Raw genomic sequence first — 230,686 nt, 5'->3', positions numbered from 1 at the left:
ACAAAAAATGACAAAGATCGCTGTATTTGGAAGCGCTTTTAATCCACCAAGTCTAGGTCACTTGAGTGTGATTCAGTCATTAAGTCATTTTGACCAAGTATTATTGGTGCCAAGTATTGCTCACGCTTGGGGCAAGCAGATGCTGGATTATGCAGTGAGAGTAGAATTGCTCAATGCATTTATTCAAGACGCTAATTTGCGTAATGTGGTTTGTTGTACCATTGAAGAAGAGCTGTTCAACCAAGATCAACAAGCGGTGACAACCTTTGCTGTTCTTTCTGAATTACATCAAAAATACCCGACAGCGGATCTGACTTTCGTGATGGGGCCTGACAATTTGTTTAACTTTGGCAAGTTCTATAACGCGCAGCAGATCGCGCAAAAGTGGACAATTATGGCGTGTCCAGAAAAGGTCGCTATTCGTAGTACAGACATTCGTAATGCTTTGCAAAATCATCAATCAATTCAAGACATGACTACGCCAACCGTTGCAAAAATACTTACAAAAATAGTTATTATTGATGTTGTCAGTAAGCCCGCTTGAGAGCAAAATGAATTTATAAATAAAACGATAAATATTCAGAGGAATTTATGGCCAAGATAGGCCTATTGCTTGCTTTGCGTGGTTTCCTACGCTTGTTAGTGCATGCGAAGGGATGACGATGAAACATCCGTTGACCACCACCTCTATCCCTACGGTATTACTGAGGATTGTGGGCCTCAATCTTATTCTATGCCACTAAGCGAAAGTGACCGTTTTGATGCTGATAGTTTGGGTTCTGAAACAGACGATAGTGATGCTAACTATTGGTCGGAATGGACGTTAAAAACAGAAAGTAATCCATTTATTAGCCAACAGTTTGCCGATAAATACTTTGGTATTGGTGTGTGGGCTCCAGATGAATTTTCTGATCTTGATGACGACCAATCAATGCAAGATTGGATGATGGATCATGGGTTACAGTTCAGCGTGGGTTTTGGCGAAAAACGAATTGGTGAGCCTCGCTTACGGTTCGACTACTTGTGGCATGATAACGAGCAAGACCAAATGTTTATGCAACTAGAGTTGCCATTTTAGTGTGGCGTTTTTTGCTCTGCCAAATGATTAGCTATTAGTGTGGCGGGGCGCTCAGGTCTTGAGAAGTAGTAACCCTGTATATGGGTGCAACCCATCGAAGTGAGTTTCTCCAGCTCGTTTTTGTTTTCAACCCCTTCGGCTACCAGCCCCACCTTAAGTTGTTTCGCCAACTGAATAATCAAATTGACGACGCGTTCAGCCGTTTCATTAAACAGAATGTTTCGAACGAACGTGGCGTCGATTTTGATCATATCAATCGGATAGCTATGGATGTAGTTGAGACTTGAATAACCCGTGCCGAAGTCATCCAGCGCAATGGTGTAGCCCAAGCTTCTTAACTTATCGAGAATATACCGTACTTCATTGGTGCGAGATAACAGTACCGTCTCCGTTAACTCAATCGTAAACTCGTCGGGCGCAAAATCATAATGACGGATTGATTTATCAAGATGACGCATGTATCTCGAGGAATCAGCGAGTTCATGAGCAGAGCAGTTAAGTGACAGATGCACTTTGTAACCGAGTCCTTTCTCTAATTCACACTTTGCTTGGCACGCGAGCTCGACGATTCGTTCACCAAGTTCAACGATCAATCCTGATTGCTCTGCTGCCTCGATAAACTCTATGGGTGAAATCGCACCCAGTGTTTTGCTATTCCAACGAGCGAGAGTTTCAAAGTAGTCCCAACGTTGATTCCCGACAGCGACGATTGGTTGCAACTGCACATAGATTTCGCTTTCATCATGATTTGAAGGGTCAAGCTCATTTCTAAGCGCATCAATCACCATTGTGCGTCGGTAATACTGATTGCTTAAATGGGTATCGTAACTTTGTATTGCGTTGTTTCTCGATTGTTTGCAATCTTTTAGCGCCAGAGAAGTGTTGAGCATCAATTGATCGGCTGAGAGGTGGGTTTCAGAGCGACTTGCTAGCCCTATGCTTGCTCCAAGTTTTATTTTGTGGGAAGTGTCGCGGTAGCCCTCCCTCAAGCGAACGATGATATTTTGGCAAATCGAGAACGGGTCGTCTGAGAAAGTGATAAAGGCAAACTCATCCCCGGAAATTCTAAAAGCATGTTCTTTTTCGGGAATATTATCCTCCATTGCCATCGCCACAAATTTGATGACTTGGTCACCAATATAGTTTCCGTATAAATTATTGATAGATTTAAAATTATCAATATCTATGTAAACCAGGTGGAAGGGCTCATCAGTGGTTTCAGCGTAGTGCTCCAGCATTTCGGATAAGCGACGTCGATTTAAAAGCCCAGTTAACGCATCATGAGTGATTTCGTGGCTCAATTGATTGACGAGGCTATCTGAACGTGCTGATAGCCATTTTGCTCTTAAACTATGCACGATTAGATTAGCAAAGAAGATATGGGCGTTAATCAGTTCGTCTTGTTGGGTTTGTTCTAGCTGCGAAATAGGGTAACAAAAGGTTGATACGAGAATCCCCAGATTTTCTCCATTGTGCGCACGCAGCGGAATACCAAGGTAAGCTTGGATATTGTTATCGACTAAAAACGCGTCTTGTGGGAATTCTTCCGCAACATTGTCACTGTAAAGGCAATAGTCTGACGAAGACTTACTAACTTCATGACAGGGCGATCCGATCATGGTGTAACAAAACGGAGTAAGAATTCTATTTTGGCATGCATAAGAGAGCGTTTGAGCGAAGAAGTTGAGTTTGTCGAGTTCTACTACGCATGAACAGTGACTACCAAATTGTTTGTGTAAGTTGAGTGTTACCTGATGAAGTAGCTCGTGGCCGTCAAGCGCGATGATACGTTCGACTGTGTCTACATCAACCGATATTGATGAGTTAGATTTTTGGGCCACCTGACATCTCCTTTCTGGTTGTGATCTTCGTCACTTAGTCTTGCATGTCTCAAGATTAAATATGGTACAAGTGGCATATTTTTCCAAACTAGATCGGATTTTATATAAACATGATTGCTTATGTGATTTTTCATATATTGGACTAAATCAAATCAAATATCAGGGAATATCGGCGGCACATTGATGTGACTTAGCATCATTATGGTTGGAACCATCTTGGGTCAATGCAAAATAAAAAACTATAGGTAACACTATGGAACACAAACAGTTTGAAACTTTGGTAAAAGAAGCTTGCCAACAAGAAGGTCTACCTCAAGCACTCGCTATTTTAAAAGCAAGCGAAGATCAAGAAGTTGCCGAGGCGGCGCAATCTCTTGCTGGTCAATTTGCATTGGCAGAAGTAGAGGGTGAAAAGCGCATTTACCATGTGACTGTACAAGAGAACGACCAAGGCGAAGAGCAAGAGTTTGTTGAGCATGTAATGAATGAAGGCGATGACGTGATTCGTTTTGTTGCTTGGTTCTTTGACGCCATGTTTGAAGTTAAGCGCAAAGACACTTATCAAGCTGCTGGCAAAACATATCAGCAACCAAAGCGTAGCTAATTTCGCGTTTGCTGCGTCCAATACACTGGGTAAAAGTACTTCTAGGGCCTTCCATCGTGAAGGTCTTTTTATTGGTAAAACTACCCTTTCTGCGTTTTACATGATCGCTTCTATCGAGCCATAAGTTGATCTTAGTTAGTTAAAAATACGCAATTTGTATTATATTCTTCGAGTTGTCCGCTTTCGTTCTATATTCCATTATCTCCAGTGACATTGCAGGTGAACTATGTTGTTACGTCGTTGCTGTTTGGCTTTAATGATATTGCTAATTTCGGCTCTTTCCGGTTGTTCTTTATTGGAAGTCAAAATCGACTCTCAAACGATTCCGCTAACTCAGCAAGAACTTAATATGCGAATCATGACGCGTGAATATTCGCAGCAGTTTTTTGCCCAAGTGGAACAAGCCGCTGACGTATTACAAGCCCGTTATGATGCTGGTGACCAACTTAATCAATCTCATATTCTGTTATGGAAAATCAATGCAGAAGAAGGAATGCAGGCGGCGACTTATCAAGTGTCACCGATTGCGTCCTTGATTGACTCTTGGGTATTTGTCGCGCAGATGAATGAATTCTTCCATTCAGGCCAAGGCAAAGCGTTATTCATCGATTCTGATGGCATAAAAGGAGCACCCGGTAATGATGAAGCTAAACAGGTTTCTGCTCACTTAGCGCGAGAGATCGATGCATTGGCCAAAGGTTTGCTCAAGCCCTCTGCTTATCAATCAACGAAGGATTTCGTAGAACAATTTGTGGCGACGTACCCATTTTCTGATTTGAGTATGATTCGCACTCCTGCTTATCGTGCGTGGTTAGAAGCAAATCAAATTGCACAAGAAGAAGCCGTTACGACACTCGGTACCATGCCTGAAGCAATCGGGGATGTCTCTGATCGATTAAGCCTGATGTCGAAACAGACGCCTAAGATTATGACTTGGAAGGCGCAACTGCTAGCGTTGAATAGTTCTGCGAGTATTGAGCAAGTAAATCAAGCCTTAGATAGCTTGAAAGTGACTGCAGATGCGATGAATGACTTCATTATCAATAACCCTGAATATATGAACCACCTAGCACAAGAAATGGCAATTCACCTGCAACCATTGGTCGATGATATCGATATCAAAACTCAAGCGCGTTTAGCGCAACTGAGTGAGGAGCGACAAGCGCTTGAGAAAATGGTCGCCCGAGAGCGGCAAGAGGTCGCGTTGATCATTTCTCACGAACGTGAAGCGTTGGCACAAAACATCGATCAGATTTCACAGCAGGTGGTAACGGTCGCGATGGATAAGTTGATGCAATTGATAAAGAGCACCATTTTGTATTTTGTGTTGTTTATTGTTGTGATTTTCTTTGCGCCACTTGGGCTTGGCTACATGTTAGGACGCCGATCTCAAGTGCGTAAACAGAAGGCGTGAGTTTGAGGTTTGAAGACATAAAAAGGTCAGCTAGACCTTTTTATGTCTTATATGTCGCGAGGGCTACCCAATCAGCCTTGATTCGCTTCTAAATTGACCACATTGTTGGGTACTTGCTTGAGATTATTGGCTTCAATCCAAGCTTCCAAGTTATCGGCACCACCAATGTATTGCCCATCAAGCCAAATTTGTGGCACGGTTACCGGTGTTTTCAAACCAATGATGGCTTTCACTTCTGGAATCATGCGATACAACGCGGCGCTTTCTTTAACCACATCATGGTATTGGTATTCGATGCCCGCATCATCAAGGATCTTTTTCGCTTTCACACAATATGGACAGGTTGCCTTACCATAGACAATATTGCCTTTAAGCGTGTCACGCTCACTCCATTTTTGTATCACCGACTGGATTAATACGCCGCGGTTTAGTGCTTCACCTTGGCTAACCACTTTGCCTTCTACAACCAGAATCGGAGCGTGCCACGACCCAAGTTTTAGAGGCTCCCACCAATGGGATAACCAATCTTTCACTTCAAGCTCAATGGGAATACCAGCAAGCTCGTTATCAAACGTGTCTTGGAGAATATCTTTGGTTAGAGTGCATTCGCCACAAGGAATATTGACCTTAAATGGTCCCCAGCTACCAGCCCAGCGATACAGTGTAATTTTGATTGGTGTTGTCATAGTGATCTCCCTTGAGCACATAGCAAGTCTATGCTTGCGATAGCCGAACTGCGTAATCAGAATAGGGTATGAAGTTAGGTGAGTAACCTAAACTTAAGTGTAACCCGTTTTGCTTATTTTAGTAGAACGGCTATCTGACAAATTTCTTTCAAAAAATATCGGTTTAAGCTGACTTGCGCTTACTACTTTTACGAGCTTCCCATTGAGTAATAAAGGCGACAGAGGCAATGATGATCGCCGCGCCTAGCCATAAACGACCAGGTGGAACCCAACCAAATACCACCCATCCAGCAAGTACGTTTAAAGGCAGTTTTGCATGGTCAAATGGCTGTACAAAAGAAGCGTCAGCAACAGAATAGGCTTTTACAATGGCCCACTGCGCCAATGCAGTCGCAATCCCCGCACAAATTAGAACCAACCAAAGCGTACCACCAGTCGGTGTTTGCCAATCTGGTAGAGCGAGTAGTATGTTAAATGGCGTAATTAAGATCAGTAGATAAACCACCATTGTCGATGGTGAGTCATCAGAAGACAGTTTTTTCACCATTAATGAATAGCAGGCCCAAAAGAAGGCAGCGCCAACTGGAAGCAAAGCTGCCCAGCTAAAGTCGTCAGCCCAAGGCTCTAAGATGATCATGGCACCGATAAAACCGGTTAATGTTGCTGCCCAACGCGCTTTGCCTACGTTTTCTTTGAGTAGTAGCCCTGATCCGATAGTGGCAAAAAGTGGCGAGGTCATTAGCAGCGCAATACCTTGCCAGATAGGCACTGGGTACGCGAGTGCCCAAAGCCATAACTGAATACCAATCACAGACAAAAATACACGGAATATATGCAAGCCGAGTTTCTGCGTTCGTAATGATTGGCGAATGCCGAGTGTTTTGAGGTAAGGCAGAATAACCACCAGTGCAATCGCGTATTGCACCAGCGCGACCGTGGTCGAAGAGAGACCATAATTGATACTTGCAACTTGCGCTAGGCTGTTAACGATAGCAAACGACAAGCCAGCGGTTAGCATCCAACTGGCGCCCTTAATTGGGTGATGATTATGACTCATAGAAACTGATACTTAAAAAAGGTGACGGGATCATACGACTAAATTGCTCGAGATACCTTAGTTTTTTGAACGATTTATCAGTACAACGGAAAATACCACCAGAGCTATGCTGATTGCATGTCAAAGCGTGAACATTTTGACCAAAATAAGTACTGCAATAATTGCGGTGATAGTGAACCCTGTAAATACTGACAAATCTACAACTCATTTAATTGACAACTTACGCTCAACTTGACTGATAGCGTTTTGATACATTAGCCATGCACAGGCACCTGCGGCAACATTACCTGCGAGCGAACCCCAAAAGATACCCTCAATGCCACCTAACATGGAGCCAACCCATAGACACGGCAAGAAGAAAGCGAATAAACGCAGCGCAGAGATGGTTAATGCCGTATAGGACTTACCGAGTGCGTTATTGATAGAAACCATCAGCATACAGATTCCTAGTGGTCCAAGGCTGACTGGAACGATCATTAAATGCCAATTAAGGATATGTTCAACTTGCTCTTCGCTGGTCATGAGAGTAGCCAAAAATTGGCTACTCAAGTAGGTAATCACGGCAATCAGTAATTGGGAAGCTAAGACATATTTCACTGCAATAGTGACTAATTGACGGATTTCATTAATTTTTTGTGCGCCAAGTAAACGACCAACCATTGGTGGCATCGACATAGTCAGTGCTAATACCGAGACAATAGCGAAGAACTCATAACGAGAGCCTAATGCCCATGCGGCGACAGCGGCCGTGCCATAGCCTGCTAAAAGCTTAGTTGCCAGCATTGAAGATAGCGGAGGCAGCAATTGGCTTATCATCGCAGGCCCCATAATGTTGCCGATTGAGCGAAGGCTCGCCATTAGATCTAAATCATGCCAGTCAAAGCAAACCCATTGTTTAGCGGCGACTTTAGGTGCGACAACTAAAATGCCAAGGCCAAAGGCGACCACGGTCGCAATCGCTGCGCCGTTAATCCCAAGATCAAAGGTGAAAATAAACAGAGGGTCCAGTGCTAGGTTAATTAGGCTGGTGACCATCATCATTGTGCCAGGTAGCATCGTATTGCCATTGGCGCGGCAGACGCTATAAAAGAAATAGAGTAAAGCTCCCGTCCAAGAACTAATTAACCAGTAGATCCAGTAACTATCGATAATTGGTAGTACGCTTTCTGGTGCGCTTAGCATCAGAAGAATCGGTTCTCTTAGCAGGTAGATGATTACGCCAAATAGAGCCACCGCGAATGAACCCATGACGATGACCAGCCCACCTAACTGCTGGGCATAGCGGGTTTGGTTGGCACCAACCGCTTTAGCGATTACCGCTGTGGTAGCAATACCCAAGCCAACTTGAATCCCGATGATCACCATTTGAATCGGCAGGGTAAAGCCTTGTGCAGCCAGCGGTAAAACACCAAGCTGCCCGATAAAAGCACTATCGACTAATTGAAAGCTCATCAATGACAGTACGCCAAATAGCATTGGCCATGTCATCTTGAACAACTGCTTTGTGAGTGATTGGGAGTGGCTGGTGGTCATAATAATTAGTCAGGCCGTGTTCTGTTATGAATATAAAACAATGCCGAGGTTATCCTCGGCATTCGTTGCTGTTTAATATACTCAATCAGTTAAATAGATCGAGTAGTTTGCAGTGAAAACACTTTAAACAATATCTTTATAATATCCTCAAATCAGGCGTATAGATGTATGCTCTGAAGATACTTTGCGACTTGTTTATTTTGGTGTCGGATCGTCGGCATAACCTTTTGGTGGCGGCGTCCAACCACGTTCATCGTTATTGTGTTTATCTGCTCTATCGGTCGCCAGCGCGAGCTTGATTTGCTCTTCTAGGTGCATGAAAAGCTGACGGTAGTTATTGTCAAAGCGTTCACCTGAGGAGTCATCCAACCAAGCTTGGTAAAGCATGTCCGACTTTTTATCTTCCACGCGCTTGTAACTCGCTTTTTGCTGTTCTACATGGAATGGGTGTTGACCGATGGCTCGTAGTGCATGTGCGCCCAGTTCGATTGCAGAGTGATAGGTTTCAGACTCGATGATATCGGCACCTGCCTGTCTTAGCAGATAGCTGTCTCCTCGATCGTATGCACGGGCGAGGATTTTCACGTGTGGATAGGTATGTTTAACGTATTTTACCAGCTCTAACGTCGCGTCTGGATTATCAATCGCAATAACAATCATCGCCGCATCTTCAATACCTGCTGTGTGCAGTAAGTCAGTGCGAGTAGCATCGCCATAGTAGGCTTTCGTGTTTATTTGGCGCACCATATCAATCTGTGCAGCTTGGTGGTCGAGCACGACGGTTTTAATACCATTGGCAACCAGCAGACGATTAACGATTTGACCAAAGCGGCCAATACCCGCAATGATGACGGTACCTTGCTCATCGATGTTATCTGCTTCCCCTTGATTCGATGCGTGCTCAAACCGAGGCAGAATAACCTTATCAAATAGGATAAACAGCCCAGGGGTGAGGAACATGGATAGTGCAACAACAAGTGAGAGAGTTTGTGCGATATCGAGCGGAATAACATGGTTTTGCGTGGTAAAGCTTAATAGTACGAAACCAAACTCACCAGCTTGCGCCAAGCTAAGCGTAAACAACCAGCGGTTACTGTTACGAATTCTAAAGCAGAACGCGAGTACATATAGGATCAAGGCTTTGAGCAGCATTACTCCAAGGGTTAAGCCGATGATTAGGAAGAAATCATCAAACAAAATACCAAAGTTAATTCCAGCCCCAACGGTGATGAAGAAGAGACCTAGTAGTAGACCTTTAAATGGGTCGATATTGGACTCAAGTTCATGACGGAATTCACTGTTGGCCAGCACCACGCCCGCGAGGAATGTGCCTAAAGCAGGTGATAACCCAACTAAACTCATTAGTGCAGCGATCCCAACAACCAGCATTAACGCTGTCGCGGTGAAAATTTCACGCAAGCCTGAGCTTGCAACGAAACGAAACAGTGGACGACTTAAATAGTGCCCACCAACGACCAAGCCGACTATCGAGACAACAATAACCAGCGCGTAAGCCCAACCCGGCAGGCCTGCGACTAAGCTCAGTTCCTCATGATGCTCGGCTGCGGTTGCAGCAGCGCTCTGTGCTTGTTCAACTAATTCCGGCAGCGCCAATAGCGGAATAAACGCCAGCATAGGGATGACGGCAATATCTTGAAAGAGAAGTACAGAGAAAGCATTTTGCCCACCCTCGGTGCGAGTGAGCCCCTTTTCATTAAAGGTTTGCAGTACGATAGCGGTAGAAGAGAGCGCGAAGATCAAACCAATCGCCAGTGCGATTGTCCACGGTTGCTGAAACAGCATCGCGATACCCATCACTGCGGCAGCCGTGCCTGCTACTTGCAAGCCGCCCAATCCCAATAGGCGATTACGCATATTCCATAGCATTTTGGGTTCAAGCTCTAAACCCACGAGAAACAGCATCATCACCACACCAAATTCAGCAAAGTGCTGAATAGTCGTGGTTTCTTCACCAACCAAGCCAACGATTGGACCAATGACGACACCCGCAATTAAATACCCCAAGACGGAACCTAAGCCAAGGCGCTTGGCGATAGGTACAGCGATAACCGCGGCAACGAGGTAGATAAAGGCTTGAAGAAAATATCCGGTCATGCTTCATCTCCTAAAATGAGTCGGTTGAGGTAAGGATTGAGTTTTTCCACCTCATACGCCAATTTGTAATCCACCTTGTCGTTGACCAGTGCTGTAAGTAGCTTTTCCCAACGCTTGACGTGTTGTTCTATACGTCCTTCCTCTTTGGCGGTACGCGCGCCAAACAGTGCCAGTGGAGCCATGTACTTCATGCCAGTTAGCGCCACCATTTGTTCGATCGGGTAGAGTATTTCTCGAATGGTAAAATGGTTATAACCTTCCAATTGGTAGGCATCCGCTTTCCCTCCGGCTGACAGAGCACATAAAAAGCGCTTCCCTTTGAGTGCAGTGCCTTGGCTGCCATAAGCAAAGCCATATTCTAAGACCAGATCTTGCCATTCTTTGAGCATGGCAGGAGTTGAATACCAGTAGAGTGGAAATTGGAAAATAATCACATCGTGTTCGACCAATCGTTGCTGCTCTCGGTCAATGTTGATGTTGTAACTTGGATATTCGTAGTAAAGGTCAACCGTAGTGACACCTTCGATGTTTTTGGCTGCATTAAATAGTGGCTGGTTCACTTCTGAGCGGTGCTGAGAAGGATGCGCGTATAAAACCAGGACTTTGTTTTTAGGCATTGTTGGTTTCCTAGCAGATTATTGAATTTATTGTTTTATTCTTTATACCATATTGTTACTGCGAGTGGCGTGAATAAGTAATTGAGTAAGGTCATTTAAATGAGCCACTACAATGGAGGCGTGATGTTCAAATGGTTTCTCAGTGCCATGATTGACCAAACAAGAGGGCATTTTGGCGTTGAGTGCCGCTTGCAAATCGTAGAGATAGTCGCCGACATACAACACTTCTTCCGGCTGAAGTTGCCATTCTTTTACTAGGCTATTGAGTGCATCAGGAGAGGGTTTTGGCGCAAAATGTTCGCGACTGATGATGCGTTCAATATTGAGGTTATTGTGTGCGACTTTTGTTTCTGCAGCTTGGAAGCAATTGCGTGTGATGATGGCTGTATAAAGGGCTTTGCTTTCGATGTAGTGCAAGATGGATTCACAGCCGGGCATGGGTTCAGAGTTCTGCGCATCTTGCAGTTCGTGGTCGAGAATTTGCTGCTCAGCAGTGGCGCGTTTTTTAGGGCAGGCAATTTGGTCAGTGAAAGTCAGTAGATCGCTACTTTCTGGACAACCTATCTTGTTACGTAGCCACATAAAGTCCATGTCTGAAGTGACTAGGGTGTTGTCGAGGTCAAAAACAATCGCTTTTAGCCGCGATGGTTCAAAAGGTATAACTAAGGATTTTCCCATTAAAGTTCGCTCCTTATGTTCCATTGGAAGTTATTTGTCGCGAATACTGTGCTTTGATATACCCAAATCTCTGAAATTGACTTGGGTATAGGCTTAGAGTTTGATAGAGAATTTGTTAAGCAAATTCTTTTTCAAGATACGCAACGATATCTGATGATTCATACATCCATTTCACACCTTGCTCGTCTTCAATACGCAGGCAAGGCACTTTAATTTTGCCACCACCTGTTTCAAGCTCAGCACGATGCTCCGCATTGTTTTTCGCGTCTCTTAACTCGATTTTGACCGCTTGGCGTTTCATTGCGCGGCGAACTTTGACGCAAAATGGACAAGCATCAAATTGATACAGTGCCAATTGTGATGCTTTGGCGTCGAGTCGTGCCTGTTCCTCTGCTGAACGCTTTATGCCACGTGGAGAAAAAACAAAGTCTAACAACAAAATAATACGACCTAATATCCAACGAATGACCTTCATGAGTTCCCTTGTAGTGCAATGATTGATTTGATGATCATAAACAATAACAAATTTAGTACATCGCAGAAACAAGAATGAGATTAACTTGAGCGTTCAATCTTATGTTCTTTGGTCACTTGTATTCCTAAACGCTTAGCTAAACGAACCAAATTTGCACGATCAAGATTGAGCTCTCGTGCAGCGCCTGCCCAGTTATAGTTGGCCCTCTGTAGGGTTTCAATAATCATCTGTGCTTGAAACTGTTCTGTTGCTTGGCGCAAATCTTTTATTTTCACGACAGCTGGAGCGACAGTGTCTGATACAGCAGGGGTTGTAGGCATGACATCGTTTTGTTCAAGTGCTAAATCTAAAGCGGATACCGATACTGTAGCGGCTTGTTGTGGTTTCGCTTTTGCTTTTAATGCGGCTCGATTGATCACGTGTTCAAGTTCACGCACGTTGCCGGGCCAATCATAACGAGGCAGTTGAATTAATGCGTCGCGGGTAAATTTGAGTTGGGTAATCGCCAACTTTTTACGGGCTTGTTCAAGAAAGTATCCCGCAAGCAGTACGACATCTTCATCGCGCTCACGCAGTGGCGGCACATTGAGCGGGTAAACAGTGAGGCGATGATAAAGATCGGCGCGAAATCGACCTTGCTCAACTTCGTGTTTGAGATCTCGATTGGTTGCCGCTAACACGCGTACATCAATGCTTTGCACGTTATCTTGTCCAACGGGTTGAATCTCTTGGTTTTGTAGTGCACGTAACAGTTTACTTTGTGCGGTCAGACTGAGTTCGCCAATCTCATCTAGAAACAGGGTTCCACCGTCGGCTAGGGCAAATTTACCGAGGCGTGATTTATCAGCACCTGTAAATGCGCCTTTAACATGGCCAAAGAGTTCACTTTCAATCAATGACTCTGCAATCGCTGCGCAGTTAACATAAATTAGCGGTTGCTGACGGCGCCGGGATTGATGATGTAGGCTGCGTGCGACTAACTCTTTACCTACGCCTGTTTCACCATGAATTAAAATGGTGAAATCAGAAGGAGCCACAACGGCGATATCTTGCTTAAGTGCTTGCATGGCCCTACTACCGATGATCTTTCCGTCGCGCTCCCAAACTTCTTGATTGAGTTCTTCAAAGCGTTGTTGTGTTTGTTTTGCTTGTTGCTCCAGTTTGGATACGGTTAACGCTACTTTAAGGTGTGAAGCGACGATAGCCGATAGCGCCTCTAAACTGCGGTCAGGTATTGAGTCAAAAACGTTGGGTGTCAGGCTATCGAAGGTCAAAATCCCCAGCAATTGATCGGCATAGATAAGGGGTAATCCCATACAAGCGTGCATTGGAAGTTCGCCATCGTAATCAAGCAATAATCCGTCGAAAGGATCGGGAAGTGGACTATCTGCATCAAAGCGAACTACGCCACTTGCCTGACAAATCTGCTCGAAGCGTGGGTGGTCGCTGACTTTAAAGCGGCGTCCTAACGTGTCACGCGTCATACCTTGAATGGCCAGAGGCAGAAGAGTGTCTTGTTGCGCGCCAAGTAGTGCAATGCAGTCACATTGGATCACCTTACGAATAGCATCGAGTAGTTTATTAAAGCGATCTTGATCGTTGTGCCCACTCGCTAACCCCGCGGTCATGTCCAACAATGTAGAAATGGTGATGTCTTGCATGTGCTAACCTATGAGTCTCTTTATTATTATAGAGTCATAATGACACCTTATAAAAGTGTCAATTTGACATGATTTCTAATAGTAAAGCGATGAAAAGCCAAGTGAAACCTTAATTTATAAAACTGGCATTGTTTATGCTAATTGCAATGAAGAAGTAAAAACTCCAACGATATGGAGTACAGGAGAAAGAAAATTATGCTCAACGAACAACACATTGCAGTTATTAAAAGCACGATCCCTCTGCTAGAAAGTGCTGGTCCTGCATTGACTCAATATTTTTATCAGCGCATGTTCAGCCATAACCCTGAACTTAAAGACATTTTCAACATGACTCACCAACGCACTGGACGTCAGGGTGTGGCATTATTTGAAGCGGTCGCTGCCTATGCGAAAAATATCGAGAACCTTGCAGCACTGAGTCAAGCAGTTGAGAGAATTGCGCACAAACATACCAGCTTTAATATTCAACCAGAACATTATCAAATTGTTGGCCATCACTTGATTGAAACCTTACGTGAGCTAGCTCCTGAGGCATTTACTCCGGAAGTGGAAGAAGCGTGGACAGCGGCATATCTGTTTTTAGCGCAGATCTTTATTGATCGCGAAGAAACGTTATATCAATTGAACGCGAGTATGAATGGTGGTTGGCGTGGTACGCGTGACTTTGTTGTCGCGAATAAGATTCAAGAATCACAATTTGTGACGAGCTTTGAGCTAGTACCAGCAGACGGCAAACCAGTCGTTGGTTACAAGCCTGGACAGTACCTTGGTATTGAGGTTAAACCAACGAACAGTGAGAACGTTGAAATTCGTCAATATTCACTGTCTCAAGCGCCTAATGGCAATCACTACCGTATTTCCGTGAAGCGAGAATTGCTACAAAAAGGCGATGAAAGTTTCCAAGGCAAGGTGTCAAACTATCTGCACGACCAATCTCAAGTGGGTGATGTGATTAAGGTCTATCCACCGGCGGGTGATTTCTTCTATCAAGCCACAGATAATCCTGTTGTATTGATCGCGGCGGGCGTTGGTGCAACCCCAATTCAAGCGATGGCGCAAACTCTGGCCGCGCAAGATAAAGCGAATGTGAACTACTTATATGCCTGTGAGACAGAGACACAACATACTTTTGCCTCTGAGACTCAGAACATGGTGGATACTCATGGGTGGAAACACCAAGTTTGGTATCGCGATCAGCAGGGGATAATGGATCTGAAAGCCATCGCAGAACTGCCAATGGTTGATGGTGAATTCTACCTATGTGGCCCGCTAGGATTTATGGAACATGTCGTGAGCCAGTTGGATGAGTTAGGTGTCGCACGTGAGCGTGTTCATTATGAAGTCTTTGGCCCACACGCAAGCCTTTAATTCGGATAAAAACATGCTGCCCTTGGGCAGCATGTTTTGTAAGTTAACGAAGGTGAAGCGAGACGTTACCAGAAAATCAGAGCAACCGCGCCCAACACACCAATACAGACTAGGTTCAGAATTAGACCCACGCGCATCATTTCACTTTGCTTGATTTTGCCAGTACCAAAAACAATTGCGTTGGGTGGTGTGGCAACTGGCATCATAAAGGCACAAGACGCCGCAAGTGCGATTAGGACAGATAGCATAATTGGTGACATACCAAAGGCTTCTGCAACACTCGCAAACAAAGGAATAAAGAGTGCTGCAAGCGCAGTGTTACTCACGAATTCAGTTAAGAACACCACAAATGCTGCTAGTAGCAAAATCACCAAAATCAACCCTAAACCAGCGACGACTTCACTTAATGCATTGGCCAAAAATGTGCTCGCTCCTGTGACTTTAAGGATGTTACTTAAACAGATACCGCCACCGAACAGTAACAATACGCCCCAATCAGTGTTCTTCTCTATGTCTTTCCAATGTACGACACGGCAAAAGCTCACTGCGATGATCGCACACAGAGCGATAACAGTATCAAAACTCTTAATCCCGCCAACAATCGCGTTGATAGGTGTACTGAATATCCAGCACGTTACGGTGGTTAGGAAGATACCCAAAGTGACGACTTTACCTTTGTCCCAATTAACGGGCGCGGTGTTGAGTTCAAAATCCCCATTAAGATCGGGTTTGAGCAGGAAATAAAGGACAGCGATGGCAATCGGAAGGAGTAATGCAGCCATTGGTAAGCCAAAGCTCATCCATTCGGTGAACGTTAACCCGACCTCGGCAGCGGCAATCGCATTTGGTGGGCTACCGACTATAGTGCCCATACCCCCGATACTGGCACTATAGGCGATGCCCAATAATACGAAGACATGTGTCCCGTGGCCGCTTTTTTCATTCACTTTACTTAAAATACCGAGCGCTAACGGTAGCATCATGGCAGTAGTCGCGGTATTACTGATCCACATGGACAAGATGGCAGTAACACCAAAGAGCATAAATACTGCAACACTCAACTTTCCTTTGGCGATCACCAATACTTTGTCAGCAATCACTTGGTCTAAGCCTTGACGATGCATTGCGGCGGCGAGCGCAAATCCGCCTAAAAATAGAAAGATAATTGAGTTGGCAAAACTATTGAGCGCAGTCTGGGTGTTAAACACACCAAAGATAATCGCCAGAATAGGGATTAAAATTGCGGTTACCGTGGTGTGGAGTGCCTCGGTTAACCAAAGTATGGCGATAAAGACTAAGATGCAGAGCCCAAGCACTACCTTAGGATCGAAAGGTAAAGTGAGATACATCACGGCAAATAGAATGATGTCTGCAATGATAATCAAACTATTTTTGTTTATTAGCCATTCCCGAGTGTTAGTCGGTAACGGCATACTGTCGTTCTTATTCATTGTTTTGTTTCCTTTCTTGGCTGGAAATGGTCACTCTTTTATTTGTTTTTCGCACTAAGCGGCGGTGAGTGACTCAATCAGATTTCATAACGTTGAGCATGTTTTGTTGTGTGTTGATTTGTTATGAATCTGTGTCTATTTAACAATAAATTAAATGCGTTAGTTTTATGTTTTCTATATAGAAATCAGTATGGGTATAAAGAAAGTATAAAGATTCAGTTTACTTCAACGTCACAAGCGCTGAGATAGCTTGGCAGTGTGGTGAATGAGCTAAACGGAAATAGAAAAAAGAAAAGCCAGTAACTACGACCATTACTGGCTGCTTGTGATGGAATTCGGCTAAGGAATACCCATTGTTAAGCAAAGCTAAATTTCATTTTTCAATGAATAGAAGGGTGCAAAAACCAGTGAGTTTGAGAGTCGCTAATCCCCGCAAAGCTATCGAACTCACCAGTTGAGTACAGCATATCCGCTTTACTTTAAATATGTTGTAAGGATTCAACCTAAGAGTATAAAGATGCTATAAATTTGTATGAGCTCTACACCTCGCAAGCATCGACTAGCCGATATCCAATACCAGTTTCGGTGATGATATGCATTGGCTGAGCGGGATCGAGTTCGATTTTTCTTCTCAATTGAGCAACATGAATACGAACATAATGAGCGTGTTCGGTGTAATTGTTGCCCCAGACTTCTTGCAGAATCTGTTTATGAGTAATGACTTTTCCGGCATTTCTGCACAAGAATTTGAGGATGTTATATTCAGTTTTGGTCAACTTGATTGGAGTTTCGTTTCGAGTGATTTTTTTAAGCCCAAGATCAATGGTCACATCTGAGATTTGAAAGCGCATCGGCATACTGATTTGATCTCGAGCGGCTAATCGTAGAGCGACACGAATACGCGCGAGTAATTCGTCACTACCAAATGGTTTGGTTAAGTAATCATTTGCGCCAGCATCTAAGGTCGCGACTTTGTCGGACTCTTTGTTCCTTGCTGAAATAACAATGATGGGCGTGTTGCTCCAAGCCCTAATTTCTTCTATCAAGGCCACGCCATCGAGATCAGGTAAACCTAGATCAAGGAGGATCAGGTGAGGAGACCAGTTTGCTACCAAGAGCAGTCCTTGCTTTGCAGTTTCGACCGTTTTTACTTGGTATTCATGACCACTCATCAAGACCTGTAGGAAGCGGCTGATTGGTTTTTCGTCTTCAATGATAAGTATTTTGGTTTCACAGTTCATGATATTTGGCACTTCTCTATATCCAGCAAGTTACATGGGATTCGCACGGTAAACTCAACCCCATAGCTATCGATGTTACGCACAGAAATGGTTCCTCCATGGGCTGAAACAATGACTCGGCAAATGGCTAATCCGAGTCCGGTTCCATTCACGTGATGGTTGTCCAAGCGAAAAAAACGATCGAAAATTTTATCGAGTGCGTTTTCAGGAATGGTTTGGCATGGGTTACTCACTTTGATAAAAAATGCTTTATCATCATAACCATAGTGCAAGTTTATCTCACTGTTTTCACTGCTATATTTGGCCGCGTTTTCCACTAGATTAGTGATCACCTGTTCTATCAACAATGCATCTATATCCACCAACATAGGTTCGCCTTCCAGCAATAAATGGTGGTCACCCAGTTGAGTTTTGAGTCTTTTCAAAGCACTGCCAATCAACTCCTCTGGCTCAGTCCAATCTCGATTTAACTGCAGAGAACCCGAAGTATAGCGAGTAATATCGAGCAACTTACTCAAACTGGTATTCAGCCTCTCACCTTGGTGAGCAATGGATTGGAGCAACTCGTGTCTGACTTCGGCGCTGAGATGCAAATGTGGATCGCTTAACGTAGTGGCGGCTCCGATGATCGTTCCAAGCGGAGTTTTGAGATCGTGAGAAACAGAGGACAGCAGCGTTGTTCGCATCACTTCTGCCTGATTGTTCGCCTCTGCTGTCGTCAGTGCTGACATTGCATTAGCGCGCGCCAGTGACATAGCGACGAGAGAGGTAAACCAAGTGTCAATGCGATCTGCTTGATCTTTTCGCACCACCAACTCCGCGAGCAGTTTGGTGTCATCGGCAAATGGAACATAGTCGAGATGAGCAGGCTTTGACTCCGACAATAGAGTAAAGGTCTGGGAATCGGCGTCTTGAGCCAAACACTGCCAGTGGGGTGATACGGCGTAAATGGCGGATTCGATTTGATAGTTTTTACGTAAAAATGCGACGGCTTCAGTAGCAATTTGTTTTGATGTCGCCAACGCTGATATTGTTTGCGCCAGTTCGTTTCTAATTGCTAACTGTTGTTGCAGTTTCTGGTTAGCATAAAGCTCGCGTTTTTGCGCTTGAGTGAGATGAACTGCGAGGAAGCTACTTGCGGTTAAGACGCAATAGGTAATGAGATATTGTAAGTTGCTAAAATTAAATGAGTTGAAGTCCGGAAGAACGAAGTAGTGAAAAATAACGATGTTGATGATGCATATTGAATACGCAAACATCGGGGATAGCACGGAACCTGAAACAATATTGATCAACAGAAATAGCATCGCGATATCTGTTTCAATCAGCTCTTTTTTAGTGATGACGCCAAAGACGGCGAGAATGCCGCTTAATACTAGGAAAAACAGCAAAAACAGTAGATAGTGGCGATCTTTTATTTTCATGCTTTAACACGTTTACAACAAGCGTGATCTTTCTATACTTGATAGAAAACGTAACTGCAAGAAATATAAGCTAAATTTGCGTTAGGTAAGCAGGGTAAAATCTACCGAATTTATAGCCAAACAGCCGTCGCTTGGACCGTTTGGCTATATCTCAGCAGTCGCAAAAAATTTAGGTTAGCTTTGTAACCTAGTCATCTAGCTGAAAAACTGTTTGAGTTTAGTCAGTAGACTGTGTGAGGGTCGCTGAGGCGATACTTGTTTTCCTAAATAAAAGCTCGCCATAAATTCACTGCATTGTTGCTGTATGTCACCACCGAGAGCATTGCACAATGCTGTCGCTGATTGCAGTGCATGGTCATTAGCCAAACTGAAGTCCATGACTAAATAACCTTGTAGATATAACCACAAATGCGTCACTAGCACTAATTGCTCGCCATCTTGATAATGAAAGTTGGCTGCATGATCTTTACCGAGCTCTTGCTTCAGTGTGTGATGCATTGCCTGAACTGAGCTTGTATGGGCTGATACACGAGTGATTGTTTCAATATGTGCTTTGGTTAAAAGCCCAAGTAACAGTGAATGCATTGGGCTATCAGGTTTCGCATTCTGTACACGAGCAAACAACGCCTTATGGGTATCTTCAAACAACTGCCATTGAGGTGAATCGAAATTCACTGAGGCGAGTTGATCTGCGCTGATATCGTTGATTGCTTGCTGTAACTCAATCATGGCTTTGTAGTGTTTCCCAGTGGATTTCGTGCGAACCTTCACTGCTGTCAACAAATAACGTATTACCTGCGATCATGACCGATAAATCCATGCCGCGTTGGACATTTGCGCCTAAAGCTTCAATGCCTTGGTCATCAAATTTGTGAATGTTGGCATTTAAAAGGGCAAGTTTAGACTTCGATTGGTTCCACCATACGTCAGATTTGCTGTTAAATGCATAGATTTGCACTTTTTTAGCTAAGCGGGTGGCTTTTTTAACGCGATCAACGGTCGGTTCACCAACTTCAATCCAGTGTTCGATAGTACCATCGAGTGCTTTATGCCATAGGTCTGGCTCTTCAATGGTTGATAGACCTTTGGTGAAAACTAACTCGGGTTCAGCATTGAGACAAAGCGCCATGACTCGCGCCATCATTCGCGTCGTCGTTTCTGAAGGGTGCAATGCAATGGTACAAGAAAGTGAGTCGTAATAATCACGATTAGTATCAGAAAGCGCAATGCGGAATTTATAGATGGTTGGTTTGAGCGCCATATTTATAGTTATCCAAAATGAAAATAGCCAGCTAAATTAGCTGGCTATTAAAATCTATTTTGGCAACAAATTAAAGAACTTTGATGTTCTCAGCTTGTGGACCTTTTTGACCTTGAGTAATGCTGAATTCAACAGCTTGGCCTTCAGTAAGAGTGCGGAAGCCGTCACCAGTAATTGCACTGAAGTGTGCGAATACGTCTGGGCCGTTCTCTTGTTTAATGAAGCCGAAACCTTTAGTTTCGTTAAACCATTTTACTGTACCAGTCACTGTATCTGACATCTGTATATCCTATTGTTTCACTGTTAAGCCTAAAGCGGCACGGATAGCGTGGAAAAGGAGATTGCTATTGCGCACGACGTCACGGAGAAATACAGAAGTTCCAACGGAACGGCGTTCTAGACAAGAACCGTTTCTAGCTAATAAACAGTCTAAGGTTTAACCAATCTAAGTCAATAAAATTCAAGTGAATTTGGATTAATTATTTGAACTCCATATCGCATTAGTTATTTTTAATCAAAAATTTATATGCGCTAACTTATATTTGACGCAAATTTATGTATATAGCGAATACTGTTCTTAATAATCAAATGTCATGTGCAATGTTGCCCAATTACATTGAGGGGCTTATTACCAAAATAGTCAATTTAGCGGCTATAAAATCAGTTGTCGGTTGCCAAAAAAGGGCTGTGATATATACAAACGTCGGCGTCATTCGCGTGAGGCTGACGTGTTACATAAGTCAAGCAGAGTGGTATGACCAGGATCTAAACAGAAGGTTTAGGGTGATAAGGTCACAACTTAGAAAATAATATAGAAAAGACACATGTTAACGTAGTGTTACAAATTGCGGTTGTGCTTAAGTGATTACGCTAACGTACTAAAATAAAGCATAATTAATATCATTAAATGTTGCTTTTATGTTACTCAATTTGAAGGGTGGAATTTGAGGTGAAAAACTCGTGCTTCAAGGGTTGAAATTCCCAAATTTGATGCGAAAATGTACGTAAAATGAGTTTTCATTAATGAAAGGATGCTTTTAACCACTTACTAAGGCTAATCGCTATGAAACTAGTTCTAATTCTAATGGCATCGGTATCGGCTGGGGCAGCATCTGCTGACCATTTTCATTCATTTATGCTTGGTTTAGCTGTGGCCGCAATGGCTGTAGGCAGCTGTTATTGGTTTGCGTTCCGTACTACTCGTTTTCCGCAGTTGGCTCTGTTGCTTTTGATCCTCGGGCTGTTTTCTAAGCTGACGATTACGATCGCTGGCGTAGCACTCGGTTTATCGCATGACCTCATTACTTCGCCACTGGTTTTTGCACTGTCGTATCTATTTTTCTCATTAGTTGTCACTTACTTGTGGTTTAGTTACCGAGATTCGATAACCAAAGTGCCTAACGTGGCCTAATAAATTGTTTAGATGAAAAGCCAGCATAGTTGCTGGCTTTTTTGTGCGCGGGATTCCGTTGCTAAAGCCAGTTCACATTTATTTACCACAAATGTTGTATAACAGTAACTAAGCGTAACAGAAGGGCTGAAACCGCCTACGCTTTCAATATACTGGGACGAGATTTTTAATTGGTAAGAAGCAATGCAAACAAAACACTTATTATCTGCCGCTTTGTTGTTGAACGCCTTTTATGCGCCGACTTTGCTAGCAGCGCCTTCCATTACGCCTGATCCTCCTGCTCTAGGCGCGAAAGGTTACGTTTTGATGGATTACAACACAGGGCAAGTGCTGGTGGAGAAGAATGCTCACCAACCACTTAACCCAGCGAGTTTGACCAAACTGATGACCGCGTACGTCGCGGGCCAAGAGATGAATTCGGGCAATATTACGCTTGAAGATAAAGTAACCATAAGTCAAAACGCGTGGGCTAAGAACTTCCCTGATTCATCCAAGATGTTTATTGAAGTTGGCACGACAGTAAAATTGTCTGATCTATACCGAGGTTTGATTGTTCAATCAGGTAATGACGCAAGCGTCGCGATTGCAGAACACGTCGCGGGAAGCGAGGCTGCCTTTGTTAGCTTGATGAACAACTGGGCTGCACAGTTAGGGTTAAATAACACCGCATTTACCAACCCACACGGTCTAGACAGCGATGGGTTGTTCTCAACACCTTATGATATTGCATTATTGAGCCAAGCGATTATTCGCGATCTCCCTGCGATTTATCCGCTGTACAGTGAAACGTCCTTTGCTTACAACGGTATTACTCAATACAACCGTAATGGTCTATTGCGTGACCGAAGCATGAATGTTGACGGTATGAAAACGGGCTATACCAGTGGAGCGGGTTACAGCTTAGCAACCTCTGCGACTAGCGGTGAAATGCGCTTGATTTCTGTTGTGATGGGGGCGAGTAGCACTAAAAGCCGTGAATCTGAGAGCAAACAGTTGTTGAGTTATGGTTTCCGTTTCTTTGATACCGTACTTGCGAGTAAAGCCGGCAAACCTATCAATGAACCACAAGTTTGGATGGGTAGCGTTGATACGGTAAAAGTAGGTACAGAGAAAGATATATACATTACGCTGCCAAAGTCTGATGCTAACAAAGTCGATGCAGAGCTAGTGTTTGATCAAGAGCTAAAAGCACCTCTTACTGAAGGGCAAGTATTAGGCCAAGTGATATACAGTGTAAATGGAAATGAAGTGGCTAAATCCGATTTAGTTGCACTTGAATCTGTAGAAGAGGGAAGCATTTTCAAACGTATTATCGACTGGTTTAAGATGCTGATTTCTAGTTGGTTGTAATTAAGACGTATATCCATACTGTAAAACAGGCGGGCCGAGAGGTTCGCCTGTTTGCTTTTAACTCCTCGTACACTGCTTTAACTTCTCCTCGAGTTCACGGTGTTTAGAGAAACATTAGAGAAATTTCACGCGAGGCGCGAGCAGTCACACGCACTGACAAGATTTATCTCAACTCTTAACTTCCCCTTACCAAATACTGACATTGCGTTGGGCGAATTCGCCACAATGCCCAACAAATTGTATTAGGGCTGGTAGCAACAGGAATTTAGTATGGAATTTACCGCAAAAGATAGTGAAGCTTTGTATCAAGTATGGATGTCGCAAAAATCAAAAATGCGTTTAACGCAGATGGAGTTTGCAAAAAAATTAGGCATCAGCCAGCTTGAATTTTCTCGCATTTTGCGCGGCGAGCATCCTCTATCAATGGCATTTGTATCGCGCTTTTGTCATCTATTGAACTTAGAGACAGCAAGAGTTGTCCCTTCTTTGCGTTCACAATCAGAGGTAAAAGAGGTTTACTTAGAGAGCCGTATGACTGTCGATGGTGAAATCAAGCGTGCTTATATTGAGGGTAACCAGGTTGTTGTGGAATATCTCCATCGCGTGACGCACTGAGGTGTTGCCGACTGATGGTATTAGCCCTGTTGCATATTAAGTTGTGATTTTATAGTATTTCATTCCTTAAATGATTTCACGTTAAGGAGTGATTTATGGTGCATGTAAGAACCTGGTTGTTGATTGGATTTACCATCCTAATGTTAGGATGCGGCCAAGGGCCAGTAGTTAAAGCGACGAAATTTACTTCTTATGAAGATTTCACTCAGGGTCCGGAGGGTGGTGTTGATCTGGTATGGGCAAAATTCGGCTTACGTGATCCTCAACGCTTGCAACAAAAACTCGCTCAATATGATTCGATCATTATTGATCAGGTGTTTGTTGTGACAGATGAAAATAGTATCGATGATCAGGACGTAAAAGAGTTAACCCGGTATTTGGTTGACCGTATTAAACACACAATTTCTCCTTACAAACGAGTGGTAGACACCCAGAGTGATACCACACTCCGCTTGAGTATTGCGTTAAGCAATGTTGAAACGCCAAACCCAATTTTAGCAGTAACGAGTAGTGTCCTACCTTTTGGGCTAGCAATCTCAACCATATCAAAAGTAACAACTGGTGAGCATACGAACGTAGGCAGTGCGAGTGTTGAACTACTCGTCAGTGATTCTAAAAATGGACAGCCTCTCTTCGCTGCAATTGATCGCCAGTCAGGTAATAAAGACTTCTCAACTATGATTGATTCGCTCGACGATGCAAAAGATGCGATCAATTTTTGGATCGAACGTTTGGCTGTGACGCTAGATCGTTGGCAGCATCCTAACTCGTAGTTATTTGCGGTGAATCTGTGTCGAGCGCTAATAGAATTTAGCGCTTTTCTTCTGCGAACAATCACTATTTAAACTTGCGTGCAATCAGGTTACTCTTCCCATAAACCATCCAATAAATCATCGCGATGCTACAAAAAGAAAATCTACTTAAACTTGCACGTATGCAAATGCCATTTGGTAAATATGCGGGGCGTTATTTAATTGATCTACCAGAGGAATACCTGCTTTGGTTCGATAAGAAGGGCTGGCCGGAAGGTGAACTTGGAGATTTGCTCAAGCTTTGTTTAGCGCTCAAAATTGAGGGATTAGATTCGGTCGTGAAGCCGTTGAAGTATCGAAATTAGAGGCGCTCTGCTTGGTTATCCTGAGCGAAGCGTTTTGTATTGTTACAAAGAGATGTGATGAAACTGTTCCGATCTCATCACATTTTTACTGAATAATTTTGCTGGAAATCACAAATAAATGTGATTGAAGCACGTAATTTTCCACTCTTATACTGCAATTGTCATCGCGTAACGTTAACGCGTTGAAAATTAGACAAACTCGATGAAATTTTGTTCTGAACTGGTTTGCGAACGATTATAAAAAAGTTTGCATGTTACGGAACGAAGAATGTCGAGATAACAATAATAAATACAGGCAGTAAAGAGTAACCACATGATTGATTTATGGCCATTGATTGGCATTGTAATAATTACAGTAGGGCTTGCGTTAAAGCAAAATACCTTGCTCGTAATTTTGGCTGCTGGAGTAGCAACGGGATTGGTTGCTGATATTGCAGTGATGGATATTTTATCGACCTTAGGGCAATCGTTCACCCAAAACCGCTATATGTCACTTTTCATTCTCGTTTTACCTATGATCGGTATTTTGGAGCGATTTGGTCTGCGTCAACGCGCTGATGAGCTGATAGGTTCAATGAAAAAGGCTTCGGTAAGCAAGATTCTAATGACCTATTTGCTACTACGTAAGCTGACTAATGGATTAGGATTAAATATCGGTGGCCACCCACAAATGATCCGTCCGCTTATTGCGCCAATGTCAGAAGCGGCGGCAGAAAAATCAAACCCAGAACTCAGTGATGAAAAGCGCCAAACCATTCGAGCGCTGTCAGCAGCCTGTGAGAACTTCGGCAACTTCTTTAGCCAACTTCTATTTATTGGTACGGGCGGTCTGTTGCTTATCAAAGGTGTGATGAACGACAGCCAATTGGATGTGCAATTAGAGACAATGGCATTGTGGGCGTTGCCAACAGCGATCATGTCTTTTATGGTGTTTGGTATTTACAGTAAGTTTATTGGCGCAAAAATCCAGAGTAAGGCCTCTACTGAGCACGTTGCGGCAGAAGAAGGGGGCAAATAGTCATGTTAGAGTACGTATATCAAGCCACGGGTTTCTTACTGTTGGCATTTTCACTGCAAACTTTTCTCGACAAGAATAACAGTAAACGAATCGGCACAGGTTTGTTCTGGCTGATCTATGGTGTGACCTTCCTATTTGGTGCTCTGATCCCGAACTGGATCACGGGTATCTTAGTATTGATGCTAACGGCTTTGGCTGCTGGTGGTTTTATGGGAACGGGGAACTACGGCACAACAACCGATGAGGAGCGTAAGGCGACGGCATCGGTGCTCAAAAACAAGCTGTTTATTCCAGCCATCGTTGTGCCAGTCGGTACGGTGCTAATTAGTCAGTTTACTTCATTGGGCGCTTTGGTCGGTTTAGGTATCAGTTCGATTGCGTCGATTATCGTTGCTCTCGCGATCACTAAGAGTCGTGCTTCAAATGCGCTCCAAGAAGGACGTCGTTTGATTGATTCAATTGGTTGGGCAGCGATTTTATCTCAATTCTTAGCGGCGCTTGGCTATCTGTTTAGTCAGGCTGGCGTAGGTGATACGGTTGCTGAAATCGTAAAACTGATGATCCCTGACAACATGCTATTCGTGAAGGTGATTGCTTACTGTGCGGGTATGACACTGTTTACCATCGTTATGGGTAATGCTTTTGCAGCGTTTGCGGTAATTACCACTGGTATCGGTATTCCACTCCTTATCGTGGAAAATGGTGGTAATGCGGCGATCATTGGCGTACTTGGTATGTTGTCTGGTTACTGCGGTACACTGCTGACACCAATGGCGGCAAACTTTAACGTGGTACCTGCGGCACTATTAGAGTTAAAGAATAAACACCATGTTATTTTGATGCAGGTTATTCCTGGCCTAAGTATCTTGATTTTTAATATCGGTGTTATGTACACCTTTGCGTTTTGAGAATAACTATGAAGAAAGTACTGATTACTGGTTTTGAGCCTTTTGGTGGCGCGACGATTAACCCTGCATTAGAAGCGGTAAAACGCTTGGCTAACGCGGAGTTAAACGGTGGTGAAATCGTGACATGTGAAGTGCCAGTCACGCGTTATGAATCATTGGATGCGATCATCGCGGCAATCGAAACGCATAAACCGGATTTTGTTATTACGGTCGGTCAAGCGGCTGGTCGTGCGGGTATAACTCCTGAGCGTGTAGCGATTAACGTTGATGATTTCCGCATTCCGGATAACGGTGGCAATCAACCCATTGATGAACCTGTTTATGTAGATGGTCCAGACGCGTACTTTAGTACATTGCCGATCAAAGCGATTACTAAGACACTGCAAGAGCAGGGTATTCCTTGTCAGGTTTCAAACTCGGCGGGTACGTTTGTGTGTAACCATGTGTTTTATGGTATTCAACATTACTTGCGTGATAAGCAAGTAGGGCATGGTTTTGTGCACATTCCTCTGCTTCCGGAGCAAGATACCTCAGGTAATCAAGCGACCATGTCTTTGGATGTGATTGTTGAAGGGTTGCGCTTGGTTGCACAAGCGACGCTAGACAACCAACAAGATATGGTGATTGGCGCTGGTCAAATCTGCTAATGTGAATTGGACTCTTGAGTTAAAACGCCGAGCTATAGCTCGGCGTTTTTATATCTCATCCGCTTTTCTGTTTATCATGTTAAAAACTCTCAAGGTAACGTTTTAAAGCAATATATTGTGCGTTGGAAATACCCAGTAAGCGTGAACCTTCAATCAATTTCGCAACATGCTTTCTACTCGGTTCGAGAACAATTAGAGCACGATAGGTTCGATGTTCAACCCATCGGTCAATGCTGATAAGTCCGATCGCGAAGACGCCAATCGTACAGCAAACGGCAGTAATTAGTTTTATCCACCATGGATCACCAATAAGAGGAAATTGGTACGGTGCTGTTAATAGGAAACAAAACGTGCACAAAGAAATAAAATTCAGCATCAAACCTTGTGGCTGAACTTTCTCGTTGACGACAAGTACCTCGATAAGTTTTGGGCAGACTAAATCCATATGAGCTTCTCATTTTCGCTTGGACATTCTGAAAGGATTAATGCGAACTTTTTAGTTCAATTTGTGTGTACTGGGCAATAACCTCAGAGACGTCTTTTTTGTTTCCTTGTTGAATTCTTTGGTAGTGCTGCAAGGTTTTGTTCTTGTATTCTTCAATCAGTGCCACTTGCTCTGCGGATTGTGCGCACCAAATCTGATCGCCAACTAAGCTTACCGAGCGTTGATTAGTGACGGTGGAAGATACCTTAATGACTTCATAAAACGTTGGTTATCTTTGACTAAGACTTCGTCTTTCAACGTAAAGTGAAGCTGATTTAATTGATGTCTTAGAGTAAACAGATGATGTACAGGGCAAAGAATAAAATCAATGTCGAGCTCTGGATTTTGGGCATGAATTGCAGCGATAAACTGGGTGATTAAGTCGCCGCCAACGCCTGCAATAATGACAAGATGTTTGCCTGCGTGGTGCTCGAGCGGTAGTTTTGCGACATCCATACAATGAACTTGCCATTGACTTACGTCTTGGCTGTAAAAACGCTGCAGCTTTTGTTCAACGCTACTAATAAGTTCAGGTACGATATCAACAAAATGTATCTTGGAAGCCGCTTTACGCTCAAGTAGCGTGAGGCCTAATAGACCATGATCACAACAGCAGTCCCAAATATGATCGTAGTGTTCGGTGACCAATTGGTCGATGCATTGAAGTCGTTTACTCAGTTTCAAAATTAATACGCCAGCGGATAAAAAGCTGGCGTATTTTACACATTTTCTCAACCTTGAGTAGCGCTTCGGTTAGCGGTTATTTACCGCCACGAGTTGGACGTGATTTAGACTGAAACTGCTTGATGCTTCTCTTGTTAGCTGTGCGTCGGTTTGCCTGCTTATCGCGAGGTGCGCGCTTGCTTGTGCTGCTCGCAGGTGTATCGGTTACTGGAAATTCTGCAAGCTCCGTGGTTGGTAATTCACGTTGCGTAAGTTGGCGAATCGCATTGAGTGCTTGCGTTTCACCGTGGCAAACCAAGGAAATCGCTAAACCTTTATGACCTGCACGCGCGGTGCGTCCAACGCGATGAACATAAACCTCTGCATGGTCTGGGAGTTCAAAGTTAATCACTGCCGGTAGTTGCTCAACATGTACGCCACGCGCAAGAAGATCAGTGGCAATCAACATTTTGATTGAACCGTGTTTAAAATCATTCAGTACTTGCTCTCGCTCAGCTTGGCTCTTGTTACCATGTAGTGCTGCTGCGGCGATACCCGCCTTGGTTAGCTTTTTAGTTAACGCATCGGCATTATCTTTTGCGCCAATAAAGACCAATACTTGCTGCCATTGCTGCTTTTCAAACAAATGAATGAGTGCTTTGGTTTTACTGCCTTTGTTTACCAAGTAGAGCTGCTCTGAAATATCTTGATTGGTGCTGTTTTCCTGATGTGCCGAAACCTGTTTTGCGACTGGCATTAATTGCTGCGCTTTTTGCTTTAATGCGTCGCTAAAAGTGGCTGAAAACATCGCGATTTGGCTACTTGGATTAATTTTCTCAGCAATGGATACCACATCATTCCAAAGCCCATGTCTAGCATTCGATCGGCTTCATCCAGAACTAGGCTTGAGATTTGTTTTAAGTTGAACTCGCCGCTATTCACTAAATCCAGCAGTCGACCGGTCGTTGCAACCAATATATTGGGTCTTTTCGCTAATGCTTCGATTTGCTCAGATTTGTCAACGCCCCCACACAAACAGACGACTGACAGGCTAAGAGATTCGGCAATGGCAGCAAGGGCCTGTTGAACCTGTATAGCGAGCTCTCGAGTTGGCACTAGAACCAGTCCTTGCGAATCGTTTGAAGGTTTCAACGCGTTATTGAGCATAGGTAAACCATAAGCGAACGTTTTACCGCTACCCGTATTGGCTTGTGCCAATAGATTCTCGTTGGCCATCAATTGCTTTATTGCTAGAGATTGAATTTTTGTTGGCTGTTTGATTTGGGCAGGGAGCGCTTGGATCAGAAGAGGGTTAAGGGAAAGAGAAGCAAATGACATGCGCTATACCTATATAAACTGATAAAAACCGTCTCGCGGTGGAAGCGAACTTTATCATATTCTCGTGATTTTGGCGTTAGACAAAGTTGGCGATGGTCATTGTTGTATGTTCAAAATGTACGCTAACCCAGTTACTTAATGTGATATTTAGCTCAATATGGTGCAATTTAAACGTTTGCATGCGTTATAAATGCGAAGTTGGTCTCGTTTGAATTTATAAGAACTCTGTATTATCCGCACCGCGTTCGGTAGAGCGATAATCCATCAATGGATGCTCGAACCCAACGCTAATATCAACACTAATATTGAACACTCAACGAAATCTCACGCTGGGTGAGTTTTCGCTATGCGCGGTTTAACAATATTGGTTCTGCATTACATTTTCATCACGTGTTGAGTGATGGGCTCTTGTTTATGAAAGAGCGTTTTAGCGGTTACGACATGGTTAATACAAATTTTACGGTGATGGCTAAACCGGTTAGCGATAGATGCAACCTCAAGTGTGAGTACTGCTTCTATTTAGGTACTAAAGATGCGCTGAGCGACAAGCCAATGGATACCATGAGTGATGAAATACTCGAAGCGTTCATTTGTAAATACATCCAAGAATCACCAACGCCTCAAGTGAATTTTGTGTGGCAGGGTGGTGAGCCGACCCTTGCTGGGCTCGACTTTTTTGTGCGCGTGGTTGAGTTACAAAAGCAGCATGCGGCAGGTAAAGTGATCACTAACGCGCTCCAAACCAATGGGATTGCGCTAAATAAATCTTGGGTTGAGTTCCTTAAAGCCAACCATTTTCTGGTTGGTATCTCGCTTGATGGTACACAAGCTGCGCACGATCAATATCGCATCAGTACCTCGGGTAAAGGTACTTACCAGGCCGTAAAAGATGCCATTAAATTGCTTAATGATTATCAAGTTGAGTACAACGTACTTTGTACCGTCAATAGCGCCAACTTCAATAAGGGTAAGTCGGTCTACAACAATCTAAAGAGCATTGGCGTTCGTTATATCCAGTTTATCCCAATTGTGACATACAAAAAGAACACACCAGTTGGATTTACCGTGCCTGAGAAAGGGTTTGGTAAGTTCTTGCTGGATGTCTTCAAAGAGTGGGTTGAGCAAGATATTGGCTTTATGTTCGTCATGAACTTTGAAAGCTCACTGTCATATTATGCGAACGGGTACGCTTTAATATGCTTTAACCAAAAGCAGTGTGGTGCGCCGCTCGTGATTGAATCGAATGGCGATCTTTATTCGTGTGACCATTTTGTCGAAGACCGATTCAAAGTTGGCAACATTATGCAGCACTCGTTCGCCGAATCTATCCAGTCTAACCAACACAAACAGTTTTTAACGTTACGCAATGTGAGTCGTTGTGGTAAGTGTGAGTATCTAAACCTATGTAATGGTGGTTGCCCTAACCACACCAAACCCAATGGTGAAAATCATCTGTGCCAATCCTACAAGCTGTTCTTTAAGCAAACCGAAGGCGCGATGCGATACATAGTGAACAACATTCTTTAATTAGCAGCGAGCTTAAAACATTAGCAGGAATTCTTTGTGCGGCGATCTATCTCCTAGATTGTCGTGCAATGAGCAGTGGATGAAAATCCATGGATTTTCAATAAAAGGAAAAATAATGAAAAAGACATTACTAGCAAGCGCTATCACCATGATGGTGGCAACAACAGCTTGTGCAAGCAATGCGACAACGGAAACAAAATCGTCAGACAAACCAAACGTGGTGTTATTTTATGTCGATGATTTAGGCTATGGCGACTTGGCATCTTACGGTCATCAAATCGTAAAAACGCCGAATATTGACGCACTAGCTGCTGAAGGTATTAAGTTCACTCAATACTACGCGCCAGCTCCTCTTTGTTCCCCATCGCGCGCGGGTATGCTAACAGGACGTACTCCTTACCGTACGGGTATTCGTTCATGGATCCCAGATAGCCAAAACGTTCACATTGGTTGGGGCGAACGCACGTTGGCTCACATGCTAAAAGATGAAGGTTACAACACGGCATTAATGGGTAAAGTGCACCTAAACGGTGGCGCACACATGGATGATCACCCACAAGCTGACGACCTAGGCTTTGATTATTCATTTGCAATGTACGCAGGCTGGCAGAAGAACGCCAAAGTAGAAAAGCCTCGTGAAGATGGCAGTCTTCGTCACGGTAAAATTTACCCAGACAACTTTATTCGCAATGGTAAACCTGTGGGTGAAACCAATGACTTCGCTGGTGGCGTTGTCGCGGATGAATCGATTCAATGGCTGAATAGTATTGATAAAGAGCAGCCATTCTTCTTGTATGTACCATTCCCAGAAGTTCATACGCCAATCGCTTCGCCAAAAGAATATTTGGATATGTACAGCGATTACATTACGGATTTCGCGAAGAAAAACCCAGATCTATACCACTGGGACTGGAAAGGTCAGCCATACCGTGGTCAAGGCGAATACTATGCCAACATCACGTTCATGGATGCTCAACTAGGTCGCATCGTTGACGAACTGAAAAAAATCGGTGAGTACGAAAATACAATCTTCCTATTCTCTTCAGATAATGGCCCGGTAACGCGTGAAGCTCGTAAACCATGGGAACTGAACATGGCAGGTGAAACGGGTGGTCTACGTGGACGTAAAGATAACCTGTTTGAAGGTGGCATTCGCGTACCTCTTATCATGGCAGGAGCGGGCATTAAGGAAGGTTCAAGTTCTCATGAGCCAGTATACGGCCTAGATATCGTACCTACGTTGTCTGAGATGATTGGTTTTGAGCTGCCAACGGACCGTGCAATTGATGGTACATCGTTCACGAATACCTTTAAAGGTGGTGAAGTAGAGCGTACTAAACCAATGATCTGGACGATTGATATGCCTTATCAAGATGATCCAATCAACGAATACGCGATTCGTGTTGATGATTTTAAGTTGATTATCGACCGTGATGGCAAAGGTAAATACCTGTTCAATATCGAACAAGATCCGTATGAGGTATTTAACTTGATTGGTAAACCTGAGATGAAAGCGAAGATTGAAGAGCTGACTAAGGCTTACCAAGAATACCGTAAAGAGATCGAGAAAGACGATATTTTGCTGAATCATCACAGCAAGCCAAAAGCGTAATTATCAGATTAAAGTGCAATAACTAATATCCCCTAGCTTTCGCTGGGGGTATTTTTTACTTAGCGCTTTGGTTTCGTTACAGATACGGAATAGAGCATATCAAGCTCTTCTTGAGTGATGATTGCCTTAACATCATTATTCCGTGGCTGTTGTTTTAAATATTTCTCCAATTGCGCTTTTTCGTTTGGGGATAACATATCCACCTGTTCATATAAGATTCTAAGTGCTTCATTGTTCATACTCACCCCACTTCAAGTTGGGCACTGTCTGAGTATATTTGTCCCTTAATTTCTGGCCGTTATGGAGAACGCGGCTGGTGGTTCAATCGCAAACCCATGTTTAATTCCAGTAATTAACCAATTATGCCAGTTCGGTGGAAGTTTCAATACACTAAGCTCAGCGATGACGCGTGATGCAGATTCATCGTTGATCACTTGTGATGGATGCTTGTTGTACAAATACCACAGCTTTGCTTCTACCGAGTGCGGGTACTGCTCACGATAGTCTCCAGTTGGTCGTTCATTTTCTATCGACGCAGGCATAAAGGCAGATTGATTGTAGGTACCTTCATTTTGAACCGGCATAGTCGCATTGACCTTATTTTTGACTCGTGAATCGATCACCTTTTTGATACTGGCGTAAATTTGATGCTCACCGAATAGAGCCAAGCTTGGCAAATATTCGGATAACAGCACTACAGGACAATCGTATAACTCATCATAAAAGTGCGATAAAGATTGCAATAGCTTTTGATGAGCCAACATTTCGTTGTTTTCATAAATTAGAACGTAGCAATGAGCGAGTAGCAACATTGCTTGTAGTTGTTGTAGTCGTTTTGGTGTTAGTTTCCGACTGGCGAAACGGACAAACTTGTTTGCATGATGCATAAGTTCAGTTTTGGCCGCTGTACTTTCAGTCATCGTGTAAATAGATTGCAAGGAATGGAAATGGGTGATGACGGTTTTCAACCAATTTACGTCGGCAAGAGACATGTGCTGAGCGTAGCTAATACCGACTTTAAGTAACTGTGTACGTTTATTTGCCAGCATGTTCAATTCACTCGCCTTGGCAGCGCGTTCACCAATGCTGGGTGTTAATTCGAACGCTTTCGTCGCCCAAAATGCCGCCTTTTCGATGTCACCACTCTCAGTGTATATGTCGACAAGTGTGTCTATGACTCGAATTGATAGAGGATTGTCGGCGAGAAAATCATGCAACTCATCTATTGCCTGTTTGGTTGCGTTACTTTTATGCAGCAAGCATGCAATAGCGCACATTTTTAATGCATGACAGGGGGTAGAGGAGATGGTGATATAGGCGTCAATGAAATCCCACTGTTTGTGCGCCATCAAGTATTCGAGTAAATAAGCTTCTAGGCTGATGCTGAATCCTGAACGGTTAATCAACTCAAACATGGTTGCCGCTGATAACGCTTTTCCTGATTGTAAAGCTTCGGTGATTTGAGTGAGTTTTTGTGTCTCACGATGCATTAGGTGCAGCTTTTCAGCCAAAGAAGAGTTACTCAGTGGTTTAGTGATAAAGTGTCGAACTTTACCCGATAGTGCGGTCAGCACGGTTTCTTGTCGAGCGTCACCAGAGATCATCAAGACTCCAGTGGTATTGCTAATGAGACGATTACGATGCAGCAGCATGGCAAGCTCATAGCCGGTTAGGTTTTGCTCTAGATGATAATCCAGTATCAACACATCAAAAGTATGGGTTTCTATCGCCTGAATCGCATTTTGATACCGCTCCACTGTGACGATATTGTCATGATGTACGCCAAGCGACACAAGCTGTTGCTTGATCAAGTAGAGAGCGGTGCTAGAGTCATCAACAATCAGCACGCGAAGAGAAGCCATATATTTTGTGTTGATGTTTCGCAAATCAGACTCCTTTGATAAAGCGCATCCATTCTAGTTATGTGGGTGTTTATTTTTGATCTTAGACCACTCGTTGCATAATAACCAACTGACAAAAGACATAAGTCATAACTATGGGTTATTCGCCTTTTATTTTGTAAAAAAAAACAGGGCTCGAGATGAGCCCTGTTAGCGTTGAAAGTGTTAGATTGCGACGTTCATCGTCAGCTGTAAATCGAGCTTTAATGCGGATAACTTTTGCTTCAATTGACGACGTGCTTTTTCTACTTGTGCCATATCTAATGTTTGGCTATCACAGTGAATGTCGACGTTCACCCAAAGTTCTTGGCCTACTTTAGCCACACCATTTAACTCAATTGGCTGGTTAATATGTTTACCCATCTCCGCGACTTCTCGATCAACACGATCATGAATGGCTTGGTCGGGTTTTAGCATAAGCAGTTCACGTGTTGCTTGAATGAACATGCTTGCAGGAACTTTGATAAAGTAGAATGACATCAAAATCATCATCATCGGGTCAGCATAAACGCTGAATTCAGCATATGGTGTCAGCGTTAAAATATGGGCAGCAGCAAAGCCTAGAGTGACAGCTACGCTCAATAGAGTATCCATTTGCCATTGCTTGCTTTCAGCTTCAATTAAGCCAGAAGAAAACAGTTTTGATTTGTTAGCGATGTACCACCAACCATAACCACAACCGATAACGTTAACTAAACCGAACAAGGCTGCATAAGAGATGTTGACTTCACGACCACCACTAAACATCGCACTCACTGCAGACCATAGTGAAAACAATACGATACTCAGAATAACCCCACCTTTGATGATGATCACTAATGGTTGAATAACACCTTTACCAAATTGGAACTGGCCTTGAGATGGGCGGCTGATGTAGCGTGAAGCTGCGAGTGACAATAAAGTTAACAGTAGGCTTACTAGAGAGTAAACGCCATCAAATACAATCACTAACGAGCCCATCAAGGCACCAACGATCAGTCCACCTAACGCAAACCCTGATGCTAAAAGGGCTGAGAAAGTTAGAATTCGCTTTTCGTTTAAGCTAGTACGGGCACACATGATTGAAAATCTCCTTAGAATTGCCCCTATTCTTGTGGGTTCTAAGGATTTTTACAAACAAGATTTGTCTAAATAGATTGTTTGATAAATCGTCAATGATAAATAATGTTTTAATAACAATAAGATAGAATGATTTCTTGCTGTCAATAAAATTGGCACTGACTGATTGGCCACAGAATGCAATTAGAAATCAAATAAGTACTCGTTTAACTGCTCCGCAAGCCAAGCCATCGCCGGATGTTCTTTCATTCCAGATGGTGTAAACATACAAAAATCTTCTTGTGTCAGCCCATAAGTGTGTTTGATCACGGCAAGCTCTTGCTTTCGAAGGTGGTGGCGAATTAGGGGCTCGGGCAATACGCCCCATGCATTTTCGGTCAAGATTGAGTGCAGCATGTAGTCAAAGCTAGAAAATCCGATATGACGAATAGAAAGTGGCTTAAGCTCGGGGTTATCTTTCTCGTTTAGATACACCATCGCAGCCTGCATGGCATTTCTCAAATCACTATCGGTAACACGGCGCATTTTACTTAGTGGGTTGTCAGAGCCGCAGACGGACATCATGCGAATCTTACCCAAAGGTTGATACGTCACATGAGGGTCATTGATACGCTCATAATCAACCCCAAATGCAAAATCGACCTGTCCGGTTACAACCAGGTTCGCGAGGTCGCCGGAAGAGGCGAGAATAATATTGAATGAGGTTGCTGGAAAATCGTTGTTTAATTGATGGAAAAGATCCTGCCAAAGTTCATCGGGTAGGGCATCATCTCGTGCAATCCAAACTTCGGCGTTAAATTCCCCGAGACTTGTGCAAGTTTGACAATTCTGGCTTCAGTCACGAGTAGATTTTGGCAATCTCGATAAATCGCTTTGCCCGCTTCTGAAAGGAATAACTGATTACCGGAGCGTACAAACACTTCTACCGCAAGTTCTTTTTCTAATGCTTTGATTGCCATACTTAATTTAGTACGATTGCAATCAAGTTGACGCGCAGCTTCAGAAACCGAACCGGTGTCTGCCACGCTGCAAAATGCTTCGATTTGTGACAAGTTCATACAGTTTTTCGCATTTATTGACCCAGACCTATGGTAATGTAATTTATCTTAAATGTCTGTTTTCACTTAGCTATGGGTAGAATATAATACCCGCGTATCAGATTTTGCTTTAGAGCAGTTTTAGGGAGAGCACAATGGCTATCAATTGGGATGAACATGCTGACACATGGGAGACTGATGAAGCGACATCGATCTATGCAGAGGAAGCATATTCTTCGCTAATAAAAACAATCAATCTTAAAGGCAAGCATGTGCTCGATTTTGGTTGTGGTACCGGTCTACTGGGCAAAAATGTCACCATTGGTAAAAGATATCGTTGCTTTGGATTGTTCTGAAGCGATGATCGAGCAACTGGATAACAAAGCGTTGCCAAATGTAGAGGCTGTCGTTGATTATTTGACTCGTGGCTTGGTCGCGATTCATCCCGCTTTTCGCAACCAATTCGATGTCGTTGTCGCTTCTTCAGTGTGCGGCTTTTTGCCAAATTATGCGGATATTTCCGATATCATCTATTCGCTACTGGAAAAAGGTGGTTATTTTATTCACTGGGATTGGCTAGCGGTTTCAGAAAACGAAGAAATGGCCATGGAGCCATCACACGTTGAGCGCGTGCTAACAGGCGTTGGCTTTAATCAGGTTGAAACCTCGGTGCCATTTGAAATTACGACTGAACAAGGTGTGTTCAAAGTAATGATGGTTGTCGCTATCAAGTAAGTGTTGCTTTAAATTTATCTAAGAGGGTGCGTTATTACGCGCCCTTTTTTGTGCCTGTCATTTGTCAAAGTTTACGCAATCAAGATCTCATCAGATGCGGAGAAGCATTGCTCTCCGTGTACTTTCCATAATTGTCAGAGATGAATGTAAACTATATGTTACATAGGTGTCATTTGTTTTCGTACCACTGAATTGGGCTGTTGTGTAAATAATCAATACGCTTATTAAAGTGAAGGACTAAAACGAATACCTATTCGTAATAGAGAAAAACATTAGGACAAGGAGGCGAGCATGACGAAATATGTTTCAAATCCCGTGGATGAAAACGGCTATGTAGATTGGAGTGACAACGAGCATCAGATTTGGCGAGATCTCGTGATGCGGCAGTTAGAGTTGGTGAAAGCCCGTGCATGTAAAGAGTACTTAGCGGGGCTCGAAATGTTAGATTTACCCCTCGACCGAGTGCCACAATTACCTGATATCAACCGTGTGTTATCTCGTGAAACGGGATGGAAAGTCGTCCCAGTACCAGCCCTGATCAGCTTCGATCGGTTTTTTGAGTTGTTGGCAAACAAGTGTTTTCCGGTTGCGACCTTTCTGCGTTCGCGTGACGAGTTTGACTACCTACAAGAGCCCGACTTTTTCCACGAAATTTTTGGTCACTGTGCGATGTTAACTAATCCTCAGTTTGCCCATTTTACTCATACTTACGGCAAGTTAGGCTACGAGTCGGATCCTAAACGGCGATCTTATCTTGCGCGTTTATATTGGTTACGGTTGAATTTGGTTTAGTCAAAGAAGCGCAGCAACTCAAAATTTACGGTGGCGGTATTCTCTCCTCCCCAGGAGAAACGATATATGCCTTAGATGACATTGATGCAAGGCGTAACCATTTCGATATCAAACAGGTGTTGCGTACCCCTTATCGCATTGACATTATGCAGCCAATTTACTTTGTATTGAGTGATATCGAGCAGTTGTATCAGTTGAGTCAGCTGGATCTCATTGCTTGTGTCGACCATGCTATGGAAGCGGGTTTATTACCACCACTATTTGAAGTTAAGGATAATCAATATGCTAAATGAATTACGATGCGAGGCGTGTACGCCAGAGGCGCTGCCTCTGAGTTATGATCAGCGAGAGGAGTTACTGGAATCACTTAATGACTGGCAAATCATTGAGCGTGAGGGAATCGCTCAGTTGGAAAAGCAGTTTAAGTTTAACAATTTTTTATCTGCGTGGTCTTTTGCCAACAAAGTGGCAGAGTTAGCGGAGGAAGAGTTCCATCATCCGGCGATTTTATTGGAATGGGGCAAGGTCACCGTGACTTGGTGGAGTCACTCGATTAAAGGGGTTACATAAAAACGATTTCATTTGTGCCGCAAAGTGTGACGTAATCGAACCGTAGACAATTAATGGGCGTTGCTTCCAACTTTTGGCGAAGCGCTAAAGAATTCCGATGTTTGCCGATAAACTAAGATAAGACTCATAAGCAACATCTCTTGGGCGCAAAGATGAAAAAAATAATGATGGTTGGTTTGTTACTGCTTGGAATCGCTTTAGCGGCAGGCGGTTACTATGTGTTTTATTTTAAGCCAGCGCAAGAGGTATCTGCCCATAATACAACGAATGCAGAGGCTCCGGTGAAGACAAATGTGCCGGTATCCCCACCCATTCCAAAACCAATTCCTGATGTCACGGATTATTATGTTAGCCCTGCAAAGCTCGGTGTTCGCGAGCATCCTGAAAAAGACGCGTTTATTGAATCAGTACTTTATCGAGGAGACAAGGTTTACGTATTGGAGAAGCGCGACGGTTGGGGAAGAATTTCACCTTATTACGTATATCACGAAGGTGAGGAGGAAGTCGCGGAGTGGGTGCCTATGGATGCGTTACTCGAAGTTCCGCCAACGATCACCAAACAACAGCGCATTGAAACGATCAGTAGCTATATCGAAGGATCTGACGACTTTAAACAGTATTTTGATGTGTTTATTGCAACGACCGACGATTTAATTCGTGAAGGTATCTGCATGCCACCTGACTTCGAAGAGCTAAAAGGCTGGATCAAGTCGGTGAAATACGATCAGGATGTCTATTTTGTTTATTGTGGCGGCCTGAAACAAGCGAATAAAATCTACTTGAACGTGCAGACGGGTAAAATATTTTACCGATAACTATAATTCTGTCTTAAGTTAATGAATTAATTCGGGTTTACATTGTAAATCCGTTTTTGTTTTTGAGTTCGAATACCGTTATAATGCCCACCGCATTGATAGCCACTCGGCTTGTGTTATACCTAACTGGTTCGTATCAGAGAGCATTTTGTCGCTTGGGTATATTCATCTTAAATATGGGTAGTTGTGATCATGAAGTATGATTGGGTTCTGTTTGACGCAGATGAAACCTTGTTTCGATTTGATGCCTTTAAAGGTATGCAGTTAATGTTCGAACGAATGGGAGTTGAATACACCCGTGAAGACTTTGAACAATACCAAAAAGTGAACAAACCGCTGTGGGTTGACTACCAAAACGGCACTATTAGTGCCGATGATATTAAACATATTCGCTTTAAGAGCTATGCTGAGCAGTTCAACACGACAACACTAGACATGAACTCTGCTTTCCTTGATGCAATGGCTGATATTTGTAGCATGGTACCTTACGCGCGTGAATTACTTGAAGCGTTAAAAGGCAAAGCGAAATTGGGCATCATCACTAACGGCTTTATTGAGTTGCAAGATGTGCGCTTAGCTAAAATGGGGTTAAGTGATATGTTTGATCATGTCATCATTTCAGAAGAAGTTGGTATTGCAAAACCTGATGCTGGTATTTTTGCTCACGCGATGGATAAAATGGGTCAACCATGCAAAAGTCGTGTGCTAATGGTCGGTGATAACCTGCATTCAGATGTGTTGGGTGGGGTTAACTTTGGTATTGATACTTGTTGGCTCAATGAGGCTTCTCACCCAGTAAGTGATAACATTGAGCCTAGTTACAACGTAACGTGCCTTTCTCAGTTACAATCTATTCTGCTATCGTAGTGGAGTTAGAATTAAATCGTCTAATTTGAAGAGCGCCAAATGGCGCTCTTTTTCCATTCGTCGTTTCTCGACAAATATTATTGTGGATAGTGTGCTTAAACGTGAAATGCAATCAATTTGATAACGATCACGAGTTGAGTGTTTTTTGCACAATTAAACTGGCTGAAATTTAGGTTTGTTGGGTATGGTTAGATATATGCCTAGTTATTGTTGCACAAGCTTAAATGCAATGTAACTAGGAATGCCTAAGTCTCTCGTTAGCTGGACAATATCCTGCCGTTATTCGAGCTTTGATCCCGCTATTTTGTAGCCCAATGCGCTAGACGAACATGGGTGGAGGATAAGATGCACAATCATTACTTTCAGACCGCGAAACCGCTCAATCAACAGCTACAGAACTTGTTAGAGAGAATGCATGTTCATGCGCCCAATATCACGCGAATTTCGTACGCCCGCTACAATCGTGATACGGATATGTTGGTGACCTACGCTGACAGTAAATTCGATCTATGGGGTGAACTGCATCATGAAAAGCGGCTGAGTAAACTAAATGGTCTGAAGAATTCAGCAACGATGGGTATTCCACGCATTGTTGATGATTTAGAAGAAAAAATACGATGTGAGCGCGTCGCGTTTTTACTGCAAAAAGGCTATCGTTCGTCCGCTGCCGTCCCATGTTTTAAAAATCATCAATTTTGTGGTTTTGTGTTTCTTAATGCAAACAAAGCCAAAGCGTTTAATGGTCAGACAATGCTGGCCCTTGCCCCGTATATTGAAATGCTGCAATTTGCCGTTGAGTCCCATAGTCAGGTTGTACATACCATCGTCGATTTTGCGGAACGTTTAAAAACAGTGAGCAATTTATTTAACCGTGATTCTTATTACCATGGCCGAAGAATGCGCGCTTATACAAAAGTTATTGCTGAGTTTGTGGCTGAACAACATCATTTGGATGACGAACAAGTTGAAGCTATCGAGATGTTTGCGCAAATTCATGACATAGGGAAATCCCAGTTACCGGAACAGCAGGTATACAGCACCAATGTATTTGATTCAGACGAATTGATGTCTGCGCGCTCTCATGTTGATAATGGCATTAAAATGATGGAAGAGATTATTTCTTCTGTCGGCAATCCAAATCATCCAAGCATCACTGTTCTCAATCAAATCATGCGTTTCCAATACGAGTTTTTGGATGGCAGCGGTTATCCTTACAGATTTAAACATGATGAGGTACCTTTGGCGGCGAGAATCATTACCGTGGCCAATATTTTTGATGCTATGACAACGCACAAATCGTACCGCCAGGCCTGCTCGGTCACTTCTGCGCTTTTAGAGTTGGAAAAAATGGTGCAAAAAGGAAAGATTGATGCAATGTGTGTCAATGCTTTGCGCTACAAACAAGACTATCTAAAGCAGGTGATCAATAAATTCCCTGAGCCAGAGCCGTGGGGCCTTGATTCGCACTAGAGAGTGAAATTAATCGGCTGCGTTCTCTCATCCATACTGGTACTATTTACTCGGATATATAAAGAGTAATTAACTATGGAAAGAGTAGCGATTTTTGTGGATGTGCAGAACATCTACTATACCGCGAAACAGAGCTATCAAGCCCATTTTGACTACAACAAATTTTGGACCAAAGTCAGCCAAGAGTTTGAGATCATTCAGGCTAATGCCTACGCTATTGCTTCCCCAGATCCGAAACAACGCCAGTTCCATCATATTTTGCGTGGTATTGGTTTTAAGGTTTGTCTAAAACCACTTATTCAACGCAGTGATGGTAGCGCAAAAGGTGATTGGGATGTAGGCATTGCATTAGACGTGTATGAGGCTGCTGCCAATGTCGATCGTGTGATTTTACTTTCTGGTGATGGTGATTTTGAAATGTTGGTAGAAAGAGTGCAGCAACGTTTCAATACAAAGGTAGATGTTTACTCAGTACCTGACCTTACCGCTCAAAACCTAATTGATGTTTGTGACCGTTATATTCCTATCGATCATTCGCTGTTACTGAATAAATAGTTGCGCTAACGCGAAGCGCGTGAGTTATTTGGGTTGCCGTCACTTCCGTATCTCAGCCAATGTACATTGTTGAGATACGGAGGCGAGATGGTTACGCGTCTTGCTGGTTTTCAGCGTCTACAGATACAGCTTCTTGCACTTCGTTAGGCGCTTCGTGCTGCTCTTCTGCTTCCATTTTGGCACGCTCAGCTTTAGAAATGTAGCGCGGCTTATTGCTGTTGTGCAATTTGGCGTTCGCCCTCTTCTGTTTCGCTTTTAATATTTGGTTGATACGCTTTTTACGGTTCATGCGAGCACCCTGAAATTTGTTGGGCGCGAATCATAGCAGGATTTATTGGTAAATGCATGAATTGTGATAGCCCAAATAGCACAGGTTAAATTTTAAGAAGATTTTGTTCTGGTCTTATAACAATCTACTCTAATAAATTTATCAATAACAAATAGATTATTTGCTTCGCGAATCAAATTAACCATTAAAAATCATTCTGTTTTGGCATAAAAGCAGAATTTAGACCAAGTTTTCAGCACTTTGGCATAGGACATGGCAAATGAATGTCATACAAATTTTTTGACGTACACGTGCAATTAATTCTATCACCGAGAGGTCTTCTGTAACGTACTATTTAAATATCAGACGGCAGTGAGGAGTCTGATTTTCGGTAAGCAAAGGAGATAATTATGATTAAATTAGCCAGCATCGCAAGCGTGTTACTTTTCAGCTCAGTCGCCGTGGCGGGATTGAGTGGTCCTTACGCAACCATTATGAAAAACAGCACCATGACGGGTAATGCATATGACTCAAAGCCGGCAGCACTTGAATCCGGACGCAGTATGATCATGAGCGTCAATGAAATGGATTCTATTGAGTTGAGTAAAAACGTTTATTGGAATACTAACGACCAAGTCGACATCAACTCTTTTGAGCTTCTCAACTCACAAGTACAGATTGAAGAAATTGTAACCAGCGAAGGCGCGATTGCTTACCAACCAGTGATCAGCGTGAGCTATGAATATCGTGCGCGTGAGCGCGATTAATTCTGTTTTCGCTAGCAACGAACAGAATACAGCAACGACATCGCACTCATTCTTGATGTGCCTGTAAACTGAAAAAGAAAGCCCCAGTCATTGGACTGGGGCTTGTTTATTTTGATTGCGAGGTTATGCAGCAGACTCGCTCGTCACTAACTCTTGTTCAGCTCGTTCTGCGCTTGCCAGCATCTTACGAATAATGACTGATGATACTAATGCAATTACAACCATTACAACAGCAAGGATAGTCAGCATCTGGAAGTAGTTACCATAAACAGTCTGAACCACTGCTTGTGTAATGACTTGGCCTTTCTCAAGCGCGATTGAGGTTGAGAAAACCGCACCGATGATGCCACTTAATGCCATTGCAATGTAGAACAATGATACTGAGAAGTTCTCAATATGTTTTGGTGCAACTGACAGGATAAACGCAACCACCAAACTACCAACGATCACTTCAGCAAAAGCTTGGAAGAAGTGGATCACAAAGAAGGTTTCTGGTCGGATGATAACGTCTGCGCCAACATTAATTACCGCCATGGTTAGAATACCAAATGCAATTGCGGTAAAGATAAACGCGATACCAATCTTCGTTGCCGTTGATAAAGTGATATTACGTTTCTCTAATTGAGAGAAAGTGTAAGAAATCACTGGGCCAGCAACAATACACCAAAGTGGGTTCATTGCCATTGATGCTTCAGGTGCGATTGGGATAAAGCCAAATAAATCGCCACGCATTGTGTTGATGGTTACCATGGTCATTGAGGTCATCATTTGGCCATAATAAACAAAGAAACAAGTGGTTAGCACGGTCATAATGAGAATTGTCCCCATCTTCAGTGCCGCTGCTTTTCCTGACTTAAACATCAATGAGATGAAGTATAGGATCGCTGCACCACCGATAGCGTAAACAATGTTTTGACCCACATCCATGTTTGAGAACATGAAGAATACTAAGCCAACCATACCCGCAGATAGCGTGATGAATGCTACCCAGTTGGTGAACCCTACAGGCTTTTGGTCAATGTCTGCAGCAACGCCAACAAGTGGTTTTCTGAACATGATCAATGTGATTAGTGCAAGCACTGCCATTACCGCAGATAGGGTAAAACTACCGTGGAAGCCGATCACAAGCACAAACATTGGGAATAGGTATTGACCTAATAGTGCACCAACGTTGTTTACTGAATAGTTTACAGGGTAGCCGTTTTCAAAGTCTTCTTGAGTTTTAAAAGTTCGCTTGTAAAGGCTAGGGTACGATGGTGACATCAGACCACGACCGTAACTCGCTAATGCAATACCCACTAAGCTCATAGGAACATTGGTTGCAGATGAACCAAGGATCAAAAGAAGGTAGCCGACCGTAAAGGTTGCGTAAGAAATGGTAAGTGAGCGGTAAGCGCCCAAAAATTTGTCGGCAATAAAGCCACCCGCGATAGCAAATAGCGGACCGATTGAAGAGAATGCACCGACAACCATCATAGTGTCTGCTTCGCTGTAACCTAGGTCCTCTAGGAAGAAGCGAGTCAGGATTACCATGACACCGTAAAAAGACAAGCCAAACATCATTTGGCAGAACATCATCGACTTGTTGAGCCTATTCCACATAACTTTCTCTCGTGATTTAGTTCGTTTTAACGGAAAGGCGGATGATTATGTCAGAAAAAATTCCTGATGCACGAAATTTCCCCACATTTTAGTAGGATTTTATTCTGAATTAACTGGCAAACGTTTGCTTGGTGGTGTTTTACTCTAGCATGTTATGCATTGTGAGTAGTATTGCTTGGTTTGTGTATAACTCTATGGTGGTAGGTTATCGCGAACTTTAGTAATAAATGGCATTGCATAACAATGCCAACAAAAAACGCGATATTCGATCGTTATTCACAAGGCGGGGCGAGATGAATGAGCGCTAAGCCGCCTAACGAGGTTTCACGATAGTTACGATGCATATCTTTACCCGTCAGATACATGGTTTCTATTACTTTATCTAAGGATATGAGTGTTTTGCTGGTGCGCTTAAGAGCCATGCGAGAAGCATTGATCGCTTTCATTGCACCCATCGCATTACGCTCAATACAAGGCACTTGGACTAGGCCGCCAATTGGGTCACAGGTCATGCCCAGAGAGTGCTCCATAGCAATTTCTGCCGCAATACAGATTTGCTCATTGCTACCGCCTCGAAGCGAGGTGAGCCCTGCTGCAGCCATCGAAGATGAGACGCCAATTTCCCCTTGGCAACCGACTTCTGCACCGGAAATGGAGGCGTTCATTTTATAGAGAATCCCAATGGCTCCGGCGACAGATAAGAAATCGATGAGCTGTTTGGTATCTAGCGGGTGGATAAATTGATCGTAATACATCAAAACCGCAGGGATAACGCCTGCAGCGCCATTGGTTGGTGAGGTAACCACTTGACCGCCTGCGGCATTTTCTTCACTTATCGCAAAAGCGAATAGATTAATCCAATCCATGATCACCATAGGATCAGATTCGAGCTCTTGATTTGACTCTAATTTTTTCTTCAGATTGGGGGCACGACGCGTCACGTTCAGTCCGCCCTCTAAAATACCTTCGGTATCAAACCCACGCTGCATGCAAAGCTGCATCACTTTCCAGATTTGATTCGCTTTTTGTTCTATCTCGTTATCTGAATGAAAACACGCTTCATTTCTAAGTACGAAAGCGCTGAGGCTTAATCCTAGTTTTTCTGCCTCGTCGAGCATTTGCTCCGCGTTGGCAAAATCACAAGGTACCTCAATATGAGTCTCGGACATGCCGTGCAACATTTGTTGCTCGGTTGCGATAAAACCGCCACCAATTGAGTAGTACGTTTGCTTTAAAATGGGCGCTGACTCTGAATCAAAGGCAATGATGGTCATGCCATTTTCGTGAAGTGGTAAATTGTTAAGGTGAAAGAGTAAGTCGGTGTGATAATCAAAATGTATAGTGTGACTTTCAGATAATGGTAGGCGTTTTTGGTCGATTGTCTGCTGTAGTGCATGCTTAGCACTGCCGACTTTTATCGTATCGGGGCGATTACCAAGCAAGCCTAAAATCGTTGCACGATCGGTATGATGTCCTTTGCCTGTTAATGAAAGAGAACCATAAAGGTTAACTTCAATTCTGGTCACGTGTTGCGTAAGGCCGGAATCACTAATTCGCTGGGAGAAATCATAACCTGCGAGCATTGGACCGTTGGTGTGTGAGCTAGACGGCCCAACACCAATTTTGAATATATCGAAGATAGACAGCATGGCATTATCCCAACAATGATGATTCACAATTAAACTATAAACCTAAATAACCTCAAGAAGCGAATTTCGCAGGGAGCGCGAGGGTATCATTACAAAAGGAACGATAGGGCAGTGGAAAATGGAATAAAAGTGGGCACCTCTCAGCTAATATCACGGAAGTGATATTAGTGTTGGGTAAGCGTTTGGTGGATAGCCAGCTAACGGAGGAAAGTCTTTCTAGGGTGAAGACTCTTGTCCAGGAGCTGAAAACTCGCACGTCGAGCTCATATGTGCTGATCTTTTGTGGTGGCCGACTCGAAGGGCAGTTGATCTCAGAAGCGGAAGCGATGTTTCAAGCGTTTGTCACTCATTGGCCTGAATGGGCGAATTACTTACCTCAGACGCAGGTATTGATCGAATCGCGTTCGACGACGACGGTTGAAAATATTGCCAACGCATCCTCAGAATTAATTAAAAGCGGTTTGTGTCAGTCTAGACAGCACGTCAACGTGCGCATGTGTTCCAATGATTACCATATCCAGCGTATTTTTGATATTGAACGACTCATGCCGGAACAAGGGTTACTCAATCGATTGACAGAGCGTGCACGACAAGCTGGGTTGTTTTTGACTGTACCATTAGATGTTTCGCAACACATTACGGTGCCATATCCGTATCAAACACAAGATGGTGAGGCATTTTTGCTGATTGAAAAGCTGACGTATTATCGCATTTACTTGGAAGGTTTGGAGAGCGGTGTGTTTAACCACCAGTTAAAACAAGTGCGTACTGAGCCGATGAGGATAACGCTCGATGCATTGCAACAATTGAAGGCACATCCGCTACTACGACAAGAGTTACCGGTATTAGAACGTTTCGAGCAGATTATTCAACAAACCGATGCGAGCGCCAATTATGCCGATGGCGCTCTGCTCAATGAATATAATCAGCGCTTATTAGACTTAAACCGCCGTTTTGATCCTGAAGGAAAAAAAGTGAGTGCCTAGCAGATATTATTGGTCATCTTTCTCTTGATGATGACGTTCTAGATAATATTCCCATTGCTCCACTTTTTTGCCGTCAGGCAGTACGCAGTAGGTGACGCGTTGGGAATTTTCCGTGATGGTTTCGAGTTTGCCGTCTTGTTGCACGCAGTACACAGCCGCAGGATTGGATGCCATGCTATATTCGGTTTTCTTATATGGTGAGTCATCCATACTGCATGCGGTTAAGCCGCCCAGTGAAACTAGCCCGACTAGCGTAAGAGGTAATCTTGTCATCCTATTTCTCCTTCTATCCTTTACGGCTAAAGAATAGACGAGATTTCATATAATTGCGTAGCAGTTAGATCGGCATTACGCGGTTTCGACCTAATTGTTTCGCTTCATACAACAGATGGTCAGTACGTTCGATGAGTTGCTCGGCGCTTTCATTTTCAATGCGCTCGCTTACGCCAAATGAGGCCGTAATGTTACCCACTTGTTTACCGCTTCTGCGATCTTTAATCGAGAGTTTTTCAACCGCACGACGCAGACTTTCTGCAAACTGCCGGGCAACGCGCATCGCGCGATTTGGGACAATTAGCGCAAACTCCTCACCACCAAAGCGATACGCGATAATACCATCACGACAGCTACTTTGAAGACGACGAGATAATCCACGAATGACCGAATCACCAAACAAATGACCGTAGTTATCATTGTATGTTTTAAAGTGATCGATATCGGCAAGAATCAAACAGAAACTTTGCCCACTTTGGCAAAGAGTTCGAATGTCATTATCAAACGAGCGACGGTTATAAAGTCCAGATAAACTATCGAATAGGGCTTCACGCTGAACCTCAGCTAGTTGGTTTTTAAGCTTGGTGATTTCGCTGCTGGCAGTGGTGAGTTGGCTCGAAAGGAAACTGGTTGAATGACGAATATCTCGTGATTCAGCAACGAGTTGACGTATCACACCCATGACATCGTCGATAGACATGTTTTCATTTTCAACTCGTTCAAGGTTTTTAAAGCTTTTATCAATCATGTCTGAAAACTGCGAAGTATCACTGAGGGTATCACTCATCGAACTGGCGATTTCACCAACAAGAATTTCAATATTGGCACGCAAGTCACTGAGCTTTGTCTCGACTTGTGATGCGACATGGCGCTGATAAAGTTGATCACCAGCAGCTGGTGGGCAAATACCATAACTTTCAATGACGCTTTCAAGCTCATGATTAAGACGAGGAATGCTGTTGTCTACGTAGGTATACCACAAAGCGTAGTTTGCTGGGGTTGCCGCAACATGATTCTTCATCATTAGTGGAACCGCTTTTTTTAAGTTCGCGGTCGACTTTTTAAACACATCTTCAGTCATTTCGTTTGCCAAATTGATATAAGGTCACTGGGGTAATACGGTACCGTTTTCCATGTTAAGTAATGTAACGCTCGACGCGTATTGCTCTCACTCTGTTTAACAGTAAACAAACTACCAACCTTGGTACAGTGTGCATTACAAAGCCGAGCAAGAATTGCGATTTAACTCATTAGTTGCTGATACAATGAGTAATAAGCTAATCAGCAATGTTCTCCCGTTCTTTTGCTATTTGATCGGCTCCTCGCAGCATAGCTTTAATCAAATCACCCGCATTAAATTTTTCTAGTGCTTCATGTGCACCAACTTGATTGGCTCGTTCAAGGCAAATCTCACTGGATAAGGAGGTATGCAAAATAATATACGTGTGGCGAAGTTGCGGACTATTTTGAGTTTCAAAAGCAAGTTCGTAGCCATCGAGTCCAGGCATTTCAATGTCGCTGACCAATAAATCAATGGGTTGGCCGTTATCGGCTGCTTGCCGCATGCACGCAAGTGCTTCTGCCCCATGGGTGCAAATTTTATAGGGGATATTGATGCTATCTAATGCTGTTGCGAGTTGTTTACGCGCAATGCTCGAGTCATCAACCAGTAAAATATTGAGTGCTTTGAGTCGTTCACGTTGTACATCCGTCAAGATGGGGATGCGTGCCGATTCTGAAAGGGGATAGATTTTAGAGAGCAATAATTCTACATCTAACATCTGCACGATGTTATTTTCAAAATTGGTAATCCCGGTAACAAAGACGTTGTGGCCCGCGGTTGACGGTGCGGGTTCGATGGCACGCCAGTCACACTCCATGATCTTCTTGATACTGCGTACCATAAATGCAACGACTGTGCGCAAGCAATCCGTCACAATCAGAAAGCAAGAGTTGTATTCTTCAGGGGCAATAGGGCGAAACCCTATTGCAGCGGGCATATCGATGACTGGGACGTTAAGGTCGCGAATTGTTACCGTGCCAATTACGTGGTGATGTGAGTACGGGATTTGCGTCGTAGGTAAGAAGGGAACGATTTCTCTTACTTTTAAAGTGCCAATTGCAAACAACTGTTGATTGGTTGTTAGGGTAAACATCAACATGCCTTGCGATTGGTTCGCTTTACTCACAATAGCCATTACCTATCCAAAATTTGATACGAAATACAGTCATGGTAGTGCAAATGATTGATTTTTCGTTGAATTAGATCCGACTTTGATAATTGAATCACTTATCAGTCTAACAATGATGAAAAGGTATGATGAAGATCTCAAAATCTTAGTTACAATCGCTATTACAGTAAATTAGGTAATTGCAAACATTATGGCAAATACAGCAGCAGCTCTGCATATTTTGGTAAAGCACAAAGAACAAGCAGAAGACATCATTCAGCAATTGAAGAAGGGTGCGAAGTTTCAAACGTTAGCGAAGAAATACTCAACGTGTCCTTCAGGCAAGCGTGGTGGCGATCTGGGTGAATTCCGTCGCGGTCAAATGGTGCCACAGTTTGATAAAGTGTGTTTTAGCGGTGAAGTATTAACTCCGCATTTAGTGAAAACTAAATTTGGTTGGCACGTTGTGAAGGTATTGTACCGTACGTAGGCTGGCGACTAGCCCAAGTGTCATAAACAAAAAGGTCAAGCATTGCTTGACCTTTTTGTTTATGGGTAGCTCGAGAGCAGACTAAGTGTGTTCGAGAAAATGAAAAATAACCCCATAAATCAAAGTGTCACCATAATTCCTTATGGTGACACCTCATTGGAGATTTAATCGAAGCCTGTCGTTATTTCACTTTAGGTTCTTCAACTAATATAGCTAAAATAAGAGCAATAACCCCGAATGCAATTAGCGTAGAGAAACCGACTGAGGTACCAAATGCGTCAGACAGTGAACCAACTAACTGACCACCTAATGCACCACCAATACCTGCACCGACATATGTTAATCCGATGACTGTACCTTCTTTATCCGTGCCACGAGTGATGATGGTTTGTGCCGTTGTCCAGAGTAAAGACAGACCAACTCCGAAAGCCATAAATATGTAGATCATTTGTTCTGCAAACATAATACCTAGTACTAGTGAGACTAATGCTAGTGTTGAGAAGCACACTAAGGTTTTCGTTTCGCCAAGGTATTGTGTAATGAAGCCGCCGGCGAAGCGGAATGCGGTAAACATGAAACCGAACATCCCAAGCATGCCTGCTGCTTTTGCTGTTTTTTCGGCAGCAGTTAAGCCATCAAAGTCTAGGCCAGAAATGAACATTGGGAAGAAGTTAAAGAATGCAGCCTCCATTGCCACATAGAAAATGAAGAAAGCAAACAGGATAGCGACTTGTTTGTTTTTCAGTACCAACATAGCATCAGCAAATGTTAGCTTTTCAGCATCTGCAGAGTGCTTGATTGATAACCCTGTCATCACAAGCATCATGCAACCGACGATCGCTGCAATGCCGTAGTAGAAGTAACGCCATGATACATCGTTAGTAAATAGTGCATTTAGTGCAAGAGGTGCAACGATAAGGCCAACGCCGAAGAACGCGTTACCAACGTTAAATAACATACTTGCTTGTTGGCTGAACATTTTAGGTATTACGGTACAGATCGCGGTCATCATTGAGCCAATACCTAGACCCACAACCATGTAAAAGCCGAGGAAAAAGGCGGCAGTACTGGCTAGACCTGTCGCAACGAGACCTCCGGCCATTAATGCCGAGCCGACTAACATCATGTATTTGACGCCTTTTTTATCAGCTAGATAGCCAGTAAATAGGGCAGCTAAGGTGAATCCCCATTGGAAGAATGACATCACTGTGCCCAGTAAGGTCAATGAGATATCAATGTCATGTTGTACTTGTTCAAGCACAAGTCCCTTGGTCGTTTGAATCGAGCCCAATAGGAACATTGTCATAAACAATAGGAAGAAGACTTTGGCTCTTTCTGAGGATGTTACTGGTGCAGTAGCGATTGTTTGTGTAGTCATGATTTAAACCTCAACGTTTGTGTTGAATTGACTGACGGCGTCAAATAAGTCATCACCCGCCCAGCCATAGCAGTAATAAAGTAGGGCATTACATTGACTGCTATTCGCAGCTTTAATGGCTTCAAGCAACTCGTTAGGAGGTAAGTTCCACATTTGAATTCCGCTAAAAATATGCGTACCAGGTTGTGATAATTGGCGAACGTGATCGTTCATATCTTTCACGAAGGCGATCGGATAACCTGATTGTTTGAAGTTTTGGTAGCTCAATTGATATGGCATATCGAACCAACTCAGGAAAGCTTGGAACATGCGCTCTTGGTCCGATTCAGTTTTTGCGTAATACTCAATTAAGCCTTGAACATCGGCCCCCCCACCTAATTTATGGTAAGGAAAATGTTTCAATGCTTTTGAATGCTTAGTTAGCTCAGTATAGTTTTGTCCCATCAACCATGAATATTTAGGTGACCACAAATCAAGCCATAAATTGATATTTGGGTTCACTTGTGTAATCTCAGCCGTTAGTTTTTCAACAAAACTGGATACAGATTGTTGTTTAAAGTCAGTCCAACATTTGATGATTTCACTGCTTTTGAATTGGTTTACAAATTCTTGATAGTTACCTGCGTCCAGTAGGGCGGTCACTTCTGTTAGTCGAGTGATCAGTGCCTCTACATTGATGCCTTGTTGTTTCATTTTTAAACAACATTTTTCACAAAAACAACTAAATAGTTGATTCGGGTTGATTTCTTCACCAGCCCAGTCTGGATAACGAATTCGATCGATTAAGAATGTGTTGTAACCGTACTTGGCGTTTATTTGCGTAAATATGGTTTTCCAAAACTCGACTACATCACTACCATTTGGACATATCCAATGCTTTTGGACTTTACCCTTGAAATCTACGACATGGTTGTTGTCCAGATCGCCTGTAAAATCACCATTAAGTACATTTACCCACGGTATGATCGTAAATTCATTTGGATCGATCTCGGCTTTTAATGTGCCAAATACATCTTCGCCATTGAGTACAGAAGAGTCTTTTTTCTGTTGAAGATTACAACCTGTAAAGTCGATATCGACATGTAAGGTTGCATTTCCCATCACAACTTCGTGAACCGGATTATGTGGCAGAATACCGACAGGAACAGGATTACGTTCAAAGATTGTATTTACTTCCGCAAATACATACTTGATGTCGTCCATTTTTCTCAGGCGTGACTTAATAGCATCAACGCCTTCATCGGAAATGTCGTGTGGGTGGATATGAATTCCGTTACTACTCGTGATCATGACAGACCTCATTTCAACTGAATGTTTTTGAGAAAATTGATGGTTGGATGCGCACAAGACATAGCCATAACCGCCATACCAAAAATAGGCGCATTTGATCCCATTTCTGAAAGTTCTAACTGCACAGATGTGTTAGTAAGTGTGTGACGATTGATGATGGCTTGTGTGCGTTCGAGGAAATGTTGGCTATTGGTACATACGCCACCATAAAGAATGATTTTTTCAGGGTTTGCAATAGTAATTGAGTTGATTACGCCGATAGCTAATGAATCTGAGAGTTCTTCGATGAGAGCCTGAGCTAAATGATCACTTTCAATACGGGCAAAAATCTCTGAACAGGATAATGCGTTACCCGTGATTGAGGCGTAGCGTTGTTCAATGCCTGAGCCTGAACAATATGTTTCAAGAGCCCCCTTATTATGCCAGTTGTTATTGAGTTGTTCGCGAGAGAGGATCATGTAGCCGATTTCACCGGCAGCGTTACGATTACCTCGCATCAATTTGCCATCGATGACTAAAGCAGAACCTAGTCCTGTACCAATGCCAATTAGCATTGCACTGCTGACGTTTTTGCACGAACCTGCGCAAATTTCACCAATTAATGCTGCTCGTACATCATTTTCAATAACAACCGGAATTCCTGTGGCAGTGTGCACTTCGTCAACTAAATTAAATCCTTCCCATTCAGGTAAATTAGGTGAACCCTCTAAGATAAACCCTGTTTCATGATTCACGATCCCGGCGGTCGCTATACCGATAGCAGCAATTTTGGTTCTATCTACCTTTAAGTCTGCAATGAAACTCAATATCGTTTGATTAAAGTGAGCCATAAAATCATGACGAGTTTTGGTCTTGAAAGTAGAGATAACCTTCTCATCGATTAGCTCTAAACCAGCATTAAATAAGGCCAACTTAATTTTTGTACCACCCAGATCGATGGACAATGTATAAGCACAATCATGATTAAATTTGAGTGGCGTTCCTTTTCGACCCATTCGGGTTTCTTCGTTGATCAACGAGCTTTCAACGACAAAACCTTCTTGTATTAGCTCTGCAACGATCTCAGAAATGGTTGCTTTGGTAATGTGAGTAATAGCCGCGATTTCTGCGCGAGTGGATAAATTGTGCTCTTTAATCACATTAAGCACAGTGACTTTATTTTGTACTCTCAGGGCTGTAGAGCCTTTCCCAGCAAGGTTATTTAGCATAAGTTTACCTTAAAAACTAAAGTTGCATTTTTTTGAACGCTATTCGCTGCTTTAGTGTGCAAATTGCTTTGTTTTTGTCTGATTTTTACGGAATATAGTTTTTAAGGTGAACTAATAACGTGCAGGACATCACATGTAGATGAAGTAAATGACGCAATTGACTCAAAAATGAGTCATTGGTCGAACTATTTTAGTTGGTAAACGGCAGTTAGTTAATCTTATGAACTATTGGTGGTAGATGCTAATGGACTGAGTTCGTAGTTAGTATGGTTTCTAAACTAGTAAATATAGAGAGGGGAATCACATGGCACTTTCGCTATGTAATGTTTGATATCGCGTGTCTTTAGTGCGAGGAAAGACAGTTTGTGAATCTTGGGATAAATCTATTTCTAAATGAGTACAAGAAGCTGGACGTTAAAGTGGATCTTAGCTTGTATCGTTGTGGGTTAAGCTGAAGCCAAATCGTATATAAAATAAAGGCCAGACTCGGTCTGACCTTTGTATATGGATAAACTAACTTATTGAGATGAGTATAAACAAGCTTCGCCTTCTGGGCGTGTTTTAAAGCGGCGATGAAGCCACATATATTGGCTAGGCGCAGCCATAATCGAGTGTTCGATGGCTTTGTTTATATATGCAGCTGCGTGTGTATCACACTCTTTTGGGTATTCATCAAGGGATGGATGAATCGTTAAAGTGTAGTGATCGTTGCTATCGCGAACCATCGTAAAGGGTACGACGGCACAATCGGAAGCGTTAACCAGTAGGCTCGTTCCTGTTGTCGTGCAGGCGTTTTCTACCGCAAACAGAGGTGCGAAGGTAGAGCGACGACGTCCATAATCATGATCAGGCGCATACCAAACGCGTTCACCAGTACTCAAGGCATGAATCATTTTCTTTACGTCTTTACGATCGATGAGCGTTCGGTTTGAACGTGAGCGACCTTTATATTGAAAATAATCAAAACATGGGTTGTTGTTTGGACGATACACTCCCATGCCTGACTTATGAATACCAAACGCGCGGGCACCTAGTTCAAGGTTCATAGAATGCACGGCAAGCATCATTGCGCCTTTACCTTGCTTTTCTAACTCGTCTAGTTGTTCCATACCAACGATGGTTACGTGTTTATTTACTCGGCGGTCAGACCAAAACCAAGCCATGGCGGTTTCAAATAATGCGATACCAGTATTGTCGATGTTATCAGCGATCAAACGATCTTTTTCTTGCGAATCCATTAGGGAAACACAAATCTAAATTGCGGCGGATGGTATTAGTTCGTTTTTCATTCGCCCCAAAACCAAACGGCCAATCCGCTTACCAAGGGCAAGCTGAAGTTTAAATGGCAGTAAGCTAAGTGCATACATCAGTGCGATGAGTAGCAAGGTTCCCCAATAGTTTGGAAGGAGAAATTGCCATTTAAAAACCGGAGTGGTTCGTGTCATTTGTTAAATTAATATGTCAAAGGTGCTGCAGTCTATATGGAAGTGGGGAGAACAACAAACGAATAATTCGTTGCAGCGCAAATAATGCGTGTTATTAATTGTTATTGCGGTACACATATGCATTAAGCGATTGTTTTGCAATGGTGTATCTGTGCAGAGCGAGCAAGAGCAGCGTACCAGAATTTGACGGAGAAGCTGCTCTGGTAGAAGAGAGTATGTGTTAGTATGCTCCAGCGGAATAATGTAGCTCGTAGCTATGGCTGTATATTTCGATGATGTTACCAAACGGGTCTTCCATATAAATCATGCGATATGGCTTTTCCCCAGGGTAATAATAACGAGGGGCTTTCATTCGTTTCTTCCCTCCCGCAGCGACAATTTTCTCCGCCAATCCCTCTACATCTGGATCTTGTACGCAAAAGTGGAAGACGCCCGTTTTCCAGTATTCAAAATTGTCTTCTGGATTTTGCTGGTTCTTAAACTCAAATATTTCAACGCCGATGCGGTCTCCGGTCGAAAGATGCGCGATTTTAAATCGCTCCCAGCCAGCACCGAATACATCAGTGCACATTTCTCCAATGGCTGAGTCGTCTTCGGTAATTTCAGTCGGTGCCATAATCAGATACCAGCCCATGACTTCAGTGTAGAATTTCACCGCAGCGTCTAAATCTGGAACGGATAGGCCAATATGGCTGAAAGAACGAGGATAAGTATGGTTAGTATTGGGAGGGGTGATCATATTGCATTTCTCCATTAATGCGACGTAACGAGAGGGCTGTAGACCCTCGATTTGTATACGCCGCTAAAATGGCAATGATCAGCGGTTTTCCTCGAGTAGTAAGTTTCGTTTAAGTTCGAGTGCCATGATTTCTTTACGCAGTTCCTCATATGCCAAGGGATCTTCTAATTTTTCGAGGGCTTCTTTTTTTGCGCTGATTTGTTTCATAATTTCTACAACAGGTGGTAAACAGTTGGCGTCTTTTAGAATTTTCATACCAAGGCGATGTTCTGCAGGTGTTCTAAAGTATTCTTCAAGCACTATATGTGTGATTTATACATGGCCTAGAGAGACGTGTTGAGCAATACGTTATGAGTTAGTTATAGTTAACCGTGTAATGAACTTGAATAAAATCATTAGCAAATGCGGTTGCTTTGGCTTGTTCAAGTTTGATATCTCGAGCAGTTTTACCAAAGAGTGGTACGCCTTCTCCTAGAAGGATTGGGGCTTTGGTAATGAGCATTTCATTAATCAGTTGCAGGTTAATAAAGGCTTGAATGGTTTTGCCTCCATCAATGTAAGCATGCTTGTGCCCTTGGCTTTCGAGCGTTGCCATGAGTGAGTGCAAATCACCGGAATAAAGCTCGACTTTATCTTTCATATTGTCTGGTGCATGTTTTAAAGTGTTGCTCAAAACGATGATGCGCATATCTCCATAAGGCCATTGTTCAGGAGTTAGGTTCATGTTGGAGATTACCTCCATACATTTTCTGCCCATGATCAAGCAATCTTGAGAGGCGATAAAGCTAGACCATCCCATATCAGCGTGTTCACCCATATCCACGTCAGTCTTTCCTGCGGTATGAAGCCAATCGACACTGCCGTCGGTTTTTGCGATAAAGCCATCTACGCTGGTGGCGATATATACGGTACATTTCATCGTTTTATCTCTTCGTTGTACGCCAGACATCGCATGTGTTTGGCTTATCATTTGAGTATAAGTTATAATAATTCTACACTGTAGAAATTATTAATAAGTCTAGCGAGGCCATGAAATGACTGTCAAGCAGAAAAAGCGAGGCCGCCCCCGCACACATGAGGGGCAACTCAGCGCGAAAAATATCATGGAGATGGCTAAAGCCATGATGAGAGAAGAAGGAAAAGTACCCAGTATCCGTAAGCTAGCGTCAAATTTAGATGTCGATGCGATGGCGATTTATTATTACTTTGAAAACAAAAGCTGCTTGTTGGAAGCGATGACGACTTCGCTAATCGAAGAGGTTTATCAACCTAATGGCGAACAAGATTGGAAACTGGAGCTTAGGCTACTTTGTACGAGTTACTTAACTTTGCTCTCTAACTATTCTGGTTTGTTAGAAACGTTATTGAATATGAGCGCGGAAAGCCCAGCAAACGTGTTTATGCAGCGTTTTAGTCTCATCATTGAACCCCTCAAGCTTAATAAAATCGCTGAACAAAATGCCCTTGATTTATTGGTGGATTATTTGCACGGATTTGCGTTAGCAATGAGGTGCAATAACGGTGAGAGCCCGCTGGAGTTTGATATGTTGGATGGGCCGCTGGCGCTTTATTGTTTGGGGTTAGAGCATGTGCGCGTTAGAGATAAACAAACTCAAATCAGTGATGTTACGATGAATGCGCATCTTTGAAATGACTGCCGAAGCTTAGTTTAAATTTAATGAATTATCGCTGGTTTTTCTGCGTTTTTTAACCTTTATGTCACGCAAAATTTGAGTGTCTAAAAGGCTAAAAAAACTCTGTTGTAGAAGCAGCAAATTTGAGATTGCGAGATTGAAAAAAGTAGTCTTCTGAGCTAATTGTTGTGTGATCTGTTTAGTATTCGGAAGCGACACATGACCTACAGTCAAGAGCACCTAGTTGACGGCGATATTCAGCCAGTCAAAAGCACATATAATTATAAACGCAACGCAGCAAAGGCGATTTTTACCTTAAAAGGCACTCTTGAAAATATCCAAGCAGATAAGAGTCTCGAAGAGAGCGACATTTTGTTTTTAAACGCTTGGATGAGTAATGCAGAGGGGATGAAAAATCATGACCTGTTTGCTGATATTTATGGACAAATACTGATTGTGCTTCAAGCTGGACGCTTGTCCCAGTATGAGAAGGCGATGCTAGAAGTTAAGTTACAACAGCTGACAGAAGATACGGGGTTTGCTGATAGTCAATTTGAAACCAATGTGAATCATATTCTTGGCTTTTTAAGCGGTATTTCTGCTGACGATAAGCTTTGCGATGAAGAATTGGCTCAACTGGCAACGTTACTTAACCAAAATCCGGCAATGACAGCCGTTTGGCCTGTCTCTGCGCTGCTCTATCGATTACGCAATATCGCGGACAACAGCGAATGGGACATTAATGAGCAGGATGATTTTCTGAAGCTGATTAAGTCTATCTCAGGGCAGTCACTTGATGATAATCGATTATTGCATGGCGTCTCAGCCGACTTCTCTACGAGCCAAGAGACCGATATTAGCGTTGAAGGCAAGTCAATCTGTTTTGCTGGTCAGTTCTTAAGTGGCTCAAGTGCCGCACAACAGGAAAAAGCATTGCGTTTAGGGGCGGAGATCCAGTCTCGAGTCACGAAATGCTTGGATATTCTCGTGCTTGGCTCAGTAGCCAATAAAGATTGGCGTAGCAGTAATTACGGCCGCAAAATTGAGTCAGCCCTTAAAGTTCGCGCGAAAGGCGGCAATGTTCAAATAATCAATGAAGAGCAATGGAATATTATTTGCTCATAATGCAAAAAAGCTAAGCAATCATCGCTTAGCTTTTTTAATTCTGCTTTGGCACTCGTTATTGCGCGGCGTAAAACGCTGCAATATCGCGTAAGTCTTGATCGTTGAGGCGACTAAGTTGTGCCGCCATCATCTGGCCCATTGATGTTGTACGCTTACCTTCTTGATAATCACGCATTGATTGGTACAGATATTGGGCGTGTTGGCCTTTTAAGTTTGGATAAGCAGGATTACTTGCTTGTCCTGTTGCGCCATGGCAAAAGCCACAGCTTGGAGTTTTCGCTTTACCTAATTCCGCATTCCCAAATGATTCGGCATGGCTAGCCATTGGACTAAGTAGAAAAAGAGTAAGAACCAATAATTTACGCATAAGGTTTGTATCGAATAGATGTGAATTGCTTGCAATATTAAAGCTTCCCCTAAGGGGAAGCTCAATAGAGAGTATGTTCAACTGACTGATATGTAGCCAAATTAAAGCTATTATGCTTTAACGTATTGGCGAATGGCGGACAGAAGTGTTTCAATATCCTGCGCACTAACATCTTTGTGAGTCACAAAACGCATTGGGTTGGCAGCTGATGCCGTAATGCCTTGCTCAGCGAGTGTCGCCACTAATGCTTGAACATCAATGGTTTCATCGATTTTGGCAAACACGATGTTGGTTTGAACAAATTCCACATTGACCGAAAAGCCAGGAATGATATTCAAGCCTTCAGCAAGACGTTTGGCATTAATATGGTCTTGTTTAAGCTGTGCAATTTGCTCCGTTAAAGCAAGCTTACCTGCCGCGGCTAAAATACCCGCTTGGCGCATGCCGCCACCCACCATTTTTCGTAAGCGACGAGCTTTGGCAATGTACTCTTTGCTACCAAGAAGTAGCGAGCCAACTGGCGCACCTAAACCTTTAGATAGGCACACGGTCATTGAATCAAAGTATTGAGCAATTTCTTTGACATCAATATCAAGTGCAACAGCAGCATTATACACACGAGCACCATCTAGATGCATGGCAAGACCATGTTGGTTTACAAACTCACGAGCTTCAGCAAGGTAGCTCATCGGAAGTACTTTACCGTTAATGGTGTTCTCAAGGCTTAGAAGTCGAGTGCGAGCAAAGTGGTTGTCATCAGGTTTAACCGCAGCCGCAAGTTTATCGAGTGGTAAAGTACCATCGGGATTATTTTCAATTGGTTGTGGTTGAATAGAACCAAGAACAGCAGCGCCGCCGGCTTCGTATTTATAGTTGTGCGCTTGTTGGCCGCACAAATACTCATCACCACGACCGCAATGCGACATCAAACCGAGTAGGTTGGCTTGAGTGCCTGAAGAGGTGAACAACGCAGCTTCAAAACCATGTCTCTCTGCTGCCCATTGCTCGAGTTCGTTGATGGTTGGGTCATCACCATAAACATCATCACCAACAAGAGCTTCAGCCATCGCTTTACGCATGGCAGGGGTCGGTTTTGTGACCGTATCAGAACGAAAATCCATTGTTATTCCTAATTAAATTGCTTTGGGGTTAGAGGTAGCCACAGAGTTTTGCTTTGCTGAGGCAGGCGATGCTTTTCGCATCGGTAATGCTACCATCAATGATCATTTTCTCAATGTCGTGGAGTGGTAAGTGCAAAACCTCAATCACTTCGTCATCGTCGCATTGGTAGCGAGCGGTTTTATTTAATTGTTTAGCCACAAACAGGTATTGGATCTCGTCACAGAACCCAGCAAGTGGGGTGACCTGACCGAGAGGATAGATTTCTTCGGCACTAAACCCTGTTTCTTCTTCAAGTTCGCGTGCAGCGCATTGTGCAATGGGTTCATCTTGCTCAAGCGTACCAGCAGGCAATTCCAACAACCACTTCTTGAGTGATGGGCGGTATTGTTTGATTACGACAATGTTGCCATTTTGGTCGATGGGCAAAATGACTGCGGCACCGGGATGAGCAATTGTGGTGTGAGTGATGTTTTGTCCATTAGGAAGCTCAACGCGTTCTTCAATTAGAGAAATGCGTTTCCATGTGTGGATCACGGTTTTATCTGTCACTGGAATCTAAGCGCCATCAGTAAGTTAAAAATATTGTGTATAACAGGAATATACATTACCTCCATATGGTTTGGATTGAAAGTCAGTCAATATAAGCGCTCACGAGCGATTGTGAATTGATCGTGATGGATGTCGTAAACTGAAAACAAAGATTTCATATCGTTACAACAAAACAGTATCTGCTATAAAGATTTGCTCTCCGAAATAAATTCACATATAACATATGTGTAACAAATGATTAACTTTGTCTAGGCCGAATTGTTTTCACAAGGAGCAATCTTTTGCCGGTACTTTCTCACATGAGCTACGCAAACAAAGCGCTGTTATCAGAACGAATCAATAAATTAGCTAAGGCCCTATCTGATGGTGTCTATGAACGTGAAGACACCATTAAAATGTGTCTGCTTGCAGCACTTGCTGGTGAAAGTGTTTTCTTGCTCGGTCCTCCTGGTATAGCTAAGAGTCTGATCGCAAAGCGACTTATTCAAGCTTTTGACCATTCGTCTTATTTTGAATATCTAATGACTCGCTTCTCAACTCCGGAAGAAGTCTTTGGTCCGCTGAGTATTCAAGAGCTCAAAGACAATGGACGTTATGTAAGGTTGACTGAAGGCTACTTACCTACGGCTCAAGTTGTCTTTCTGGATGAAATTTGGAAAGCAGGCCCCGCCATTCTTAATACGCTACTAACAGTAGTAAACGAGAAAACGTTTAAAAACGGCAACGAAATAGAAAAAGTGCCAATGCGTCTTTTGGTTTCCGCATCGAATGAGTTACCTGATGAAGATAGCGGTCTTGAAGCTCTTTACGATCGCATGTTGGTGCGTATCTTTGTCAATCGCATTCAAGATAAACAGAATTTTAAGTCGATGCTGACAGTCGGAACGCCGCAAGAGGCGGTCATTCCTCCGGAGCTTGTGATTACCGATCAAGAATACCATCAATGGCAACAAGAGCTTGATCAGCTTGCTCTGACCGATGAAGTATTTGAAAAACTCTATCAATTGAAATCACTACTTGAACAAAAAGCGTTAAATTCAGGCGTGCAGTTTGCCGAATCTGATATGTATGTCTCTGACCGTCGTTGGAAGAAGTCCGTCAAATTGCTTAAAGCCAGTGCGTACTTTAATGGACGAGACAGCATTAACCCACTCGACTTAATGTTGCTTCAAGATTGCTTGTGGAACAGCGCCGAATCGCGAGAGCTCGTGTGGCAAGTGATGAAAGAGTTTGCTTTAAATTATGCCTTTGACCAACAGGCTGTCGCCTTGCAAATGAGCCATTGCCAAGAAGAGCTAACAGAGGTTCAAGAGGAGCTGGAAAATCAGTTCGCAATGCAACTTTCGAGTGAAACCACGACAGGTCTAATTAAGAAAAGTGTCCATCATTATGACCTCAGTTCAGCAAAGAGCTATCAAGTTGGTAATGCCCGAGATTTGGTTAAACTCGTGCTATTGCAAAGCAACATGTCGGTATCTGAGGGAGAAAAAGGGGACAGCCGTTGGATTTATGTACCCAAATCCGACCTAGAGCGAGTCGTGAAAGATGCGGGTGGGGAAGTTTACGGTTACGTTAATCAAAATAGCAAAATGTGTCGCCTACGCTTTGAAATTGATGCTGCAAATAACCTTGTCATTAAAGATATTGCCAATCGAGCGGTATTGGTGAGCTTGGTTACGCATCAAGGTTTGGATTCAGAGATCCATAACACATGGCTAAACAAGGCAGAAACCGCGCTGCGCAAACTCGAAGAAGCGGAACATAATCTACGCCTCGCTAAATCCCACTTCCATGGTGCACTGCCGCATAGCTTTATTAACCCAGAATTACCTCGCGTTATGGAGTCTGGTTTACAAACGCTGCAAAAACAGTTGGAAACCAACAAAGCAGAGAGTGAACGCCTTGTGTTCCGCTTCAAAAACCTTGATCAGTTCTTTGCTTAGGAGGTAATGATGTTAGGTGCTGATAGCCTCAATTTAGCTTTGATGATTGCAGATTCAGGTATTGTAGATAGCGCCGTGAATGATTTGATGGCTCGTAGCCAAGTGATGGCGATGGCTGAAAATCGTGGCATGAAATCATCGGTGAAAAATCACCTTTTAAAATGGCGGGGAAATGTAAAAAAGCGCATTACTCGAGTGTGTGAAACCGAACGTTTTCAGCAGGAACTGGCATTATATCAAGAAGTGATACATTGGGATGAAGCGACCTTTTTTGTGCGTATTCCAGATGTGGTCAAGAAACTGGAATGGCATAGCGCTTTTTATATTGAAGCGAGAAAGTTGCTAGAGCAAAACAAAGGCTTAAGTAATCCCATGTTTGCACATTATTTTTGCGACCAATGGTATCAGAGCCTTTCCGATGCGATTAAACAAGCTCAAGTAAGTGAGCTCAAAGCGAACAAAGAGAAAGTGCTTCAAGACCTTTATCAGCGTATGGAAACCATGAAAAACATGGAGCAAGTGACGCAGGAAGGGGACGAAAACAGTGTTGGTCGCTTATGGGATATGGCGGCCGCCAAACTGACAAAAACCGATTTGTCTGTTATGAAGCGCCATGCTGAGTTTTTGAAAAAGAATAAAACCTTACAGGAAATCGCTGAACAACTAGGGCGAATGGCAAACGAAGTGAACGACCCAGAGCTCAATCAAACGCCAAATGAAGAGTTACGTGTTGTGGATGAGCTTTCAGATGAAGCTACAGATGACATTATCGGCATCAAGCAGGGTGACGATCTCAATAAGTTGTTGCCTAACGAGACGATGTTTTTGGCTTACCCCGAGTTGGAAGTGGTGTTCTACAAACACTTTGCTGATAAGCGTTTGTTGAATTATCGAACACAGGGCAAATCACGCAGTTTACGTAAAGTTCGAGCTCATACTCCAGATAATGCAAAAGCGGAAATCGAGAAAGGTCCATTTGTTGTTTGTATTGATGCTTCTGGTTCGATGAATGGTTTCCCTGAGCAATGTGCGAAAGCCATGGCGTACGCATTAATGCAGATTGCGTTAGCAGAAAACCGAGATTGCTATGTGATGTTATTTTCGACTCAGGTCATTACATATCAGTTAACCAGACAAGATGGTCTTCGCGAGGCGAGTGATTTTCTAAGCTACAGTTTTCATGGGGGAACAGACCTTCAACCTGTATTGACAAAAACCATAGAGTTAATGCTTGGTGACCGATACAGAAATGCCGATATGGTGGTGATCTCAGACTTTATCGCCCCTGCGCCAATGGAAGAGCTTCAACAGCAAGTCGCCGCGTTAAAGCAGCGTCATAATCGTTTTCATGCGATATCGCTGTCAAAATATGGTAATCCCGATTTGATTGGGATGCTTGATCATTTTTGGGCTTACCACCCAAACATCGTTGGGCGGTTAATGCGTAAATGGTAACTCTTAGTTGATCTGTCGTTGCTTGTTGATTGAAATTATAATTTGCGGTAGCAACGACATTAAGATCATTCCCGCCATGAGTGAATATTGCCATAAACTATAGCTCTCACCCACGAGCAAAACGCCGAGCAAGATGCCTGCGATGGGGTTAGCAATCCCACCAAAAGTAAAATCGACCACGCTCATGCGTTGTAATAGCCAGACGTACATACCATAACCCAGTGCGGTGTTAAGCACGGCAATCCAGAGTAGTCCGCTAATATTACGTAGGTTCAGTTGGTTGATTGCCGTGATGTATTGTTGTGGTTCAAACGCGGCATGAACCATCGCAATGATGGCTAACAAAGCACCGCCAATAATCAACTGCCAAGTTAATACCTGCCACCAATGCATAGACACGCCTAAACGCTTGGTTGCATCACTGCCGAGAATAATGCAAAAAATGGCAGAAAATAGTGCGAGCAATCCGATTGGATTCAGTTCGATCTGGCTTGGGTTAAACAGTAGGCATGCCAGTGCAATCAGAATTAAACCGCAAATTAATTGTGTCATTTGGGGTTTATGACGGTAGACCACGATTTGGAATAACATAGCAAAAACAGGGACCGACATCATACCAATTCCTGAAATCGCAGAGGGAAGGGTTAATGCTACAACGAAGATTAAAGCAAAAAAGGCACTGATGTTAACACTGCCAAGCAGCAGTAACTGGCGCCACTGTTTGCCTTGTGGCCATGTTGGTTTTAATAGCAACAAGAGTAACCCAGCAGGTAAGGCACGCAATGCTCCCAGCATCAGTGGAGGCCAATCTGGAACGGAAAACTGTGTGACTGCGTAAGTCGTGCCCCAAAAGAAGGCAGGTATCATTGCTAAAAGAATGGCCATAAAAAACATCAAACCAGAACAGAAACCGCAAATTTACTCCCTTCGTTCTATGAATGCAAAAAAGCAGTTGAAGAGGATTTTTCGAAAGAACAATCTCCACGAGCGCAAATGCCACCGGTTGTTGGGCAGAGAAATTTTAACCAATTAGATCAATAGATCATCCATCTGCGTTAATTATCAGCAAACGAATCGAAATTTTAGAAATTTGTTTGACTCCCACCCCAGAATCCGTAAAGTGTGCAGCGAACGCAGCGGTGGGTAACTTAAGCGTTTCAATAAGGCGCCTTGGCAGAGTGGCTATGCAGCGGATTGCAAATCCGTGGACCTCGGTTCGACTCCGGGAGGCGCCTCCATACTCTTCTTTGTAGAGTATAAGATTTTAGCAGAATGAGTGACCAAACTGATTCTGTAGATGGTGTTTTACTTACTTCAGTAAAGGCATCACAAATTTAGATTTGTGTGCCCTGGTGGTGAAATTGGTAGACACAAGGGATTTAAAATCCCTCGACGTTCGCGTCGTGCCGGTTCAAGTCCGGCCCGGGGCACCATCTAACCAAATAAAGATGTGGATTGATAATCCTCTGTTCGCTGGCCGGCCGAAATGTCGGAGCATCAAGTTCAGCCAGAGACACCATCTAACTCCAATTCCTTTCAGGATATAAAAAGGCGCCTTGGCAGAGTGGCTATGCAGCGGATTGCAAATCCGTGGACCTCGGTTCGACTCCGGGAGGCGCCTCCATTCATTTCTCTAAAATAATCCCTCACTGACTCAATCAAAAAGAATTGTCGTTAATTTGATATATTGTTCTGTCTAAATTTTCATCAAACAAATTTAAACGTTTGCTCGAATTGTTTACCTTTCGCCTGTTTGCAGGGTATCATTGCGCCCCTTTTTTTAAGAGCGTTGTGTTTTTGTTTAAGACGATCCGTATTGTTTGTGTTTTTATACTTCTGTTTGTAGTTTGTATCTTCTCTTTCGAATATCTAAAGACACCTAAAATTCAGCCAGCAACACACAGCAGTGGTTTGGGTAAGAGTCAGCAGCTACCAAAGTACATGTGGCATGAATTGTTAGAGCAGTCGCATGTCGAACCCGAAAGAACACTGTGTGAAATGCAAAAGATTCTATCCTCTAGCGCACAACCATCAGCTAGAGATTGGGTCTATCAATATCTGATCCTCAACAATATCGCTAATCATAGCGACGATCCTTGGATTGACACCTCTTTAAGCAAAATTCCGCCTAAAATCTATCAGTTGGATTGGATTCCGACACTGCTTTCTGCAGAGAATGCGCTTCACACTTGGTACTCTGGTGATAAAAGAGTGGCCCTAATGGCAATGGAAGCTGCGGTCGCTGAAATCGAAAAACAAGAGTTTTGGTTCCTGTTACCCCGCTTGCTCAATTGGGCTGGCAATATGGCTCTGTCTGAAAATGACATCCTTCATGCCCAAAAATATCTACTGAAAGCTGAATATTTGTCAAAGCTACGCAGTGACGAATTTTCTCTGAGTCTAAGCAATTACAATCTATACAAGATGTATTACAAACTCGGACAATGGGAAGAGGCGCTTAACCATATTCAAGCGGCTAGACGTTTAAAGGAAGAACTTCCATCAATTAACAACGATATCCTGCAAATTTATTGGTATAACGAAGCGGTTACCTATAATCACTTACATCAATATGACAAAGCTAAATTGGCGTACTTAAAAGCAAGCGAGTATTTTCAAAACGGAAAAAAATCCGATCGATATTATGTGCTTGATCTGAGAACTCAAATTGCTATTTCTTTGATGGAGGATGATTATGAGCGCACTAATGCTTTGGTACAAAAGTGCATATCCACAGCAACGTTGTTTGATTTGCCCTACAGTTTAGGGCGTTGCTATCACAAACAAGCCAAGCTGGAGTTGACCAACAAACGTTATCAACAGGCATTGAGTGCGGTTGATGCCAGTTTGAAAAGCTATGAAAAATTTGACAGCGCAAGCGCCATCCTAAGCGCGATGAAGCTCAAAGCACGTATTTATGAATCTCAGGGAAATTTTGAGTCAGCATACGATCTCGCAAAGCAGATCTACGCGACGGAGAAAGAGCAATTGTTGCTCAAGGTTCGAGATTTAACTCATGCCCAGGAAACGTTTGATCTAGCGAGACAAGTTGATGAGCTCAGCCTTGAAGTCATCCTGAACAGCAATAAACTCGATCGAACCAATCAATATCTTGATTACGCCAAATGGTTGGGTTTTTTATCTATCGTTATGATTTTCATGATGTACGCGCGTACTTACATGATTAAACGCGAAAATGCTCGATTAGTCGTGCGCTCGAGTGTTGATCAGCTAACAGGTTTACACAATCGTCACTACTACTATCAGCAACTAGTAAAAGGCGAAGCGATTTCACTTGATCAACACTATCACTTGGCACTGCTTGATATTGACCATTTCAAAGGGATTAATGATAGTTACGGCCACCTTGTCGGTGATGAAGTACTGAAACAGCTTGCTGAACGCATCCAGCCTTGGTTATTACCCCAAGAATTATTTGTGCGTTGGGGTGGGGAAGAGTTTTTGTTGTTAATTAAAGCTGATTCTCAATCAATCGAGCGTTTAGAAAGAGTGCTAAAAACGTTAGCTATCATGCCCTTTAATACCTCTGCTGGTGGACTTATTGTTACCAGCTCAATAGGTGTGAGTGGTAAAGTCACTCCTGCGCAATTACTTGCAGATGAAAGCCATTTTTTAGAAGCAGATGAACGGTTATACAGCGCGAAGTTGCAAGGCCGAAATCGAATCGTCACCGACTAATATCAAAACGCCCCAACATGTGAAGGGGCGTTTTCGATGGAGGGATCAATTACAGTAAGGTGATCTTATGAGCTTCACACTCGGCGATCATTGCGTCCGGCCAAATGGAAGATTGCACTTCACCAATATGCGCTTTTTGTAAGAAGAACATGCAGATGCGTGATTGACCGATACCGCCACCAATCGTGTATGGTAAAGACTTATCTAAAACCATGCTATGGAAAGGTAAAGATGCGCGGTCTTCACAACCTGCAATAGCAAGTTGCTCTTTTAGGCTATCTTCACTGACACGAATACCCATCGAAGAGAGCTCTAGCGCGCTATCCAATACTGGGTTCCAGAACAGTAGGTCACCGTTTAGGTTCCAATCATCATAGTCTGGAGCACGGCCATCATGGCGTTCACCATGAGAAAGGGTATGGCCGATGTTTTGAATAAATACCGCCCCAAATTCTTTACAAATCGCGTTTTCACGCTCTTTAGCGGTGAGCGTAGGGTATTTATCTAACAGCTCTTGTGAAGTAATAAAAGTAACTTTCGCTGGCAGGCGTTTTTTCAGAACCGGGTACTCTTGGTAGATGAAGTTTTCCGTTTTTAAAAACGCGTTGTAGATTTTTTCTACCGTAGTTTTTAAATACGCGTCAGTGCGCATTGATTTATCGAGAACTTTTTCCCAGTCCCATTGGTCGACATAAATAGAGTGAATGTTATCTAACTCTTCATCGCGACGAATCGCGTTCATATCGGTATATAGGCCTTCATCTTCAAGAAAACCGTAGCGGCCAAGCGCCATACGTTTCCATTTTGCTAATGAGTGAACAACTTCTACATTCGCGCCATTATCATCAAGCAAATCGAAGCTAACTGGGCGTTCTGTTCCGTTTAGGTTGTCGTTAAGTCCCGTTTCAGGTTTAACAAACAGCGGTGCGGACACACGAGTGAGGTAAAGCTCATATGCCAATGCAGTTTCGAAATAATCTTTGAGTTTTTTGATTGCGACTTCAGTATCACGAAGGTCAAGAAGTGGTTCGTAACTTTGAGGAATTTGCAGTTTCATGAACATCCCTTGTTCTTAAAGTGTCTATTTTTTAATACCTTACGACAGTGCTGTGTTAGCGTCTAGATATTTATGTATCAATGTTTAGAAAATTTGCTTTGCCGCGAGCAGCATAGGGTAATTTGCTGATCGTTAGCCAACAAGAGAGCATGAATGTTGGCTAACGTGCGCCCGAGCGTTCTATTGAACCACTTCTTTTATTTGGAATTGTTCCATCAAACGCTGCAATGCTTCAATGTTGTCAACCAACTGGCGAGTACGTTCAATGGAAGTGTTTGAGGTAAGGGAAGTTTCCTCAGCCAATTCTTTGATGTTCACGATATTACGGTTGATCTCTTGTGTGACTGACGCCTGTTCTTCAACGGCAGCGGCGATTTGGTGGCTACTGTCATTGACACTATCAAGCTGATTAGAAATATGACGTAGCATTCCACCCGTTTCATCTGCGCGCGCTTTACAACGCTCCGAGAGCTCGAGTCCTTTTTCCATCGCGTTTACCGCGCTGCCTGAGGTGTCTTGAAGCTGGCGAATCATCGCGTGAATTTCATTCGCAGAATCGCCAGTTTTTGACGCTAAATTCCGTACTTCATCCGCCACCACTGCAAAACCTCGACCCGCTTCACCAGCGCGCGCGGCTTCGATCGCTGCATTGAGCGCTAACAGGTTAGTTTGTTCTGAAATGGCTGTGATTACATCCAAAATGCCATCAATTTTTTGCGTATCTTGTGCCAGTTGGTTAATTACGCTTTGAGCATGGTTAAGCTCTGTCACTAACATATCCACTTCTTGGATCGTCGATTCAATCGATGCTAAGCCATTAGATGAATGCTCGTTGGCTTCTTCCGCCATGGTTGAGGCTGCAGAAGCTGCGTTAGCGACTTCGGTAATAGAGTGGGTGAGTTCTTCAACTGCAGTTGCGACTTGCTCGGTTTCGGCGCATTGCTGCGCTAGGCTTTGACCAATGGTTTGAATAGTACCAAATTCATCTTCCGCACTGATTAAAATATGGCCCGACGTTTCTGTCGCTCGTCCGGTAATTGCGCGCAGTTCAGCTTTTCGCATGATAAGCGCTAATTCCACTTGAGAATAACTGTCAAATTTATCGGCATAGACAGTTTCCATGAGTGGGTTGTCATAGGCTTCTTTCGCAATTGTTTTGAGGTTGCTAAAGCGTTTGTATTGATAGCAACTCACTCCAAACAAAAGTCCACAAAGACCAAGGGCGACAAATGAAATCCATTGCGGTGTCATGATGGATTGGATCAGTAAAGCGGTAAAGAGTAGGCCAACCAACAAGAGTGCGCTCAAATGAAAGTCAAAGCGTTTGGTATTCACTTTTTTACCTTCACGCAGTTTTTCATACGCTGCTGCCGCGCGATTAATCTGACCGTTACTCGGCTTGGAGCGCACTGATTGGTATTCAACAATATTGCCTTCACTGTCTTTGATTGGTGTGACAAAAGCAGAGACCCAATAGTGTTTATCATCGGTACATTGGTTTTTGACCAAACCCATCCAACTTTGTCCAGATTGCAGATAGCTCCACATTTGGGCAAAGGCTGCTTTAGGCATGTCTTTGTGACGGACAATATTGTGTGGTTTGCCCAGTAGTTCTTGCTCACTGTATCCTGCAATGTCGCAAAATTCTCGGTTGGCATAGGTAACGTAGCTTGAAGGATCAGTCGTAGAGATGAGATTACTTGCTGGGCTGAAATCTTTGTTTAGATGAGCATCTTTTTGGTTATTGTTGGCGCTGTTTTTAGTCATATTACATCCATATATTGTTATCAAATAGGTGATAACTGGTATCCAACCCATTTGTCGCGAAGCGCGCGACTTAATTTTGCAACGTTAGTCTTGCATCAGACATCATAGAAAGTTGAAATTTATATAACATGACTTAAATCAAAATGCTGATTTAATGGGCAATTCTTTTGATAAAAAGTTATTTTATCAATCAGATGTGACCAATGTGGCAATTCATTTATCATGCTCACAAGAAGGTTCGATTTTGTTGGTGTAATAATTCAGCGTTTGAGCCTAAAAACCAAACGTAATGAGCGTAAAATAGCCATACGATTGATATTTAAGAAAATAGTGTTGACGGAAAAGAATAATCCGGTAAAGTACGCCTCGTTCTCACGGCAAAGCTCGTTAGAACAGATGGTGTTTCCATCGCTTGATTGCGTTGCCCTGGTGGTGAAATTGGTAGACACAAGGGATTTAAAATCCCTCGACGTTCGCGTCGTGCCGGTTCAAGTCCGGCCCGGGGCACCATCTAACTGAAATTCCTTTCAGAATACAAAAAGGCGCCTTGGCAGAGTGGCTATGCAGCGGATTGCAAATCCGTGGACCTCGGTTCGACTCCGGGAGGCGCCTCCATTCGATTGCTTCAAAATTCCTTATAAAACATAAATTTATCATTTCTATCTCGTATAGCTAAAATCTCTCTAGTTAACGTTTTTATTTACGTTGGGTTGACACTTTCATCGTTTATGACGATTACAGTGCCCGTCGACTAAAATTAACAACAATGTACGCCAAAGGTGGAGTTTTTGTGTCGAGCGTGAGTTATCAGCATTCGCAGTTAGCAGCTTGTGAAGAGTGCGGCTTAGTAAGCCAACTTCCAGCAATGACAGAAGGGCAAGTCGCCAAATGTCCTCGCTGCGCACATACGCTATCCAGTTTAGCGAAACAACCTTGTCAAACACTGATGGCGTTTGCTGTCGCCAGTTTACTCATGCTTGCAATGAGTCTGCTTTTTCCGTTTATGTCTTTTAGTGTAAAAGGCATCACCCACGAAATTTTTCTGATCAATACCGTTGCTATGCTCGATGCCTTTGAACAAAGTGCTTTGGCATTGCTGCTTCTTCTGAGCGTATTAGTTCTCCCTGCCGTTTATGTCTCATTGATGGGGTGGATGCATTGGCGTATTTGGCGTAGCCAACGTTATGCCAAACGCCTTTCGACTAAGTGGATGCGAGTTTGTAAAATACTGGCGAAAATCGAGCCTTGGATCATGGCTGATGTATTCCTTATTGGGGTGCTGGTGAGTTTGGTTAAAATCGCAGCCATGGCCGATATTGGTTTAGGCTATTCGTTTTGGGCGTTTTGCGTTTACACCGTGTTGATTGTAAAAACGCTTTCATTAGTTGACCCTGTTTGGGTTTGGCAGCAAATCAAACCAAGCATGCCGGTTGAAACGGTCAATGCAGGTGATGATCACCTCTCTGGTACTTACACGGTGTGCCACCATTGCCATCAGATTAATCCGCACGTTGAAAATGCTCATAGTAAATGTATCCGCTGCGTAAGCACCTTACATGCCTACAACCCCAAGTTGAGTTTGCAACGTTCTTGGGCTTATTTATTGGCAGCAATCATTTTTTATTTTCCAGCCAACCTGTATCCCATCATGTATACCGTTAGCCTAGGCAGTGAAACTCCATCGACTATTTTGGGGGGCGTTGTGTTACTTTGGCAGTTAGGTTCATATCCTATTGCCGCTGTTATTTTTATTGCGAGTGTTTTTATCCCCATGGCAAAAATGCTCGCATTGGCTTGGATTTACTGGAACGCTAGAAAACCTGAGCCTCTTATGTTTGGTCAGGCAATAAAACGTCAAAAATTGTATCGAGTGACTGAGTTTATTGGTCGTTGGTCGATGATTGATATCTTTGTGGTTGCGATTTTGGTCGCACTGATCCAGTTACACAATCTTATGGCGATCACTCCAGGTCCGGCATCCTTATCGTTTGCTGCTGTAGTGATCCTCACTATGTTGTCTGCAATTTCATTTGATTCTCGCGTCATTTGGAGTGGTAGTCGTCCTTTGAAGGAGTTGCACTTAAATGAGTGAACAAAACGATATTCAAGCGAATATTAGTCAGCACTCGAATCTGTCCGCGATTTGGTTGATCCCGCTAGTTGCGCTCGGAATTGGCATTTGGATGCTGTATCAATATGTCAATAGCACCGGTCCTGAGGTGACACTGATCATGTCGGATGCATCTGGTATCGAGGTCGGAAAAACGCAAATTAAATCGCTCAACGTGAAGGTGGGCGTGGTCACAGACGTGACTTTGAGTAAAGACTACGACCACATCATCGTCAAAGCGCAGATGACTAAAGATGCCGCACGCATGTTACGCAAAGATAGCTTGTTTTGGATCGTTGAGCCTCGCGTGGGTAAAGAAGGCGTATCGGGCTTAGAGACTTTGCTTTCAGGCGCTTATATTCAGCTTCAACCAGGTAAAGCGACGGAGAGTCGAACTCGTTTTGATGTGTTAGATACTCCGCCAGTCGCTCCACCTAATGCTGAGGGTTTGCGTGTCGTATTGAATCACGACCTCGCGGGTCAGCTTTCTGTTGGCGATCCGGTAATCTATCAGGGCTTTACTGCGGGTCGTGTTGAAAAAGTGACGATCGATACGGCCAACCGTATTGCTCAGTATCAACTGTTCATCTTCAAACCGTTTGATAGCTTGGTGCGAACGTCGAGCCAGTTTTGGCTAAGTTCAGGCGTTGACCTTCAGCTTAACGCCGAAGGGTTCAAAGTAAGAATTGATTCAATTGAATCTATGCTCAGCGGCGGTGTCAGTTTTGGTGAGGTGGAAAATGATAATCCGGGTCAATTAGTGACGAAAGATTACCGTGAATTCGCACTGCACAATTCGAAAGTAGACGCGGAAGAGGGGATTTATCGCCAGTCCGTAAAATATGTCGTGTTATTCAAAGATTCGTTACGAGGGTTAAAAGTAGGGCTCCAGTTGAATTTCGTGGTTTGAAAATTGGTAGTGTCACCCGTGTACCTTGGCGCCGAGCTAAGCTAGAGGATGGTTTTGACATTCCTAAACTCGGAGTGCAAATCAAACTAGAACCGCGTCGAATCTTCACCTTCGATCAAGGTGAAACGTATACCAATAAACAGTTGATGGCATTAATTCAACGCGAATTTGAAAACGGTCTGCGTGCGAAGCTTAATACTGGTAGCCTGCTAACAGGTGCACTATACGTCGAGCTTGATTACACCGAAGAGAAAGAAAAATACGTGGCCGAGACGATAGATGGCAATCCGGTTTTCCCTTCAATGCAAAGCGAAATAGCGGAAGTTCAAACCAAGATGATGGAAATCCTGAATAATGTGGCGAATCTGCCGTTGAATGACAGTGTTTCTTCATTGAATGGTTCTCTAGCGCAACTAGAAAAAACGTTGAGTTCGGCAGAGCAAACCATGAACAGTATTCGCACTATGGTTGAGCAAGACGATACGCAATCTTTACCAACGGAACTCAAACAAAGTTTACAGCAGCTTCAAACAACACTTGATAGCTTCAGCTCGCAATCTAGTGTGTATCAAAACCTTGATCAGTCGTTGCTAGAGCTTGAGAAAACCATGAAAGCGCTACAGCCTGTGTTGAAGCAAATTGAGGATAAACCAAACGCGCTGATCTTTGGTGATGAGGTAAGTGATGATCCGCAACCAGTAAAAGGAACGAGTAAATGAGATACATTTTAATGGTGTGTTGTTTGGCTTTGGTCGCATGCTCATCGCAACCAACATCAAACAATCAGCAATACCTGTTACCGGATTCGGAACAAGCGATCGTCGCTTCGTCTAAAGCACCGCTTTTGGTTATTGACGTTGAATTGGCGCAATACTTAGATGTGGATGGCATTGTTTACCGCGTTTCTGATTCAGAAGTTATCGAAGCAAAACAAAATCAATGGGCGATGGATTTGCGTCGTCAATTGCAAAATCAAATCGTTGCCCAATTGAAAGCTAAACAAACTCAATATTGGCCCGTGCAGCTAAATAATGCGTTGAAGACGCAAGACAGCGATAGTTTGGTGGTAAATATTGAGCGATTTAATGGTAGCTATACTGGTGATGCTCAAGTGAGCGGAGAATGGATGTTGATCTCTCCAGAGGGAAAAATTCACCAAGTTCAAACGTTCAATTATGCTGTTCCTTTAGATAATGAAGGGTATGCTGCGTTAGTAAAAGCAATGAGCGAAGGTTTACAAATGGTGACAGATGAAATATCTGCATCTTTTTAAGCTCGTTTGATCTCAACGTTGTTAAGCGCGAGATGGCTAAATAGAACAAGGATCGGTTTTATTTAGCATCTCGCGCTTTCGCATTGGCATGCTGTCAATCTCTTGTTTTACTTCTCGCCAATTCGTTGACTTGCCCCAACGAAGCTTCTCTCCGCCATCTTTACCAATCAAAATGGTTGTGTGTTGATCTGGATTGACACGATAGATATTAAACAAAGCCCCGAGGTCAAAGTGCTGCTTTATCCAATCCGGTTGGGAATAACCATCTTGTGTTACGACAATGGTGACAACGTCACGGTGGGTGAGCGAGCAATCATGTAAGAGCGCTTCCAGTTCAAACTGTTTCACGTGTTCGTCTTGTGAAGGCGCAAAATAAATGACGCTGCGATGTGGCCAAGCTTCTGCATAGGCAGGGTATCCCATAGCGAATGGAAAATAAAGCAGCGATAGCAAGCCAATTAATAAGCGCTTCATACATACCTACTTATATCGCCAGTGCGATAAAAACAACGAAACCAGTCAGATAACCTTGCTCGAACAGACGAGCTTGTTTCTTTCTTACGCTAATTATAGTGGCAAAGCTCATTTCTTACTCTGTGAAGGCGAGCGCCTTGTTGGTGAAAGCGAGAGGGAGAATTGGGGGATTGATGACGAAAGTGCTATGATAGTGGCTGTTTTGATTGGGAGTTTGATACTCATATGAGTGACTCCCAAAGGGCGAGTTTACTTAGTTCGTATCCTTTCTGACGATGTTTGATTTAGAACCACAAGATCTTTAAATCATTGCCTCTTCTATAAACTAAGTTATTCCCGCTGAACCAAGAATCCGAGGTTATTTGAGTATATATGCCAACACCTAGCTCGAAAATTTTGTCCGGTGAGTTGCTGAAAGAGTATCAAACCGTCGCCTATATGATGGAAATTTACTGCAAGCAACACCACCAGTCTCAGGGAAGATTGTGCCCAGAATGCCAATCTTTGCTGGATTACGCCGAAATACGATTAGACCGTTGCCCATATGGCCAAAACAAACCTACCTGTAATAAATGCCCAATACATTGCTACAAGCCTGAGCCAAAGGCGGAAATGAAGACCGTAATGCGATTTTCTGGGCCAAGAATGTTGTTGCCTCATCCGTGGCTGGCGATTCGTCATTTGCTCCATGAACGCAGGAATGTACCAACTGGTAAACCAGCGGCTAATCAATCCAATCGGCATGTTCGCAAAAAAAATAAGGGAGCTTAAGCTCCCTTATCTCAAATCATTGCGGTTTATTCACCAGCCATCGCTTGGCGTTTGGTTTTGATACTTGCGAGTAGCATGTAGATGCAAGTTGCAAGTAGTGATGCAAACAAGTAACCCAACAAGCCTTGCTCAAGCCCCATGAAGCTGTCTGCCAATACTGGGCCCACAACAGAGCCAACGCTGTAGCTAAACAGCATAACTTGAGTGATAGAGACAATATACGCCGGATCCATCTTGTCACAGCCTAGATTGATCGCTACTGGGTAAAGGGCAAACACGGCCATACCCAACACGAACAGGCTTGCCGCCAGTGCGTAAATTGACTCATTGATGGTAACAAAACCAATCGCAGCAACGCCCAGTAAGCAGAATAGCGCCATTAATAGAGTACGACCTAGGAATTTAGACATCCAAGGCACAAGCGGTTGTACAGCCATACCACCAAGGATAACCAGTGCCATCAAGCTACCAATGTTGTCATTTGCAATACCACGGTTGAACAGTTCTACTGGCATTAGGCCATAGATCGCACCGAGAGTTAAACCAGATACAACACAACCAATAATGGCAGCATGGTTAAGCTTACTGATCTGTTTTAGTGATAGTGCGCTGCTTTGGCCTTCTTCAGGTTGGTCAGTACGACCAAACATCAGTACCAATACTGCTAGGATAAGCAATACCAAAATAGCAACAAATGGCAGACTGCCAGTAATACCAAGGAAACCGATACCAAGTTGGCCAAGTGAGCTACCACCGTATAGTGAGCCCATGTAAAGGCCAAGACGTTTTGCGCGATCGCTCTCATCACCATGCAGTAACCATGATTCTACGATGACGAACACACCAGCGACAGCTACGCCAGCAACAAAGCGAGACGCGAGCCAAGCCCATGAGTTAATGATGGTTGGCAGAACTAAAATCGTGGCGATAAAAGCGATCAAACACCAGATGAAGGATTTACGGTGACCGAATTTATTTACGATTGGTTCAAATACCATGGCACCCGCAAGCAGACCGGCATAAAACACACTGGCTAACCAACTCGCTAAAGAACCTTCCAACCCATAATGTGGAAGCATAAGCGGGATGATGCTCATTAAGTAGCCAGAAGCGACCGCATAAAGAGCAAGCGCAATCACAGGGACTGAAATGCGAGCTTTTGGCGCAGTTGCGAGAGTGTTTTCCAATGTCGTAGCCTCGAGAAAATAGAGAAAAATGGGGTGTCTATGGGCGCGACTATGGGGATTTTTGAACAAGGGTAAAATGAAATTATATTACCGTCACGACAAAAGTTTGTTATCGTAAAAATGCTGCTATAATTCTATGCAAAAAGCAGCGAAATTCATACGTTTTTATCAGTAAGAGTGCGAAAATTGAATGAGCGTAATATTGACTTATTTCTCTTTAAAACAGTGAATTAGAAAGGGTATATTCAGGGAAAGGTATCCTTTAAGTTATTTGTGCCTTATCGCTTGTAAAGGCGATATAAACGTTAACAAAGCCGAGATAAATTTTATTAAGGTTTCGCATCAAGATTTATCATGTGATGCTCGATTTCAACATACAACAATTTCTGAAAGTCACCGTGTTGGCGAGGCGATACGTGCTCGTTAAATCGTACGTGTTAAAGGGTATGAATCCCTTGCTTGCCAAATAGTACAAAACGTACTTACTCAAGCGTAATGTCTGCAATGCAGTTACATTTTTATTTGCGCAATCCCACTAATCAAAAACAACGATTTAGCCTAACTTGAGGCGGGCTAGCTATAGTTATACTATCAAAAACAAACAACAAATATTAAAGGCTTTTCAATGAGCAACTTTTACGCAGAGATTAGCGGTTGGGGTAAGTGTCTACCGCCAGCAAAATTATCCAATAACGATTTAAGTACATTTCTAGATACTTCAGATGAGTGGATTCGAACCCGCACTGGTATTGAGCACCGCCGTATCAGTCATGTAGAAACATCTGATATGGCGACGGTCGCTGCTCAGCATGCAATGGCATGTGCCGGTGTGACAGCGAAAGATATCGACGTGATAATTGTCGCGACTTGTTCTCCAGACTCCTTAATTCCAAACATTGCCTCCAAAGTTTCGCAAAATATTGGATCTCGCGCGGCGGCTGCGTTCGATTTAAATGCAGCATGTACAGGATTTATTTATGGCCTTGAAACTGCAACGCGCCTGATTCAAGCCGGAAACTACCAACACGCATTGGTTATTGGTGCTGAGCGCCTTTCTTTTTTCATTGATTGGACCCAGCGTGATACCGCAGTGCTGTTTGGTGATGGCGCTGGAGCGGTTGTGCTGAGTAAAACGGATAAAGCCGTCGGCTTGCAACATGCGCAGTTAGGTTGTGATTCGCGTGGAAGAGATATTTTGTCCGTGCCTAAATTTGGCACATCAATGGATCGTTTTGCTGCCGATAATGGTTATTGGGAATTTGAATTTGTTGGCAAAGAAATCTTTAAACGTGCGGTGAAAGGCATGGGTGCTGCGGCTAATAATGTACTGAAACGCAGCCAGCTATCAACTGACCAAATTGATGTCATGATTCCACATCAGGCGAATATTCGCATTATTCAGACCCTATGTGATCTCGCCGGAATTGAACAAGATAAAGCGTTTGTTAACATTCAGAATTACGGTAATACGTCTGCTGCCACTGTGCCTATCGCACTATGTGAAGCCTTAGAGCAAGGGCGAGTCAAACCCGGTGACAACATGCTGCTGGCTGCATTTGGAGCAGGCTTAACTTGGGGGGCGGGGCATGTTCGTTGGGGTGAACGAGTTACGCCTATCGAAACCAGTGACGCAGCACTGACTGAATGCAAGCAAAGCGCATTGGCGTTGTTGGAAAATGCGATTGCCAATTGTAAAAACAAACCCGCTTAGATAGTTACCTATCGTATTGAGTGATAATATTGCGCCTTAGAAGACATAAATTAAGTCAGTAAAGCTAGGGCGCAAATGAAGTTTCTTCACACCTCCGATTGGCACTTAGGCCGACAATTTCACAATGTATCATTGTTATCTGATCAACAAGCGGTACTTGAACAAATCATCAGCTATGTAATAGCAAATCCAGTCGATGCCCTAGTGGTGGCCGGTGATATTTACGATCGCAGCGTCCCCCCAACTGCTGCCATTGAACTCCTCGATCAGTTTATTGCAAGAGTATGTGGCGAGCTTAAATTACCCGTGATTATGATCCCAGGTAACCACGATGGTGCGCAGCGCCTAGGTTTTGCCGCTAAGCAAATGAAGTCATCAGGTTTGCATATTATTGCCAACTTTGACGATATGCAGACTCCGGTGGTGATTGAGAGCGATATTGGGCCTGTCGCATTTTACGGCATGCCATATAACGACCCAGAGCTTGTGCGTCATTACACTCAGCAGCCAGCAAAAGATCACGATCAAGCTCATCAACTGTTGGTGGATCTTATTTGTCAGCAGTTTCAGCCGCAGCAGAAAAATGTGCTGCTTAGCCACTGTTTTGTTGATGGTGCAATAGAGTCTGAATCAGAACGTCCATTATCGATTGGTGGTTCAGATCGCGTCAGTCATGAACATTTTATGAAGTTTGACTATGTCGCTTTAGGTCATTTGCATCAGCCGCAGAAAAAAGGAGAAGAGTACATTCGCTACTCCGGCTCGTTAATGAAATACAGCTTTTCTGAACAGCATCAAGCCAAAGGCATGACATTGGTTGAGTTGGGTGAAAATGGATTTTTATCCGCCACACATATTCCACTGACTGCGCCACATCAAATGCGCATTATCGAAGGTGAGTTGCTCGACCTGATTGAGCAAGGTAAAACCGATCCTAATAGCCACGACTATATTTTGGCCCGCCTAACCGACAAGCACGCGATTCTCGACCCGATGGAAAAGCTACGTAAGGTTTATCCGAATGTGTTGCACTTAGAAAAGCCGGGTATGTTGATTGGTGTTGATCAACAAATGGGTAAAGCGCGTTTGGCTCGTGGCGAGTTGGATATGTTTAAGGACTTTTTCCTTGAAGCTAAGCAGGAGCCACTCACTGCGGATCAGGAATCCGCGATTAGTGACATCATCACTCAATTGACCCGTCAGCAAGAGGCTTAATCAATGACGCCATTAAAACTCACAATTCAAGCGTTTGGTCCTTTTGCTAATCAGCAGGTCATTGATTTTACCGAGCTTGGCCAATCCCCCCTGTTTTTAATTAATGGCCCGACGGGCTCTGGTAAAAGTTCGATTCTCGATGCGATCTGTTTTGCCCTATACGGCGAAACTACAGGCAGTGAGCGCACGGGTGAGCAAATGCGCTGCGATCACGCACCTGCTGATCTGCCGACTGAGGTGGTATTTGAATTTAGCCTTGGCAGCAAACATTACCGAATAGAGCGTTCACCAACGCAAATGTTACCGAAAAAGCGCGGTGATGGTTTAACCAAAAAAGAACATAGCGCCGTGTTGTTTGCGATGGAAGAAGGACAAGAGCAGCTGCTAGCAAACAAGCCACAGCCTGTGGCAAAAGCAATCAGTGAGCTGATTGGTTTAGATGTCAAACAGTTTCGTCAGGTGATGGTGCTACCACAAGGTAAGTTCAGAGAACTGCTGATCGCCAATTCGAAAGAGCGTGAACAGATTTTTGGCCAGTTGTTTCAGACACATATTTATGTCGCGATTGAACGAGCACTGTTTGATAAAGCGGCGCATATTCGCCGAGCTAAAGATGAGTTTGATAATCAAATTAAAGGGGCGTTGGATGTTGCCGGCGTTGAAAGTGAAGAACAGCTGAACGCGGCGATTGATCAATTAACGCCTGAACTTTCGGCGAGCCAAGTGCAGTTGCAAAACGCACAACAAGCGTTGGAAGTCGCGCAAACGCAGCATAAATCCGCCACTGAATTGGTGGCTAAATTTGCTCGTCACGACCAGCTAGTTGCCGAGCGCACGGTTCATGTTGCTCAGCAGGCTGAGATGGATGCGTTGGTTACCAAGAAAAAGCGTGCGCAATTGGCCGATGGTATTCGTAATGCGCATACTCAATGGAACACGGCGAAGCAAAAGCATCAGCAATTGCAAACCGTTGTCGCGGATAACCTGACCCAGGTTGAGCAAGTAAGTGCACAGTTCCAGCAAAATGAGCAAGCTTATTTAGAGGCCAATCAGTCAGCTCAGATTATTCCTGAACTCAATAAAAAGCTGTTTGAACTGAATGAAATTGCCAAGCGCTTAATTCAGCGCGATCAGATGCAAGCGGAGTTGGTTAACGCGAGACAACATCAGCAGCAAATCGCGTATACCCATCAGCATGCCATACAGGAACTGACTGCGCTTGAAGAAGGCTATCGCACACAGCAAACACAACTGCAGCAAATTAAGGAAGCGTTAGCAGGGTTACCTGCTAAGCAAGCACAGCTTAAACAAATTCAGAGCCTGATCCATTATCAGCAAGAACTAGTGAAAACCGAGCAAGCCGCTGAGCAGTTTCGAGCAATTTTCCAAACCAGACAAAGTGAGTATCAACAAGCGCAGAGCGTTTACGAACAAGCTAAGCAGCTTGCTGATCAACAAGAATACCTATGGCATAGCTCGCAGGCAGCGCAGCTTGCGAAAACTCTGCGAATCGGGGAGCCATGCCCGGTTTGTGGCAGTAAAGATCACCCACAGCCTGCCAGCTTTACCCAACAAGAGGTCACCAAAGAGCAAGTAGAGCAAGCTCGAGGACATCAGGCTCAAACACTAAAACGGCAAGAAACGGCGTATCAAGCGCTGCAGCAAGCACAAGCAGAAGTCGCGAAAGTTGAACATGCTGTCGCAGGTTGGCGAAATCACATTGGTGACAATATTCAACCAGCAGAGGTACTTAGCCAGCAAGCTTTACAATTAGAGCAAGAGATAGCTCAGCTTAACCCTAGTGTGGCAGAGCAGGCTAGCCAACAGCTGGCTCAAACTGAACAGGCATTGGCGCAAGCGAAGCTAAATGCTCAAGAGTTAGAGCGTCAGTTAACCGAAGCTCAACAGCAAAGCGCGAAGCTTGAAGGTAGTTTAGCGAGTGTAGCGCAAGGGTTGAGTTCCAATGAGCAAACAAGTGCAAACGTAATTAACGAAATTTCAGAGACAGATAAGCAAGTTAATACACTTCAGCAAGCTGAGCAAAGTGCTAAACAGCAACTTGATAATTCGCGTACTCTATTGGTTACCACGCAAACTCAGCAACAAGAATACCAAAAGCAGCTTAGCGATGCGTTAAATCAATTGGAAGCTACGCAGAACGCATGGGATAAGGCTTTAGGTGGTAGTATCTTTGAAGACGAACAAGCCTTTTTACAAGCGAGCTTGCCACTTGTTGAACGAGACAAAATTGAGCAGACAGTATCGGCGTACACAGAGCGTACTTCCACCCTTAATGGCGCTATCGATACGTTAGCATCAGATCTTGCCGAGCAACAAAAGCCGCAAGTTGACGCGCTAGCGGAAGCTTTAGCTGCAGCTCAGTCTGGTTACCAAATGGCAGCGCAGAGCCAAAGTGCATTGCAATCCCAGTTGGATAACTTTAATAAAGTGAAAGCACGTTTGGCTGAGTTGTATAAGCAAAATGAAGCGTTAGAAGCTCAATATCAAGTTGTTGGTACGTTGAGCGACATTGCCAACGGTCGTACTGGTGCGAAGGTGAGTCTGCATCGTTTTGTTCTTGGTGTGTTGCTTGATGATGTTCTTATTCAGGCGTCACAACGTTTACGTGTCATGAGCAAAGGTCGCTATGAATTACGACGTAAAGAAGAGCGAGCGAAAGGCAATGCAGGCTCAGGTCTTGATCTGATGGTTGAAGATAGTTATTCGAGTAAGCTGCGCGATGTGGCGACGCTATCTGGTGGCGAATCGTTTATGGCAGCGTTGGCGCTGGCTCTGGGTCTATCGGATGTGGTGCAATCTTATAGTGGTGGTATTCGCCTTGATACTTTGTTTATCGATGAAGGCTTCGGCAGTCTTGACCCTGAGTCGTTAGACTTGGCTATTCAGACATTAATTGATTTGCAACAAGGTGGACGTACCATTGGTTTGATATCACACGTCAGCGAACTAAAAGAACAGATGTCACTGCGTATTGACGTAAAAAGTGATCGCGCAGGGAGTCATATCCAATTGCGAGGTATCGCATTATAATTAGTCCGTTTTTTTCGCCAGAGGTCACGATTTCTGGCGAGTATATTGCAACTATTTTTACTTGATGGCTCAGCAAAGTGTTGCGCCTTGCTGTGATGAGACGTTAGATGGAATCGGTTCGTAAGGTATATCAGTATGCAGAGCCCAATCTCACTGTGATTGGTTGGATGGGCTTTTTGGGTTTCCCTGCATACTATTATGTTTGGGAATATTTGTTCCCACAGCCATACGAATCGTTACCACTTCGAATATTTTGTTCGTTGCTGTTTGCCGTCCTAGCCTTTAGACATCGCATTCCCGTGTATTTACAGCGGTATTTGCCGATGTATTTCGCCATATGCATTCCAATTTGTCTGCCTTTCTTCTTCTCATACATGATGTTTAAGAATGATTGGTCAGAAATATGGGTAATGTCATTTATGGCATCAATCATTATCCATGTGCTGGTGGTGTTTCGGACGGGTTTACTGTTGTGGCAAACCAGTATTGCGTTCATCGCCTCTACATTTTTGGTGTATGGGGGCAGTTGGTCTGCTATCCAGCAAGGAATAGCTTGGCCCTATATGGCCATTTTTGCTTTTACCTATGTGTTTGGTAACCTCTTCTATCTGCGTAGTCAAAGTGAACACGAGTCTCGTGTTTCTCTGGCGAAATCTTTTGGTGCGGGTATTGCGCATGAGATGCGTAATCCACTGAGTGCACTGAAAGCGTCTCTTGATGTGTTGGAAGTGTTGCTGCCTCCTCAACCATCAGACTCGTCAAACCATAAAAAACTGGAAATAGATGCGGACTCATTGGCGTTAGCCCATGATGTGATTGTGCAAGCCAATGAAGCGATTCGTAGCGGAACCGAAACGATCGACTTACTGTTAACGTCGATTGATCAAAATCGAATTACCAATGCCACTTATCGCAAACACTCGATGCGCGCCGTTACTGAGCAAGCCATTGCGAGTTTTCCTTATCCACATCCCACCGATAGGGATGCAGTCCATGTCAATTTGCAGCAGGACTTCTACTTTTTGGGAAGCGACACCTTAGTAAAATACACCTTGTATAACTTACTAAAAAACGCCTTCTATCATGCTCGATGTGATCAGTTCTCAATCACCATAGAATTGCAGCGTTACAATGGCTTCAACCAATTGGTGTTAACCGATAATGGCGTCGGGATGAGTGCTCAAGTGAGTAAGCAAATATTTGATGATTTCTACACTCAAGGTAAGGCGAGTGGCTATGGTATTGGCTTACCGTTTTGTTTAAGAGTGATGCGTGCGATGGGTGGGAATATTCGTTGTCGTTCCGAGCTCAATCAATTTACTGAGTTTGCGTTAGCATTCCCGATTTACAATTCCGTTGTGGTCCAGCGAATTAAGCAAGATATGCTCAAGAACAAGAGTACGCTTTATATCGGCTCATCGACGCTTTTAACCAGTGTTCTGGCGGATAGTGCTTTTTATCTCGGCTTTAAGGCGAAAAACATTACGGTAGTAAAAGCGCTCGAAAAAGAAGAGTTTGAGTTTGAATATGACGTGATTTTTGTCGATCTGGACAAAGAGTTGTTGGATCAGCGAGTGCTAGCTGAGTTAGAGGCGAAGTTGAGCTTTACGCAAGCACGAATTGTGTATCTCTATGATAAACAATCCATTTACAGCTACAGTTTAGATTCAAACTTTGAATTTTATCCAATCGAGAAATCACGCTTTAGAATTCAATGTTCCGTTATTATCGATGAGTTATGCTTTGATTCGCCCCAAATGACGAGACAATTCGAATTGAAGCGCAATCATTATCAAGGTAAAACACTGCTGATCGCTGACGATAATCACTCTATTCGTGCATACACGGCGGTACTGATGAAAAAGCACGGATTTTCGGTCATTGAAGCTCACAATGGGCAAGACGCTTTAGATATTCTGCAACACACCAACGTGGATCTGATTGTGATGGATATTGAAATGCCTGTTATGGATGGTTTAACGGCCGCCAAACAGATTCGAAACCTTTACTCAGCAACGGACTCACTGCCTATTATCGGCTATACAGGCGATTCATCGGATGAAATGGCGTATAAAATCTATGAGTCGGGGATTAATGACTACCTCGTCAAACCAGCAGATACTGAGGCTTTAATACTGAAAGTGGGTCAATGGCTTTAAGTGATTTAAAGCCATAAAAAAGTGGGGGTGGATTGCTGAGGAAGATAACTATTCACTTGTATTTTTCCAGCGAATGCTCGTTGCGGCGAGTTTCTCAACGTCGTCCTTAAAGTCTAGTCATCACCCTTCGCTTTGATTACTGACGCGGTTAAACGCTTGTGGCCAGTACATTTTGACATAGCCAAATGAAACCCAAATAACCAAGATGGTCGCGATTGAGAGCTCAAACAAACCGAAATCATGCAGCCAATGCCAACGCGGATGATATTGCTCAAAGAACGACGTAAGTCGATGCATCGCAATAGCGCTGATCACCGAAGGAAAGGTGACGGCAGCAATCGATGGCTGAAACTTGAGTCGCATTAGGCGGAAGTAGCACAAATAGATCATCAACGTCATTGTGATGGCAATACCAGCTAACGCGCCAGTCAAAATAGGATCTGGCTGTTTAAAGTTCACCAAATAGGTGGCGAGCGTTAAGTTGATTGGCGCGGCCATGATCGCCAGTGTCGGGCGAGCGCGTCTTGGTAACATGCCTTCAAATACCAAGCGGTATAGCACTAGCGGCAACATAAAGAAGTAGATAGTGATACAGGTGTTGACTAGTGTTTCTGAGAATACGTTGTGACCAAATTGCGTGCCTGCCAACGAGCTACTAATCAAACCAACTGGGTATAAAAACCAGCTTGGCACGATATGTGACATCTTAAAATTAGTCAGTTGGAAATAGAAAAACAGCACCATCATAGTGATGTGCAGCCACACGGCCGCAAACCAAATTGGATAAGCGATGATCGGGGAGATCACCGCTAAATAATCACACAAGATAAGCAGCGCCATACTCATTGGCGCCATTAAACTACCGCTTAATGGATGACGTAAATCGGCGATAAAAACGCTGGGCTGGGTGAAATATTTTAGTAGTACGGGAATGAGCATCAGGGCGCCGATACCAGCCATATACGGGCGGATAACTTCACCAATTTCAGGGACGTATAGAGCCCATGCTTGGCCAAGACCAATAATACCGAGTGCCAATGCCGCTTGCGAAGGCGGGACGCCTTGAAATTGCGTCAGCTTTTTCCAGTTCAAGCCGAACTCCTAACTACCAATTAATAATGAGCCTTTCCCTAGGCCCGAACAGCGGCGCGAATAATATCAATGTTTATGTGGTTATTACAATTACCAATTAGTCTCTCGGCAGATCTTCTTGTTGTAGTTTTTCTTTTTTAATCGTGCGATGCAGTAGTTGGCTATATATTGGCTGGCCGCCCAGCATTTGCGCAAAAATAACCGCACCTAAACTGGTAATGATGAGCGGTAATATCAAGTAATAGTTATTGGTCATTTCAATCACCAACAAGATACCAGTGATCGGAGCGCGAACGGTTGCGGCGAATAATGCGCCCATCCCTGCAATCGCGAACATGCCGGGAGTGATGTCCATTTCTGGAAAAAGTGACTGAGCAATCAAACCAAAAGCGTAACCAAACAATGTACCGAGCGCGAGCATGGGTGCAAAAATACCGCCAGGCGCACCAGAGGCAAAACAGAGTAGGGTAGTAAAGATGCGTCCTAGAAACAGTAGTAGCAAGAAAGCCGCACCATAGTCCCCTTCGGTTATGTTTGGAATTAGCCAAATACCACCGCCGGTAAGTTCTGGCAAGTAAAGCAGCATTAAGCCAAAACAGCCACCAATCACCGACCCAACGATTAAGTAACGTTTACGATCGTTTTTGTGTAGGCGAATAAACAAATCTTGAGCAAGGGTGATAAGGCGGTTGAACACGACGCCAAACATGCCAAATAATGCACCAAGCAGCAAAAACAACCAAAGTGCGCTTAACTCAGGAGGCTGGTATTGCGGCATTGTGATCACCGCGCTTTGACCACTGATTGAGCGGAAAACAATGTTCGCTGCGACGGCAGAAATGATGACGGCTTTGATCGAGATTAGTGAGTAGCGAAATTGAGGTCGCATTTCCTCGACTACAAACATAATACCGGCTAGGGGAGCGTTAAACGCAGCAGCAAGACCACCCGCGGCACCAGAAGCGAGCAGAGTGTGTTTAGTATCACTATTCTTTACGCGAAATATATCGGTGATCATTCGGCCAATGGCACCGCCCATTTGCACAGTTGGGCCTTCTCGGCCAAGTACCATGCCTGAACCCAAAGCACCCATACCACCAAAAAATTTAACTGGGATCACGCGCCACCAACGAACAGGTCGAATACCGTCCATTGCGCCTTCAATTTCAGGAATACCTGAGCCTGCGGCTTCTGGGGCAAAGCGATGTACAAGGTAATAGCCGATAAACGCTAAACTGGCACTGATAACGATGGAAGCAAGCCAAAGAGGGACCACATTACCAATTTCAGATTTTAACCATTGAGTGCGTGTATCAGAGACGAATGCGACCGCATGTTCGAAATAAGTACCCACAAAACCGGCCAAGACACCAACCAGCAACGCCAGCAGCAGCACAGAAATAGGGGTCTTATCTTTAGAGAGAAATTGGTTAATCGCGTCTTTGGGTAGTTTGGATATCAAAGAACGCGTAATTTTTTCTCTCTTTGTCATTCGCTGCTCCACCAGTGAGAATATGGCTGTTTAGCCAGTAATTTAGGGAAGGCATAAAATTATACCCTCTATAGATATAACTATAGCGATAAGAATGAAATATTGAATTGCAATATTGGTTAAATTCTCTAGCAGTTATTAATGTGATGTAAATTTTTGTAGCGAGTTTAATTCACTGCTTGTGATAAAAAATAACTTGCACTTTGTCTGAATTGGGCCATATTTAGAGTGTAAGGCAAATCTAAATTAACTCGCACGGAGGACAGGGCCTTACCTACAATTTGGATGGATTCAACAAAAGTCATTTCGAAATCCTCGTTATATATCGGAATGCATCTATAGACATTCTGATTCGCAAACTCACGATTGAGTCACGAGGGAAGAAGGCGCGCTTAAAAGTGCGCCTTTTGTCTTATGTCGTATATAGCGCATGTCTGCCACCACGACTCAATTTATTGTCACATAGTTCAAAGCATGCTGCTCGCTGACAAAATTGACGATATACTCCTGACATAAATCGTTAGGAGAGCAGCAATGACCGCAAGAGTACCAACCAACATCATTACCGGATTTTTAGGTGTAGGTAAAACCACCACAATTCTAAACCTGCTGAAAGACAAACCAGAGAACGAAAATTGGGCTGTGCTTGTAAATGAGTTTGGTGAGATTGGTATTGATGGCGCGCTAATGACAGATCAAGGTGCGTGGATTAAGGAGATCCCCGGTGGTTGTATGTGTTGTACCGCAGGTGTACCAATGTCGGTTGGGATTACTGCATTATTGCGTCAAAAGCCCGATCGATTAATTATCGAACCTACTGGGCTCGGTCATCCAAAACAGGTGATTGCGACGCTCACTTCGGAGCAATATCAAGATTATGTAGATTTAAAAGCGACGATCGCTTTAGTTGATCCTCGTAATCTGAGCGATGATAAATACTTATCTAATCAAAATTTCAGCGATCAATTAGACAGCGCGGACGTGGTCATCGGCAACAAGATCGACTTATGCGAATCTTCAGATATCGACGTGTTTAATAGTTGGGTGACTGATCAGCAGCCAGCAAAAGTATTTAGCAAACTAGTCAAGAACGGTGAACTACCACTTGAAGTGTTAGATATTGAACGTGTACTAGGTAGTGCATCAAGCAATATCGAACATCACCACCACCATCATGCAAGCCAGGAGCCGCAATTTGAATTGCCACCGGGCGAGGCATTTATCCGCCGTGAAAATAAAGGCCAAGGTTATTTTAGCTGTGGATGGCTAGTCGGTGCAGAATACGAGTTCAATTTTGACCAGCTCTTTTCAATGCTATCAGCATTACGTGCAGAGCGAGTCAAAGCCGTTGTTAATACAGACCAAGGTTGTTACGCGTTTAACGTTGCAAACGGCGTGGTTTCAGTCAATCAAATGAGCTTAACCGGTTTTGAATCAAGACTTGAGGTTATTGATTCGCAATTAATGCCATGGGATGAGCTGGAAAGCATTTTACTGACACTTGCTGGAATTAGTCAGTAATCATAACCGCTATATAGCGAGCAACAAAAAGGGGACTATGGTCCCCTTTAATATATCGATTCGATTAGCGCTTGTTGCGTAGGTAACGCTTGCGGCGCTCTTCTTTACGTTTCGCTTTTTCTTCTGCTTTACGTGTCGCTTCAATTTCTACTTGTACTAATTCTTCAGTGATCATCTCAGGGCGCTCTAGCGTGATTTGACCAAGTGTGCCAGCACGTAGTTCATGCAGCAAAATCTCTGAAACTTTGTGTAGATCGACACGGCCGCCAGAGCGCAGTGCTCCACGGGTGCGGCCAATCTCTTCCATAATTTCGATATCAGACTCAGGAAGTTCTTCAATTTGGTAACGTTCTTTTAGCTTCTCTGGGTACGCTTGTGCTAGGTATTCAACGGTGTAGAAAGCAACTTCATCGTATTCCATCGCTGTGTCTTTAACGGCACCCGTTGCTGCTAAACGGAAACCACTGTGAGGGTTTTCTACTTTAGGCCATAGAATCCCAGGAGTATCAGATAGAACAATGCCATTTTGCAGGTTAATACGTTGCTGGCGGCGAGTTACCGCAGGTTGGTTACCCGTTACCGCAATAGTGCGGCCTGCAAGTGTATTGATGATGGTCGATTTACCAACGTTTGGAATCCCCATGATCATAGTGCGAATGTTCTTACCAATCTCTTCACGATGGGGTGCCAGTTTACGGCATAGCTCAAGAATCTTATGCACTTCTTGTGGTTGTGAAGTGGTGATTGCCATCGCTTTTACATTTTTCTCTTTCTCTAGATGATCAATCCATAGCTGAGTCATTTCAGGATCGGCTAGATCGCGTTTGTTTAGCACTTTCACTACCGGCTTATCGCCACGTAGCTCAGAGATCATTGGGTTTTCACTACTAAATGGAATACGCGCATCAAGCACTTCAATAATCACGTCAATTTGAGGAATTGCTTCAGCAATCTCCTTTTGCGCTTTGTGCATGTGGCCCGGAAACCATTGGATAGAGTTATTAACCATTTGAAAACCTTAGTTATAATTTGTCGTTCATTATTGTGGTATTTCAAATGGGGTCGATAATTCTAGAAAAATGTTAAGCGTTTCGCTTTAACTGTATCAGGCCCCGTCACCACAATACGTAATATTAAGTGAATAATAACATTTTGCATCTGGCGCGGAATCATAAAGATAGGTCACATTTTTGTGGCATACGTCCTTAGTAAATCAATGTCATTAAAGCATGTAACAATCTGGGGTGTTTGCAATAAGCAGGCGAACTTTGTGCGTTAGAGAGGCGGGTTCCCGTTTCTAGTTACTCTAACTTTGATTCTGAATTTAAATCGTTGAAGTATTCATGAAATATAAATGAGGACTTCGTTATATACATCCACATTGTTTAAAAGTAAGCAAATGCATAAAGTAAGAATTGAAAGCCGTGTATATTTCCAATACGTAACATAAGGCGTATTAGGGATGGTGTCGGTATGAATAGAAAATATATAACAGTTTCTTTAATGGTTTCCTTTGGTATGTTTTTGTCAGGATGTAAGACTGAAACTTCTGAAGATTGTTTTGGTGCCAATATTTTGATAACCAAAAGCTACATATGAATATAAAGTGGTAGAAGGTAAGAATGTAGGTAAGGTTGATCACAGTACATATCATGTGTTCCATGAAGGGAACGAAACGCGAATGGATAGGATTTCCGAAGGTGCTGACGACGACGGTTCTTCTACTTACTTTGAGTTTCACCTAACTCAAAGCTTTTGAAAAAGTAGCACTTAAAAGCTCATTTGTTGGAAGAAATTTTGGTAATGAAGTGATTTTAGATGCAACGCTGATAGCAGGAGAGCCGAAAACATATGTTAGCGTGAGTGAAATCATTTATGGCGGGCAAACAATACTTGACGAGACGAAGTCTAAAATTATTGAGTATTTGGGTACAGAGGATATAACGACACCTGCAGGTACTTTACGACTTGTAAACGAAGATTACAGAAACGTCGGTTCAAATGAGTGGCTCAGATGGCGGTAAATTGAATGTTGTAGAAATAGTTGAATGGCGTACTAAGGGCTCGGGTTCATTAGTTCAATCAACGGCAGCATTGCCTGAAAAGGTTACAAACAAACCAAAACTCTTACGGCTATCTCATCTATTTAGCTGTAATTTTGTGTTTAGGATGGCAATGATTTAACAGAAAATGTTGTTGCTTAATTTGTTGGCCCTTAGTTTGTTCCGATGTGAATTGAGTTTTGTGGTTTGTTAAGTCGTCGTGCTTGTTCTGCACTTTGAACTTTTTCGCTGAAGACGATTAGAATGCAGCTCAGGGCATACAAAAGTGTATTTAAAGAACGCTGGCCAGTCATTTGTGCTAACTCTTCGATAGAAAAGCCAGTCTCAAACAGATGACTGGCTCTTTCTCAAAATAAATAGGGCAGTGTGGGTCAGAGAATCCGAGTTCGTTTCTTAGTTAGTGAAACCCAGTCGTGACTGAACATTAATTATATTGAAATATTTATTAAGTGGAATGTTTCTGGGTCCTTAGAATATAGTTATGTTAACTTTGGAAATTATTGGATTGAGTTATTAACCATTTGAAAAATTAGTTATAATTTGTCGTTCTTTATCGTGGCATTTCAAATGGGGTCGATAATTCTAGAAAAATGTTAAGCGTTGAGCTTTAACTGTATCATGCCCCGTCACTACAATACGTAATATTAGAGAATAATAACATTTTGCATCTAGCGCGGGAATCATAAAGATAGGTCACATTTTGTGAGAGTAATCCATTAACCCTCTCTAAATATTTTGATTGAAACACTTGCCATCTTGTTGATGTGGCTTCTTGCGCTTGATGAGCCATACAGCACTTGAATGCCGGAATTAAGGAGAACTAGCCAAGAAATTGCTCGCGTTGATTCTCTTGCCACAAATCATAGTTTTTCATCACCTTTGAAAATAGCGGACTCTGTAGATAACGATTTAGCCAAGCGCGCAACTTAGGGTAGGGTGCATAACGAAAGTATTGCTTATCGATACGCGCATACTTACGTATAAATGGCAGTAGGGCGATATCGACGAGGCTCTCTGTGTTCGAGAATAGAAATGCATGCTGAGTTAAGCATTCTTCAAGTTTGAGAAGTTCGATTTGGCATGTGTTACGTCGTTTATGCGTATCATCTTCGTGGTATCTTTTGGCACATCCAAATGCATTGAGTGCAGGGATAAAGATGCGTTCAAATTCCTGTATGAATGAGATCATTGCGGGTAATGCATTGCCATCTTCGGCTTGCAATAAATTATCTGGATCGCTCTGAATGAGAGCCCAAATCATAATTTTAATGCTTTGGTCGATCACCGATGAGTTTTGCTGAATGATTAGTACAGGTACAGTGCCTTTTGGTGAAGCAGCCAACAGCTCAGAGGGTTTGTTACTAAGCTTGATTGAACGTATTGCGACGCGCTGCTTCGCTTTTAACAAAGCAAGCCTTGCTCGAATTGCATAAGGGCAGTTGTGAAGAGAATAGAGTATTGGCGATAAATCAGATCCCATATGATATACCTGTAATGCCGGTTCATAGAGTAACGATACCAGAAGGATAGTGAATGTTATTACTCAAACTCGTCAAACTCAGTCTTGCTTAACTTGTTCAAATAATCAATTGATAAACAGCTGCAGTTTCTGTGAGGGCTTTTGATGGGCGCAACGGTAATTGTTGCTCCACTACTGCCGCTATATCCAAATGTAAGTCCAGAAATCATTACGCTGGCAATAGGTTCAGGCGCAATTGGTTGTACCATTGTAACCGATTCGCTGTTTTGGTTGGTTAAGCAATACTGCGGCGCCACGATGTCTGAAATCTTTAAGTACTACACGACGGCGACTTTTATCGCGTCATTTGTTGCCCTGCCGGCACATTCCTTCTGTCGTACATGATTTAAACAAAGGTCGAGAATAATGACTACACATAACGTAACCGCACTTGTTGAAGAGTTTCCATTAGTAAAGCAGCTGATTGGTTTAGAAGAGGTGGTGTGGTTTAACCCAAATATCACGTCACTAGAAGAAGGTCTACCTTATGTTGGCTTAGGCGCTGATAACATCCAAGACGCCAGTAAGAGGCTACAACGCTTTGCTCCTTATTTGGTAAAAGCATTCCCAGAAACAGTACCATCGCAAGGGATTATTGAATCTCAAGTGGTTGATATTAAGAAGATGAAGGTGCAGCTGGAAGCGCAATACAACACTAAGATCGCGGGTCGTTTGATGCTAAAAAAAGACAGCCACCTGCCTATTTCTGGTTCAATCAAAGCACGTGGAGGTATTTATGAAGTACTGACACACGCAGAAAAATTGGCAATGGAAGCTGGATTGCTGAGCAAAGAAGAGGATTACAGCAAACTGTTTAGCGAAGAGTTTCGTGACTTCTTCAAACAATACAGCATTGCCGTTGGCTCAACCGGTAACCTTGGTATGTCGATTGGTATCATGAGCGCTAAGCTTGGTTTCTCAGTATCAGTGCATATGTCAGCCGATGCGCGTGAGTGGAAGAAGAATAAGCTACGTTCGCATGGCGTAAACGTGGTGGAATACGAGCAAGACTACGGCGTGGCAGTGGAGCAGGGTCGTAAAGAGGCGGAGAAAGATCCAAACTGCTTCTTTATTGATGACGAAAACTCGCAGACTCTTTTCTTAGGCTATTCAGTCGCGGGTGAGCGTTTGAAGCAGCAGTTTACAGAGCAAGGTATCCAAGTCGATGCTGAGCACCCACTGTTTGTTTACTTGCCATGTGGCGTTGGTGGTGGTCCTGGCGGCGTGGCATTTGGTTTGAAAATGGCATTTGGTGACCATGTACACTGTATCTTTGCAGAACCAACACATTCACCATGCATGCTACTCGGTGTTCATACTGGTCTGCATGATGAGATTGCAGTACAAGATTTGGGTATTGATAACATCACCGCGGCGGATGGTTTAGCGGTGGGTCGCGCGTCAGGCTTTGTTGGTCGAGCGATGGAGCGTTTGTTAGATGGTTATTACACCATGACCGATGAGCGTATGTACCACCACTTGGGTGAGCTTAGCGAAGTGGAAGGTATTCGTCTTGAACCATCGGCGCTGGCAGGTATGTTGGGGCGGTACATGTTTCGAACAACGTTGAGTATCAAACGCGTTTAGATTTGACTGAAGAGAAGCTTGCTAGCGCGACTCACCTAGTATGGGCAACGGGTGGTGGTATGGTGCCAGAAGCAGAAATGGCCGCTTACTTAGCGAAATCAGGTCGCTAAATCTATAAACTAAGGGATACCACGTGGTATCCCTTTATGTCTGAATAAAAGCTTAGACGATACAATCTAAAGGGCTGCGTGTGCCGGCTCGACGTTGGCCAACAACATGCGTGTAGATTTGTGTCGTTTTTAAATCAGAGTGGCCGAGTAATTCTTGAACAGTGCGTATATCCGTACCGTTTTCTAACAATCTGGTCGCGAATGAATGCCTAAAAGTATGGGCTGTTACTCTTTTTGCAATGCCAGAAGCATGAACAGCCTTGCGGAGCTGTTTGGCGAAAGCAGAAGCGTGTAAGTGATGTCGGCATACATAGCCATCATAAGGGTTAACGCTCCGAACATTAGACGGAAACAAGTATTGCCAACCGTAATGCTTAAGAGCAGTGCGATACTTTTTGTAAAGAGCTGGTGGCACGGAAGTCATTCCGCCACCGTCAGATAAGTCTTGTGAATGTACGCGCCTTACCGTTTCAATTTGTTTATTTATAGGCTCAATCAATGTCGTTGGTAATAAGGTGTAGCGGTCTTTGTTTCCTTTGCCCTTGAAAACTAATATTGACCTAGATTCAAAATCGATATCTTTAATTCTTAGTGATAACGCTTCTTGAATACGTAGGCCACAGCCATACAAAATCGTTGCGATGAGCCAGTATTTACCCTCCATTTGCTTTAACACTAATTTGATTTCTTGATCGGAGAGAACCGTTGGTATTCGCTTTGGTGTGTTGGTGTTTTTATATTGAAGATCTTGAATATCGCGCTTAATAATATGCCGATACATAAATATAATTGCGCACAAAGCCAAGTTTTGTGTTGCAGCACTGACGTGGCAATTCACAGCGAGGTGGTTTAGAAAACGCTCAATTTCGCGATTCCCCATCACCTCAGGATGCTTCAAATCATTGAACCGAATGAAATAGCGAATCCAATACATATACGTTTTTTCGGTTCGCATGCTGTACTGTCTCGTGCGAATCTCGGTACGAACTTGTTCCATAAAAGCTGACTTTGGCATTTTTACTCTCATTGATGATGCTGTTTTTATATACAGTTATAACTGAGACCTGCAAAAATTGCCAAATGTAAACGACATTAACGAGACTAGCGTTCTCTTTTTCCCCCGAACCTTTGTTCGTAAGATGATGATAAAACGTGAGTTAGAGCACTTGTTAGGATGCTTATGAAGTCTTGCCAAATTCGAATTCTCGTTTTACTTCTAGACAATGTGAGATGGGTGGCAGTGTTAAATGGTGCAACTTGTTGATTAGAATAGCATGTTCTTAGTAAAGTAATGAAAAATAGCGCTATGGCTGCGGGATCTTAGTGAGAGTTCAGCCTAATACACTGTTATATGGCCATGAAGCATAGGAGTTAAAATGATACCTGAGTACGGAAGCGAAAAATTCAAATGTCCTCACTGCCAAATAGTTGCAGTTCAAAATTGGTTTGAGTTGGTAGCGCAAGCGAAATCGCAATTAATATATTGCATCATATATATTTGGATTACCGCAAGCATGTCAAAGACTACCAGCAGAATGCAGTTCAAGTCTTTTGGATCATATTGAACATGATTTCAAAAGTAGCTTCTCATCCTTTGTTCCGAGTGGCTTTGCTATTGCTTCATGCTCTGCTTGTGATGGGTTTAGCCTATGGGTTGAACAACAAATGAAATATCCAAAACAACATCACTACCATCCCCAAATGAGGACTTGGCTCACGACATCAAGGATCTTTACTTAGAAGCTGCATCAATTATTGTTGATTCGCCTAAAGGCTCAACAGCTCTACTTAGGCTTGCACTTCAGAAGCTTCTTAAGCAAGTAGGGAAGAGTGGCAAAATATCAATAACGATATTAAAGAGCTGGTGTCAGAAGGTTTAAGCCCCAAAATTCAACAAGCTCTAGATTCATTGAGGGTCGTTGGAAACAATGCTGTTCATCCTGGTCAAATCAACATCGATGACAACGCAGAGGTCGCTTATAAACTTTTAGCATATTGAACTTCATAGCCGAAGAGTTGATAACCAAACCAAAGAGTTAGAAAGCTTGTACTCCGATTTAATACCCGAAGACACCCAAGAGCACATAAAGCAACGGGATGGTGTTTAGCCATATAACAAACGCATCAACACGGACGGTCAAAGGTTGGTTCCGCTCGTGCCTCGCGTATTTTAACCAACCTTATCCCGCCAATTATGCGGGCGTTAGTTTAATTGCATATGCATCTGAACATTGCGACAATATAGCTTTATAGTATTCTGTTTTGTAGTTATGAAGTTAGATAGTATCAAGGTGAAAAACTTCCGAACCTTAGAAGAGGAAGTAACTGTAAGTTTTGATGGCGGCGTTACGATTGTTGGCCCAAACAGTAGTGGTAAAACTAATATTCTCAAAGCAGTTCAGATGTTCTTTACTGGTTTTGACAATAAATATCATTATTGTTTAAGTAGGGACCTACCGAAAAGCTTGAGAGTAATCAGACATCGCTTATAGGGTCTTTAAATTAGAGCCCGAAGATACTTCAATTAAAATCTATACCATGAATTGAACTCATGTATAGCTGAGCCTCGAGAGCTCAACGATACAATTACCGTTTATTTAACATTTTCGAAATCAGGCAACCTTCCTATCGCCTTTTCATGGTAGTCGCCAAAAGAAAGTCACAAAACGATTACAATCGAATCCAAAGAGACCTTGTTCTTTAATTTTGCACTCTTTCGAATGCCACTACGTTCCGTCAGCAAAAGTACAGATAGTCTATATAACGAATTGCTACTTCCATTTGTTAAGAAGCACGTGTCGAGTAGGTTGCAGGAAAAATTTCTGAAATCGAAGAAAGCTTGGGTGAAGTGTCGACTTTATTGACGCACAGCTCAAAGTGCGAACCTTGAAGGCATTACATCAAGTTTTAAATTACCGAATAATTCCATTGAGCATTTACTTAGCTCTTTTGAATACCATCTTGCCGACCCTGTTGAAACAGAAATTCAGCGTAAAGGTATGGGTATTCAATCAGCGGCAATTCTATCTTCATTTGCATGGATTACCGGACAGGAAAAACACTAAATAAGACGTCTATATGGTTAATTGAAGAACCTGAATCATATTTGCACCCTGAGCTGGCTAATTCATGTACACATATTTTGAAGTCTTTAAATGAAGTAGCCCATTTAGTGACGACGACACATAGCCTTACATTCGTACCACAAGAGCCACGAAAAATAATCGGTACAGAGATTATAGATGGTTATACAAAGTGCAAAACGTTTGCTACCTATACAGATGCAACGTCAACCATCCGTAATTCCTTAGGTGTCAAATTAAGTGATTTCTTTAATCTAGGGTTACTTAACATTTTCGTTGAAGGTAAAACAGATCGAGAGCTGTTTAAATGGGTTTTAGATACGGTGAAACCTCAAGCAGGCAAGAGCTTTCAGTGGGAAAATGTTAGAGCTGCAGAGTTTTTAGATTTTGGTGGTACGGGAGCAATTGAGGGCTTTATGAAAGCTACCTACCAGCATGTCTACAGTGAAAGACCGATTGTAGTGGTTCTTGATGGTGATGAAGCTGGAGATAAAACTCGCAAAGCACTACAAAACTTCTTTAATAGTAAGAAAATACCATTTGAACCAAACAAACAATTTACCATGTTGCCTCAAGGGCTTGCCGTAGAGTGTTTATTCCCTCAAAATGGATTACTGATGCCCATAAAGAAAATCCAAAATGGTTTAAGAACTTCTGTACAGACATGAATGGTTCACTATTACCATTTGGTTATAGTAGTAATGAAAATAAGGCTAAATTACGGGAACACTTGAAGAAACGCGCTGAGGGTGAAAACAATTACCGTTGGGCCAGTACGTTTAATAAACTTTTGGTCTAATTGATGAAGCCCTTGAGCAACAAAAAGAAAATTAAACTAACAAAGCATTTAAGAGGGATTCGCAACGCGTGGCATTTTACTATGCGTTGCGTTTAGTGTTTAAGGTGGTATGCGGTAGCTTTGTGTTGCGTTGCTCACCCTTAACAGGGCTACATGGATTCCCCGGTTGTCAAACATCCGCTAAACTTCAAGTGATGGGTTTTGGACTGCCGCTCTACATTCGGTCTACTACCGATGATTCGCATGCATCGTGACCCTGATGACTTTGCGCGACTGCGGTGCCTTATTCGTTAGATGACATTCAATATGTCCGCCGCATTAACAGGCTCTCCGCTCGTGGTCTTAACCTATCTCCATCCATTGCGTCTGCTATGACCCGGTAGGTAAAACGCTTACGCTGCTTGAGTTAACGAAAGCTTAAGCAGCGCAATTCTCATACTCCGTCTGGTTGTGTATCAGTGACCAAATTATTCGTGCGTTTTCGCTGCCAACGCGACCACCGCACGATTCATCCTCTTCGCTCTAAAACGCGTCGGCACCACTGGTTAAACCGGTCTTGTTTATCACCTAAGTTAGCGATGACTGTTCGAGCACCATGGACAAGCAGTGTCCGCAGATATTTATCGCCATGTTTTGTGATGCGTCCTAATTTCGGTTTTCCGCCAGTTGAGTACTGTTTAGGAACCAAACCCTAACCAAGCAGAGAAATCTAGGCTTTTATCAAATTGAGCGCCATTGCCGATGGAGGCGAGGAGAGCTGTTGCGGTTTGAGGACCGATGCCGCGTACTTTCATTATTCTTTGGACGTTTGTGCTGACTTTAGCGAACGCGTCGAAAGTGATTTCTGTGTTATCGATATTCTGGTTGAGAGACTTAAGGTGCTCGAATGCATCAGCTAACGTTGCACGTGCTAAGTTAGGAAGCTCGTTCTCAGGGTTTTCAAGCATGTCAGGTACTAGCCTCATCAACGAAGCGCGACCAACGGGGATGATGAGGCCGAATTCAGAAAGTAGTGCACGAATACGATTCATCAATGCGGTCCGTTCGCACCCAATGCTCTCATTCGATGAACCGATAAGATAGCTTGTTGCTCGGGGATTTGATAGGAACAAAGCGAGTAGTGGGCCTTTGCACGGCTTCGCATATAGCGACTGCATCATTGAGGTCATTTTTCCTTTGGTTCGATATGGTGTGACATATTTCACCGCCATGATACGAGCATCGTGACCGAGTTTTCGTAGTGTTCTCGCCCAATAATGTGCACCACCACGCTTCGACACCTATTCGCATAGGTGGCATATTTGCTATTGTAGTCAGCAGTTTAGAGCGAGTGACTGATTTATGAAGTAAAACTTTGCCATGCTGGTCAACAGCATGAATGCTGAAGTGGTTTTTAGCTAAATCAATCCCGCAAAATAAGAATAGTCAGACATGGTGCCTCCAGTGCAAATGTGTACCACTTAATTGTGGCAGTTCCTCGGGGGAATCCATGTCATTCGTTAGGTTTTTAAGGAGAAATTATGCAGAACCAGTTACAACTATAGGTATTGGTGCAATCGCCGCCTACCTAGGTAAAGATGGGCTTTCTGCTATTAGGTCCTACGGCTGATTATCTTGGTGGTGAACTTAAAGTTTCACTGAGAAACGAATTGAAAATGTAGGCAGGATTTTCAAAAGTGCAGAAGATAAGTTAGGGTCTGAAATTTCTGAAAATGGTTCAGTTCCCCAAGGTCCTCAAAACAATAATTAATGAGGGCCTACTCATCCGAAAATTTGGCGATTGAATATTTTGGTGGCGTACTCGCTTCATCAAGAACTGATATCGGACGAGATGATCGTGGTGCTAGAATTGCTCGCCAGTTGGATAACCTGTCATCGTATCAACTGAGAACTCATTACATTGTCTACTCAGCTATGGCTAAGGCTTGTGATATTGCTGATGAAGCACTTGATACCAGTGCTGGTCGTCGAAAGTGCCAGATCTGGATGCCACTTCAAGAATATGCTGAAGCAATGGAGTTCACTCAACAAGAATGGGATAACCCTCAGCTTCTAAGCCATATTTTTCAAGGTTTGAGTGCAGATGGCCTTATTACAGATTCCTGGGGTTTTGGCCACCCAGCTCATGTGAAGCAATACTTCAACAATAGGCAGTTAAAGCTACAAGACGATATAATTGGTTTTAGTGTGAGCCTACTATTGCAGGAACTGAATTATTCCTTTGGGGTTTTGGGAAAGGAAAATGTCGTTTAAATGATATCTTCGATAAATCTTTTCATGAGTGTTTTGGCGGATGTTAAGCCCGTGAATAATGCGGTTCAGTGTGGATAATAAACCTAACAAACGCTTTAAGGCGGATTCGCAACGCGTGGCATTCTTGTCGTGCGTTCATTGTTGTGATTACGGTGGTGTGCGGCAACATCGCATTGCGTTGCTCACCACTTAAGCGGGCGTTATGCTGCAAATTAAAGTATTCAATAATAAGGATAAATAATGAAAGTTGGTTTGAAATTAAACGAACAATTTACTATTTCTAAACACAATATTGTTCAGGTAACTACATTTGAAAATGAGTTCCATTTGGCTCTTACGAATAATGACCATTTGGTTATTTCTAAAGACGATAAAGACAACTCTTATTACTATGCACGTGAGTTCAACGGCTGCGTGATAGAAGTTTCAGTTAACGAATATCATCGTATTCAGAGAGAGTTAACTGAGTATTTTGGGGTTGAGATCCAGGATGTTTCTAGCAATGAAACTCAGGAGCAAGATCAACCCGAACCTACAGCATAACAATCGGTTCAAGAGTGATTCGCAACGCGTGGCATTTTTACTATGCGTTGGTTTTCGTGTTTAAGGTGGTGTGCGGCGGCTTTGGTATTGCGTTGCTCACCACTTAAGCGGGCGTTATTCCGATACGGAAAATATGGAGTAAATTTTGATTAAAGCATTAAAATAATAGAAAACTTATACGTCAATATGGATACGGTAGTAGAGTTTCTCGTAGATGAAAAATCAATGAGGCTAACTACAAATGCTCACCCTGAGCTTGCGTTTTATCAGATTGCTCAGGAAGGCTCGGACGCATACGGCGAGATATTCGTACCAGTAAATGAATTGCATCGAATTAAAAGAGAGTTGGGTAGCTTTATGGGCGTAGAGCTTCATGCTGAGAAAGGCAATGAAGAATCAGCTTCAGAGTCCACTGAAGCCGAAGTAGTTGAATAGCGGCAGAGTAATCGTACAGTCGCGAGATTCGGCATAACAAAGCGTTTAAGATTGATTCGCAACGCTTGGCACTTTTGCTATGCGTTGCGTTGAGTGTTTAAGGTGGTATGCGGTAGCTACGGTATTGCGTGCCTCACACCTTTGTTGGGCGTTAGGCTACTCGGTTGCATATTACGAATATTTTGTGAAATTAAGATGTGAAAAAGATGATTACTCAACAAATACATGTTCAATGGGATGGTCCATTTTCGCTCGAAGAGATTAAGCAAATGCACCAACAAAGCGATTATGGGTTATATCAGGTTTACGGAACGCACGTTGTATATGGTTCCAATATCTTGCTTTATATCGGTAAGGCGTCTTACAAACAAAGCATTTGGCATTCGGGAATGTTTGAAAGTTTATGTTGGTCGATTTGCCGGGAATGAACAAATTTCAAATGATGAATGGAGTAGGCAAATCTCAATTGCTGAAAAGCTGCTAATTTATACACATTCACCAGCATTGAATTCCTCAAATATTAACAATGTTGGTGGTGATGTCCCTATTGATAGTCATGTTTACAATTGGGGAAATCGTAGAAATTTGTTACCTGAAGTTTCGGCATTGCGTTATCTGTATGATGACAATGAACACTTTCCAACATACCAAGTTTTCGGTGGGAAATTAGCCTAAAAACGCTTCAGTGCAAATGGCAAGGTTTAGGGTTGGGCGGTCACGTTGTTCACCACTTTATGCGGTTACACGGATTCCCCGGTTTTCAAACATCCGCTATTGGTATATATCTGTGATTGAGGCGGCGGTGAACCAATTGTTTCGTTTGCATTGGTTTGCTATCGTGTGTTTACCCAATATTCGGGTTCTGTAAGTACATAAATATGGATGTTTTATTTGTTCTACTGCATGTTGCGCTGATCTGGATGTTGGCGGCGGTTACACCTGGCGCTAACGTTCTCTTAACCATCAATACCGCTTTGCATTATGATCGCAAGTTAGCCATGTATTCAGCGTTTGGTGTGAGTACGGCAACTCTTTTTTGGGCATTCTTTGGCGGTTCCGGTCTCGTTATACTGTTTACCTATTTTCCTCAATTGCTAACGGGTATGAAGGTAATAGGCGGTTGTTACTTGCTGTATTTAGGAATACGACAGATTTATTTAACTCGCAAATATAACCGGTTAAATGCATTGGGCGACGCTCATCCCTTGCCCGTCATAACGCGTAAAAAAGTATTTATACTCGCATTTATTACCAGTATCTTAAATCCTAAAACAGGTTTCTTTGTGGTGAGTTTATTTAGCGTTTCCATGCCAAAGCAGATGGACTTAGAAATGATCGCAGCCATCATGATCACCATGGCTTGTATTACGCTCTGTTGGCATGTGTTCCTCTCAGTTGCATTTTCACATCATGCAGCGAAGCGTGTATACGCAAGGTTATCGGGCGCGATAGATTATATAACCGGTGGTTTGTTTACCGTTTTTGGCGTTAAGGTTATGGTTTCTTAGCATAACCAAGTATCTGAGAATATACTCAAGTAACCTCAAGGTGCGAGGTTCAGCGAGAATGACTTGGATTGCAGACAAGGCAATGATTTGAAGATCTAGTTGTTCTAAATCAAAAATCGTTAACGATGTATGCGAGCCAAGTCAACTCGCCCTTTGGGAGCAAGTTACTGCCTCGATTTTTGCGTCAAACTACTCGAAAATAGATGGCTATTTCACTTCGTAGTTTTCCTTAAACTCAAAGCAGTAACAATGCTCTGAATTCTGCATCTTGAAATCACTTGAGTATACATGAATATATAAGCAAGGCAGTTAGAGTAATAAGTATGACTTACGATGAGTTTAATCAGTTTTGTCGAACACTTCCTTCAACAACGTACGTGATGCAATGGGGCGATTCTCACGTGTGGAAAATTGGCGGTAAGGTATTTGCGATAGGAGGCTGGGGTAAAAACAAAAAGCCAGCTTTCACGTTTAAAACATCTGATATGAATTTCGATTTTCTTCGTGAACATGAAGGCTATATTCCGGCACCTTACTTTGCGAGTCGTGGTATGAAATGGATACAGCAGGTTAATACGGCGGGTGATTTAGATGAAGAACTAAAATACTACTTGTCTGAATCTTATCGCATGGTGTCGCAAAGCTTGCCAAAGCGTGTGCAGGCAGAGTTAGGAATCGCACCAAAGGCTCAATGAATTATACCCAAGCACCTTGAGGTTAATTGAGTATGACAGGCCAACTCAATGGGTTGGTCTGTCATGTTTTACATGGTTTTTCTGTATGGCTACAGTTAACTTAGTTTGAACTCGTCTAACTGCGTTTTTAGCGCGTCGGCTTCTGCTTGGTAGCCGTTGACCACATGATTTAACGCGTCCGCTTGGCTGCTGGTTTGATGGGCAATTTCGTTAAGAATATCTACATCTTGGTCGATTGCTTCACACGCTTTAGATTGTTCGGTGGTGGATTGAGCGATAGAGTTAATGTGACTATTGACCTGTTCGATGCTGGTTTCAAGCATCGCGACACTGTCTGTTACGTGTTTGACTGCCTCAAATGTCGCGTCGCTGGCCGCTTTACTTTTCGTCATGCTGTCGACAGAAAATTGTGTTTTCTCACTAATTTTAGCCAGTAGCTTTTCAATATTTTCCGTTGCTTGTTGGCTACGTTGTGCAAGGTCACGTACTTCCGATGAGACCACTGCAAAGCCACGACCATGTTCGCCAGCTCGAGCAGCTTCAATTGCAGCGTTTAATGCTAGTAGATTGGTCTGTTCAGAGACGCCATTTATTGTCTCAACAATCTGGCTGATGCTCTGGGTGTCAGCCGCTAACTCTGTCAGGCATTGTTCCGTAGCGGCTATTTGTGTTGTCAGGCTCTGTACTGAATCAAACGAGCGTTTGCTTTGGGTTTGACAATCTTCTACTCGAAGATTCATCGCTGACGTATCTTGCATAGCGCGCTCTGCGGATTCTGCAATGCCAATGCTTGATTGCGCGAGTTGAGTCATTGCTGTGGCGATATTGTCACATTTGGCTATCGTTGCTAGGCTGCTTTTTTCAAGTTCTTCGGAAGAACTGACGATACGAACGAGACGCTCAGTGTTATGGTCATTGGTCTTTGTTACTTCGAGAAGTAACTGTTTTAAGTTGCCAATCAGCTTGTTTAGATTGTGAGCGATAGACGCGATTTCGTCTCGGCCTTCGCTGTTAACTGTTAATCTTAAGTCTTTGTTTTCAGATATGGTGTTGAGATCATCTTTAATATGACCGACTCGATGGCGCAAGTTATAGACGATTGAAAATAGCAATACAATAATGATTAATGCACTAACTATCGTAGAGACAAATAGAATATTGCGATTGAGTAGGGCTTGTGTTGAAACTGCAGTAGAATAAGAAAGCATGTCAGCTTGAATCGCATTTCTTAATTGGTTAAGTAAGCCAATGCGCGCTGTTGCCATTGGGAACCACTCCGTGGCTTTAGGGCCTTCGATGCTCGTTAAGTCATCACTCTGTGATAGAAATTGAGCTTGTATCGATTCCACGCTTTGCCACGCACTCTGCTGCTGCAATTGAGTCAGTTGTTGAATAAAGTTTTGGGGCATAATGATTTCAGCCGCACGCTTTGCTTCGTCTCCAGACTGGATATAGCCTTTGATGCTGGCAAATGTTTCAGGGGTTGTGCTGCCGCGAGCAAACACTCCGTTGAGCGCGCCTCGAACTTGTCCTGCACGCTCTTTCATCACAATAACGGCCGTCAGCGATTGGCCTAAAGTACTCAGATCTGAATTCTCACTTCTACTGATTAGGATACCGACATTGTCGATGATTAATTGGTTAAGGTTAGAGTAATAGTTAAATGGCGGAATTTCGGGGGCTAATTTGTCTACGCCAGATCTTACACGATTGAGTTGCGTTAACTGAGAAAACACATCTTTCGCTAGACGTTGGGTTAGTTGGCTATCCAAAAGCTCTGAAGAGAAATTTTGTAAATCGTTAACAGCGTTATCGACTTTATTGCGTTGGTTTTGCAAGTTTTTGACGATTTGCGGGTCGCCTCTACTACCGAGAACACCAGCGGTCAGTCCTCTTTCTACGGCCAGATTATGTGCAAGGTCGTCATAATGGATAACCAGTTTGACGAGTTGTTCATCTTGTAATGCAGTTCGTGACTTGTGGTTTAACTCAACAATATCCTGTATGGCTAAAATAATGCTGATAATCAGTGGTATACCTACAACAAGAGACACGATGATATAGAGTGGAAAGCGACGTATTATGGTCTGCATTGTCTAATCTCCCTGACGCGATAGCAAACATATAATGTTATTGTATTGGGGGAATAATTTTGCGTATGTGTAAATGAGCGATATTGGCAATTTAATGCCATTAAAATTGCTATATTGTGATTTTCCTCAAGGTATGTGGATACGCCTTTCATCGACTTTGATATCTATATTTTTGCTGCAGCTTGTGAGTGAGGTCTCGATACAGTAATGCATTGAGTTTTATACATAGCAAGCAGGTAGAGATGAGTGGTAAGTTATGCCGCCTTTAGTGAGCCTATTGATCGCTATACTCAATTTTCTCACATTTATCTTGAAACACCATTTGCATCAAAGGAAAGTAGTGCAGTGAAAAAGCTTTAGATCATTCATTTTTTGTATCAGTTTACTTCCGTTATCGGTTTTTGCGCTCACACTCTCGCAACAAGACGTTCAGCAGATAAAACAAGATATTCATACACTGCAATCAGCGATTGAGACTCACGATGTAGAAAGTGTTCTCAACCTAACTCATGATTCGATTTTCCAAAAAATGGCAAGCAGAGAAACAATGCAAGCCGTACTCGTTGAAACATATGGCAAGTTTGAGCAATTGCAAGTAAAGGTTCATGATTACCAAATTGGTGAATTCGGTCAGGCATATCAAGCCGGCGATGAAATTGCGATATTCGTACCGACTCAGACACTCATGGAAATTCAGCAGCAAAAGATTCAAAGTACGTCATATTTGCTGGCGTTGAAGAATAGAGCAGGTGAGTGGCACTACATTGATGGTTCGGCTTTCAAGCAAGACCCACTACAAATGTGGTTTTTAGTGCCAGACCTTCCGACAGATGTCGTTGTGCCGCCAAGCGAACATAAAGTGATTACTGAATAACAGTTATTTGCCGTGAATAAAAAAGAGCGTCCATTGGACGCTCGTTTTCAATGGAATTCTGGCTAAACATATTCATCGATGTGGTGCATTTTTTTGACCACATTTTCGCCTTGGTAAGTTTTTACCACGACACCGTCTTCATTGCGGATTTGAATTTGATTATGTTGATTGAGTGACGCGTGAAGGTTATCACTCTGATTTTTTAAGCTTTGATCAATGAATGCAGTCGCAGCTTTCAAATTATGCTGTATGTATGGCTTGTATATGGCGTTGTCGATTCTCATAAATTCACCAGCGATCGGCTGCTTTAACCGTATTGTGCTGAATATATCATCAACTTTTTAGATAAGCTATTGATGTTTAGTTGATGAACTTAAATTTTGAACCAAAAAGAGCCCCGAGACATACGGGGCAAGAAGGTTGTTGTAGTTGTATCTTAATGTATTACTGACGTTTGTTGTGAACGCAAGGAGATGCTCATTAACTTGTTTAACCTTAGAAATGAAGTTGAATATTCGCCAGTATGAATATCATTTTTAACCAATTCTTATAGTGAAATGTGATCTCGATTCAACAAATTAGGTGGTGGATTATGATGTAAAACGTTTGCGTGATTTTTTTATTCGGCTGAACGTTTGCGTGAAAAAATGTGATGATTATCTCGAAACTATCGCTATACTTGCCGCCCGGTTATGGGTGTTATCCTACCAATTACAAGCCGTCACATGGACGAGTGAATGACCCCAAGGACAGGACCAGCTGTTAATTCAATGCTTGTAAAGGTAATCATAAGTGAACGTAATTTTTGGTTTGATCGGTGTATTAGTCCTAATCGGATGTGCAGTGCTGTTATCTGAGAGTCGTAAGGCGATCAATTGGAAAACAGTTTCAAGGGCGTTGCTCTTGCAAGTAGGCTTTGCAGCCTTAGTACTTTATTTCCCGTGGGGGCAAGCTGCTCTGGGCAGTTTAAGTAATGGTGTTGCGGGTCTTCTTTCTTTTGCTGATGAAGGCATCAAATTCCTTTTCGGCGATCTCGCCAATTCTGGTTTCATTTTCGCAGTTCGCGTCCTTCCTATTATCATCTTCTTCAGTGCTCTAATTTCTGCTCTCTACTATCTTGGCATTATGCAAAAGGTCATCGAGTTTATCGGTGGTGGTATTCAGCGTTTCCTTGGTACCAGTAAAGCTGAGTCATTAGTGGCAACAGGCAACATCTTCCTATCTCAAGGTGAATCTCCTCTTTTAGTCCGTCCTTTCCTTTCACGTATGACTCGCTCTGAATTGTTTGTGGTTATGTCAGCAGGTATGGCATCGGTAGCAGGCAGTGTTCTAGGTGGTTACGCGGGTCTTGGCGTTGATCTAAAATATCTAATCGCAGCAAGTTTTATGGCTGCGCCAGGTAGCTTAATGATGGCAAAAATCATTGTTCCTGAGACAGGTGTTCCAGTTGATCAAACTGAGATCGAGATGGATAAAGCGCAAGATAGTAACGTGATTGACGCGCTAGCAAGCGGTGCGATGAACGGCATGAAAGTTGCGGTTGCTGTCGGTACCATGTTGATTGCGTTTGTGTCAGTAATCGCAATGGTTAACACTGGTCTTGAGAACCTTGGCGAATTAGCGGGTTTCTCTGGCATTACGTTGCAAGGTATCTTTGGTTACCTATTTGCACCACTTGCTTGGATTATTGGTGTACCAACAAACGAAGTGCTGATGGCGGGTTCGTACATTGGTCAGAAGATTGTAATGAATGAATTCGTTGCCTTCATTGACTTTGTTCAGCACAAGCAACAGCTTTCTGAGCTAACACAAGTTATCGTGACTTTCGCGCTTTGTGGTTTTGCTAATATTGGCTCAATTGCGATTCAGCTTGGTTCAATCGGTGTTATCGCACCAGACCGTCGCTCTGAAGTTGCAAATCTTGGTTTAAAAGCAGTAGCAGCTGGTACGCTTGCGAACCTAATGAGTGCATGCTTGGCGGGGATCTTCTTCCTACTGTAAATCGCTTACGTTTTTTGAAACGTCGTCTTGTACGGCGTTTTTTTTCATCTCAAGAAAACACGCAGACAAAAATAAACTGAAACTGGGTAATTTACTTACCTAAATCAAAGTAATTCGCCATTATCGCCCTAGTATTAACTGTCTTGGCGCAACAGTGCGCAGTTTTTAGAGAAGTTATAGTTATGGATAATCTAGTTTCCCGCTTTTTGCGTTATGTCGCTTTCGATACACAATCAAATCCAAGTAATCAGCAATGCCCGAGTAGTGAAGGGCAAATGACATTTGCCCTGTATCTAAAAAAAGAGCTTGAGCAGCTAGGTTTGAGTGATGTGTCATTAGATGAACATGGTTACCTAATGGCCCGCTTGCCGAGTAACGTGGAAACTCATGTTCCACCAATTGGTTTTATTGCACATATGGATACGGCTCCAGATGCTTCTGGGGAAAACGTCACCCCGCGTGTGGTTGAAAACTATCAAGGTGGCGTGATTACGCTGGGAACGAGTGGTGAACAGCTTTCTCCTGATCAATATCCGGATTTGAATTTGTTACGCGGTCACGATTTGATTGTAACGGACGGAACGACACTCTTAGGCGCAGATAATAAAGCAGGTATTGCTGAAATCATTACTGCTATCGAAATGCTGATCGCTAACCCGTCGTTGCCGCATGGTGATATCTGTATTGGGTTTACCCCAGATGAAGAAATAGGGCGCGGTGCCGATTTATTTGATGTAGAGAAATTTGGCGCTAAATGGGCTTATACGATTGATGGTGGTCCGGTTGGCGAATTGGAGTACGAAAACTTTAACGCATCAAGTGCAGACGTCATAGTCTATGGCACAAACGTCCATCCAGGTACTGCTAAAGATAAAATGGTGAACTCGATGTCTATCGCAGCTCGCTTTCAAACTATGATGCCAGCAGAAGAGACGCCGGAGTGCACTGAGGGCTATGAAGGCTTCTATCACTTGAAATCAGCGTCTATGTCTGTGGCGAAAAGTGAGCTTGGTTACATTATTCGTGACTTTGATAGCGAAGGATTGGCGCAAAGAAAAGCGTTTATGCAAAGCATTACTGACCAGCTTAACGCGGAGTTAACCCGTGGTCGAGTTGAGCTCGTCATTACTGATAGCTATCAGAATATGCGTGAGATGGTTGAGCCTCATCCTCATGTGATCGAGTTAGCGAAACAGGCAATGATGGATTGTGATGTCGAGCCAATGATCAAGCCGATTCGTGGAGGCACAGACGGGGCGAGATTGTCGTTTATGGGGCTGCCGTGTCCGAACATTTTTACTGGTGGCTATAACTTCCACGGTATTCATGAGTTCATTACCGTACAAGGTATGCAACAAGCGGTGAATGTGATTGTAAAACTGGCAGAAAATACAGTAAAAGCGTATCGATAAGATCATGTTGCCTGAGTCACGATAAGCTCACTCAAACCGGGGTAGATGCTTGATGTTACTCGGGTCTATGCACTAGGATTGAGAGGTAGACTCAATCCTAGGAGCATTAAATGAGAATCCTTTTACTGGTTGTTTCCCATCTTGTTTTTGCGGTAGCAGGCTTTGCGCTTGGTATTTACACCCTGCCTATTTTGACTCAACCTGAGTCACCTCCAATGGAAGACATCAAAGCGATTTCTGAGCATGCTTTGTATAGCGCGACTTTTGATAAAGAGCGTATCGATAGTGATTTTCTTCACTGGGGAGAAGGGACAGTGTCTATCAGCGATAAACAAATCGTCTTCTCAGGTGAAATTGCTCCTGGACCTGACTATAAACTTTACCTTTCTCCGGTATTTGTCGAGACAGAGGCTAACTTTAGCCAATACAAGGACACGATGATTCAGATTGGGGATATTAATACTTTCGATCGGTTTAGTTTCAATTTGCCAGAAGCGGTTAATGTTGCAGAGTACAATACGGTGATAGTATGGTGTGAAAGTTTTGGTGAATTTATTACATCAGCGCAATATAGATAGCATTATCGCTAAGTCAGGTAAGGTTAAACCACACACAGGGTAACGCGTGGAGAAAGTACAAGCCGTAATCGATTTTCTTCTTAATCATAAAACCGTTTTTCTATCCTTATTATCGTTTTTATCTCTTTAATTCGCCGTGTCGTGTTGTCAAAGATTCGTGGAGATGTTGCTTTCCTGACCGAGAATCAACGCAAATGGATGTCACGAACCAAAAACGGCTCATTTTCCACGATAGTGATACTGTTGTTTATTCTATGGCAGTCTGAAATCAATGAGTTCGCTTTATCTTTAACCGCCATAGCCGTCGCTGTTGTGGTAGCCAGCAAAGAAATTATTTTATGTTTTACTGGTTCAATTCAGCGCGCGAGTTCTCGCTCTTTTCGTATTGGTGACTGGATAGAGGTGGGGAAGTTATGTGGTGAAGTGATCGAGCACAATATGATGGCAACCGTGATTCAAGAGATCGACCTATATCATGGTCAATACCATTTTACCGGAAAAACAGCGACCTTGCCCAATAGCATGTTCTTTACTTACCCAGTTAAGAATCTGAACTTTATGAAGCGCTATGTGTATCACGATTTTTCGATTGTAGTGAGAGACTTTGTTAACTTATATCCATTATTGCCAGAGCTTACTCATCAAATTGAAGAACATTGCCAAACATTTAGCGAAGTAGCGAGACGATACAACTCTATCATCGAGCGTCACGCTGGTGTTGATTTACCCGGCTCAGAGCCCCATATCCACATCAACAGCACACCGACAGGTGAGCAAAATGTTCACGTAATGATCTTTTGTCCTACCGAGCAAGCAAACCATATTGAACAACTGATACGAAATGACTTTATGGTATTGTATGCAAAGCAATTTAATGAAAATTCAGAACTTATTTCGGATATTTAAACGAAGATCTTTCACGAAAGCGTTTGCGTAAAACTATTAATCGTTTCAATAAATTATCTCAATGGAAGTTTGCTTCCATTGAGAGTACCGTGCGCCTGCTTGCTTATATATCACTCTACATGCTTATAGTGAAGATAGGCAGTCAGTTTGGCGCGTTGATAGACCAACCACCTCTCTCTCGGGGTACCACAAGGAATAATGGAGCGGCGTTTCTATTTGCATGGCTTGCATAACGCAAATAATGAGAAAAAGCCCAACATGAATTTTAAAACTCTCTATCGTTTTATTGAGAATACGTCAGAGAACAGTTACATCAATGGCTTATGTAATGTTTTTGATGCTTTTGCCGATCAGTTTGATTTCTGCATTTTGTATGCTGCTTGGAAATGGCTTAGCAGTGATTGGCTTGCAGGGCTTGGCAGAAAAAATCCTTCTAGCAAGTACCCTAATTTGGAAATTGTTCCCGATTTTACTGGTTGTCTATTACTCCCAGTTTTTGGCGACATTGCATAAAACATCGCGTACCAATGTTATTACGCCATCGCTTCTGATCTACGTAATTTTAGGTCATGAGTGGGGTATGCTGCATCCGGGGACTTTTATTCCTACTAACTATCCGCTTGCGATCATTATTCCTCTTTTAGTCAGTAAGACTACCCAATTGTTGGAGCGCAAGAGATTGTTTATGGAGAGTGAACTGCCAAATGTGGTGGATCAAACCATAAACTTAGTGGGTGCGTGTATCTTTATGGTTGCACTGTACGCCGGTGCTGGTTATTTACTAAAAAACTGGATTCTATCTTTTACCGAATTGGTGAAATTGATTCCGAGCTTAGATGAATACTCACTCAGTGATGGTCTTTTGTATGAACTGGGGCGCAACCTTTTTTGGAGCATGGGCGTTAACGGCCATATTATTTTGGCTCCGTTAAAGAGTGAGCTCTATGAGTTCTCGCTTAAAAGCTATGAGATGCACCAAGCGTTTGGCACTGAACTGCCAATCTTGACCAGTAACTTTTATGATATCTATGCTGGCATCGGTGGTTCGGGTAATACGCTTAGCCTGGTGTTATGTATGCTGTTGTTTACCCAAAACAAAGGTTATCGAACTCTGGCGATGGCAACGTTGGTATTGAGTGTTTTCAATATCAATGAACCGATTTTATTTGGTTTGCCAATTATCTTTAACCCAGTATTAATCATTCCATTTTGTTGGCTCCAATGGCGGGATTAGCCCTGTGGCGACATCATTGGGCTGGGTTGCGCCCGTTTCGACATTTATTAGCTGGATGACGCCTGCGTTTTTTAGTGGCTACATGGCGACAGGCAATGATTGTGCAGCACCGCTACTGCAATTGGTGATTGTGTTGGTTGGCATCGCCATTTATCTACCGTTTTTCAAACAGATGGATAAAGTAGCCGGTACAAATGCGATCTTTACTAAAGGGTTGTCAGATAATTTCTTTAATTACAAAGACCTTGGCAATAGCCCTTCGGTAATTGGTGTGTTACCTCAGATGAGTGCTAACTTGCTGGCTCAACGCCAGATAAGTACCTTGCAAAAAAGTGGTGAATTTGTACTGTTTTATCAACCTCAGTACGATATGAACCAGCAGCAAGTGAACTCGCTGGAAGTACTCATTCGTCATAGAAGTTATGATGGGAAAATCACGCCACCTTGGTTTTTGGCAAGTTTTGCAAAGCTGGGATTAACTTCAGAGCTGGATCTATGGGTGGTGAAACAGGCTCTGCATGAGGTGAGTCCTCTGGCGACTAACCCAGAGTTTAAAGTTTCCATCAACATTTCTCCGGATACGTTTTTGATCGATAACTTTGCTGGCATTGTGACAAGCATGATTGAAAAGAGTAGCTTGTCATTCAGTCAGGTGGAGTTTGAAATTACTGAAGATTTGTTGATTCAAGATGAAGTGAATACTTGGTCGGTACTCCAAGAGCTAAGAAGTAAAGGGATACGCATCGCACTTGATGACTTTGGTGCGGGTTATTCTTCTATCGGTTACTTAAGCCGTTATGAATTCGATAAAGTAAAAATTGACCGTTCGTTGGTGCTGAACTTAGAACAGAAAAACGGTAAAGAGATGTTTAGCCTAACCAGTCAACTGGTACGGGTCACCGGTGCGGAAATTGTGGTTGAAGGGGTAGAACGACAAGAAGAGATTGATTTTATGCGCGAGCAAAATATCAACTTAATTCAAGGTTTCTATTTCTATAAGCCAATGCCGTTTAGTGAAATCAGAGCATTGAATTTATTCGAAGTGAAATCCAATCAATACTAGAAGAAGAGGGCGTATCGCCCTCTTTTTTCATCAATACTAGCGTTGGTAATAACGTTCTTTTAGCTTCAACGCAACGTTAACCAGTGCAATAAGAACGGGTACTTCAATTAGCGGACCGATCACGCCTGCAAACGCTTGGTCTGAGTTCAAGCCAAATACAGCAATCGATACGGCAATCGCTAATTCAAAGTTGTTACCCGTCGCGGTAAAGGCAATGGATGCGTTTTTATCGTATTCAATACCCATGCGTTTACCAACAAAAAAGCTTACAAAGAACATCAATACGAAATAGATCGCTAGAGGGATGGCAACTCGGAATACATCCATTGGCAGTTCAAGAATCATTTCCCCTTTCAAACTAAACATCAAAACGATGGTTGCGAGTAGTGCAATCAATGTAATGGGTGAAATTGCAGGGATAAAATGTTGGTTATACCAAGCCTCACCTTTTGCTTTCACTAGCAACTTACGGCTTAGAAACCCGGCTAAGAAAGGAATACCTAGGTAAATGAATACGCTTTCCGCGATATCCAGCATGGAAATATCCACGGCAAAACCTTGGTAACCAAAGTAAGGAGGTAGCACGGTGATAAACAGCCACGCCATAAAACTATAAGTCACGATTTGGAATGCGCTGTTAATCGCAACCAATGCTGCGCCATATTCTTTGTTACCGCCACCGATATCATTCCAAACCAGTACCATCGCAATACAACGCGCTAACCCAATCAAAATGATGCCGACCATGTACCCTGGATGATCGCCAAGAAACGTGAGTGCTAGTACAAACATCAGGATAGGGCCAACAATCCAGTTCATAAACAGTGACAGTTTGATTGCTTTCTTGTCTTTCTTTACCTTTCCTAACAAGCTGTAATCCACTTTAGCTAATGGCGGATACATCATCAGAATAAGGCCAATGGCCAATGGAATATTGGTTGATCCCACAGACATTGCTTGGTTCCACTCGGCCACTTGAGGGAATAGTGCACCGATTCCGACACCAATAGCCATTGCAAGAAATATCCATAAAGTGAGGTAACGATCCAAAAAGCTCATTTTGGCTTTCGGCGTTGATAGAGCAACATCAGTCATAAAATTAATCCTCGATAATCGTCGATTGACGATAGTTAAAGGCAAAAAATGTCGAGCATTACGACAAAAATGGTGATGCTCGAACAGAAAACTTAGCCGGTAATTTTTTCAAATAAAGCGATGAATTCCTTGGTCACCGCGGGATCAATGCGGTAGCAAATCTTCGGCGGATTTGGTTCTGCGGTGATAAATCCGGCAGCTTTCAAAATACGCAGATGCTCAGACACTGTTGATTGTGCCAAACCTAACTGGGAAACGAGGTCGCCATTTAAACAACCGCCAACGCTTTCGAGAACCAATAAGGTTTTTAGGATGCGAACGCGAGCAGGGTGAGAAAGCGCTTTGGCTTGGGCGGCAAATCGAGCTTCTAACTCGAGTTGTGTATCGTCAGCGTTAAGTAGTGACGCGCAGTCAGTATTACAGTTCATCATTGCTAAATAATAGTACATCGTCGAATGGCGATATATTAAGCGTAACCAAGCAAATGATCAATAGTGTTAATTCGATAATTATGGAAATACTTGTTATATGCTATGTAGAAAGCAATCACAACGGATGAAATTGTCAATTTGTTTAGGTACGAACGAGTTGTAGATTAGGCTGGTATGTGAACTCGGTGTGTGGATATGGTCAGTCATACCATCAATCATGGTCTCTTCTAGCGTCACGGTCCCGTCAGATGCAATGGAGTTGTCCATCATGAGTAACGCTCGTGCACCAACAGGTAACGTACCGGCAATACACCCAAGCTTTTGTGGCATTTCCCATGTGTCGTCATGCATTGATAAGCCATGTTCCGTTGAATTACCCAGCATACTGGAAAAGCCAAGCTGTTTAATTCGATCAACAATAGAAGCACCGCGAATTGGAGAACCGATGGCGACGACGTGACTAATGGTTTGAGATGAGGGTTTTCTTGCTCTTAAATAGTTTTTTATGATCAAGCCACCCAGACTATGTCCAACTAGAACGTTTGGCATGGTACTAGATAAGGCCTCATCCATTTTTTGAAAGAGCGTTTGGTTGTCAATCGCTACCGTGTTATAGGTTAACACTTTGGTTTGATAACCCATCTTGCGTAGTTTATGGCTAAGCGGCTGCATCACGACGCCATGCATATACAGTCCGTGTAATATGATGATTTTCATTGCCTTTCCCATGGGTAGAAACTGACGATTGATAATCAAATCATAAAAACAAAACGCAAATCAGATCAATGGCTTTATTGCAACGCTTTAGCCATTTTGTGCTTTATCACTAGGACGAATATAAACAGTTGTAAGCGCTTGGTGACCTTTATGGATGTTCGGTGTAGAGATACAGTACAAACCATTTATCATAAAAATTATTCACCAATTTTGGCGTAACAGTCATTTTCTTAGTCATATTGTCAGTTTAACGCATGCTCGTTAGCCCAGTGATGGCTCATCAGGTTGTGGCTATCAAAATAGTGCTGCGCTTTTTGTAGCAGTTCAAGCTCTAGCATCCAATTGGCATCTCGTTGTGAGGTACAGAATAAGCTGATGTGGTGCAGCAAGTCGTTACTGGTGCGGGACAATAGTTTACGCGTTGCGTTGACGAGAGAACTCGATTCTATAGAGATAAATTGCACTAACGCATAAGCTTGGTTGAGGGTATCAAACGCTGAATGGTGTTGGCCAAGGTGATTAAGAATTTGTGAATGAGCAATTGCCGCATCACGATAGCCATTGACTAAACAAGCGAATTGGCATGGCTTAGTCTCTTGGTTTTGCAGTGCTTCCTGAATATATGTTGGCATATTATGCATGACTTGATCGTACAAACATTGTGCTTCAGGCCAGTGACCCTGCTTCAACATCTCTTCTGCTTTCACATAGTGATTCCAGCATTGTTGTAAATTCATTTTGTGTGGTTCCTGTCTCTTCACGGCCGTTTAGTTGAGAGAGCATTACGCTAATAATAATTGTTATCATTTAAATGCAATTGAGAATTAATTTCAATAAAAACGATGCTGAGTCAGATGAGAACGGCATCAAAATTATGAGAAATAAGACATGATTACAGTCTAAGTCACTAAAATGTAAATGGATTTGGTCTACAATGTGAATTATGACAAGCGCTGCATTAAGGAATTACTCATGGCGATTGAACAGCTAAAAGCGAGTCAACTATATCATTCAACGGAGCTAAACCAGCTTCCTAGTAAATCGACCAAGGATTTGCCACCAATCGATGAAATTGTTGGGCAAGAACGCGCGCAAAAGGCGGTCGAGTTTGCCATGTCGATTAAAGAAAAAGGCTATAACATTTATGCCATAGGGCAAAATGGGCTTGGTAAACGCACAATGATTTTGCGCTACTTACATCGTCATAAAAGTGATACGTCTGAGCTTTATGACTGGTGTTATGTTTCTGATTTTTCGAATAATCGCACGCCAAAGGTGTTGAAGCTTCCGTGTGGTGTCGGTAAGACGTTTAAACAAGATATCGAAAAAATGATCGCTAAGCTGGTGGTTGCAATGCCACTGGCTTTTGATAACGAGCTCTATATTAGCCGCGCAGAAAAATTGAAAGCGCAATTGGCGCAAAAACAAGCGATAGAGCTTGAGGCGATCAGTAAAGAAGCGAAAGAGCGCAAGATTAGCCTGACCGTAACGACGCAAGGTGATTATCAATTTGTTGCAATGGATGGTGAAGAACTCCACACGGAAGAAAGTTTCGATCAACTTTCAGTCAAAGAGCAGGAGCAATTTGGCACCGCAATCGATGAGTTAGAAGTCCGGTTGCGGAACATGGTACGTGAGCTAACGGAGTGGGAAGAGACATTTAGCGAGAAAATCAAAAAACTCAACGACGATGTCACGCTTGACGTTATTGCACATTTTATCAAACAGTTAAAAGAAGACTACTCACAGTACACCGAAATCAAAACCTACTTGTCGGAGCTAAAAAAAGACATCGTAGAGAATGCCGATATCTTCCTTGAGCAAGGCAACGAACAAGCAGAAATCGCGGCTGCCTCTCTCGATAAAAAACTGCCGCGCCGCTACAAGGTAAACATTTTAGTCAATCGCAAGGCTTGCGAGTTTCCCGTCGTAGTAGAAGAAAGCCCTAACTACCATAGCTTATTTGGTTCTATTGAAACGGCGACCTACAAAGGCACCGTATTTACCGATTTCTCTTTGATTCGTGCAGGTAGTTTGCATAAAGCCAACGGTGGCGTGTTGCTGATGGATGCGCAGAAGGTGTTAGAGCAGCCTTACGTGTGGGACGGATTAAAACGCGCTTTGCGCTCTCGTCAATTGAGTTTTACCTCGTTAGAAAAAGAACTCACGCTTACAGGGGCTGTCTCCCTTGATCCAGAGCCGATTCCACTGGATGTGAAAATCATTCTGTTTGGCGATTATCGCACCTATCAATTGTTACAACACTATGATCCGGAGTTCAGCGAGCTGTTTAGAGTGACCGCAGACTTCGAAGATGAAATGAAGCGCACTGAAGATTCAGAAATGCATTACGCGCGTTTTATTTCTAGTGTGGTGCACGACAACAATATGCTGCATTGTGATCGTAAAGCAATTGCACGCATTATTGAGCACAGCTCAAGGCTTGCTGGCGATCAAAATAAACTTTCGCTGCACTCAGCCAATATCGCGAATCTGTTGCGCGAGTCCAATTATGTCGCCAAACAAGCGAAGGCCAATATGATTCGTTCAAGCCATGTGGAAGAAGCGTTGGCAAATCAAGAGTCACGAGTCAGTCGCTTGAAAGATGCGGTGATGGAAGGGTTCATTAATGGAACCACATTAATTCACACAGAAGGCGTTGCGATTGGTCAGGTCAATGCGCTCTCGGTATTGAGCACTAGTGAATACATGTTCGGCGCACCAAACCGCATAACCGCAACAACTTGTTATGGCAGTGGCGATGTGATTGATATTGAGCGTAGCGTTGATCTTGGTGGCAGTATTCACTCTAAAGGCGTTATGATTTTAACCGCTTATCTTTCATCAGCGTTTGGAAACCGCGAAAGTGCCTTTGACGACAACAATCACTTTGAGCAGTCATATGGTGGAGTAGACGGCGATAGTGCCAGCATGGCTGAGTTTTGTGCGGTGGTGTCCGCATTTTCCAAACAGCCTAACCGTCAAGACATAGCGATAACGGGGTCAATGAACCAATTTGGTGAATCGCAACCGATTGGTGGGGTGAATGAAAAAATCGAAGGCTTTTTCGATGTGTGTGGAATAAAAGGGCGTAACTCTGAGCAAGGGGTGATCATTCCACGTTCCAATAAGCACAACTTAATGCTGCGTCCTGATGTGGTGAAAGCGGTTGAAAGAGGTGAATTCCACATCTGGGCAATTGATCATGTGACTGAGGCGATTGAAATTTTCACCGGTAAACCTGCGGGTACACCGAGTGATGAAGGCAGTTATCCAATTGATACCATTTATGGTATCGCCCAAGCCAAACTCAACGCCCTTCGTAAATAAGCCCACAAATAGGCTCTGTTCTCAGAGCCTATTTCTTTTACTTGGTAACTTTTAGGGAAGACTATGCTATCAATTGAGCCTTTACGAGAGGCACACTATCCACAGCTCGAGCAATTGGGTGTAACCGCTCAACAACTGGAGTTTGTTGGTAGTTTGGATGAGATTCTTGGGATGGTTTCTGATACGGTTCATCCCCATGTGGTTGTGCACAAAGACCAAGTCGTGGGTTTCTTTCTATTGGATATTTGCTATTGGTATGAGCATGCGTTTTGTCCGAAAAATGGCTTAGGTTTGCGTGCTTATTTTATTGCTCAACAGTTTCAGGGGCTTGGGTATGGGGCTCAAGCTCTCGACGAACTGGTTAACTATGCTCGCCATGCATATAAACGTAAGAGCGCTGTTTATCTCACCGTTAATTGCCGAAATGACCTAGCCAAAGCCTGCTATTTGAAATCAGGATTTGTTGATACTGGCGACCTGTATACGGGGGGAAGTGTAGGACCGCAGCATATTATGCGACGTTCTATCGAGTGAAGTACTACCTAGTGACCTTTGGTGGAGCTCTGCACGAGGATTGTGCTACTATTTCGCAACTGAGTATCACCAACCGAAAGTTTCTGCAGTACTTATGAGACATCTAAATACCACCATCCATCCGGAGATTGAACACCTAGATGGCAAAAGTATCTTTCAACGCCATGCTGCGCGAGCCATCGTTATTGATGGTGAAGATATTCTTTTGCTGTATACAGAGCGCTATCACGATTACACCATTCCTGGTGGCGGTCTCGATCCTGATGAAGATGTGATCGCGGGTATGGTACGAGAACTCGAAGAAGAGACTGGTGCGCGTAATATTCATAGCATCAAACCGTTTGGTATCTATGAAGAGTTTCGTCCGTGGTATAAGGATGATGCTGATGTGATGCATATGACGTCATATTGTTACACCTGTAAGGTCGACCGTGAATTAGGTGAAACCGCTTACGAAGATTATGAAGTTAAAAATGGCATGCGCCCGGTGTGGATGAATATCCATGATGCCATTACGCACAATGAAAAAACGATGGCAGAAAGCCCGAAGAAGGGAATGAGCATCGAGCGAGAAACCTTTTTACTACAGTTAGTCGTGAAAGAGATGTTGTGATATACACAAACAATCTCAAGTTACGTGTTTCAATCAGCCTGCCAAGATGCAGGCTTTTTTACATCTTTAAAATTGCTGAACATGCAGAGAATTTAGTTGCCTATCATGCCCGAAGAGGATTTTCAGTATATACTTACTCAAGTAGTTGAATTATAAAACTAGAATAAATGCTAAGGGAGTAGCTATGGGGACGTTTCAACGCCTTGTGCTGGGCAGCGTAATTTCGCTAGTCAGTTCATCCGCTTTATCCGCTGTTATTGAAAGCACCTCTTTGGTCGGGTTTGGTAATGCCAAGTACCCAGACAACTTCACGCACTTTGATTATGTTAATCCTGATGCGCCAAAATTTGGCAAAATTACCTATGGTGCAGTAGGTACATACGACAATTTTAACCGATATGCTTCTCGCGGTGTTGCCGCTCGTGGTTCGGGTGAACTTTATGACACGCTCATGTTTAGTCCAAGTGATGAAATTGATGCCTATTACCCTTTGATTGCTCAAAAAGTGCGTTATTCCGATGACTTCACTTGGATGGAAATTGAATTAAACCCCAAAGCGCGCTTTCATGATGGTAAGCCAATTACGGCTCATGACGTTGTGTTTACATTTGATAAGTTTATGACTGAGGGCGTGCCGCAGTACCGTGTTTATTATCAAGACATCAAATCCGTTACCGCAGTCAATGATCATCTCGTTCGAATTGAAATGGCGCAACCGAATCGCGAGAAGATGTTTAGTTTTGCCCAATCAACTCGAGTCTTGCCGAAACACTTTTGGCAAGAACGCAATTTTTCAGAGCCTCTCTCAGAACCGCCAGTTGGAAGCGGGCCTTATAAGATCACTGACTACAAAGTCGGGCAGAGCGTGACCTATTCATTGGTGGACGATTACTGGGCTAAAGATTTACCGGTCAACGTTGGTCGTTATAATTTTGAGCAAACTCAATACGATTATTATCGTGATGACACGGTAATGCTTGAGGCATTCAAAGCGGGGGAATTTGATTTCCGTTTAGAAACCTCTGCTAAGTTCTGGGCGAATTCTTATACCGGGCAAAATTTTGACAAAGGTTTCATTGTTAAACAAGAAATCCCCCATCATAAACCGGAGAGTACAGCGGCGTTTGTGTTTAACACTCAACGTGAGGTATTTAAAGATCCAAAAGTGCGCGAAGCGATTAACTACGCAATGGATTTTGAGTGGATGAACTCGAATATGTTCTACGACCAATATCAGCGCACACGCAGTTTCTTTCAAAACACCGATTATGAGGCATTAGGCTTGCCTTCAGCGCAAGAAGTGGAAATCCTAACGCCGTATAAAGACCAAATTCCTGCTCGAGTGTTTACCGAGGAATATCAACCGCCGGTTACTGACGGTTCTGGCCGTATTCGTAGTCAAATGCGCACCGCCTTCAAATTACTGAAAGAAGCAGGGTGGGAGTTGAGAAACAAAGTAATGACCAACGTTGAAACGGGTGAACCGTTAGCGTTTGAATTTTTGTTATACAGCCCGACGACCGAGCGAATTGCTATCCCTATGCAGAAAAACTTGAAACGCATGGGTATTGATATGAAGATTCGCTCAATTGATACCACTCAGTTTATTAAGCGTCTTCGTGACCGCGATTTTGATATGCTGTCGTGGCCATACTCGGCTAATCCATACCCAAGCCCAAATTTGTTGATTGCATGGAACTCTAAATACATTGACTCGTCTTACAATACAGCGGGGGTTATGTCTCCAGTCGTTGATGCGCTGACAGAGCAAATTTTACAAGCACAGCAAGACCCAGAACGCTTATTAGCTCTCGGTCGTGCGCTTGACCGTGTATTGCAGTGGAACTTTTATATTATTCCACAGTGGCACTCAGGGACCTATCGAGTGGCTATGTGGGATAAATTTGAGCGACCAAGTGAAATGCCAAAATATGACCTAGGTATTGATACTTGGTGGATTTCACAAGACAAGAGCCAACTGTTACCAGAAAAACGCCGTTAAAGAGGGATGAATGGCTGCGTATATTTTTCGACGTTTGTTGTTGGTGATCCCGACCCTATGGGCGATCATCACCATCAACTTCTTTATCATTCAGATTGCTCCGGGTGGACCAGTCGAGCAAGCTATCGCGCAGCTTGAAGGTCAAAACTCCGGTATTATGGAGCGCTTTGCTGGCGGTGGTAGTGAAGTAGATCTGGATATCGGTAGCGAAGCTTCGGTGACGGGATACAAAGGTTCACGAGGCTTAGATCCGGAAGTTGTAGAAGCAATCAAAAAGCAATTTGGTTTTGATAAGCCGCTACTTGAGCGCTACTTCGACATGCTGAAAAACTACGCCACCTTTAATTTCGGCGAAAGCCTATTTAAAGGCGGCAATGTGATTGATTTGATTGTCGAAAGGTTACCTGTCTCGATTTCGCTTGGCTTGTGGAGCACATTGATCATTTATCTGATCTCGATTCCGCTCGGGATTATGAAGGCGATTCACCACGGTACGCGCTTTGACATATGGTCGAGTGCGCTGGTCATTGTCGGCTATGCCATTCCTGGCTTTTTATTTGCGATTATTCTAATTATTTTGTTTGCCAGTGGGAACTACTTCAGTTGGTTCCCACTGCGTGGTTTGGTGTCGAGTAATTTTGACCAAATGACATGGTATCAACAGATCGCAGATTACTTTTGGCATTTAACCTTGCCTATTTTGGCGATGGTGATCGGTGGCTTTGCCACTTTAAGCATGCTGACAAAAAACTCATTTCTTGATGAAATCAATAAACAGTATGTCGTGACGGCACGAGCGAAAGGTCTAGACGAACGCAGCATTCTTTATCGTCATGTATTTCGTAATGCGATGTTGATCATTATTGCTGGTTTCCCAAGTGCCTTTATCAGTATTTTTTTCACCGGTTCAATGCTGATTGAGGTGATGTTCTCACTAGAAGGGATCGGTCTGCTAGGGTTTGAATCCACCATTCAACGGGATTACCCAGTGGTCTTTAGTTCGTTGTATATCATGACGCTACTTGGGCTTATCTTGAGTATTATTTCTGATTTGACCTATACATGGGTTGATCCTCGAATCGACTTTGAGGCTCGCTAATGACAAAAACGAAGAAAATGCGTAACCCTCTTAATCAAGCTCGGTGGGATAGATTTAAAGCTCACAAACGAGGCATCGTCTCGTTGTGGATTTTTACCATCTTGTTTGGCCTGAGTTTATTTGCGGAACTGATTGCTAACGATAAGCCACTGCTGGTGGAATACGATCAACAGTGGTATTTCCCAATTATCAACCAATATGCCGAAACTACCTTTGGCGGTGAGTTTGAAACGGAAGCGGACTATACAGACCCGTATGTGGTTGAGCTTATAGAAGAAAACGGTTTTATTATCTGGCCACCGATTCGTTTCAGTTACGATACCATCAACTACAACGTTGTAGGATCTGTCCCATCAGCGCCGGACAGTGTTAACTGGCTAGGGACTGATGACAAAGGCCGCGATGTGATGGCGCGAATCATCTATGGCTTTCGCATTTCGGTGTTATTTGGCTTTGTGCTCACCATTGTTTCCAGCGTGATTGGCGTGGTGGTCGGTGCGACTCAAGGCTATTACGGTGGTTGGCTTGATCTATTCGGACAACGGTTTATCGAGGTGTGGTCGGGAATGCCGACGCTGTTCTTGTTGATTATTCTTTCGAGTTTTGTTGAGCCGAACTTCTGGTGGCTACTGGGTATTATGGTGCTGTTTAGCTGGATGAGTTTAGTCGGGATTGTGCGGGCTGAATTCCTTCGTTGTCGTAATTTTGATTACGTACGAGCGGCGCAAGCGATGGGCGTCAATGATAGCCGAATCATGCTACGCCATATGTTGCCCAATGCGATGGTTGCGTCATTAACCATGATGCCTTTTATTCTTTCTGGTTCAGTCACTACTCTGACATCGCTCGACTTTCTTGGCTTTGGTTTACCAGCTGGTTCGCCTTCTCTGGGTGAATTGTTGGCGCAGGGCAAAGCCAATTTGCAAGCACCATGGCTTGGTATTTCCGCCTTTGTGGTGTTGTCATTAATGCTAACGTTGTTGGTGTTTATTGGTGAAGCGGTACGTGATGCATTTGATCCGCACCAACAAGGAAGATAATTATGACAGAGACCTTGTTAACTATTGATTCGCTCTCGGTGGGATTTGGTCGCCAAAAGAAAATTGAGCAAGTGACCTTTGATGTGTCGTTTGATATCAAACGCGGCGAAACACTCGCTTTGGTTGGGGAGAGTGGCTCAGGTAAATCCGTTACCGCCAATTCAATTTTAAAGCTGTTACCGAAAGGCTCTGCTCATTACCAAAATGGGCATATTCAGTTTGATGGTATCGATATACTAGCCTGCACCGAACGCCAACTGCGGGGCATTCGTGGCGCACGTATCGGGATGATTTTTCAAGAGCCGATGGTCTCGCTTAATCCGCTACACAAAATCGGTAAACAGCTGGTTGAGATTGTTGGTATTCATCGTGGTGTTCGCCAAAACAAAGCCGAAGCGTTGGCGATTGAATGGCTTGGCAAAGTGGGTATTCGTAATCCAGAAGCAAAAATCAACGCTTATCCTCATGAGCTTTCCGGCGGTGAACGTCAACGTGTGATGATTGCGATGGCGCTTATTAATGAGCCTGAACTGCTAATTGCTGACGAACCTACGACTGCGCTCGATGTCTCAGTGCAAGCGCAAATTCTCGACTTGCTCAAACAACTGCAACAAGAGATGGGCATGGCAATGCTGTTTATTACCCATGATTTGAGCATCGTACGCCGAATTGCCGACCGTGTGGCGGTAATGCGTAACGGTAAGTTGGTTGAAGTGGGGGAATGTCAGCAGGTATTCAATCAGCCTAATCACCCTTACACCAAGCAGCTAATTGACTCTGACCCCAAAGGTCTACCCGTTGAAGTTGAAGCTAATGCTCCGTCACTACTCAGTGTGGACCAATTGCGGGTGTGGTTTCCTATTACCAGTGGATTGTTTAAACGAGTTACATCGCATGTTAAAGCTGTAACCGACATGGCGTTTGAGTTAAAGCGCGGGCATTCAATTGGTTTGGTGGGAGAGAGCGGTTCCGGTAAATCAACAACAGGGATGGCGATTTTGCGTTTGGTATCATCGAATGGTTCAATCAATTATCAAGGCCAAGAGCTGCAAGGGCTCGATCGCAAAGGCATGTTACCTTATCGTAGTAAAATGCAGGTGGTGTTCCAAGATCCGTTTTCTGCCCTCAACCCTCGAATGTCGGTAGCTCAGGTGATTGGTGAAGGTTTGCACGTCCATACTGATTTATCTGAGCAGCAAATCGATGATGCGATCGTCAGTGTGATGCAAGAAGTCGATTTAGACCCAGAAACGCGTCATCGTTACCCGAATGAATTTTCAGGTGGTCAAAGGCAGCGTATCGCCATCGCGCGAGCGTTAGTGTTAAAGCCGGAATTCATTCTGCTAGATGAGCCGACGTCTTCGCTAGACCGAACGGTTCAAGCACAGATTCTAGAACTACTGAAAGACTTGCAGACTAAGCACCAGTTGACGTATTTGTTTATCAGTCACGACTTACATGTCGTGAAATCACTCTGTCATTACACCATTGTGATGCGCAATGGTGAGATAGTGGAGCAGGGTGAAACGCAGACATTATTTAGTCAACCTCAACAGAGCTATACCCAAGAGCTGGTGGCGCTTTCTTAGTTTTCATTAAGAGAATAGTGTTTTGGTATAGAAAGCGCTTGTGAGAATTAGGAAGAAAGGGCAGACTTCGGTTTTTATTTTTGAGGTTAGACAATGTCAGAGTACGACCAACAACAAGATTGGCAAGATGGCGAAGAGATCGAAATTGAAGCCATTGGGATTGAAGTATCGGTTCAACCAATAGAGTTGTACAAGGTATTTAAAATTGCCAACTTAGTCGGTGGCGGCGGCGAAGCAAAACACCTTATCGCAGAAGGCTATGTTGCGGTAAATGGTGAATTAGAAACGCGTAAACGCCGAAAGATGTATGATGGTGACTTTTTTGAGTTTGACCAAGAATACTACGTTGTTGTGTGTGATGCGCCAGTGACAGAGCCTGAACCGAAAAAAGAAACCAAACTTGAGAGCAAGCCCGCTGAGGCCAAATCAAAAAACAAGCAAAACAAATCGGCAAATCAGGGCAAAGCTGCAAACAGAAAAGATACGGACAAGAAGGCGTCTCAAGGCAAAAGTCGAAAGCGCCTAAGTCGGCGAAACAAACCAAGTCAAATAATACTGCTGATAAGAAGCCAAAGGCAAAAATGAATTGGGCCGTGGTGGCATCGATTTCTTCTAGCCAAAACAGACTTATTCCCAAAGCATCGCTCTTGCGATGCTTTTATTGCTGTGAGTTATCAACATCCATTCAAAAATTGAGGGGAATAATTTACAAACGTAAAAAACGTAAATTCATGAGGAGCTCAAGTAAATCTAAATGATAATGCATTGCATTAGTAATTATGGAGTTGGCTATGAAAGCTACTATTCTGGCCTTATTGACAGGCTTTGCTGCATTTACCACAAATGCAGAGATGATTGAGATCACGCATCAAAAAGGGACAACAAAACTAGAATCAAACCCTCAACGTGTTGTGGTTATTGGCCTTGGCGCATTAGATGCGGCAGTGGCACTTGGTGTTGAGCCTGTTGCGATTTCAACTGTAAGTATGTTTCCAGATTACTTAGCGCAATACCGTGATTACAAGTTCACTTCTGCTGGCAGTTTATCTGAGCCAAATTTTGAAACCATCTACATGCAAAAACCGGATTTGATCATTATCGGTTCGCGAGCAATCACGCAATACGATGAACTGAGCAAGATTGCCCCAACGATTGTCTTTGCAGCGGATGACAAGCAAGGTTATTGGACAAGCACTCAACAGCAATGGCGTAATCTTGGTCAAGTGTTTGAAAAGCAGGATTTTGTCGAGAGCAAAATTGCTGAACTAGATAAAGAATTTAAAGCGATAAATAGCTACAACCAAGCAAATAACGTCGATGCATTAACAGTGATGAGCTCAGGTGGCAACATTACTGCGTTCGGCTCAGACTCGCGTTTCTCAGCGATCTACCGTGACTTTGATTTAAGCAAACCGCGGATAACATCAAGCAAAGAAACACGGTGACTTAGTGTCTTACGAATTTATTCGTGAAAGAACCCGTCAACGTTGTTAATTATTGATAAAGACCGTTTAACGAACAAAGGCAAAAGCAACGTTCAGCGCGATTTCGAAAATGACTTAGTGAAAGCGACCAAAGCGTACCAAAATCAGCAGATTTCTTACTTAGACATTAGCGCATGGTACTTAGCAATCTCGGGCATGAATGCGACAGAACAAATGATCAACGATGTGAAAACATCGATTGGCATGTAAAAACGAATAAGAATTAAGCTCTGCCCAAGCAACTAAGTTGTTTGGGCTTTTTGACGTTAGAGGCAAGTTTTGAGTAAGTTATTTCCAATACTGATTTTGCTCAGTATCGGCTCGTTATTTGTTGGGGTGAGCGACCTTAACCCAATGGCTTTGTTGGCAGGCGATCCCAACAGTTGGCATTTAATGCTAACCAGCCGTATTCCACGCTTAGTGGCAGTCTTGCTCGCTGGTGCGGGTTTGAGTATTGCTGGTCTTATCATGCAGCAAATTAGCCAGAACCGATTCGCTGCGCCATCTACGTCGGGCACGATTGAGTGTGCGATGCTGGGGTATGTGTTAAGCCTTGTTATCTTTGGTGCCCAGCAAATTTGGCTAATTTTCCTTATCTCGATTTTGGGTACGTTGCTGTTTGCACAGTTCATCAATCGTATTCAATTTAAGAACGCTATTTTTGTTCCTCTTATCGGTATTATTTTTGGTAACGTCGTGGATTCATTGGCCACCTTTGTTGCCTACAAATACGACGCATTACAAAACCTTTCTGGTTGGACTGTCGCAAACTTTGCCAACATTTTGCAAGGTGATTTCGAGCTTTTGTATATTGCGGTTCCGATTGCGATTTTCAGCTACTTGTACGCAACCCGTATTTCAGCGGTTGGTTTAGGCAAAGATTTTGCAACTAACTTAGGCCTGAATTATCAACAGGTTATTGTAATTGGCGTTATGCTGGTGTCGATTATGGCTGCAACGGTCGTGATGATTGTTGGTCAGTTACCGTTTCTTGGTTTAATAGTGCCTAATTTGGTCAGCAAGTTTTACGGTGATAACTTACGCCGCAATATTCCACTAACGGCGGTGTTGGGCGCACTAATCGTGTTGTGCTGTGACTTAGCTGGACGCGTGATTATTTTCCCTTACGAGATTCCAATTTCAATGATCATCAGCATACTTGGTGGTGGTGTGTTTGTGTTCTTTATTCTGCGAGGTCAGAAAAATGCAGGATAAAACCAAGCTGCTCATTTTGGCTGTGGTGGCAATTGTGTTTGCCGGGCTATTTATTGGCGTTGGTCTTAACGCTGATAACTACCAATACTTTTTATCACGTCGCGTTCCTAAAGTGGTGGCGATGATATTAGCGGGTATTGCGATTGGTCAATCTGCATTAGCCTTTCAAACCATTACGAATAACCGCATTTTGACACCAAGTATTATGGGTTTTGATGCCTTATACATGTTCACTCAAACGTTGGTGGTGGTGTTATTTGGTGGCTTAAGTAGTTTTGTGCTCAACGACTACCTCAACTTCTCACTTTCCGTAAGTGTAATGCTGGCGTTTTCGGTGTTGCTGTTTAGCTTCTACTTCAAAAGTAACAAACAAAACTTGATGGTATTGTTGCTTCTCGGTGTGATTTTAGGGCAGCTGTTTGGCAGTATCTCATCGTTTATGACCATGTTGATGGATCCCAATGATTTTGCGGCACTTCAGCAAAACATGTTTGCTAGCTTTAATAACATCAAAGTTGAATTGGTATATTTGTGTGCGCCATTGTTGGCGTTGATCAGCGCGTTGCTATTCAGGCTAAATCGTGTGCTCGATGTGTTTTGGTTGGATAAAGATAACGCAACCAGTCTTGGTATCGATGTTAAGCGCGTCACTCTGCAAGTGCTGATTTTGTCGGCGTGTCTAATTGCCATTTCTACCGCTCTTATCGGTCCAATCATGTTCTTTGGTCTGTTGGTAACGAACTTAGCGCGTGAAATGCTGCGTAGCTATCAACACCGTGTACTGTTGCTAAGCGTATCATTATTGGCAGTCGCATCGTTATTAGCGGGGCAGTGGATTGTTGAAAACATATTTGGCTTCTCGACCACATTGAGTGTGGTTATCAACTTTATCGGTGGTATTTACTTCTTGTCGATGCTGCTACGAAACAAAATCGTTTAGGTTCATCATGATTAAATTAGAAAACTAACTAAACTTTTCGGTCAAACTCCAGTGGTAAAGCAAGCGAGTGCTGAGTTTGAAAAAGGCAAAGTTACCTCAATCATTGGGCCTAACGGGGCAGGAAAAAGCACGCTCTTATCGATGGCAAGCCGTTTAGTGAGTAAAGACGAAGGTCAGGTTTATATCGATTGTAAAGAAATCGCAGAGTGGGATACCAAAGATCTTGCGAAACGTTTGGCCGTTTTGCGCCAAGCAAACTCGATTACGATGCGCTTTACTGTGCGTGAAATGATTGCGTTTGGTCGCTTTCCTTACAGTCAAGGTAAGCTCACCCAAGAAGATCATCACATCATTAGTCAGGCGATTGATTATCTCGACCTAGCGGCGATTCAAGATAAATACCTTGATGAGCTAAGTGGTGGTCAGCGCCAATTGGCCTTTATTGCAATGGTCATTGCACAAGATACAGATTACGTATTTTTAGATGAACCGTTAAATAACCTTGATATCAAGCACTCTCTCCAAATCATGCGCAATGTAGGTCGTTTAGCGCGTGAGATCAATAAAGCTGTGGTTGTGGTCATTCACGACATCAACTTCGCAGCCTGTTATTCAGACAAAATTATTGCACTCAAAAAAGGGCAGGTAGTGGCCCAAGGTGATGTCGAGAGTGTCATTCAAGCTGATGTGTTAGAAAGCATTTATGAGACACCGTTTAACATCATTGAGGTTGATGGCAAGCGTATGTGCACGTACTACTAGAACGGATAGGTTATAAGTGACTTACTCTCACTGAGATGTTTTCTTGGTTACTAAAAAGCCTTTCCATCGGAAAGGCTTTTTTATGTCAGTTTCTGTGCTATTTGGTCAGATCTTCAATGATAGGACACTTACTATTTGCATCACCGGGGCATGCTTTGACCCATTGTTGTAATTGGCGCTCAATTTCTTGCAGTTGTTTAATCTTAAACTCTACTTCACGTAATTTCTCTTGTGCTTTGGCTTTCACTTCGCTGCTCTTACGTTCAGGATTTTGTGCTAACTGAACAAATTCCTTACATTCAACGAGTGAAAAACCGGCATTTTTGGCTCGAGAAACGAGGTTAAGTTCTTGTAAGTGCTGCGATGAATACTCGCGGTAACCAGATTCACTTCTATGGGGTGGCGTGATAATGCCTTTTTCTTCATATAAGCGAATCGACTTACTTGATAAGCCAGTGAGTGTGGCGACTTCACCAATGTTCATAAAAATTCTCCATCATTCACGACAAGTGTAAATAAAACTGGAGCTATTGCCTACAACTCATGTTTTTGTTGCGTTTAAGCAATAGAGTGGCGAGCTATGAATTTAGTTATATTTTATTTATTTTTACATAATGTATGAATCGGCGATTAAAAAATTTTTGTAAAAATGGTTTGTTTTTCAATGTGGCATATCAACTAGTGGCTTATTGAGCATTCATATTGAGTTAAAGCGTAGGCTAGAAATCTCTGAAATCACAGATGATAAAAGGGTTTGTAGAAGATATTTGAAAACCAGTAACGATACTCAAAAGCACGCTAAAAATTTGATGGCACTGACATTTCGTTTAATTTCTGAGCTCGAAATAAATTTTCACTTGTTTTGAATCAAGAAAATTCGTTTCTACTGCGATTAGTATTAAAACAAAGTTGAAAAATTCAAAAAATTTGAATAATTAAACTCAATACACAATGAGCGAAAGCTTCGATAATAAGTATGAAACAGGATACGTACCACATGTCTAATTCGTTTGTATTGGTGATTAACTCAGGCAGTTCTTCACTAAAATTTGCTGTAATCGATTCGCAAACAGGCGACGCGATTGTTAGCGGTTTAGGTGAGTGCTTTGGTTTACCAGAAGCTGTTATTAGCTGGAAATACAATGGCGAAAAAACAGAGGAAGCAATCACTGCTCCTGACAATCATCACCAACATGCGATCAATCGCATTGTAGATCTAATTGAAACGTTAGGCTTTACCTCTGATTTAGTTGCTGTTGGTCACCGTATTGTACATGGTGGTGAGAAGTTTACTTCAACCGTACGTATCGATGAAAATGTACTGACTGAAATTGAAAGCCTTTCTGACCTAGCTCCGCTCCACAACCCTGCTGGTGCAAAAGGTATCAAGGCTGCTATGGTTGCATTCCCTAGCTTGCCTCAGTTCGCTGTATTTGACACGGCTTTCCACCAATCAATGCCTCAAAAAGCATTTACTGGTGCAATCTGTAAAGACCTATACACAAACTACGGTATTCGTCGTTACGGTTTCCACGGCACGAGCCATTACTTTGTTAGTCGTGAAGCCGCTAAGATGGTTAACAAGCCAATCGAAGAAGCGAGCTTCATCTCTGTTCACCTAGGTAATGGTGCTTCTGTTTGTGCGATCGAAAACGGTCAATCTGTTGATACTTCAATGGGCTTTACGCCACTTTCGGGTCTTATGATGGGTACTCGTTGTGGTGACTTAGACCCAGGTATTATCGAATTTTTATTGAAGAAAGGCTGGAGCCAAGAGCAAGTTTTTGAAGCTCTAAACAAGAAGTCAGGTTTCTTGGGTGTATCTGGTCTTACTTCTGATGCTCGTGGTGTGCTTGAAGCAATGGAAAATGGTCACGAAGGTGCGAAGCTTGCATTTGAAGTTTTCACTTACCGCGTCGCTAAGTACATTGGCTCTTACTTAATTCCATTAAGTCATCTTGATGCAGTGATCTTCACTGGTGGTATTGGTGAGAACTCTCTTCCAATTCGTCGTGAAATTCTGAAGAACCTAAAACTGTTAGGTTTTGTGGAAGATGAAAAGGGCAACGAAAATGCTCGCTTCGGCAATGCAGGTGTAATCGCGACATCTGAACTTCTAGGTGCAGTTGCGGTGGTTATCCCAACTAACGAAGAGTTCGTTATCGCTCAGCAGTCAGTAGAACTGCTATAAAAATCTACTCTTTTTTTGGGAAAAAAAGTCTGAAGCCCTTTCCGTATGGAAAGGGTTTTTTGGTGCGATAAACATATTTCAGAACTTGCATTCTTTTTTCGCAACCAACGAAAGGGCGAGTTGCTGATGCAATCAAAATCTCACTCAATATCCATGTGACCTATATCACCTTAAGAATGAATCATATAGAATAGCGACCCAATTCCATCTGACCTTTTAAAACAGTATCTCGAAAGTAAATTAAGAGCTTGTTATTAAAAGAAATTTACTTCGAGGGCGCTGCTTTGATAAGTACAAACAACATCACCATGCAATTTGGTGCCGAACCACTGTTTGAGAACATTTCTGCTAAGTTTGGTAACGGTAACCGCTATGGCCTGATTGGGGCGAATGGTTGTGGTAAATCGACATTCATGAAAATCCTCAGCGGCGCGTTAATGCCAAGCTCTGGTAACGTGTCGATCACCCCTGGATTAAAGCTTGGCGTATTGAGCCAAGATCAGTTTGCGTTTGAGCAATACAGTGTTATTGATGCGGTGATCATGGGTGACCGTAGATTGTGGGAAGTGAAGCAGGAGCGTGACCGCATTTACTCATTGCCAGAAATGAGTGAAGAAGACGGCATGAAAGTCGCTGAGCTTGAAAGCGAATTTGCAGAAATGGATGGCTACACAGCAGAAAGTCGAGCTGGTGACATTTTGCTGCAAGCGGGCATCGAAGAAGAACTTCACTTTGGTTCAATGAAGCAAGTCGCACCAGGCTGGAAACTGCGTGTGTTATTGGCGCAGGCATTATTTGCGAACCCAGATATTTTGCTACTCGACGAACCTACCAACAACTTGGACATTCATACCATCAACTGGTTAGCAGAAGAGTTGAATCAACGTAAGTGTACGATGATCATTATTTCCCATGACCGTCACTTCTTAAATTCAGTATGTACTCATATGGCAGACATAGATTACGGTGAGTTGCGTATTTACCCGGGTAACTATGAGTATTTCCTTGAAGCGTCAGGTTTGCGTCGTGAGCAACTTTTGGCGTCTAACGCTAAGAAAACGGCTGAAATTAACGAGCTACAAGAGTTCGTTAACCGTTTTGGTGCCAATGCATCTAAAGCGAAACAAGCCAGCTCTCGCGCTAAGAGAATGGAAAAAATCCAGCTGGATGAAGTCAAAGCAAGTAGCAGAATCAGTCCATCGATTGATTTTGGTGAAGGTAAAAAGCTGCATCGCTTGGCGTTGGAACTACAAGATCTTGGTCATTCGTTTGGTGATGAACTGCTGTTTGAAAAGGGTAACTTGCTTTTAGAGGCGGGTACTCGCTTAGCCATTATTGGCGAAAACGGTGTCGGTAAAACCACATTATTACGCTGTTTAGTGAATGAGTTAGAACAAACTCAGGGTGTGGTTAAGTGGTCAGAAAATGCATCAATCGGCTATTGCCCACAGGATAGCAGTGCGGATTTTGATAATGACTTAACCATTTTTGAGTGGATTTCTCAATGGCGAACGGTTAAGCACAATGACTTGATGGTTCGTGGCATTCTAGGGCGTTTACTGTTTACTGCCGATGATGCCAACAAAAAGGCAAAAAATTGTTCAGGTGGTGAGAAGAACCGTCTGTTGTTTGGTAAGTTGATGATGCAAGACATCAATGTGCTGGTGATGGACGAGCCAACGAACCACATGGATATGGAAGCGATTGAAGCGCTGAACAGTGCATTGAAGGTGTATACTGGCACGTTGATTTTTGTCAGTCACGACCGCGAGTTCGTGTCTTCGCTTGCGACATCTATTATTGATGTTAAAGATAAACAGTTGGTGAGCTTCCAAGGCTCGTTTGACGAATATATGGCACATCAGCAAAAAGTGCTGAGTGCAGCTTAGTTTGGCATTAAAACCGAGTATTCAAAGCGAATAGCTTCAGACATTAATTGAAGGTTATTCGCAGTATTGAATTTATTCCCCTAAGGGGTATGTGGTAAGCGATAAGCACCACTCATTATTAAGGAGTCGTTCATGAGCCATGAATTTATGACTGAAGAAGAACGCATTGAACTACAAAAAAACAACCCGCTGCACGGTCTTAAGATTGAAGATATGCTGAAGCAGTTGGTTGATCATTATGGTTGGGAAATTCTTGATGCCGCGATGCGCATGAACTGTTTCAATACCAAACCAACGATTGCCAGCAGCGTTAAATACCTGAAGAAAACAGAATGGGCGCGTGAGCGTGTAGAGAACTTCTACCTTTACCGCTTCAAGCGTATGCCAAAAGCGTCTGAGTATGAATATGGCCTTCCACCACGTGCGCGTACGTTCCGTCATGGTCTAGAACCACGTGAGCCAATGGAACTAACAGTAGAGTCGATCTTAGCATCACAAGCGAAAGCAGCGTCTGCTCACAAAGCCCGTGCTTCTAAGCAGCGCTCTGATCGTGCACGTTTCCATCGTAGCCGATAGTTAGAGTCGCGCACTGTTGTTAGGTGCGGATGTAAAGCCTTATTTAGGTATCGATGTCTTGTATGGGATGCCTTAAATTGGGATCGAAAATTAGAAAAGCCCCAATAACTGGAACTCTGGTTATTGGGGCTTTTTTTGTACTTTCTAACTATTCGTTGTTTTTCACAATGCTAATTAGTCTTTATGTAACTTTACTTAATTTTTCAAACATGGTATTTGTTCATAATGTTAAATCTTGTTGTAAATTGTTATTTGTTTGGTATTGGATATTGATTGTTTCCAATAGTTATCTAATAAAGGATTGGTTGGTTCTTTATTCGTTGTTAACTGTTTGTTTTACGAAATAATACAAAATAGACTATAGTAGGGGATTGATGAAGTATCACAAAATAAGGTGCAAAAACAAGGTGAGATTTTAGTTATAGCGTGAATGTTAAATTTGTCTAAGATGGCGGCACTACAAAGGTTATCAATTTACACCAGATAAATGTTTTATCTAGGCGTGAATCATTAACAAAAATAACTATGTCGTGGACGAAAGTATGTTAAATCTCGCTATATCTACCTTCCCGATTATTCTTTTGATCTGGATGATGACCAAGAAGAAAGCTCTGCCTTCGCATATCGCTCTTCCTCTTACTGCTCTAATTATAGGATTGCTACAATTCTTCTATTTCGGTACTGATACGACTGATATCATTGCCAATCTAATCTCCGGCACACTCTCTGCTATTACTCCAATTTCGATTATTGCCGGTGCAATTCTCTTAAACCGTACTATCGCTATCACAGGTGCTGAAACGGTTATTCGCCATTGGCTTGAAAGTATTAGCCGTAACCAAGTTGCCCAACTTATGATCATTGGGTGGGCGTTCGCCTTTATGATCGAAGGCGCTTCAGGCTTTGGTACTCCAGCAGCAATTGCTGCGCCTATCTTAGTTGGTCTTGGCTTTCCTGCACTGCGTGTTGCGATGCTAGCGTTGGTGATGAACTCGGTACCCGTATCTTTTGGTGCAGTGGGCACGCCGACATGGTTTGGTTTTGCAAGTTTAGGCTTGGATGAGTCTGCCCTGCTTAATATCGGTCAATACTCAGCAATTCTTCACACCATTGCGGGCTTCGTAATCCCAGTGATTGCACTGAGCTTTGTTGTCGATTGGAAAACGATTCGTCGTAACTTTATCTTTGTTCAGTTGAGTGTTCTTTCTTGTACCGTTCCATACGTGCTGTTTGCTCAATGGAACTATGAATTCCCATCATTGGTTGGCGGTGCAATTGGTTTGGCGATTTCAATTCTGCTTGCTCGTTACAATGTTGGTATGGAAAAACGTAGTGACAGCGGTGAGAAACAAGCGGTACCAGTTACACGCGGCCAAGTGCTACAAGCAATGAGCCCAACACTACTACTGATTGCTATTCTAATCATCACTCGCATTCAACAACTCGGCATTAAAGCGCTGCTTAATGATGGTACGCCGCTGTTTAGTTTGCAGTTAGGTGGCTTAGGTGAATTTAGTTTGAGCCATGCACTAATTATCAAGTTCGCACACATTCTTGGTACGGATGCTTCTTGGGCGTACAAAACCTTGTATGTGCCAGCGCTGATTCCATTTTTGCTAGTGGTGTTCTTGTCAATCTTCATCTTTAGCATGTCGCGTTCACAAGTTACACAAGTATTTACCGAAACGGCTAGCCGCATAAAAATTCCATTTATTGCGCTTGTTGGTGCGCTAGTCATGGTTAAGTTCATGATGATGGGCGGTACTCATTCACCAATCATGACCACAGGCCACGCATTCTCTGAACTAATGGGCACGAAATGGCAGTTCTTTGCGTCCTACCTTGGTGCCTTGGGTGCCTTCTTCTCAGGCTCGGCAACCGTATCCAACCTTACATTTGGCGGCATTCAACAAGCGATTGCCCACAGCGTGGGCTTGCCTGAACACCTTATTTTGGCGCTGCAATCAGTAGGTGGTGCAATGGGTAATATGGTGTGTATCAACAACATCATCGCTGTATCGACAATCTTGGGTATTTCAAACCAAGAGGGCTACATCATTAAACGTACGGTCGTGCCAATGGTGTTGTATGGCGTGATTGTGGGCATCGCGAGCTTAGCCCTATAAAAATTTATAGCGCAGTGCTCGGTTGGTACTACGCTAAATATATAAATATAAAGATAAATATATTCCTTAATCGGAGCAATGTTATGAAGATTAACTTCTTTGTCACCTGTATTTGCGACACAGTAAAATCTGAAGTTGCAAAGAAAACAGTGTTGTTACTTGAAGAACTAGGTTGTGAAATCCTATTTCCTAAGCAGCAAGGTTGTTGTGGCCAACCATCACTAAACAGCGGCTATGTTGAAGAAAGCAAGCCGGGCATGAAAAACCTCATTCAGGCGTTTGAAGGGAATGATTACCCCATCGTTACGCCAGCAGGTTCATGTGCGGCAGCGATTAAGAAGTATCCTGAATATCTTGCAGACGAGCCGGAATGGGCAGAGCGTGCTCAAAAAGTAGCAGATCGTCTTTTTGAGCTGACTCAATTTATCGTCAATGAGCTTGGTGTAACCAATGTCGGCGCTCGCCTAAAAGGCCGCGCTGTTTACCACCCATCATGCAGCTTAATTCGTAAACTCGGCGTACGTGAAGAACCTTTAGCACTGCTTGCTGCGGTGGAAGGGTTGGAAATGGTGCCAATCAAAAACCAAGAAACGTGTTGTGGCTTCGGCGGTACTTTCTCAGTGAAAATGGCCGAAATTTCAGGCGAGATGGTGAAAGAGAAAGTTCAGCACATCAGTGAAGTTGAACCTGATTTTCTTATCGGTGCTGACAGTAGCTGCTTGATCAATATTGGTGGTCGAGTGTCGCGAGAAGGCAAACCTGTAAAAGTCATGCACATCGTTGATGTGTTGCTAAGCCGATAGGAGTAACACTGCTATGTCGATGAAAACCAGTAATGAGAACTTCAAACAACGTATTGATGTTCACATGAAAGACGAGTTTATGCTCAAATCGGTAGCGAATGCGCAAGAGCGTATGTTTGCTAACCGTCAAATCGCCGCTGATAGACTGGGTAACTGGGAACAATGGCGTGAAATGGGCATGGATATTCGTAATCACGTCCTTGAAAACCTAGATTACTACCTGCACCAGTTGAGCGAAAAAGTGCTTGATAACGGTGGTCACGTGTTCTTTGCTAAAACCGCGAAGGAAGCCACTGACTATATCGAAGGTATCCTCAAAGCGAAAAACGCTAAAAAAGTGGTGAAATCTAAGTCAATGGTGACTGAAGAAATTGGTGTTAACCAAATGATTCAGCGCAATGGCTGTGAAGTGATTGAAACCGACTTAGGCGAATACATTCTGCAAGTGGATGATTGCGATCCACCGTCGCATATCGTTGTGCCAGCACTGCATAAAAACCGTACCCAGATTAAAGACATCTTTAAAGATAAGCTGAACTATCAAGGTAGTGAAGACCCAGAAGAGATGACTCGTTTTGTTCGTCAACATATTCGTCACGATTTCCTAGAAGCGGATATCGGTATTACGGGTTGTAACTTTGCGGTTGCTGAATCAGGTACCGTGGCGCTGGTGACCAACGAAGGTAATGCGCGTATGGCAACGACGCTGCCTAAAACGCACATTGCGGTGATGGGTATGGAGCGCATGGTACCAACGTTTGAAGAGTTGGATATCGTGATCAGTTTGTTATGTCGCAGTGCGGTTGGCTTGCCATTAACCGGTTACGTGACTGCGCTGACTGGCCCGCGTGAAAACGATCAATGTGACGGCCCTGAAGAGTTCCATCTAGTGATTGTGGATAACGGCCGATCAGAGATTTTAGGTTCAGAGTTCCGCGATATTCTACGCTGCGTACGCTGCGCTGCGTGTGTAAACACTTGTCCAGCTTACCGCCACATTGGTGGTCAGGCGTATGGTTCAATCTACTCAGGCCCGATCGGTGCCGTATTGTCACCACTACTTGGTGGCTACGATGACTTTAAAGAACTGCCATACGCATGTAGCTTGTGTAAAGCGTGTCACGATGTGTGCCCAGTGAAGATCCCATTATCAGATTTGCTGCTTAAACATCGTGAAAAAATGGGCAAAGAGGGCATCACTCCTGTTAGTGAACGTGCGGTTGTAAAAGGCTTTACCATCGTTAACGCGACACCGTTAGTGTGGAATTTAGGTGTGAAAGCCGGTGCCGTGATCGGTGGCAAGCTAATTAAAAATGGCAAACTGCCATTTAGCCTCGGTGCCATTGGTAAATGGACTCAAGCGCGTGACCTTCCTCAACCAGACGGCGAGTCATTCCGTAGTTGGTTTGAATCAAGAAACAAAAAATAAGGAGTGATGATAATGTCGAATACAATTGATAGAGAAAAGCGTCTGCATAATCGTACTTCATTTCTTTCTAATATCGCGCGTCAACTTGGTCGAACTCAACCACTGACTCAAGTTGAACGACCAGCATTGCGTCATACTTGCCAAAATGAAGTGATGGCCACGTTTAGCCAAGATCAGCTAAAAGATGAGTTAGTTCGCTACACTGAAACATCACTGGGCGCAAAAGCAGTGGTCACAACCAAAGCGGATCTAGAGGTAACCCTAAAACAAGTTTGCCTAGATTACTGCAAAGATCAGCAAGGCAATGCGGCTGCAGGTGAAACGATTGTTTCTGCCACTGCGGCATTACTTGAAATGGTATCGCCACAAGCGCTAGAAACTGATGAGCACAAAGTGCATGTGTGGGATGCTGCTGCAGGCTTTGATGCCAACATCAAAATTGCTGAACGTGCCAAGGTTGGTATCGTGCTGGCAGAAGAAGCATTAGCGGAATCAGGCACTATGGTGCTATACAGCCAAGCCAATCAAGGCCGTGCAGTAAGTTTGCTACCTGAGGCATCTATCTTTGTTGTGGCTAAAAGCAATCTCAAACCGCGCCTAACGCAAGCTACTGCATTGCTGCATCAAAAAGCGAACCAAGGCGAGCGCATTCCATCATGTGTTAACTTTATCTCAGGCCCAAGCTCAACGGCTGATATTGAGTTAATCAGGTAGTAGGGGTTCACGGCCCTGTGTTTGCTACTTATGTCGTTATTGATGATATGTAACGTCATTGGTTGGTAAGCAACGATTTGAAAAATTGCTCTTTGGGAATTTCTAACAGGAAATAGAGCAGTAAGGCACACTCTAACGGGTGTGCCTTTTCATATTTATTTTGCAGATATACGGTAGCCCATCAAAGGGTGAGTTGGGTATATAATCAGTCCCAGTAGAAAATTAGAACAATAAGGTAGGGTATGCCACATATAGATGATCTCGTTTTATTTACTCAAGTTGTTGAGTACGGCTCTTTTAGCCAAGTCGCTCAAGTGAATCACACCACCAAATCCATGGTGAGCAAGCGTGTGAGTAAACTAGAGAGTGAGCTTGGTATTCAATTACTCTATCGAACTACGCGTAAGCTGACTTTGACGGAAGCGGGTGAGATGCTTTACTACCGCTCTAAAGACATCAATGCGACCGCTAAAGCGGCATTTGATGCCGTAATGGGTTACAACGAGAACCTCTCTGGGCATATTCGAATGTCAGTGCCGACCATCTCTGGTGAGTTACTGCTTGCAGAGGCAGTCTCCGAGTTTTGTCAGCAAAACCCCGGCTTGACCGTTGAAATGGCGATGGACAACAACTTTGTTGATTTAGTCGCTGATAACTATGATTTGGTTATTCGCACTGGTTACTTGGAAGACTCGAGTCTTATTGCTCGCTTTATTTTTAACTCTCATTGGGCGGTGTGTGCGTCACCTGAGTATCTCGCGAAGAATGGGGTACCACAGTTACCGAATGATTTGCGTAAACATAATTGCCTTGGCTATACCCATGAGAGCGGTGGCACCTTTGATTGGCAATTCAAAAATAACAGTGATGTCTATACCGTTAAAGTGAATGGTAATTTCTCATCCAATAATGCAGCAGCGTTGCGTAAATCAGCTCTGGCGGGAAACGGCTTAGCGTATCTACCGATGTGCCTAATTTATGATGATATTCAAGAGCATACGCTTGTGGAAGTGCTTGGTCACCATACCGCAAAGGTCGTTGGAGTTTACGCGGTTTATCCATATACCAAAAAGCCAGCCAAACGCATTCAAATGCTGATCGAGCATCTGCGCCAGCGCTATTTTGACATGAAAGAGCGTTTTTAGGATCGATAGACAGATTAGGGGAGGTAGCGCCTGCTTCTAATCTCGTTTTAACCATTCCCCCCGTTTAACTCCTTATCCATTTACTCGCTGTTTCATTTCAATTGTTTAACCAAGCGTTTCGCCGTTAATCCAACCGTATTTGTATTTTCTATCCTGTTGCATATTTCGCTTGAGTAGCAATACGAAATGTTATGTTATAACATTTCGTTGTCGTATTTATGGATATAAGCCGCAAGGTTATTCTGAACTGTGTGCGATGAGAACCATTCATGAGTAAGCAAACCAATAGCGTCCCTAGTTGAGGAGTACATGATGAGCGCGAGGAGTGAAGCCATACGGGCTGTACCAACCAATATAATTACCGGTTTTCTTGGTGTTGGTAAAACATCGGCTATTTTGAATCTACTCAAACACAAACCAAGTAATGAACGCTGGGCGGTACTAGTAAACGAATTTGGTGAAATTGGCGTTGATGGTAGCTTGCTTAAGGGGCAGTCGAGTACAGAAAGTGCATCGCAGGTATTTGTCCAAGAAGTGCCCGGGGGCTGTATGTGTTGCGCTGCGGGTCTTCCTATGCAGATTGCATTGGGTCAGCTTTTAGCACAAGCAAGACCCGACCGATTACTGATTGAACCGACGGGATTAGGTCATCCAAAAGAAGTACTACAAGTATTATCCAGTGAGTACTATCAAAAAGTTCTGTCGCTGCAGAAAAACATCACATTAGTGGATGCTCGAAAGCTATCCGATCCCCGTTATATAACGCACGAAACGTTCAATCAACAAATCGCGATTGCAGATACGGTAGTAGGCAATAAACAAGATTTGTATCTATCAGGGGACGAGGAAAATCTAAAAGCCTATGTGGCAAAGATAGGGCGTCCTAATGTTAAGACGATATTTGCTCAGTTTGGTCACATTGCTTTTTCAGAGTTTGAAGGTGAAACCTCTGTGAATGAGTATTTCCCTTTGCACCATCATCACAAAAGCAAGCCTTTAGCATCAGAGCTTCCTATCCCTGAGAGTGGTTTCATCATGGCTGAGAATCAGGGTGAAGGCTTTAAGAGTGTCGGTTGGCGTTTCGCTACAACTATGCATTTCGAGCGAGCAAAGCTGATTGAGTTGTTACTACAACTCGATGTAGAAAGAATGAAAGCGGTATTTATCACTCAAGATGGAATATTTGGCTACAACATGACCGAGGATGGTCTTACGGAAGCAGAGCTAGACGAGTGCGGTGAGAGCCGAATTGAGCTTATTGCAACCGATGTAGATAAAGAGTTTGAGTTGCAGTTGCTGGAATGTGTCGTGAGTCAAGATGATGATCGTAAAGGTTAATTACCGGCTTTCAAACATTCTCTTCAATCAGAGAGTCAATTTAATCAGATAGTTAAGTTATGAATCGTTTTAGAACTATTGCGGCAACGATTGCTCTGTTTGCATTTGTTTGTGCGTTTTTTATTCCCAGCTCAGATGAACCATGCGTTGCAAATGAACACGTTCCTGAATTAAAGGCAAACGTGACGACAAACGAACAATCCCAGGTCGAGAACACCGCTCGCGCGGAGCAAGAGATTAGCCAGTCTCCACAATCCAAGAACATTCAATATATTGTAAAGGTAGGGGATACTCTCAGTGCGATCTTTGCCCAGCTCAATATACCCTATGAGATACTCCATGAAGTACTTGCTGTCGACTCTGATCATTTGCAACTGGATACAATCCAGCCGGGCGAGGTACTGGAGTTTTCACTCGACCCGACCGGTCAACTGATGAGTTTGACTTATCACATTAGTCTGGTTGAGCGAGCGATCTATACCAGAAGTGAGCAAGGTTTTGTTTATGCGCTTAATGAACTGCCGAGTCATTGGCGTGAGACTTTGTTTTCCGGTGAAGTAAAAGGAAGTTTTTCTGTTTCGGCGTACAAGCTCGGTTTGACGTCAAACCAAATCGCGAATATTACTCGAGTGCTGCGCGATAAACTCGATTTTACTCGAGAGTTAAAGGCCGGAGACCATTTTGATATTCTCGTGGAGCAGCAATATCTAAATGACCATCCAACGGGGATTAGTGAGATAAAAGCCATCTCGTTCAAATTAGCAAAAGGGGAAATATCCGCCTTTTTAGCTGAGGATGGCCGCTTTTATGATCGCGAAGGAAATAGCCTAGAACGTGCATTCAATCGCTATCCTGTTGATCCACAATATCGACGTATTACGTCACCATTTAATCCTAAACGTAAACATCCGGTTACTGGACGTATTAGCCCGCACAATGGCACAGACTTCGCCACACCTGTCGGGGCTCCCGTCTATTCGACAGGAGATGGAAAGGTGATTGCGGTTCGGAACCATCCCTATGCGGGTAAATATCTCGTGATTGAGCACAATAGTGTGTACAAAACGCGATACTTACATCTCAGTAAGTTTTTGGTTAAAAAAGGCCAACAAGTAAAACGAGGGCAAAAAATCGCAATTTCAGGGGCGACAGGGCGCTTAACTGGGCCTCATCTTCATTTTGAAGTGTTAGTGCGCAATAGAGCCGTTGACGCGATGAAAGCAGACCTCCCGATTGCATCTTCATTGACACAGAGTTTTAAGCCTGCCTTTGTTGCGAGCATAAATAAATTCGATGCGCTGGTGGATAAAGAAAGAACACATTCGTGAGCTTCTAGCGTTATCTGGTAAGTCACCAATAACGCTAGTCATTCTTATCTCGGCTGTAGCCAAACGATATATCTGCCAAACTATCTAGTCGCTTGGCTCACCAAGTATGCGAGATAGATTTGCTTGAACGTTGAATCCAATTACAAAGGTTCAGTGGTGTGGAAATAAAACGCTCCAAGTAGGCTTAGAGCGCTTAATTTCGAGGAGCACCGTCTTAGTTCTGGCTCGTCTTAACGGCTTTTTTATTGCCGATACCGACATTCATCGCATTTAACAGATCGCCATTGTCTTGTTGATATGCCCAAGAGAACACGCCTGCGAGCTTATGTTTAAGCGCATATTGTGCTTTCTGATACACATCGTAAGGGTGGTCAAATGTCACAACGGCTGTATCAGTTTCTCGCCACGCATAATGGCAAGCACATTGGGGATCATACCGAATTTCGAATCCGTCTTTTCCTTCGCCTTTATTGTCGTTGGTCGTCAATTCCGGCTTCATCTATCGATGCGGGGTAAAGCTCTTTGGTTGCAGTGCCAAATGGACCACCTTGTTTATGTTCGGTGACGCCTTGCCAACCACGCGCGTATTTGGCAATTCCAACAACCAGTTTATCTGGAGCCACACCTAACGAGATAAACTTATTGACCGCCGCATCAACACTGTGTCCGTAACCTTGCTGCGTATTATGAGGGTGAGTTTTAAGGTTAGTGTGATGACCAATATTATTTTCTGTCCATGGTCCATAAAAATCATACGTCATCATAAAAATCAGGTCGGTTGAAGGTGCGACTTGGCTGTAGTCGATAAACTGAGTTAGGTAGTCGATGGTATTGACCGCTGCAGAGTTGATGTATTTACGCTCATTCTTTTCACCTAGTGCGTCTAGACCTACTTTTAGATCTTGCATCAGGTGAGCAAAACCGATGCCTTGCTCTTTGGTTAGAGGGTATTCCCAGTCGATATCTACGCCATCAAATACCGGGTACTTATTTAGATAATCGAGAGTGGATTGCACAAATGTTTCGCGATTATGTTTATTTTCGGTTACTTGCTCAAAAGTGGCGGAACGCCCACCGCCGCCAATCGATAATAAAATTTTTAAATGTGGATACTGTTTTTTTAGCTGTTCAAAGTAGGGAATAAAAGTCGTATCGGTGCTATTGCTGTTTACTGCGAGTTGATTGTCCTCTAGCGTAAGACAAATATCATCGAGGACATCTCGCTGCTTGTCTCCACATACTTCAACGAATGCGTAAATCAAGTGGCTAATATTGTTTGCGTTGATTTTAAGTACTTCTTTCGGATCTACCCAATTACCAATATACGTGGCCACCACTTTGCCGCTGGTTTGTTGATAATGCCCATGCTTCCCAGAGAAAAAGTCATGATCTTTCACAAGTTGTTCATTAAGATTGTTGGCAAAACTTGAGGGTGATGCAATTAAAGCGGCGGATATTAGGGTAGGTATTAGTTTGCTCATAGCAATCCTTCAGCGAAATAGTAATAAGGATATTAATAGAGTTTTAATGTATTTCTTCTGCGCTGATTGTGGCAAGTGAAAATTATTGTTGTTCAATAAGTTGCGAGATGATTCTTGTTTATTTTAGATTGGATTTAAATGATTTAGAAAGCCGATCAATTCATGATATTTAAAATAAATTTAAAGGAAGTTTCGAAAATAATGCTCTAACTGATGTCAGAGCATTATTATTCATTAGATAAGCGTCATTAATTTAGCTATAGATACAGTCGGCGCATTTCTTTTTTATCGACTTTACCTACGCTGGTTTTGGCAATGGCGTCTACGAACTTAACTTTAAGTAGCAGCGCTTCTCTCGCAAGGATTCCTTTGGTGATGAAGTCTTTGGCAAAACCCAGTAACTCTTTTTCCGTCACTTGAGCCCCGTCTTTTAATGTTATCAATGCTAGTGGTATTTCACCCCATTTGTTGTGCGGCATACCAATCACAGCCACCTCAGAAACCGCTTGATGCTGGTGAATAATATCTTCCAGTTCAAGTGAACTTACCCATTCGCCAGAGATTTTGATCATGTCTTTAACGCGGTCAGTGATCTTAATAAAGCCTTCAGTGTCGATAGTGGCGACATCACCTGTGTGTAGGTATCCGCCTCGCCACAATGCTTTTGAAGCCTTATTATCTTTGTAATAATTTGGCGTTAACCATGGTGCTCTTACTACAATTTCGCCACTCGATTCACCATCGTGATCGACATGCTGCATATCTTCGTCGACAATATGAACTTCCACCATGGCCACTTTTTTACCAGTTTTTGAGCGGTATTCTGCTTGCTGGTCGATATCTAGCTCTAGCTGTTCTGGTGTGAGCTGCACGATAGAAAGAATAGGGCCAGTTTCACTCATACCATAGCCAGCAAACACATCGATATCGCGTTCGAGCGCCGCTTTACATAATACTTTTGGTAATGCTGCTCCGCCAATCACGACTTTCCATTTAGATAAATCGATGGATTGTGATTTAGGCGAGCTAAGCAATAAGTGCAATATCGTCGGTACACAATGTGAGAAGGTGACTTTTTCCTGTTCAATAAGATTAAGCAACACATCAGGTACGTATTTACCTGGGTAAACTTGTTTAACACCCAACATGGTTGCCATGTATGGTAACCCCCACGCATGCACATGGAACATTGGGGTGATTGGCATGTAGATGTCACCTTGATGAAGGCGTCCCTGAACCGCATTGGTACCCAAAGAACTTAAAATTCCTAGTGTATGTAAAACTAGCTGACGATGCGTAAAGAAAACCCCTTTCGGCATGCCGGTTGTGCCAGTGGTGTAGAAAGTCGTCGCTATCGTGTTTTCATCAAAGTCAGGGAAATCAAAATCAGGCGCTTCTTGTGCTAAAAGCTGTTCATATTCACACTCTTCGTTGTCTCGCAATACTACATACTTGGTTACCGTATCGATGCGGCCTTTGATTTGGTCGAGAATGGGCAGAAACTCTTCGTTGATCAGGATAACGTCGTCTTCCGCGTGATCAATCGTATAGAGAATTTGCTCAGGTGATAGGCGCACATTGATCATATGTAGCTTGGCACCAATCATCGGTATGGCAAAGTAACACTCTAAATATCGATGTGAGTCATAATCCATTACGGCAACCGTGTCGCCCTTCTTAACGCCCATTTTGGTTAACGCATTAGCGAATTGTTTTACTCGGTTGTGAAAGGTTTCATAGCTATGACGGCGAGAAGTGCCGTATACAATCTCTTGTTGAGGATTAAAAGCAACAGGAGAGAAAAGTAAGTTCTTTATCAGCAATTGATAATTTGATGGTTCGTTCACGTATTGCATCATATCGGTTCTTCGAGTTATTTGTTGATTTTATGTGCTATTTTGGGTTTGTAACCAGACTTCTAGCTAGGTTGATTGATTCTTTAAAGCATAGCAATCATGTTGCTTTCCAAATGTTAAGCGAGTGCAATATTTACTAAGCACGTTTACTTCAAAGTAATTCTAAGGAAAGAAGAAGTTAAGCACATACACGGAATTTGGCTTATGTTAGCATCCGCGCGAAAGATATCAGTATTAAGGTAAACAATATGTCTTCTGATTTTTACGGTAGCAGCGCAAGTTACAAGCGTAACGAAAGTGATTATCGTGAGCGAGCGTTGAAACTATATCCTTGGGTTTGTGGTCGTTGTGCCCGTGAATTCGTCTACTCAAATTTGCGTGAGCTTACCGTTCACCATGTTGACCACGATCATACCAACAATCCTTCGGACGGCAGCAACTGGGAGTTATTGTGTTTGTACTGTCACGATCATGAGCATAGTAAATACCTTGAGCATGAACGTTATGGAAGCGAAGTGAAACCTGGTGAAGATGACCATCAAGGCGCAACTTACAATCCATTTGCTGATTTAGCTGCGATGATGAAAAAAGGCAAATAGACATAAACTCAACGTTTAATCCCGCATTAAGCCGTGCTATCAAGCGCGGTTTTTTTATGACTTGAATATGAGTGACTACAAGCAAAATCAAGGTCTAGAAGGGTAACGACTGAATATCATTCTAAAGTTGATACTCAAAATGCAACTCAATTTGAGATAGCTATCTGTAATCAAAACAAAAATATTACAAATGCAACCTATTTATATGCCATCTGATTTATGCAATAAGTGTGATCCCTGACTATGCTTACAAGTAGCTATTTAGCAACGAATAAATAAACGAAAGTTAGCTTAGGGATGAAGACTATGAATGAGCAAACTCTTTCTGCGCCAGTGATCATTAAAGAGGTGGTGGGAACTCCGGTTGTAGTGAAGTCAGGAGAACCGCCTATGGCGGCTATTAAAGGGGTATCACTTAATGCTAACGACTTATTATTTACGCCAGAAGGTAGTGGATTGATCTTAGCGGTCAACAACGAGTTTGTTGCCATTGACGATAACTGTATTGGTTGTATCACAATCGCCTCGAATGAAACGCCCACTGTTACTACCGCTCAAGTTGAAGGGACCCTTATTCTCGATGACCAACCTGGTGATGCACAAATTGATGTTGCAGCCATTCAAGACGCTATCGCAGACGGAGCCGATCCCACGGAGACGTTAGAGGCAGCAGCGGCAGGTGAAGGGCCAGAGGGTTCGGCTCTTGGTACATCAAGTACCGTCACGATGCTTCTAAACGAAACTATCGCTGCGACGTTGTTTGAAACGGCTGCGCAAAGGGACGAAAAAGAACAGTTTGATTATGAGGGCGCTCGCACAATCGCTTTCGCTGAGGGTGGTTTAACTCTATTGTCTCAAGTATCGGAAGGTTCACTGTTCGACGGGACTTATCCTCAAGTGACGGTTACACAAGCTACTGTTATTGCCGGTACGTTAGCATTAGAACCAAGCTCATTTGTGCCTAATCCGGAGCGTCTGTCTGCGGTATTGCAAGAGCTTAATTCGGAGGTAACTTCTTCTGGAGAACTGGTTGAATTTGCATATGATCCTGGACTCAACGCAATCGTAGGTACCCAAGGTGGGGAAGCCGTAGTCACAATTGATATTGATGCCACCCTACTGGGTAAAGACATCAATCTCACTCTAACGACAACTGTCGAGAAACCAATCGATCATAATGTGGATAGTGGAAGTGAGGGCCTTGTTCGCTACACTGATAACTTGCTTCAAGTTGATTTAACCATTGATGGTGAAGATACCAATGGTAATTCACTAGAAGAGCCTTTGAGCGTCACTGTTTCAATCATTGATGGTGTTGATCAAACCGCGACTGACATTGATGAAATCTATACAGAGACCCATACTCTCAGCCCGCAAAATCCATTTACTAAAGATGGGTTGGTGTTTGAATTGGGCTCGGATGAAATTGAGACTATTCGCTTTGATGCCGACGCGATTGATCAATTTGAGGGCCTGTTATCTGACAATCAATCCACGCAAGTGAGCCTGTCTGACGACGGTAAAACATTGACGTTGAGTATTGATGGAAAACCTGATGAAGTCGTGTTGCAGGTGACAATCAATGAAAATGGTGAGTTTTCGATTGTGCAAAATCTGCCGCTTGAACAAAACAATGCGCAAGATGAGCTTAAGTTTGCCATTCCTGTTACGTCGATTGACCATGATGGCGATGTCGTCACCAATGTGATTAATTACACCGTTGTGGATGGTTCAGCTCCAATAGTTAATGTATTGGGCTCGGTGACGCCAGTTGAAGAGAGTCAACTAGATAGCGGCAATCCGGTTTTATCACAAGGTTCTTTGTCTTATCAGGGCAGTGATGCAGTTCAGCATTTTGAAATCGACGTAAATGCATTCAATTCACAATATCAAAGTGTGTTAAAGAGTGATGGCCTCGCTGTCACGTTGGTTGATACCACCCAAAATTCAGATGGTTTTGATCGTAAATATGAAGGGCAAGATGAAAATGGCGTCACCATTTTCACTATTGAGTTGCAGCCCGACGGGTCATACAGTTTTGAACTGCTAAAACCTCTTGATCATGATGCTCCAGCTGATGCCAATAGTGCAGACAACAATCTGTTTAATCTTGATTTTCCTGTTTATGGCGTCGACAGTGACGACGATAAATCTGACTCAGATACAAATACCGATGGCGCTCAGGCAACCATACTCACCATCGGCGTGGTTGATGATATTTCCACCCTTCAAGACTCGTTGCTGTTTGATCAAATTGTTGAGCCGACCGTTGGTGTAGATGGCGTAACAACAGCGAAACAAAACGTGTTTACCGATGTTAGTCAAGATGGCGATCAAGTAACGCATTTTGAATACGCTGGCGAGAAATATGTACTGGAAGATTATCCGCAAAATAATGTGGGTGAACATGTGATTCCGCTTAGTGCCGTCACCCCAGATGATTCTGGGATTGGCACTATTTACATCAGTAAAGACGGTGACATCTCATTTAAACCGAATTCCGATATTCTGCATACCGATGCGACTTCAACGCTTGATGAACTAACGGCCAATTTAACGGTTTTCACTAAAGATGATGACAATGATGTCGATTCAGTTGATGTCACTTTGAAAATCAAAGATGGTGACAATATTAGTTTCACTGGTGGGTTGACGCTGGCGTTCACCGAAACACAACAACCACAGGTATTCACCAAAGATGGTGACGGAAACCCACTGGATATTGGCATGCAGGTGGGTAGTGACCATATTGCAAGCCTAAAATTTATCGTCGATAGCGATGCCAACTCTGTTCTAAATAACATTACGTTAGATGAAGCGCCAACCTTTGTGCACGTGATTGATGATGGACAATCTGTGGTGGTGTCGTTAAGCAGCGATTCAACCGATGCTTCGAGTTATGTGTTGCAGGCGACTTTTACTGAAAATGGCGATGGAGAGCGCAGTGGATCGTATACAGTGACGCAACATCAAGCGTTTGACCAAGTGGATGCGCCGCTACTGATTAAGTTCCCGTTTGAGGCTCAAGATACCGATCTCGATGTCACCACCGCGACAATCGATGTCACCGTAACTGATGGTAAAGATATCGTTGTTGTAACCCGGACTCGTATGTCTTTATCAAGGAGCTAAAAATCTTGATGGTGTGAGCAAAATTCGATTATTCGACATTCTTCAATTGAACTCAAGCAAGGGTCTGATGAGATAGATAGCGTTGAGTGGAAAGAAACGCCAACCATGCTCGCGGCGCTCGATGCGATAAAGACGCAGGAAAAGACACCGACTTCGAAGTTACATCTGATTTTATTCGAGTGTTTGTTACAGACGACGTCGGTAATCAAACCAATGTGATTACATTTGAGCTTGATGAAGACAAGAGTGGTTGTTATTACGTTACTCAATACTTGCCAATTGACAACGACCCAAGCGATGACAAAGATTTGATCGTGTTGTCCATTGTCGCGACAGACGCAGATGGCGATACGGTTCTAGCTGATGTTGATGTAATACTAAAGACGGCGTCGAAACGAAAATGACCGCCAGTACGCTCAATTACCAAGAAATAGCCGATGATTTCGGTGCACTAAAAATGGGCACCATCGACCTCAAAGAGGGTACTGATGGTGTGTCTGACATTAGTGTTTCGCTCGCCAATATCAACGATGTTCTCAATTGGACCAGCCAAGGTACAGAATTAGACATTGTGCAAGATGGTAACAACTACACGCTGATCTACGCTGAAGAACCTTTCAATAAAGTGTTGGAGTTTATCTTTGACGAATCTGATGGCAGTTATGAAGTCATTCAATATAAACCGATTGATCAAGATGTGAGTCAAATCAGTGAGTTGAATTTTATTGTGACCGCGAAATCCACTGATGATGCAGATGCGGTGACAACCATTGATGTCACGATTCGTGATGGCGTAGAGACGACGCTATCAAACAGCAGTGTTGCCTACACCGAAGTCAAAGCAGGCGTTGCACCTGAAGAAAATTATGGCTTTAAAGCAGACAGTGTCGACTTAAATGCCGGTGTCGATGGTGTTGAGCGAATCGAAGTGTTACTCGATGAGGCTGCCACAGTGGGCAGTTGGACTAGCCAAGGTAACGAACTGCAGGTTATTCAAGATGGCAACGATTTTAAACTGACTTACCTAAACGACCCTGACAGTGTGGTGCTCGAATTTGTCTTTGATGATGACTCGGGTGATTATTCCATCGAGCAACTGCTGCCGTTAGACCAAATTAATGGTGAGTCGAGTGTTATCAATCTAACCGTCAAAGCCTATTCTACGGATGATGAGGTCACCAGCGCTAAAATTGCGATTACGATTAGCGATGGGGCAGAAACGACGCTCGAAAATCGCACCGTAAACCTCACTGAAACCGATGATGCTGATGACAGCTTCGTCAAAGAGGAAGCAGCGGGCAATGTTAATTTAATGCCGGGTGTGGATGGTGTATCAGCGATTGCACTAACGTTAAGTGAAGCGCAGGTCACGAATATAGAAGCCAACTGGAGTAGCCAAGGTAATGCGCTTAGCGTGATTGAGGACACTGACAACAACACCTATAGCTTGGTTTATGCCAACGATGTAGATACCGAAGTTGTTAAAGTCACACTGGATGATGATGGCAATTATACCGTAGAGCAATTGCTGCCAATCGACCAAGATGGTGCAACCAATACGCTAACCTTTGAAGTCACCGCCTCATCGACCGACGATGTGGATGTGACCAAAACCTTAACCGTTAACATTCATGATGGTGTCGATACCACGTTAAATGATGATACGGTGAATTTGCGTGAAACACTCGATGACCAAGGTGCCTTTTCCACTAAATCGATAAGTGGCGATGTAGAGCTAAACCCAGGACCAGATGGGTCAGCATCAACCATCACACTTGCCAATACGGCGACTGTCGAAGCGTGGACCAGCAATGGTCAACCAACCACCATTGAAACCACCGACACCACGATTACCTTACTTGATGGCGATGGAGAGAAAGTTCTTGAACTGATTTACTACCCTCAAGATTCGGGAATGAAACAAGCGGGCACCTATGATGTAATTCAGTATGCGACCATCGACCAACTGGTTGATGACGTCAATACCTTGTTGGTCGATGTGACGGCAACGTCAACCGACGATGCGTCGTTGACTAAGCGGATCACGGTCAATATTGAAGATGGCACCACTCCGTCTATTGCAGCGATTGACCCAATTACGTTAACTGAAACCAGCGACATGAGCGCAGCGACGCCAGCAGCGCAAACCTATTCGGGCTTACTGGATATCAATAGCGGCACGGATGCACTAAAAACGGTATTTTTTGAACTGGATGATAGCAGTGCCGTTTCGCTCGCAGGCCTGCGTAGTGAGGGGCGTGAACTGGAAGTGAAGAGCGAAGATGGCTCTTACACGTTATTGCTTAAAGGTACTAGCACAGAAGTGCTCAATATATCGCTAGATAAAGACAGTGGTGATGTCACCGTGGAGCAATATTTGCCGCTTGATAACCCAGTTAACAATAACTTAGTGCTGACGCTTAAAGCGACGGCAAGTGATACTGATGGTGACAGTGGTAGCAACACGTTTGAGTTGACGTTAGTTGATGGACAAGACCCTCGCATTGAGCCGATTGCATCCATGCAAGTGTTTGAAGCAGGCATTGGTGAAGCAAGCGATGACTCTGAAGCGGATTCGACTTCCATTACTTTTGCGCCAAGTTCGGATAATGTTAAAACCATTGAGATTAAAGCAAGCGGAATTGTTGTTACCGATCAAAACGATGCGCCAGTGACCTTAACCTCTGATAATCAGGTGGTGCAGTACCAACAAACCGCAACTGGACTGATTGGTTTTATTGGTAGCGGCGTGACCAAAGAAGTGGTGTTTGAAGCGACGGTCAATTCTGATTATACCGACAGTGATTTTGGTAAAGTCGAATTTACGCTACTAAAAGAGGTCGACCACCCAAATGCGGGTAATGATGCGCTTAAATTGAAGTTGCCCGTCGTTGCGACCGATTTTGATAAGGATCCAAGCCAAAGTGGTGTAGAGCAGGCGTATCTGACTGTCTCATTAGTCGATGATGTCTCGACCCTCAAACAGAGTGTGCTGTTTGACGAGATTGTCGAGCCTGTGATTGGTACACAAGGTAGCATTACCGCAACGCAGAATATCTTTAGCGATGTGAGTAAAGATGGCGACCAAGTGACGCATATTACGTATGAAAACCGCACTTATCACTTGGATGATTTTAGCCAAAATGCCGATCAGCAATACGTGATCCCACTAGAGGCGGTGAGCCCAGATGATACGGGTATTGGTACGATTTATGTCACTAGAGACGGTGACATTGCGTTTAAACCAAACTCAGACATTCTGCATACTGACAATACCTCAACCAACGATGTGCTAACCGCCAATTTACAGGTATTTACCCAAGACGGAGATGGTGATACCGATTCAGTCGATGTGACATTGAAAATTAAAGACGGTGATAACATCGACTTTAATGGCGAGCGTGAAGTGGCTTGGACAGAAACGTCAGCCATTCAAACCATTACTCAAGATGGCAATGGGCAAACCCTTAATGTTGGGCTAACCAGCGGTAGTGATGAGCTGAAGAGTCTCAAATTCGTGGCAGATGATGATACCAGTTCAGTGCTAAACAACATCAAGGTGGATGGCGTAGCAACGTATGTTCACATCATCAATGGTGGTGACAGTGTGGTGATCTCTACCAACCCGAGTTCACCTCTCGCAGTTGCAGATTATGTATTGCAGGCCACGTTGGTCAGAGATGCGCAAGGTAAGGCCAATGGGGACTATAGCCTGACGCAATACAAGGCATTTGATCAAAGTGAACTGCCAACCGATTCTGCTGAAATTCTATTTCCACTGGTGGCGACAGATACTGACGATGATCCGACACCCACCACGATTAAAGTGACGGTGACCGATGGTCAAGATATTACGTTTGCCAACAGTGATTCTAAGGTTGAGTTGACCGAAACATTGACCTTAGATGGCAGCGTCAACAATGCGATCAGTCAGCATGATAGCGTGATGTTTGCTGCGGGTTCAGACGGTATAGACTCGATTGCATGGCAAGACAATGCAGCACTGCGGACGATGCTTGATAGCATCACCACCCAAGGTCAAGCCACAGAGTATTCGGTGTCGAATGATACCATTCGCATCTATGTTGACGATCAAGGCCAGCAGCAAGATGTGATCACCTTTGTGTTAGACAATGGCACAGCGGGTGGCTATACGGTCACGCAATACTTACCAATCGACAACAGCAATGATTCGACCACCAATATGGATGTGCTGAATTTAGCCATTGTCGCTATTGATAACGATGGTGATGAGACGGTTGCTGGCGTCAAAGTTACTTTACAAGATGGTGTCAACACCAGCCTTGCTAATGCGAGCGAGGAGTTGACGGAAACGGATAACGCCGATGATGAGTTTGTGGTGGCAACCGCAAACGGCAATGTAAGCTTAGTCGCCGGTGCTGACGGTATTTCTAATCTTGCGGTTAACTTAAGCACCAGTGATAAAAATGTCATTGAGGCGAATTGGACCAGTCAAGGTCAGGCACTTAAGGTGGAGTTTGACTCCGACGAAAATATCTACACCTTAGTCTATAAAGATGCCCCTAATACGGAAGTGTTCGAGTTTAAACTCAACGATGATGGCAGCTACAACATCAAACAATCTTTGCCAATCGATCAGGTTGGTGAAAAGAATACTTTGGTGTTTAACGTCATTGCTTCCTCTACCGATGACGCTGACCTAAGTGCAACTGTTACAGTTGATATTAAAGATGGCATTGATACCAGTATTGAAGACAGTAGCGAGCAATTAACTGAAACTTTGGATGCGGGCGGTGACTTTACTCCTTCAAGTGTGAGTGGTGATACCCAGCTAAATCCTGGGCCAGATGGCGCGCAAACCACGATTTCATTGTCAAATTACGACGAAGTCCATGGCACCGCTGAAACAACTTCAAGGCTGGAGCAGTAACGGCAACGATATTGTGGTTAGTCAAACGATACTACAGTGACGCTTACTGACTCGGTCACTGGTGACAAGGTACTTGAGCTAACTTACTACCCAACTGATGTAGGCATGGTCGGTGATGCGAACTACAAACAAGCCGGTACTTATGATGTGACTCAGTTTAAAGCCATCGATCAACCACTAACCAATATCAGCCAATTGAAAGTGCTAGTGACCAGTACATCGACTGACGACGATCCACAGACAGCGAATATTACGATTGATATTGTTGATGGCACGACACCAACCATTGATTCAAACAATGATGCGGAGTTAACTGAAACAGTCAATATGTCCAGCAATTCACCAGCCAGTGATACTTTCTTAAATATGTTGAGTATTGAAAGTGGCACCGATGCGATTGATACGGTGATATTTGATTTAACACCGACTAGTCTTTATCAGTTGGCAGACTTGACTAGCAGTGGTCAAGAGCTTGAAGTTAAGAGTGAGGATGCCTCCTATTCACTAGTGATCAAAGGCACCAATACTGAGGTGCTTAACATCGCGTTAAACAAAGAGACCGGTGCGATTACGGTTGAGCAATCTCAACCTCTTGATAACCCGCTAGGCAATGTGATTGAGCTAACGCTGAGTGCCACTGCTACCGATACTGATGGTGATAGCGATAGCACAACCTTCAAGCTTGATTTAATTGATGGGCAAGATCCAGCGATCACCACCATTGGTAAAATTGAGGTGGACGAGAAAGGGATTGGTATCAGCAAAGACAAAGCTGAAATTGATTCGACGGAAATAAAGCTGGCGCCAAGTTCGGACAATATCAAGCAGTTCAATATCGATACCGACGCCATTGCGGTGTTCGATAAAGACGGTGACCCGATTGCAAACCTGACCTCCGACGGTTTAGCGGTGCAGTTTAGTTACAACCAAAATACCGGCGTGTATTTGGGCTATGTCGTTGAGAATAATAAGAACAAAACCGTGTTTGAGCTAAAAGTAAACTCAGATTATACCGATAACGATTTTGGTAAGGTTGAGTTTAAGATGCTCAGAGGCTTAGATCATCCGGATGCGGGTTCTGACTTACTGACCATCAAACTTCCGGTGACAGCGACAGATTTTGATGGCGATACCAGTGCGGCGCAGATTCTTGAAATTGCGGTAACTGATAAAGTGTCAGACGCTAAAAACGTAACGATTAACTTAGTTGAAGGTCAGTCGTCACCGAATAATAGTACGGTTAATCTAGTCAACTTTAAGCAAGGTGACCGAATAGACGATATTGATATCGAAGTGCCGGCCGGCTTACAGAATAAATTTGCCTTTGGTGATCCTAATAGTCCGGTATTTAGCGTTGATTCTGATTCGCTTGACGATGGCGTTACCGTATTAACCAAAGATTCTGACGGTAATTGGCAGTCCATTGGTGATCTATCGCTTTTCACAAAAGGCAGTGCTGTCCGAGTGGATTTCGATTCAGCGAGTTCCATTGACCATGTTATGGGTAAAGTTCAGGCAGAATTTTGGTCACTACCACGGATAACGATGGTGACACCGATACTGCAAATTTGAAGATCAACATATCGGACAAAAATGCCACGTTAGAAATTGAGCAGGTTAGAGGTGATGAAGATGCGGCTGAAATTCCGGTTGATCTGACTTTGAAACTGCATGATGCGGATTTAGAGACCATTACTCAACTTGATTTAGAAGCGCCGCAAGGTGGTGATTTCTATTATTACGATCCACAGAATCTCAATGGCGCTCCAGTTTTGGTTACAGGGTCACTTGATGCGTCCAAGTTGGTAGTATCGCCTCAGACATTAGAGTTTGGCTCGACTACAGAGATGACCATCGACAATATCGTGTTCATTCCTGATGCTGAATTTGCCACCAACTCGAGTGGGTTCAAAGTCGATGCGGATGTGACAGTAGCACGTGCCGATCACACCACACAAGTACGCAGTGGCGAAGTTCATATCATTATTGATGGTGTTGCAGACAAACCAACCATAACAGGAGATTTTGAGGCGACAGCAACGGGGAGTGAAGATTCATTAATCAAACTCAATTTTGAATTTGAAACTCAAGACCAAACCGATGCCAGCGCAGAAACCATAACCTATCAAGTTAAACTTAGTGATGCCGATAGCGCAGCAGGTCATCGAATTACCGATAGCAATGGGACAGAGTTTAGTGCCGATGATGACGGTATTTATCATTTTACCGCGGCACAAATTGATGATGTTTATCTTGCCGCTAAGGGTGATTACAGTGGTTCGGTGACGGTGGAGGTAAAAGCAACCTCTCACGAACCGTTCAATAACAGTACCAACTCAACGGATAAGAGCATTGTGGTCGATGTAACGCCTGTGGTGGACCCAATCTCATTCCAAGTTGAACGAGTTAAAGTTAACGAAGATACGGAGTTCAAGCTTAAAGACCATGTATTGGTTAATGATCTTACTGATACGGATGGCTCAGAAGCGCGCTTTGTTTACCTTAAAGATTTACCAGATGGCAGCGTGATCACCAACATCAATAGTGATGGAGACACAGCGTTGATTCTTGGTGGTGTGGCATACTTGGTTGATGACTTCAACATTCCAAGTGCATTACCGTTAGATGTCACTGACCCAATTGGTGATGACCTTGACGCAAATGTTGATTTAGTCATTGATTACGCACTGATTGAATCTGGTGCTACCGGTATTTTCCCACCTAAAGACAGCAATGATAATTTCACTTTTGATGTAGAAGTGAAAGTGGTTGATTCTGCCAGTTTCTTAGTGAATTCGGATGTCGCTGTTAGTCAATCCATGGGCAATAAAACCATTGCTGTGGATGTAAAAGGCATTGCAGATGCGCCGGAAATGAAAGCGGATAGCAACTTAGTGTGGGAAGTGGTCAAGGATAATGATGACAATCTGCTTGGGATTAAAACCAGTACAGCATTGGCTGAAAATGGTGAAATTACCCTCGACTTTGGCGTAATGAGCGGTGAAACCCAATACGATATGTCGGGGCCAGATGGATCCGAAACCGTATCAGTAGTGATCTATGCCGCAGCCGATAACTTGGGTGAATACACCATTGTTGACTCGAATAATGACGAAGTCAGCCTCACTTACGTAGGTAGCAAAAATGGCTCAGCGCAATACGAGGCTGACATTGCCCAAGGTGATATCAAAGTTATACCAAAACCTAATAACACTGAAGACATCCACCTTATCGCTAAAATCATTGTTACCGAAGACGATGGTAATGAGTTGGTGACAGAGAAAGATATCTTTATCGAAGTAAATCCGGAAATTTCAGGTTTCATGAATAACTTTGTTGTCCATAGTGATGATGCGTCATCGACACCTCTTGAAGACCGAGATAATAATGTTAAATGGTATCCAGGTAAGCTCACAGACCGAGAAGGTGGTAACGACCATGAGTTTGTTAGCAAATTAGTTATCTCCGGTAATCAAGGTGAAAGTAATGCAGTTCTGACTGGTGTTGCGATGTCTATTCAGGACAGCACCGCGATTGGAGAGGTGCTAATTAACGGTATGGCCGCTCAAGCAACGAACGGTAAGTACGAGTTTAGTGCCAACGATTCGGTGATGATTACGGCAAAAACTGGCTACGAGCTAACCGCTGGGAATCTAAAAATATCAGCCTTAGTGTCACCTGAAGATTCAAGTGCAGATTTTGTTCTTGATAGCACTGTCTATGTCACTGAAATTGATGTCGATTCAATCGATACGAACACGGGCCAACGAGTCGTTGAAACGGTACCGTACAACGGCAAGCTCAATGTCGATGTTAAACCTGTGGTGGAGACTGATTCCATACTGGATATCACAGGCATTGCTAGTGGCGTAACGGAGCAAATCAGCGATGGTATCGCAACCTTTACCATCAATGGACAAGACCCGAATGCGACTTACTCGATCAATCTTGATAACAAAGATATCGATTCGTTGGAAGAGGTCTCTCAAGTGGTGGTCGACTTTGGCTTTGGTGACGAAATATCACCAGAGGAGCAAGCGATACTTGACCAAATTTATGTTCAAGGGGCGATTAACAATGGCGACGGTACATGGACAGTAACCAATGAAACGTCATTTTCGATTCAAGCGCCAGACGGTGTGTTGGTTAATGGTAGCCCGTATGAACTTGATGTGATTATTCGCACTCTCGCTGTCGATCATGGTATTGATAGTGAGAATGAAATCAGTGCGCCAGCGAGAAGAGACTCAACGCCACATTTGGATCTCAAGTTTGCCTTTGAAGATCCTAGCCCTGGTCAAGAGATTGGAACGGCGGCCTCTTCTGAAGATGGTGTGGTTTATCAGGTCGCCGCATTAGAGGATACCCCAATCGTTTTAGACGACGTGCTACGTAGTCAAATTATCATTACCAACGTTGGCAAGTTAAATGATGGCGCTGCACAAGATCAAATCACTATCGTGTTTGATATGAATGATATCGACGTGGTCGATCAAGTCAGTTCAGGTAGTGGTGAAGAAAACTTTGCGAACGGCAAATATGCGTTCACTATTGACCCAGATATGGTTAATGGCGATGGAACCTTAAAAGTAGGGGCGCTGGGCAATGCCACAATATCGCTTATTGATCACTTTGCCGGCGATTTCACCATTCCAATCTCAATCGTCATCACAGACCCTAATACGGGTGATGAAAATGTGATTAATCAAAGCATCGACTTCATCGTTGCTCCTGAAGTTGATGGTGTAGAGCGTGTTAATAATGGTCCAGTCGTTCAAACTGTTGAGGCTGACGATTTTACGGCGGGTGAAGAGGTGCCGACGCCGATAAGCGCGAATACCGCCTATGAGGACAGCCAAGTTGCGCTTAATCTCAATCAGTTTGATTTCATTGACCCTCACAGCAATCAATCGCATGGTGTTGAGTCTTTCGCAGCCTTAACGATTACACCTATTAGCGGTAGTGTCAGCACGGGTACAAATTACGCTTCTGGTGTAGAGGATAATGGCGATGGTTCTATCACCATTACGGCGGCGAATTTACCGGTTGGTATTTCTGTACAAGACGTATTGCAAGATGTGATGTTTGCGCCGGATAAAGATTTTTCCGGTAACGTAAATCTAGCTATTAGCGGCCAAATCGTTGATACCACGGATAATGCTGGAACAGACACTGAAGATTTCAACACCAGCATTACTGTTGATGTCGCTTCGATTGTGGACGGAGTAACCGCAAACTCGTTAGGTAACAAGCAAATAACCGGTGATGAAGACGGTGCGATAACGTTAGAACAGCTGGATTTTACCCTTGATGATAGCGATGGCTCGGAAGAATTTGTCTCTTTCAAACTAACCGATGTGCCAGAAGATTTTATCGTTGAGTCAACGTCTGCTGCCTTTGTCGTTGCCAATAACGGTAGTGGTGAGTGGAGTATTAAACTCACCGAAGATGTTGGCCAGAGCGTGGATCTGAGCGCCATTCAAGTTATCCCTGCTGCAAACTTTAGTGGTACAGCAAGCATGGGTTATGTGGTGTTTACTCAAGAGCAAGTCGATAAACAACCGAAAGCGCAACAAGGGACCATCGATTTGACAGTGAATCCGATGGCGGACGAAGTCGATACACGCATAGATAACCAAGCAACAGGTATTGAGGCGAGTGGTGCTGGTACGGGTGTGGTTGATATCACCATTGATGCTCGAATTGTCGATAAAACTGATTCAATTGCTGCGGGCAATAAGCACAGTGAAAACGACCCAGAAACCGTGTATATCAAGGTCGACAATATTCCGGATGGTGTGTCGGTTGTTCTACCGGGTTACACCGATACGGGTGATCTCAATACAGGTGATTACATCGCCTATCAAGAGATAGCTAATGGCAATTACACCGGAAGTTGGATTGTTGAAACCAATTTGCAACAGGTGACGGCGATTCAACTGGATCTCACCGGTACTGATTACAACAGCGATGCGTGGGCCAATGACAATCCACAAATCACTGTGAACGTGAGTGCCAACGATAATGGTGTAATTGGTAATACCGATACTCAAGTGATTGATTTAGATATCACTCCTGTCAATGACAAACCAGAGGTTAGTGCACAAACCAACTATAGCACCGATGAAGACGTGCCATTGTCGATCACCAGCATTCAAATTGCCGATACAGATGTCATTGATGACCCGAATACAGTGATGACCGTGACCATCAGCCATACATCCGGAACGCTGTCATTTAGTAGTGATTCATTGCAATACGCGAATGATAATACTGTGCTGATTTCAACCGATAACAACGGCAACATGGTATTGAATGGCACCATAGAGCACATTAATACGTTACTAAATGGTGATGCGGTTGCCAGTGACAAAGGGCTGCTGTTTAGTGCTGGTGAAAACAGCCATCAAGATGCACAAATTAAGGTTTGGGTAACGGATAACGGTAACAACGGCGATGTCAATGATGATGGAGTTGTAGACATTAACGACGCCCTAACCAGCGATGAAATCACTATCGATGTTACCGTCAATGCAGTAAACGATGCGCCAACGGTTGTGGGCTCTTTGTCTCGAGAGACTGATGAAGATACGGCAATCACACTGACGGATATTCAAATAGCCGATGTTGACGAAGTGGATAATCCATCAGCGAATATGACCGTCACTCTGTCTAGTACGTTGGGGGGTATCAGTTTTGTCGCAGATGACAATAGCGTAATGGTGAGTACGAATATCAATGGTGATACAGTGCTTAATGGTACGCTTGGCGATATCAATACTTGGTTAGCGCAGGGTGTTATCTATACACCAGATGCTAACGTCAGTGGTGATGCTGAGCTTAACGTTGTGGTGAACGACAATGGTAACTTTGGCTCAGGAGGGCCACAGCAAAACCAAGACTTTACCGTGGCGATCAAAGTCAACCCAATCAGTGACCAACCAAGCCTTGATGCTGAAAGAAATCGTTATGTGGTGGCGGTTAACGATGCGCAAGTGGCGGTGATTCCATTGCTAGGATTGATTCCTGCTCTGTCTGTCGCAACAGAATCTTTAGCGGTTCAATTCGATAACGTGCCAGCGGGCGCAGTCATTAAAGTGGGTGCAGTGGCCGCAGTCGATATCGGTAACGGAGTGTATCAAGCACAAGTTCCCCCGGGTGGTGATACGGATATAAGCGTTGAACTACAACCTGGTGTCAGCTTGAATTCGACCAATATTGAAGTTCGAGCGGTATCCACTGACCAAACCGCAGCGCCTGCGCTGTCAGGTCCAGTGACTCTAGTTCTTTCAACCGATGCGTCTAACACCGTGACAGGTAGCTCAGAAGACGAATACATCATCAACGTGAGTGACCAAGATGGCATTACATTACTTGGCGGTGATGGTGACGACATCATTATTGGCAGTGACGGTGATGATATTATTCGTGGTGGTGAGGGCGACGACCGAGTCGAAGCCGGTGATGGGGATGACTTTGTCCAAGGTGGTCTTGGTCGAGATGTTCTGATTGGCGGTAAAGGTGAGGATACGCTCCAAGGCGGTGTTGGTAATGATCATTTACTTGGTGGTGAAGGACAAGATGAACTTGTCGGCGGCGTCGGTGATGACGAACTGAAAGGCGGACTCGGTGATGACGTTCTGCATGGTGGCCTCGGCGCAGATATTCTAACCGGTGGTTCAGGTGCAGATACGCTATTGTGGGCGCTAGAAGATATTGATGAAAATAGCGCCGTTAGCGATAGAGTGACTGACTTTAACGCCAGTAAGGGAGTCGGCGTTGAACACGATACGATCGATTTGTCAGAACTGTTTGCTGAAGAAAACTCGATGGATGATATTCTTGGCCGCATTAGTGCCAATATTGAAGGCGATGAAATCAAGATTGATATTCTGGATGAAGACGGTGAAGAAACCGTCCAAACCATCGTATTGGAGAACCAAGCTGGTTATACCTTGGATGCAGGTAGCGGTAGTTTAGCGGAAGATCTCATCAACAATGACTTCATTAAGTTGCCAAACATTGACCAAATGTAATTCATTGGCGGATTGAGGTACCTCAAAGGGCTTGGCGACAAGCCCTTTGTTATTGAAACTCAAGCACACTCACATAAGCGAGTATGCAAAGGTTGTTTGGGTATTTTGCTAAAATATGTCCCATCCTCGTGCTACTTGCACTATAATCTCCGGTCAAGTTTTTGGTAATGCCTAAAATTGAGCATTTCCCGGTAGTTTGTTAGGAACAAGTAATGTCATTTGCATCACAAAATTTTTCACCAGAAATCGTTAAAGCACTTACTGAATGCGGTTACGACAAGTTAACGCCAGTTCAGCAGAAGGCGATTCCGTTGGCTCGTCGTGGTCATGATATTCTTGCCAATGCGCAAACTGGTACGGGTAAAACAGCGGCATTCTCACTGCCAATTATTCAAAATATTTTGGATAAACCTAAGGCTTCAAACCGTCATCAAGCACGCGCAGTGATTCTTGCGCCGACTCGTGAGTTGGCAGCGCAAATCGCTCAAAACATTACAGATTACACCAAGTACACATCAGTGAAGACAGTGGCAATCTATGGCGGCGCTAAAATGTCTTCTCAAGAGAAAGCCTTGGTTGACGGTGTTGATATTCTGGTTGCGACACCAGGCCGCTTAATTGAGCACTTGGAACTAAAAAATGTATCGTTAGCAAACCTAGAATTTTTAGTGTTTGATGAAGCTGACCGCATGCTCGATATGGGCTTTATCTCTGCGATTGAAAAAATCATGGCAGGTGTCACGACTAAGCCGCAAACCATGCTGTTTTCTGCAACCTTCTCTGCACAAATGAACATGCTAGCGACCAAAATTCTTCGCCAGCCTAAACGTGTGGCTATTTCACGTGAAAACGTAACCGCAGAGACAATTGCACACGTGGTTTACCCAGTTGAGCAAGAACGTAAACGTGAGTTGCTGTCTGAGCTGATTGGTCGTAAAAACTGGCAACAAGTGCTGGTATTTGTGAACTACAAAGAAACAGCGAACGAGCTTGTAAAAGAGCTTAAGCTAGATGGTATTAAAGCGGTACTTTGCCATGGTGACAAAGCGCAAAGCGCTCGTCGTCGTGCTTTAGATGAATTTAAGCAAGGTAAAGCTCGAGTGATGATTGCGACTGATGTTGCAGCGCGTGGTCTAGATATTCAAAACCTGCCACACGTAGTGAACTTTGACATGCCGTTCCTTGCGGAAGACTATGTACATCGTATCGGTCGTACTGGTCGTGCAGGTCAAAAAGGTCATGCGGTATCATTTGTTAACCGCGAAGAAGAGTTGACGTTACAACAAGTAGAACAACTGATTGGTCAACGTATTTACCGTAAAGAATTAGAAGGTTACGAGCCAAAGAACCGTGATGCATTACTTGAGAAAATGCACTCTAAACCAGCGTTCAAGAATCGTCGTTCACGCATGAACAACCCAAGCGATTCTAACCAGGGTGAGGCAGAGCGTCGTAGCCGTTTGTACCGAATGATTCGAGCTAAAAACGGCAAATAACTCTCCGATTTAAACAAAAAGGGCGATATGAAAATATCGCCCTTTTTACATTTCTTATTGATTACCACATCAAATCGTCTGGTACCACGAAATCTGCGTATGGGTCGTCTTCATCAACCACATCTGCTTGTTTTTCTTTCTGATCGATAATCGCTTCGGCATCGCGTTGGGCAATCTTGTTTGCTACAGCACTAGGGATCACCACGTAGGTTTCTTCTGAGCGAGCGATAGCAAGAATGCCTTTGCTTAGCTGGTCACGTATCAATTGTTCAACATAAAGAGATTTGACTAGCGTACCATCGGTAAAGTTGTATTTGATATCGCCATCACCTAAATCGATTTTGTTCATTTCGATCAGTTGTTTGATTTGTGCTTGCACTTCTTTGTTCAAACGCTGCTCATTTTGTTGAGCACTTAGCTCTTTATCGCGCTCTTGTTGTTGGCGTTTGTTTTCTTCAACGGCAGCTTTGACTTCACGGTTTTGTACACGTGATTTTTTTGAGCCTTTCTTTGCTTTTTTCAGTTTCTTTTCGTTAATTAAGCCAGCTTTAAGCATTTGCTCTTGAAGGGTCAGTTTAGCCATGGGGATCTCTATTCAAATTAATTGTGACTATTTTACCTGACTCTGGCTGAGCAAATAAAGTCTTGCAGCACTAGAATCAATAAATCCATCACACAGGGTAGCTGAATGGGTAGTTGCTATCCTTAAATTGCTTCATTTCGTAGAGATTCTCATCCGCTTCTGATATCGCAGCAGCAAAGTTACCGTTTTCGCATAAAGCCGTTCCGTAACTGAAGGCAATTTCTTCGACTTGGCAGGTTTTTGTAAAGGTATCAATAAAACTGTGTGCATGGTGGATATCAACGATGGCGAGAAACTCATCGCCACCGATACGAAACGCATAACCGATATCATCACAACAACGGATTAGTCGACGACCGAACAACGTTAACACTCGGTCTCCGATATTGTGGCCTTTGGTATCGTTAATCTGTTTAAATTTATCGAGGTCTAAATAGAAAATCTGGAAGTGACCTGATGGCATTAATTCGAGTGCTGAGCGGGTATAGCATTTGGTCAACTGATCAGTCAGAGAGAGTTTATTTACCTGACGCAAGTAATGAAATAACCCCATGATAATACAACCATAGGAGATGATGAGTAACGCTTCATCAAGCAACGCGTCAGCAAAAGGGAACTTAGCGGTAATGGCATTTTCCAAATACACCACTTCGGTCGCCGCGTCATAACACCCGTTTGCAATAGCAATCGCCAGACCGATATGTACAACACGCAGGTTAATCAGTTTTTCTGCCATCGAGGCAATCAAAATAACGCAATACAGACGAGTAACCTCGAGGACGAAGTCGTAAATCGATTCAACTTCGATATTAAACACAAACACTGGTAACAGGAATGCAAGAGGGACGACGGAAAACTTAGCTGCTTGTCTACACAGACCTTGAGCTATCTCAGTGTCGTTAAATAGTGTTCGCATTTCAAATATGACCTAAAAACTACGGGTTACCAATAAGGTAACAGAGGTGCAATTGGTTGAATTTGACCAATTATACATTTTGGGAAGCAATATTTTCTTATTTATGAGATAGAGCAATAGTTTATCTCAACTTTGGCGGCATTGTACGTGACAAATTTGAGGAGGTGTCGTTTCACTGTCGCAAAATGAGTTTTTAAGTCCAGTTTTTGGTGACGAAGGGATATTAGAAATTATGCAGCCCCCAAGCAAACTTAGTTCACTTGAGGGCAAACGAGTTTTCGTTAATTGGTTAGGTTGCTGGCCTGAAATAACTCCATTGCATCGTGCACACCTTGAATCACCATTTGCATGCCGATGACCGTCAGGATCAATCCCATCAATCGGGTTGTAATACTAATACCGCTTTCACCGAGTTTATCCACTAGCTTAGGGCCATATAGGAAACAGACAAAGGTGATTAGGCAAAGTAGGGCGAAGGCTGAGATCGTCGTGACAATATGCAGCATATCGCCAGAGGCAGAGTAGTTCATTGCTGTCGCGATAGTGCCAGGGCCAGCCAAAATAGGCAGCGCTAATGGTGAGATGGCAATATCCCCGCCTTTGTGTTCACTACTGTTATCCGAATGCATGCTGGACTGATTGCCTTGAAGCATATGATAGCCAACCAAGAAGACCAATATACCGCCGGCTAATCTTAGAGCCGGAAGTGTGATACCGAATAGATCGAAGATGCCTTTACCTAGAAGGCTAAACAGCGCAACGATAACAAAAGCGCAGATGAGAGACTTAGAGGCGGTTTTACGTCGTTCGCTGAGAGATTGGTCGCCGGTGAGACCAACAAAAACTGCGGTGTTGGCGATCGGGTTCATCATCGCAAAAAAGCCCATAAATACAGTTGCAGCAAGTGTTGTAAAATCATGCAGCATTAGAAATCCTCTTTATTGTTAGTATCTGTTTTCGTTCTCTGTGTGCACGCAATGAATGCAAGCTCTAGAGTTAATCCTAAAATTTTGATCTTGGTTAAAATCGTTTTAAATATAATACCAAGACGTTACTAACTCTAGCTAATAAAGTTAGCACGAGATTTTACTTGATGCTCGTGTATCTGCTTGAATAAAAGATTATTTTGCATTTTTGCTGGTTAAAAATGTGACGCTCACAGTGGAGCGGAGATTGGAAAAATCGAGAAACATTTTGCTGGAAGAATCCGAACGGTAAGAATACAATTCCCTTTTTCATCTCGCAGTATTTGACCTATGAATAAAGCGACTATGGCAGGTTGGATTATTGCCATTACAGGCTTTGTGACATTTTTGTACCTATTTACCTCAGGTACTAATATGCCATTCTACTTATGGCCAAATGAAGCTTTGCAAGGGCTTGCATTCTCGTTTGCTTGGGGCCTTGGAGTGCCAAGTTATCTCGCTTATCCACTTGCCATCATTTTAATGATTGCCGTGTTTTATGGCTTTTTCCGTTTTGGTAAAAGAGTCACTCAGTTGTTGCTGAAATAATGAAGTAAATTAAGTAGCCCAACATAAGTGTTGGGCTTTTTTTATCGTTGTAGTTGGTTTGCGGATTCACAATCCGAGATACAAAAAAACCGACAATTTCTTGTCGGCTTTTAATCTATTACTGTTCAATCAAACTAAATTATACATCGTAAGTGGTTGATGCAGTGTTACCGCCTGTACCAGTCCAGTTAGTGTGGAAGAACTCACCACGTGCACGGTCTGTGCGCTCATAAGTGTGAGCACCGAAGTAATCACGTTGAGCTTGAAGTAGGTTCGCTGGTAGACGCGCAGTTGTGTAACCATCTAGGAAGGTTAGAGCAGAAGTCGTACATGGCATTGGAATACCGGCTTCAAGTGACTTAGCTGCAACTTTACGCCATGCGCTTAGGCTGTTTTGTAGAATGCCTTTGAAATAAGCATCTGAACCTAGGAATGCAAGCTCTGGATCAGCAGCGTAAGCATCACGGATGTTACCTAGGAACGCACTGCGGATGATACAACCACCACGCCACATTAGCGCTACGTTACCGTAGTTTAGATCCCAGCCGTTTTCGTTTGATGCTTCACGCATTAGCATAAAGCCTTGAGCGTAAGAGATGATCTTAGACGCTAGTAGTGCTTGACGTAGTGCATCAACCCACTCTTGCTTATCACCTTCTACTGGTGTGATCGTTTTGCCGAATAGTTTTTCAGCTTCAACACGTTGATCTTTAAGCGCTGATAGACAGCGAGCAAATACAGACTCAGAGATTAGAGTTAGTGGAATGCCTAGATCTAGTGCGTTGATACCAGTCCATTTACCAGTACCTTTTTGGCCAGCTGTATCTAGGATCTTCTCAACTAATGCTTCACCATCTTCATCTTTGTAGCCAAGGATGTCAGCTGTGATTTCAACTAGGTAGCTGTTTAGTTCAGTTTGGTTCCAATCAGCAAATACAGCCTGCATTTCATCAGCAGTCATACCAAGGCCATCTTTCATGAATTGGTATGCTTCAGTGATAAGCTGCATGTCGCCGTATTCGATACCGTTGTGTACCATTTTAACGAAGTGGCCAGCACCGTCGTTACCAACCCAGTCACAACATGGTTCGCCAGCGTCAGTTTTTGCAGAGATTGCTTGGAAGATAGGTTTTACTGCTGCCCAAGCTTCTGGAGCGCCACCAGGCATGATTGAAGGGCCAAAACGAGCACCTTCTTCACCACCAGATACACCTGTACCGATGAAGTAAATACCTTTTTCACGCAGAGCAGCAACACGGCGGTTTGTATCAGGGTAGTTCGTGTTACCACCGTCGATAATGATGTCGCCTTTGTCTAGAAGAGGAGTTAGCGCGTCGATGAAGTTATCAACCACGTCACCAGCACGAACCATCAGCATTACTTTGCGTGGCGTTTCTAGTTTCTCAACTAGCTCTTCAAGCGAGTATGCACCAATGATGTTGGTGTCTTTTGCTGGACCTTCTAGGAACTCGTCTACTTTCGCAGCTGTACGGTTGTGAGCAACCACTTTGAAGCCATGGTCGTTCATGTTTAGGATAAGGTTTTGACCCATTACAGCTAGGCCGATTACACCGATATCACCTTTCATTGTTTCTCTCCAATTGTGTCGTACGACGCTCGCATTAAGCGATTTTTGCTGCTGCGTCTGAATCTAAATACCATTCCGTTTCACCAGTTTTAGACTGGATTTTTGCTGCAGGGTAAGGCAGCTCATTTGCCGGAGTAGTGTGAATTTCATTAACGATGTCAACTTTACCTGCGCCAAGCACTAGGTAGCTGATGCGTTTTGCTGCTTCTAAAACTTTTGCTGTTTTAGATACGCGGATCTGACCTGATTCAGGGTGAGATGCTAATACTGATAGCTTTTCATCTTGATAGTTGGTTTGACCTGGGAATAGGGAAGCCGTGTGGCCGTCAGCACCTACGCCAAGTAAAATCCAATCATATACAGGTGTACCATTTTCGCACGGGATAACCGCTGCCATTTCTTCCGCGAAGCGCTCTGCTTCTGCTTTCGGCTCTTCTTCACCACGAATGCGATGAATATTTTCAGCAGGAATAGCAACTTGGCTGAATAGTAGAGCATTGGCTTCACCATAGTTGCTTTCAGCGTCATCCGGAGCTACACAACGTTCATCACCCCACCAAAAGTGTAGGTTATTCCACTGAATTGACTCAGCATATTGGTCACTAGCCAGCAGTTTAAACAGCATTTTTGGTGTGCTACCGCCTGACAGTGAAATATGTACAGGGTGATTTTGCTCACTGTATGCTTTCATATCATTGGCAAGGCTTTCAACAACTTGTTCGGCAGTATCAAAGATCTTATGGTTGATCATAATTCACAGTAATCCGTGTCTGTAAGGTTTTTACAAGGGTAGCGCCACGCGCGTCCATCTCGTTGTAGTAGATCATCCGACTCTTTAGGTCCCCAAGTACCGCAAGCATAGCCAAACAGGGCTTGAGGGTCTTGTTTGAAATCGAGGATCGGTTGTACGTACTTCCAACATGCTTCTACCGCATCACTGCGTGCAAACAGTGTGGCATCACCGTTTAGCGCGTCTAATAGTAGTCGCTCATAAGCGGTCAGCATTTGCGTTTCTTGTAGATCCGCATAATGGAAGTTCATTTTTACTTCTTTGGCTTTAAAGCCTGCACCAGGCTCTTTCAGACCAAAGCTCATTTGAATGCCTTCGTCTGGCTGAATACGAATGATTAATTTGTTTTCAGGTGCATTTTGACCAAACACTGGATGTGGAGTGCTCTTAAAGTGCAGTACCACTTCAGTTACGCGTGTTGGTAGACGTTTACCCGTACGCACGTAGAAAGGCACGCCATTCCAACGCCAGTTGTTGATGTATGCTTTCAAGCCAACATAGGTTTCAGTACGAGAATCTTCCGCCACACCCGGCTCTTCGCGGTAACCAGCAAGCTGCTGACCACGAACATCAGATGCCGTGTATTGGCCCAACACTAAGTTATTACGTAGGTCGTATTCTTCTAGTGGTTTGAGACATTGCAGAACTTTTACCACTTCATCACGCATTGCATCCGCGTTGATTTGTGCTGGTGGTTCCATACCAACCATAGCCAAAACTTGGAGCAAATGGTTTTGGAACATGTCACGCATTGCGCCTGAGCCATCGTAGTAGCCACCACGTTCTTCTACACCCAAGAATTCCGCACCTGTGATCTCAACGTATTCGATGTAGTTACGGTTCCAAAGCGGTTCAAACATCGCATTAGAAAAACGAAACACCAACAGGTTTTGGACCGTTTCTTTACCCAAGTAGTGGTCAATACGGTAGATTTGGTGCTCTTGGAAATGTTCGTGAATGTCTTTATCAAGTTGACGTGCTGACGCAAGATCGTAACCAAATGGTTTTTCGATGATGATACGTTTCCAACCATCTTCTTCGCTATTCAAACCATGCTCGGCAAGGCTTGCTGGAATGACGCTATAAAGGCTAGGTGGTGTCGCTAGATAGAAAAGTGTGTTGCGTTGTTCAAATGCATACGTGTCAGCGAGTTCGTCAAGACGTGTTGCTAGCTTTGAATAATCTGCGCTGTCAGACGTATTGATAGCTTGGTAATGCAAATGATTGATGAATGCCTCTAAAGTCGCTGGTTCTGTTTTCTCCATCTCTTGAAGAGAGCGCTTTAGTTTTTCGCGATATGAGTCATCGCTGTATTCGGTTCGGCTTACGCCCAAAATTGCGAAATTATTAGGAAGTTGTTTATTCGCATAGAGGTGGTATAAGGCTGGAATCAACTTACGGTATGTTAAGTCGCCCGAAGCACCAAAAATAACGATGCTACTGTTTTCTGGAATTACCATCATCTTTCCCTTAAAACGAGGTAGTGACTGCGTGCCAAAGATGGCTTTCTTAAGTATTTTTCTTAGGAAAGCAACCTTACCAACGACACCTCAATATTGAAAATCGACGTTACCTATATGATTGATAGGTAAAACCGAAGCTCGTTGAGACAAAACTCAATACGGCGCCGTATTGTCTACGACAAATTGATTTACATCAACCTTCAAAAGTCTGATTGATTAATATCTAACTCATTTTTCGCCAAACAATCTCGCATGGTGAAAATTACCCTCAAATAATCAGTAAATTACCGCTCACCCAACCTGTTAAACGTTTGCGTGCTTTGTGTACACGTATTTGTTCTGCTGTTTAGTATAGGTGCGAACAGCGTAGTGTTTGACAAACTTGAAGCAATTGAGGTGCATATTTGACTTACTACCGAGTGAATTATGTGATTAAACTAGCCCATAAATTGTACAAAAATGATTAAGGGGTAAGCAATGATCAGGAAAGGTTTGGTTTTAGCTATGTTACTTTCAAGTTCGGTAGCAGCAAGTGATTACGACTTGAAAGCAGCGATGCAGCAAATGAAGCTAGATTTTAAGCAAGCAGCAGAAGCGCAAACAGTTAGTGAAATGCAACATGCGATGGATAGTTTTTCTATGTTGCTTGATGCCTCAAAGCAAGCGACATACCCATCCGAGAAGCAAGAACTCTATCAAGAGGGATTTAACCGTTTAAAGCTGAGTGTCGACAAGATTAATCAACAATTAGAGCAAGGCAACTTAGATGCGGCGCAGCAACAATTGCGCACAATTGATCAGCTTCGAGAAGAATATCACGATAAGCGCAATCCCAGTATTTGGAGCAAAATTTTCGGTTAATTAGCGATAACGTGAATCAACTCCAAGTACTGTTTTTATATACAGTTATAATCTGTGCTCAATTTGTTGGAGCACAGATATGTCTATTTTTACTCATCAACAGCTGTACCAGTTTATCGTCGAAGCGAAAGCCAATTCCTATGTCGGTAGGGCGCCACATGGAGAATCATCCCGTTTAGGTTCTCATGATATCGTCTATGGCAATGGACGTTTTAGTTATCGTGATAGTTATTTTGGTGGTACCGACTTTTTAGGCCAAGAAGTCGTGTATTTTGACGATGAGCCAGTTTGGGCGATGAACTATTATGGCAAGATTTTAGAACCTGAACTGTATGATGGAGAGAAAGCCGGGCAAGTGATTCTCGCTAGCCTCGGACAGCTATATTTAAGTGGGCATTTTTTGGGAAGCTCAGTCAATCATACCGAACTTGGCATTTATCATGATACTAATCAGGGCGATGTGGCATCATTTACCGGCTATGAATGGATAGAGTTCGCTAATCGTAAAGTGTATGACTTACACTACCACGGCGGCCTCATTAAGCCTTAATAAATAAAGAGCGTGCCTATGCCAAGTAACATCCAAAATCAAAACCTGACGTATCAGCAGATAGAAGACAAAATATTTGATAATCATAGCTTTGCCAATAGCGATTTGAGCTACGCTAAATTTGTGAAGTGTAAGTTTTTCAACTGCGATTTCAGCCGAGCAGAAATGGTTGAAACCAGTTTTGAGCAATGCAATTTTATCGAACAAGGTGAGTTGGAAGGGTGTGATTTTCATTACGCCAACTTACAAGAAGCGAGCTTTAAAAACTGTCAGTTGTCGATGAGTCAGTTTGTAGGTTGCAACTGTTTTTGCATTGAGTTTCGTCAGTGCGATTTGAAAGGCGTGAATTTCTCTCAAGCGCGCTTTGCCAATCAAATCAGCCATAATGTTTATTTTTGTTCTGCCTACATCACAGGGTGTAACTTGTCGTATGCCAATATGGAACGCCTGTGTATTGAGAAATGTGAGCTGTTTGAAAATCGCTGGATCGGTACCAATTTACAAGGAACTTCGTTGCAAGGCTCAGATTTAAGTAATGGGGAGTTCTCGGCCGACATTTGGGGAGATTTCCGTATACGAGATTGTGATCTAAGCGATTGTGATTTAGCCGGATTAAACCCCGCTCGTGTTGATATGCATGGGGTTAAAATTGCCAGTTGGCAGCAAGTACAATTGTTGGAGCAACTGGGTATCATCGTGATGTAGTTGTTTGCAAAAAAAAGCCCAACAATATTTTGTTGGGCTTGGCAAAGACAGTTTAGCCAAATAACGGCTAGCTCAAGGGCATGTGCTAACCTTCAAACAAGTAAAGATAATCTCCGTAACCTTCTTTTTTCATATCCTCTTTGGCAATAAAGCGCATTGCTGCAGAGTTCATACAGTAGCGCAGTCCGGTTGGTTTTGGTCCGTCTTCAAATACGTGACCAAGATGAGAGTCTGCATAGCGACTGCGCACTTCGGTTCGTGGATAAAACAGTTTAAAGTCAGTTTGTGTTACCACATACTCATCGTTGATCGGCTTGGTAAAGCTTGGCCAACCCGTTCCAGAACGGTATTTGTCGGTCGATGAAAAGAGCGGCTCTCCAGACACTACGTCGACATAAATGCCTTCCGCTTTGTTATCCCAGTATTCATTGTTGAAAGCTCTCTCTGTGCCGTCTTCTTGCGTGACGTAATATTGCAGTTCAGTCAGGTTCTTACGGATTTGGGCATCAGATGGTTTGGTGTATGTTTTGCCATTCGCTGCCGATTTTTGTTGATCAATCATTTGGCGCAAGGTGACCGGGGTCGCTTTTCGATCTTCCCCAAATATTGAGTCAAGGTAGCTATCACGGCCAGACGAGTAGCGATAATACTTATATCGAACTGAATTACGCTTGTAGTAATCTTGGTGGTAATCTTCTGCAACCCAGAACTGTTTGAACGGCAGTAACTCGGTTTTTAACGGCTGCTTAAATACCCCGAGAGCATCAATCTCCGCCATAAAGTTTTGTGCGATTTGTTGTTGCTTGGCATTATGGTAGAAAATTGCAGGGCGATATTGCGGTCCGCGGTCGACAAATGAACCGTGATCGTCAGTTGGGTCAATATGACGGAAGAAGTGATCGAGAACTTGTTCATAGCTGACTTGATTTGGGTCAAAGGTGACCTGAATTACCTCAATATGCTCGGTTTTACCGGAGGCGACTTGCTTGTAAGTAGGATTTTCAATTTCGCCACCGGCATAGCCTGAAACCACATCGATCACGCCGGGAAGCTTCTCCAAATCTGCTTCAGTGCACCAAAAACAGCCGCCAGCTAAAGTCGCTACTTCAGTTTTGCCATCACTAGATTGATTTTGTGATGTGTCGTTGGCTCGCCCTACAAATGATGCAGCAATCAACACCACAGTGAGTAGGGGAAATAAAAAATACAGCTTTGATTTCATAGCGACCTCGTCTAATTCCTATGTCTCTGTTACACAAGAACGGTCTTAATCCAAAAAAATTTCGTTGTTACTTGTTACGTAAAAGGATCAACTAACGGTTTAAAGAGAGAACAGTGCGGCATTACTCAATGAATGAGATTGTGACTTGCTATGCTTAAAAGCTTTGCGATAATTACCCAAATTCATAGTGTTAGGTTGCCTGCTTAATGAAATCACCGATGTATTCCACCTTTGCTACTCAATACGATGAGGCTGTGCAAGACAATATCTACAATGCGCATCTCGAGAGACCCACTTTACAAGCAATGTTGCCAAACATTGAAAACCTTAATGTGTTGGATCTTGGGTGTGGTTCTGGGGTGTACGCACAATACTTGTTGGCTCAAGGAGCGAACCAAATTACCTGTATTGATTACGCACAAGAGATGGTTGATATCGTACTTAGCAAAATGAATCAGCATAAGGATCGAGTGACGGCTTATGCGCAAGACCTTAATCAAGGGCTGCCGTCTGAGTTAGATGGCCAGTATGATTTGGTGATCTCACCTTTGATGGTGCACTACTTAAAGGACTTGAATCCGCTATTTGGTGATGTTCAAAGAGTGCTAAAAACAGGTGGCAGTTTTGTGTTTTCCACCCACCATCCATTTGCTGATTTTGAATGCTCTACGTCCGGAAATTATTTTGAACGTGAACTTGTACAAGAAGAATGGAACACGATTGGCGAGCCGGTTGAGGTTAAATTTTATCGCCGTTCATTGAGTGAGATTACCAATGCAATTACAAAAAATGGCATGGTGATTACCGCACTGTCAGAAGGCGAAGTGGACGAAGAGGTGAAGCTTTTGGACCACGAACGCTATGATTACCTGTCGAAAAATCCCAACTTCATATTTATCAAGTGCCAGAAATTAGGATAGGGATTTCCTAACAAAAGATAGTTAAAGCTGTTGCTTAATAACTACTGCGCTAAACGCAGAGATGAAACAAAAGCCGAGATACGTAACCTCGGCTTTTCAGTTTGTTTTTTAGTGACGCAATTAACTTAGACCGATGATATTGCCTTCGTCGTCTAAATCTAAGTGCATAAAGGCTGGCTTTTCTGGCAAACCTGGCATGGTCAGTACGTTGCCACACAAAGCATAGATAAACCCTGCGCCTGCACAGAGTTTGAGCTCGCGAATCGGCACGTTGAATTTTGTTGGTGCGCCTTTGATGCTGCCGTCAGTTGAGATAGACAGCGGTGTTTTGGCTAAACACACAGCAAGGTTATCAAAGCCTTGTTTTTGATACTCTTCAAGTTGATGTCTTGCTTGGTAGCTTAGCGTCACACTGGATGCACCATAGCCCACTTCCGCCACAGCCATCAGTTTTTCTTCCGTGGTTTGTGAGAACTGATAAAGCGGCTTAAATTGCGATGGTTTTGCACACTGCTTGACGACTTTTTCTGCCAGTGTCACAGTGCCTTTACCACCTTTGGCAAAACCTTCACTGAGTGCAACTTCAACGTTGTGAGGTAGTGCTTCAATCATGCTTTGTAGTTTCGCCAGTTCATGTTCACTGTCTTGCGGGAAACGGTTAATTGCCACTACGGCAGGAATACCATATTTCGCCACGTTTTCAATGTGCCATTGTAGGTTAGCAAAGCCCGCTTCCAATGCTTTATCATCATCGGCAAAAAGTGAATCGGGAATCGCTTGTCCCGGTTTTAGATCGTATAAACCAGAGTTGGCTTTAAGCCCACGTAAGGTTGCAACAATCACCGCACAATCTGGCGCTTTCCCAGAGACTTGCGCTTTAATATTGCACGCTTTCTCAAAACCCATATCAGAGCCAAAACCGCCTTCTGTCACGGTGTAGTCGGCTAAACGAGTGGCGATGTTGTCGGCAATAATCGAAGAGTTGCCATGAGCGATGTTAGCAAATGGGCCTGCGTGAATAAGAGTTGGCACGCCCTCAAGGGTTTGCATTAATGTCGGTTCAATCGATTCACGCATGCTGACGGCCATTGCGCCTGCAACTTGCAAGTCTTCGGTAGTTATAGGCTTGCCGTCGGTTGAGTAAGCAACCACGATACGTCCAATACGTTGACGCAAATCTTTCAGGTTTTCAGAAAGGGCAAGAATCGCCATCAGCTCGGATGCCGCTGAAATATCAAAACCATCCTCACGTTCAAAACCGTTGAGATCTTTACCTAGTTCATTGCGACCAACGGTGACCATGCGTAGTGCTCGGTCGTTGTGGTCCATCACGCGTTTCCACACGACACGTTTAGGGTCGATTTTCAGTGACTTTAAGCCAGAACGTTGCTCAAAGTCTTCATACCCTTTACGTTGCTCATGGTAAATACGCGCATCGATGGCGGCGGCGGCAAGGTTATGGGCTGCGGTGACGGCGTGAATATCACCAGTTAGGTGCAGATTAAGCTCTTCCATCGGCGCAACTTGTGAATATCCGCCTCCTGCAGCACCACCTTTCACTCCAAATACCGGGCCCATCGATGGTTGGCGAATACAGGCCATCACAGAGTGAGAAAGCTTAGCAAGACCTTGTGCAAGGCCAATCGTTGTTACTGTTTTTCCTTCACCCAGAGGGGTAGGGGTAATGGCGGTAACGACAACCAATTTACCGACCAGATTGTGTTGCAGACGTTCAAGACAGTGAAGGGAAACTTTGGCTTTGTATTTCCCTTGGCTATGGAATTCACCATTTAGCAGCCCGGCTTGCGTGGCGATGTCATCAATTGGTGACAAAGAAGTAGTTCGACAAATATCAATATCCGACAGCATAAAACCCTCAAATATGCAGAAAAATTGGACAAGCAAACGTTTGCGCAAGAATGATAGCGCCAAAAAGTGCTTTGTAAAGGATTAGTTTGTAGCACAGTGTCCAAGAAGAGCAGCTACTATGCTCGTTCGCCGTCGGATAGACAAGCTAAAACTGACTGTTTTAGTCAGAAATAGAATCGAAAAACAGTAACGTTCTGTTTTCCAGAGATAAAATAAAAGCCCCAAAAGAGGGGCTTGAAATTGGACTGCGAGTAAAGCGAGTTTACCATTCTTCGTCAGGGAATATTTTCCCTTCTGGCGCATAAGGGTCGTCATCAAAAGGATACTCAGCTCTACTGCGCAACATCTCAAGCTGATGCTCGAGCATGTTGAGTGTGTCGTAATCACCTTCGGAGCATGCGACGTAAATTTGCTGCTCTATTGCGCGAATCCTGTCTTTGGTATTCATACACACCTCCTGAAATAGGGAAGAAGGATGAACGATTTCTACCTATTCTCAAATCTATTGTAGTCAAGCAAACCAAATTCGATAGGCTGATCTTGTCTGTACCAACGATGAACACTATCGCTGAATGACCAAAATGCAGGGTTGCTGCGGCGAATTGCGAATGCATCCAATAGTTTGACGTAATCGTCTTCGCTTTGCATATTTTTAAGCATTTTGACCAATTCAGGAATCTGGTCTTCTTTGAGGGATAGATACGCAGCAGGGTAGCTGCCGATCACTCCACGCACTAAAGTCAGATCATCATGGGCATAATCACGGTTGCGTTCTTCATCAAACAAGCTTGAGATATTGGTATGAGCATTGTTGTGTAAAAGCGTGAACAGCTGTTTTTGGCCGGAATCACTCTCAATCATCAACATCATGATTTGTGGGATTGGGCGTAGACCTTCCCCTTTGATGGTCGCGATTTGTCGCAGTTGTGCTTCATTCTCTGCGCTTAATCCCGTATCGACGATCTCAAAACGATCATTGAGTACCGGAGCTAGTTTTGTTCTCAGCATCTGGTACAGCTCTTGTTGTGGTTGGTCGGTGTAGTAGAGCACCTGTGTTGGTTGACTAAATGGCTCAACGTTGCGTTGCAGATAGTCGCTTAGTTGTGCACTTTGATCTTTATACCAACTTGACTGGACTTTATGGCGAACATTGAGCGGCAAGAGTGCAACAAAGTTACTTTCCCCTTCAAGGCGTAAAAAGTCCATAAACATGCGAGTCATCAATTGGTGACCGAAGTTACCATAGACGTCAAATCCAGCGACCAACAGATAGTGAATACGCTCAAGTAGCGCATAATCCAATACCCAAGCGGTTTTAGGTGGTGTACCGACCATGCCACGTACCACGGATGCACTGTCAAAATGGCGGAAGATAGTAAGCGCCGCATTTGGGTTGCTGCCGTTACCGTCCCAAATGATATCGGTCGTTAGGTGTTTACCATTTTTGAAATACTGGTTAATAAACTCTGATTTCGCTTCAAGGTAGCGTGCTTGTTGGCGTGAAAATTTCACCCAGTTTGTTACCGGTAGTGTGTTGCTTTCTAGCTCGCCGGGCAGTTTTAAGTTATCGGCTTGTGAGCGATAAAACTCATTCACGGCTGGAATATCGCTCTTATCTGGGTCTAAGAAAAATACCCAGAATCGATCATTGATAACATTCAGTGCCAACTGGCCACGACATACAGGGCCTTTGATGTAAGCCGCCACCGTGTTTTGCGCATTATCGAGCATAAACTTAAAGCGTGCTTTTACTGGTAGGTCAATGAACGCTGTCATCGGGTTCGCAGCGACATCGGGTGCGTAACTAGGCAGTTGTGTCACTTGATAGTTTTGACCAAAAAACCATTGTTTCCAATCGGCAATGCGTTTGGCATTAAGTGCAAACGGCATATGCGTTTTATCAACGATGGTTTCTTGTTCTGGAATAATGCGATAGTAAACTCGCTCTACCATTGGGTCGTCATAAGGGCGGCGTGTGGCAATGCGTTTGACAGGCTCGCCTGGAGGTGTTGCAGATCGCACCAGTGTAAAGAAGCGAGGTCGAGGCTGTTCTAACTCAGAGAAGTACAAATGAGATAGATACAGATGTTCATACACATAGCGGGCAACTAAGCGGTGTTTTAGCGTATCGCCATTTAATAACGCTTCATACTCATTAACTAGTGCTTGTTGCTCAAGCGTAAGTGGAATCGGTGCGCTCATGATGGCACCTTTATCTAGCCAGTTAGTGAGCGTGTTGTATTCGCTACTTGATAGATTAGGCATCCCATAAGGCATCCCCCAAGTTGGGTAATCTTGCTGGTATTTATCCAGTTCCTCAATCGTTGGACAGACTTGTTCGCGATCAATTGAGAAGTCAAAACCTTCTAATTGCACTTGATCCGGTTGCGGGTGTTGCTCTTTTTGCGCTAAAAGGCGTGCAACCAGTCCGGCTTCAATATTGGCCGTTGAGTTTTGATCCCGTTCGTTTAACACTGGATGAAAGCCAAGCAGACGCCATTGGTCTGTAGTCTGGGCATCTTCAAACAAGCGTGTTGGGGTGGCGGCGGTCAGTCGGGTTCCTTGGTACACCAACTCTTGCGCCACGGTCGATACCTTCAACAGACCCCAGTTTCAATTGGCACGGGGCGTCATAACAGGCATGACAAACAACGCAACGATTATCAATAATCGGTTTCACGTCATTTTCGAAAAAGTTACTTTGTGGTGTGTCAAGAGCGACACGTCGCTCTCGTACCTGCTGCTTACCGAAAAGCTGGTCGTAATTCAAACCAGCATAAGTTGCGCATCCAGCAAAAATGGTCACAAGACCCAAGACAAAAAGTTTGCGTAAATTCATTGCTTACTAATGATTTTTAGAGTTTGGTGTTAAGTATACTCAAGTAACCTCAATATGCGAGGCTCGTAAACAATGTTTAGTTGTCTAATTAAATATCAGGATATTGATTTTGCTATTGATTGAACTCACCCATGCGCGGTGTATTTTCAGAATGGTTTTTATCAACATGACGAATAAACATCGTCAGTAATAGTGTCGCGACAACTAAAGTGGCTAAGCTCGCAAGCATGGTAGAGCGGAAACCATAAAATTGAGAAATTACACCCATTAAACTGGTACCAAGCATAGTCCCAATCAGCATCGCATTGGTATAACTCGCCGATGCCTTCCCAATACACGCTGGTGCGTAATCTTGCATGATGGTGACTCCCAAACCAACGAAGATGCCATAAAAAATACCATTGATGATTTGCAAGCAAACTAAGTGAGTCATGGTTTGGGCAAACAGCATCCCGATGTAAAAAACTAAACCGCAGAAGAATCCGAAACGCATAACCTGTGATTTACCAAAGCGTCTTGCCCAATTAACCGCCAGCAGCATAATCGGGATCTCTACCGCTGCATTTAATCCATAAAGAATGCCGGGGTAAGACGTAGGTAAGTTCATTTCGGCCGTCACCATTAACGGCATACCGCTACCAAAAATACTGCATCCAATGTTAGCAATTAAGGTAATGATGGCCAGATACCAAACTTCTTTAGGCATCGCTCCAGTGGCGTGTGTTGTTTGCAAAGAGGGTTCATTGTTCGGCGTAGCTTCTGGCAGACTCAGTTTTGCGATAGCAAGTACCAGAACCGCAGCGCCAGCAGAAAGGTAAAAGTTAGCGGTAAATCCGAAGTTTTCAACCGAAAAAAACGCCAGTGGTGGCCCAACAATCCAAAGTAAAGAAACGGAAGAACGCATTTGAGAATTCAGTTTGGCGCTATCTTGTCCGCTTTTATCTGCGTAGTTACGAATAATTGTCAGCAATAAAGGGATTGAGGAGGAGGCGATTGGCATCGAAACACAGCCAATTACTAATGCATGCCAAAACTGATTGGCCAGTGAAAAGCCAACGGCAGAAACAACAATACCAACTAATGAAAGAACAAATAGCCCTTTGCTGGAATAACCATCGTCAATCAAAGAGGTCATTTTCTGGCTGACAGCTAGGGTCATCAAAGAGGTCAACGTGGTATAGATGCCGATATAGGCAGGCGGGGCGCCTAGCTCAGTAACCAAAAATAGACTCATGATGGGTAAGATAAGCGAAAACGCGAGGGCAGTGGCACAGTTTATAGAAAACAGGACGCCATTTTGTCCTTGGAAAAGATGACTGACAGTCGCCATTATATTCACTCGAAAATTCCCCGATAATCCTAATATATTATTCGATTACATAAACTTGTTGGTTTTGTGTAGCGACGCTTGTGATATGACTCGAAGTAAAAAAGGCTGCATTTTTTAGCGAATGATTGAATGGATAACCTCCATCCCCCAAAGCAAAACGAAGGTGATAAAAATCTTTTCTCAATTCTGGATAAATTCTCAGCAAACGATTGCGCAAGCGATTGCTGAAGTGGTTTTGTTGATTATTATCCGCGCCTCAATTGTGGAGATTATCAATGTTTCGTTTACTTGCTGCTTTATTATCTGTTTTTTCTTTTCAATCGATGGCTGCACCAGAGCGCATCGCCATTGTTGGTGCAATGGATGTAGAAATTGAAGGTGTGCTACCAAAGATTACTAATTTAGATAAACAAACCATCGGCAACCATCTATTTTACGTTGGTGAGTTGAACAACAAACCGGTTGTGGTCACGAAATCTGGCGTGGGTAAAGTCAATGCGGCGATGACGACGACGCTGCTGGCGACAGAGTTTAATGTTGGTTCGATTATCTTTACTGGTATTGCGGGTGCAAGTGCGCCGGAGCTTGAGCCAATGGATGTGGTGATATCTACGGCATTGGTGCAACACGATGTGGATCTGACGGTATTTGGTAGCCCAATGGGGTTAATTGATGGCTATGATAGTCGTGAATTCATTCCTTCTGAGCAGTTAGTTGAGCGTGCGCTTAGCTCGGCGAAGAAAGTTCTGGGTGAAGAACGAGTGACAACCGGTGTGATTGCTTCAGGCGATCAGTTTATCGCGAACAAAGAAAAGGTGGCTTATCTATATCAAGAATTCAACGCTAAGGCAGTCGAAATGGAAGGCGCAGCGTTGGCGCAAGTGGCTGATAAATTTGCTATTCCTTACGTAGTTATTCGCACTATGTCTGATAAAGCGGATGGCTCAGCGGTACTTAGTTATGAAGAAATGAAAAAAGCGACTGCAGATAACTCAGTGGCAATTATTCTAGACATGGTTAAGTAGGCGTTCTATCTATTCTTCATCCAAGCAGCCAGATTACATGGCTGCTTTGGTCGGTTCCGACCACTCAACTTGGTTGTTTTGTCGAGGTCTGATCTCACGTTCGAAGCGACTAAAGATCAAGTAATATAAATCAATTATTAACAACCTCAGTAACTATCTTAAAACATTAAAAAACCTACAAGCATTCGCAGATTGCCTCCGAGCTTTGTATGCAAGCTGATTCGCGTTGCGTAAATTTGTGAACTATATGTTGTTCTGCAGGACGCATTTATTTAACAACTTGAGGTTTTTATGAAAGCGAATTTTGGCGTAAAGCGCCGTTTAGCGATTCTCGCTGCTGCTCTGATGGGCGTAGCGGGTAGCAGTATCGCTGCAGACAAACCCAACATTCTCGTCATCTGGGGGGATGACATTGGGCAAACCAACGTGAGTGCCTACACATTTGGCTTGGTTGGCTATCAAACTCCTAATATCGATTCAATCGCCAAAGAAGGCATGATGTTTACCGACTACTACGGTGAACAATCATGCACTGCAGGTCGCTCGACCTTCATCACTGGGCAAACCGTGCTAAGAACTGGTCTGAGTAAAGTAGGCTTACCTGGTGCCGATCTAGGTTTGAAAGCCGAAGATGTCACCATCGCTGAGCTACTCAAACCCCTTGGTTACATGACGGGGCAATTTGGCAAAAATCACCTCGGCGACAAAGACGAACATTTACCGACTAATCATGGCTTCGACGAATTTTTTGGCAACCTTTATCATTTGAATGCCGAAGAAGAGCCGGAAAATGTGGATTATCCGAAAGATCCCGAGTTTCGTAAGAAGTTCGGTCCCCGTGGTGTGATTCATTCCTATGCAGACGGGAAAATTGAAGACACTGGTCCTCACGCGTAAACGAATGGAAACGGTGGACGATGAAACACTTGAAGCTGCACTCGACTTTATGGATCGAGCAGTGAAAGCAGACAAGCCTTTCTTTGTCTGGTGGAACGCAACACGCATGCATTTCCGTACTCACGTTAAAGAAGAAAATCAGGGTAAAACGGGAATCAGTTTCTACGCCGATGGCATGGTAGAGCACGATAACCACGTCGGTGTTTTGCTGGCGAAAGTTGATGAACTCGGTATCAAAGACAACACGATCGTGTTCTATTCGACGGATAATGGTCCCCACATGAACTCATGGCCGGATGCGGGTTTAACACCATTCCGAGGTGAGAAAAATACCAACTGGGAAGGGGCTTATCGCGTGCCAGCGATGGTGCGTTGGCCAGGTAAGATTGAACCCGGTACGGTCTCTAATGAGATTATGCACCACATGGACTGGATGCCCACCTTCTTAGCTGCGGCGGGTTCCCCTGACGTCAAAGAGAAACTTCTAGAAGGCTACCAAGTCGGTGATACTGAGTACAAACTGCATCTTGATGGCTATAACTTTCTACCATACTTAACCGGTGAAATAGAAGATGCACCGAGGGAAGAGATTTTCTACTTCTCGGATGATGGTGACTTAACCGCACTGCGCTACAACAACTGGAAACTGGTGTTTATGGAGCAGCGTGCAAAAGGAACATTGCAGATTTGGGCAGAACCGTTCACCGTATTGCGTTTACCTAAAATCTTCAACCTACGTATGGACCCATACGAAGTCGCAGATATTACCTCCAACACCTATTACGACTGGATGTTAGATCGCGCTTACATGTTGGTACCAGCACAGGCTTACGTCGGTAAATTCTTAGAGACATTTGAAGAGTTCCCTCCGCGTCAAAAACCGTCTAGTTTCTCTCTTGATCAAGTGATGGAAAAACTGCAAGAAAATACCAATAAGTAATAGTGAAACGTCAAAAGGGCTCTGCGGAGCCCTTTTGACCATTTTTCGATTCATATTTCCAAATTATTGAGCAACAAAGCAAAGAGTTAGATTGTCGCCTATCTTTGATAAGAGAATAACCAATAAAAATTACAAGGAATGTGATGCGTTGGAAGGCAATGTTGGTCAAATTTGGCGTTTTTTTTACTACGATGACGAGTGGCAATGTGATTGGCGAAAACTTGATAACTCAAAGCAGTTCCCTTGACACACAAGCGAGTTATGTCGGTTCCGATGCGTGCGTCGATTGTCATCAAGAGCAGAGTAAATCATGGCAAGGGTCTCATCATGATATGGCGATGAAACATGCAGATGAAAAATCGGTGCTCGGTAATTTCGAGCAGCAGACCGTAGAGTTTCGGGGACAGAACAACCGATTTTTTCGTTTAGGTAATGAGTATTGGGTCAATATTCAAGGCCCAGACGGCCAATTTCATGATTGTCAAATTCGTTACACGTTTGGCTGGGAGCCGCTACAACAATACATGGTTGAATTTGATGATGGTAGAGTGCAGCTGATTCCATACGCTTGGGATTCTCGCCCAAAAGATGAGGGAGGTCAGCGTTGGTTTGATCTGTATCCGGACACATCACCAACCGATGAATTCTACTGGACGAATAGCGGCCAGAATTGGAATTTTATGTGTGCCGATTGTCATTCCACCAATCTACAAAAAAATTACAACTCAAAAACCGATACTTACAACAGTCAATGGGCTGAAATTAATGTCGGTTGTGAGGCCTGTCATGGGCCGGCGAGTCACCATGTGCAGTTAGCTAAACAGCAAAGCAAGGGGGCGCTTGAACCCATTCCTGAGCACTATGGTTTTTCACGAGATTTAAGTCAGGCAGTTAAGCAGTGGGTCGGTGAGCTAGGAAGTACATCCTTGCAGCCTCATGCCATTCGTTCAACTGATCAGTTGCAAGTGTGCGCTCAATGCCACAGTCGTCGAACTCAGCTAAATGAAACCCAAGATCACGTCAGTGGTTCATTTTTCGATAAGTACCGCCTCAACCTGATAACGCAAGAGCTTTATCATCATGATGGGCAGATCTACGATGAGAATTATGTATATGGATCGTTTTTACAATCGAAGATGGCGAAGAAAGGCGTGACATGCACCAACTGCCATGATCCCCACACTGCTAAATTGAAAATGCCAGAACAACAGTTATGTGCTCAGTGCCATTTAGCATCGGAATACACACCAGAAAAGCACACTTTCCATTTGGCAGATTCAAAAGCGTCACAATGTACGACTTGTCATATGCCAGAAACCACCTATATGCAGATTGATCCTCGACGAGATCATAGTTGGCACGTTCCGCGCGCAGATATCAGTCAACACATCAAAACGCCCAATGTATGTACGGGTTGTCATCAAGATAAAACCGAGCGATGGGCTGATGAACATATTGGAAAATGGTTTCCCAACTCACCATATCGCAATCAACAACATTTTGGTGTTGCGTTCTATGCGGATTCCATTAGTCATGCAAATGCGCCAGATGCTTTAGCTTACTTAGCGCAAGATTCGAGTTTGAACGACATTATTCGTGGCTCGGCGCTGGAACGAATGGAGGGGAATACTGGGCGTAATACTTTGATTGCGTTAGCAAGGGCAGTAAAACACGATTCAGAATTGATACGTATAGGGGTAATTGAGGGCAGTTCTGGTTATGAATTTAATGATCGCTGGCAAATTCTCCAACCGTTATTAACAGACCCGGTACTATCCATTCGAGCAGAGGCTGCCGCTACTCTGGTCACACATTACCAGCAAATGAGCCGCGAGCAAAAATCACAGCTTAGTAATGCGTTAAATGATTATATTGCTATCCAAGAGTTCAATTCGGATCGCGGGTTTGGCTTGGTGAATCTTGCTAATGTGTATCGCAGTTTAGGTCAATTAAATAAAGCGGAAGCGCTGTATCAACGAGCAATAGAGATTGAACCCTATTTTGCCAATAGTTACGTCAATCTTGCCGATTTATATCGAGTGCAGGGCAAAGATTCCTTAGCGATATCAACGTTACAAATAGGTATACAAGCCCAACCGAAATCAAGCGCATTACCTTATAGTTTGGGCTTAGCATTGCTGCGCAACAATCAATCCAAGCAAGCAAAGCCTTATTTGCGGCAAGCCGCCCAGCAAGCCAATGACAATTCGCAATATTGGTATGTGTACGGGCTAGCACTAGAAAACACGGATGTTATGGCTGCGAGTGAGGCGCTGCAGCGGGCATTTCTCGCGAGTCGTAATCCTCGACATTTGTATGCTCAGTGTGAGGTATTAGCGCGCAACATAAAATTGAGACAAAGCCAACCAGTAATACAAGCATTTGAATCGTGCTTAAAGACGCTTGGTGAGTTTGTTCCACCTGAAGTGGTGCAGCAGCTTAGAACTCAAGCCCAATAAACTATGGTGAACTGACTAAAAGGAGCGACCATGAACTCAGCGCAGCAAGCCATTACCCAGCTTATCACCCAAACAGAGCAGAGTGTGGTTGGGCAAAGCCATGTAATCCAGTCTTTGGTGATTGGACTTCTGACCAATGGGCACATATTGCTGGAAGGCTTGCCCGGTACCGCGAAGACTCGCTCGGTTAAATCACTAGCTAATTTACTCAACACCAGTTTTGGACGCATTCAGTTTACGCCGGACTTATTGCCATCCGATGTCACCGGAACTGAGGTATATCAAGAGTTCGATGGAAAGCCGCAACTGAATTTTCAACCCGGCCCAATTTTTAACAGTATTGTCCTGGCTGATGAAGTCAATCGAGCACCAGCAAAAGTTCAAGCCGCCCTGCTTGAGGCGATGGCGGAAGGCACTATTACCGTTGGTGATAAAACGCATGTATTGCCGGAATTGTTTATGGTGCTGGCAACACAAAACCCTATCGAGCAAGAGGGCACATACCCATTACCTGAGGCGCAAATGGACCGCTTTATTATGAAGGTGACGGTGGATTATCCTGAAGATGATGCAGAGCGTGAGATTATACGCTTGGTTCGTAGTGAAGAGTTGGGTGTTGAAGTCAGTAGTGAATTGATGACTCCACAACATATTGAACCGGAGATTGTTATTGAGGCGAGAAGGCAGCTGCCGCAAATCATAGTGTCAGAATTGGTTGAGCGTTACGTGGTGGCATTAGTGATGGCGACTCGCAAACCCACTCGTTATCCAGAGTCGCAATTGCATCAATGGATAGATGTGGGAGCCAGTCCCCGCGCATCCATTGCTTTAGATAAGACATCGCGAGCCTATGCTTGGTTGCAAGGGCGAGATCATGTCACGCTCGATGATGTCAGGGCGATGGCTCCCTTTGTTCTTGGTCACCGTTTTTCTCTAACTTATGATGCCCTCGCTGACGGGGTAAATCACCAGCGCGTGGTGGAAGAGTTGCTTGACCACGTGGAAATAGCTTAAGAGGCGACAAATGGTAAAGCCTATCAAGCCTCCTAAAACATCATTTCATGATGAGCGTGTGTATTGTGATTATGCTCGGTTAGTTCGAATGCAAGCGCAAGCCGAATCATTTAGTTTATTGCCACATCTTCGTACAGGCAGTGTCCTATCTGGCAGGCATAGCTCTTTATTTCGTGGACGAGGGCTAAATTTTGAAGAGTTACGTCATTATCAACTTGGCGATGATATTCGAAATTTGGATTGGAGAGTTACTTTACGTACTGGTAAACCGCATGTACGCAGCTATACCGAGGAAAAAGACCGTAACGTTGTGATTTGTATCGATCAGCGCAGCGCAATGTTTTTTTCATCGACCAGTGTGATGAAATCCGTCGTCGCCGCTGAAATTGCAGCACTTTGCAGCTGGCGAATATTAAAGGATGGTGACCGTGTGGGGTTTATGATCGCTACGGCGAGTAAGCTAATTTATGCACAACCTCAGCGTACACAGCAGCAACTATTGGCGAACTTTAAGCACATTGTTAAAGCCAATCAGAGCTTAGATGTAACATCAGTAGACGATGGCAGAGTTTCATTGTCACATTGGCTGAGCTTAATAAATCGAGCCAAGTTAAAACAGTCTACCATCATTGTGATTAGTGATTGGCACGATTGCGAAAACACTCATATTGATCACCTTAAACAACTTCAGCAGTACAATGATGTGTTGGCTATTATGGTGAGCGATCCCCTTGAGCGGCAGTTACCTGAACGATTGGCAACCTATGGGTGGGTAGTGGGTGATGGGCAATACCAACTAAACATCAACAGCAAGACAAAACTCAAACGGGCCAGTGACGAGTTTGCAACTCGTAGTGAGAATAAGCGTCAGTCGTTGTCTCAGATTATGGCAATGAAAAAACTGCCATTTATTGAGCTGACTACCCGTGGCGATCATATCCAAGAGTTGCAGAAAATGCTCGGAGGGCGCTAATGTCAGGCGAACATCAACCACCCAGTACTTACATTCTGCGTGATTTACATGATGTGCCGGTGCCAGAAAGTGTCAATTGGTGGCCCCAGACAGTTGGCTGGAAAGTGCTTGCTCTGGTTATGTTGGCGTTGGCGCTCTACTGGTGTGTCAGGCGAGCAAAGAGATGGTGGAAAAATCGATATCGAAACGAAGCTATTGATGCAATTGAGAAGCTGAATATTACAGATGCTTCAATGCCATTACAGCTGTTTACCATCCTAAAAGTCGTACTGGTCTATCTAGATAGTGCCAATCGCGCTTGCTTTGGCCAGGGTTTTATATCCGCTATAAACTCCCGAATTTCAAATGATCGTGCCTTCGATACCGCCCTCAGCGATTCTTGGATGGAGAGTTTAATTAACCCAAATCGCGGGCTAAATTCCCAGCAAAGACAGGCGTTGATTGAGCAAGCTAAACGCTGGGTTGAATGGCATCACATGGATGTATCGAATAGTCAGGCTAATAGAAGCGAGGAATACCAATGAATTTGGCTTCAATAAATTCGTTTTTCTCGTTTCAATGGCTTCACAGCTTAGAATTTGGTGCAGCATGGTGGTTTTTTATGCTGCCGATGCCATTGGTTATCTACTTTTTATTCCCTGCATATCGCACCAAACAGGTGGCGATAAAGGTGCCATTTTTTCGTCAACTACTATCGGCACTGGATGAAGAGCCGAGAAAAGGAGCCAGTGAGCTCCAGCCCAGTTGGTGGCAGCGCGTAATATTAGTGGTTTCTTGGGGGCTAGTCGTCATCGCGTTGGCAAAGCCGACAATTTTAGGGCCAGTGCAACTGCGAGAGAGTTTAGGGCGAGATGTGATGGTGCTGGTGGATCTCTCTGGTTCTATGGCTGAAGAGGATTTCACAGCTCCTACGGGGGAGAAAATATCGCGACTGGACGCAGCAAAAGGCGTGTTAGCCGATTTCGCCGCTACTCGTGTCGGCGATAGACTCGGTTTGATTTTGTTCGGCGATGCTGCGTTTGTGCAAACGCCTTTCACTGCCGATCAAAAGGTGTGGCTAGAACTGCTGAATCAAACCGACGTCGCGATGGCTGGGCAAAGTACTCACCTTGGAGATGCGATTGGTTTGGCAATAAAGGTCTTCGATCAAAGCAATAGCCATCGAGCACAAGCAACCGAACCATCACAAGTAGAACAGGTAGCGATCGTGCTTACCGATGGCAATGATACGGGAAGTTTTGTTGAGCCGATTGATGCGGCCAAAGTTGCCAAAGCGAAATCAGTTCGTATCCACATAGTTGTTATGGGTGACCCACAAACGGTGGGTGAAAGTGCCATCGACATGGAGACCATAGATCGCGTGGCGGAAGAAACGGGAGGGAAAGCATTTCAAGCGCTAAATCAACAAGAGTTAGAGCAAGCTTATCAGGTCATTAACGACTTAGAGCCTCAACTTTATGAGAGCACATCGTATCGACCTAAGCAGAGTCTGCACTACTACCTTATTGCAATGGTGGTGGTGATGTATTTTGTCGCTTTCAGTTTCGCTACGTTTAGTCGATTCCAAACTCGACGACGACTCAACGTGGAGGCCGATGATGCTTGATTATAGTTTGCAGCTTGTCAGCCAATTCCATTTTTTGCGTCCTTATTGGCTATGGCTATTACTGCCAATGGCGTTATTGCTTTGGCTACGTTGGCGAGATGATCGTCAGCCTCAATGGCAGGATGTTTTGCCCGAGCATTTGCGTAAAGCGCTGACAATTAATCAGGGCGGATGGCGCAAACAGTTACCGCTGAAGTTATTAATCGTGATCGTTGTACTTGCGATTGTGGTATGCGCAGGGCCAACTTGGCAGCGGCAGTCGTCTCCCTTTGGTGAAGACAAAGCAGAGCTGTTAGTGGTGCTGGATAACAGTGAATCGATGTTACAAAAAGATGTCGCGCCGAGTCGTTTAGAACGAGCAAAGCAAAAAGTAAGAGATCTTTTGAAGCTGCGAACAGGGGGTAAAACTGGCTTGATTGTATATGCGGGTAGCGCACATGTTGCGATGCCGATGACGCAGGATAGTTCGGTATTTGATCCGTTTTTAGCAGCGATTACTCCAGAGATCATGCCAGTTAAAGGGAAAGTCGTAGAAAAATCTCTTCCACTTATCGATTCGTTATTACAAAGCCAGTTAGGTTCAACGGTTTTATTGGTGACTGATGGTGTTACCGACTCGTCTATTCGTACCTACAAAGAGTTTTTCGCACAAGCTCCCTATCAATTGCTAATCCTAGCTGCGGGAAACAAAGACGTGGTGAGCAATGACCCGTTGGATATTGATTCACTGCTGCAACTAAGTAAAGCGACTTCCGGTCGTATGGTTGAAATGAGCGTCGATGATAGCGATATCTCAGAGCTCAATAGCTTAATTGAACGCAATATGCAGCTTAATGGAGACTCGTCGATGCCTTGGCAAGATATGGGGTATTTTTTGATATTACCCATGGCTCTAGCGATGTTGTTGTGGTTTAGAAAAGGCTGGTTGGTACAGTGGTGCTTTGCTCATGTTGTATTGGTTGGGGTGTTGTTTTCGAGCACAATATGGACCGTTGATGCTTGGGCAGAAACGGTATCCGTAAAGGCAAAGCAACAAGAAAATATCGAAACACTCTCGGTATGGGATAAAACCAGTCAGTGGTGGTGGAATTTGTGGTTAACTCCAGACCAACAAGGCCAAAGACTGTTCAATCAAAATCAATACTTAGAGGCGGCAAAGCACTTCAAAGATCCCCTTCGTAAGGGTACGGCCTATTACTACGCGGGTGAATACCAGTTGGCGCATGGCGCATTTTTGCAAATGATCGATGACAAGAATCTCGACCGTCAACAACTGGGATCATTTTATGCCGCCAGTGCACTAGCAAGACAAAGAGAGTATGTCGCAGCCCGAGAAATGCTCGAAAATCTTTTGGATAACAAGCAGCTTAATCAAGCACTAAAACCAGAGGTTGAACACAATCTTACAGTGATAAGTGGGATTGTTGAGGAGATAAACCGCACAAGTGAGGCGCAAGCAGGGACGTCTGAAAGCCCTGAACAATCGCTAGAGCTTAACGATGATAAACCTCAAACGGCGGAAGGCGCGGATGAAGACACGTCAGCTGAATTAATGCAAAAACAAACGCTAACCGCTGAAGATATTTTGACAAGCCCAGAGGTCGCAGATAAATGGCTTAAGCGAGTGGAATCGATCCTAAGTATTTCTTACGGACCAAATTTCAAATTCAGTTACGCGATGCAAATTCAGCTCAAGACACGAGATCGAAGGAGTCGCCATGAAAAACATCGGGTGGTTTAAGTTAGAAAGAAAGACTCAATACACAAGGCCTCGGTTGAAGCAACAGCAACGTTTACTTTCTGGTTGGGCGGTTATAGTGGGCTATATTATGCTCTTGATTTTCTCTGGCTCAATTTATGCGCAGAGAGCACAAACACAGCCCGAGACGCAAGCAGCAAAAAACAAGGTAAATGTAGATTTGCGAGCATGGGTTGATGACTCATCAAACGACGTGCCGACATTTAGCGTTTATCAACAAGTGATTTTGTATGTCGATGTTGGTACCTCTCGTTGGTTTACGGGAGGCACGCGAATAGGGGCGGTCGAGGTGCCCGATTTAATTGCCAAGCAACGTAATCAGTTAGCCACTAACTATACTGAGCGTCATAGTGGCAAGACATGGTCTCGACAACGCTGGGAAATTACCTTGTACCCACAAGTGGCGAAAAATTTTGTGATTCCACCTATTGCGGTCAATGTGCAAGTATCGGCACCCGATGGCACTAATGTCACTACAACCCTTTATACTCAACCGATTCGCTTTAAGACAATACTTCCCTCGGGAGAAATAAAACAAGATCGACCATGGTTTGCAGCGTCACAAGTGGCAGTAACTCAGCAATGGCTGCAATCAAATCAAGCTGCGGATAACCATTCAAGCGAGGAAAGACACCTTAGGGTTGGTGATGCGATTACACGTACGATCACGATTGTTGCGGATAACAGTTTGTCAATTTTATTGCCAGATGTGATGACGCAGTTGGAGCATTCGGAGCAATTTCAAGCATATCCTCAGCCTAATACCTTCACAGATACACAGACCCGTGGTGAGTATCGTTCTAGTCGCAAAGAGCAGGTTGTTTACATTCTGCAGCAAGGTGGAGAGGTAAACTTTCCCAATCTCGAATTGCAATGGTGGAATACTGATAAGCAACAATTGGAGCGTATAGAAATAGAAGGTGCGCAATATCATGTGAGACATACGCTTAAGTCATTTTTGAGAGCCTACGCTCATCTATTTCTGAGCGTATTTGCGATGTTGGTATTCGTAACGCTCGGTATAGTAATGACGAGACGTTATTACACCAGTCACCCTAAACCCAATTGGCTAGTATTGAGGAAGTTGATAAAGCAAGGGAAGTGGGGCGCTGCGCGAGCGTTTATCTATAGTCAGTTGCGGCGAGAGACCAAGCACTTGCAAATTGCCCAGTGGCACATCGATCGTCAAGTTCAATCAGAACACAGAGTGCGTGATCATGATGTCAGCCGTTTTTTAGATGGGGAGGAAAATGCGTCGATTTTTACTCGATTAAGCAATGCAATACAGTACTCTAAGAACCGTAAGGTTCGATTGGCGGGATTAAAGGTTCCCGAATCTCTACCTCAACTCAAAAATCCGGCCCAATTTAAAAGCCAAGGTGATGATAAGACTCCCTCAAAATGAGAGAGTCCCATTGCCTTTAATAAATTTCACACCATTCAGTTTTCATGTTAATCAAGTGCCAGTTATCACGTTGATTTGCCTCATCTAGTGCTTTATCGAGCTTCCCTACGTGGGATTTTCTATCATACTGCCATTCACGCTCGGCGTCAGTGTGATGAACAATCATCGCCATTGAATTGGGTTGACTCGTGGCCCATTGCATCATGGCTTGGTCTCCATCGGAATTGCCGATTGCGAGCACAGGCTTTTTACCAATAATATATTGAATGTTCTCCACTTTACCGGCTTTGTCATCAATAGTGAGGATTTCACGCAATTTCATGACACGTGGGTTTCCATCGTTATATTGATATTGGTATTTCAGCGCGCTACCAATAATCTGTTCACTGGGTATATTGTAGACACTAGGTGCCCATACTCGCATAAAATCTACTCCGCCCCCTGAGACGATATACGTTTTGAAATCGTGCGCTTGTAGGTATGAAAGTAACTCTTTCATTGGTTGATAAGTCAGGTCAGTGTAGGCTTGCTTAAATCTTGGGTCTTTCGCTGCTTTGAGCCAATTGGCAACAGAGGTTTGGTAGTCTTCTACTGTCATATCGCTATGTGTCGCGGTGATTATTTCCAGCAGGGCTTCTTCACCACCTTGCATTAACCCTTCGATATTGTTTTCAAGTACGAATTTGAACGGTGCTTGTTCTTTCCACTCCGGGTGATCGTTTGCCATCTGTTTGATTTGATCGATAGCAAAAGCGAATTGAAAATAGAATGGCTTTTCGGACCAGAGAGTACCGTCGTTATCAAAAACCGCGATTCGTTGTTCTATGGGTATAAATCCATCTGTATCTTCGCTCGTTGCTTGCTTAACAAAGTTTACAATCGCATTTTTACTGCTTCCATTTTTCCAAGAAGGGAGCAAGTTAGGATCACAATCGATAGCTAAGGCAGAGAATGAAAGAGACGAAAGCGTGGCGAGGGTAATGATCTGTTTCTTCATATCCGTGAATACCTGTTTGTAATGAATGAAATACATGCTGGTGGAACTGAATCGAGTACGGCACGAATTAAGCGATGGTCAGTTGAATACAAATATGAGTATAGATCTTTATGTGAGTGAGAGTGCGTACTGTTTTCTAAATGAGAGTTGCAGAATTGCAGAGGTAATAACATGAAATAAAAAGCCTCAACATTATCGTTGAGGCTTGGGAATAGATACATCACGGCTGTTTGTGATATTTCAACAATAGCTAAAGTTTACACGGGTCAAGAAACCCAAAGCAGTATCGCCAAAATCTGGGGTGACAAGATCCTCAGACACATCACCAAAGGGTAGACCGTTGCATACGATAGTGCAGCCGCGCCACTGGTATTGTGAAGGCCATTCGCGAATGCCAAAGCCGGTGGATCGGTCATCGAGCCAGCCAACATGCCGCAAATCGTTAGATAGTTTAAACCGCCGACGGCTCGAGCAATCACACCAGCAATTACAATTGGAATAAAGGTAATAGCAACGCCGTATACCATCCAGCTAAGTCCATCACCATTGACCAAGGTATCAACAAAACCGCCACCTGATTTTAGTCCGACGACCGCCAAAAACAGTACAATACCAATTTCACGCAGTGCTAAGTTGGCACTTGGAGGCATAAACCAATAGAGTTTTCCTATGCTACCAATTCGTGCCAAGGTTAACGCTACGATAAGTGGGCCACCGGCTAAGCCCAACTTCATTGCTGCTGGGAAACCCGGAATATAAAACGGAATGGAGCCAAGTAATACGCCAAGACCAATGCCTAAAAACACCGGTAGCATTTGTACATGTTGTAATTTCTGACGAGCATTGCCGACAATACCACTTACCGCATCAATGGCTTCTTGACGACCCACTAAATTTAGGATGTCACCAAACTGAAGAGTTGTTTGACTGGTTGGAACCAGTTCGACACCGGCACGGTTTAAGCGCGAAATAACGACGTCATACTTGTTTTTTAGATCCAAATCGCGGATTTTTTTACCAAGCACTTTTTCGTTGGTAACCACTAAGCGCTGTACTTTAAGGTCAGTACCACTGGTCGACAATGAGGCATCGACCTCTTCACCAATCACCAGTAGTGCTTTTTTAAGCGCACTCTTTTCGCCCACTAAGTGAAGTAAATCTCCAATTTCGATGTGAGTGTCAGGTTTAGGAACATACAAGTCGTCACCACGTTTGAGACGAGAACAAACAATATCGCCTTCGGTCAGAGCAGGAACGTCCTGCAGTTTTAAACCGTTTAGGTTGGCGTTTTTCACGGCAACATTAATGGTACACAAACCATCTTTGTTGTGGCCGTTATTGGTTTCAAAAGCATCCGCTTCTTTATTGATGTCGACCTTGAACGCTAAGCGGATGATCCACATTGTGATCAAGATGCCACATATGCCGAACGGGTAGGCGACAGCGTAGCCCATACCCATAAGATCGAGCGTTGCGTCTTGCGCGCCAAGTTCTGAAAGAATTTGTTGCCCAGCACCCAGTGAAGGTGTGTTAGTCACAGACCCCGAGTAGACACCTAAGATCACCGGAAGGGGAACATCGAATAAATGGTATAAAGCAATTACAACAACGCAACCCAGTAAGACGATGAGCGCAGCAAAGCCGTTGAGCTTTAAACCTGAACTTCGCAAAGAAGCGAAAAAGCCAGGACCGACCTGAATACCGATGGTATAAACAAAGAGGATCAAACCAAACTCTTGGATGAAATGCAGAGTGTGGGAATCAAGCGTCATCCCCAATATTCCTGCAAAGTGACCAACGAAAATACCGCCAAACAGTACTCCGCCAATACCAAGACCAACTCCACAAATACGCCAATTACCCATCCACAATCCCAGCACGGCAACCAGTGCTAAGATGCTGATGGAAAGCGCGATATCACTCATAGTGACTCTCCTGATTAAATAAAAATCCTTTTTCACTGAATTAGGCGCACGTTTCTGCATGCTCGATCATTGTGAGCACAATAAGTCACGAGTGTTTTCTGCCATGTAATAGCCACCTAAAAACACAGCGCACTACTTGCGCTAAGTGGCGGACAATTCAGCGTTGGTATGTATGGCCCGATCGAGTGGCATTGATGCCAGAGGTAGGTTTATCACTCAGAAAGAACTGATTTCACGCAAGGGCGAAAGGAGTGGTTAGGGAGCTATATCTACAATTGATTGAGTCAATACTAATTATCTATGTTGTTAATAAATTGACCAATTGGACGTTTATATATCAACGACATAGATACATGCTATTTGTAACTATTTGTAAAATGCTATATGAAAATATTGCAGTAATTAAGTGAGGTTGCTCAATTTTTCGACCTTGGCTGGAAAAATAAGAAATTTCTTCTCACTCAGTGAGATAGTCGCAGGAAATATAGTAAATTCTCGGATTGTTGATTCGCATTGTGCGATGCATACAAGAGATAGCAGAGTCGATGATAAGGAGTGAATGTGATAGGTAATTAGGCTTCACCTTTATGGGTGGGTGAAGCCCTAAAATAACAATGTGATAATACATGAACCAACCGAAGTTGGTTTCATTACAGTGTGGCGATTACATTTTCATATCCATATTTGAATTGGCTTTGACGCCCAAACGATAATACCAAACAGACAATGGAATGAAGATCAGGTTCATTACCGTGGTAAAGTTCCAACCGAAGCCACTTTGGTTAATTGTACGCACTCCTTCTGCGGTGAGGTTGATATTAAGACCATGGAAAATCGCATCCACCAATAAGCCAGTAATAAGTATGGCGCAAAACAACAAGCCAACCATCCATTTAGCTGGGCGTTTGCCATAATATTTTTGGTAAACACGAGTCATGGGGATGGTTAAAACGTCGGCTAAAATAAAACCAATCACGCCACCGAAAGAGATCCCACCATGCCAAAGCGCTGCTGCTAATAACAAATTACCGACTGAGCACACATAGGCGATCACGGCAACAAATATGCCAATAACGACATCTAAAAATGAATGAAGCCAGACCGGAAGATGCGCATCATTACTGATAAATAACATTCGCCACCCTTCCATCGGCACTAACGCAATCAGTAGCGATGAAATCACAACCCCAATCACAATTTCTTTGCCAATCATCGACAGATCCATCTGGAAAAAACCAGCCGATTTAGTAATTTTCTCCATCATCGGTGAGTTGGAGTGGTTATCCATCGTTTGCGAAGAAGAAGGAGACATATCCATGCTACAGTCACTGTCTTCATGCTTCATGGTAGACATATCCATCTCGCACTCGCTGCCGTGGTGTGTCATTGTGGACATATCCATACCACAATCACTGTGTTGGTGACTGCCACTTGGCGTCTCTGCCGCAAGAGTTTGGCGCAGTTCTTGTTCCACATCTTTAGGGAAAAAGCGCTGGAAGAGAATAGCCACCACCACAATTAAAATTAATCCACCAAGAATTTCACCCCAAAGAAACGTCCAGCCCAATAGAGCAACCAATACAATAAACATTTCAATGATTAAGTTGGTACTGGCCACTAGAAAGGCAACTGCGTTAGCGAGTGTCGATTTTTTTCCAAGTAATGTGTGAGATAAAGAAGCAGCGGCATAAGAACAAGAAGAAGAGACCATGCCGAGCACGGTTGAGTATGACAAACTTTTAAGGTTTGTTTTACCTAAATGCTTAGCGACAGTTTCGACCGGTAATAGATGACGGATAAAGGAAGATAGAATCAGGCCAAAGGCAAGTGGCCAAAAAATTTGCCATACCATGTTAAAAAACACGGATAAGACGTGAAAGATCAGATTGCCACCATCGTGTGCCATCATAGCCCCCTTGGATGACCAGACTTTATAGGATAACTGTAAGCATAGTACGCTCATTTAATGTGGTTGAATTGTCGTGTTTAGTCATACAATGTTTGCAATTTTATTCAGCGGCGTTCATCGTTCGGTAATGGTGCTTCGTGCTGTACATAACAGACAGTAAAAGGCACATCCAGTATTTGAAAGTGGTGTATCCAACGTAATTGGTTGTCTTGTAACTTATCTCCGGGACCTTTGACTTCAATCCAACGAAATTGACCATTTTTAAACGCAATCAGGTCGGGCATGCCATTGCGATAGAGTTTTAGATCAGACAACTGTACTTGTAGTAATTCAGCAATAAGTGATGGTGATATGGAGCTTAACGCTAAGTTAAGCAGTTCTTTAGGTAGATGTGACCATGAGACAAAAGGATTGGCGATACCAAACTTATTTTGGTAAGTATCTGCAATGAACGTTAAGTCGCCATTCGTAATTTGATTTAGTACCGATGATATAATTTTGTCACGTTTCGAAGCAAAATCGGCATGGTAAAGATCGAGAGGCTTGTGCTGATATGCGTTAATGAATGCGCCTTCAACCGGAGCGAAGATCGCTTCCCACATTGCTAATCCAAGTAGGCCATTAAGCAGCGTATTTTCTGCAAAATAGACATCCCAACCTTGAGATTCGAAGTGTTCTTTTACCTTTAGCTCGACTCGCTGTTGGGTTAAATCGAGAGTAAGGTACAATTCGTCATGTTCGGATTTTGGTCTTCGCGGAACTTTTTGTCCTTGTCTACGAAATAGACGTTGTTGTAGCTTTTCGCCTACTTCTCGCTCTGACACATTGCAAGGGTTGTTTAAAATGTCGGTGACAACGTCACTCATTGCTTCTAATGCTTCAATTTTGTCAAAGATGCGTGCTTGTCGTTCTCGCGAAGGGGGCAATTGGCTTTGGTTAAAGAGTACGAGCGCTTTCGAATAGTCTTCGAGGCGTTCGAAATCACGTGCAATATCATTGATTAAATGTTGGCGCTTTCTCTCTACATAAGGGGGAGATGATGATACTGGAAGTCGGCTTACCAATTCCTCAAGAAGCGCAATTTGTTTTCTATCTGCAAGCCAGTAGCATTCGGCAATTTTCCCTAGGCTTAGCAGGTCATCAAGCTGTGCGCGATTATTAAAGAAGCGTCGGTCTTTACTTAGCTTATAATTTTCAAATTGGTGTAAGCCTAGGTCATCGAGCACAAACTGAGTTAAGTCTTGATGTGTGTTGGCAAAAAACAGCGCAAGCAGTAGGTCAATCATTTCGCTTTGAGCTAACTGAATCACCGTAAACGCGAGTAGGTCATATCGGTCAAATAGTGTTTCGTCACTAAGGCTCTCAACCATCTCTGCTTTCTTTGTTTACGATCGAGATTGGGAACAAGCGGACATAACTCATTTTTAGTTAATAATTTATCAGCAAGTTCTTTCAGGGTTAGGTTTGGTGAAAGGATGACAAATTGGTGCTGAGTGAGCTCGTCTAACGCATTTTCGATAGAGTTAATTTCAATATAGTTGAGCTTATCAGTGCGAAACAGTTCCCCTTACGGCTATAAAGCCGGACCAATAAACATTGTGCTTCTTTACTTAACTGATCGAAATCGCGAAATGCTAGTTCCTTTTGATCTAAAAGGTCAGCATACCATTCTAACGTGTGCCCAATTAAGCGCTTGAAGTTATTAAGGTAGTAATCTGGAGCTAATGGGTTAGGGGATTTCATCCTGAATTATTCACCTTAAAAATTTAGGGTACATATACAAAAAAGGCTTACTACAAGGGTAAGCCTTTTGATCAATAATTCAATTGATTATGCGTTTTTAAGTTCAGCAACTTTTGCTTCTGATAGAGGCTTAGTGATAAACGCTAATACGATACACACAGCCATCATCACAGCTGAGATAGTGTACGCTAGAGTGTAGCCTTCGCCGTTAGTCATAGAGAAGCCAACAACTGCCGCACCGATTGCACCACCGATACCCCATGCAGTGTAAAGGACACCGTAGTTCGTACCGTAGTTTTTCAGACCGTAGAACTCAGCAGTTAGAGTAGGGAATACAGCCAGTAGAGTACCGTAACCTACAGCAGCAATTGCTGTACCGATGATTAGTGTAACTTCAGACTTGAACGTAGCGAACAGAACCATGTTCACGCCTTGTAGTACGAACGCGATTAGTAGCGTACGAACACCACCAATTTTATCTGCAAGCATACCCGCAGCAACACGACCGCCTGAGTTAAATACTGCAAGGATTGACGCTAGGTAAACTGCGTTTGGCAGGTTAGCTTGTACGCTAGCGATAGTCGTGATGTTACCAATGATCATTAGGCCAACAGAAGCTGCAAACGCATACATGATCCATAGAGAGTAGAACTGAGGCGTTTTCAGCATTGCTTTCCAAGTTAGATCTTCTGACTTGCTTGCCGCTTTTGGTGCCGAACCTTCTTTAACAGCAGGCGCCGCTGGCGTGTAATCTGCTGGCGGGTTGTTGATTGTTGCCGCTAGTGGAACAGCAATCGCTAGGATACCAACACCAAGAATCATAAAGCTGGTTTGGATGCCCATGTTAGTGATTAGAGCAGATGTTACTGGCGCTAGGTAAATAGCAGCAAGACCAAAACCTGCCGCGATGATGCCGTTAACCATACCTTTCTTAGAAGAATGGAACCACTTCATTGCTGATGGAGCAAGACATGCGTAACCAAAACCGATACCTGCACCTGTGATCACACCGAAAGTGATGTTTAGCATCATTGGTGATTCAACAAAACCAGATGCGATCATACCAAGACCCGTTAGGATAGTACCTAAAATCAGGATCATACGAGGACCCATACGGTCTTGAAGAATACCTGCAACTAGAAGACAGATAGAGAAAGTGATAGTTGCAGTCGCGTAAGGTGCTGAAGCTTCAGCAGCACTCCAACCTGATTCAGTGACCAGCGCTTTGTTAAATACACTCCAAGCATACAGGATGCCAAGACAAAGGTTGATACAGAATCCTGCTAGCAGGATACGCATAGCTTTATCAATCTTGCTCATTTTATTTCTCAGTTTTCCTCTATATAAGAGGATGGTTTAACACACGATTTACTCAAAATTTGTTTGCGTTTATCAACGGAAAACGCAATGGGCGCGAATTATAACCAAATAAAATGTGATTGGAATCTCTTTTACCTATTCTGTAAAAATAAATTTCATTTTAGTGTGTTAACGAACGGTAGAGGGCTGACAGATGGCTCCTTTATGGGTGTGTTGGTGCATATTTTGGTGAGTTTTTTGTCAATATATTGAGCGATACCTTTTCACTCGAGGTGATCTTAAGTAGCATGCGGCGTTTTTAATCATTACGTGGAAATTAAGAATGAAAATGAAAGCAGCAAAAATTGCGGTAGTTACGGCATTGGGTGTTTCTTCTCTTACGGGTTGTATGGGGCAGATGGCAACCACTGGAGTCGTATCTAAATTCAACTTGGAAATTGTAGATAACCGCTACGGTCGTGAAGGCGTGTTCCTATTGCTATCACCAGTTTATGGTATTGCTGGTTTTGTGGACTTATTCATTTTTAACTCTATTGAATTCTGGACAGGTACCAACCCGATTTCTGGTAAATCACCAGCAGTAGTAGATACACCAACTAAAAACTACATTAAGGTAAATGGTCAACTTGACCCTTCACTAACAACCGTTCCGCTATCTAACAATTCAGATATCGAAAAAGCAACGCTACAACAGATCGATGAAAATACCATGCAAATGGATATCACTTATGTAAATGGCGAAATGAAATCTCTACGTGGTGAGAAACAACAAGACTCAGTGGCGTTTTACCTAGATGACGCACTTGTTGCGACAGTGGCAAATCAAGAGCTTCAAGATTACATCAATTCAGCCCGCATCTAAGTTTGTTTGAGATGGGATAACTTGGTTTTGTGATTAGGTTATCCCTTGTCTGAATAATTTCTCTCGATATCTCCTCGGATATATTAGAACCCTTCAGTTAATTCAAATCACAAACAGTTAACAAATCTCATCAAAAGTTTAGCGTCTAATCTTTTCTAATGTCGTTATAACCCTACTTTTCATAGTGCTAATTTCACCTCAAAGACCTTACAAATGGCGGGTATGACCTGTTCAAATCTGCTTGAGTTTTCATCACGAAAAAACAATCATACTGGTTAATTGAATGTTAATTATGCGTTTTGTGTATCAGTAATGAGACGTCTTGTTATTTTGTAGTAATAAGTGAGCTAATGCTTATAACTGAAACTTAATTTGCGTATAGTCAGAAGTCTGTTCACGGATAGAACATACTTACATAAACGAACGATATGTGTAGGCGTGGTTTTAAAGTTTATTTGTTAATCATAAAGTTATCAGTATTGATTTAAAGCACATCGCGAGTTACAAATATATTTTCAAAAACAGGGATGGTTTGAAAATGAAAAAGTTGTCTTGGGTAGCGTGGTATCAGTGATGTTATCTCACGCTACTTATGCGGAAGATTTGCTGGATATCTATACTTTGGCGTTGGAGAATGACCCAATATATAGCGCCGGTATTTCTCAGCATGATGCAGATAAAGAAGTGTATGACCAAGCTTTGGCTGTGTTGCTTCCAACTCTTAACCTCGATCTCAGTCAGACCGAAACTCATCAAAAATAGTCAGTGCCGACAATAATGTTTATGCCTCTGGTTCAACTGATTATCCCACCAATGAAATCAACCTATCACTGACGCAGTCAATCTATAGCTTTAGTAATTGGGCTTACTTTGCCCAAGCAAAAGATGAAGTAAAACGTGTCGCGGCTGAGTTGGAAAATGTGCGCCAAGAACTGATTATTCGTGTTGCAGAAGCTTATTTTGATGTGTTGAAAAAGCGTGATACCTACTTGGTATTGATGCGAGGTAAATTCATTACAAAAGCACTATGAGCGCGTGGAAGTACAAATGAATAACGGTCTGGCTCGCACTACTGACTTGTTTGATTCAGAAGCTCGTTATCTGCAGGCACAAGCTCGACAGATAGAGATCGGCAACGAGTTACGAGATTCTTTGCAGGCGCTTTATGAGTTGACTGGTACAGTGCCTCAATCTTTAGCAACGGTTGGCGATGAATTGGACTTGGTTACGCCTGAGCCGCAGCAATTGGATATTTGGGTTGACAATGCGCAACAGAACAACCCGTACTTGCGAAACAAAGTGCGATGAATGCTGCGCGAGAAGAAATTCGCCGCCAGAAGGTGGACACTATCCGACGCTTGATCTTGTTGCCGCATACAATAAGAACGATACCGATGGTTCGTTGTTTGGAGGAGGCAGCGAGGTGGATACGACCACGGTGATGTTGCAGCTTAACGTACCTCTTTATGCCGGTGGCGCGGTCTCTTCCAAAGTCCGCGAGACAGAAAATCTATTTAGCAAATCCAAAGATGAACTAGAGCAAGCATGGCGCAATACCGCCCGTGAGACTCGCTCAGCTTATACCAGCGTTAACAGTGCGATAAGCAAAGTAAAAGCACTGAGAAAATCAGTAGAAGCGTATGAGCTCGCAGTTGAAGTGAAACAGCAATCTTTTGCTTCCGGTGTGACATCAAGTGTGACGGTGCTAGATGCAGTCCGTGACTTGTTTATTGCCCGCACCGAATATTCGGCGGCTCGTTATGATTACCTCTACAACAATTTACGCCTGAAACGTGCTGTAGGTACGTTGACGGAGTTCGACCTGCAGCAGATCAACAATGCATTGCAGGGAAAGAAGTACCAACAGATCTACGCGTTCTCGATGAAGACCTGGCTATCTCAGTCAGTTTGAATCGTTATTAGCATGATACTTCTGAAATTAAACTAACTAAATGACAAGGAGTTCGATGTGGCTACACAACTATTAATTTATGGACAAGTAGAAGCAGTTAACAAAAAGCGTCACCTTGATTGGTCAATTAAGGCGAAAACAACTATGACTTTGCTAAAAGGTAAACTCAGTGCCCCTAATGGCGGTTGAGTTTCCTCATGCGGCAGAAGATTACTCAATTGTTTTTGCTGGCGAAGGCAACGAGCTGTTGCCGGTTGTAGTGATGGCGTAAAACAAGACCAAAACCTTTACGTGAATGACCAAGGGCAATGGGTTGCGAAATACGTACCGGCGTTTGTCCGTCGCTATCCTTTTGTTTTGCAAGTGGTGATGAAGGAAAACGCTTACGCTGTGCCTTGATGAATCTTATGCTGGTTGTAATCAGGAAGACCGTGGTGAGCGTCTGTTTGATGGAGATGGTGAGCAAACTCAGTACCTACAAAAAGTGGTCGATTTTCTGCAAGACTACCAGTCCCATTACCAGCGCACTCAAGCATTTTGTCGTAAGTTGGCCGAACTTGATTTGTTTGAGGATATGGGGCCAAATTTACGCTGCCTGGTGGTGAAGAGCGCACCCTTACAGGCTTTAAAGTGGTCAACAAACAAAGCTGAAATCTATTAGCCAAGAAGACTTGCTGCAGCTATTTGCGAGCGACGGCTTAGAGCTGGTGTGCATCTTCATTCAATGCGTAACCTCAATAAGATGCTGCAAAACGTGGCGCCAAAGCTAGAGGCAGCAGAGCGTGATAAAGATGTGGAAGTGCACTAAAGGCCAGCATCCCAACGATAACGGATTTGTCGTTGAACGACTGAGACTAACGCACAGCCTTCGCGCTGTGCATTTTGCTTTTAGCGGTGATAAAAGCATAGGAAGTGTAGGGATATTCGGTGCCTGAATATTCCCAAAGGTAAATTATGGTTACAAAACTGGACACGAGAAAGCAACGCAATACTCAGCAAGCAACAGTAAAAGCAGGAAGTAAACCTCGCTTTTCCAACCTTATGGAAGGAATAAGGCAAGCGGTTAATCATCCTTCTTTGAAACTTTCTCCCGCTCAAACTTATCCTTTTCAATCGAGCAACTTGAACCGAGACTATTGCTATCAGCAGACCCACTAGCGGCGTTAACTGTTGAGGCAAATGACGTTATTTTGCAAGTTGATGAACACAATCAATACATTCAATTGGTTCAAAATGAGCAAAATGGTGCGGTGATTGCACAAAGAGAAATCGCCAGTATCGCAGCAGGAAGCATCATCACCATCGAAGGCACCGATGAAGATGATAAGTTAACGATTGAGCAATCATTTCTTGATTTAGGTGAGCGCAATTTTATTGTCCAGTTTAATGGCGCAGGTTCTGATGATAACGATGCGGTAGCAACCGCTGATGATGTTGAAACGAGTCATTGGCAAATTAGCGGTGAAAACTCAGGTTCAATGGGGACTAATGGCATTGTTGAATTCATGAATATTGAGTCACTTCAAGCCAAGAGTAGTGATGAATCACAACACGTTTTATCGGCGATAAACAACAATTATCATTGGTTGGTTGAGGGAGCAGCGGAAAACTTTCCGCTCTTGAGAGCGAACTTGGTGCGATAATTGATAACGCAAGCACCACTACCGTTGCGTTTTCTGGCTTTGACCAGATCGGAGGTAGTGGCACTGATTATCTTGACTATAGCACTTACGCATCTGGAGTGAGTGTCGATCTGGAGCAAGAGACGGCGACTGGCTTTGGTTTTGGGGGCCAAATACAGTGATTGGCTCTGATTATACCGATACGTTTGTTGGTGATAGTAATGACAATGTGTTTATTGTTGGATTTACCGATGCGGTGGACGGTAAAGGTGGTAATGATGCTGCCATTTATCGTGACTTAGGTGACTTGGGTGTGACGTTGTCGCATCCGTTGATAGGACTGGCGAAGATTTTACTCTGCAAGGTGGCAATTGGGACGGAAATACTTTTACTGCCAATAATGCTGAATCAATTTCATTGATTGATGTGGATTTGATAGCAGCAATTGGCGGCAGTGGCGAGAACTATTTTGATTTTTCAAAGGTAGATGTTGCGGTCAATCTGTTTGGTGGTGAAGGTGACGATACGCTGTTATCGGGTTCTGGTGCCGATGTTTTGGTGGGTGGATCTGGCGATGACACCCTCGACGGCGGTTCAGGTGTGGATGAAGTTATCGCAGTTCGCAGTGAGAATTTTGAACTGGTTAATAACACGCTGAAAGTGGGTAGCGATGAAGAAGATTCCCTAAACAATATAGAAAGTGTGTATCTAAAAGCATTATCAGATGATAGCGGTAAAACCCTAGACGCGAGTGCGGCCGCCGACTATGACATTACCTTAGAAGGCACAGAGTTTGCTGATGTCATTAAGGCATCTGCCTATGGCGATTCTATCTCAGGCCTAGGTGGTGCAGATACGATTACTGCGGGCAGCGGTGTTGATCGCATCGTGGAAAGTTTTCTGGGCGTGCCAGTGTGAGTGTATCCGGCGTTGACTATCTGCTCGACCTTCTCATGGCAACAATGAAATCATAGAGTTAACCCTTCCTAGTGTCACTTCCGGTGACGGTTATCAATTAACCTTAACTACCACGGATGGCGTTTTGTCACTAATGTAATCGCATGGGATGCCTCAACTCGTGATGTTTCTCGAGCAATAGAACAAGCGTTGACATTGAATTATGGTCAGTTGCAAGTTAGCGCGACAGATTCTGGTTGGGAGATTGAATTTGCCGGTTTGTACGCAGGCAAAGCCGATTTTGCAATCAATCGCTGCGAATAAGAATGTGACGGCCGGTATTACTCAGGCGGGCACTACAGAACAAGATACCTTAGTTGGACTTGATGCAGAGGATTACCTTGTGTTGCAAGGTAGTGTTGGTGCCGATGATGTCGATTTGTCAGGAATTTGTTGGCAATAGTGATATTAAAACCTTAGCGGGTGTAGACACATTGCGGTGCACAAGGTTAACACTATTGATGCTGGCGCTGGTGATGACTTTATCTATGTTTCAGGTAACAACGATGCCTTAATAAAAACGACTTCGTGGCGGCGAAGGCCAAGATACATTGCTTGCTGATTTTAGTGATTCTGACACTGGCCATAGCTTTGATCTGGATAATGATCTGCTGACCATTGATTCGGTGCAAATTAGAGGTATAGAGTGCGGAACTAATCGGTTCAAGTGGCAATGACAGTTTTAATGCTAGTGATTTTATGGCGTCTCTAACACAAACCAGATGGCCACATTAGATGGTTGGGACGCACTGAGTGAATATGTTTTGCGATTTACCCTTGATGATGGTTCAACTGTTCTTGATGTTGATGTGGAGTCAGCGACAACTCTGGAAGAGTTGATTGAACTGATTAACTTAGCAGATGAACGAGAAACTGGCGATGCAAACCAGTTTAGATCAAGCAACCACAAGTCTTAGTGTGACAGGTATTGATGCGCTTGGTGTTGCAGGTAGTGATAGCAATTTTGTCTGTGTTAGGATTTGATTCCGTATCGGTCAATAATTCAGTTGCGACCGGAATCAGTATGAGCTTGTTGGCATCGATTCAACTCACCAATCAACGAGGTAATGCCGGTGCGGATACGTATGTCGGTACCGTGGGTGGCGATCGGTTTGAAATCGATGGTGATGATGTCTCGGTGAGTGGCCATTCTGGTGTCGATAGTATCGTCGCGAGCAGCACAGCAACGCACAAAATGATTACTGACAGCGCAGTGACATGGCAGGGCAGCGCTCAAAGTGATAAGAGTGTCATTATTGCCGGCAGAAAACGCGACTGGTGGCAGAGTCAGAGCCACTGAATTGGATGCCTCCAGTGCGACTATTGATGTGACATTAGATGCTCAAGTGTCTACTGCTGCACCAAAGGTGGTAGCGGTAACAACGAATTTGAATTGATGTGTCTCAGCGTCATGATTTAGCGACAGATAAAGTGGCGATCACGATTAACGACACTGCGAGCCTCAATGATGTGCTGTTTTATGGTGGTAGTGAGACATTTACGGTTAGTGATTTCGATTGGGCCGATGTGACAGGCGTTAACTTTGCTTTTGTTAGTGAAGCGATGGCGATTTGAAAATTGAGCAAAACGTTTTGCTCGACGGTCAATCGGTTGGTTTAAGGTCTCAAACGGAAAATTATTGTTAATGCGCATGTGACGACCGATAGTGACAGTGGCGATGCGGGTGCAATCGAGTTTTATGCTCGTCATATTATTGTTAGTGATGGTGTCACCTTTCTGCAATCGGTGCAGGTCAAGATGGCGATATTACGCTAGTCGCCTCAGATCCAAGAAACGAACTGAAAGGGTTGGGTTACTATAACTACGATGATGTGAGTTCAAGCATTGAGATTGGTGCGGCAACAATTAAGGGCGTGACATTACCATTCTCGCTTTGCTGAAACCAACCTAACAGCCCAGCCAACTATGGTGGCAATGTCATTGATGTTGATTTCATTAGTTTGAGGACCTGAAGAAAGAGCTCGAAGAATTTAGTCTATTTGCCGGCTATTCACGTTCTGAAGTGGATACCCAGTGTTGATCGATGAAGCATCAGTGATTAGTGGTGAAGATGTTACGATTCAATCACGGTCGATTGCTCGTGTGACATCTGAGCCTTTGGTGCGTTGCTTTCGGTTGCGATTGGTAGTGTTAAATCTAACGCATACTTAGAAGTGGACGGAACGATTATCGCTACGGGTGATGTGACGATAAAGGTAACGTTGAAAACTACATGCGCGTTGAGGCTGACCAGTTATTTGGTTATGCGGGATATTCTGCCAGCGTTGCAGTCGGCATCCTTGAAAGTAATTCTACATTACTGGTGTCAGAGAGTGCCAACATAGTTACTCAAGGTGATCTGGTTGTTGGCGCTTATACTAGTGACTTTACTTATGTCGGTGCAATCAGTGATGCGGAAAACAATGGTAAATTAGCCGCTAGTGGCGGTGCATATCGAAGACAGTGAAACGACAGCCACTCTAGCGGGTGATATTTTGTTGCGGGCGACTTGTCATTGGAGTCAGAGCATCATCAAGGGCGCGCTGATGGCGATTAGTACAAAAGCGGAAGCCGAGGTCGACCGGGTACCAGGTCGCTTTGATAACTTCGTGGATAAAATGAAGTACAAGGCCTCAGCGCTTTCAATTGTAGTAAAGTTCCATTTGCAGGTACTGCTATAGCGCCAAGTGATCGCTTGGCACCGACTAAATTCAGGTATCGCGGTGGCTTACGCCAGTGATACCAACACTGCCAATTCTTATTTAGGTATCGAAGGAGATAGCGATATTCAAGTAGGCGGTAGTTTTGATCAGCATGACCGTCGATAGTCGTCAGTTGACCAGTAACTTCGTTTCAAGTTCGCTAATCAGCTTTCACAGTTAGAAGGTTCAACCGGTAACTCTGGATCGTTCCAACAAGTTCCATTTGGTGGTGCGGTGTCAGTCGCTATATCAACGTTAGATAACAATGCTCAAGCCATTATGCAGGGCAACACTCAGCTCGATGTGCTTGATAAGATCACCCTCGATGCTCAAGCCGAGAACCTGACTGGATTAATTAGTCAGGATACGACCTTTAAATACGTCAAACCAACTTTTATCAATAAGGGACAAATCGATAGCGACTATTCGATCAAACAGGGTGATCTGATTGGTTTCACTATGTGGATTACAATTGGCAGCAAAGTGAGGCGCAGCAACCGCAAATCGGTTTCTTGGGTGCAGTGTACAAATACCTTGGTGATGATAGTTCAAATATTCGTTTTGCGAGCGGACTTTAACGATCCGACAAGATGGGAATTGTTGGGCGATAAAGTGACCAGTTCCGAGCCAGTTGCTTGGTGGAGAATCTGATCTTTACTTGATTGATAATTATGTTAGCTCCGAAGCTGCGGGAGCAAAAGTATCGATTGGTTTGAACTTTGCGCTACTCGACTCAAATCAAGATGCTGACGCAAGGATTAAAGGCAATGTAGAGGTTAATCAACGGACAGATTTAGCGAACAGTTTTGATGTCGATACTGAACGTGAGCTCTATGATCGTGTCGACGCGATCATCAATGGTGGCTTAACACTGGGATTAAGAGATATTAGTGTTAGCTCCAATGCAGTGAGTAAAGCGGTTGATTATGTTGGTATGTTGACCAGTACTTCTTCCAACACCTATCTTAAAACCATTTATGCGCCAAGGTGCATCAGACAGTTTAAATGGTTCTGGGGTGAGTGTTTATCAGTAACGTCACGTTAAACAGCCATGCAGTGATTGAAGATGGTGCTAAGGTTTATGCGGATAAACTCTCCTTAGATGCGGACGCTACCTCATTTGCGGTTAATTTGGGTTACTCTGCGGGTTATGGTCTAGGCTCATTAGGTTTATCTGGCTTACATGGGCAATAACGTCGACAGCACCTCGATGGCGAAGATTGGCTCAGGTGTTGATGTACAAGTGGGTAATCGCATCAATAACACTTTGGGCACTACTCGCAAGTGTTACCGCTGACAACCGTGTAGATATCATTACGATTGCGGGCAGCGGACTTCAGGCGGAAAAACGGGTGTAGGCGCCTCATCAATTATTAATGATGTTACCAAAGTCACTAAGGCTCAGATTGGCGATGCTAGTGCACAATCACGCAATGGTGATGTGGTGTTAATGGCGACGTAAAACTGGCAGCGACCAGTGAAGGTATCATCGTTGCTTCGCCAGTAAGCGCTGCTTGGGCAACAGGTAAAGTAGCGCCGGCGGCGGAGAGACGCCACCAACGACCAATACAGCCTACGGCATTGGTGTGTCTGGTGCATTCGCGTTTAATACGGTGAACAACACCACATCGGCAATAGTTAATTATTTAAATAGTTTCAATGCAGATGCGGTAACGTTAAGTGCGATTGAAAGTTCACTGTGTTGGCGTTCCAATATCTTATGCAAGCTCTGAGGCGCAGAAGTTTGCTTTAGCGGCTGCAGGCATAGGTTTGCAATGATGTTGAATTCGATATCGATGCGGGCATTCGAGGTATGAACAGCTTAAATGTTGATAGCCTCGATATTATCATAATAACGACTCTTTAGTGGTGACGGCTTCTATTTGGCTGCACTATCGGGACTGGCAGAAACGCCGGCGAGTTCAAACAGTACCAGTGTTGCGCTAGCGAAATGTATCGATTAATATCGTTGACAGCGATGTTGATGCGTTCTTGTCAGACATTACTTCTGGAACGATCACTCATCGCAATAGTGACGGATTGCTTTAGATGTAAAACCAAAGATACCTCAGAAATTTATGCTGTTGCGCTTGGCGTAGCCTATGCAGGTAATGGCGCTGTGGCGGCTACATGCCGAAAATATCATTGAGTGACATTGATGCGCAGGTAAACAATGCCGAACTCGATATTGCGTCGGGCAAAATGAAGGTGCATGCCAACAGTGAAGCCGACATTTTGTCGGTGGCACTTAGTGCCGGAGTAAGCAAAGAGACTTCACCAGATTTTGACACCAAAGTGGGCGTGTCAGTTGCGGTTGCAGTGGGTTATAACAAGTGAGGATGAATACTCGAGCGAAAGTCACGGACAGTTTAATTACTTTACCTAGCCATGATTCTGATTACTCGTGTCGATGTCAGCACATAATGAGAGCGACATTATTGGGTTGTTGTCGCTCCTTCTATTGGCCTACAAAGTGGTGGCGAACGACAGTAACGTTGAATGGCGCTGTGTCTTCGATCACCAATGAAGTGTATGGCGATACCATTGCTCAGATCGACAATTCAACCATTGACCAAACCACAACCGACAACGCTAAATCGAACGCTGACAATGGCGTGTTTGTGACTGATGTCGATGGCGATATAGCCGCCAATGTGGTTTCCGCAAGTATAGCATGGGCTGGAGCGACGACGGGAACAGGGGTATCTGGCGGAGTGGGCGTGAGCCTAGCTGCTAACTATATCGGTGATGACAATGGTACCGCCAATGCTATCAGTGCCTTAATTACGGATTCTAGTATTGGTGTTGCAGGTGCAGTTGAAACCTATGCAGAAAGCAAACAAGAGATTCACGCCAATGTTGTTGCGGCCTCGGTGGCGATCGCAACATCGAGCAGTGGTAGTGCTGGTGCTTTAAGTGGCGTCGGTAGTTCTACCCATAACTCGGTTATGATTGATACCCAGTCGGCTATTTCAGCTACTCAAGCTAACCGTGATTGATTCGGACTCGGTGTCAGTGACGGCAAAGGATACCAGCACAATAGATAGTGTTGTCGTAGGTGCATCAATTGCCGGTAGTTATTCACCAGCATCCGGTGCGGGTGCGCTCAGCATTGGTGTCGCGTTGGCTGACAATGATATAGATAACGATACCATTGCTTCGATTGACAATGTCACTATCGGCGCAAGTGATGATAGGACCGGCAGGTAGCCGTTAGTGCCACTTCAGATGCGAAGATAACGGCAACTTCAGTGGCCGCATCTTTGCTGTTAGTTATAGCTCTTCGGGTTCAATTTCAGTATCTGGTGCGGGTGCCAATGCAATGAACTCGGTAGTGGGTTCAACGTCTGCCATCATCGAAAACAGTGACATTTACTCGAATGGTAAAGTGAGCGTTACCGCGCTGAATACATCGACGATTAATGCCGAAATCGCTGCGGTATCAGTCGCCGGTGCTGGCGGTAATAGTGGCGGATTAGGTGTATCGGTGGTGCAGCCATAACCGAAAACTATATCGGTGAGTCAGGCAAACGTGTTGATGTTACCGCTGCGTTGATATGAGCGAAATTGATACCAGCGGGAATGTGGTGATTGATTCGAACGCTGATATGGAAATTGATTCAGGCGTTGGTGCCGGGCTGCAGCAATATCCGGTGGCTCGGGCGGCGGTATTGCGTTATCTGGTACTGGCGTTCATGCAATTAATGAAATCTACGTGAACACTGATAGCTACATTGATAACAGCTCAAACGCTGAGAAGAAAGTCAAAGCGAGTGCGTTAACCGTTACCGCTGACAATACCTCCGAGATTGACACGGATGCTGGCGCTGCAAGTTTAGCAGCCGGTTTTGGCTCTGGCGGTATTGCAGGAACCATGGCGTGGCGTTAGCGCAATACCGTAGATACCAAGACTCGAGCTTATGTAGCTGGTGCAGAGATTGAACTTAGCTTTGGTGCACTGGATATTGATGCCATCACTGATAATGACATTACCTCTACATCTGTTGCAGCGTCGCTTGCGATTGCGGTCAGCTCTGGCGGTGGTGTCGCGGTTAGTGGTGGCGGTGCGAATGATTAACCAAGTTGGCGGTGAAACACTGGCCTATATCAACGATGCAGATGTGATTGGTGCAGGCACGGTGACGATTGATGCAACAACAATTCAGACATTGATGCAACAGTAACTGCCGTGAGTGTTTCGGGTGGCGGTGGATCGGGCGGTGGTGTTGGTGTCTCAATAGGAGCATCAGTAACCGAGAATGAAATAGGTACGCAAAGTGACCGCTTAAAGTGGCCGCTTATGTTGAAGATTCAAGTGTCGATGCGAGTGGCGCGCTATCGATTAAATCTGATACAAACATGACCATTGATGCGGGGTTGGTGCCGGAGGAATGGCCGTTGCTGGTGGTGCTGGTGGGGGTATTGCTGCCTCAGGATCTGGCGTTAATGCGCTTAATAGCGTGTATGTAAGCAGTGAAAGTTACATTGATAACAGTGGTGACAATGATGCTAACATTTCAGCCGCGGGGATCAGCGTTGAGGCGACAAGTACATCAACTATCTTTGCTGAATTAGGCTCAGCTTCACTAGCTATCGCTGGTGGTACGGGCGGCGGTATCTCAATCACTGTAGGTGTTTCGGAAGCAGACAATACGGTAGATATCGATACTAACGCGTTTATCAAGGGCGCGGCATCGATTGATAGTACCGGGCAATCAACGTTAGCGCGACAACCAATAATGACATTGATGCAGTGTCAGTCGCGGCAACTTCTTCTATTGCGGGAGTGCAGGTGGCGGTATCAGTATCAGTGGCGCTGGTGCGCATGCAGAAAATACCATCTTAGGTGAAACTCAGGCGTACATAGCGTCAAGCCGTTGATAGTTCAACCGCAGTTAATGTCAACGCAAGTGATGTTTCAGATGTGGATGCAACGGTGGCGGCTGCCTCTGCTTCAGGGCGGGTGGCGCAGGCGGCGGTGTTGGCATTGGTATCGGGTTGCTATCGCACAAAATAACATTGGAACTAGCGGTCAGCGCCAAGCGGTTCGCGCTTATGTTAAAGATAGCGGTATTACATCTTCTGGCGCCTTATCGCTGTCAGCAACAGGTGATATGGAGATTGATGCGGGTGTTGGTGCGGGTAGCATGGCACTTTCTGGCGGCGCGGGTGGCGGTGTTTCAGGAGCAGGTGCAGGCGTGAGCACCACCAATGAAATCTACACAGACGTAACGACATATATCGACAATAGTTTAGCCAAAGCAAAGTGATCGATACGGCTAGTGTGTCGCTAGATAGCGACAATACCACAAAGATCACCGCAGAATCGGCTTCAGCAACGCTTGCTGCAGGATTTGGTGCTGGGGCGGTATTGCAGGTACTGTGAGTGTGACCTTGGCGGAAAATACTGTCGATGCTGACACCAGCAGCTACATCACTGATGTGGGTGAAATCACCACTGGTGATATAAGTCACTGCTACTACGGACAATACGATTAAAGCAACGGCAGTTGCCGTATCTGTCTCTGCATCCGGTGGTGCGGGTGGTGGCGTGTCGTTATGGCGCGGTGCGGAAACCGTTAATAACGTATTCGGTGACACCAGTGCATACATTGCTAACCGACGCTGGCGGGGCGGCGTGGATGTGTTGGCGGATAATAGGTCAAAAATTGATTCAACGATTGCTGCTGTTTCTGCTGCAGGCGCAGGCGGTGCAGCAGGTGGATTTGGTATGTCTGTCGGTGGTGCAGTTGCTATTAACGAAATTGGTCTGAAAGTGCCCCTCGCCGTTAAGAGTTATATCGATAATAGCTCCTTTATGCGTCAGGGGCATTAGACGTAGACAGCGTTTTAGATATGACCATTGAAGCGGGCGTTGGCGCAGGTAGTGCGGCATTGGTTGGTGTGTGTCGGTGTTAGTGTGGCTGGCGCGGCAGTTAGAGTCGAAAATGATGTTTATGCGGTAGTGGATAGTTATATCGAAGATAGTGCGCAAATTACCGCCACTGATATCTTAGTTACCGCTTATAGCAGGTCTGATGTTGATGCTACTGGTACGGCGACGCTTTCTGGGAGTTTTGCACCACTGGTTTTACCGCTGCTCTTGCCGCGACACGAGTCATCAATACCTTGGACGTGGATATCAATAGTGACGTTCGCAATTCAACGCTAATCAGTAATGGTGACTTTACCCTGCAAGCGAAAACTAAGATGACGTTTATACGGAGGTAGCTACCTCGGTTGCTCTAGGCCTTGGTTTTGCAGGTGCAGGGTATTTGTGAAAGCTCCGCTACCGGAGACATCAATGTTGATATCCGTGATTCGAATATTACAGGGTGATGGCAGCGTCAAAGCCTTAGCTGACGTTAAACAAGAAGCTGAAGCATACGGTATTTCAGGAGGTTTCGTTTGCAGCAGGCGTGGTGTTTGCTGATAGCGAGTCAACGGTTAACACTAAGGTCAATATGATTGGCAGCGATTATAATGGCCATGATTTGACCATGGTTGCCAAAGCGACGGAAGACAACTACGTGCTGGCGGTTGCCGGTAGTGGCGGCGTTTTAGCTGGGGCAGGGTTGGTGCCGATACTTCGTCAACAAGCACGACACAAGTGAATGTAGATGATTCCTCCTCTATCACGTTAGGTGTGTTGGTGGTGACGGCATATTGGATGTCAAAGCTGAGCATATTGCAGAGTTTGATGCGAAAATTGTTGCCGCATCAGGAGGTTTATTATCTGGCTCGGGCGCTGAGGTTGACCATGAAATAGCCGCTGATGTCGCGGTCAATCTTGGGGATGGCAGTAGTGATAGTGACTATCTCACAATCAATGTGGTGGATGTCAACGCTGAAGCGATTAACCGTGCGCATAAAGATCAAAGTGGTAAGATCACGGCAGTCGCTGTTGGGCTTACAAGTGCGGCGGTGTCGATAGTCGCACCGTGCTTGATATGAACACCCAAATTAATGTTGGTGACGATGCTCAGATCACTGCAACAGGTGCCGAGGATGGTCAAGGAATTTCACTCAATGCATTGAACGACTTAGATATCACCGATAAGGTTATTATCAATGCTGCTGGTGCCCTTGCCGGTACAGGAGCCACGGTTAAAGTGACCGATGATGAATTATTGGCTCAAGTGCAAGTTGGTAGTAATGCTATTTTGAGTACGCTAGGTGAGTTGGAGATTTCTGCCCGTGGGCAAGGTGATGTAGTTGGTTCGGTAGAAGCCGATTCCAGTGGAGCATTGTCAGTGACCGTTACCGATGCCACTTTGAAGATCAGGCCGGTAAATAACATCATTATTGATTCTGGTGCTGATATCACTGCTTATGGAGACGTTAACCTCTCCGCTGGCACAGATACAGTTTCAATCGCGATGATTACAAAATTCATACATTGATTGACAGCTTTGCTGATAGCGTAGTGCCTATCGATGATGCTAATGCTTACGCGAAATTATCCCAGACCAACACGATTAACATTGCTTCAGGTGCTCACGTAAAACAGCCCGTCAGATGAATTTACATGCTGAACGTTTTGGTTTTGCCGATATGGACGCGCAAACTAAAACCGTCAACTGGGCATCCGCACTCGGTGGCACCGCTGATCTTGGTGGCGATGTAGAAATCAGTGCAGCAGGCACGGTCACAAACGATGGTACGCTTGAGACAGGTATTGGGCGTAACCAGTCGATTGAAATTACGAGTCTTAACGCTGATGGTAGCGTCAACGAAGTGACTAAAACAGATGGCGTTACCTATACCACCGCCATTGAGGCGTTGAATTCAGAACTGTTTGATGATCTTACCTTTGCTGAAGAGCAACTCGCGATTTTAATGACGGAAAAGCGACGGATACAGACATTGAAGCCTTCTACAAATCTGAGATAACACGTCTTCAGGCATTACTGCTTGAGAAAGGTTTGCTCGAAGAGGTTCGTGCAGAGTCTTCGTTCCCAATGAGGTTTATACCTCAGTGATTAAAATCAACGATATTCACGCTGAAGCAGGGCGGATTGATGTTCGTTCGGGTACTTTTGATGGTGATGGCAGTGTGGTTGCGCCAGGATGCTTCAGTAGAAATTCTTAACCATACTGAAGCTTCATTGGTGATTAATGACATCACTATCCTCAAGAAAATGGTGGGGTTTACTTAAACGGAGAACGTCAAGATACAGGGGTCGATTACGATCCCACAATCAGTATCATCAATGATTTTGATACTGCGAAAGCCAATGCAGAATCAGGTCAGGCAGAGGTGATCAAAACTTGGCCTTCAATTAGCCTTTACGGGAAATATCAAACCGTACGGGTACTTTAGTACTTAAGAGTATCAGTGGAGAAGGTTCAGATACGCTTGGAAAGGTGACATCAACATTTACGCCGATATTGATGTAGAAACCAAGTTGTAGCCACTGGTGGATCGACAGTGATCAGTTTACCTCCTGGTTCGTCATATTCTGTTGGCGGATCCGAGTATGCGAAATGGAATGCGCTACTGGGGAATAACGGCTTAGAAGAAGCATCGAGCTCAGAGATCAATAATCTGATCAATCCGCGATGAGTGAGCCTAATATATATGCGGACAACATTTCTATTACTGCCGAATACATCAATATCAACGGCAAGATACAAAGTGGGAAGAGAGCTTTACACTTGATATTGATTCGTCACTAGAAGACACCATCGACGGGCTAAAGCGAAAGGTGCCACAGGACTTATTCGTCTTGACGTTGGCAGTGAAGATTTCTCTCTGTTTTACGATGCAACTAATGACCAGTTAGTGCTTGGTGATATGCGTGTTAGTGGTGGATATATTGAACTTGAAGGGCATATCCTCAACACCAACGCTAATTCAGAAATTGAATTACTTGGTGGTTATGCAGAAATTGATGTTAACAACCATACCGATCTAGACATTAAGATCCTCGGTTTAGATGCCTCGGCGCGTGGTAAAGGTACTTTAATCATTCGCGATAAAGCGCAAGGCTCGACGGATAATCCACTGGTGACCACTTACGTTAAAGATGAAACGGTGTTTCCGTGACTACTCGCTATCAGAATGATGCAAGCGGTACCACTACTAATGGTTCTGATAGCATGACGTATTCGCCTAAATCTGGTTGGCGTTATTCATGGACCATGGGTCAAAGCTATGAGCGTTTATACACCACAGAAGGTACTTCTTCTTGCTCGGCATTGATGCCTTTGCCAGTGATCCTGATGATGTCACTTTCTCAGGTACACCGGAGTAGTGGGTACACCACATTGCGTGGTGAAGGGCTTATTTTGAGTATGTGCCAGAAGATTCGAGCGATGATTATACCTTTGATACTGCTCGCAGTGAGCTTTCAGATGAAACTTCACTCGTACGTAAGTGGACGAAGAGTACTTGGTGGGGTAAGAAAACCTATTACGCTAAGTTTGTTAAAGAGACCAAGGTCCGTGATGAGTCGACTCATTCAATTAAAGCAGATTATGGCGTTGCAATTACCTTAACGGGTAAAGATGCGGGCTCAGTGCTCGTTGATTCTAACAACGGTGGTGATGTTATCGTTGCGGGCAATATCAGTAATAGTGAAGGTACGACAACAATTACCACTAACGGGTCTATCACTACATTGGCATCAGCGTACATTGAGGTAAGAACATTAATTTGATCGCCAATCAGATGGGTGGCTCAGTGCTCACCAATGTTGATGGCAGTATCGAATCGGCCACCAATGCACTGCGCACCAATCTTACTAATGGTGAAAATGGTGCCATTACCGCTCGTACCTATGGTGGATTGATCAATATCACTGAAATTGATGGTGCATTGGTGGTGAAGATATTACGTCGGCGAGTGCTTTCGATTTGGCTCGTGAAACCGGTGGCCAAGTGTATCTCTCGGCTGTTGGCGGGGTAGAAGCTAAAGGCAGTGGTGTCGTTCGAGGCGGTACGATTCACATCAATTCAGAAGCGCACGTCGGTACTTCATCTGCGTCTTAATATTGATAGTGGTGAGCATAATACGGACTCTGTTACGGTATTGGCGGTGAATGACATTTACTTGGCAGAGACAGACGGTGATTTCCTAGCGAAGAAATCTCATCAAGTGCTGGTGACGTGAACATTCAAATCAGTCATGGCTCATTGGTTGACGCCAATAACACCACCGCACGTGACGAGCGTACACGAAGAATTGAGTACGGGTCTGTGGATTAACCTAGGTTTGATTGAAGGCAGCGCGTCAGCTCAAACCAAGATTGATAACGTCATCGAGGCTTACGTAACTGCGCGTGCGCAGAAGTACAGTGAATACTGGAACATTCGTAACGGCCAATTTGATGGCAATTGACGCATGAAAGCGAGCCTAAGTAGTGTTGAAGGGCGTATTACCGAGATGTATACGGCACAGGGTGAAGATAATGGTATAGTGGGCGATGAGCTTGATACTTATGTGCAAAATGCAATTGATACGCTCAACAATAAGCGCACAGAATACCATGCTTTACACCAAACCTACGGGCGACGGCTTACGCGCTCGATTATCAATACCAACTTTCGGATCAGAAACGCAGTGAACTCACAGCTACTGTGCACGTGTGGACAGAAGACGAACTGACCAATCTCATCAGTGGTAGTTTGCTGAAGCCGATTACTAATACGCAGGCAACGATTGAAGATGCGAACATCACGGCATTGGTGATGTTACCCTGTGTCAGCGCACGATATAGGAAGTGCAACGGGCGGTATTGAGATTGAGCTTGACGGTGATTATAGCAACGATGAGCGCGTTCAACTTGCAGCAGCAGAGCAATGATGTTTACTTTATCTTTGCAGAGCGAGCCAAGATGTAGTAGTCAATGTCACCGAGTCAGATGCTGGTGATGCATTAGTGAAATAGTGGCAGTTGGATTGATGCTGGTTTTGTCGCAGGTATGCAGATCCGTATTGCTGGTGATAGTGCTAACGCCAATGACGAAGGCAGTTATTACGATATTGCTTCAGTAACCGATTCGACGCTAACGCTCGCTACGACGGGATTATCGGTAGAGGTTTTAGTGACAGTCGATGGCAGCGATTAGCACTACACCGAGCTTAACGACACTGATCAATACTGGAAATTGGGAAGACTTGGGTTTAGTGCAAGATGGTTGTGACTCTTGGCACTGATACCTTCAAATCGTACGTATTGCTGGTCAGGTTATCGATTTAGAGCAAGTTGATGCGAGTGAGGCGTTAAGCGTCACGGCATTAGATACCGCGGATTATCGACAGGCGAACGTAACCAAAGTGATAATCGACCAACGTGAAGATATCGATATTTTGGTGACAGGCGAGCTAAATGCGCAAGCGGTAATGTGTATCTAGGCTCAGAGCGGTCGATAGCCATTGGTGCCGTGTCTGGTGACAATGTCGGGGTAAAATCAAAGCAGTCACTTACTGATGGCGCGAGTAATAGTGCTTCAATTTACGCGGGTTCAACGCTCATTCTCGAGGCAGGAAGTGGCGCTATAGGCAGTGCAGACAATCGTATTATGATTGATTTGGCGAGCGATGCGACGCTTACGGCACGAGCACAAAACGATATATTTATTACTGAAATCAATTCAGATCTGAACATCGCAACGATTTACTCTAGTGGAGGGACAGTCGATCTGTTTGCTGCTGCGGGTTCAATTGTTGATAGTTTTGATCATGAATATGAGAACATTCGTGCGCAAAACATCGTATTAAGCGCATCTAATGGAGAAATTGGTAGCCTTGCTAATCTATTAGATATCAATCTAACGGGTGGCGTTCTAACCGCTACTGCACTCAATACAATTGCTATCAATGAAACTGAGCAAAATTTAAACGTTGATCGTGTGGAGTCGACTCAAGGTGACGTAACCTTGGCGGCACACCTGGCCATTATTGATGCTGTTGCAGATGAGTCGAGCGAAATTGCTGATGTTATCGGCGCCAATATTACGCTGACCGCTCATTTAGATACTGTCGGCGAAATTGGTAATGATCTGGAAGTGGATACCGGTTCGATGGGGTGAAAATCTCACGGTTAGCAGTGCCAATAATGCTCATATCACCGAAACACAAGGTGATCTCTACTTAAATACCATTCAAACTGGTGCTGCCGCGATCGCCTTTATTGCTGCACCAGCAGGACGGATTCTTAACGATAGTGCTTCGGGTAGTAACGTTACAGGTGGTAAAGCGTATCTATTTGCAGCGCAAGATATGGTAGCGAACAAAGGCGTTAGCCACCGAACTTGGCGCTATCCAAGGTCAATCAACGACGGGCAGCACTTACTTATTAAACAAAGGGCGCTGGATGTTGGCAGTGTGGTGAGTGGAATTCCAAATGGTCTGTACGCGGGTGGTGATATTAATGTTGCAGCCAATAGTCCAATTACGGTTACGGAGAACATCATCGCTGATGGCAACATCAATTTGTCTTCATCTGATGATAGCGCCAATGACTCGATTCGCATTAAGCAAAACATCGAACTTACGTCAGGTGCGAACATCAACATTGACGCAGGGGATGATTTTATCGTTGAAGTAGGGGCGAAGTTAAATGCCCTTACGGATGTCTCGATTCAAATTGATCAAGGTTTGGTGGGCAATAACGATGCCATTGGTGGTAATGCAGAACTGCATGGTTCGATTGTCGCGGCAACCAAATCACTATTTCAGGCGAAAACGATCAAGATAAGTTACTAACTGGTTCGATGCAAGCGCAAAGCATTAATATTGAGATGGGGCCGGCAATGATGACGTTGAATTTTCTGCCACGAGCTTGCTTGGTGATATCAAGGTTGAAATGGGTCGCGGTGATGACTTGATTACGGTTAACCAACTTCATACTCGCAGTGATGCGTTTGTACTGGATGGACAAGGTGGCACCGATAGTTATGCTATCCATCGCACTGGGAATAATGCTGACTATGTGATTGATGTGAGTGATAGCGGAGCGCCTGATGATGGTGCTGATAAACTCACGATTAATGGCTCGAGTTTGAATGACACTTTCTTAATCCGCGCGAATTTTGTTGCGGCGCTGCATCAAGATAGTAGTGATGGCTATGAACAACAAGTAGAAAGAGTTAATTACGATGGCAACATCAATGCTCGCTTAACTATTAATGGTCTTGCTGGTGAAGATAGCTTCTATAGCGATGATACAAGTGCGATTGTTACGTTAGATGGTGGAGCTGGTAATGATAGCTTCCAAGTAGGCCAACTCTACGGCAGTGATCGTAAAGCTGCGCTCGGCACCGTCGCCGACGGTGATGATATCGAAACAACCGAAACTACATTGGGCTTTTGCCAAGGTAATAGTTTGCCAATGGTTATTTATGGCGGCGATGGCAGCGATAGCATCAAAGTATATTCGAACAAGGCGGTCACGAAGCTTTATGGTGAAGATGGTGACGATAATTTTGTCGTGCGTGCATTTTGCTCAAAGATAGTGGCTTAACCAACAATAGTGTTGATGTTGAACTGTTTGGCGGGGACGGCGCAGATACGATTGAATACAGTATCAATGCAGCGCTTAATATTGATGGTGGAGCCGGTAACGATAAGGTCGTGGTGCTAGGTACTGAAGGCGACGATAACTTTATGGTCACCGAAGATGGCATTTTGGTGCTGGTCTGAATGTGGGTTATCAGGGGTGGAGTACGCAGAACTTGATGGTCTTGAGGGTGATGATACCTTCTTTATTTTAAGCACCAATGCGGATGTCGAAACGACCATTATTGGTGGTTTAGGGGCTGATGTCTTTAATATCGCGAGTGATGTAACCGAAGAGATCGTATCGTACTCGGTAGAGGGCCGCAGTAGCTTTATCAATCATAGTGTATTTAGTGAAGATGAATCGTATAACGGCATCTTTGTTGATGGCGTTTCTCTTAATGTTGCGAGCAAAGAGAACGGCGCGGTAGCAGTGAGCGATCAGTCGTTATTGATTGATGAAGATGGCACCATTGATAACTATCAATTGTCGTTAAGTGTGGATGAACCCAATGTTGCAACTATCGCATATGTGACAGTGTCTGCAGCGCGAGCGTCAAGTAGCGATAAGGACAGTACATCGGGCACAGCGGCAAGTATTTTGGTCTCAACTGACAACGTGAACTTCTACGAGTCTTTGGTTGTGAGTTACGAAACAGGCTCAAACTGGAGTGATAGCACAACAATTTATGTTAAAGCGATAGATGATCCAGGAGCTGAAGGGACGCGTGACTACGTCATTAGCCATAGTGTCCGTAGTGAAAATCCTGATTTTGATGGTTTGGATATTGCTAATGTCGAAGTCACGGTATTTGACAATGACCAAGCCGATATTATCGTTAGCAAGTGGCAGTAATGCAATTGCAGAAGGTGACATAAGCACAGAATATACGGTCCGATTAGCTACTCAGCCCGCGGTAGGTGAAATCGTGACGGTTGACGTGTCGGTTGCTGAGTAACGCTCAGGCTGCGCAACTTAAATTTAGCCAAACTCGCTTTAGCTTTGATGCCTCAAACTGGGATAAGGCTAAGGTCTTGACGGTAGAGGCGATTGATGACGCTGATGTGAAAATTTTTATCAAGGTAATATCAACTTTACCGCGTCAAGTAATGTAGTTGAGTCCGATTACAATACAGTGAGTGGTATTGAACAAATCGTTTCAGTAACGGACAACGACAGTGGCTCGGTGATCGTTACTCAAACCAACGGAACAACGCTAGTCAGTGACAATCAAACCGATGATTATTCGTTAGTCTTAAGTAAAGCGCCAACCGCACCAGTGGTGATAAATCTGCTGAATGATGGGCAAACTCTCTTTGCCAGTGGTGATGCGCGCTTTAACGCACAATACAATACCGTTACCTTCGACGCAGATAATTGGGATCAGCCAATTACGATTACCTTGTCGGTGAATCCCGATTATCAACAACAAGAGGGGCAACCAGTTCAAAATCCGCCACTGCAATCACATACGCTGAGCGGTATTCAAGGCAAACTGATTATTGATGGTGGCGTGCCAGATGGCAAATCTCGAGCATTAGCTGGCTCGGTTACTTTGCCTAGTGAAACGGATAGTGAGCTACCAATCGTTAATATTGAGATTAACGAAACGGAGCTAACTGACGTGGTTAATATCTTTAACGATGGCAGCATTACCGATGATAGCGGCGTGTTGTCTGATACCACTGTTACCGGTTTGGGTATGGAAGTTGGAATCGAGTACGGTAACGTTGAAGTGGTCGAGCTATTCCTAGGTCAAGGCAATGATGATGTTACAGTAACCAATACCGCCGCCAACTCATTAACCGTGGTGCATGGTGGGGCGGTAATGATTCACTATCAGTAACGGGCAGTGATGCAAGCAGTGCGTTGGTTCTATTTGGCGATACTGGTCAAGATGGTTGGTCTTTTGATGCGACATCATTGGAAAACCGACAAAGCAAGAGAATTTAGCAATCCTGGCAATGATACGCTTAATGCTGCTGGCGCTAATGGTTCTGTGGTTCTTTACGGTGGCGCCGGTAATGACACAATTACGGGTAGTGAACATGGCGATCATATTGCTGGCGGCTCTGGTGACGATGTTATCAATGGCCGTGGAGGCAATGACCACCTTTATGGTGATGCTGGATTTAACATCGATTCTTCAACGCGTATTGATTTAACCACCAAATTGAATCAGCAAATCTTAACTGTGGTGAATATCGCTGATACTCAATCCGATAATCTAGAGACATCTGATCAATTAATCTTCGGTCATGACGAAATTAATGCCGGTAGTGGTGATGATATTGTGATCGCTGATTTTGGCAACATTGAACAACGTGCAGATGTAAATCGCATCTTTCAACGGATTGGAACGATGTGGTTGAAGTGACCAACCAAAGTTTTGCACTTGGTGGCAATGATACTGTATTGGGTGGGAACAATAATGATTTGATCCTAGCGGGTGCAGGTCAAGATGATATTTATGGCGGTAATAACGCAGTGCGTACTACCTCTGATGCAAGTGATGATGATGTCATCTTCGGTGATATCGGTAGTGTGACCTTAGTGACAGGTGTAGTAACTGCTGCGTTTAGCCAGGATACCAATATTGGAGACGTTGATACAATTTATGGTAACGAGGGAAGCGATATCATTATTGCAGGTGCGGGTAACGACGTTATCAATTCTGGAGCAGGTAATGACTGGGTGCTGGGTGATTTTGGTACGGTTGAATTGCGCAGTACCGAAACGGTGATTGAGAGCGTTAGTGGCGAGCAACATGCGTTTGGTAATGATACGATTCACCCACAAGTGGTAATGATCGCATCATCGCCGGCTTAGGAAATGATGTTATTACTTCAGATAGTGGTAGTTCGCATATCATTGCTGACTACGGTTCGTTGCACTATAACGCCGCAGGCATTTTGGTGAGTGCGGTAACCACTGATGCAAATTTAGGTGGTGATGATCGAGTTTCACTAGTGCAAGGAGACAACGTAATTTTGGCTGGTGATGGTCAAGATAGGGTACAAACGGGCAGTGGTACTGATTACATCGTTGGTGATAACGGTGAAATTAGCTTCGATGATGCGGGCGTTGTTACTCGTGTTGCGACGACCTTCTACGAACAAGGTAACCATGACAACATTAATGCAGGCGATGGACTGAATTTCGTACTTGCGGGTATCGGTAACGATGCAATCATTAGCGGTGATAACGATGATTGGATTGTCGCCGATAATGGTGAAATTAATTTTGTTGATGGTATAGCGCGTAGTTTGATGGGCACTGATACAGTGGCTTCAACTGCAGGGGATAACACGATCACTTCTGGGCGGGGAATGACCGCATTATTGCTGGCTTAGGCAGCGATATCCTCGAGTCGAGCTCAGGTGATAACCATATTATTGCCGATAACGGTACACTTACTTACAACGCAAATGCATTGTTAACTCAATCGGTAACCAATGATGCGAATGTAGGTGGTTCGGATAATATAACGCTTGGTGCGGGAAATAGTGTAGTACTGGGTGGTTTTGGCAGCGATAACATTTCAATTGGTGAAGGTAATAACATAGTTATTGGTGATAATGGCCAAATTTTGTTTGACCAGCAACAAGTTATTACTAGTGCGCGTACTACGAATTTAGGCCAAGGCAACAGTGATGCAATATTCATTGCGGGTGGGAACAATACCATTCTTGGTGGGGCGGTTCTGACACTATCACGACGGGGTCGGTGACGACACTATTGTCGGTGACAACGGACAAATCAATTTTCTTGATGGCGCGCGCCGTTTGATGTTTAGCACCGATATATCAAATACCACTGGCGGTAGCGATGTTATTTCGAGTGGGGCAGGCAGTGACCAAGTCATTGCAGGTGTTGGTAGTGATGTTGTAACCAACTTTGCTGGTGAAACCGTCATTGTAGGTGATGATGGCTATATACTCAGCGATAGTAGTGGTCGTTACACAAGTTCGTACCGGAAATACCAACTTAGGTGGTAATGATACGCTGATAGGTGGTTCGAACCGAGACGTCATTTTCGGTGGTTATGAAGTGATGTTATCTATGGGCAATCTGGTGATGATATTCTTGGCGGTGATGGTTCATTGTTAACTCGTTCAGGCAATATCTTTGTATTTGAAGCGGTCGACCTATTTGTAGGTGGAAATGATACGCTCTCAGGTGGCGCAGGGCTTGACCGTATGCAAGGTCAGTATGGTAACGATTTCTTCTTTGCTAACTTTAGTGAAGATGTGTTGCTAGGAGACTATGGTCGTTTCACCTTTGTTGAGAGTGACTCAATAAGTAGTGCAACATCGATCATTTCTTTGGCTCAAGGCGGGCTGGATTTAATTCGCCAAGCGCAAACCAACTTGTTCAGCGGATATGCCAAACAGGTTCATGC

General features: G+C 43.8%; 214 protein-coding genes, 5 tRNA genes and 19 pseudogenes (1 of these 238 running past the window's edge). 160 read left to right on the top strand and 78 right to left on the bottom strand.

Going from position 1 to position 230,686, the window contains the following annotated elements:
- Nucleotides 1-7 precede the first annotated feature (7 nt).
- Together Vt282_RS18245 and Vt282_RS18240 are read left to right on the top strand one after the other, a co-directional pair.
- Complete coding sequence (locus Vt282_RS18245) at nt 8-544, top strand: nicotinate-nicotinamide nucleotide adenylyltransferase (RefSeq protein ID WP_162064309.1); 537 nt, start codon at nt 8-10, stop codon at nt 542-544.
- Between the two features lie 102 nt (nt 545-646).
- Nucleotides 647-1,078 carry a hypothetical protein gene (locus tag Vt282_RS18240; protein ID WP_162064308.1) on the top strand — a complete coding sequence of 144 codons (432 nt, stop codon included), beginning with the start codon at nt 647-649 and terminating at the stop codon, nt 1,076-1,078.
- Here Vt282_RS18240 and Vt282_RS18235 read toward each other — a convergent pair.
- On the bottom strand, nt 1,075-2,919 hold the full coding sequence (locus tag Vt282_RS18235; protein ID WP_162064307.1) for a putative bifunctional diguanylate cyclase/phosphodiesterase: 1,845 nt from the start codon (nt 2,917-2,919) through the stop codon (nt 1,075-1,077). The two genes, Vt282_RS18240 and Vt282_RS18235, sit on opposite strands and share 4 nt — an antisense overlap.
- Before the next feature lie 253 nt (nt 2,920-3,172).
- Between Vt282_RS18235 and Vt282_RS18230 the strand changes: the two genes are divergently transcribed.
- Entirely contained in the window at nt 3,173-3,523 is a 351-nt protein-coding gene (locus Vt282_RS18230) for a hypothetical protein (protein ID WP_162048339.1), read from the top strand.
- 226 nt (nt 3,524-3,749) lie between these two features.
- Nucleotides 3,750-4,937, top strand: coding sequence for a chemotaxis protein (locus tag Vt282_RS18225; RefSeq protein WP_162064306.1), 1,188 nt, complete (start codon nt 3,750-3,752; stop codon nt 4,935-4,937).
- Between the two features lie 71 nt (nt 4,938-5,008).
- On the opposite strand, the gene Vt282_RS18220 is transcribed toward Vt282_RS18225, so the two are convergent.
- From Vt282_RS18220 to norR, 8 genes are all read right to left on the bottom strand, one after another.
- Nucleotides 5,009-5,623, bottom strand: a complete 615-nt coding sequence (locus tag Vt282_RS18220) for a glutaredoxin domain-containing protein (RefSeq protein WP_162048337.1) — start codon at nt 5,621-5,623, stop codon at nt 5,009-5,011.
- Between the two features lie 163 nt (nt 5,624-5,786).
- On the bottom strand, nt 5,787-6,680 hold the full coding sequence (locus Vt282_RS18215; RefSeq protein ID WP_162064305.1) for a DMT family transporter: 894 nt from the start codon (nt 6,678-6,680) through the stop codon (nt 5,787-5,789).
- Nucleotides 6,681-6,884: 204 nt separating this feature from the next.
- The gene (locus tag Vt282_RS18210; protein ID WP_232055202.1) at nt 6,885-8,168 is read right to left on the bottom strand and encodes an MATE family efflux transporter; all 1,284 of its coding nucleotides are present in this window, start codon (nt 8,166-8,168) and stop codon (nt 6,885-6,887) included.
- 240 nt (nt 8,169-8,408) lie between these two features.
- Nucleotides 8,409-10,328 carry a monovalent cation:proton antiporter-2 (CPA2) family protein gene (locus Vt282_RS18205; protein ID WP_162048334.1) on the bottom strand — a complete coding sequence of 640 codons (1,920 nt, stop codon included), beginning with the start codon at nt 10,326-10,328 and terminating at the stop codon, nt 8,409-8,411.
- Nucleotides 10,325-10,945: an NAD(P)H-dependent oxidoreductase gene (locus Vt282_RS18200; protein ID WP_162048333.1), complete on the bottom strand. Its 621-nt coding sequence runs from the start codon at nt 10,943-10,945 to the stop codon at nt 10,325-10,327. The genes Vt282_RS18205 and Vt282_RS18200 overlap by 4 nt, the downstream gene beginning before the upstream one ends.
- 42 nt (nt 10,946-10,987) lie before the next feature.
- Entirely contained in the window at nt 10,988-11,623 is a 636-nt protein-coding gene (locus Vt282_RS18195) for an HAD family hydrolase (RefSeq protein WP_162064303.1), read from the bottom strand.
- A 115-nt stretch (nt 11,624-11,738) separates the two neighbouring features.
- On the bottom strand, nt 11,739-12,098 hold the full coding sequence (locus Vt282_RS18190; protein ID WP_162048331.1) for a glutaredoxin family protein: 360 nt from the start codon (nt 12,096-12,098) through the stop codon (nt 11,739-11,741).
- Nucleotides 12,099-12,178: 80 nt separating this feature from the next.
- Complete coding sequence (norR, locus tag Vt282_RS18185) at nt 12,179-13,759, bottom strand: nitric oxide reductase transcriptional regulator NorR (RefSeq protein ID WP_162064302.1); 1,581 nt, start codon at nt 13,757-13,759, stop codon at nt 12,179-12,181.
- A gap of 171 nt (nt 13,760-13,930) precedes the next feature.
- Here norR and hmpA point away from each other — a divergent pair, with 171 nt between their 5' ends.
- Nucleotides 13,931-15,127 carry an NO-inducible flavohemoprotein gene (hmpA, locus tag Vt282_RS18180; RefSeq protein WP_162064301.1) on the top strand — a complete coding sequence of 399 codons (1,197 nt, stop codon included), beginning with the start codon at nt 13,931-13,933 and terminating at the stop codon, nt 15,125-15,127.
- 65 nt (nt 15,128-15,192) lie between these two features.
- Here the strand turns inward: hmpA and Vt282_RS18175 are convergent, their stop codons facing one another.
- From Vt282_RS18175 to Vt282_RS18150, 6 genes are all read right to left on the bottom strand, one after another.
- Nucleotides 15,193-16,578: an SLC13 family permease gene (locus Vt282_RS18175; RefSeq protein ID WP_162064300.1), complete on the bottom strand. Its 1,386-nt coding sequence runs from the start codon at nt 16,576-16,578 to the stop codon at nt 15,193-15,195.
- A 539-nt stretch (nt 16,579-17,117) separates the two neighbouring features.
- The gene (locus Vt282_RS18170; protein ID WP_162064299.1) at nt 17,118-17,819 is read right to left on the bottom strand and encodes a response regulator; all 702 of its coding nucleotides are present in this window, start codon (nt 17,817-17,819) and stop codon (nt 17,118-17,120) included.
- Nucleotides 17,816-19,243 (bottom strand): sensor histidine kinase, encoded by a 1,428-nt coding sequence (locus Vt282_RS18165; protein WP_162064298.1) that lies wholly within the window; start codon nt 19,241-19,243, stop codon nt 17,816-17,818. The genes Vt282_RS18170 and Vt282_RS18165 overlap by 4 nt, the downstream gene beginning before the upstream one ends.
- A gap of 195 nt (nt 19,244-19,438) precedes the next feature.
- On the bottom strand, nt 19,439-19,972 hold the full coding sequence (locus Vt282_RS18160; protein ID WP_162064297.1) for a hypothetical protein: 534 nt from the start codon (nt 19,970-19,972) through the stop codon (nt 19,439-19,441).
- On the bottom strand, nt 19,965-20,504 hold the full coding sequence (locus Vt282_RS18155; protein WP_162064296.1) for a YaeQ family protein: 540 nt from the start codon (nt 20,502-20,504) through the stop codon (nt 19,965-19,967). The genes Vt282_RS18160 and Vt282_RS18155 overlap by 8 nt, the downstream gene beginning before the upstream one ends.
- 70 nt (nt 20,505-20,574) lie before the next feature.
- The gene (locus tag Vt282_RS18150) at nt 20,575-20,784 is read right to left on the bottom strand and encodes a cold-shock protein (RefSeq protein WP_075650916.1); all 210 of its coding nucleotides are present in this window, start codon (nt 20,782-20,784) and stop codon (nt 20,575-20,577) included.
- A gap of 783 nt (nt 20,785-21,567) precedes the next feature.
- On the opposite strand from Vt282_RS18150, the gene Vt282_RS18145 reads away from it, so the two are divergent.
- The 8 genes from Vt282_RS18145 to pcp all read left to right on the top strand — a co-directional run bounded on the left by Vt282_RS18145 (nt 21,568) and on the right by pcp (nt 27,570).
- On the top strand, nt 21,568-21,915 hold the full coding sequence (locus tag Vt282_RS18145) for an NADH:ubiquinone oxidoreductase (protein WP_162048324.1): 348 nt from the start codon (nt 21,568-21,570) through the stop codon (nt 21,913-21,915).
- A 183-nt stretch (nt 21,916-22,098) separates the two neighbouring features.
- Nucleotides 22,099-23,265, top strand: a complete 1,167-nt coding sequence (locus tag Vt282_RS18140; RefSeq protein ID WP_162048323.1) for a D-alanyl-D-alanine carboxypeptidase family protein — start codon at nt 22,099-22,101, stop codon at nt 23,263-23,265.
- 270 nt (nt 23,266-23,535) lie between these two features.
- Nucleotides 23,536-23,880: a helix-turn-helix domain-containing protein gene (locus Vt282_RS18135; protein WP_162048322.1), complete on the top strand. Its 345-nt coding sequence runs from the start codon at nt 23,536-23,538 to the stop codon at nt 23,878-23,880.
- A gap of 95 nt (nt 23,881-23,975) precedes the next feature.
- Entirely contained in the window at nt 23,976-24,653 is a 678-nt protein-coding gene (locus Vt282_RS18130; RefSeq protein WP_162064295.1) for a DUF3313 domain-containing protein, read from the top strand.
- Nucleotides 24,654-24,778: 125 nt separating this feature from the next.
- The gene (locus Vt282_RS18125; RefSeq protein ID WP_162048320.1) at nt 24,779-24,997 is read left to right on the top strand and encodes a DUF3820 family protein; all 219 of its coding nucleotides are present in this window, start codon (nt 24,779-24,781) and stop codon (nt 24,995-24,997) included.
- A gap of 313 nt (nt 24,998-25,310) precedes the next feature.
- On the top strand, nt 25,311-26,015 hold the full coding sequence (locus tag Vt282_RS18120) for a DUF969 domain-containing protein (RefSeq protein ID WP_162064294.1): 705 nt from the start codon (nt 25,311-25,313) through the stop codon (nt 26,013-26,015).
- A 2-nt stretch (nt 26,016-26,017) separates the two neighbouring features.
- Complete coding sequence (locus Vt282_RS18115) at nt 26,018-26,923, top strand: DUF979 domain-containing protein (protein WP_162064293.1); 906 nt, start codon at nt 26,018-26,020, stop codon at nt 26,921-26,923.
- 8 nt (nt 26,924-26,931) lie between these two features.
- The gene (pcp, locus tag Vt282_RS18110; RefSeq protein ID WP_162048317.1) at nt 26,932-27,570 is read left to right on the top strand and encodes a pyroglutamyl-peptidase I; all 639 of its coding nucleotides are present in this window, start codon (nt 26,932-26,934) and stop codon (nt 27,568-27,570) included.
- A 79-nt stretch (nt 27,571-27,649) separates the two neighbouring features.
- Here pcp and Vt282_RS18105 read toward each other — a convergent pair whose 3' ends face one another.
- From Vt282_RS18105 to Vt282_RS18095, 3 genes and pseudogenes are all read right to left on the bottom strand, one after another.
- Nucleotides 27,650-28,015, bottom strand: coding sequence for a hypothetical protein (locus Vt282_RS18105; RefSeq protein WP_162064292.1), 366 nt, complete (start codon nt 28,013-28,015; stop codon nt 27,650-27,652).
- Between the two features lie 37 nt (nt 28,016-28,052).
- A pseudogene (locus tag Vt282_RS18100) lies at nt 28,053-28,738 on the bottom strand (tRNA (adenine(22)-N(1))-methyltransferase).
- 76 nt (nt 28,739-28,814) lie between these two features.
- A pseudogene (locus Vt282_RS18095) lies at nt 28,815-30,055 on the bottom strand (DEAD/DEAH box helicase).
- Nucleotides 30,056-30,469: 414 nt separating this feature from the next.
- Here Vt282_RS18095 and Vt282_RS18090 point away from each other — a divergent pair.
- Together Vt282_RS18090 and Vt282_RS18085 are read left to right on the top strand one after the other, a co-directional pair.
- Nucleotides 30,470-31,582, top strand: a complete 1,113-nt coding sequence (locus Vt282_RS18090) for an anaerobic sulfatase maturase (RefSeq protein ID WP_232055200.1) — start codon at nt 30,470-30,472, stop codon at nt 31,580-31,582.
- Nucleotides 31,583-31,697: 115 nt separating this feature from the next.
- Nucleotides 31,698-33,194 carry a sulfatase family protein gene (locus tag Vt282_RS18085; RefSeq protein WP_162064291.1) on the top strand — a complete coding sequence of 499 codons (1,497 nt, stop codon included), beginning with the start codon at nt 31,698-31,700 and terminating at the stop codon, nt 33,192-33,194.
- A gap of 59 nt (nt 33,195-33,253) precedes the next feature.
- Here Vt282_RS18085 and Vt282_RS18080 read toward each other — a convergent pair whose 3' ends face one another.
- The 4 genes and pseudogenes from Vt282_RS18080 to Vt282_RS18065 all read right to left on the bottom strand — a co-directional run bounded on the left by Vt282_RS18080 (nt 33,254) and on the right by Vt282_RS18065 (nt 37,212).
- Nucleotides 33,254-33,433, bottom strand: a complete 180-nt coding sequence (locus tag Vt282_RS18080) for a hypothetical protein (protein WP_162064290.1) — start codon at nt 33,431-33,433, stop codon at nt 33,254-33,256.
- A gap of 45 nt (nt 33,434-33,478) precedes the next feature.
- Nucleotides 33,479-35,080: a response regulator gene (locus tag Vt282_RS18075; protein WP_162048311.1), complete on the bottom strand. Its 1,602-nt coding sequence runs from the start codon at nt 35,078-35,080 to the stop codon at nt 33,479-33,481.
- Nucleotides 35,081-35,260: 180 nt separating this feature from the next.
- The gene (locus tag Vt282_RS18070; protein WP_162064289.1) at nt 35,261-36,154 is read right to left on the bottom strand and encodes a cation efflux transmembrane domain-containing protein; all 894 of its coding nucleotides are present in this window, start codon (nt 36,152-36,154) and stop codon (nt 35,261-35,263) included.
- A 183-nt stretch (nt 36,155-36,337) separates the two neighbouring features.
- Nucleotides 36,338-37,212 (bottom strand): annotated as a pseudogene (locus Vt282_RS18065) (LysR family transcriptional regulator).
- 134 nt (nt 37,213-37,346) lie between these two features.
- On the opposite strand from Vt282_RS18065, the pseudogene Vt282_RS18060 reads away from it, so the two are divergent.
- The 7 genes and pseudogenes from Vt282_RS18060 (at nt 37,347) to Vt282_RS18030 (ending at nt 42,995) form a co-directional block, all read left to right on the top strand.
- Nucleotides 37,347-37,926 (top strand): annotated as a pseudogene (locus Vt282_RS18060) (class I SAM-dependent DNA methyltransferase).
- A gap of 291 nt (nt 37,927-38,217) precedes the next feature.
- A pseudogene (gene phhA / locus Vt282_RS18055) lies at nt 38,218-39,011 on the top strand (phenylalanine 4-monooxygenase).
- A pseudogene (locus Vt282_RS18050) lies at nt 39,001-39,334 on the top strand (4a-hydroxytetrahydrobiopterin dehydratase). The pseudogenes phhA and Vt282_RS18050 overlap by 11 nt, the downstream one beginning before the upstream one ends.
- 106 nt (nt 39,335-39,440) lie before the next feature.
- Nucleotides 39,441-40,103: an SH3 domain-containing protein gene (locus tag Vt282_RS18045; RefSeq protein ID WP_232055199.1), complete on the top strand. Its 663-nt coding sequence runs from the start codon at nt 39,441-39,443 to the stop codon at nt 40,101-40,103.
- A 192-nt stretch (nt 40,104-40,295) separates the two neighbouring features.
- A complete protein-coding gene (gene yjjG / locus Vt282_RS18040) occupies nt 40,296-40,970 on the top strand; it encodes a pyrimidine 5'-nucleotidase (protein WP_162048305.1) in 675 nt (224 codons plus the stop codon).
- Between the two features lie 345 nt (nt 40,971-41,315).
- Nucleotides 41,316-42,440: an HD-GYP domain-containing protein gene (locus tag Vt282_RS18035; protein ID WP_162064288.1), complete on the top strand. Its 1,125-nt coding sequence runs from the start codon at nt 41,316-41,318 to the stop codon at nt 42,438-42,440.
- A gap of 75 nt (nt 42,441-42,515) precedes the next feature.
- Entirely contained in the window at nt 42,516-42,995 is a 480-nt protein-coding gene (locus Vt282_RS18030; protein ID WP_162064287.1) for a LabA-like NYN domain-containing protein, read from the top strand.
- A 91-nt stretch (nt 42,996-43,086) separates the two neighbouring features.
- On the opposite strand, the gene Vt282_RS18025 is transcribed toward Vt282_RS18030, so the two are convergent.
- On the bottom strand, nt 43,087-43,284 hold the full coding sequence (locus Vt282_RS18025; RefSeq protein WP_162064286.1) for a DUF2986 domain-containing protein: 198 nt from the start codon (nt 43,282-43,284) through the stop codon (nt 43,087-43,089).
- Between the two features lie 389 nt (nt 43,285-43,673).
- Between Vt282_RS18025 and Vt282_RS18020 the strand changes: the two genes are divergently transcribed.
- A complete protein-coding gene (locus tag Vt282_RS18020) occupies nt 43,674-44,030 on the top strand; it encodes a DUF3316 domain-containing protein (protein ID WP_162064285.1) in 357 nt (118 codons plus the stop codon).
- A 123-nt stretch (nt 44,031-44,153) separates the two neighbouring features.
- Here Vt282_RS18020 and Vt282_RS18015 read toward each other — a convergent pair whose 3' ends face one another.
- Nucleotides 44,154-45,632, bottom strand: coding sequence for a peptide MFS transporter (locus Vt282_RS18015; RefSeq protein WP_162064284.1), 1,479 nt, complete (start codon nt 45,630-45,632; stop codon nt 44,154-44,156).
- 272 nt (nt 45,633-45,904) lie between these two features.
- Nucleotides 45,905-47,281 carry an L-serine ammonia-lyase gene (locus Vt282_RS18010; protein ID WP_162064283.1) on the bottom strand — a complete coding sequence of 459 codons (1,377 nt, stop codon included), beginning with the start codon at nt 47,279-47,281 and terminating at the stop codon, nt 45,905-45,907.
- Nucleotides 47,282-47,439: 158 nt separating this feature from the next.
- On the opposite strand from Vt282_RS18010, the gene Vt282_RS18005 reads away from it, so the two are divergent.
- The gene (locus Vt282_RS18005; protein WP_332057968.1) at nt 47,440-48,267 is read left to right on the top strand and encodes a YdcF family protein; all 828 of its coding nucleotides are present in this window, start codon (nt 47,440-47,442) and stop codon (nt 48,265-48,267) included.
- A gap of 6 nt (nt 48,268-48,273) precedes the next feature.
- Here the strand turns inward: Vt282_RS18005 and Vt282_RS18000 are convergent, their stop codons facing one another.
- The 3 genes from Vt282_RS18000 to Vt282_RS17990 form a co-directional block, all read right to left on the bottom strand.
- Nucleotides 48,274-48,540: a putative hemolysin gene (locus Vt282_RS18000; protein WP_162048298.1), complete on the bottom strand. Its 267-nt coding sequence runs from the start codon at nt 48,538-48,540 to the stop codon at nt 48,274-48,276.
- Between the two features lie 64 nt (nt 48,541-48,604).
- Nucleotides 48,605-49,621, bottom strand: a complete 1,017-nt coding sequence (locus tag Vt282_RS17995; protein WP_162064281.1) for a GGDEF domain-containing protein — start codon at nt 49,619-49,621, stop codon at nt 48,605-48,607.
- A gap of 196 nt (nt 49,622-49,817) precedes the next feature.
- A complete protein-coding gene (locus Vt282_RS17990) occupies nt 49,818-50,738 on the bottom strand; it encodes a chemotaxis protein (protein WP_162048296.1) in 921 nt (306 codons plus the stop codon).
- A gap of 184 nt (nt 50,739-50,922) precedes the next feature.
- Here Vt282_RS17990 and ppiC point away from each other — a divergent pair, with 184 nt between their 5' ends.
- Entirely contained in the window at nt 50,923-51,201 is a 279-nt protein-coding gene (gene ppiC / locus Vt282_RS17985; RefSeq protein WP_005433507.1) for a peptidylprolyl isomerase PpiC, read from the top strand.
- Nucleotides 51,202-51,382: 181 nt separating this feature from the next.
- Here ppiC and Vt282_RS17980 read toward each other — a convergent pair whose 3' ends face one another.
- From Vt282_RS17980 to Vt282_RS17950, 7 genes and pseudogenes are all read right to left on the bottom strand, one after another.
- Nucleotides 51,383-52,579: an MFS transporter gene (locus Vt282_RS17980; RefSeq protein ID WP_162048295.1), complete on the bottom strand. Its 1,197-nt coding sequence runs from the start codon at nt 52,577-52,579 to the stop codon at nt 51,383-51,385.
- A 3-nt stretch (nt 52,580-52,582) separates the two neighbouring features.
- Complete coding sequence (locus Vt282_RS17975; RefSeq protein ID WP_162064280.1) at nt 52,583-53,869, bottom strand: hypothetical protein; 1,287 nt, start codon at nt 53,867-53,869, stop codon at nt 52,583-52,585.
- Between the two features lie 8 nt (nt 53,870-53,877).
- Entirely contained in the window at nt 53,878-55,077 is a 1,200-nt protein-coding gene (locus tag Vt282_RS17970; protein WP_162064279.1) for an ROK family transcriptional regulator, read from the bottom strand.
- A 518-nt stretch (nt 55,078-55,595) separates the two neighbouring features.
- Nucleotides 55,596-56,522, bottom strand: a pseudogene (gene lpxL / locus Vt282_RS17965) (LpxL/LpxP family Kdo(2)-lipid IV(A) lauroyl/palmitoleoyl acyltransferase).
- A gap of 220 nt (nt 56,523-56,742) precedes the next feature.
- Nucleotides 56,743-57,261, bottom strand: coding sequence for a lactoylglutathione lyase family protein (locus Vt282_RS17960; protein ID WP_162048292.1), 519 nt, complete (start codon nt 57,259-57,261; stop codon nt 56,743-56,745).
- A 78-nt stretch (nt 57,262-57,339) separates the two neighbouring features.
- Nucleotides 57,340-57,561: a DnaJ family domain-containing protein gene (locus Vt282_RS17955; protein ID WP_232055198.1), complete on the bottom strand. Its 222-nt coding sequence runs from the start codon at nt 57,559-57,561 to the stop codon at nt 57,340-57,342.
- A gap of 55 nt (nt 57,562-57,616) precedes the next feature.
- Nucleotides 57,617-58,180, bottom strand: a complete 564-nt coding sequence (locus Vt282_RS17950; RefSeq protein WP_162064278.1) for a dihydrofolate reductase family protein — start codon at nt 58,178-58,180, stop codon at nt 57,617-57,619.
- Between the two features lie 115 nt (nt 58,181-58,295).
- Here Vt282_RS17950 and Vt282_RS17945 point away from each other — a divergent pair, with 115 nt between their 5' ends.
- Both Vt282_RS17945 and Vt282_RS17940 read left to right on the top strand, forming a co-directional pair.
- Nucleotides 58,296-58,910, top strand: coding sequence for a TetR/AcrR family transcriptional regulator (locus Vt282_RS17945; protein WP_162064277.1), 615 nt, complete (start codon nt 58,296-58,298; stop codon nt 58,908-58,910).
- Nucleotides 58,911-59,114: 204 nt separating this feature from the next.
- Nucleotides 59,115-60,020, top strand: coding sequence for a BRCT domain-containing protein (locus Vt282_RS17940; RefSeq protein WP_162064276.1), 906 nt, complete (start codon nt 59,115-59,117; stop codon nt 60,018-60,020).
- 55 nt (nt 60,021-60,075) lie between these two features.
- On the opposite strand, the gene Vt282_RS17935 is transcribed toward Vt282_RS17940, so the two are convergent.
- The 3 genes from Vt282_RS17935 to Vt282_RS17925 all read right to left on the bottom strand — a co-directional run bounded on the left by Vt282_RS17935 (nt 60,076) and on the right by Vt282_RS17925 (nt 62,064).
- Nucleotides 60,076-60,387 (bottom strand): c-type cytochrome, encoded by a 312-nt coding sequence (locus tag Vt282_RS17935; RefSeq protein WP_162048288.1) that lies wholly within the window; start codon nt 60,385-60,387, stop codon nt 60,076-60,078.
- Nucleotides 60,388-60,497: 110 nt separating this feature from the next.
- Complete coding sequence (ltaE, locus tag Vt282_RS17930) at nt 60,498-61,508, bottom strand: low-specificity L-threonine aldolase (RefSeq protein ID WP_162064275.1); 1,011 nt, start codon at nt 61,506-61,508, stop codon at nt 60,498-60,500.
- Nucleotides 61,509-61,536: 28 nt separating this feature from the next.
- A complete protein-coding gene (locus Vt282_RS17925; protein ID WP_162048658.1) occupies nt 61,537-62,064 on the bottom strand; it encodes an NUDIX hydrolase in 528 nt (175 codons plus the stop codon).
- Between the two features lie 293 nt (nt 62,065-62,357).
- On the opposite strand from Vt282_RS17925, the gene Vt282_RS17920 reads away from it, so the two are divergent.
- Entirely contained in the window at nt 62,358-64,001 is a 1,644-nt protein-coding gene (locus tag Vt282_RS17920) for an ATPase RavA domain-containing protein (protein WP_162064563.1), read from the top strand.
- A 9-nt stretch (nt 64,002-64,010) separates the two neighbouring features.
- A complete protein-coding gene (gene viaA, locus Vt282_RS17915; RefSeq protein WP_162064562.1) occupies nt 64,011-65,456 on the top strand; it encodes an ATPase RavA stimulator ViaA in 1,446 nt (481 codons plus the stop codon).
- A 3-nt stretch (nt 65,457-65,459) separates the two neighbouring features.
- On the opposite strand, the gene Vt282_RS17910 is transcribed toward viaA, so the two are convergent.
- On the bottom strand, nt 65,460-66,341 hold the full coding sequence (locus Vt282_RS17910; RefSeq protein WP_162064274.1) for a DMT family transporter: 882 nt from the start codon (nt 66,339-66,341) through the stop codon (nt 65,460-65,462).
- Nucleotides 66,342-66,620: 279 nt separating this feature from the next.
- On the opposite strand from Vt282_RS17910, the gene Vt282_RS17905 reads away from it, so the two are divergent.
- The 4 genes from Vt282_RS17905 to Vt282_RS17890 all read left to right on the top strand — a co-directional run bounded on the left by Vt282_RS17905 (nt 66,621) and on the right by Vt282_RS17890 (nt 69,155).
- Nucleotides 66,621-66,694: transfer RNA gene (locus Vt282_RS17905), tRNA-Cys, on the top strand.
- A 108-nt stretch (nt 66,695-66,802) separates the two neighbouring features.
- Nucleotides 66,803-66,889: transfer RNA gene (locus Vt282_RS17900), tRNA-Leu, on the top strand.
- Nucleotides 66,890-67,006: 117 nt separating this feature from the next.
- A tRNA-Cys gene (locus Vt282_RS17895) sits at nt 67,007-67,080 on the top strand.
- Nucleotides 67,081-67,454: 374 nt separating this feature from the next.
- Nucleotides 67,455-69,155, top strand: coding sequence for a GGDEF domain-containing protein (locus Vt282_RS17890; RefSeq protein WP_162064273.1), 1,701 nt, complete (start codon nt 67,455-67,457; stop codon nt 69,153-69,155).
- Between the two features lie 49 nt (nt 69,156-69,204).
- Here the strand turns inward: Vt282_RS17890 and asnA are convergent, their stop codons facing one another.
- The gene (asnA, locus tag Vt282_RS17885; RefSeq protein WP_162064272.1) at nt 69,205-70,212 is read right to left on the bottom strand and encodes an aspartate--ammonia ligase; all 1,008 of its coding nucleotides are present in this window, start codon (nt 70,210-70,212) and stop codon (nt 69,205-69,207) included.
- Nucleotides 70,213-70,392: 180 nt separating this feature from the next.
- Nucleotides 70,393-71,979, bottom strand: coding sequence for a methyl-accepting chemotaxis protein (locus Vt282_RS17880; RefSeq protein ID WP_162064271.1), 1,587 nt, complete (start codon nt 71,977-71,979; stop codon nt 70,393-70,395).
- 423 nt (nt 71,980-72,402) lie between these two features.
- Here Vt282_RS17880 and Vt282_RS17875 point away from each other — a divergent pair.
- The 5 genes and pseudogenes from Vt282_RS17875 to Vt282_RS17855 all read left to right on the top strand — a co-directional run bounded on the left by Vt282_RS17875 (nt 72,403) and on the right by Vt282_RS17855 (nt 76,272).
- Nucleotides 72,403-72,489: transfer RNA gene (locus Vt282_RS17875), tRNA-Leu, on the top strand.
- A gap of 31 nt (nt 72,490-72,520) precedes the next feature.
- Nucleotides 72,521-72,594: transfer RNA gene (locus Vt282_RS17870), tRNA-Cys, on the top strand.
- Between the two features lie 175 nt (nt 72,595-72,769).
- Nucleotides 72,770-74,071, top strand: coding sequence for a paraquat-inducible protein A (locus Vt282_RS17865; protein WP_232055197.1), 1,302 nt, complete (start codon nt 72,770-72,772; stop codon nt 74,069-74,071).
- Nucleotides 74,064-75,718, top strand: a pseudogene (gene pqiB / locus Vt282_RS17860) (intermembrane transport protein PqiB). Before Vt282_RS17865 ends, pqiB begins: the two are co-directional and overlap by 8 nt.
- Nucleotides 75,715-76,272, top strand: a complete 558-nt coding sequence (locus Vt282_RS17855) for a PqiC family protein (protein ID WP_162064269.1) — start codon at nt 75,715-75,717, stop codon at nt 76,270-76,272. The pseudogene pqiB and the gene Vt282_RS17855 overlap by 4 nt, the downstream one beginning before the upstream one ends.
- A gap of 36 nt (nt 76,273-76,308) precedes the next feature.
- On the opposite strand, the gene Vt282_RS17850 is transcribed toward Vt282_RS17855, so the two are convergent.
- Entirely contained in the window at nt 76,309-76,746 is a 438-nt protein-coding gene (locus tag Vt282_RS17850) for a DUF4174 domain-containing protein (RefSeq protein WP_162048279.1), read from the bottom strand.
- Nucleotides 76,747-77,118: 372 nt separating this feature from the next.
- On the opposite strand from Vt282_RS17850, the gene Vt282_RS17845 reads away from it, so the two are divergent.
- A complete protein-coding gene (locus Vt282_RS17845) occupies nt 77,119-77,517 on the top strand; it encodes a nitrous oxide-stimulated promoter family protein (protein ID WP_162064268.1) in 399 nt (132 codons plus the stop codon).
- A gap of 26 nt (nt 77,518-77,543) precedes the next feature.
- Here the strand turns inward: Vt282_RS17845 and Vt282_RS17840 are convergent, their stop codons facing one another.
- Nucleotides 77,544-78,704, bottom strand: coding sequence for an MFS transporter (locus tag Vt282_RS17840; protein WP_162048278.1), 1,161 nt, complete (start codon nt 78,702-78,704; stop codon nt 77,544-77,546).
- A 625-nt stretch (nt 78,705-79,329) separates the two neighbouring features.
- Here Vt282_RS17840 and Vt282_RS17835 point away from each other — a divergent pair.
- From Vt282_RS17835 to Vt282_RS17820, 4 genes are all read left to right on the top strand, one after another.
- Nucleotides 79,330-80,415, top strand: coding sequence for a ketoacyl-ACP synthase III (locus Vt282_RS17835; protein WP_162064267.1), 1,086 nt, complete (start codon nt 79,330-79,332; stop codon nt 80,413-80,415).
- Between the two features lie 75 nt (nt 80,416-80,490).
- The gene (locus Vt282_RS17830) at nt 80,491-81,630 is read left to right on the top strand and encodes an exonuclease SbcCD subunit D (RefSeq protein WP_162064266.1); all 1,140 of its coding nucleotides are present in this window, start codon (nt 80,491-80,493) and stop codon (nt 81,628-81,630) included.
- Between the two features lie 3 nt (nt 81,631-81,633).
- Complete coding sequence (locus Vt282_RS17825) at nt 81,634-84,681, top strand: AAA family ATPase (protein ID WP_162064265.1); 3,048 nt, start codon at nt 81,634-81,636, stop codon at nt 84,679-84,681.
- A gap of 107 nt (nt 84,682-84,788) precedes the next feature.
- On the top strand, nt 84,789-86,840 hold the full coding sequence (locus Vt282_RS17820) for an ATP-binding response regulator (protein ID WP_162064264.1): 2,052 nt from the start codon (nt 84,789-84,791) through the stop codon (nt 86,838-86,840).
- A 120-nt stretch (nt 86,841-86,960) separates the two neighbouring features.
- Here the strand turns inward: Vt282_RS17820 and Vt282_RS17815 are convergent, their stop codons facing one another.
- Nucleotides 86,961-87,932 carry a TDT family transporter gene (locus Vt282_RS17815; RefSeq protein WP_162064263.1) on the bottom strand — a complete coding sequence of 324 codons (972 nt, stop codon included), beginning with the start codon at nt 87,930-87,932 and terminating at the stop codon, nt 86,961-86,963.
- A 97-nt stretch (nt 87,933-88,029) separates the two neighbouring features.
- Entirely contained in the window at nt 88,030-89,424 is a 1,395-nt protein-coding gene (clcA, locus tag Vt282_RS17810) for a H(+)/Cl(-) exchange transporter ClcA (protein WP_162048272.1), read from the bottom strand.
- A 534-nt stretch (nt 89,425-89,958) separates the two neighbouring features.
- Here clcA and Vt282_RS17805 point away from each other — a divergent pair.
- Nucleotides 89,959-90,945: a CobW family GTP-binding protein gene (locus Vt282_RS17805; RefSeq protein WP_162064262.1), complete on the top strand. Its 987-nt coding sequence runs from the start codon at nt 89,959-89,961 to the stop codon at nt 90,943-90,945.
- A gap of 64 nt (nt 90,946-91,009) precedes the next feature.
- Here Vt282_RS17805 and ylqF read toward each other — a convergent pair whose 3' ends face one another.
- The gene (ylqF, locus tag Vt282_RS17800) at nt 91,010-91,954 is read right to left on the bottom strand and encodes a ribosome biogenesis GTPase YlqF (RefSeq protein ID WP_162064261.1); all 945 of its coding nucleotides are present in this window, start codon (nt 91,952-91,954) and stop codon (nt 91,010-91,012) included.
- 1,874 nt (nt 91,955-93,828) lie between these two features.
- Nucleotides 93,829-94,488: a glutathione S-transferase gene (locus Vt282_RS17795; protein ID WP_162064260.1), complete on the bottom strand. Its 660-nt coding sequence runs from the start codon at nt 94,486-94,488 to the stop codon at nt 93,829-93,831.
- A gap of 144 nt (nt 94,489-94,632) precedes the next feature.
- Here Vt282_RS17795 and Vt282_RS17790 point away from each other — a divergent pair, with 144 nt between their 5' ends.
- Together Vt282_RS17790 and Vt282_RS17785 are read left to right on the top strand one after the other, a co-directional pair.
- Nucleotides 94,633-94,872 carry a GntT/GntP/DsdX family permease gene (locus Vt282_RS17790; RefSeq protein ID WP_232055196.1) on the top strand — a complete coding sequence of 80 codons (240 nt, stop codon included), beginning with the start codon at nt 94,633-94,635 and terminating at the stop codon, nt 94,870-94,872.
- A gap of 21 nt (nt 94,873-94,893) precedes the next feature.
- Nucleotides 94,894-96,224: pseudogene (locus tag Vt282_RS17785) on the top strand (D-serine ammonia-lyase).
- Between the two features lie 52 nt (nt 96,225-96,276).
- Here the strand turns inward: Vt282_RS17785 and Vt282_RS17780 are convergent.
- Nucleotides 96,277-97,239, bottom strand: a complete 963-nt coding sequence (locus tag Vt282_RS17780; protein WP_162064259.1) for an integron integrase — start codon at nt 97,237-97,239, stop codon at nt 96,277-96,279.
- Between the two features lie 825 nt (nt 97,240-98,064).
- On the opposite strand from Vt282_RS17780, the gene Vt282_RS21855 reads away from it, so the two are divergent.
- The 3 genes from Vt282_RS21855 to Vt282_RS17765 all read left to right on the top strand — a co-directional run bounded on the left by Vt282_RS21855 (nt 98,065) and on the right by Vt282_RS17765 (nt 99,975).
- Nucleotides 98,065-98,223 carry a DUF4145 domain-containing protein gene (locus Vt282_RS21855; protein WP_415663473.1) on the top strand — a complete coding sequence of 53 codons (159 nt, stop codon included), beginning with the start codon at nt 98,065-98,067 and terminating at the stop codon, nt 98,221-98,223.
- A gap of 271 nt (nt 98,224-98,494) precedes the next feature.
- The gene (locus Vt282_RS21850; protein WP_162048266.1) at nt 98,495-98,716 is read left to right on the top strand and encodes an AAA family ATPase; all 222 of its coding nucleotides are present in this window, start codon (nt 98,495-98,497) and stop codon (nt 98,714-98,716) included.
- A gap of 545 nt (nt 98,717-99,261) precedes the next feature.
- On the top strand, nt 99,262-99,975 hold the full coding sequence (locus Vt282_RS17765; RefSeq protein ID WP_162064258.1) for an ATP-dependent nuclease: 714 nt from the start codon (nt 99,262-99,264) through the stop codon (nt 99,973-99,975).
- A 639-nt stretch (nt 99,976-100,614) separates the two neighbouring features.
- On the opposite strand, the gene Vt282_RS21845 is transcribed toward Vt282_RS17765, so the two are convergent.
- From Vt282_RS21845 to Vt282_RS21835, 3 genes are all read right to left on the bottom strand, one after another.
- Entirely contained in the window at nt 100,615-100,794 is a 180-nt protein-coding gene (locus Vt282_RS21845) for a transposase (protein ID WP_415663456.1), read from the bottom strand.
- On the bottom strand, nt 100,784-100,900 hold the full coding sequence (locus tag Vt282_RS21840) for a transposase (protein ID WP_415663472.1): 117 nt from the start codon (nt 100,898-100,900) through the stop codon (nt 100,784-100,786). The genes Vt282_RS21845 and Vt282_RS21840 overlap by 11 nt, the downstream gene beginning before the upstream one ends.
- Before the next feature lie 265 nt (nt 100,901-101,165).
- Nucleotides 101,166-101,486: a hypothetical protein gene (locus Vt282_RS21835; protein WP_415663471.1), complete on the bottom strand. Its 321-nt coding sequence runs from the start codon at nt 101,484-101,486 to the stop codon at nt 101,166-101,168.
- A gap of 393 nt (nt 101,487-101,879) precedes the next feature.
- Between Vt282_RS21835 and Vt282_RS17750 the strand changes: the two genes are divergently transcribed.
- The 6 genes from Vt282_RS17750 to Vt282_RS17720 all read left to right on the top strand — a co-directional run bounded on the left by Vt282_RS17750 (nt 101,880) and on the right by Vt282_RS17720 (nt 105,540).
- On the top strand, nt 101,880-102,359 hold the full coding sequence (locus Vt282_RS17750; protein WP_162064257.1) for a hypothetical protein: 480 nt from the start codon (nt 101,880-101,882) through the stop codon (nt 102,357-102,359).
- Nucleotides 102,360-102,599: 240 nt separating this feature from the next.
- Nucleotides 102,600-102,902 carry a hypothetical protein gene (locus Vt282_RS17745; protein ID WP_162048261.1) on the top strand — a complete coding sequence of 101 codons (303 nt, stop codon included), beginning with the start codon at nt 102,600-102,602 and terminating at the stop codon, nt 102,900-102,902.
- A gap of 225 nt (nt 102,903-103,127) precedes the next feature.
- Complete coding sequence (locus tag Vt282_RS17735; protein ID WP_162064256.1) at nt 103,128-103,337, top strand: hypothetical protein; 210 nt, start codon at nt 103,128-103,130, stop codon at nt 103,335-103,337.
- A 318-nt stretch (nt 103,338-103,655) separates the two neighbouring features.
- Nucleotides 103,656-104,012: a hypothetical protein gene (locus Vt282_RS17730; protein ID WP_232055195.1), complete on the top strand. Its 357-nt coding sequence runs from the start codon at nt 103,656-103,658 to the stop codon at nt 104,010-104,012.
- 203 nt (nt 104,013-104,215) lie between these two features.
- Nucleotides 104,216-104,845 (top strand): LysE family transporter, encoded by a 630-nt coding sequence (locus Vt282_RS17725; protein ID WP_162064255.1) that lies wholly within the window; start codon nt 104,216-104,218, stop codon nt 104,843-104,845.
- 323 nt (nt 104,846-105,168) lie between these two features.
- Complete coding sequence (locus Vt282_RS17720) at nt 105,169-105,540, top strand: MmcQ/YjbR family DNA-binding protein (protein ID WP_162064254.1); 372 nt, start codon at nt 105,169-105,171, stop codon at nt 105,538-105,540.
- A 95-nt stretch (nt 105,541-105,635) separates the two neighbouring features.
- Here Vt282_RS17720 and Vt282_RS17715 read toward each other — a convergent pair whose 3' ends face one another.
- Nucleotides 105,636-107,633, bottom strand: coding sequence for a methyl-accepting chemotaxis protein (locus tag Vt282_RS17715; RefSeq protein WP_162064253.1), 1,998 nt, complete (start codon nt 107,631-107,633; stop codon nt 105,636-105,638).
- A gap of 547 nt (nt 107,634-108,180) precedes the next feature.
- Here Vt282_RS17715 and Vt282_RS17710 point away from each other — a divergent pair.
- Complete coding sequence (locus Vt282_RS17710) at nt 108,181-108,507, top strand: hypothetical protein (protein WP_162064252.1); 327 nt, start codon at nt 108,181-108,183, stop codon at nt 108,505-108,507.
- A gap of 62 nt (nt 108,508-108,569) precedes the next feature.
- Here Vt282_RS17710 and Vt282_RS17705 read toward each other — a convergent pair whose 3' ends face one another.
- On the bottom strand, nt 108,570-108,791 hold the full coding sequence (locus tag Vt282_RS17705; protein WP_162048257.1) for a hypothetical protein: 222 nt from the start codon (nt 108,789-108,791) through the stop codon (nt 108,570-108,572).
- A gap of 508 nt (nt 108,792-109,299) precedes the next feature.
- On the opposite strand from Vt282_RS17705, the gene Vt282_RS17700 reads away from it, so the two are divergent.
- From Vt282_RS17700 to Vt282_RS21830, 5 genes and pseudogenes are all read left to right on the top strand, one after another.
- A complete protein-coding gene (locus Vt282_RS17700; RefSeq protein WP_162048256.1) occupies nt 109,300-110,508 on the top strand; it encodes a NupC/NupG family nucleoside CNT transporter in 1,209 nt (402 codons plus the stop codon).
- 182 nt (nt 110,509-110,690) lie between these two features.
- Nucleotides 110,691-111,920: a peptidase T gene (gene pepT, locus Vt282_RS17695; protein ID WP_162064251.1), complete on the top strand. Its 1,230-nt coding sequence runs from the start codon at nt 110,691-110,693 to the stop codon at nt 111,918-111,920.
- A 110-nt stretch (nt 111,921-112,030) separates the two neighbouring features.
- Nucleotides 112,031-112,498 carry a DM13 domain-containing protein gene (locus Vt282_RS17690; RefSeq protein ID WP_162064250.1) on the top strand — a complete coding sequence of 156 codons (468 nt, stop codon included), beginning with the start codon at nt 112,031-112,033 and terminating at the stop codon, nt 112,496-112,498.
- Between the two features lie 46 nt (nt 112,499-112,544).
- Nucleotides 112,545-113,404: pseudogene (locus tag Vt282_RS17685) on the top strand (mechanosensitive ion channel domain-containing protein).
- Between the two features lie 258 nt (nt 113,405-113,662).
- Nucleotides 113,663-115,701, top strand: a pseudogene (locus tag Vt282_RS21830) (EAL domain-containing protein).
- A 36-nt stretch (nt 115,702-115,737) separates the two neighbouring features.
- On the opposite strand, the gene arsB reads toward Vt282_RS21830, so the two are convergent.
- The 4 genes from arsB to Vt282_RS17660 all read right to left on the bottom strand — a co-directional run bounded on the left by arsB (nt 115,738) and on the right by Vt282_RS17660 (nt 118,681).
- Nucleotides 115,738-116,796, bottom strand: coding sequence for an ACR3 family arsenite efflux transporter (arsB, locus tag Vt282_RS17675; RefSeq protein ID WP_162064249.1), 1,059 nt, complete (start codon nt 116,794-116,796; stop codon nt 115,738-115,740).
- A 92-nt stretch (nt 116,797-116,888) separates the two neighbouring features.
- Nucleotides 116,889-117,245, bottom strand: coding sequence for an ArsR/SmtB family transcription factor (locus Vt282_RS17670; RefSeq protein ID WP_415663455.1), 357 nt, complete (start codon nt 117,243-117,245; stop codon nt 116,889-116,891).
- Nucleotides 117,246-117,320: 75 nt separating this feature from the next.
- Nucleotides 117,321-117,944: an esterase/lipase family protein gene (locus Vt282_RS17665; protein WP_162064248.1), complete on the bottom strand. Its 624-nt coding sequence runs from the start codon at nt 117,942-117,944 to the stop codon at nt 117,321-117,323.
- A gap of 242 nt (nt 117,945-118,186) precedes the next feature.
- Complete coding sequence (locus tag Vt282_RS17660; RefSeq protein WP_162064247.1) at nt 118,187-118,681, bottom strand: hypothetical protein; 495 nt, start codon at nt 118,679-118,681, stop codon at nt 118,187-118,189.
- A 235-nt stretch (nt 118,682-118,916) separates the two neighbouring features.
- Here Vt282_RS17660 and Vt282_RS17655 point away from each other — a divergent pair.
- The 12 genes and pseudogenes from Vt282_RS17655 (at nt 118,917) to vctC (ending at nt 132,552) form a co-directional block, all read left to right on the top strand.
- Nucleotides 118,917-121,274 (top strand): annotated as a pseudogene (locus Vt282_RS17655) (Lon protease family protein).
- A gap of 63 nt (nt 121,275-121,337) precedes the next feature.
- Entirely contained in the window at nt 121,338-121,808 is a 471-nt protein-coding gene (locus Vt282_RS17650) for a GNAT family N-acetyltransferase (protein WP_162064245.1), read from the top strand.
- A gap of 94 nt (nt 121,809-121,902) precedes the next feature.
- Complete coding sequence (locus tag Vt282_RS17645) at nt 121,903-122,421, top strand: NUDIX hydrolase (RefSeq protein ID WP_162048251.1); 519 nt, start codon at nt 121,903-121,905, stop codon at nt 122,419-122,421.
- A gap of 184 nt (nt 122,422-122,605) precedes the next feature.
- Nucleotides 122,606-124,423 carry an extracellular solute-binding protein gene (locus Vt282_RS17640; RefSeq protein ID WP_162064244.1) on the top strand — a complete coding sequence of 606 codons (1,818 nt, stop codon included), beginning with the start codon at nt 122,606-122,608 and terminating at the stop codon, nt 124,421-124,423.
- A 10-nt stretch (nt 124,424-124,433) separates the two neighbouring features.
- Nucleotides 124,434-125,522 (top strand): microcin C ABC transporter permease YejB, encoded by a 1,089-nt coding sequence (locus Vt282_RS17635; protein ID WP_162048250.1) that lies wholly within the window; start codon nt 124,434-124,436, stop codon nt 125,520-125,522.
- The gene (locus tag Vt282_RS17630) at nt 125,522-126,562 is read left to right on the top strand and encodes an ABC transporter permease (protein WP_162064243.1); all 1,041 of its coding nucleotides are present in this window, start codon (nt 125,522-125,524) and stop codon (nt 126,560-126,562) included. Before Vt282_RS17635 ends, Vt282_RS17630 begins: the two co-directional genes overlap by 1 nt.
- Nucleotides 126,563-126,564: 2 nt before the next feature.
- A complete protein-coding gene (locus Vt282_RS17625) occupies nt 126,565-128,151 on the top strand; it encodes an ABC transporter ATP-binding protein (RefSeq protein WP_162048248.1) in 1,587 nt (528 codons plus the stop codon).
- A 93-nt stretch (nt 128,152-128,244) separates the two neighbouring features.
- On the top strand, nt 128,245-128,736 hold the full coding sequence (locus Vt282_RS17620; RefSeq protein WP_232055192.1) for an RNA-binding S4 domain-containing protein: 492 nt from the start codon (nt 128,245-128,247) through the stop codon (nt 128,734-128,736).
- 206 nt (nt 128,737-128,942) lie between these two features.
- Nucleotides 128,943-129,845, top strand: a pseudogene (locus Vt282_RS17615) (siderophore ABC transporter substrate-binding protein).
- Between the two features lie 69 nt (nt 129,846-129,914).
- Nucleotides 129,915-130,850 (top strand): iron chelate uptake ABC transporter permease subunit VctD, encoded by a 936-nt coding sequence (gene vctD / locus Vt282_RS17610; protein ID WP_162064242.1) that lies wholly within the window; start codon nt 129,915-129,917, stop codon nt 130,848-130,850.
- Nucleotides 130,840-131,790: an iron chelate uptake ABC transporter permease subunit VctG gene (vctG, locus tag Vt282_RS17605; protein WP_162064241.1), complete on the top strand. Its 951-nt coding sequence runs from the start codon at nt 130,840-130,842 to the stop codon at nt 131,788-131,790. The genes vctD and vctG overlap by 11 nt, the downstream gene beginning before the upstream one ends.
- Before the next feature lie 15 nt (nt 131,791-131,805).
- Entirely contained in the window at nt 131,806-132,552 is a 747-nt protein-coding gene (gene vctC / locus Vt282_RS17600) for an iron chelate ABC transporter ATP-binding protein VctC (protein ID WP_162064559.1), read from the top strand.
- 97 nt (nt 132,553-132,649) lie between these two features.
- Here vctC and cueR read toward each other — a convergent pair whose 3' ends face one another.
- Nucleotides 132,650-133,036, bottom strand: a complete 387-nt coding sequence (gene cueR, locus Vt282_RS17595; protein WP_162064240.1) for a Cu(I)-responsive transcriptional regulator — start codon at nt 133,034-133,036, stop codon at nt 132,650-132,652.
- Between the two features lie 513 nt (nt 133,037-133,549).
- Here cueR and Vt282_RS17590 point away from each other — a divergent pair.
- The 10 genes and pseudogenes from Vt282_RS17590 to Vt282_RS17545 all read left to right on the top strand — a co-directional run bounded on the left by Vt282_RS17590 (nt 133,550) and on the right by Vt282_RS17545 (nt 146,091).
- Nucleotides 133,550-134,743 (top strand): acetate/propionate family kinase, encoded by a 1,194-nt coding sequence (locus Vt282_RS17590; protein ID WP_162048243.1) that lies wholly within the window; start codon nt 133,550-133,552, stop codon nt 134,741-134,743.
- A gap of 284 nt (nt 134,744-135,027) precedes the next feature.
- The gene (locus Vt282_RS17585) at nt 135,028-136,632 is read left to right on the top strand and encodes an ABC-F family ATPase (protein ID WP_162064239.1); all 1,605 of its coding nucleotides are present in this window, start codon (nt 135,028-135,030) and stop codon (nt 136,630-136,632) included.
- A gap of 147 nt (nt 136,633-136,779) precedes the next feature.
- Nucleotides 136,780-137,208 carry a VF530 family protein gene (locus tag Vt282_RS17580; RefSeq protein WP_162048649.1) on the top strand — a complete coding sequence of 143 codons (429 nt, stop codon included), beginning with the start codon at nt 136,780-136,782 and terminating at the stop codon, nt 137,206-137,208.
- 542 nt (nt 137,209-137,750) lie between these two features.
- Entirely contained in the window at nt 137,751-139,334 is a 1,584-nt protein-coding gene (locus Vt282_RS17575; RefSeq protein ID WP_162064238.1) for an L-lactate permease, read from the top strand.
- Nucleotides 139,335-139,417: 83 nt separating this feature from the next.
- Nucleotides 139,418-140,137 (top strand): (Fe-S)-binding protein, encoded by a 720-nt coding sequence (locus Vt282_RS17570; protein WP_162064237.1) that lies wholly within the window; start codon nt 139,418-139,420, stop codon nt 140,135-140,137.
- Nucleotides 140,138-140,150: 13 nt separating this feature from the next.
- Complete coding sequence (locus Vt282_RS17565) at nt 140,151-141,566, top strand: LutB/LldF family L-lactate oxidation iron-sulfur protein (RefSeq protein WP_162048240.1); 1,416 nt, start codon at nt 140,151-140,153, stop codon at nt 141,564-141,566.
- A gap of 12 nt (nt 141,567-141,578) precedes the next feature.
- Nucleotides 141,579-142,333 (top strand): annotated as a pseudogene (locus Vt282_RS17560) (LutC/YkgG family protein).
- Between the two features lie 189 nt (nt 142,334-142,522).
- On the top strand, nt 142,523-143,425 hold the full coding sequence (locus Vt282_RS17555) for a LysR family transcriptional regulator (RefSeq protein ID WP_162064236.1): 903 nt from the start codon (nt 142,523-142,525) through the stop codon (nt 143,423-143,425).
- Nucleotides 143,426-143,737: 312 nt separating this feature from the next.
- Nucleotides 143,738-144,763, top strand: a complete 1,026-nt coding sequence (locus Vt282_RS17550; RefSeq protein ID WP_162064558.1) for a CobW family GTP-binding protein — start codon at nt 143,738-143,740, stop codon at nt 144,761-144,763.
- A 59-nt stretch (nt 144,764-144,822) separates the two neighbouring features.
- Complete coding sequence (locus tag Vt282_RS17545) at nt 144,823-146,091, top strand: peptidoglycan DD-metalloendopeptidase family protein (protein WP_162064235.1); 1,269 nt, start codon at nt 144,823-144,825, stop codon at nt 146,089-146,091.
- 214 nt (nt 146,092-146,305) lie between these two features.
- On the opposite strand, the gene Vt282_RS21370 is transcribed toward Vt282_RS17545, so the two are convergent.
- The 3 genes from Vt282_RS21370 to Vt282_RS17535 all read right to left on the bottom strand — a co-directional run bounded on the left by Vt282_RS21370 (nt 146,306) and on the right by Vt282_RS17535 (nt 149,431).
- Complete coding sequence (locus tag Vt282_RS21370; protein WP_269472624.1) at nt 146,306-146,590, bottom strand: glycosyl hydrolase family 18 protein; 285 nt, start codon at nt 146,588-146,590, stop codon at nt 146,306-146,308.
- The gene (locus Vt282_RS17540) at nt 146,559-147,572 is read right to left on the bottom strand and encodes a glycoside hydrolase family 18 protein (protein ID WP_269472623.1); all 1,014 of its coding nucleotides are present in this window, start codon (nt 147,570-147,572) and stop codon (nt 146,559-146,561) included. The genes Vt282_RS21370 and Vt282_RS17540 overlap by 32 nt, the downstream gene beginning before the upstream one ends.
- A gap of 257 nt (nt 147,573-147,829) precedes the next feature.
- Nucleotides 147,830-149,431, bottom strand: a complete 1,602-nt coding sequence (locus tag Vt282_RS17535; RefSeq protein WP_162064234.1) for a long-chain fatty acid--CoA ligase — start codon at nt 149,429-149,431, stop codon at nt 147,830-147,832.
- 245 nt (nt 149,432-149,676) lie between these two features.
- Between Vt282_RS17535 and Vt282_RS17530 the strand changes: the two genes are divergently transcribed.
- The 7 genes from Vt282_RS17530 to Vt282_RS17500 all read left to right on the top strand — a co-directional run bounded on the left by Vt282_RS17530 (nt 149,677) and on the right by Vt282_RS17500 (nt 167,603).
- On the top strand, nt 149,677-150,027 hold the full coding sequence (locus tag Vt282_RS17530) for a YajD family HNH nuclease (RefSeq protein ID WP_162048234.1): 351 nt from the start codon (nt 149,677-149,679) through the stop codon (nt 150,025-150,027).
- Nucleotides 150,028-150,333: 306 nt separating this feature from the next.
- Nucleotides 150,334-153,159 carry a retention module-containing protein gene (locus Vt282_RS17525; protein WP_162064233.1) on the top strand — a complete coding sequence of 942 codons (2,826 nt, stop codon included), beginning with the start codon at nt 150,334-150,336 and terminating at the stop codon, nt 153,157-153,159.
- An 86-nt stretch (nt 153,160-153,245) separates the two neighbouring features.
- A complete protein-coding gene (locus tag Vt282_RS17520; RefSeq protein ID WP_162064232.1) occupies nt 153,246-153,563 on the top strand; it encodes a hypothetical protein in 318 nt (105 codons plus the stop codon).
- Nucleotides 153,560-158,071, top strand: a complete 4,512-nt coding sequence (locus tag Vt282_RS17515; protein ID WP_162064231.1) for a hypothetical protein — start codon at nt 153,560-153,562, stop codon at nt 158,069-158,071. Before Vt282_RS17520 ends, Vt282_RS17515 begins: the two co-directional genes overlap by 4 nt.
- A gap of 36 nt (nt 158,072-158,107) precedes the next feature.
- The gene (locus tag Vt282_RS17510; RefSeq protein WP_162064230.1) at nt 158,108-159,643 is read left to right on the top strand and encodes a T1SS-143 repeat domain-containing protein; all 1,536 of its coding nucleotides are present in this window, start codon (nt 158,108-158,110) and stop codon (nt 159,641-159,643) included.
- Nucleotides 159,595-166,107 carry a hypothetical protein gene (locus Vt282_RS17505; protein ID WP_162064229.1) on the top strand — a complete coding sequence of 2,171 codons (6,513 nt, stop codon included), beginning with the start codon at nt 159,595-159,597 and terminating at the stop codon, nt 166,105-166,107. The genes Vt282_RS17510 and Vt282_RS17505 overlap by 49 nt, the downstream gene beginning before the upstream one ends.
- Before the next feature lie 212 nt (nt 166,108-166,319).
- Nucleotides 166,320-167,603: a DEAD/DEAH box helicase gene (locus tag Vt282_RS17500; RefSeq protein ID WP_162048232.1), complete on the top strand. Its 1,284-nt coding sequence runs from the start codon at nt 166,320-166,322 to the stop codon at nt 167,601-167,603.
- Nucleotides 167,604-167,664: 61 nt separating this feature from the next.
- On the opposite strand, the gene Vt282_RS17495 is transcribed toward Vt282_RS17500, so the two are convergent.
- From Vt282_RS17495 to Vt282_RS17485, 3 genes are all read right to left on the bottom strand, one after another.
- On the bottom strand, nt 167,665-168,186 hold the full coding sequence (locus Vt282_RS17495; RefSeq protein ID WP_162064228.1) for a DUF2058 domain-containing protein: 522 nt from the start codon (nt 168,184-168,186) through the stop codon (nt 167,665-167,667).
- 88 nt (nt 168,187-168,274) lie between these two features.
- A complete protein-coding gene (locus tag Vt282_RS17490) occupies nt 168,275-169,102 on the bottom strand; it encodes a GGDEF domain-containing protein (protein WP_162064227.1) in 828 nt (275 codons plus the stop codon).
- Between the two features lie 281 nt (nt 169,103-169,383).
- A complete protein-coding gene (locus Vt282_RS17485) occupies nt 169,384-170,025 on the bottom strand; it encodes a MarC family protein (RefSeq protein WP_162048648.1) in 642 nt (213 codons plus the stop codon).
- A gap of 333 nt (nt 170,026-170,358) precedes the next feature.
- On the opposite strand from Vt282_RS17485, the gene Vt282_RS17480 reads away from it, so the two are divergent.
- Nucleotides 170,359-170,616, top strand: coding sequence for a hypothetical protein (locus Vt282_RS17480; RefSeq protein WP_162064226.1), 258 nt, complete (start codon nt 170,359-170,361; stop codon nt 170,614-170,616).
- A gap of 139 nt (nt 170,617-170,755) precedes the next feature.
- Here Vt282_RS17480 and gnd read toward each other — a convergent pair whose 3' ends face one another.
- From gnd to zwf, 3 genes are read right to left on the bottom strand one after another with little or no spacing between them, the layout of a single operon-like run.
- Nucleotides 170,756-172,204 carry a decarboxylating NADP(+)-dependent phosphogluconate dehydrogenase gene (gnd, locus tag Vt282_RS17475; RefSeq protein WP_162048229.1) on the bottom strand — a complete coding sequence of 483 codons (1,449 nt, stop codon included), beginning with the start codon at nt 172,202-172,204 and terminating at the stop codon, nt 170,756-170,758.
- Between the two features lie 34 nt (nt 172,205-172,238).
- On the bottom strand, nt 172,239-172,955 hold the full coding sequence (pgl, locus tag Vt282_RS17470; protein ID WP_162064225.1) for a 6-phosphogluconolactonase: 717 nt from the start codon (nt 172,953-172,955) through the stop codon (nt 172,239-172,241).
- Nucleotides 172,952-174,454, bottom strand: coding sequence for a glucose-6-phosphate dehydrogenase (gene zwf / locus Vt282_RS17465; protein ID WP_162064557.1), 1,503 nt, complete (start codon nt 174,452-174,454; stop codon nt 172,952-172,954). The genes pgl and zwf overlap by 4 nt, the downstream gene beginning before the upstream one ends.
- A 480-nt stretch (nt 174,455-174,934) precedes the next feature.
- On the opposite strand from zwf, the gene Vt282_RS17460 reads away from it, so the two are divergent.
- The 3 genes from Vt282_RS17460 (at nt 174,935) to Vt282_RS17450 (ending at nt 176,573) form a co-directional block, all read left to right on the top strand.
- Nucleotides 174,935-175,318, top strand: coding sequence for a cytochrome b562 (locus tag Vt282_RS17460; RefSeq protein WP_174855849.1), 384 nt, complete (start codon nt 174,935-174,937; stop codon nt 175,316-175,318).
- A gap of 79 nt (nt 175,319-175,397) precedes the next feature.
- The gene (locus tag Vt282_RS17455) at nt 175,398-175,868 is read left to right on the top strand and encodes a DUF5680 domain-containing protein (RefSeq protein WP_162048226.1); all 471 of its coding nucleotides are present in this window, start codon (nt 175,398-175,400) and stop codon (nt 175,866-175,868) included.
- An 18-nt stretch (nt 175,869-175,886) separates the two neighbouring features.
- Nucleotides 175,887-176,573: a Qnr family pentapeptide repeat protein gene (locus tag Vt282_RS17450; protein ID WP_162064224.1), complete on the top strand. Its 687-nt coding sequence runs from the start codon at nt 175,887-175,889 to the stop codon at nt 176,571-176,573.
- An 85-nt stretch (nt 176,574-176,658) separates the two neighbouring features.
- Here Vt282_RS17450 and msrB read toward each other — a convergent pair whose 3' ends face one another.
- On the bottom strand, nt 176,659-177,795 hold the full coding sequence (gene msrB, locus Vt282_RS17445; protein ID WP_162064223.1) for a peptide-methionine (R)-S-oxide reductase MsrB: 1,137 nt from the start codon (nt 177,793-177,795) through the stop codon (nt 176,659-176,661).
- Nucleotides 177,796-178,001: 206 nt separating this feature from the next.
- On the opposite strand from msrB, the gene Vt282_RS17440 reads away from it, so the two are divergent.
- Nucleotides 178,002-178,715: a class I SAM-dependent DNA methyltransferase gene (locus Vt282_RS17440; protein ID WP_162064222.1), complete on the top strand. Its 714-nt coding sequence runs from the start codon at nt 178,002-178,004 to the stop codon at nt 178,713-178,715.
- Between the two features lie 120 nt (nt 178,716-178,835).
- Here Vt282_RS17440 and Vt282_RS17435 read toward each other — a convergent pair whose 3' ends face one another.
- The 4 genes and pseudogenes from Vt282_RS17435 to Vt282_RS17420 form a co-directional block, all read right to left on the bottom strand.
- Entirely contained in the window at nt 178,836-180,584 is a 1,749-nt protein-coding gene (locus Vt282_RS17435; RefSeq protein WP_162064221.1) for a formate--tetrahydrofolate ligase, read from the bottom strand.
- A 262-nt stretch (nt 180,585-180,846) separates the two neighbouring features.
- On the bottom strand, nt 180,847-181,032 hold the full coding sequence (locus Vt282_RS17430) for a hypothetical protein (RefSeq protein ID WP_162064220.1): 186 nt from the start codon (nt 181,030-181,032) through the stop codon (nt 180,847-180,849).
- 38 nt (nt 181,033-181,070) lie between these two features.
- Nucleotides 181,071-183,423 (bottom strand): annotated as a pseudogene (locus Vt282_RS17425) (fatty acid cis/trans isomerase).
- 112 nt (nt 183,424-183,535) lie between these two features.
- Nucleotides 183,536-184,753 carry a sugar efflux transporter gene (locus Vt282_RS17420; protein ID WP_162064219.1) on the bottom strand — a complete coding sequence of 406 codons (1,218 nt, stop codon included), beginning with the start codon at nt 184,751-184,753 and terminating at the stop codon, nt 183,536-183,538.
- 275 nt (nt 184,754-185,028) lie between these two features.
- Here Vt282_RS17420 and Vt282_RS17415 point away from each other — a divergent pair, with 275 nt between their 5' ends.
- The 9 genes and pseudogenes from Vt282_RS17415 (at nt 185,029) to Vt282_RS17375 (ending at nt 196,831) form a co-directional block, all read left to right on the top strand.
- Complete coding sequence (locus Vt282_RS17415) at nt 185,029-185,778, top strand: 5'-methylthioadenosine/adenosylhomocysteine nucleosidase (protein ID WP_162064218.1); 750 nt, start codon at nt 185,029-185,031, stop codon at nt 185,776-185,778.
- A gap of 291 nt (nt 185,779-186,069) precedes the next feature.
- A pseudogene (locus Vt282_RS17410) lies at nt 186,070-187,615 on the top strand (arylsulfatase).
- A 143-nt stretch (nt 187,616-187,758) separates the two neighbouring features.
- The gene (locus Vt282_RS17405; RefSeq protein WP_415663454.1) at nt 187,759-190,074 is read left to right on the top strand and encodes a multiheme c-type cytochrome; all 2,316 of its coding nucleotides are present in this window, start codon (nt 187,759-187,761) and stop codon (nt 190,072-190,074) included.
- Between the two features lie 30 nt (nt 190,075-190,104).
- Nucleotides 190,105-191,088, top strand: coding sequence for an AAA family ATPase (locus tag Vt282_RS17400; protein WP_162064217.1), 984 nt, complete (start codon nt 190,105-190,107; stop codon nt 191,086-191,088).
- 10 nt (nt 191,089-191,098) lie between these two features.
- Nucleotides 191,099-192,061 carry a DUF58 domain-containing protein gene (locus tag Vt282_RS17395; protein ID WP_162064216.1) on the top strand — a complete coding sequence of 321 codons (963 nt, stop codon included), beginning with the start codon at nt 191,099-191,101 and terminating at the stop codon, nt 192,059-192,061.
- Entirely contained in the window at nt 192,061-192,585 is a 525-nt protein-coding gene (locus Vt282_RS17390) for a DUF4381 domain-containing protein (RefSeq protein WP_162064215.1), read from the top strand. The genes Vt282_RS17395 and Vt282_RS17390 overlap by 1 nt, the downstream gene beginning before the upstream one ends.
- Entirely contained in the window at nt 192,582-193,667 is a 1,086-nt protein-coding gene (locus Vt282_RS17385; RefSeq protein WP_162064214.1) for a vWA domain-containing protein, read from the top strand. The genes Vt282_RS17390 and Vt282_RS17385 overlap by 4 nt, the downstream gene beginning before the upstream one ends.
- Nucleotides 193,657-195,389 (top strand): annotated as a pseudogene (locus Vt282_RS17380) (vWA domain-containing protein). Before Vt282_RS17385 ends, Vt282_RS17380 begins: the two are co-directional and overlap by 11 nt.
- Nucleotides 195,386-196,831 carry a BatD family protein gene (locus Vt282_RS17375; RefSeq protein ID WP_162064213.1) on the top strand — a complete coding sequence of 482 codons (1,446 nt, stop codon included), beginning with the start codon at nt 195,386-195,388 and terminating at the stop codon, nt 196,829-196,831. The pseudogene Vt282_RS17380 and the gene Vt282_RS17375 overlap by 4 nt, the downstream one beginning before the upstream one ends.
- A gap of 16 nt (nt 196,832-196,847) precedes the next feature.
- On the opposite strand, the gene Vt282_RS17370 is transcribed toward Vt282_RS17375, so the two are convergent.
- The 5 genes and pseudogenes from Vt282_RS17370 to Vt282_RS17350 all read right to left on the bottom strand — a co-directional run bounded on the left by Vt282_RS17370 (nt 196,848) and on the right by Vt282_RS17350 (nt 204,725).
- Complete coding sequence (locus Vt282_RS17370) at nt 196,848-197,828, bottom strand: HAD family hydrolase (RefSeq protein WP_162064212.1); 981 nt, start codon at nt 197,826-197,828, stop codon at nt 196,848-196,850.
- Nucleotides 197,829-198,094: 266 nt separating this feature from the next.
- Nucleotides 198,095-199,753: a putative transporter gene (locus tag Vt282_RS17365; protein WP_162064211.1), complete on the bottom strand. Its 1,659-nt coding sequence runs from the start codon at nt 199,751-199,753 to the stop codon at nt 198,095-198,097.
- Between the two features lie 664 nt (nt 199,754-200,417).
- Complete coding sequence (locus Vt282_RS17360) at nt 200,418-201,659, bottom strand: permease (RefSeq protein ID WP_162064554.1); 1,242 nt, start codon at nt 201,657-201,659, stop codon at nt 200,418-200,420.
- 107 nt (nt 201,660-201,766) lie between these two features.
- Nucleotides 201,767-203,405: pseudogene (locus Vt282_RS17355) on the bottom strand (VRR-NUC domain-containing protein).
- 87 nt (nt 203,406-203,492) lie between these two features.
- A complete protein-coding gene (locus Vt282_RS17350; protein WP_162064210.1) occupies nt 203,493-204,725 on the bottom strand; it encodes an L-lactate MFS transporter in 1,233 nt (410 codons plus the stop codon).
- 322 nt (nt 204,726-205,047) lie between these two features.
- Between Vt282_RS17350 and Vt282_RS17345 the strand changes: the two genes are divergently transcribed.
- The 30 genes and pseudogenes from Vt282_RS17345 to Vt282_RS17235 all read left to right on the top strand — a co-directional run bounded on the left by Vt282_RS17345 (nt 205,048) and on the right by Vt282_RS17235 (nt 217,250).
- Nucleotides 205,048-205,587, top strand: coding sequence for a DUF3332 domain-containing protein (locus Vt282_RS17345; protein WP_162064209.1), 540 nt, complete (start codon nt 205,048-205,050; stop codon nt 205,585-205,587).
- A 573-nt stretch (nt 205,588-206,160) separates the two neighbouring features.
- A complete protein-coding gene (locus Vt282_RS20940; protein WP_232055191.1) occupies nt 206,161-206,349 on the top strand; it encodes a hypothetical protein in 189 nt (62 codons plus the stop codon).
- Nucleotides 206,346-206,618 (top strand): TolC family protein, encoded by a 273-nt coding sequence (locus tag Vt282_RS21365; RefSeq protein WP_332057988.1) that lies wholly within the window; start codon nt 206,346-206,348, stop codon nt 206,616-206,618. The genes Vt282_RS20940 and Vt282_RS21365 overlap by 4 nt, the downstream gene beginning before the upstream one ends.
- A 16-nt stretch (nt 206,619-206,634) precedes the next feature.
- On the top strand, nt 206,635-206,895 hold the full coding sequence (locus tag Vt282_RS21360; protein ID WP_269472622.1) for a hypothetical protein: 261 nt from the start codon (nt 206,635-206,637) through the stop codon (nt 206,893-206,895).
- A complete protein-coding gene (locus Vt282_RS20930) occupies nt 206,798-207,499 on the top strand; it encodes a TolC family protein (protein ID WP_415663453.1) in 702 nt (233 codons plus the stop codon). Before Vt282_RS21360 ends, Vt282_RS20930 begins: the two co-directional genes overlap by 98 nt.
- A gap of 57 nt (nt 207,500-207,556) precedes the next feature.
- Nucleotides 207,557-207,688: a hypothetical protein gene (locus Vt282_RS21355; RefSeq protein ID WP_269472621.1), complete on the top strand. Its 132-nt coding sequence runs from the start codon at nt 207,557-207,559 to the stop codon at nt 207,686-207,688.
- Between the two features lie 102 nt (nt 207,689-207,790).
- Nucleotides 207,791-207,898: a SapC family protein gene (locus tag Vt282_RS21530; RefSeq protein ID WP_332057965.1), complete on the top strand. Its 108-nt coding sequence runs from the start codon at nt 207,791-207,793 to the stop codon at nt 207,896-207,898.
- Nucleotides 207,888-208,160, top strand: coding sequence for a SapC family protein (locus Vt282_RS21350; RefSeq protein WP_269472662.1), 273 nt, complete (start codon nt 207,888-207,890; stop codon nt 208,158-208,160). Before Vt282_RS21530 ends, Vt282_RS21350 begins: the two co-directional genes overlap by 11 nt.
- Before the next feature lie 448 nt (nt 208,161-208,608).
- Nucleotides 208,609-209,142: pseudogene (locus tag Vt282_RS17330) on the top strand (LEPR-XLL domain-containing protein); the annotation flags it as partial.
- 157 nt (nt 209,143-209,299) lie between these two features.
- Nucleotides 209,300-209,542 (top strand): hypothetical protein, encoded by a 243-nt coding sequence (locus Vt282_RS17325; RefSeq protein ID WP_162064207.1) that lies wholly within the window; start codon nt 209,300-209,302, stop codon nt 209,540-209,542.
- A 5-nt stretch (nt 209,543-209,547) separates the two neighbouring features.
- Nucleotides 209,548-210,039, top strand: a complete 492-nt coding sequence (locus Vt282_RS20920) for a hypothetical protein (protein WP_232055188.1) — start codon at nt 209,548-209,550, stop codon at nt 210,037-210,039.
- 250 nt (nt 210,040-210,289) lie between these two features.
- Complete coding sequence (locus Vt282_RS17315) at nt 210,290-210,481, top strand: hypothetical protein (RefSeq protein WP_162064206.1); 192 nt, start codon at nt 210,290-210,292, stop codon at nt 210,479-210,481.
- Nucleotides 210,482-210,800: 319 nt separating this feature from the next.
- Nucleotides 210,801-210,995 carry a hypothetical protein gene (locus tag Vt282_RS17310; RefSeq protein ID WP_162064205.1) on the top strand — a complete coding sequence of 65 codons (195 nt, stop codon included), beginning with the start codon at nt 210,801-210,803 and terminating at the stop codon, nt 210,993-210,995.
- A gap of 107 nt (nt 210,996-211,102) precedes the next feature.
- Complete coding sequence (locus Vt282_RS17305) at nt 211,103-211,378, top strand: hypothetical protein (protein WP_162064204.1); 276 nt, start codon at nt 211,103-211,105, stop codon at nt 211,376-211,378.
- Between the two features lie 98 nt (nt 211,379-211,476).
- Nucleotides 211,477-211,653 (top strand): hypothetical protein, encoded by a 177-nt coding sequence (locus Vt282_RS17300; RefSeq protein ID WP_162064203.1) that lies wholly within the window; start codon nt 211,477-211,479, stop codon nt 211,651-211,653.
- Between the two features lie 658 nt (nt 211,654-212,311).
- Nucleotides 212,312-212,545, top strand: a complete 234-nt coding sequence (locus Vt282_RS17295) for a hypothetical protein (RefSeq protein ID WP_162064202.1) — start codon at nt 212,312-212,314, stop codon at nt 212,543-212,545.
- Nucleotides 212,520-212,759, top strand: a complete 240-nt coding sequence (locus Vt282_RS17290) for a hypothetical protein (RefSeq protein ID WP_162064201.1) — start codon at nt 212,520-212,522, stop codon at nt 212,757-212,759. The genes Vt282_RS17295 and Vt282_RS17290 overlap by 26 nt, the downstream gene beginning before the upstream one ends.
- A 6-nt stretch (nt 212,760-212,765) precedes the next feature.
- Nucleotides 212,766-212,906 carry a hypothetical protein gene (locus Vt282_RS17285; RefSeq protein ID WP_162064200.1) on the top strand — a complete coding sequence of 47 codons (141 nt, stop codon included), beginning with the start codon at nt 212,766-212,768 and terminating at the stop codon, nt 212,904-212,906.
- A 108-nt stretch (nt 212,907-213,014) separates the two neighbouring features.
- Nucleotides 213,015-213,431, top strand: coding sequence for a hypothetical protein (locus Vt282_RS17280; protein ID WP_162064199.1), 417 nt, complete (start codon nt 213,015-213,017; stop codon nt 213,429-213,431).
- 7 nt (nt 213,432-213,438) lie between these two features.
- The gene (locus Vt282_RS17275) at nt 213,439-213,825 is read left to right on the top strand and encodes a hypothetical protein (protein WP_162064198.1); all 387 of its coding nucleotides are present in this window, start codon (nt 213,439-213,441) and stop codon (nt 213,823-213,825) included.
- The gene (locus tag Vt282_RS17270; protein ID WP_162064197.1) at nt 213,801-213,974 is read left to right on the top strand and encodes a hypothetical protein; all 174 of its coding nucleotides are present in this window, start codon (nt 213,801-213,803) and stop codon (nt 213,972-213,974) included. The genes Vt282_RS17275 and Vt282_RS17270 overlap by 25 nt, the downstream gene beginning before the upstream one ends.
- A 41-nt stretch (nt 213,975-214,015) precedes the next feature.
- Nucleotides 214,016-214,138, top strand: a complete 123-nt coding sequence (locus Vt282_RS21345; protein WP_269472620.1) for a hypothetical protein — start codon at nt 214,016-214,018, stop codon at nt 214,136-214,138.
- A gap of 772 nt (nt 214,139-214,910) precedes the next feature.
- On the top strand, nt 214,911-215,117 hold the full coding sequence (locus Vt282_RS17265; RefSeq protein ID WP_162064196.1) for a hypothetical protein: 207 nt from the start codon (nt 214,911-214,913) through the stop codon (nt 215,115-215,117).
- Between the two features lie 170 nt (nt 215,118-215,287).
- Nucleotides 215,288-215,779 carry a hypothetical protein gene (locus Vt282_RS17260; RefSeq protein WP_162064195.1) on the top strand — a complete coding sequence of 164 codons (492 nt, stop codon included), beginning with the start codon at nt 215,288-215,290 and terminating at the stop codon, nt 215,777-215,779.
- Nucleotides 215,772-215,990 (top strand): hypothetical protein, encoded by a 219-nt coding sequence (locus Vt282_RS17255; protein WP_162064194.1) that lies wholly within the window; start codon nt 215,772-215,774, stop codon nt 215,988-215,990. The genes Vt282_RS17260 and Vt282_RS17255 overlap by 8 nt, the downstream gene beginning before the upstream one ends.
- A gap of 112 nt (nt 215,991-216,102) precedes the next feature.
- Nucleotides 216,103-216,282 carry a hypothetical protein gene (locus tag Vt282_RS17250; protein WP_162064193.1) on the top strand — a complete coding sequence of 60 codons (180 nt, stop codon included), beginning with the start codon at nt 216,103-216,105 and terminating at the stop codon, nt 216,280-216,282.
- Between the two features lie 55 nt (nt 216,283-216,337).
- Nucleotides 216,338-216,499 carry a hypothetical protein gene (locus tag Vt282_RS17245; protein WP_162064192.1) on the top strand — a complete coding sequence of 54 codons (162 nt, stop codon included), beginning with the start codon at nt 216,338-216,340 and terminating at the stop codon, nt 216,497-216,499.
- Nucleotides 216,496-216,669, top strand: a complete 174-nt coding sequence (locus tag Vt282_RS17240) for a hypothetical protein (RefSeq protein WP_162064191.1) — start codon at nt 216,496-216,498, stop codon at nt 216,667-216,669. The genes Vt282_RS17245 and Vt282_RS17240 overlap by 4 nt, the downstream gene beginning before the upstream one ends.
- 79 nt (nt 216,670-216,748) lie before the next feature.
- Nucleotides 216,749-216,964: a hypothetical protein gene (locus Vt282_RS20915; RefSeq protein WP_232055187.1), complete on the top strand. Its 216-nt coding sequence runs from the start codon at nt 216,749-216,751 to the stop codon at nt 216,962-216,964.
- Nucleotides 216,965-217,070: 106 nt separating this feature from the next.
- Complete coding sequence (locus tag Vt282_RS17235; RefSeq protein WP_162064190.1) at nt 217,071-217,250, top strand: hypothetical protein; 180 nt, start codon at nt 217,071-217,073, stop codon at nt 217,248-217,250.
- 210 nt (nt 217,251-217,460) lie between these two features.
- Here the strand turns inward: Vt282_RS17235 and Vt282_RS17230 are convergent, their stop codons facing one another.
- Nucleotides 217,461-217,607 carry a hypothetical protein gene (locus Vt282_RS17230; protein WP_162064189.1) on the bottom strand — a complete coding sequence of 49 codons (147 nt, stop codon included), beginning with the start codon at nt 217,605-217,607 and terminating at the stop codon, nt 217,461-217,463.
- 86 nt (nt 217,608-217,693) lie between these two features.
- Between Vt282_RS17230 and Vt282_RS17225 the strand changes: the two genes are divergently transcribed.
- The 26 genes from Vt282_RS17225 to Vt282_RS17090 all read left to right on the top strand — a co-directional run.
- Entirely contained in the window at nt 217,694-218,050 is a 357-nt protein-coding gene (locus tag Vt282_RS17225; protein WP_162064188.1) for a hypothetical protein, read from the top strand.
- Between the two features lie 281 nt (nt 218,051-218,331).
- Nucleotides 218,332-218,616 (top strand): hypothetical protein, encoded by a 285-nt coding sequence (locus tag Vt282_RS17220; protein ID WP_162064187.1) that lies wholly within the window; start codon nt 218,332-218,334, stop codon nt 218,614-218,616.
- A 51-nt stretch (nt 218,617-218,667) separates the two neighbouring features.
- Nucleotides 218,668-218,952 (top strand): hypothetical protein, encoded by a 285-nt coding sequence (locus tag Vt282_RS17215; RefSeq protein WP_162064186.1) that lies wholly within the window; start codon nt 218,668-218,670, stop codon nt 218,950-218,952.
- Between the two features lie 250 nt (nt 218,953-219,202).
- Nucleotides 219,203-219,394, top strand: a complete 192-nt coding sequence (locus Vt282_RS17210; protein WP_162064185.1) for a hypothetical protein — start codon at nt 219,203-219,205, stop codon at nt 219,392-219,394.
- A gap of 52 nt (nt 219,395-219,446) precedes the next feature.
- Nucleotides 219,447-219,734: a hypothetical protein gene (locus tag Vt282_RS17205; protein WP_162064184.1), complete on the top strand. Its 288-nt coding sequence runs from the start codon at nt 219,447-219,449 to the stop codon at nt 219,732-219,734.
- Complete coding sequence (locus Vt282_RS17200) at nt 219,731-220,183, top strand: hypothetical protein (protein ID WP_162064183.1); 453 nt, start codon at nt 219,731-219,733, stop codon at nt 220,181-220,183. The genes Vt282_RS17205 and Vt282_RS17200 overlap by 4 nt, the downstream gene beginning before the upstream one ends.
- Nucleotides 220,184-220,298: 115 nt before the next feature.
- Nucleotides 220,299-220,673 (top strand): hypothetical protein, encoded by a 375-nt coding sequence (locus Vt282_RS17195; RefSeq protein WP_162064182.1) that lies wholly within the window; start codon nt 220,299-220,301, stop codon nt 220,671-220,673.
- Nucleotides 220,674-220,801: 128 nt separating this feature from the next.
- Nucleotides 220,802-220,939 (top strand): hypothetical protein, encoded by a 138-nt coding sequence (locus Vt282_RS17190; RefSeq protein ID WP_162064181.1) that lies wholly within the window; start codon nt 220,802-220,804, stop codon nt 220,937-220,939.
- Nucleotides 220,940-221,565: 626 nt separating this feature from the next.
- On the top strand, nt 221,566-221,829 hold the full coding sequence (locus Vt282_RS17185) for a hypothetical protein (RefSeq protein WP_162064180.1): 264 nt from the start codon (nt 221,566-221,568) through the stop codon (nt 221,827-221,829).
- 250 nt (nt 221,830-222,079) lie between these two features.
- Nucleotides 222,080-222,442 carry a hypothetical protein gene (locus Vt282_RS17180; RefSeq protein WP_162064179.1) on the top strand — a complete coding sequence of 121 codons (363 nt, stop codon included), beginning with the start codon at nt 222,080-222,082 and terminating at the stop codon, nt 222,440-222,442.
- Nucleotides 222,439-222,690, top strand: a complete 252-nt coding sequence (locus Vt282_RS17175; RefSeq protein WP_162064178.1) for a hypothetical protein — start codon at nt 222,439-222,441, stop codon at nt 222,688-222,690. Before Vt282_RS17180 ends, Vt282_RS17175 begins: the two co-directional genes overlap by 4 nt.
- 12 nt (nt 222,691-222,702) lie before the next feature.
- Nucleotides 222,703-222,894 carry a hypothetical protein gene (locus tag Vt282_RS17170; RefSeq protein ID WP_162064177.1) on the top strand — a complete coding sequence of 64 codons (192 nt, stop codon included), beginning with the start codon at nt 222,703-222,705 and terminating at the stop codon, nt 222,892-222,894.
- Between the two features lie 15 nt (nt 222,895-222,909).
- A complete protein-coding gene (locus Vt282_RS17165) occupies nt 222,910-223,122 on the top strand; it encodes a hypothetical protein (protein WP_162064176.1) in 213 nt (70 codons plus the stop codon).
- 583 nt (nt 223,123-223,705) lie between these two features.
- Nucleotides 223,706-223,852 carry a hypothetical protein gene (locus Vt282_RS17160; protein ID WP_162064175.1) on the top strand — a complete coding sequence of 49 codons (147 nt, stop codon included), beginning with the start codon at nt 223,706-223,708 and terminating at the stop codon, nt 223,850-223,852.
- 276 nt (nt 223,853-224,128) lie between these two features.
- Nucleotides 224,129-224,815: a hypothetical protein gene (locus Vt282_RS17155; RefSeq protein ID WP_162064174.1), complete on the top strand. Its 687-nt coding sequence runs from the start codon at nt 224,129-224,131 to the stop codon at nt 224,813-224,815.
- On the top strand, nt 224,781-225,491 hold the full coding sequence (locus Vt282_RS17150) for a hypothetical protein (RefSeq protein WP_162064173.1): 711 nt from the start codon (nt 224,781-224,783) through the stop codon (nt 225,489-225,491). Before Vt282_RS17155 ends, Vt282_RS17150 begins: the two co-directional genes overlap by 35 nt.
- A gap of 100 nt (nt 225,492-225,591) precedes the next feature.
- On the top strand, nt 225,592-226,248 hold the full coding sequence (locus tag Vt282_RS17145; RefSeq protein WP_162064172.1) for a hypothetical protein: 657 nt from the start codon (nt 225,592-225,594) through the stop codon (nt 226,246-226,248).
- Complete coding sequence (locus Vt282_RS17140; RefSeq protein ID WP_162064171.1) at nt 226,227-226,427, top strand: hypothetical protein; 201 nt, start codon at nt 226,227-226,229, stop codon at nt 226,425-226,427. Before Vt282_RS17145 ends, Vt282_RS17140 begins: the two co-directional genes overlap by 22 nt.
- A complete protein-coding gene (locus Vt282_RS17135; RefSeq protein WP_162064170.1) occupies nt 226,405-227,139 on the top strand; it encodes a hypothetical protein in 735 nt (244 codons plus the stop codon). Before Vt282_RS17140 ends, Vt282_RS17135 begins: the two co-directional genes overlap by 23 nt.
- Before the next feature lie 280 nt (nt 227,140-227,419).
- On the top strand, nt 227,420-228,130 hold the full coding sequence (locus Vt282_RS17130; RefSeq protein ID WP_162064169.1) for a hypothetical protein: 711 nt from the start codon (nt 227,420-227,422) through the stop codon (nt 228,128-228,130).
- A gap of 9 nt (nt 228,131-228,139) precedes the next feature.
- Entirely contained in the window at nt 228,140-228,661 is a 522-nt protein-coding gene (locus Vt282_RS17125) for a calcium-binding protein (protein WP_197740118.1), read from the top strand.
- Nucleotides 228,658-229,113 carry a calcium-binding protein gene (locus tag Vt282_RS17120; RefSeq protein WP_162064167.1) on the top strand — a complete coding sequence of 152 codons (456 nt, stop codon included), beginning with the start codon at nt 228,658-228,660 and terminating at the stop codon, nt 229,111-229,113. Before Vt282_RS17125 ends, Vt282_RS17120 begins: the two co-directional genes overlap by 4 nt.
- Entirely contained in the window at nt 229,098-229,637 is a 540-nt protein-coding gene (locus Vt282_RS17110) for a hypothetical protein (protein ID WP_415663470.1), read from the top strand. Before Vt282_RS17120 ends, Vt282_RS17110 begins: the two co-directional genes overlap by 16 nt.
- 80 nt (nt 229,638-229,717) lie before the next feature.
- Nucleotides 229,718-230,014: a hypothetical protein gene (locus Vt282_RS17100; RefSeq protein WP_162064165.1), complete on the top strand. Its 297-nt coding sequence runs from the start codon at nt 229,718-229,720 to the stop codon at nt 230,012-230,014.
- Nucleotides 230,015-230,069: 55 nt separating this feature from the next.
- Complete coding sequence (locus tag Vt282_RS17095) at nt 230,070-230,282, top strand: hypothetical protein (protein WP_162064164.1); 213 nt, start codon at nt 230,070-230,072, stop codon at nt 230,280-230,282.
- Nucleotides 230,283-230,387: 105 nt separating this feature from the next.
- On the top strand, nt 230,388-230,686 hold the 5' portion of the coding sequence (locus Vt282_RS17090; protein ID WP_162064163.1) for a hypothetical protein. The gene runs 136 nt beyond the window's last position; the window shows 299 of its 435 coding nt (coding positions 1-299); it begins with the start codon at nt 230,388-230,390; its stop codon lies beyond the right edge, outside the window.

The organism is Vibrio taketomensis (assembly GCF_009938165.1).
Lineage (GTDB): Bacteria > Pseudomonadota > Gammaproteobacteria > Enterobacterales > Vibrionaceae > Vibrio > Vibrio taketomensis.
This window is presented reverse-complemented; position numbering and strand designations above follow the sequence as displayed.

Bases quoted from the DNA above. Each gene is read 5' to 3' on its own strand.
- Vt282_RS18245 (WP_162064309.1), top strand. From the start codon at position 8: ATGACAAAGATCGCTGTATTTGGAAGCGCTTTTAATCCACCAAGTCTA.
- Vt282_RS18240 (WP_162064308.1), top strand. From the start codon at position 647: ATGCGAAGGGATGACGATGAAACATCCGTTGACCACCACCTCTATCCC.
- Vt282_RS18230 (WP_162048339.1), top strand. From the start codon at position 3,173: ATGGAACACAAACAGTTTGAAACTTTGGTAAAAGAAGCTTGCCAACAA.
- Vt282_RS18225 (WP_162064306.1), top strand. From the start codon at position 3,750: ATGTTGTTACGTCGTTGCTGTTTGGCTTTAATGATATTGCTAATTTCG.
- Vt282_RS18220 (WP_162048337.1), bottom strand. From the start codon at position 5,623: ATGACAACACCAATCAAAATTACACTGTATCGCTGGGCTGGTAGCTGG.
- Vt282_RS18215 (WP_162064305.1), bottom strand. From the start codon at position 6,680: ATGAGTCATAATCATCACCCAATTAAGGGCGCCAGTTGGATGCTAACC.
- Vt282_RS18210 (WP_232055202.1), bottom strand. From the start codon at position 8,168: ATGACATGGCCAATGCTATTTGGCGTACTGTCATTGATGAGCTTTCAA.
- Vt282_RS18205 (WP_162048334.1), bottom strand. From the start codon at position 10,328: ATGACCGGATATTTTCTTCAAGCCTTTATCTACCTCGTTGCCGCGGTT.
- Vt282_RS18200 (WP_162048333.1), bottom strand. From the start codon at position 10,945: ATGCCTAAAAACAAAGTCCTGGTTTTATACGCGCATCCTTCTCAGCAC.
- Vt282_RS18195 (WP_162064303.1), bottom strand. From the start codon at position 11,623: ATGGGAAAATCCTTAGTTATACCTTTTGAACCATCGCGGCTAAAAGCG.
- Vt282_RS18190 (WP_162048331.1), bottom strand. From the start codon at position 12,098: ATGAAGGTCATTCGTTGGATATTAGGTCGTATTATTTTGTTGTTAGAC.
- norR (WP_162064302.1), bottom strand. From the start codon at position 13,759: ATGCAAGACATCACCATTTCTACATTGTTGGACATGACCGCGGGGTTA.
- hmpA (WP_162064301.1), top strand. From the start codon at position 13,931: ATGGAGTACAGGAGAAAGAAAATTATGCTCAACGAACAACACATTGCA.
- Vt282_RS18175 (WP_162064300.1), bottom strand. From the start codon at position 16,578: ATGAATAAGAACGACAGTATGCCGTTACCGACTAACACTCGGGAATGG.
- Vt282_RS18170 (WP_162064299.1), bottom strand. From the start codon at position 17,819: ATGAACTGTGAAACCAAAATACTTATCATTGAAGACGAAAAACCAATC.
- Vt282_RS18165 (WP_162064298.1), bottom strand. From the start codon at position 19,243: ATGAAAATAAAAGATCGCCACTATCTACTGTTTTTGCTGTTTTTCCTA.
- Vt282_RS18160 (WP_162064297.1), bottom strand. From the start codon at position 19,972: ATGATTGAGTTACAGCAAGCAATCAACGATATCAGCGCAGATCAACTC.
- Vt282_RS18155 (WP_162064296.1), bottom strand. From the start codon at position 20,504: ATGGCGCTCAAACCAACCATCTATAAATTCCGCATTGCGCTTTCTGAT.
- Vt282_RS18150 (WP_075650916.1), bottom strand. From the start codon at position 20,784: ATGTCAGATACAGTGACTGGTACAGTAAAATGGTTTAACGAAACTAAA.
- Vt282_RS18145 (WP_162048324.1), top strand. From the start codon at position 21,568: ATGAAACTAGTTCTAATTCTAATGGCATCGGTATCGGCTGGGGCAGCA.
- Vt282_RS18140 (WP_162048323.1), top strand. From the start codon at position 22,099: ATGCAAACAAAACACTTATTATCTGCCGCTTTGTTGTTGAACGCCTTT.
- Vt282_RS18135 (WP_162048322.1), top strand. From the start codon at position 23,536: ATGGAATTTACCGCAAAAGATAGTGAAGCTTTGTATCAAGTATGGATG.
- Vt282_RS18130 (WP_162064295.1), top strand. From the start codon at position 23,976: ATGGTGCATGTAAGAACCTGGTTGTTGATTGGATTTACCATCCTAATG.
- Vt282_RS18125 (WP_162048320.1), top strand. From the start codon at position 24,779: ATGCTACAAAAAGAAAATCTACTTAAACTTGCACGTATGCAAATGCCA.
- Vt282_RS18120 (WP_162064294.1), top strand. From the start codon at position 25,311: ATGATTGATTTATGGCCATTGATTGGCATTGTAATAATTACAGTAGGG.
- Vt282_RS18115 (WP_162064293.1), top strand. From the start codon at position 26,018: ATGTTAGAGTACGTATATCAAGCCACGGGTTTCTTACTGTTGGCATTT.
- pcp (WP_162048317.1), top strand. From the start codon at position 26,932: ATGAAGAAAGTACTGATTACTGGTTTTGAGCCTTTTGGTGGCGCGACG.
- Vt282_RS18105 (WP_162064292.1), bottom strand. From the start codon at position 28,015: ATGGATTTAGTCTGCCCAAAACTTATCGAGGTACTTGTCGTCAACGAG.
- Vt282_RS18090 (WP_232055200.1), top strand. From the start codon at position 30,470: ATGAAAGAGCGTTTTAGCGGTTACGACATGGTTAATACAAATTTTACG.
- Vt282_RS18085 (WP_162064291.1), top strand. From the start codon at position 31,698: ATGAAAAAGACATTACTAGCAAGCGCTATCACCATGATGGTGGCAACA.
- Vt282_RS18080 (WP_162064290.1), bottom strand. From the start codon at position 33,433: ATGAACAATGAAGCACTTAGAATCTTATATGAACAGGTGGATATGTTA.
- Vt282_RS18070 (WP_162064289.1), bottom strand. From the start codon at position 36,154: ATGTGTGCCCGTACTAGCTTAAACGAAAAGCGAATTCTAACTTTCTCA.
- Vt282_RS18045 (WP_232055199.1), top strand. From the start codon at position 39,441: ATGAAAAAAATAATGATGGTTGGTTTGTTACTGCTTGGAATCGCTTTA.
- yjjG (WP_162048305.1), top strand. From the start codon at position 40,296: ATGAAGTATGATTGGGTTCTGTTTGACGCAGATGAAACCTTGTTTCGA.
- Vt282_RS18035 (WP_162064288.1), top strand. From the start codon at position 41,316: ATGCACAATCATTACTTTCAGACCGCGAAACCGCTCAATCAACAGCTA.
- Vt282_RS18030 (WP_162064287.1), top strand. From the start codon at position 42,516: ATGGAAAGAGTAGCGATTTTTGTGGATGTGCAGAACATCTACTATACC.
- Vt282_RS18025 (WP_162064286.1), bottom strand. From the start codon at position 43,284: ATGAACCGTAAAAAGCGTATCAACCAAATATTAAAAGCGAAACAGAAG.
- Vt282_RS18020 (WP_162064285.1), top strand. From the start codon at position 43,674: ATGATTAAATTAGCCAGCATCGCAAGCGTGTTACTTTTCAGCTCAGTC.
- Vt282_RS18015 (WP_162064284.1), bottom strand. From the start codon at position 45,632: ATGTGGAATAGGCTCAACAAGTCGATGATGTTCTGCCAAATGATGTTT.
- Vt282_RS18010 (WP_162064283.1), bottom strand. From the start codon at position 47,281: ATGCTGTCTATCTTCGATATATTCAAAATTGGTGTTGGGCCGTCTAGC.
- Vt282_RS18000 (WP_162048298.1), bottom strand. From the start codon at position 48,540: ATGACAAGATTACCTCTTACGCTAGTCGGGCTAGTTTCACTGGGCGGC.
- Vt282_RS17995 (WP_162064281.1), bottom strand. From the start codon at position 49,621: ATGACTGAAGATGTGTTTAAAAAGTCGACCGCGAACTTAAAAAAAGCG.
- Vt282_RS17990 (WP_162048296.1), bottom strand. From the start codon at position 50,738: ATGGCTATTGTGAGTAAAGCGAACCAATCGCAAGGCATGTTGATGTTT.
- ppiC (WP_005433507.1), top strand. From the start codon at position 50,923: ATGGCAAATACAGCAGCAGCTCTGCATATTTTGGTAAAGCACAAAGAA.
- Vt282_RS17980 (WP_162048295.1), bottom strand. From the start codon at position 52,579: ATGACTACACAAACAATCGCTACTGCACCAGTAACATCCTCAGAAAGA.
- Vt282_RS17975 (WP_162064280.1), bottom strand. From the start codon at position 53,869: ATGATCACGAGTAGTAACGGAATTCATATCCACCCACACGACATTTCC.
- Vt282_RS17970 (WP_162064279.1), bottom strand. From the start codon at position 55,077: ATGCTAAATAACCTTGCTGGGAAAGGCTCTACAGCCCTGAGAGTACAA.
- Vt282_RS17960 (WP_162048292.1), bottom strand. From the start codon at position 57,261: ATGATCACCCCTCCCAATACTAACCATACTTATCCTCGTTCTTTCAGC.
- Vt282_RS17950 (WP_162064278.1), bottom strand. From the start codon at position 58,180: ATGAAATGTACCGTATATATCGCCACCAGCGTAGATGGCTTTATCGCA.
- Vt282_RS17945 (WP_162064277.1), top strand. From the start codon at position 58,296: ATGACTGTCAAGCAGAAAAAGCGAGGCCGCCCCCGCACACATGAGGGG.
- Vt282_RS17940 (WP_162064276.1), top strand. From the start codon at position 59,115: ATGACCTACAGTCAAGAGCACCTAGTTGACGGCGATATTCAGCCAGTC.
- Vt282_RS17935 (WP_162048288.1), bottom strand. From the start codon at position 60,387: ATGCGTAAATTATTGGTTCTTACTCTTTTTCTACTTAGTCCAATGGCT.
- ltaE (WP_162064275.1), bottom strand. From the start codon at position 61,508: ATGGATTTTCGTTCTGATACGGTCACAAAACCGACCCCTGCCATGCGT.
- Vt282_RS17920 (WP_162064563.1), top strand. From the start codon at position 62,358: ATGAGCTACGCAAACAAAGCGCTGTTATCAGAACGAATCAATAAATTA.
- viaA (WP_162064562.1), top strand. From the start codon at position 64,011: ATGTTAGGTGCTGATAGCCTCAATTTAGCTTTGATGATTGCAGATTCA.
- Vt282_RS17910 (WP_162064274.1), bottom strand. From the start codon at position 66,341: ATGGCCATTCTTTTAGCAATGATACCTGCCTTCTTTTGGGGCACGACT.
- Vt282_RS17890 (WP_162064273.1), top strand. From the start codon at position 67,455: ATGCAAAAGATTCTATCCTCTAGCGCACAACCATCAGCTAGAGATTGG.
- asnA (WP_162064272.1), bottom strand. From the start codon at position 70,212: ATGAAACTGCAAATTCCTCAAAGTTACGAACCACTTCTTGACCTTCGT.
- Vt282_RS17880 (WP_162064271.1), bottom strand. From the start codon at position 71,979: ATGACTAAAAACAGCGCCAACAATAACCAAAAAGATGCTCATCTAAAC.
- Vt282_RS17855 (WP_162064269.1), top strand. From the start codon at position 75,715: ATGAGATACATTTTAATGGTGTGTTGTTTGGCTTTGGTCGCATGCTCA.
- Vt282_RS17850 (WP_162048279.1), bottom strand. From the start codon at position 76,746: ATGAAGCGCTTATTAATTGGCTTGCTATCGCTGCTTTATTTTCCATTC.
- Vt282_RS17845 (WP_162064268.1), top strand. From the start codon at position 77,119: ATGCCAACACCTAGCTCGAAAATTTTGTCCGGTGAGTTGCTGAAAGAG.
- Vt282_RS17835 (WP_162064267.1), top strand. From the start codon at position 79,330: ATGAGCAACTTTTACGCAGAGATTAGCGGTTGGGGTAAGTGTCTACCG.
- Vt282_RS17830 (WP_162064266.1), top strand. From the start codon at position 80,491: ATGAAGTTTCTTCACACCTCCGATTGGCACTTAGGCCGACAATTTCAC.
- Vt282_RS17825 (WP_162064265.1), top strand. From the start codon at position 81,634: ATGACGCCATTAAAACTCACAATTCAAGCGTTTGGTCCTTTTGCTAAT.
- Vt282_RS17820 (WP_162064264.1), top strand. From the start codon at position 84,789: ATGGAATCGGTTCGTAAGGTATATCAGTATGCAGAGCCCAATCTCACT.
- clcA (WP_162048272.1), bottom strand. From the start codon at position 89,424: ATGACAAAGAGAGAAAAAATTACGCGTTCTTTGATATCCAAACTACCC.
- Vt282_RS17805 (WP_162064262.1), top strand. From the start codon at position 89,959: ATGACCGCAAGAGTACCAACCAACATCATTACCGGATTTTTAGGTGTA.
- ylqF (WP_162064261.1), bottom strand. From the start codon at position 91,954: ATGGTTAATAACTCTATCCAATGGTTTCCGGGCCACATGCACAAAGCG.
- Vt282_RS17795 (WP_162064260.1), bottom strand. From the start codon at position 94,488: ATGGGATCTGATTTATCGCCAATACTCTATTCTCTTCACAACTGCCCT.
- Vt282_RS17790 (WP_232055196.1), top strand. From the start codon at position 94,633: ATGGGCGCAACGGTAATTGTTGCTCCACTACTGCCGCTATATCCAAAT.
- Vt282_RS17780 (WP_162064259.1), bottom strand. From the start codon at position 97,239: ATGCCAAAGTCAGCTTTTATGGAACAAGTTCGTACCGAGATTCGCACG.
- Vt282_RS21850 (WP_162048266.1), top strand. From the start codon at position 98,495: ATGAAGTTAGATAGTATCAAGGTGAAAAACTTCCGAACCTTAGAAGAG.
- Vt282_RS17765 (WP_162064258.1), top strand. From the start codon at position 99,262: ATGGATTACCGGACAGGAAAAACACTAAATAAGACGTCTATATGGTTA.
- Vt282_RS21840 (WP_415663472.1), bottom strand. From the start codon at position 100,900: ATGAAAGTACGCGGCATCGGTCCTCAAACCGCAACAGCTCTCCTCGCC.
- Vt282_RS17745 (WP_162048261.1), top strand. From the start codon at position 102,600: ATGAAAGTTGGTTTGAAATTAAACGAACAATTTACTATTTCTAAACAC.
- Vt282_RS17735 (WP_162064256.1), top strand. From the start codon at position 103,128: ATGAGGCTAACTACAAATGCTCACCCTGAGCTTGCGTTTTATCAGATT.
- Vt282_RS17725 (WP_162064255.1), top strand. From the start codon at position 104,216: ATGGATGTTTTATTTGTTCTACTGCATGTTGCGCTGATCTGGATGTTG.
- Vt282_RS17720 (WP_162064254.1), top strand. From the start codon at position 105,169: ATGACTTACGATGAGTTTAATCAGTTTTGTCGAACACTTCCTTCAACA.
- Vt282_RS17715 (WP_162064253.1), bottom strand. From the start codon at position 107,633: ATGCAGACCATAATACGTCGCTTTCCACTCTATATCATCGTGTCTCTT.
- Vt282_RS17710 (WP_162064252.1), top strand. From the start codon at position 108,181: ATGCAAGCCGTACTCGTTGAAACATATGGCAAGTTTGAGCAATTGCAA.
- Vt282_RS17705 (WP_162048257.1), bottom strand. From the start codon at position 108,791: ATGAGAATCGACAACGCCATATACAAGCCATACATACAGCATAATTTG.
- pepT (WP_162064251.1), top strand. From the start codon at position 110,691: ATGGATAATCTAGTTTCCCGCTTTTTGCGTTATGTCGCTTTCGATACA.
- Vt282_RS17690 (WP_162064250.1), top strand. From the start codon at position 112,031: ATGAGAATCCTTTTACTGGTTGTTTCCCATCTTGTTTTTGCGGTAGCA.
- arsB (WP_162064249.1), bottom strand. From the start codon at position 116,796: ATGACTGATGTTGCTCTATCAACGCCGAAAGCCAAAATGAGCTTTTTG.
- Vt282_RS17670 (WP_415663455.1), bottom strand. From the start codon at position 117,245: ATGTACTATTATTTAGCAATGATGAACTGTAATACTGACTGCGCGTCA.
- Vt282_RS17665 (WP_162064248.1), bottom strand. From the start codon at position 117,944: ATGAAAATCATCATATTACACGGACTGTATATGCATGGCGTCGTGATG.
- Vt282_RS17660 (WP_162064247.1), bottom strand. From the start codon at position 118,681: ATGAATTTACAACAATGCTGGAATCACTATGTGAAAGCAGAAGAGATG.
- Vt282_RS17650 (WP_162064245.1), top strand. From the start codon at position 121,338: ATGCTATCAATTGAGCCTTTACGAGAGGCACACTATCCACAGCTCGAG.
- Vt282_RS17645 (WP_162048251.1), top strand. From the start codon at position 121,903: ATGAGACATCTAAATACCACCATCCATCCGGAGATTGAACACCTAGAT.
- Vt282_RS17640 (WP_162064244.1), top strand. From the start codon at position 122,606: ATGGGGACGTTTCAACGCCTTGTGCTGGGCAGCGTAATTTCGCTAGTC.
- Vt282_RS17635 (WP_162048250.1), top strand. From the start codon at position 124,434: ATGGCTGCGTATATTTTTCGACGTTTGTTGTTGGTGATCCCGACCCTA.
- Vt282_RS17630 (WP_162064243.1), top strand. From the start codon at position 125,522: ATGACAAAAACGAAGAAAATGCGTAACCCTCTTAATCAAGCTCGGTGG.
- Vt282_RS17625 (WP_162048248.1), top strand. From the start codon at position 126,565: ATGACAGAGACCTTGTTAACTATTGATTCGCTCTCGGTGGGATTTGGT.
- Vt282_RS17620 (WP_232055192.1), top strand. From the start codon at position 128,245: ATGTCAGAGTACGACCAACAACAAGATTGGCAAGATGGCGAAGAGATC.
- vctG (WP_162064241.1), top strand. From the start codon at position 130,840: ATGCAGGATAAAACCAAGCTGCTCATTTTGGCTGTGGTGGCAATTGTG.
- cueR (WP_162064240.1), bottom strand. From the start codon at position 133,036: ATGAACATTGGTGAAGTCGCCACACTCACTGGCTTATCAAGTAAGTCG.
- Vt282_RS17590 (WP_162048243.1), top strand. From the start codon at position 133,550: ATGTCTAATTCGTTTGTATTGGTGATTAACTCAGGCAGTTCTTCACTA.
- Vt282_RS17580 (WP_162048649.1), top strand. From the start codon at position 136,780: ATGACTGAAGAAGAACGCATTGAACTACAAAAAAACAACCCGCTGCAC.
- Vt282_RS17575 (WP_162064238.1), top strand. From the start codon at position 137,751: ATGTTAAATCTCGCTATATCTACCTTCCCGATTATTCTTTTGATCTGG.
- Vt282_RS17570 (WP_162064237.1), top strand. From the start codon at position 139,418: ATGAAGATTAACTTCTTTGTCACCTGTATTTGCGACACAGTAAAATCT.
- Vt282_RS17565 (WP_162048240.1), top strand. From the start codon at position 140,151: ATGTCGATGAAAACCAGTAATGAGAACTTCAAACAACGTATTGATGTT.
- Vt282_RS17555 (WP_162064236.1), top strand. From the start codon at position 142,523: ATGCCACATATAGATGATCTCGTTTTATTTACTCAAGTTGTTGAGTAC.
- Vt282_RS17550 (WP_162064558.1), top strand. From the start codon at position 143,738: ATGAGCGCGAGGAGTGAAGCCATACGGGCTGTACCAACCAATATAATT.
- Vt282_RS17545 (WP_162064235.1), top strand. From the start codon at position 144,823: ATGAATCGTTTTAGAACTATTGCGGCAACGATTGCTCTGTTTGCATTT.
- Vt282_RS21370 (WP_269472624.1), bottom strand. From the start codon at position 146,590: ATGAAGCCGGAATTGACGACCAACGACAATAAAGGCGAAGGAAAAGAC.
- Vt282_RS17540 (WP_269472623.1), bottom strand. From the start codon at position 147,572: ATGAGCAAACTAATACCTACCCTAATATCCGCCGCTTTAATTGCATCA.
- Vt282_RS17535 (WP_162064234.1), bottom strand. From the start codon at position 149,431: ATGATGCAATACGTGAACGAACCATCAAATTATCAATTGCTGATAAAG.
- Vt282_RS17530 (WP_162048234.1), top strand. From the start codon at position 149,677: ATGTCTTCTGATTTTTACGGTAGCAGCGCAAGTTACAAGCGTAACGAA.
- Vt282_RS17525 (WP_162064233.1), top strand. From the start codon at position 150,334: ATGAATGAGCAAACTCTTTCTGCGCCAGTGATCATTAAAGAGGTGGTG.
- Vt282_RS17515 (WP_162064231.1), top strand. From the start codon at position 153,560: ATGACCGCCAGTACGCTCAATTACCAAGAAATAGCCGATGATTTCGGT.
- Vt282_RS17500 (WP_162048232.1), top strand. From the start codon at position 166,320: ATGTCATTTGCATCACAAAATTTTTCACCAGAAATCGTTAAAGCACTT.
- Vt282_RS17495 (WP_162064228.1), bottom strand. From the start codon at position 168,186: ATGGCTAAACTGACCCTTCAAGAGCAAATGCTTAAAGCTGGCTTAATT.
- Vt282_RS17490 (WP_162064227.1), bottom strand. From the start codon at position 169,102: ATGCGAACACTATTTAACGACACTGAGATAGCTCAAGGTCTGTGTAGA.
- Vt282_RS17480 (WP_162064226.1), top strand. From the start codon at position 170,359: ATGAATAAAGCGACTATGGCAGGTTGGATTATTGCCATTACAGGCTTT.
- gnd (WP_162048229.1), bottom strand. From the start codon at position 172,204: ATGAAAGGTGATATCGGTGTAATCGGCCTAGCTGTAATGGGTCAAAAC.
- pgl (WP_162064225.1), bottom strand. From the start codon at position 172,955: ATGATCAACCATAAGATCTTTGATACTGCCGAACAAGTTGTTGAAAGC.
- zwf (WP_162064557.1), bottom strand. From the start codon at position 174,454: ATGGTAATTCCAGAAAACAGTAGCATCGTTATTTTTGGTGCTTCGGGC.
- Vt282_RS17460 (WP_174855849.1), top strand. From the start codon at position 174,935: ATGATCAGGAAAGGTTTGGTTTTAGCTATGTTACTTTCAAGTTCGGTA.
- Vt282_RS17455 (WP_162048226.1), top strand. From the start codon at position 175,398: ATGTCTATTTTTACTCATCAACAGCTGTACCAGTTTATCGTCGAAGCG.
- Vt282_RS17450 (WP_162064224.1), top strand. From the start codon at position 175,887: ATGCCAAGTAACATCCAAAATCAAAACCTGACGTATCAGCAGATAGAA.
- msrB (WP_162064223.1), bottom strand. From the start codon at position 177,795: ATGAAATCAAAGCTGTATTTTTTATTTCCCCTACTCACTGTGGTGTTG.
- Vt282_RS17440 (WP_162064222.1), top strand. From the start codon at position 178,002: ATGAAATCACCGATGTATTCCACCTTTGCTACTCAATACGATGAGGCT.
- Vt282_RS17435 (WP_162064221.1), bottom strand. From the start codon at position 180,584: ATGCTGTCGGATATTGATATTTGTCGAACTACTTCTTTGTCACCAATT.
- Vt282_RS17430 (WP_162064220.1), bottom strand. From the start codon at position 181,032: ATGAATACCAAAGACAGGATTCGCGCAATAGAGCAGCAAATTTACGTC.
- Vt282_RS17420 (WP_162064219.1), bottom strand. From the start codon at position 184,753: ATGGCGACTGTCAGTCATCTTTTCCAAGGACAAAATGGCGTCCTGTTT.
- Vt282_RS17415 (WP_162064218.1), top strand. From the start codon at position 185,029: ATGTTTCGTTTACTTGCTGCTTTATTATCTGTTTTTTCTTTTCAATCG.
- Vt282_RS17405 (WP_415663454.1), top strand. From the start codon at position 187,759: ATGCGTTGGAAGGCAATGTTGGTCAAATTTGGCGTTTTTTTTACTACG.
- Vt282_RS17400 (WP_162064217.1), top strand. From the start codon at position 190,105: ATGAACTCAGCGCAGCAAGCCATTACCCAGCTTATCACCCAAACAGAG.
- Vt282_RS17395 (WP_162064216.1), top strand. From the start codon at position 191,099: ATGGTAAAGCCTATCAAGCCTCCTAAAACATCATTTCATGATGAGCGT.
- Vt282_RS17390 (WP_162064215.1), top strand. From the start codon at position 192,061: ATGTCAGGCGAACATCAACCACCCAGTACTTACATTCTGCGTGATTTA.
- Vt282_RS17385 (WP_162064214.1), top strand. From the start codon at position 192,582: ATGAATTTGGCTTCAATAAATTCGTTTTTCTCGTTTCAATGGCTTCAC.
- Vt282_RS17375 (WP_162064213.1), top strand. From the start codon at position 195,386: ATGAAAAACATCGGGTGGTTTAAGTTAGAAAGAAAGACTCAATACACA.
- Vt282_RS17370 (WP_162064212.1), bottom strand. From the start codon at position 197,828: ATGAAGAAACAGATCATTACCCTCGCCACGCTTTCGTCTCTTTCATTC.
- Vt282_RS17365 (WP_162064211.1), bottom strand. From the start codon at position 199,753: ATGAGTGATATCGCGCTTTCCATCAGCATCTTAGCACTGGTTGCCGTG.
- Vt282_RS17360 (WP_162064554.1), bottom strand. From the start codon at position 201,659: ATGGCACACGATGGTGGCAATCTGATCTTTCACGTCTTATCCGTGTTT.
- Vt282_RS17350 (WP_162064210.1), bottom strand. From the start codon at position 204,725: ATGAGCAAGATTGATAAAGCTATGCGTATCCTGCTAGCAGGATTCTGT.
- Vt282_RS17345 (WP_162064209.1), top strand. From the start codon at position 205,048: ATGAAAATGAAAGCAGCAAAAATTGCGGTAGTTACGGCATTGGGTGTT.
- Vt282_RS20940 (WP_232055191.1), top strand. From the start codon at position 206,161: ATGTTATCTCACGCTACTTATGCGGAAGATTTGCTGGATATCTATACT.
- Vt282_RS21360 (WP_269472622.1), top strand. From the start codon at position 206,635: ATGAATAACGGTCTGGCTCGCACTACTGACTTGTTTGATTCAGAAGCT.
- Vt282_RS20930 (WP_415663453.1), top strand. From the start codon at position 206,798: ATGAATTGGACTTGGTTACGCCTGAGCCGCAGCAATTGGATATTTGGG.
- Vt282_RS17310 (WP_162064205.1), top strand. From the start codon at position 210,801: ATGGCCACATTAGATGGTTGGGACGCACTGAGTGAATATGTTTTGCGA.
- Vt282_RS17305 (WP_162064204.1), top strand. From the start codon at position 211,103: ATGAGCTTGTTGGCATCGATTCAACTCACCAATCAACGAGGTAATGCC.
- Vt282_RS17295 (WP_162064202.1), top strand. From the start codon at position 212,312: ATGCGCGTTGAGGCTGACCAGTTATTTGGTTATGCGGGATATTCTGCC.
- Vt282_RS21345 (WP_269472620.1), top strand. From the start codon at position 214,016: ATGTACAAGTGGGTAATCGCATCAATAACACTTTGGGCACTACTCGCA.
- Vt282_RS17265 (WP_162064196.1), top strand. From the start codon at position 214,911: ATGCCGAAAATATCATTGAGTGACATTGATGCGCAGGTAAACAATGCC.
- Vt282_RS17250 (WP_162064193.1), top strand. From the start codon at position 216,103: ATGAACTCGGTAGTGGGTTCAACGTCTGCCATCATCGAAAACAGTGAC.
- Vt282_RS17245 (WP_162064192.1), top strand. From the start codon at position 216,338: ATGAGCGAAATTGATACCAGCGGGAATGTGGTGATTGATTCGAACGCT.
- Vt282_RS20915 (WP_232055187.1), top strand. From the start codon at position 216,749: ATGCCATCACTGATAATGACATTACCTCTACATCTGTTGCAGCGTCGC.
- Vt282_RS17230 (WP_162064189.1), bottom strand. From the start codon at position 217,607: ATGCGCACCAGCGCCACTGATACTGATACCGCCACCTGCACTCCCGCA.
- Vt282_RS17225 (WP_162064188.1), top strand. From the start codon at position 217,694: ATGTTTCAGATGTGGATGCAACGGTGGCGGCTGCCTCTGCTTCAGGGC.
- Vt282_RS17200 (WP_162064183.1), top strand. From the start codon at position 219,731: ATGAACACCCAAATTAATGTTGGTGACGATGCTCAGATCACTGCAACA.
- Vt282_RS17195 (WP_162064182.1), top strand. From the start codon at position 220,299: ATGAATTTACATGCTGAACGTTTTGGTTTTGCCGATATGGACGCGCAA.
- Vt282_RS17190 (WP_162064181.1), top strand. From the start codon at position 220,802: ATGTTCGTTCGGGTACTTTTGATGGTGATGGCAGTGTGGTTGCGCCAG.
- Vt282_RS17165 (WP_162064176.1), top strand. From the start codon at position 222,910: ATGGCTCATTGGTTGACGCCAATAACACCACCGCACGTGACGAGCGTA.
- Vt282_RS17160 (WP_162064175.1), top strand. From the start codon at position 223,706: ATGCAGATCCGTATTGCTGGTGATAGTGCTAACGCCAATGACGAAGGC.
- Vt282_RS17150 (WP_162064173.1), top strand. From the start codon at position 224,781: ATGATCTGGAAGTGGATACCGGTTCGATGGGGTGAAAATCTCACGGTT.
- Vt282_RS17145 (WP_162064172.1), top strand. From the start codon at position 225,592: ATGGGTCGCGGTGATGACTTGATTACGGTTAACCAACTTCATACTCGC.
- Vt282_RS17135 (WP_162064170.1), top strand. From the start codon at position 226,405: ATGGCATTTTGGTGCTGGTCTGAATGTGGGTTATCAGGGGTGGAGTAC.
- Vt282_RS17125 (WP_197740118.1), top strand. From the start codon at position 228,140: ATGCAAGCAGTGCGTTGGTTCTATTTGGCGATACTGGTCAAGATGGTT.